General features: G+C 34.6%; 128 protein-coding genes and 6 tRNA genes. 83 read left to right on the plus strand and 51 right to left on the minus strand.

From position 1 onward, the window contains the following. The first annotated feature begins 811 nt into the window (after window positions 1–811). The 8 genes from HNS38_RS00005 (at window position 812) to HNS38_RS00040 (ending at window position 7,070) form a co-directional block, all read left to right on the plus strand. Window positions 812–1,813: a T9SS type A sorting domain-containing protein gene (locus tag HNS38_RS00005; protein ID WP_172278188.1), complete on the plus strand. Its 1,002-nt coding sequence runs from the start codon at window positions 812–814 to the stop codon at window positions 1,811–1,813. 33 nt (window positions 1,814–1,846) lie between these two features. Continuing rightward, window positions 1,847–3,730, plus strand: coding sequence for an RHS repeat-associated core domain-containing protein (locus HNS38_RS21015; RefSeq protein ID WP_172345789.1), 1,884 nt, complete (start codon window positions 1,847–1,849; stop codon window positions 3,728–3,730). A 12-nt stretch (window positions 3,731–3,742) separates the two neighbouring features. Beyond that, window positions 3,743–4,189, plus strand: coding sequence for a hypothetical protein (locus HNS38_RS00015; protein ID WP_172278180.1), 447 nt, complete (start codon window positions 3,743–3,745; stop codon window positions 4,187–4,189). Between the two features lie 236 nt (window positions 4,190–4,425). Next, window positions 4,426–4,731, plus strand: a complete 306-nt coding sequence (locus HNS38_RS00020) for a hypothetical protein (RefSeq protein ID WP_172345790.1) — start codon at window positions 4,426–4,428, stop codon at window positions 4,729–4,731. An 82-nt stretch (window positions 4,732–4,813) separates the two neighbouring features. Continuing rightward, window positions 4,814–5,479: an RHS repeat domain-containing protein gene (locus HNS38_RS00025; RefSeq protein WP_172278176.1), complete on the plus strand. Its 666-nt coding sequence runs from the start codon at window positions 4,814–4,816 to the stop codon at window positions 5,477–5,479. Further along, window positions 5,461–6,051 carry a hypothetical protein gene (locus HNS38_RS00030; protein WP_172278174.1) on the plus strand — a complete coding sequence of 197 codons (591 nt, stop codon included), beginning with the start codon at window positions 5,461–5,463 and terminating at the stop codon, window positions 6,049–6,051. The genes HNS38_RS00025 and HNS38_RS00030 overlap by 19 nt, the downstream gene beginning before the upstream one ends. 1 nt (window position 6,052) lies before the next feature. Then, on the plus strand, window positions 6,053–6,460 hold the full coding sequence (locus tag HNS38_RS00035; RefSeq protein WP_172278172.1) for a hypothetical protein: 408 nt from the start codon (window positions 6,053–6,055) through the stop codon (window positions 6,458–6,460). Between the two features lie 172 nt (window positions 6,461–6,632). Next, window positions 6,633–7,070: a hypothetical protein gene (locus tag HNS38_RS00040; protein WP_172278170.1), complete on the plus strand. Its 438-nt coding sequence runs from the start codon at window positions 6,633–6,635 to the stop codon at window positions 7,068–7,070. A gap of 80 nt (window positions 7,071–7,150) precedes the next feature. Here HNS38_RS00040 and HNS38_RS00045 read toward each other — a convergent pair whose 3' ends face one another. Next, window positions 7,151–7,822: a hypothetical protein gene (locus tag HNS38_RS00045; RefSeq protein ID WP_172278168.1), complete on the minus strand. Its 672-nt coding sequence runs from the start codon at window positions 7,820–7,822 to the stop codon at window positions 7,151–7,153. 307 nt (window positions 7,823–8,129) lie between these two features. Between HNS38_RS00045 and HNS38_RS00050 the strand changes: the two genes are divergently transcribed. From HNS38_RS00050 to HNS38_RS00090, 9 genes are all read left to right on the plus strand, one after another. Continuing rightward, on the plus strand, window positions 8,130–8,648 hold the full coding sequence (locus tag HNS38_RS00050; RefSeq protein WP_172345791.1) for a transposase: 519 nt from the start codon (window positions 8,130–8,132) through the stop codon (window positions 8,646–8,648). 125 nt (window positions 8,649–8,773) lie between these two features. Next, window positions 8,774–9,166: a hypothetical protein gene (locus HNS38_RS00055; protein ID WP_172345792.1), complete on the plus strand. Its 393-nt coding sequence runs from the start codon at window positions 8,774–8,776 to the stop codon at window positions 9,164–9,166. Window positions 9,167–9,310: 144 nt separating this feature from the next. Further along, entirely contained in the window at window positions 9,311–10,489 is a 1,179-nt protein-coding gene (locus HNS38_RS00060) for a hypothetical protein (protein WP_172345793.1), read from the plus strand. Between the two features lie 383 nt (window positions 10,490–10,872). Beyond that, window positions 10,873–11,202 carry a transposase gene (locus HNS38_RS00065; protein WP_172345794.1) on the plus strand — a complete coding sequence of 110 codons (330 nt, stop codon included), beginning with the start codon at window positions 10,873–10,875 and terminating at the stop codon, window positions 11,200–11,202. Window positions 11,203–11,461: 259 nt separating this feature from the next. Further along, on the plus strand, window positions 11,462–11,767 hold the full coding sequence (locus HNS38_RS00070; RefSeq protein ID WP_172345795.1) for a hypothetical protein: 306 nt from the start codon (window positions 11,462–11,464) through the stop codon (window positions 11,765–11,767). Next, window positions 11,760–13,052 (plus strand): RHS repeat-associated core domain-containing protein, encoded by a 1,293-nt coding sequence (locus HNS38_RS00075; RefSeq protein WP_172345796.1) that lies wholly within the window; start codon window positions 11,760–11,762, stop codon window positions 13,050–13,052. The genes HNS38_RS00070 and HNS38_RS00075 overlap by 8 nt, the downstream gene beginning before the upstream one ends. 15 nt (window positions 13,053–13,067) lie before the next feature. After that, window positions 13,068–13,493 carry a hypothetical protein gene (locus HNS38_RS00080; protein WP_172345797.1) on the plus strand — a complete coding sequence of 142 codons (426 nt, stop codon included), beginning with the start codon at window positions 13,068–13,070 and terminating at the stop codon, window positions 13,491–13,493. A 97-nt stretch (window positions 13,494–13,590) separates the two neighbouring features. Further along, window positions 13,591–14,454 (plus strand): SUMF1/EgtB/PvdO family nonheme iron enzyme, encoded by an 864-nt coding sequence (locus HNS38_RS00085; RefSeq protein ID WP_172345798.1) that lies wholly within the window; start codon window positions 13,591–13,593, stop codon window positions 14,452–14,454. 395 nt (window positions 14,455–14,849) lie between these two features. Continuing rightward, window positions 14,850–15,536, plus strand: coding sequence for a hypothetical protein (locus HNS38_RS00090; RefSeq protein ID WP_172345799.1), 687 nt, complete (start codon window positions 14,850–14,852; stop codon window positions 15,534–15,536). Window positions 15,537–15,703: 167 nt separating this feature from the next. Here HNS38_RS00090 and HNS38_RS00095 read toward each other — a convergent pair whose 3' ends face one another. From HNS38_RS00095 to HNS38_RS00125, 7 genes are all read right to left on the minus strand, one after another. After that, on the minus strand, window positions 15,704–17,017 hold the full coding sequence (locus tag HNS38_RS00095) for a dihydrolipoamide acetyltransferase family protein (protein ID WP_172345800.1): 1,314 nt from the start codon (window positions 17,015–17,017) through the stop codon (window positions 15,704–15,706). A gap of 193 nt (window positions 17,018–17,210) precedes the next feature. Then, window positions 17,211–17,801 (minus strand): hypothetical protein, encoded by a 591-nt coding sequence (locus HNS38_RS00100; protein ID WP_172278162.1) that lies wholly within the window; start codon window positions 17,799–17,801, stop codon window positions 17,211–17,213. Window position 17,802: 1 nt separating this feature from the next. Continuing rightward, window positions 17,803–18,609: a metallophosphoesterase gene (locus tag HNS38_RS00105; protein WP_172278160.1), complete on the minus strand. Its 807-nt coding sequence runs from the start codon at window positions 18,607–18,609 to the stop codon at window positions 17,803–17,805. A 32-nt stretch (window positions 18,610–18,641) separates the two neighbouring features. Further along, window positions 18,642–20,177, minus strand: coding sequence for an apolipoprotein N-acyltransferase (gene lnt, locus HNS38_RS00110; protein WP_172345801.1), 1,536 nt, complete (start codon window positions 20,175–20,177; stop codon window positions 18,642–18,644). Beyond that, a complete protein-coding gene (locus HNS38_RS00115; protein ID WP_172278156.1) occupies window positions 20,170–21,111 on the minus strand; it encodes a tRNA-dihydrouridine synthase family protein in 942 nt (313 codons plus the stop codon). Before HNS38_RS00115 ends, lnt begins: the two co-directional genes overlap by 8 nt. A gap of 61 nt (window positions 21,112–21,172) precedes the next feature. Next, window positions 21,173–22,303 carry a glycosyltransferase gene (locus HNS38_RS00120; protein WP_172278155.1) on the minus strand — a complete coding sequence of 377 codons (1,131 nt, stop codon included), beginning with the start codon at window positions 22,301–22,303 and terminating at the stop codon, window positions 21,173–21,175. Further along, window positions 22,300–23,337 (minus strand): lysylphosphatidylglycerol synthase transmembrane domain-containing protein, encoded by a 1,038-nt coding sequence (locus HNS38_RS00125; protein WP_172278153.1) that lies wholly within the window; start codon window positions 23,335–23,337, stop codon window positions 22,300–22,302. The genes HNS38_RS00120 and HNS38_RS00125 overlap by 4 nt, the downstream gene beginning before the upstream one ends. A 13-nt stretch (window positions 23,338–23,350) precedes the next feature. Here HNS38_RS00125 and ruvC point away from each other — a divergent pair, with 13 nt between their 5' ends. Beyond that, window positions 23,351–23,902 (plus strand): crossover junction endodeoxyribonuclease RuvC, encoded by a 552-nt coding sequence (gene ruvC, locus HNS38_RS00130; RefSeq protein ID WP_172278151.1) that lies wholly within the window; start codon window positions 23,351–23,353, stop codon window positions 23,900–23,902. 4 nt (window positions 23,903–23,906) lie between these two features. On the opposite strand, the gene HNS38_RS00135 is transcribed toward ruvC, so the two are convergent. From HNS38_RS00135 to purH, 8 genes are all read right to left on the minus strand, one after another. Next, entirely contained in the window at window positions 23,907–24,680 is a 774-nt protein-coding gene (locus HNS38_RS00135) for an outer membrane beta-barrel protein (protein WP_172278149.1), read from the minus strand. Between the two features lie 125 nt (window positions 24,681–24,805). Continuing rightward, window positions 24,806–25,666: a twin-arginine translocase subunit TatC gene (gene tatC / locus HNS38_RS00140; protein ID WP_172278147.1), complete on the minus strand. Its 861-nt coding sequence runs from the start codon at window positions 25,664–25,666 to the stop codon at window positions 24,806–24,808. A gap of 58 nt (window positions 25,667–25,724) precedes the next feature. Next, the gene (locus tag HNS38_RS00145) at window positions 25,725–26,222 is read right to left on the minus strand and encodes a prolyl-tRNA synthetase associated domain-containing protein (RefSeq protein ID WP_172345802.1); all 498 of its coding nucleotides are present in this window, start codon (window positions 26,220–26,222) and stop codon (window positions 25,725–25,727) included. 75 nt (window positions 26,223–26,297) lie between these two features. Further along, complete coding sequence (locus HNS38_RS00150; protein WP_172345803.1) at window positions 26,298–27,422, minus strand: TlpA disulfide reductase family protein; 1,125 nt, start codon at window positions 27,420–27,422, stop codon at window positions 26,298–26,300. A 10-nt stretch (window positions 27,423–27,432) separates the two neighbouring features. Beyond that, window positions 27,433–27,930, minus strand: coding sequence for a rod shape-determining protein MreD (gene mreD / locus HNS38_RS00155; RefSeq protein ID WP_172278142.1), 498 nt, complete (start codon window positions 27,928–27,930; stop codon window positions 27,433–27,435). Further along, window positions 27,930–28,814, minus strand: a complete 885-nt coding sequence (gene mreC / locus HNS38_RS00160) for a rod shape-determining protein MreC (RefSeq protein WP_172278140.1) — start codon at window positions 28,812–28,814, stop codon at window positions 27,930–27,932. Before mreC ends, mreD begins: the two co-directional genes overlap by 1 nt. A 14-nt stretch (window positions 28,815–28,828) precedes the next feature. Beyond that, window positions 28,829–29,851 carry a rod shape-determining protein gene (locus HNS38_RS00165; RefSeq protein ID WP_172278138.1) on the minus strand — a complete coding sequence of 341 codons (1,023 nt, stop codon included), beginning with the start codon at window positions 29,849–29,851 and terminating at the stop codon, window positions 28,829–28,831. 15 nt (window positions 29,852–29,866) lie between these two features. Further along, window positions 29,867–31,399 (minus strand): bifunctional phosphoribosylaminoimidazolecarboxamide formyltransferase/IMP cyclohydrolase, encoded by a 1,533-nt coding sequence (purH, locus tag HNS38_RS00170; RefSeq protein WP_172278199.1) that lies wholly within the window; start codon window positions 31,397–31,399, stop codon window positions 29,867–29,869. Between the two features lie 407 nt (window positions 31,400–31,806). Between purH and htpG the strand changes: the two genes are divergently transcribed. From htpG to HNS38_RS00200, 6 genes are all read left to right on the plus strand, one after another. After that, window positions 31,807–33,714: a molecular chaperone HtpG gene (gene htpG, locus HNS38_RS00175; RefSeq protein WP_172278136.1), complete on the plus strand. Its 1,908-nt coding sequence runs from the start codon at window positions 31,807–31,809 to the stop codon at window positions 33,712–33,714. 82 nt (window positions 33,715–33,796) lie between these two features. Next, a complete protein-coding gene (locus HNS38_RS00180; RefSeq protein WP_172278134.1) occupies window positions 33,797–34,387 on the plus strand; it encodes a LemA family protein in 591 nt (196 codons plus the stop codon). Between the two features lie 12 nt (window positions 34,388–34,399). Further along, window positions 34,400–34,837, plus strand: a complete 438-nt coding sequence (locus tag HNS38_RS00185; RefSeq protein WP_172278132.1) for a TPM domain-containing protein — start codon at window positions 34,400–34,402, stop codon at window positions 34,835–34,837. Window positions 34,838–34,850: 13 nt separating this feature from the next. Next, window positions 34,851–35,645 (plus strand): YgcG family protein, encoded by a 795-nt coding sequence (locus tag HNS38_RS00190; protein ID WP_216663597.1) that lies wholly within the window; start codon window positions 34,851–34,853, stop codon window positions 35,643–35,645. A gap of 167 nt (window positions 35,646–35,812) precedes the next feature. Then, window positions 35,813–37,576, plus strand: a complete 1,764-nt coding sequence (locus HNS38_RS00195; protein WP_172345804.1) for an ATP-binding protein — start codon at window positions 35,813–35,815, stop codon at window positions 37,574–37,576. Between the two features lie 63 nt (window positions 37,577–37,639). Next, window positions 37,640–38,530 carry an SPOR domain-containing protein gene (locus HNS38_RS00200; RefSeq protein ID WP_172278128.1) on the plus strand — a complete coding sequence of 297 codons (891 nt, stop codon included), beginning with the start codon at window positions 37,640–37,642 and terminating at the stop codon, window positions 38,528–38,530. Here the strand turns inward: HNS38_RS00200 and HNS38_RS00205 are convergent. After that, a complete protein-coding gene (locus tag HNS38_RS00205) occupies window positions 38,519–44,689 on the minus strand; it encodes a PKD domain-containing protein (protein WP_172345805.1) in 6,171 nt (2,056 codons plus the stop codon). The genes HNS38_RS00200 and HNS38_RS00205 overlap by 12 nt on opposite strands. Before the next feature lie 270 nt (window positions 44,690–44,959). On the opposite strand from HNS38_RS00205, the gene rpsU reads away from it, so the two are divergent. The 18 genes from rpsU to HNS38_RS00295 all read left to right on the plus strand — a co-directional run bounded on the left by rpsU (window position 44,960) and on the right by HNS38_RS00295 (window position 60,101). Next, entirely contained in the window at window positions 44,960–45,151 is a 192-nt protein-coding gene (rpsU, locus tag HNS38_RS00210; protein ID WP_172278123.1) for a 30S ribosomal protein S21, read from the plus strand. Between the two features lie 136 nt (window positions 45,152–45,287). Beyond that, complete coding sequence (gene xerC / locus HNS38_RS00215) at window positions 45,288–46,181, plus strand: tyrosine recombinase XerC (RefSeq protein ID WP_172345806.1); 894 nt, start codon at window positions 45,288–45,290, stop codon at window positions 46,179–46,181. Between the two features lie 13 nt (window positions 46,182–46,194). Continuing rightward, window positions 46,195–46,491 (plus strand): HPF/RaiA family ribosome-associated protein, encoded by a 297-nt coding sequence (locus HNS38_RS00220; protein ID WP_172278119.1) that lies wholly within the window; start codon window positions 46,195–46,197, stop codon window positions 46,489–46,491. A gap of 141 nt (window positions 46,492–46,632) precedes the next feature. Next, window positions 46,633–46,705, plus strand: a tRNA-Thr gene (locus tag HNS38_RS00225). A gap of 31 nt (window positions 46,706–46,736) precedes the next feature. After that, window positions 46,737–46,818 (plus strand) — tRNA-Tyr (locus HNS38_RS00230). 90 nt (window positions 46,819–46,908) lie between these two features. Further along, window positions 46,909–46,981: transfer RNA gene (locus tag HNS38_RS00235), tRNA-Gly, on the plus strand. A gap of 23 nt (window positions 46,982–47,004) precedes the next feature. Continuing rightward, window positions 47,005–47,076, plus strand: a tRNA-Thr gene (locus HNS38_RS00240). Between the two features lie 54 nt (window positions 47,077–47,130). Beyond that, window positions 47,131–48,315: an elongation factor Tu gene (gene tuf, locus HNS38_RS00245; RefSeq protein WP_172278117.1), complete on the plus strand. Its 1,185-nt coding sequence runs from the start codon at window positions 47,131–47,133 to the stop codon at window positions 48,313–48,315. Window positions 48,316–48,412: 97 nt separating this feature from the next. Beyond that, window positions 48,413–48,485: transfer RNA gene (locus HNS38_RS00250), tRNA-Trp, on the plus strand. 26 nt (window positions 48,486–48,511) lie between these two features. Beyond that, window positions 48,512–48,703 carry a preprotein translocase subunit SecE gene (gene secE, locus HNS38_RS00255; protein WP_172278115.1) on the plus strand — a complete coding sequence of 64 codons (192 nt, stop codon included), beginning with the start codon at window positions 48,512–48,514 and terminating at the stop codon, window positions 48,701–48,703. 62 nt (window positions 48,704–48,765) lie between these two features. After that, window positions 48,766–49,314, plus strand: a complete 549-nt coding sequence (nusG, locus tag HNS38_RS00260; RefSeq protein WP_172278113.1) for a transcription termination/antitermination protein NusG — start codon at window positions 48,766–48,768, stop codon at window positions 49,312–49,314. Window positions 49,315–49,347: 33 nt separating this feature from the next. After that, the gene (gene rplK / locus HNS38_RS00265; protein WP_172278111.1) at window positions 49,348–49,785 is read left to right on the plus strand and encodes a 50S ribosomal protein L11; all 438 of its coding nucleotides are present in this window, start codon (window positions 49,348–49,350) and stop codon (window positions 49,783–49,785) included. A gap of 34 nt (window positions 49,786–49,819) precedes the next feature. Next, window positions 49,820–50,515: a 50S ribosomal protein L1 gene (rplA, locus tag HNS38_RS00270; protein ID WP_172278109.1), complete on the plus strand. Its 696-nt coding sequence runs from the start codon at window positions 49,820–49,822 to the stop codon at window positions 50,513–50,515. Between the two features lie 43 nt (window positions 50,516–50,558). Then, entirely contained in the window at window positions 50,559–51,080 is a 522-nt protein-coding gene (rplJ, locus tag HNS38_RS00275) for a 50S ribosomal protein L10 (RefSeq protein WP_172278107.1), read from the plus strand. A 35-nt stretch (window positions 51,081–51,115) separates the two neighbouring features. Beyond that, window positions 51,116–51,490: a 50S ribosomal protein L7/L12 gene (gene rplL, locus HNS38_RS00280; protein WP_172278105.1), complete on the plus strand. Its 375-nt coding sequence runs from the start codon at window positions 51,116–51,118 to the stop codon at window positions 51,488–51,490. 120 nt (window positions 51,491–51,610) lie between these two features. After that, on the plus strand, window positions 51,611–55,420 hold the full coding sequence (gene rpoB, locus HNS38_RS00285; protein WP_172345807.1) for a DNA-directed RNA polymerase subunit beta: 3,810 nt from the start codon (window positions 51,611–51,613) through the stop codon (window positions 55,418–55,420). Between the two features lie 38 nt (window positions 55,421–55,458). After that, window positions 55,459–59,769, plus strand: coding sequence for a DNA-directed RNA polymerase subunit beta' (gene rpoC, locus HNS38_RS00290; protein WP_172345808.1), 4,311 nt, complete (start codon window positions 55,459–55,461; stop codon window positions 59,767–59,769). An 11-nt stretch (window positions 59,770–59,780) separates the two neighbouring features. Next, a complete protein-coding gene (locus HNS38_RS00295) occupies window positions 59,781–60,101 on the plus strand; it encodes a DUF3467 domain-containing protein (protein ID WP_172278099.1) in 321 nt (106 codons plus the stop codon). 46 nt (window positions 60,102–60,147) lie between these two features. Here the strand turns inward: HNS38_RS00295 and HNS38_RS00300 are convergent, their stop codons facing one another. The 4 genes from HNS38_RS00300 to HNS38_RS00315 all read right to left on the minus strand — a co-directional run bounded on the left by HNS38_RS00300 (window position 60,148) and on the right by HNS38_RS00315 (window position 67,055). After that, window positions 60,148–60,759, minus strand: coding sequence for a hypothetical protein (locus tag HNS38_RS00300; protein ID WP_172278097.1), 612 nt, complete (start codon window positions 60,757–60,759; stop codon window positions 60,148–60,150). A gap of 11 nt (window positions 60,760–60,770) precedes the next feature. Continuing rightward, window positions 60,771–61,853: a butyrate kinase gene (gene buk, locus HNS38_RS00305; RefSeq protein ID WP_172345809.1), complete on the minus strand. Its 1,083-nt coding sequence runs from the start codon at window positions 61,851–61,853 to the stop codon at window positions 60,771–60,773. 86 nt (window positions 61,854–61,939) lie between these two features. Continuing rightward, window positions 61,940–65,311 carry a methylmalonyl-CoA mutase family protein gene (locus tag HNS38_RS00310; protein ID WP_172345810.1) on the minus strand — a complete coding sequence of 1,124 codons (3,372 nt, stop codon included), beginning with the start codon at window positions 65,309–65,311 and terminating at the stop codon, window positions 61,940–61,942. Window positions 65,312–65,918: 607 nt separating this feature from the next. Continuing rightward, entirely contained in the window at window positions 65,919–67,055 is a 1,137-nt protein-coding gene (locus tag HNS38_RS00315) for a serine hydrolase (protein WP_172345811.1), read from the minus strand. Between the two features lie 147 nt (window positions 67,056–67,202). On the opposite strand from HNS38_RS00315, the gene purE reads away from it, so the two are divergent. Beyond that, window positions 67,203–67,706 (plus strand): 5-(carboxyamino)imidazole ribonucleotide mutase, encoded by a 504-nt coding sequence (gene purE / locus HNS38_RS00320; protein ID WP_172278088.1) that lies wholly within the window; start codon window positions 67,203–67,205, stop codon window positions 67,704–67,706. 60 nt (window positions 67,707–67,766) lie between these two features. On the opposite strand, the gene HNS38_RS00325 is transcribed toward purE, so the two are convergent. Further along, window positions 67,767–68,411: a hypothetical protein gene (locus HNS38_RS00325; protein ID WP_172345812.1), complete on the minus strand. Its 645-nt coding sequence runs from the start codon at window positions 68,409–68,411 to the stop codon at window positions 67,767–67,769. 59 nt (window positions 68,412–68,470) lie between these two features. Further along, entirely contained in the window at window positions 68,471–70,933 is a 2,463-nt protein-coding gene (locus tag HNS38_RS00330) for a glycoside hydrolase family 2 protein (RefSeq protein WP_172345813.1), read from the minus strand. Window positions 70,934–71,106: 173 nt separating this feature from the next. On the opposite strand from HNS38_RS00330, the gene HNS38_RS00335 reads away from it, so the two are divergent. From HNS38_RS00335 to HNS38_RS00355, 5 genes are all read left to right on the plus strand, one after another. Continuing rightward, window positions 71,107–71,958, plus strand: coding sequence for a hypothetical protein (locus tag HNS38_RS00335; protein WP_172278082.1), 852 nt, complete (start codon window positions 71,107–71,109; stop codon window positions 71,956–71,958). A 26-nt stretch (window positions 71,959–71,984) separates the two neighbouring features. Continuing rightward, window positions 71,985–73,943, plus strand: coding sequence for a glycoside hydrolase family 97 protein (locus HNS38_RS00340; RefSeq protein ID WP_172345814.1), 1,959 nt, complete (start codon window positions 71,985–71,987; stop codon window positions 73,941–73,943). Window positions 73,944–74,050: 107 nt separating this feature from the next. Further along, complete coding sequence (locus HNS38_RS00345) at window positions 74,051–76,567, plus strand: hypothetical protein (RefSeq protein ID WP_172345815.1); 2,517 nt, start codon at window positions 74,051–74,053, stop codon at window positions 76,565–76,567. A 96-nt stretch (window positions 76,568–76,663) separates the two neighbouring features. Next, window positions 76,664–78,853, plus strand: a complete 2,190-nt coding sequence (locus tag HNS38_RS00350) for an ATP-binding protein (RefSeq protein WP_172278077.1) — start codon at window positions 76,664–76,666, stop codon at window positions 78,851–78,853. A gap of 88 nt (window positions 78,854–78,941) precedes the next feature. Further along, a complete protein-coding gene (locus HNS38_RS00355; RefSeq protein ID WP_172278075.1) occupies window positions 78,942–81,074 on the plus strand; it encodes a tetratricopeptide repeat-containing sensor histidine kinase in 2,133 nt (710 codons plus the stop codon). Between the two features lie 104 nt (window positions 81,075–81,178). On the opposite strand, the gene HNS38_RS00360 is transcribed toward HNS38_RS00355, so the two are convergent. The 4 genes from HNS38_RS00360 to rpmB all read right to left on the minus strand — a co-directional run bounded on the left by HNS38_RS00360 (window position 81,179) and on the right by rpmB (window position 85,703). Beyond that, a complete protein-coding gene (locus HNS38_RS00360; RefSeq protein WP_172278073.1) occupies window positions 81,179–82,075 on the minus strand; it encodes a DNA adenine methylase in 897 nt (298 codons plus the stop codon). 61 nt (window positions 82,076–82,136) lie between these two features. Beyond that, on the minus strand, window positions 82,137–84,632 hold the full coding sequence (locus tag HNS38_RS00365) for a TonB-dependent receptor (RefSeq protein WP_172278071.1): 2,496 nt from the start codon (window positions 84,630–84,632) through the stop codon (window positions 82,137–82,139). Window positions 84,633–84,636: 4 nt separating this feature from the next. Beyond that, entirely contained in the window at window positions 84,637–85,275 is a 639-nt protein-coding gene (locus HNS38_RS00370; RefSeq protein WP_172278069.1) for a carboxypeptidase-like regulatory domain-containing protein, read from the minus strand. Between the two features lie 188 nt (window positions 85,276–85,463). Beyond that, window positions 85,464–85,703 carry a 50S ribosomal protein L28 gene (gene rpmB, locus HNS38_RS00375; RefSeq protein ID WP_172278068.1) on the minus strand — a complete coding sequence of 80 codons (240 nt, stop codon included), beginning with the start codon at window positions 85,701–85,703 and terminating at the stop codon, window positions 85,464–85,466. Window positions 85,704–86,038: 335 nt separating this feature from the next. Between rpmB and HNS38_RS00380 the strand changes: the two genes are divergently transcribed. From HNS38_RS00380 to HNS38_RS00390, 3 genes are all read left to right on the plus strand, one after another. Continuing rightward, window positions 86,039–86,488 (plus strand): hypothetical protein, encoded by a 450-nt coding sequence (locus HNS38_RS00380; protein ID WP_172278066.1) that lies wholly within the window; start codon window positions 86,039–86,041, stop codon window positions 86,486–86,488. A 4-nt stretch (window positions 86,489–86,492) separates the two neighbouring features. Beyond that, complete coding sequence (locus tag HNS38_RS00385) at window positions 86,493–87,689, plus strand: acyloxyacyl hydrolase (RefSeq protein ID WP_172278064.1); 1,197 nt, start codon at window positions 86,493–86,495, stop codon at window positions 87,687–87,689. Between the two features lie 148 nt (window positions 87,690–87,837). Then, entirely contained in the window at window positions 87,838–88,677 is an 840-nt protein-coding gene (locus tag HNS38_RS00390) for a Bro-N domain-containing protein (RefSeq protein ID WP_172278062.1), read from the plus strand. A 68-nt stretch (window positions 88,678–88,745) separates the two neighbouring features. Here the strand turns inward: HNS38_RS00390 and HNS38_RS00395 are convergent, their stop codons facing one another. From HNS38_RS00395 to HNS38_RS00430, 8 genes are all read right to left on the minus strand, one after another. Further along, the gene (locus tag HNS38_RS00395) at window positions 88,746–90,482 is read right to left on the minus strand and encodes a chloride channel protein (RefSeq protein ID WP_172278061.1); all 1,737 of its coding nucleotides are present in this window, start codon (window positions 90,480–90,482) and stop codon (window positions 88,746–88,748) included. A 40-nt stretch (window positions 90,483–90,522) separates the two neighbouring features. Then, the gene (locus tag HNS38_RS00400; protein WP_172278059.1) at window positions 90,523–91,710 is read right to left on the minus strand and encodes a MalY/PatB family protein; all 1,188 of its coding nucleotides are present in this window, start codon (window positions 91,708–91,710) and stop codon (window positions 90,523–90,525) included. Window positions 91,711–91,744: 34 nt separating this feature from the next. Next, entirely contained in the window at window positions 91,745–92,695 is a 951-nt protein-coding gene (locus HNS38_RS00405; RefSeq protein WP_172278057.1) for a glycosyltransferase family 2 protein, read from the minus strand. A gap of 9 nt (window positions 92,696–92,704) precedes the next feature. Further along, a complete protein-coding gene (locus tag HNS38_RS00410) occupies window positions 92,705–93,247 on the minus strand; it encodes a DUF4199 domain-containing protein (RefSeq protein WP_172278055.1) in 543 nt (180 codons plus the stop codon). A 133-nt stretch (window positions 93,248–93,380) separates the two neighbouring features. Then, the gene (locus HNS38_RS00415; protein ID WP_172278053.1) at window positions 93,381–93,830 is read right to left on the minus strand and encodes a 6-carboxytetrahydropterin synthase; all 450 of its coding nucleotides are present in this window, start codon (window positions 93,828–93,830) and stop codon (window positions 93,381–93,383) included. Continuing rightward, window positions 93,830–94,915, minus strand: a complete 1,086-nt coding sequence (locus HNS38_RS00420; RefSeq protein ID WP_172345816.1) for an endonuclease — start codon at window positions 94,913–94,915, stop codon at window positions 93,830–93,832. The genes HNS38_RS00415 and HNS38_RS00420 overlap by 1 nt, the downstream gene beginning before the upstream one ends. Next, window positions 94,912–95,466, minus strand: a complete 555-nt coding sequence (locus tag HNS38_RS00425; protein WP_172278049.1) for a manganese efflux pump — start codon at window positions 95,464–95,466, stop codon at window positions 94,912–94,914. Before HNS38_RS00425 ends, HNS38_RS00420 begins: the two co-directional genes overlap by 4 nt. Before the next feature lie 93 nt (window positions 95,467–95,559). Then, window positions 95,560–97,239: a nucleoside kinase gene (locus tag HNS38_RS00430; RefSeq protein WP_172278047.1), complete on the minus strand. Its 1,680-nt coding sequence runs from the start codon at window positions 97,237–97,239 to the stop codon at window positions 95,560–95,562. Between the two features lie 123 nt (window positions 97,240–97,362). Between HNS38_RS00430 and HNS38_RS20185 the strand changes: the two genes are divergently transcribed. After that, complete coding sequence (locus tag HNS38_RS20185; protein WP_216663598.1) at window positions 97,363–97,758, plus strand: hypothetical protein; 396 nt, start codon at window positions 97,363–97,365, stop codon at window positions 97,756–97,758. Between the two features lie 22 nt (window positions 97,759–97,780). Here HNS38_RS20185 and HNS38_RS00440 read toward each other — a convergent pair whose 3' ends face one another. The 3 genes from HNS38_RS00440 to HNS38_RS00450 all read right to left on the minus strand — a co-directional run bounded on the left by HNS38_RS00440 (window position 97,781) and on the right by HNS38_RS00450 (window position 105,213). Beyond that, on the minus strand, window positions 97,781–102,937 hold the full coding sequence (locus HNS38_RS00440; protein WP_172345817.1) for a PAS domain S-box protein: 5,157 nt from the start codon (window positions 102,935–102,937) through the stop codon (window positions 97,781–97,783). A gap of 172 nt (window positions 102,938–103,109) precedes the next feature. Continuing rightward, a complete protein-coding gene (locus HNS38_RS00445; RefSeq protein ID WP_172280832.1) occupies window positions 103,110–103,988 on the minus strand; it encodes a DMT family transporter in 879 nt (292 codons plus the stop codon). 97 nt (window positions 103,989–104,085) lie between these two features. Then, window positions 104,086–105,213 (minus strand): DegT/DnrJ/EryC1/StrS aminotransferase family protein, encoded by a 1,128-nt coding sequence (locus HNS38_RS00450; protein WP_216663599.1) that lies wholly within the window; start codon window positions 105,211–105,213, stop codon window positions 104,086–104,088. A gap of 235 nt (window positions 105,214–105,448) precedes the next feature. Between HNS38_RS00450 and HNS38_RS00455 the strand changes: the two genes are divergently transcribed. The 3 genes from HNS38_RS00455 (at window position 105,449) to HNS38_RS00465 (ending at window position 108,816) form a co-directional block, all read left to right on the plus strand. Beyond that, window positions 105,449–106,219, plus strand: a complete 771-nt coding sequence (locus HNS38_RS00455) for a hypothetical protein (RefSeq protein ID WP_172280834.1) — start codon at window positions 105,449–105,451, stop codon at window positions 106,217–106,219. A 66-nt stretch (window positions 106,220–106,285) separates the two neighbouring features. Beyond that, window positions 106,286–107,518 (plus strand): 3-deoxy-D-manno-octulosonic acid transferase, encoded by a 1,233-nt coding sequence (locus HNS38_RS00460; RefSeq protein WP_172280836.1) that lies wholly within the window; start codon window positions 106,286–106,288, stop codon window positions 107,516–107,518. 119 nt (window positions 107,519–107,637) lie between these two features. Beyond that, window positions 107,638–108,816, plus strand: coding sequence for an NAD(P)/FAD-dependent oxidoreductase (locus HNS38_RS00465; protein ID WP_172280838.1), 1,179 nt, complete (start codon window positions 107,638–107,640; stop codon window positions 108,814–108,816). A 1-nt stretch (window position 108,817) separates the two neighbouring features. Here HNS38_RS00465 and HNS38_RS00470 read toward each other — a convergent pair whose 3' ends face one another. The 8 genes from HNS38_RS00470 to HNS38_RS00505 form a co-directional block, all read right to left on the minus strand. Beyond that, complete coding sequence (locus HNS38_RS00470; protein ID WP_172280840.1) at window positions 108,818–110,368, minus strand: NAD(P)/FAD-dependent oxidoreductase; 1,551 nt, start codon at window positions 110,366–110,368, stop codon at window positions 108,818–108,820. Between the two features lie 6 nt (window positions 110,369–110,374). After that, on the minus strand, window positions 110,375–111,151 hold the full coding sequence (locus tag HNS38_RS00475) for a porin family protein (RefSeq protein WP_172280842.1): 777 nt from the start codon (window positions 111,149–111,151) through the stop codon (window positions 110,375–110,377). Between the two features lie 139 nt (window positions 111,152–111,290). Then, window positions 111,291–112,001 (minus strand): bifunctional demethylmenaquinone methyltransferase/2-methoxy-6-polyprenyl-1,4-benzoquinol methylase UbiE, encoded by a 711-nt coding sequence (gene ubiE / locus HNS38_RS00480; protein ID WP_172280844.1) that lies wholly within the window; start codon window positions 111,999–112,001, stop codon window positions 111,291–111,293. Then, window positions 112,001–113,005 (minus strand): bifunctional heptose 7-phosphate kinase/heptose 1-phosphate adenyltransferase, encoded by a 1,005-nt coding sequence (locus HNS38_RS00485; protein ID WP_172280846.1) that lies wholly within the window; start codon window positions 113,003–113,005, stop codon window positions 112,001–112,003. Before HNS38_RS00485 ends, ubiE begins: the two co-directional genes overlap by 1 nt. Before the next feature lie 120 nt (window positions 113,006–113,125). After that, the gene (locus HNS38_RS00490) at window positions 113,126–114,709 is read right to left on the minus strand and encodes a HAMP domain-containing protein (RefSeq protein WP_371823808.1); all 1,584 of its coding nucleotides are present in this window, start codon (window positions 114,707–114,709) and stop codon (window positions 113,126–113,128) included. Continuing rightward, window positions 114,649–115,011: a hypothetical protein gene (locus tag HNS38_RS00495; protein ID WP_172345818.1), complete on the minus strand. Its 363-nt coding sequence runs from the start codon at window positions 115,009–115,011 to the stop codon at window positions 114,649–114,651. The genes HNS38_RS00490 and HNS38_RS00495 overlap by 61 nt, the downstream gene beginning before the upstream one ends. A 111-nt stretch (window positions 115,012–115,122) precedes the next feature. Beyond that, complete coding sequence (gene dnaJ, locus HNS38_RS00500; protein ID WP_172280852.1) at window positions 115,123–116,274, minus strand: molecular chaperone DnaJ; 1,152 nt, start codon at window positions 116,272–116,274, stop codon at window positions 115,123–115,125. A 22-nt stretch (window positions 116,275–116,296) separates the two neighbouring features. Further along, on the minus strand, window positions 116,297–116,848 hold the full coding sequence (locus HNS38_RS00505) for a nucleotide exchange factor GrpE (RefSeq protein ID WP_216663600.1): 552 nt from the start codon (window positions 116,846–116,848) through the stop codon (window positions 116,297–116,299). A 440-nt stretch (window positions 116,849–117,288) separates the two neighbouring features. Here HNS38_RS00505 and HNS38_RS00510 point away from each other — a divergent pair, with 440 nt between their 5' ends. From HNS38_RS00510 to HNS38_RS00535, 6 genes are all read left to right on the plus strand, one after another. Then, window positions 117,289–117,603: a cation transporter gene (locus HNS38_RS00510; RefSeq protein ID WP_172280856.1), complete on the plus strand. Its 315-nt coding sequence runs from the start codon at window positions 117,289–117,291 to the stop codon at window positions 117,601–117,603. 13 nt (window positions 117,604–117,616) lie between these two features. Beyond that, complete coding sequence (ccoG, locus tag HNS38_RS00515) at window positions 117,617–119,005, plus strand: cytochrome c oxidase accessory protein CcoG (protein WP_172280858.1); 1,389 nt, start codon at window positions 117,617–117,619, stop codon at window positions 119,003–119,005. Between the two features lie 86 nt (window positions 119,006–119,091). After that, window positions 119,092–119,538 carry a FixH family protein gene (locus HNS38_RS00520; RefSeq protein ID WP_172280861.1) on the plus strand — a complete coding sequence of 149 codons (447 nt, stop codon included), beginning with the start codon at window positions 119,092–119,094 and terminating at the stop codon, window positions 119,536–119,538. 5 nt (window positions 119,539–119,543) lie between these two features. Further along, window positions 119,544–120,329: a sulfite exporter TauE/SafE family protein gene (locus HNS38_RS00525; protein WP_172280863.1), complete on the plus strand. Its 786-nt coding sequence runs from the start codon at window positions 119,544–119,546 to the stop codon at window positions 120,327–120,329. 15 nt (window positions 120,330–120,344) lie between these two features. After that, window positions 120,345–121,154 carry an SDR family oxidoreductase gene (locus tag HNS38_RS00530; RefSeq protein WP_172280865.1) on the plus strand — a complete coding sequence of 270 codons (810 nt, stop codon included), beginning with the start codon at window positions 120,345–120,347 and terminating at the stop codon, window positions 121,152–121,154. Between the two features lie 135 nt (window positions 121,155–121,289). Beyond that, window positions 121,290–121,742, plus strand: coding sequence for a hypothetical protein (locus HNS38_RS00535; protein ID WP_172280867.1), 453 nt, complete (start codon window positions 121,290–121,292; stop codon window positions 121,740–121,742). A 5-nt stretch (window positions 121,743–121,747) separates the two neighbouring features. Here the strand turns inward: HNS38_RS00535 and HNS38_RS00540 are convergent, their stop codons facing one another. Together HNS38_RS00540 and HNS38_RS00545 are read right to left on the minus strand one after the other, a co-directional pair. Next, complete coding sequence (locus tag HNS38_RS00540) at window positions 121,748–122,791, minus strand: cell wall metabolism sensor histidine kinase WalK (RefSeq protein ID WP_172280869.1); 1,044 nt, start codon at window positions 122,789–122,791, stop codon at window positions 121,748–121,750. 10 nt (window positions 122,792–122,801) lie between these two features. Next, the gene (locus HNS38_RS00545; RefSeq protein WP_172280871.1) at window positions 122,802–123,512 is read right to left on the minus strand and encodes a response regulator transcription factor; all 711 of its coding nucleotides are present in this window, start codon (window positions 123,510–123,512) and stop codon (window positions 122,802–122,804) included. 179 nt (window positions 123,513–123,691) lie between these two features. Between HNS38_RS00545 and HNS38_RS00550 the strand changes: the two genes are divergently transcribed. The 4 genes from HNS38_RS00550 (at window position 123,692) to HNS38_RS00565 (ending at window position 129,891) form a co-directional block, all read left to right on the plus strand. Next, a complete protein-coding gene (locus tag HNS38_RS00550) occupies window positions 123,692–125,653 on the plus strand; it encodes a PAS domain S-box protein (RefSeq protein ID WP_172345819.1) in 1,962 nt (653 codons plus the stop codon). Between the two features lie 18 nt (window positions 125,654–125,671). After that, entirely contained in the window at window positions 125,672–126,073 is a 402-nt protein-coding gene (locus HNS38_RS00555) for a response regulator (protein ID WP_172280874.1), read from the plus strand. Window positions 126,074–126,156: 83 nt separating this feature from the next. Beyond that, a complete protein-coding gene (locus HNS38_RS00560; RefSeq protein ID WP_172280875.1) occupies window positions 126,157–126,789 on the plus strand; it encodes an outer membrane beta-barrel protein in 633 nt (210 codons plus the stop codon). Between the two features lie 6 nt (window positions 126,790–126,795). Next, window positions 126,796–129,891 (plus strand): lamin tail domain-containing protein, encoded by a 3,096-nt coding sequence (locus HNS38_RS00565; protein ID WP_172280877.1) that lies wholly within the window; start codon window positions 126,796–126,798, stop codon window positions 129,889–129,891. 75 nt (window positions 129,892–129,966) lie between these two features. Here the strand turns inward: HNS38_RS00565 and HNS38_RS00570 are convergent, their stop codons facing one another. Further along, on the minus strand, window positions 129,967–131,514 hold the full coding sequence (locus tag HNS38_RS00570; protein WP_172345820.1) for a DUF4301 family protein: 1,548 nt from the start codon (window positions 131,512–131,514) through the stop codon (window positions 129,967–129,969). A 100-nt stretch (window positions 131,515–131,614) separates the two neighbouring features. Between HNS38_RS00570 and HNS38_RS00575 the strand changes: the two genes are divergently transcribed. From HNS38_RS00575 to HNS38_RS00660, 18 genes are all read left to right on the plus strand, one after another. After that, window positions 131,615–131,698, plus strand: a tRNA-Leu gene (locus HNS38_RS00575). A gap of 245 nt (window positions 131,699–131,943) precedes the next feature. After that, window positions 131,944–132,984: a DUF3089 domain-containing protein gene (locus tag HNS38_RS00580; RefSeq protein WP_172345821.1), complete on the plus strand. Its 1,041-nt coding sequence runs from the start codon at window positions 131,944–131,946 to the stop codon at window positions 132,982–132,984. 387 nt (window positions 132,985–133,371) lie between these two features. After that, a complete protein-coding gene (locus HNS38_RS00585) occupies window positions 133,372–133,842 on the plus strand; it encodes an arginine repressor (RefSeq protein WP_172280883.1) in 471 nt (156 codons plus the stop codon). A gap of 39 nt (window positions 133,843–133,881) precedes the next feature. Further along, window positions 133,882–134,970 carry a glutamine-hydrolyzing carbamoyl-phosphate synthase small subunit gene (gene carA, locus HNS38_RS00590; RefSeq protein WP_172280885.1) on the plus strand — a complete coding sequence of 363 codons (1,089 nt, stop codon included), beginning with the start codon at window positions 133,882–133,884 and terminating at the stop codon, window positions 134,968–134,970. Next, entirely contained in the window at window positions 134,960–138,190 is a 3,231-nt protein-coding gene (carB, locus tag HNS38_RS00595; protein WP_172280887.1) for a carbamoyl-phosphate synthase (glutamine-hydrolyzing) large subunit, read from the plus strand. The genes carA and carB overlap by 11 nt, the downstream gene beginning before the upstream one ends. A gap of 339 nt (window positions 138,191–138,529) precedes the next feature. Beyond that, on the plus strand, window positions 138,530–140,260 hold the full coding sequence (locus HNS38_RS00600) for an ATP-binding protein (protein ID WP_172280889.1): 1,731 nt from the start codon (window positions 138,530–138,532) through the stop codon (window positions 140,258–140,260). A gap of 257 nt (window positions 140,261–140,517) precedes the next feature. Next, a complete protein-coding gene (locus HNS38_RS00605; protein WP_172280891.1) occupies window positions 140,518–143,463 on the plus strand; it encodes a DNA polymerase III subunit alpha in 2,946 nt (981 codons plus the stop codon). Window positions 143,464–143,558: 95 nt separating this feature from the next. Then, the gene (locus tag HNS38_RS00610; RefSeq protein ID WP_172280893.1) at window positions 143,559–144,014 is read left to right on the plus strand and encodes an aspartyl protease family protein; all 456 of its coding nucleotides are present in this window, start codon (window positions 143,559–143,561) and stop codon (window positions 144,012–144,014) included. A 371-nt stretch (window positions 144,015–144,385) separates the two neighbouring features. After that, complete coding sequence (locus tag HNS38_RS00615) at window positions 144,386–145,258, plus strand: endonuclease/exonuclease/phosphatase family protein (RefSeq protein WP_172280895.1); 873 nt, start codon at window positions 144,386–144,388, stop codon at window positions 145,256–145,258. Continuing rightward, window positions 145,258–147,279 carry an excinuclease ABC subunit UvrB gene (gene uvrB / locus HNS38_RS00620; RefSeq protein ID WP_172280897.1) on the plus strand — a complete coding sequence of 674 codons (2,022 nt, stop codon included), beginning with the start codon at window positions 145,258–145,260 and terminating at the stop codon, window positions 147,277–147,279. The genes HNS38_RS00615 and uvrB overlap by 1 nt, the downstream gene beginning before the upstream one ends. A gap of 159 nt (window positions 147,280–147,438) precedes the next feature. Further along, a complete protein-coding gene (locus tag HNS38_RS00625; protein WP_172280900.1) occupies window positions 147,439–147,837 on the plus strand; it encodes a response regulator transcription factor in 399 nt (132 codons plus the stop codon). A 14-nt stretch (window positions 147,838–147,851) separates the two neighbouring features. Further along, a complete protein-coding gene (locus HNS38_RS20365; protein WP_172280902.1) occupies window positions 147,852–149,045 on the plus strand; it encodes a sugar transferase in 1,194 nt (397 codons plus the stop codon). 96 nt (window positions 149,046–149,141) lie between these two features. After that, window positions 149,142–149,942 (plus strand): TolC family protein, encoded by an 801-nt coding sequence (locus tag HNS38_RS00635; protein WP_172345822.1) that lies wholly within the window; start codon window positions 149,142–149,144, stop codon window positions 149,940–149,942. After that, window positions 149,942–152,518, plus strand: a complete 2,577-nt coding sequence (locus tag HNS38_RS00640; protein WP_172280906.1) for a LysM peptidoglycan-binding domain-containing protein — start codon at window positions 149,942–149,944, stop codon at window positions 152,516–152,518. Before HNS38_RS00635 ends, HNS38_RS00640 begins: the two co-directional genes overlap by 1 nt. Before the next feature lie 50 nt (window positions 152,519–152,568). After that, on the plus strand, window positions 152,569–153,915 hold the full coding sequence (locus HNS38_RS00645) for an oligosaccharide flippase family protein (protein WP_172280909.1): 1,347 nt from the start codon (window positions 152,569–152,571) through the stop codon (window positions 153,913–153,915). A gap of 1 nt (window position 153,916) precedes the next feature. Then, on the plus strand, window positions 153,917–155,584 hold the full coding sequence (locus HNS38_RS00650; RefSeq protein ID WP_172280912.1) for a T9SS type A sorting domain-containing protein: 1,668 nt from the start codon (window positions 153,917–153,919) through the stop codon (window positions 155,582–155,584). A 1-nt stretch (window position 155,585) separates the two neighbouring features. Continuing rightward, entirely contained in the window at window positions 155,586–155,741 is a 156-nt protein-coding gene (locus HNS38_RS00655; RefSeq protein WP_172280914.1) for a hypothetical protein, read from the plus strand. Window positions 155,742–155,766: 25 nt separating this feature from the next. Then, a complete protein-coding gene (locus HNS38_RS00660) occupies window positions 155,767–157,278 on the plus strand; it encodes an O-antigen ligase (RefSeq protein ID WP_172280916.1) in 1,512 nt (503 codons plus the stop codon). 19 nt (window positions 157,279–157,297) lie between these two features. Here the strand turns inward: HNS38_RS00660 and HNS38_RS00665 are convergent, their stop codons facing one another. Both HNS38_RS00665 and HNS38_RS00670 read right to left on the minus strand, forming a co-directional pair. Next, window positions 157,298–161,095, minus strand: coding sequence for a T9SS type A sorting domain-containing protein (locus tag HNS38_RS00665; RefSeq protein ID WP_172345823.1), 3,798 nt, complete (start codon window positions 161,093–161,095; stop codon window positions 157,298–157,300). A gap of 206 nt (window positions 161,096–161,301) precedes the next feature. Next, window positions 161,302–162,603 (minus strand): TAXI family TRAP transporter solute-binding subunit, encoded by a 1,302-nt coding sequence (locus HNS38_RS00670; protein WP_172345824.1) that lies wholly within the window; start codon window positions 162,601–162,603, stop codon window positions 161,302–161,304. Window positions 162,604–162,821 lie beyond the last annotated feature (218 nt).

The raw sequence follows: 162,821 nt of genomic DNA on the forward strand, positions 1-162,821 counted from the left end.
CAAAGCCTGATGTTCCAAAGCCTGATGTTCCAAAGCCTGATGTTCCAAAGCCTGATGTTCCAAAGCCTGACAAACCACAATTAAATAGGTTATAACAAAGATAAATATTTATTATATTTGCTATTTTAATCCATATTAAAAATGCAAATTTGATTTATCGCCTTTGTTTAATAAAATATAGAAAAAAATGAATTTATATGCGATAATAATCTTTATAATATTTTTCGGTCCATTTTTTTTCAAGGATCTGAAGTCAGAAAATTTAGTCAAATTCCCTTTGATTCTGAATTTTGTTTTTACATTATATCTATTTCAATTGTATTCTACTGATATATATAAAGATTTAATTTGGCTATTTGAAGAATATTCTACTATTTTTCAAGAAATACAAATTAGTAAAGAATATTTATTTCAAAACCTAATTAAACTATTTGATACTGTTGAATTTATGTTTAACAACTATATTATATACGTAATTGTCTTGTTGGTAACTAGAAAGCCTAAAGGGAGGATTGCTCTTATTAAAATCTTACCAATTTTATGGGTTATGGTGTCAATTAGTTCAATTTTGGCATATAGAGACATAGAAGAATGCCCTAATTTCAAAATCTTTATTCCTTTTGTATTGTTTGTTATAGGATTTTTCTTATTTGGTGTAAATTATTGTTATAAACAGAATTTCATGAAAAGAATTTTTGTGAATGATTAAATGTTTTTAAACTTATAAAATTGTAGGGTCTTACTTAAAATTCCTATTTAAATCCTGTTTAGTGATGCTTCCTTCAAATAAAACTTTAAAAAAAATAAAAACATGAGAAAAAGCGCTTTGTTAATATTTATCCTCATTCACGTATCCGTTTATTCACAATCATGCTTACCAGATGGGATTCATTTTCAAAATCAGTATCAGATTGACCAATTTTCCCAAGACTATCCATATTGTACGAGAATTGAGGGACCTGTTATCATAGGGGATTATAGCATAACAGATTCAATAAGCAGTTTGGAAGGATTAAGTCAATTAACATCATTTGGCGCTCAATTAGCAATTGTAGGAAATGACAATCTTATGAGTTTAGACGGACTGGAATCTGTTCATACCATTGATGGGGCTTTATATTTGTGGTGGAATCCTCGTTTAACGGATATAGATGCCCTTCAATCCTTAACTACTATTGGAGATTATTTAGCCTTAAACAGAATCGATAATCTTATCAGTTTAGAGGGGCTTTCTTCATTAACAAGTATTGGAGCACTCTTAGGAATATATGTAAATAATAGCTTAACAAGTTTGAATGGTCTGGAGCAATTAACATCTGGTCCCACAGATATTCGCATCGGTTATAATGATAATTTAGCAGATATTTCCGGCATCAATAATATTGACCCAAACTCAATAAGTGGTTCAGTAAAAATTTTTAATAATCCAGCTCTTTCAATGTGTTCTAATCAATTTATTTGCGAGTTTATGTCCTTATCTAGTGATTCATTAGATGTACATGATAACAGCGAGGGTTGTAATAATCTGACAGAAATAGAATCTAATTGTGATACTTTATCAGTCAATAATCAAGAGTTCGAAGATGAATTGGTTATATTTCCAAATCCTACAAAAAGATTCTTGACCTTTAAAACACCTCAAGAATCTAAGGTTGATGAAATTATTATTTATGATATGGCAGGTCAAGTAGTAATGGCGTTTGCATCAAATGCTAATACTATCGATATTTCTGGTCTTAGGCATGGAGTTTTTATACTAGAATTAATTTTTGAGCAAACTTCACCTGTTCGTAGAGTTATTGTGAAAGATTAGGGAATCATCAGTACGGGTGACCTATTCAAAACAGTGGAGCAACACACTGCCAATGGAGAGGAAATAGAAATTAAACAAAGCTTCACTTACGACCATGGCAAGCGTTTAATAGAAGCGAGTCGTCAAATTAATGAAGAAGATGAGGTGGTGGTTTCAATTCAAAAGTATAATGAGCTAGGTCAATTAAGCCATAAGAGACTCCATGACGGCCTACAACAAATAGATTACGATTATAATATCAGAGGATGGTTAACCCAAATCAATAATCCCAATAGTTTGGATAATGATTTATTTGCCATGCAATTGGATTATGAAACTGGAACAAATCCACAGTTTAATGGAAACATCAGTTCTGTATCGTGGAGTAGTGAGTATTATGAAGATTTAAAGCAATACGAGTTTGAGTATGATGCTCTAAACCGACTAACAGCGGCAGACTATGCCATTAATGCAGCCTATTCCACTTCTTATGCTTACGATAAAAATGGAAACATCAGCCACCTCTCACGCAATGGGATAGTAAATGAAACAGTAGGTGAAATTGATGATTTGTTCTATGCCTATAATGGAAACCAATTAAAAAGAGTAACAGATTTTGCCACAGGAGATTATAATTCATTTGGGTTTAATGAAGGTGTTGCCAATTACACTATCGATTATGATTATGACGCCAATGGCAATATGATTTTGGATGAAAACAAAGGAATATCAAGTATTTCTTATAACCACCTTAACTTGCCAACTAAAATTAATATTGAAAGAGACGAAAGCAAGCAAATTAAATATATCTACACAGCCACAGGCAATAAGCTACGAAAACAAACCATAGGTAATGCCGCAGAAAACATCACTACTGACTATGTAGGGACTTTCGTTTATGAAACCACCAATGACTTAGAGCTACAATTTATCCAAACCAGCGAAGGCCGTTTAGTACCCAATGCAGGAGGAGGCTATAACTACGAATATGCCCTAAAGGATCATCTTGGCAATACCCGAGTGATGTTCTCCCAAACGGGAGATATATTACAAGACCAAAGCTATTATCCCTTTGGTATGAGCTTAGGGAATGAATTAACTTATCAAAACACCACTGATTCTCCCAAAAATAAATATCTTTACAACGGAAAAGAGTTGCAGACCGATTTTGAATTGGGTTGGTACGATTATGGGGCGAGGTTCTATGATCCGCAGATCGCCCGTTGGCACGTTATTGACCCAATGTATGATCGTCATTATGATTGGACACCATATGCATATGTTTTAAACAATCCGATTATTAATATTGACTTATATGGATTTACTGATTGGAAAGCAATAATGAAAGGTTCGGCGATGGTTGTTGGCGGATTAACTTCGGTGATAGGCGGAGTTGCTATGGCTTCAACTCCAACAGGAGTTGGGCAGTATGCAGGAGGTGCAGCAATAGTTACTGGGGTTCCTACTATGGGAGTTGGAATAGGTATGATAGCAGCAGGAATTAAAGATGATGGAACGGCACAAAATATTCCAACGGGTCCAGGAGAAACGGCTGGTATGGCAGGAGATAAATTAATGGGGAACGAAAATAATGAATTACGAAATGCTGGCTCTGCTCTTGACCTAGGCATTAATATTGCTACAGCAAACCCACAAACAGCAATAGAGGAAGTTGCATTGGGAGTTGACATTGCAATATCAGTTGATAACATTGTTAACAATGACAATAGCAGTACTGGTACTAATACTAGTTCCAAGCAAACAACACAATCAAATAGCAAGTCTGAAAATGGAAATGGAATTGATTTAGTGTTAGGTCAGCATTTGAAGAGTTCTGATCCAGACTATTGGAACACATTAACAAATGAACAGCAAACAGGATATAATCAAGATAGAGTTGATAGATATCAGCAGCACCTTATAAATGATGACAAATAACAAACTAAAAATATGCTTGAAAATCAGGATAATAAAACTGTTAATAGTATGGATGTAAAATTTAAACCAGCTTTTTTAAACAAAGGCTTCCTTTATTTAATTGTTATAGGGCTTATAATAAGTCTAATTATCTTTATTACCTTGAGCATAGACATTACATTTCGGTACATGTTTAGTGCCTTGATTGTCTTTGCTGGTCTGCTTGTTGTGTTTTTTATCAATAGAAATGAGCCAGAGAAAATAGAGATTAAGGATAACAAAATCTATATCACTTTTTTTAATAAGTCATTTTTTAAAAGAAAGCCTATTGATTTTTCTATTCAAGAACTTGAATCTAAAATAAGTGAAAATGGAATTATTCATTTGACTAATAAAGGAAAGTTAATTGCAATAATCAGAAAAGATGCTTTGATGGAAAGTGACTGGAAAGAATTAAAAAAATTGCTGGTTTCAGGCTAATTAAAGACTGGCATATATCTACAATAAAACCCGGCATCGTCCGGGTTTTTTATTTAGCGTAAGCGTGTTTATTTTTAAAATCACGTATAAGGGCACCCGCTAGCGCGGATTTGTAATCCGTGCGTATAACATAGCCAAAACCAACAATAAAAATTTCTATCTTTGATTCATGTCCGATAAATACAAAACGCACGAGCCAGATAAAGCCTATTTTATAACAATGACAACGGTTGGTTGTGAGACAGATAGAGGATGAGCCAGAAAGCAGACGAGAATGGCTATTGCCATTATTGCAAAAATACTGTGAGCATTTAAAGCGAGAACAAGAATATAAATTATGGCAAAGTGGTAATCATTCTAAAGTTATATATACCACAAAGTTCTTTTATGAGAAATTGAATTATATTCACCAAAATCCAGTGCAAGATATGATAGTAGAAAAACCAGAGGATTATTTGTTTAGCTCAGCTAGAAATTATGCTGAGTTGTCGAGCGTTTTAGATATTATATTGGAAACTCCTGAATTGAAGACTTATGTTTAATGATATGGTAAACAGTGTTATATGACGCACGGATTGCAAATCCGCGCTAGCGGGAATTGGCGGTTTGGAAATAAAATATGGTATGGACGATCAAAGGTTATACCAAAAAGCTACTTTAACCAATGGTATTATTAAAGAAAAATACTTTATTGGAGGATTGTACGAAAAAGAAATAACAAACGGGATAGAGAGAGAATTATGCTATATTAGCACTCCAGCTGGTACAATAGCGGTTAAAGAATCCAAAAACAATACAGATAAATGGTATTTCTTAACCCACGACCACCTGGGAAGCGTTCATTGCATATTGAATGAAGAAGGAAATATTGAACAGGAATTAAGTTTTGACCCATTTGGAAACAGAATAGATCCTTTAACATGGCAAGCATTTGAAGATGGAACTGAACCCGATTATATATTTGATAGAGGATATACTATGCACGAACATTTAGATAATTTTGATCTAATCAATATGAATGGAAGAGTTTATGATCCTGTTGTTGCACGATTCCTTAGCCCTGATCCTTATGTGCAAGCTCCCGGTTATTCACAAAGCTTTAATAGGTACTCTTATGTGATGAATAATCCACTGAAATATACTGATCCAACTGGAAACAAATGGTGGCATTGTGCTTTGGGTGATGTGTTGTCTGGAGGTGCACTAAGCTCTGCTGCAGTTTTATTTGGGATCCTGTTATTGCAACACTTAATATACAAACTGCAACAGCCATGTCGACAACTTCATTAACAACACTAGCTTATGATCTTGTAAAAAATGGCAAAACCACTCAACTTACAAAAAATGCATTTGCTATTGATCTTGGAATGATGAACAATATCCCTGCTTTTGAGTCACCACAGGCTATTGCTGGCAATTATTTAGCCCATTATAGAAATTTGAATGGAGAAGTATCAAATGTTGAGAATGGCATAGGATATACGTTAGTAAATGGTCCTGGTCAAAGACAAGGTGTAACTTTAGGAGGATATATAAATGGATGGGGTATAAGACAGGATTTCAAACAAGATCCTTTATTTGTTCATGAATTTGGTCACACAATTCAAAGTAAACTAATAGGTCCAATGTATTTGCACTCCGTAGGAATTCCTAGTGGTTTAAGTGGAATTTTTGACTATGAAACTAACACAATAACACATGACCATAATAAAACTTGGTTTGAAATAAATGCTAACCAGTTTGGACAAGCTTTTTTTACCCCAACTTATCAGGTTGGAGATTCTCCATCACAATATCCAAGAGATTATAATGAAATAGATTGGAATTGGTTTTTATTATTTAATCCATTAATACTACTGTAAAATGAAAACTATAATAAAAATTGTATTAATCGTAATAGCGTTGAATTTTATCAGCTGCGAAAAGCTAATACCTGATAGATTGTATTCAATTTGGACTGTAAATAATAGTAATTATATCGTTTATAGAGAGAATAGTGTTTTACACCCTGACACATCGTTAATCGGAAATTATAATGATGTAAATTTAATAAATCCGGGGGAGCGATTATCTATTGATAGTTTTGATCCATGGGAGGATAGGTTTAGTGAGGTTTTCAAAAATGACACCTTAATAGTTTTTTTTATTAATGTTGATACAATTGCCAAATATGGATGGGAATCAACTAAACGTGATTACAGAATTATTGAAAGAAGGGAATATAGTAAACAAGATTTAGCTAAGCAAAACTGGATGATTTATTTTCCGTAACTCATCACTAATATGGCAAAGGGTATGTCAGATATTAAAGTGCCATAAAGTAAATATTTTTTTTACCTGAAGAAAAAATTAAATATAAAAAAACAAGATACTTTATTACAAAAAGATCAGAAATTCTAACTCAATATGGTAATAAATATTATTAACGATAATAAGTAACAATATGAAAACAATTCTTAAAAACAGTTTAATATCAATACTATTAATTCTAACAATTGGTGCCTGCAAAAAATACGATGAAGGCCCGGCAATTAGTTTACGCTCCAAAGAAAAAAGGCTTTGCCAAACATGGAAGAGTAAAGAAATGTATAGAAATGGTGAAGTTGAGGAGGTCAGCAATAAAAGTTTGTATATGAAATTAGAAAAAGATGGTTCTTACTTGATAACCGCAACTTATAATAATAGTGACGGATCTGTAGTTACAAACGATTATACCAGTGAGTGGAGATGGGCAAATAACAAAGAAGATATAGAAATTAGAAGTTTTTTAGATATAAATTCATGGGATACCTACCATATCAAGCAACTTAAATATAAAGAGATAATTCTTGAAAGAGATTATAAAGGCGATCTAATGCGCTATGTATATATAACAGAATAATTTCACTTTTGAAAATTTAGCTATAAAAGCAGGTGTAGAAATTAGGGCTATACCTGTTTTTATTGTTTTAATTAGAAATGTTAAAAGTATACATAAAAAGTTACATCAATTTCCTGATCTTTGTATAAATAATAAGAATTGTTAATATCGGGATAATACCAAGTTGTGTTATCGTAATAAGCCATAATGCTATATACATTACTGCCATACTCCATTGCAGGAATATTTTCAAATGTTAAAAAGCCATTTTCGTTAGCAGTCCCAGTAAAATAAGCTTCAGCCAGTAAATCATCAAAATTATATTCTATGTTTGTGAAATTAGGGTGAGGAATTAACGCTATTGATATATTGGGATAAGTCTCAAAATTAACTATTGAAATATTAACAGTTCCAGCATTAGAATATGGGTTCACCTCAATTGTTTTGTTTTCACCCGAAATAACTTGGAAATACTCTTCAATAGAATATTTCAACTTTCCTAATTGTGAACTCGCTCTACATCCGTATTCACCTTCTAACAATTTTCCTGCATCAATAATGCCACTACTACCAGTTGTACTACTTACAAGAGTATGAGAGGAAGAGGAAAAAATTTCCACATCGGCATTTTCCACAGCATGTTGATTATTATCTATAATTTTTACGGAGATAGCTGCACTGTTTGTTACTACAGTTTCATTGTCGGTGCATTCGTCTTTGGTGCAAGATGTCATTATTACAAATAAGACAAATAATAGGTTTAGTTTTTTCATAATGTGTTTTGTTATTGAATCGATATCTTCAGGGAACAAATATAATAAAAGAACTTATTAAGTTTGGATGTATGGTAAAATTATTTCTTGATATATTACTTTAGCGGAACGGTATTAAATTTGCCCATCCAGAAATCATTATGAATTGCCTAGTTTATTCGATGTTACACCCGCTAGCGCGGAAAGCTCTACTGAGTGTATCATCAGTATGTTTTCCGTGCGTATAACAAAATAAAAAAATCCCTATCTTTGTTATATGTCCGACAAATATTAAGCGCACGAAGCAGATAAAGCCTGTTTCATAACTATGACAACGGTAGGCTGGGTTGATATTTTCACTCGAAAGAATCACAAACTAGCTATTGTTGATTCGCTAAAATATTGTCAAGAAAACAAAGGATTGGAAATATACGGTTGGGTATTAATGCATAGTCATTTACATCTCCTTTGCAGAGCGGCAGAAGGCTTGAGATTATCGGATATATTACGAGATTTTAAGAAATACACATCGAAAAAGATTGTGAAACAAATTGAAGATGAGCCAGAAAGTAGACGAGAATGGATGTTACCTTTGTTGCACAATTTTTGTGAGCATTTAAAGCGAGAGCAAGAATACAAACTTTGGCAAAGCGGTAATCATGCTAAAGTTATATACACAACAGAGTTCTTTTATGAGAAATTGAATTATATTCACCAAAACCCAGTTCAAGATATGATTGTTGAAAAACCAGAGAATTATTTGTTTAGCTCTGCACGGAATTATGCTGAGTTGTCGAGCGTTTTAGATATTATATTGGAAACACCTGAATTGAAGACTTATGTTTAATGGTTTGGTAAGCAGTGTTATATGGCGCACGGATTGCAAATCCGCGCTAGCGGGATTTGGCGACTCACCATTTCTTCTAGATGTTGGATATAATCAAGGAAATATAAATTTTAAGAAATAAAAAAATGAAGAATATCTTATTGGCAGTTCTTATAATACTGATTTTTGTTTCAATTCTTATTTTTACTACTAAGAAGGATAAAAGGAAGATGAGTGAAATTAATACTGAATATACTTTACTTGAGAATGCAGATGGATTAGATGGGGACATTATTGATAAATTTGATTATCATGCTCATCAGTTAAGGGATCCAATATCTGTTTCGAGAGTTTCGCTTAATGGGATGAAAATTAAAATTATTGCTGATGAAGTAGAAGGAAGGACTGGCTTAGGTATAAATGAAATCATTGAAGTAAGGGATCATCTTTTAAAGAAAGAGTATAGCGATACATTAGTTATACAGAAACAAACTGGAGTGAAATATGTTTTGTTGATAAGGAGTGTGCTTTATGATTGATTTGGGATTATTTTTTTATAGTATACGAGGTGTCTTGCCTCATAATGATTTAAACTCTGGAGATGTATTTGTTAAACTTGTATTGATATTTAAATGCAAGTTTAAGGAGATTTGTTAAGGTTAAATATTTCTGAAAATAAAAAAATGATAAGAAAATTATATTTTATACTAATTATTGTAATAATAATTAGTTGCAAAAAAGACGAAGAAGTTGAAACCCCAATATTGGTTGATAAAGAATATGTTGGAGATATAGTCAATCCTCCTATAAGTGAGTTAGAATCATTTCTAAATGAGAATTATACTATTATTAGAGGGAGTATTACACTTAGTAAATATGATTCATTACCTAATCTGGGTTACTTTACTAATGTAAAGGAAGTAGATGGTAGTATTATATTAAGTCAATTGCCCATTATTTCTTTATCTGGATTTGATAATATTGAAAAAGTATCTGGTAATTTTCAATTGTATTCACTCCTAATAAAAAATTTAGATGAATTATCTAATTTGCAAATTCTCAGTGGGGTCCTAGAGCTAAGTGATTTACCGCTTACTGATTTATCTGGATTAAACGGTGTTCAGGCACTAAAGTCAATTATGCTTAGAAATATTGAAGTTGAATCTTTAAATGAGCTTCATCCTGATTTAACCATAAGTAGCAGTATAAGTATTATAAAAAACACCAAATTAAAAAGTATCGATATTTTTAAGAATGTTAGTAAACTAAATGGGGATTTGATAATTAGGGGCAACGATAGTTTAAGTATTCTCGATGATTTTGCATCATTAAATGAAATCAAGGGTTCGTTTTGGTTATCTGAAAATCCTGGTATCGTTTCCTTATCAAGTTTTAATAATCTGTCAAAAATTGGCAAGAATCTGCAAATTAGTTTGTTTAATGGAGCAACTTTTCAAGGGTTTAATAGCTTATCAGAAATTGGAGGCTTATTAGTTATTCGTGATAATGAATTAATTACTACCCTAGATGGTTTTGAGGCCATTAAAACAATTGGGGGGGATTTAACTATAATGAATAATCCATTGATTACAACTTTATCAGGATTTAATGGATTAGAAAGTATTGGTCAGATGTTTAATATAGTTCAAAATGCAGGTTTATTTAGTCTTGAAGGGTTTAATCAGCAAGTTAATTTTATTCGCGGTATTAATATAGAAAGCAATTTGAGTTTAGAGAACTACTGTTCTATTTCAGATTATATTTTACAACAAGGAAATGGTGGATACCCTTATCAGGTTCATTCTAATTTGTACAATCCACAATACGTTGATTATTTAGATGGGAATTGTGCAATGCAATAACTTATAAAGATTAGTACTTTTTATAAATATGGGTATGTTGAATAATACTTCCTTAGCTCGTTGGAATGCTCTATTGAGTTCAATCTAAGTAAGATATATTAGCACTACTTTTACTTTCGTAATTCAGTTTTAGCAAAGTATTACCAAATTTACCAATATGAAATCAATAACAAAATGGGCAAGTTTTATAATCATTATAATGATTGCAGGAGTATCTTGCAAAAAAGACAAAACAGCACCAAGTATTAAAATCCTTTCTAATGTGTATAATGAAACACAATCCCGCTAGCGCGGATTTGCAACCGACTGCAAGGAGCTCAGCGAAGCTAATCCGTGCGTATAACATAGCCAAAACCAACAATAAAAATTTCTATCTTTGATTCATGTCAGATAAATACAAAACACACGAATCAGATAAGGCCTATTTTATAACAATGACAACAGTAGGCTGGGTTGATATTTTCACTCGAAAGAATCACAAACTTGCCATTGTAGATTCTTTAAAATATTGTCAAGAAAACAAGGGATTGGAGATATACGGTTGGGTATTGATGCATAGTCATCTACATCTCCTGTGCAGAGCTGCAGGAGGCTTTAGGTTATCAGATATTCTGAGAGATTTTAAGAAATACACATCGAAAAAGATTGTGAAACAAATTGAAGAGGAGCCAGAAAGTAGAAGAGAATGGCTATTGCCATTATTACAAAAATAGGGTGAGCATTTAAAAAGAGAGCAAAATTATAAACTGTGGCAAGATGGTAATCATGCTAAAGTAATATATACCACAAAGTTCTTTTATGAGAAATTGAATTATATTCACCAAAAACCCGCTAGCGCGGAAATGTTTTCCGTGCGTATAACAACAAGATACCAATCAATTTATTAAATTTCCTATATTTGTTTTATGTCAGACAAATACAAAACGCACGAGCCAGATAAAGCCTATTTCATAACTATGACCACGGTAGGTTGTGAGACAGATGGAGGATGAGCCAGAAAGCAGAAAAGAATGGCTATTGCCATTATTACAAAAATATTGTGAGCATTTAAAGCGAGAGCAAAAGCACAAGGTCTGGCAAGATGGAAATCATGCAAAGGTAATTTATAGCACAGAGTTCTTTTATGAGAAATTAAATTATATTCACCAAAACCCAGTGCAAGATATGATAGTAGAAAAACCAGAGGATTATTTGTTTAGCTCAGCTAGGAATTATGCTGAATTGCCTAGTGTATTGGATGTTGTTTTAGAAACTCCTGAATTGAAGAATTATGTTTAATGGTTTGGTAATCAGTGTTATATGGCGCACGGATTGCAAATCCGCGCTAGCGGGATTTACAGGCCATGAACATATTGATTTATTCGAGCTTGTAAATATGAATGGAAGGATTTATGATCCCGTTATAGCTAGATTTTTGAGTCCAGACCCATTTGTACAAGCACCTGAAAATTCTCAAGGTTTAAACAGGTATTCCTATGCCTGGAACAATCCTTTAGTTATTATAGATCCATCTGGATACATAAATAGAACGCAGTTTGGAGCTATGGTTGCTGGTATGATTGTTTCTGCAGCAATTATTATTGCGACAGCAGGTTCAGCTAGTCCCGCTGTAGCTGCAGCTTGGGTAACCTTGGCTGGCGCAGCTGGTGCTTTAACAAGTGGTATTATTATGATGATAAATAGTAAGGTGTCGTTTAGTCAAGCCCTCCCCTATCTGTTTATGTCAACAATAATTGGTGGCTTATCTGGTGCAATTACTGCAGGTATAGGAGATATTAGTTTGTTTAAAAGCGAATTTTTGAACTTGATAGCCCGGATTCCTATGCATGGAACTTATCAAGGACTAATGAACATAACTCAAGGAGGAAAGTTTTTACATGGAATGATTGCAGCTGCAGCTGCTCAGTTAGGAGGAGCGGTAGGCTATATCAATGATATATCTGAATCAGCAACTGTTGGGTTGAATATGATAGTTTCGGCAGTTTTGGGTGGAGTAGCAACAAAAATGACAGGTGGTAATTTCGCCAACGGGGCAATAACTGCATCTTTTATAGTGTTATTTAATCATTATGTACATTCTCTTTTTAGAAGAAAATTGGCTGATAAAATTAGAAACTCACAATATTGGGGTGTTGACCATGAAGGAGTAGCTTTGCCAAACCATTACTATAAAGCGGTGGCAATGTATATTGATATTGGGGGTACTTTAACTGGTGCAGAGGCAGATACGGGAGTGTTTTTTATATTGGCAGGAAAAGATAAAGGTAGCTTTGTTGCATTTAAAGAAGTAGCTGGTGGTGCTAGCCCTAGTGGTGGTATTGGAATTGAGTTTGGCAGAGTTGATTTTTCAGGTCCTGCAGACAAATTTAGCAGTACTGACTTATTTGGAATGAGAGTGAAAAGTTGGGTTTCTGTTTCAGTTGCTGATATTGGTAGAACTACAGGTTACACAATAGCTGGTTATGAAATTACAACTACTTCAGTTACCTTGGGCATTTCACTTTCCCCTTTTGGACCCTTTAGTGGAGGGTATAACAAGGGTGAGGTTAAACCATATCATTAATTTAGAATAATTAAAATGAAAAATAGTATAATACCTGGAATTGTTATTATGTTAGGGTTTATTATTTTCGGAATAATAGATTACTATTTAAATAAAAATAAGATAGAAAAACTTATGGAAGAATATAGTGTTACCTATCCAAGTTTAAGTTATCAGGATGAAATTAATTCAACTGTCAAGAGTATTTTTTTTGGAGACCCCGTTCTTAGGAAATCAACATTCACAATTTATGTTGATTTTCAAAATGAACAAAAGAAGACCATTTCAGCAGTAACTGAACCTATTGGCCAACATCTGCTTTATAACTTGAAAATAGGCTCATTAGTATTAAAAGCTAAAAACTCATCCACTTTTCTTTTAGTTGATATCACTAAGCAGGATACAATTAAATACCACTTGATTGATAAGACAGGTCGAGAAATTAGTAAAAAAACAAATTAATAGTAGTGAATATAATTAGTTTAAAAAAGATTAAGGGAAGTGCAATAAAGAAAAGAGATAATACTACCAGTATTTAACAATGTATAAAAATTTGATTATGATTCAATACTTCAAGAATCTTAGGGGAATGGTAATCATTGCCTTAGTTATTTTGTCATCTTGCCATAAAGACAAAACAGCGCCAACCATTAAAATCCTTTCTAATGTGTATAATGAAACACAAGCCATGAAAGGTGATACCATTGTATTCCAAATATCAGCAGAAGATAAGGCTGGGGTAAAGGAATTAAAACTATTGGAGGATGGTGTATTATTACATAGCTCTCAAAGTTCCAGTTTATCCTATGATTGGTTTACCGCCGAAGTGGATAGTGGCCGTCATCATTTTACTATTATTGCTACAGATGAGGAAGATAATCAGTCGGAAGACAAGCTTTGGGTATATGTAAACGAGATAAGCTTTGCTAGAGTTGAGGGAGGCACATTTATCATGGGCTCAAACAATGGTGAAGATGATGAAGGACCAGAGCATAGTGTTACACTAGATGGTTTCGAAATCATGAAAACCGAAGTTACTGTAGGCCAATTTGCATGTTTTTTAAATGCAATCAACTGCCCTCTCGATGGCATGGTAGATGGAAAAAGGTATTTTTATGATAATATATTGAAAGCTTATTTTGTTGCCAAGACCTTTCCTTACAAATTACATCCAGGCCTGGAGAATCGACCTATTTCCACAATTACATGGTATGGAGCCCAAGCTTTTGGACAATGGTTAGGTGGAAGGTTGCCTTCAGAAGCAGAATGGGAATTTGCTTGTAGGGGTGGTAATCAGAGTCAAAATTACTTATATAGTGGTAGTAATGATGCAAACGAGGTAGCCATATTGAATAGTAGCAATGATTATTTCGTAGCTTCCAAGCTCCCAAACGAATTAGGGATTTATGATATGAGTGGGTGATTGATGGAATGGTGTTATGATTATTATGGAGAGGACTATTATTCTCATAGTGAAGAAAACAACCCTATGGGTCCAATTGAACCAAGTGACCCTGAATATGATTTTAAAGTTCGAAGAGGCAGTAACCAAGGTCCTAGTGCTAAAGGATGTACCTATTACAACAGAGAGCGAGATGTAATTATTTTTTCTATAATATCAGAAGTTCACTCTACTGGTTTTAGAGTTATTCGGCCTATATATAAATTTTCATTCTGCTAGTTATCCTAGGGGGGCAAATACGCTAAATCTTAATAAGTTTCCTAAGTGTAAATAATACAAAAAGCTTTTTTGTAAGCCCTATTTTTCAACAGCTCCCTATTATTCTTTATTTTAGCGGCACAATAAAATCCATTCATATGAAAAAGTGCCTCTTTGTATTATTACTCTTTGCTTATCATTTCACGAGTTCGGCTCAAGAAACCAAATCCTTCTTCTCTGTAAAGGGAAGCTACTCTATACCCGTGGGTGATTATGCCGCTTATGATTTGGATAAAGGAGGCTTTACAACTGAAGGAATAAGCCTTGGGGCAGAAGGAGCATGGTATGTTTATAAGAATATAGGCTTTGGCGCAGATATTACTTATAGCCTGCATTCGGTAGATGCTATTGGTATTGCTAATAAAAAGATGGAGGATGCCATATTATTAAATCAATTATATGTTCGGTCTGATCCTTATAAAATGATGACCACTTTGGTGGGCTTTTATTATTCCATTAATGTGATAAATAGATTAACCATCGAACCCAAGCTATTGGGCGGCATGATGTTTGGCAAAAGCCCATGGCAGCTTTTTGAGCAAGAGTTATACCTACTCGGAGAGTCTTATTATAAAATCACCTCCTCAAAAGCTCGATCCTTTGCTTTTAAAGCTGGTGTCAGTTTTAAATATGAATTAAGCTCTTGTTTGGCTCTATCTTTATTTGCTGATTATAGTCAATCTGATTTGAGCTATGGCTTCTATTCTTCTTCTGGTGATTTGAGCTATAAAGATAGAAAGACTGCTTATTTTGATTTTGGGGTGGGTTTGGTATTGTTGTTTTAGTTGATGAAGAATGTAAAAGAAGAGGAACGCTAATTTTTAATTTAGGATTTTGGCGAACTTGCACGAGTTTTGTGATGATTCTAAGCAGTTCTCAAATGCTATGAATATCAGTAAGGGCATAAAAAAACCGGAAGTCTTAACTTCCGGTTGTATAATAAATATAAATATTAGAGTTTCAAATTCATATCGAAGTTTTCAAGATAATCTCTTAAACTTCTCAAGTACATTCCACCTAAAGCACCATCTACAATACGGTGATCGTAGGCCAAAGAAAGAATCATGATGCTTCTAATGGCAATTACATCTCCCTGAGGAGTTTCTATAACTACTGGTCGTTTAACAATAGCACCGATTCCTAAAATAGCAGCTTGTGGCTGATTGATAATAGGGGTTCCGGTAAGGCTATCGAAGCTACCAAAGTTGGTAATAGTGAATGTTCCGCCACTGATATCATCAGGGTTTAACTTGTTGGTACGAGCTCTTCCGGCTAAATCATTAACCGATTTTGCTAATCCTACTAAATTCTTCTGGTCTGCATTTTTAATGACAGGAACAATTAGGTTTCCATCAGGAAGTGCAGCAGCCATTCCTATATTTATGTTTTTTCTGTAAATTATATTTCTACCATCAACGGAAGTATTGATTCCTGGATAGTCACGCAATGCTTTTGCAGCTGCCTCAATAAAGATGGGAGTGAAGGTTATTTTTTCGCCTTCTTTCTTCATGAATGCATCTTTATTCTTATTTCTCCAATTGACGATATTAGTCACATCGGCTTCAATAAATGAAGTCACATGGGGAGAAACTTGCTTGCTCATCACCATATGGTCAGCAATTAATCCACGCATTCTGTCCATTTGCTCAATTCTATCACCAGAACCAACACTAACAGCCGGTGCAGAAATAGTTTTAACAGCAGCTGGAGCTGGACTAGCAGGTGTAGCTACAGTTTTAGCTTCAGCTTTTGGGGCATTATTCCTGGTTTCTAGATAATTGAGGAGGTCTTGTTTGGTCACTCTGCCTTCTTTGCCGCTTCCTGCAATATTGTCTAATTCAGTTAAGCTTACTTCTTCAGTTTTTGCAATGCTTCTCACCAATGGAGAATAAAACTTATCAGAAGAAGAAAAGTCACCCGTCTCTACATGTGCAACGGCTTCAATCTCCGCTTCAATGCTAGCTGCTGCAGCGGCAGGAGTTGCTGTATTAGCTTCTGGACTTTCGTCATCATCTTCTTCATCGCCATCCATAGCTATAATAGCTATTACTTCGCCAACAGCAATAACATCTCCTTCCTCGTAAAGGGTTTTAATGATTTTACCTTCTACTGGAGAAGGAATTTCAGAATCAACTTTGTCGGTAGCAATCTCAAGAATGGCATCGTCTTCGTCTACAGAATCTCCTTCAACTTTGAGCCATTTTGTAATTGTTGCTTCTATGATACTTTCGCCCAGTTTGGGCATGATTATTTCAAATTTTGCCATTTTATTTCTTTATTATTTTGTGTGGATCGATTACCAGATGGTAATAATCCAAATGCGTTGCAAATATACAAAAAAAGAATTTATGTAGAATTATTCTAAATTGAAATTATGGGCTTGTTATGATATTATAGAAAAACTTAACAGTTTTTAAGAAGACAACGGAGTAATCTATGATTGATTAAAGTCCAGTGTCTTAAAAATACCATTTAAAACCTAGGTCGAAGTTGAAAATATGGTGGAGTTTTACCGTTTTATTATCGAAATAAGTATAAAGTCCAAAATCATCACAGCTCAGATCCCAATATATTTCAACAACTCTTCTTTTGCCACTTGTGATGGTGAAAAAGTAATTTTGGCCGATGCTGGGGCCAATCCTATTATTCGCAGGCCACCAATAATATCCCTCAGGGTAAATTCCCTTTTTGTTTTTATTATACTGTTCTCCTATGGCATGTGAGCTGATAAAACCGATATTTATTGGAACGATACTCAAGTTCTCATTTACTCTGAAATGCCAGGGTTTATAATTAGATTTTAAATTAAGGGTAAAAACTCGAACCCCACCAATTCCAGTGGGAAGGTAACCAGCTAAGAAATCTATGGCTATTTTATCGTTAACAAAATCAAAACCCATTCCTCCAGCTATCCATCCAATTCCACCGGCATATTGAAGAGAGGCATGGTCAATATGATACCATTTTGTGGAAGTATCAGAATAAATAATTTGAGCTTTTGTAACAAGGAAAAGACCTAATAAGGCTATGAAGAAAATATATTTTTTCATACTAGAACTCCACCTTTTCCATGGAGTAATCAGCTCTATTATTCGCTGTTTTCCATATTTTAATTTTCAAATACAATCTTTTCTGTGGGCTACTGGTATTGATATATTGAATATCACCATAATAGGGAAAAGAATTTGCGAAATCATGATTATGACCATTTAATTGCATCATGGTTTTTCCTGGGTAATGGATGGCATCTACAAAGGCATCAGAAAGGCCTTCATTAAAATCTACATTGTCTGGAGGTACATGATTTATAATGATAGCTCCATTATAATTGGCGGTATCTTTAAGTTGTTCCTCAAGCCAGGTGATATTTGGTACATTTGAGGCCCAGATAAATTCACGACCGTTGGTGTTTATAAATACAAAATTAAAGCCCTGAAGCATAAATGAATAGTCAAAGGAACCGAACATGTCTAAGTATATTTGACCTCCATTATAATTGAAATCGTGATTACCAACAGAGCACAGATAGGGGAAAGGAAGACGGTCGAATATTGTTTTCATGGCTTCGTATTCTTGCAATACTCCAAAATCGGTCATGTCGCCAGTGAATACCATGAAGTCGATTTCCTGGTCTTGCTTGGCGTGTTCAACCATATCTAGAGTCTCGTCGTAAAATCTTTGTACATCTCCTGTTAGCAAAAAACATATGGTGTCTTTGGGTGGAAGATCTAAAACTTGAATGAGGTTCTTATGATTGCTGTATTTCTCCTCATACGGAACTTTAGTCTCATATGGACTATATTTCACACAAGACCCCAAAGCTAAGGTAATAAGGACATAAAAAAAGATATTTCGCATTCATTCGTATTTAGATTGGCAAAAATATAGAATTATAATGATGACTTATCATTTTGGAAAGATTTATGATATTTTTTCATGCTCATAAGGAAAATAAGGAAAGCTATACTAATGATGAAGTATCGGATTTTAGATTCATTTTGACTAAAGAAAGTAATATTAGATATTAATTGGCATTTCTGACTTAGGATATCTGTAGTTTTATATTTGGTAGATTGTAAAATATTACCTTTCTCGTCAATAAACCCGCTAATTCCAGTATTGGCTGAGCGGGCAATAAACCTTCGGTTTTCAATGGCTCTCAATCGGGAATAGGCAAAATGTTGTCTATGCCCTGGTGTGTCTTGCCACCAATCGTCGTTGGTGATGACTAGAAGAATCTGAGCTCCCTTTCTGGCCATTTCACTAGTGATGTCGGGAAATGCAGATTCAAAACAAATCAAAGTTCCGATTTTCCCTGCAGAGGCTAAATCGAAAACTCGTGCTTCTTGATCTCTACCAAAACTCGCAGAATTGCCACCATCTTTTTCTATTTGCTTCTGAAATACTTGATAAAACCAATCGAAGGGCATACTTTCTCCAAAGGGTAGAAGCTTTTGTTTGTGGCGGGTACTTATGATTTCACCCTCCTCTAAATATAAGGCAGAGTTATAGTTGAGGCTATCTTTTGAATAAAATCCACCAATGAGCTGTTTGTGATGGGTTTTTGTCCATTTCAATAATTTTGATATGCTTTTAGGGTAGTTTTTTTTGCTGACGTCAAAATTTTCTGGAATGGCGGTTTCGGGAAGAACGATAAGAGGTGCCGTCTTTTTGCTATTAAGCTGATGAATGATTCTTTCACTTTGTGCTAGAGGAGTCATGCCATTAAACTTCTCAATATAGGTGTCAATATTGGGTTGTATGACACTAATTTCAATTGATTGGGTAGGTGGAGTTTCTTGGTTTAACAAGTGGTAGGAGAGAAGTAATGGAAGAGAAATCACAAGTGATGTTGAAACGAAAAATATGGAAGTCTTTATATATTTCTGATTCAATAATGATTTAATAAATCTAAATATCAATCCATTAATGATGAGAATCCAAAAGGCGCCTCCATAAATTCCTGTATACTCATACCACTGAATCCAATTCGGGTTATTGGCAAAAACATTTCCAAGGTCCATCCATGGCCATGATAAAGACCAGAATAAATGCATAATTTCAAAACTCAGCCAATAAAAGCTCAAAATAATCTCGATGGGAACTTTTTTCAGTTTTTGCTTGGTGAAATGCCCAAAGGAAATGACAGAAGCCATTAAGAAAGCATTGATGATCCAAGCGCTGATACTTCCAATTACGGTAGAATGAATCATCCAATAAACAGATAGGAGGTGCCATACAATAAAACTTAAAAAACTCAGTAAAAACAGATTCTTCCAATTTCCATTTTGGGTTTTATCAATTAGATAATAAAGCGGGACAAAAGCAAAAACAACCAGCCAAGAATGTTCGGTAATTTCTGGCCACGATATTCCAAGTAATAGACCAGAAATTAAAGCCAATGCTATTTGAACAGTTTTATTCATCCAATTCAAATTGATGGAAAATAAGATCTGTTGCTTTGGTATAGGAAGCCCATGATTTGGATTTCTTAATCAACTTATATACTTTATGGCTATCTACAAAGCTATGAGCTAGGTATTCCCAAACACCCTTCATTTTAGGTACCAACTGATGTCCTTGGTATTTGTTTAAATAATGATTGATGAGTTTTTGATGGAAAGAAGATAAGCTTTCTTTAAGGTTTGTAACTTCACTTCCTTTTGCCAAAAGAGCCAACTGAGGTTTCATAATCAAGCCTCTGCCCAGCATGAACTTTTCTATCTTTCCTTCAAATAATTCTTGAACACTCAAGATTTCTTTTTTAGAATTAAGATCACCATTATAAACCAATGGATGCTTGGATTGTTCTATTAATGGAAGAACTAGCTTAGGCTTTGCATAGCCTTTATACATTTGTTTGGCTGTTCGAGCATGAATGATGATTTCTTTCAAATCAAAGGTATTAAACAGATCAATTAAAGGGAATATTTCCTCATTCGATTCCAAACCCATACGACATTTGATAGAAATTTCAATGGGCATTTGGGGCATAATATTTTCTAAAATCACCTTCACCAAAGCGGGTTGGTTTAATAATCCAGCACCCATATTCCTTTTGCTCACCATTGGGTAGGGGCAACCTAAATTCCAATTGACGGTTTTATGTCCAAGCTCTTTTAACCTTTCGGATTCTTTTAGAATTAGTTCCGAATGACTACTTAAAATCTGAGGCACATAGTTCAAATACTTATTTAAAGGAGATAAGGCATCTTTTAATTGTGAATTTTTGGCATCCTTATGACTTTCGAGTCGAATATAGGGACCAAAATACTCATCTATTCCACCAAAAACTTCATGGTGAACTGAGCGAAAAACATCATCTGTGATACCTTGTAATGGACTGCTGCTTATTATCATTAAAATGGTTTTTATTGATTGCGAAATTAGATTAAAAAATGCTTACCATCACTTCATAATATTACTTTTTATAGATTCTTCCTTTCCATGTGAATCCTTTAAATTGACCAAATATGGCCGAATAACTAATAAAGAATGGATAGAATAGATTTAGAGGGATAAAGACCCACAATAAGTGTTTTTGAGAGGAGTCTGATGTTGCTTTTTTGAGGAATATGAAATCCACAAATCCCTTCAGAATAAATAGATAGACAAAAGTGCTGGGGAGTTGTATTTTAAATATGGAGCCTATGGCGAGTATGACAAGGCTGAGGTTGGCAAGAAAAACGAGTGTTGAGGTAAATATTAGAAATGAGTCTTTATAACCTGCCGATTTGGAAACCCATCTCATTCTTTGATTTAGCCATCCTGAAACATTTTCTTCGGCAGTGGTTGTTATCCAATAGTTTTGGTCTTTAATAAAAGTGATAGCACTAGGTCCAAATCTTCTTTTCACCTCTTGAAGAAGGAATATATCGTCACCACTCTCATATTTATGATTCATAAGGTCCTCTTTCTCTTGAAGCAAAATTTCTTTCCGGAATGCCATATTGGCACCATTGCACATGATAGGTCTTTGTAGACCAATAGCAGCGCCGCCACTGGCGATCAAACTCAATAATTCCAAAGCCTGCATCTTCTGAAAAATGGATGGACTGTGATTTATTCTAATTCCGCCACTGATTAGTTTTATTGCTGGGTTTTCAAAAGCTTTAGTGCATTCTTGAAGCCATAATCTTGAAAATTCACAATCTCCATCAGTACATTGAATAATATCATATTTTGCTAGTGAAAAAGCTTTTCTGAGAGCCATCTTTTTCCCTGTTTCATGACTAGAAAGGGTGTTTAAGGTAATATCTATTTCAGTATTGGATTTTTTAAATCTTTCCATCAAATTTAGGCTGGAATCATCGCTGTGATCATTAATAAGAATGACTTCAAAATGATTTCTTGGATAATCGAGGTCCAAGATGGATTGAAAAAGGGGGGCTAAATTTTCTTCTTCGTTTCTAGTGGCAATAACAATGCTGATTTTCTTTAAACTAGAGGATTTAGGATTATTATCCTGAATTTTAGTCCATGCCCAATAAAACCTTAAAATCACAAAGATATAAAGTAGAACAATAAGCCAACTTAAGATTACGATTATCATTCTTCAGGATTTTTATCTGTTTCCTCTATTAGGTCTTTCTTTCTAATAAACTTTAAGTTAAAGATAAAAGCACCTCCAATTACTGCTGCGAATGCAATATTGATTAACCAAAGTATAGATGTAGCAGCAATTAAACCGAGTTCAAATTCTGCCTGCGAATATTGACCTATCAATTGGAATACAAAAAGGGTGATTAAGGCCCTTACACCCAATTCTGCAACTGCAATACTCGGAATGATAGTGATTCCAAAGAAAACTAAAAACACCACCATCATTCCATCGATTATGGATAAATCGAAGTGAAAAGCCAGTAATAATAAATAGAATTGAACAGAATAGATTAAATACCTAAGGAGACTATAGGACAAAACTTTTACTAATTCATCCATTCTGTATTCAGCTAAAATATTAAGATGTTTGATAATAGGGTATCTGTAAATTCCAAAAGTTCTATTTAGTCTATTCTCAATGCTAGGGAATTTGAAGAATATAATGAGGAGGATAATATCTATACTAAGAATTAGAATTATAGAAATGGCTATCCATATGTTATTCCATTGTAAAAAATCGGTGACTATAGTTTCAGAAAAGTAGATAAGAGCCACACTTCCCATGAGTATGGTTATCAGCAGCTGACTTAAATTCCCAGTAATGGTAGCAACTGTTCCATCAAGTCTATCCCCCTTCTTTAAAATAAAAATTCGACCTAAGTAATCGCCAATTCGGTTGGGGGTGAAAATACTGATGGCTGTTCCTGCAAATACTGCTTGGATGGAATTACTTAGCTTTACATTTTCTATCTTTCGCATGAGAAATCTCCACTTGATGCTTTCAATGAGCCAGTTAAGTGGCATCAAACCAAAAGCTAATAGCAGTAAAAGAGAATCTTTCTTAGATGCATTGAGTACTCCATTGATACTAAATTGTTCTTGATGTTTACTTAGCTCAAAGAACAAGAAAATATAAACTAAACTAACAAGCAATATCTTAAAAAAGAGATTAAAGCTTTTTCGTATTTTTGTAGAAATCTTCACTTAAACATAAATTTTGAAGCAGGATCGAATTATTTTGGGCATTGACCCGGGTACAAATATAATGGGTTATGGTGTAATACACCAGCAAGATAATAAAATAAAGCTGGTTACCATGGGGGTATTGAAATTAGCTGGTTATGATAACCACCCAATGAAGCTTAAGAAAATATTTGAGCGCACATTGGCTCTAATTGATCAGTATAAGCCAGATGAGATAGCTATAGAGGCACCCTTTATGGGGAAAAACCCCCAGAGTATGCTAAAGTTAGGAAGGGCACAGGGAGTAGCTATGGCTTCTGGGCTTTATAGAAACCTTCCCATTTTTGAGTATGCACCTCGAAAAATAAAACAGTCCATAACAGGGAAAGGAACAGCTTCTAAAGAACAAGTTGCCGGAATGTTAAAACATCTATTAAAAATGACAGAAGAGCCAGAGTATTTAGATGCTACAGATGGATTAGCAGCTGCGGTTTGTCATTATTTCCAAAAATCTTATGGGTTTGAAAAAGAATCGTATACTGGTTGGGGTAGTTTTGTAAAGAAAAACCCAGAAAGGATAAAATAATCTTTTACCTAGACCATCTATTTGAACGTCTAGATTTAGATCTATTGAAGCTACCCTGAGTTTCTTTTGCATTGAAAGTATACCTTAAGCCTACAGAGAAGTTCACATAGAAATCATTATCATCGTTACCATTTTTACCGAATCTAGCATCTAGTTTGTCTGAATTAACAAGAAAAAGAGTTCCATCAATAACAATGGTGAGGTTCTCATCAAGGTTGAATGCTCCGCCAAGGCAAAGAGGTAAAACCCATTCACTCACTCTTTTACCATGAGTAGTTTCTTTACCTTGCATTTTTATAGTGTCTAAAGTAGAGCTATTGCGAAGCACAGAATTAAAATCTATTTGCCCATATCCTATTTTCCCATAAATGTAAAAGGGAGTTTGTTCGTTGGCAGGGTATAACAGTTGAGTAAAATTAAAGATTCCTTGAATTATATACTGGTTATAATTATTTTCGAATTGTAGTCCGGGTGTAGAACCTATAAGTTTCCCACTAGAAAATGTGAATTCGGCTCCCCCCCAATCTGTAATCCATTTCCCGGCTGTTAAAGAATAAGCAAATGAACTTTCTTCTCCGATTTTCTTAAATAGATCTTGATCGTGAGAACTTACATCTCCATAAAAAAGGTTGAGCCCAATATTGGCTTGGACATACCAGTGTTTCCAAATCATACCACCTTTGTGAGTATCAAAGCTTCTTTGAGCCATGCTACTTCCACTTATCATAAGTAGAAATGTGATGATTAATAAAGCTTTTTGTGAGATTTTTGATTTCACTGTTAGGTTTTTTTTAGATGCGTATTAAAGAAAAAAATAATCCTATAGAACAAATATATGATCTTTTTTCAATACCACAATGTGCTTAAAGGGAAATATTAAATTTTTAACCCTCGCTTAGTTTGCTATCGACTTCTTTTTTTTTGTGCTCTTTTAGCCATAAATATGCTAAACTCATAAAGCACCATCAGTGGTAAAGTTACTAGTACTTGGCTAAAAACATCAGGAGGGGTGATTAAAGCAGAAAGAATAAGAACGATTACTAACATGTATTTTCTGTTCTTCTTTAGAAACTCAATGCTAACTAAACCTGCTTTTGTTAGGAAGAAAATAACAACAGGTAGTTCAAAAACGACTCCGACAGAGATGGTAACAGTAACTACAGTGCTGATATAGCTAGTTAAGGAAATGGTATTTGAAACTTCTTCGCTAACATGATAGGAACCAAAGAAATTCAAAGCCAGCGGGACGATTAAAAAGTAGGAGAATACTACTCCCGTAATAAATAGGAGGCTACAAACTAATACGGTTCCACCTGAATTTTTTCTTTCGTGCTCATGTAATGCAGGTTCCACAAATTTCCAGAATTCATAAATGATATAAGGAGCGGCCATCACTACACCAGCCATAAAAGAAATATACATATGGGTCATAAACTGTCCAGCCATATTTATGTTGATGATTTTAAGGCTGAAATCGGAAACACAGAAATAGTCGATATTGATAAGCATCCCCAATTTGCATAATAGTTGATTGGTAATGAAATCAGCTTCCTTAGGTGCTAGAATAATAGTATTAAAAACAAAACTCTTATAGATGAAAGCAACAATAGCTAGTAATATGATAGCTACTAGAGAACGCACCAAATGCCCCCTTAATTCTGTGAGATGATCCCAAAAAGTCATTTCTTTCTCATTGGGCTCTTCAGTCTTCGGTGAAGCTGCTTTTCTACCTTTATTCTTCTTTGTGGAGATTGTTTCGGCCATTCATTAAAATTTGAGCAAATATATTCAAATTAAGATTATAAATCAGTTCAATTTATGATTAGTATAAGTCGAGAAATTCATGTTCATTTCCTGACCAAATGAGGAATTTTTGAAAATCGGATTGGGAAATCTTTAATGAAGCAGTATTGTTATTAGGATGAAAACTTAAAAATTCACTATTCAATAAGTTTTTATCAAAGAATACATAAACATGATTATCATTATCATTAATCAACCCAAAAAGACTAACCGAACCAGGTTTAACACCTAGGTATTTACTCATTCTTTTTTCTGAGGCAAAGGAGAGTTTCCCTTGTTTTAATTTTTGTTCCAAATCACGAATCATGAGTTGCTGTTGGTGCTCAAAGATGACTAAATAATGCTTATTGCCTTTGTGATTTCTGAAAAATAAATTTTTACAATGGGTAGATTTCATTTGGCCCCAATACTTAACGGCCTCTTCAATGGTTGGAGTGGGAGGGTGCTCGTGTAACTCACATTCTATATTTAACTCCTTTAAAACCTCAAAAACTTTATTTCTATCGTTCAATTCCATCCTCTAAAAAATATAAAAAGCCGTCTTTTTATGAATAGTGTTTCATAAAAAAGACAGCTTTTTTGTAGTACAATATTATTTACCGAATATCTCGGCTAATTTTTCTCCAAGAGCTTTGTCTCTTAGGTTTTTCTCTAAAATAATTCCTTCAGGGCTTAATAGTATATTTTGTGGGATAGATCGAATGCCATATAATTTACCAGCGGAATTTTTCCAGCCTTTTAAATCCGAAACCTGTGTCCAAGTTAAACCATCGTCTTCAATAGCTTTTAGCCATTTATCTTTATCATCATCAAAGGAAACACCTAAGACATCAAAGCCATCAGCGTTATATTTATTGTAATTTTCAACAACATTAGGGTTTTCTTTACGGCAAGGGCCACACCAAGCAGCCCAAAAATCAACCAATACATATTTCCCTTTAGTGATTTCAGAAAGTTTTAATGGGTTTCCTTTTGTATCATTCATGGTGAAATCAATCAATGGTTGGCCTATTGCAGTCTTTTTAACGATTTCTATTCTTTCTGTTAAAAATATGCCAGGATTTGATGATTTTACTAAAGGTGTAAGTCCTTCGTATAAAGTTAGCATATCATCTGTTCCTAAGGCATCTTCACTATCCATTAATATCTGTGCTGCTGCAATATTATCAGCATTCTTAGTGATGAAAGACTTGATGTATTCTTTTTTTAAAAGTTGAGCACCATCATATAAGTCGTTGAGATGATCTTCGTTTTTAGCTTTTTCTTCATCAGTCATAGCACGATATTCGTTATAATAGTAATCTTGCCATAGCTCGTCATACTTGTCCATATTGGTTTTGGCTTCAGCAAATGCAGCTTGAATTTCACTACCTTTAATTTCAACCTTATCAATACTGTCTTTATGAAGGTTGATGCTATATGCTGTGTTTTCGAGAAACAGGGGGATTCCACCTCTATAAGCATCGGATACTAGATATACAAATTTGACATCTTCAGTACTTCCACTCATGTTGAATTTCTCTTCAACAATAATAGCTGAATCAATGGTTTCCCAACCATTTTCTCCTCTAACTTTGATAAAGGCATTTCCTTCTGTGACTCCTCTGAATTCGCCAGCTATTTCATAAGATTCTTGTTTCTGCTTAGCTTCGTTCTCACAAGCCGAGAAAATTCCTAAAGCAATAGCAAAAAGCATTAAATATTTAATGTTTTTCATAAGATTGAAATTATTGTTGTTTTTTATAAATAACTAGTTGTGATAAAAATATGGCAATAAAAGTAGCAAAACTACTGAGAATAATGCGATAAAAAGTATCTAAAAAATGGCTAAATCGAAAAACTTCTAAAATAAAGTAGAAAACATGGTGAATGAGAATAAGAACGATTGAGTAGCTGATGAACCAGCGAAAGCCTATATGACTTAAGCTATTACGTTTTCCTTCATCTACATCAGTAGTTTTGAAAGCGTATAATATATAGGGCTGTAAAAAGGCTATTAATACTGTTGAAGCAGCATTTAGCCCTGGGCTTTGTGAAAAAATATCAATACTGAATCCCAATAGGAAACCAGAAATTAATCGGAGCCATGCTGGAGTATTCGCCGGTAGTAGAATGATAAAAAGGACGTAGAAAGCAGGGTTGATATAACCAGAAAATTGAATATGATTAAAAACCAATACCTGAGATATTACCAGGGCAAAAAATATGAATATGCTTTTAAACATTATCTTTCATCCTCCAATGTTTTTTCTAATAAAATTTGCTCTTCATAGAACCTGTTTCGGATAATAGTAACATGTTTTAGGCTGCTAAACTTAGTAGATAGTTTCACGCTTATATAATAGGTATTATCGGATGTGTTTCGATGATAATCTTGAATAACTCCAAGCATGATCCCTTCGGGAAATATATGTGAATAACCACTTGTAATAATACTATCTCCAACTTTTATTGGAATATAGGTTTCAATACTATTGAATTGTGCAAGGTTTGGATTTTGACCATCCCATTGTAAAATTCCTAATTCATTATTGGTTTTTAGCTTAGAACTAATTCTAGTTTTGATATTTAATAAAGAAACTACGGTGCTGAAATCTTCTGATGCACTATAAACAATTCCAACTACACCATTAGGGCCTATGACTCCCATGTTTTCTCTCACCCCTTGTGCAAGCCCTTTATTAAGCATTAAATAATTTTTTTGCTTATGAATAGAATTGCTAATAGTTTTAGCGCCAATATATTCGAAAGCTAAAATATTGGTATCCTGAGGAAGGAATTTATTTTGAGTACTGTCCCACTTTATCAAACTGTCATTTACCGAAATAGTATCAAAAGCAATGAAGTCCCTATCTAGGAAAGATTGGTCCAATTGACTCCTAAGTCTTTTATTTTCTTCAACCAATTGCTCATTAGCTTCACCAAGATCGAAATAGTGAACTATACTTTGCCAACTACTAAAAGCTTCCCCACCCATTTGGTTGCTGGTATAGGAAAATACAGCAGATTGATGTCCATTAGAAACAACCATACTTAAGGCAATAAACTCAAGTATTAAGAACAAAAAGAAAGCGTAGTTTTTCCAGAGGAAATTAAGAAGATTCTGCATTAGGCCATCCTCTCTTATTTAATCAAGAATGTGAACTTATTAAAGTTTTTCAAAGCAATTCCAGTTCCACGAGCCACAGCCCTTAATGGATCTTCAGCTACATGAATAGGAAGCTTTGTTTTTTGGTGAATTCTAACATCTAATCCTCTTAACATAGATCCTCCACCAGCTAAGAATATACCTGTACTGAAAATATCTGCAGATAATTCAGGAGGTGTCATCTCTAAAGCATGAAGAATAGCAGATTCAATTTTAGAAATGGACTTATCTAAAGCATGAGCTATTTCAGAATAATTCACATAAATCTCCTTAGGAATTCCCGTTAGCATATCTCTACCATGAACGGCATAATCTTCAGGTGGGTTTTCAATCTCTGTAGAAGCAGCTCCTACATGGATTTTAATTTGCTCTGCAGTACGTTCTCCAATAGTGATATTATGTTGCTTACGCATATAGTCGATGATGTCCATATTGAAATCATCACCAGCTACTCGAATAGACTTGTTGTTTACAATTCCACCAAGTGCAATAACGGCAATTTCACTCGTTCCCCCCCCGATATCAATAATCATGTTTCCGGTAGGTTCCATCACATCAATTCCTATTCCAATAGCAGCAGCCATAGGCTCATGAATCAATTTCACTTCTTTGGCTCCTGCTTGTTCAGCGCTGTCTTTTACAGCGCGTTCTTCTACTGGTGTAATTCCAGAAGGAATGCAAATCACCATTTTTAAAGAAGGCTTGAACCATCTAGATGGAGCTTTTGTCATTTTGATCATTTCTTCGATCATATATTCTGCTGATTCAAAATCAGCAATTACACCATCTCGGAGCGGACGTATCGTTTTTATATTTTCATGAGTCTTACCATGCATCATTTGGGCTTTTTTACCCACTGCAATAATTCGACCTGTATTTCTTTCAATGGCAACTATGGAGGGCTCGTCAACTACTACCTTGTCATTATATATGATAATGGTATTGGCAGTTCCTAAGTCGATAGCCAACTCTTGTGTTAAGAATGAGAATATACCCATTATATCTTGAGTTTATTAATGTTTAAAATGTCTATTTCCTGTAAATAGCATACTCATATTGTTTTGATTACAATAATCAATGCTATCCTGATCTCGCACTGATCCACCAGGTTGAATCACCGCTTTAACACCTGATTGATTTGCTATCTCTACTGAGTCAGCAAACGGGAAAAAAGCATCTGAAGCCAATACAGATCCTTCTAAATCTAAATTGAAGGCTTCAGCTTTTATAATCGCTTGTTTTAAGGCATCAACTCTACTTGTTTGACCTGTTCCACTACCAATCAACTGTTTGTTCTTCACCAATACAATAGCATTTGATTTGGTATGTTTCACTATTAAGTTAGCAAATACCAAATCCTCAAGTTCTCTGATGCTTGGAGCCTGTTCTGTGATTACTTTCGTATCCTCTTTTGTCTCACTAACATCATCGGAACCTTGTACTAAAGTACCATTTAAAATTGATTTATAGATTTTTGTTGGAAAATCATAAGAATCAGCTTGTAAAATTATTCTATTTTTTTTGCTTTTCAGCACTTCTAATGCATTTTTTTCATAAGAAGGGGCAATTATTATTTCGAAAAATAGTTTATTGACAGCTTTAGCCGTTTCTTCATCCACTTCTTTATTACAAGCCAGCACACCACCAAAGGCCGAAATAGGGTCGCCAGCTAATGCTTTATTCCAGGCTTCAGATAAGCTTTTGTCGGAAGCCAATCCACAGGCATTGGTATGTTTTAGAATGGCAAAAGTTGGTTCGTCAAATTCTGATATTAATTTAATTGCTGCATCTAAGTCTACTAAGTTGTTGTAAGAGATGGCTTTACCATGGAGTTGAGAAAATACTTTTTCTAAATCACCATAAAACATGCCTTCTTGATGAGGATTCTCACCATAACGTAAAACAGCACCGTTTTTTTGTGATATTTTAAAAGAAGGAATTTCTTCAGTACCATTAAAATAATTAAAAATGGCGGTATCGTAATGAGAAGAAACATTAAAGGCTTGAGCTGCGAAATACTTACGATTCTCTATGCTAGAAGCTCCATTTTGTTTCTGAAGCATTTTAAGAAGCTCACCATATTGATCCTGAGAAGGAATAATAATAACATCTTTGAAATTCTTAGCAGCAGCACGAATTAAACTAATTCCGCCAATATCGATTTTCTCAATAATTTGACTTTCTTCGTCAGCTGTAGCCACTGTTTTTTCAAAAGGATAAAGATCGACTATTACTAAATCGATGGCTGGAATATTATACTTCTCCAATTCTGCTAAATCTTCGGCTAAATGACGACGATGTAAAATACCACCAAAAATATCGGGATGTAAAGTCTTCACTCTACCGCCAAAAATACCTGGGTAGTCGGTAATTGATTCAACAGTTTTTGCTTTAAAGCCTTGTTTTATAATGTGATCGTAAGTCCCGCCAGTAGAAATAATCTCTACATTTAATCGGTCTAGTTCTTCTAAGATTTCCTGTAATCCGTCTTTGTGAAATACAGATATGAGTGCGGTTTTTATAGTTTTCAATTCCTTAAATTTAATGTTCTACGGTGCCTCTGGCTGTCGTCGGCAAAGGTCTTAAAAAACATCCACTTGGCAATGAAAAAAGGTCAGCTTTTTAACTTGTGTTACTAACAATTTGTTAAGAGGGATTTTTAGTCTTTATAATTAAGAATTTAAGGGGTGGGGAGGCGTTTTATATGGCGTGTTTTCAATTGCAAAAAAACAAGAACTATTGAGAATGTTAAGAATTAACAAAAGGTCTGAAACCTAAGTCCAATTTTCTTTTCCCATTAAGTCCTGTCTCCCTTCATTTATTCAATCGACAAACCAGCCATCCCCTCATTGTCCAATTTAATTAATTTCTTGCCAAAATGACAGAGAAAAAACAATGGTATCTTTTTTGTAAAATAGCCCTACAAAAGAAATAAACTAAAACATATAATATCATGCAAGAGGGAAAAATTAATGTACAAACGGAAAACATCTTTCCAATCATTAAGAAGTTCTTATACTCAGATCACGAAATATTCCTAAGAGAATTGGTTTCCAACGCTGTGGATGCTACTCAGAAATTGAAAACACTAGCTTCAATGGGCAAAGTGAAAGATGAGCTTGGAGATCTAACTATTCAGGTTATAGCTGATAAAGAAGCCAAAACCCTTACTATTAGAGATAGAGGTATTGGTATGACAGCTGAGGAAATTGATAAATACATCAATCAAATTGCTTTTTCAGGTGCTGAAGAGTTTGTGAACAAGTTTAAAAATAAGAGTGAAGCAGAACAAAATGCTATTATCGGTCATTTTGGCTTAGGTTTCTATTCTTCTTTTATGGTTTCTGATAAAGTAGAAATCTTTTCTAAGACCTATAAAAAAGGAGGCTCAACAAAAGCTGTTCGTTGGGAATGCGACGGAAGTCCTAATTATACGATAGAGGAAACTGATAAAACAGAAAGAGGAACTGATATTGTTCTACATATTTCTGATGAAGAAAAAGAGTTTCTTGAAGAAAGCAAGATTTTAGAATTGCTTAATAAATACAGCAAATTTTTACCTGTGCCCATTCAGTTTGGTAAAGAAAAAAAACAAGAGAAGGTAGAAGGTGAAAAAGATAAAGATGGTAACGATGTCTATAAAGAAGTAGAAACTGATCGTATCATCAATAATAGTGACCCAATTTGGAAGAAAGCTCCTGCAGAATTAAAAGATGAAGAATACAAAAACTTCTATCATGAGCTTTATCCAATGAATTTTGAAGAACCTCTTTTCCATATTCATTTAAATGTGGACTATCCATTTAATCTAACAGGAGTTTTATACTTCCCTAAATTAAAAAAGAATCTAGAGGTTCAGAAAGACAAGATTCAATTATACAGTAATCAGGTTTTCGTTACTGATTCTGTTGAAGGAATAGTGCCTGAGTTCTTAACTTTATTACATGGTGTAATTGATTCTCCAGATATTCCATTGAATGTATCTCGTTCTTATTTGCAAAGTGATAGAAATGTGAAGAAAATTTCTAATCACATCACTAAGAAAGTAGCTGATAAGTTAGAGGAGATTTTTAAGAATAATCGAGAAGAGCTAGAGGCTAAATGGGACGATATCAAAGTATTCATTGAGTATGGTATGATTTCTGACGAGAAATTTAGCGAGAAAGCCATGAAGTTTGCTTTATTGAAAAATACTGATGGTAAACATTATACTTTCGAAGAATATAATACTCAAGTTAAAGAGACTCAAAAGGATAAGGATAATAAAGTAGTTTATCTGTATTCTACTGACAAAGATGAGCAGTATAGTTATATTCAGGCCGCTAAAGATCGTGGTTATGATGTTTTGGAAATGGATGGTGTTTTAGACAATCACTTCATTAATACATTAGAGCAAAAATTAACTGATGTTCAATTTAAAAGAGTAGATGCTGATACCATTGAAAAATTAATTGATAAAGACGAAAAGTTGCCATCTAAATTAGACGAGAAACAGCAGGAAGTATTAAAGCCTGTTATCGAGAAGAATATCGATAAAGCTAAATTTACTGTTGTTTTCGAATCTTTAAGCGAAACAGAATCTCCAATCATTATTACTCAGTCTGAGTTTATGCGTCGTATGAAGGATATGGAAAAACTTGGTGGCGGAGGAATGATGGGGTTGGGTGGATTCCCTGAAACATATAACCTTGTGGTGAACTCAAACCATCCTTTAGTAACGGAAGTATTAGAGGAAAAAGAAGAGGAGGTTCAGCAAGCCAAGGTGAAGCAAATGTACGATTTAGCTTTGCTTTCTCAAAGTCTACTGAAAGGTAAAGAGCTCGCTGATTTTATCAAACGAAGTTTTAGCCTGATTAAATAACATTAACAAAAAGGCTTGTCACTTCGACAAGCCTTTTTTGTATCTTTGAAATTGAAATATTGTAAATTAAAGAGATGATAAAATGAAGAAATCTTGGATAGTTATTATCGTTATTGTGCTGTTTGTTTTAATTGGTTTCAATTACGGAAAAGGAAAATATAATAGCATGGTTGTGGCTAACGAAACTGTTGACGCACAATGGGCACAAGTGGAAAATGTATATCAAAGAAGAGCCGATTTAATTCCGAATTTGGTAGCTACTGTAAAAGGTTATGCTGGTCATGAAAAAGAGACCTTAGAAGGTGTAGTACAAGCAAGAGCTAAAGCTACCTCTACTACAATTAATGCCAATAATATGAATCCAGCTGCTTTACAAAAATTCCAAGCAGCACAAGATGGATTGAGTTCTGCATTAAGTCGTTTAATGGTGGTTGTCGAAAAGTATCCCGACTTAAAAGCTAATCAGAACTTCTTGCAATTACAAGCTCAGTTAGAAGGAACGGAAAACAGAATTACAGTTGAGCGAAAACGATTCAATGAAACAGCTCGTGACTATAACTTGTCAGTTAAAATGTTCCCGAATAATTTGTTCGCTAATATGTTTGGATTTGAAAACAAAGCATACTTTGAGGCAAAACAAGGATCAGATGAGGCACCAAAAGTTGAATTTTAGAGTTAAATAAATATGCCAAAAGCAAAAGGATTTTTTAGTACAGCAGATGAGATGATGATTCTCAATGCTATTCGTCATGCGGAGAGTAATACTTCTGGTGAAATTAGAGTTCATGTGGAGGATCGTTGCAAAACTGATGTTCTAGATCGAGCTAGTCAGGTTTTCGATCTTTTAAAAATGCAGAAAACCAAACTTCGAAATGGAGTACTGTTTTATTTAGCCGTGAAGGATAAAAAGTTTGCCATTATTGGAGATGCAGGAATTAATGCTAAAGTTGCAGATGATTTTTGGGACGAAATTAAGGTTATGCTTTTGCAAAATTTTAAAAAAGGTGAATTTGCTAAGGGTATATCAGATGGGATTGTGAAGGCAGGAGATCAATTAAAGGTCCACTTTGAATATATGGATGATGATGTGAATGAATTGCCAGATGATATTTCCTATGCTTAAAAAAACAAAAATCATGAAGAAACACATAACTCTAATTATCAATCTGTTTTTTGGATTTCTATTTGCTCTGTCAGCTCAAATACCTGAAAGACCGTCTCCTCCAAGATTGGTAAACGATTTTGCCCATATTTTGACATCCGCAGAGATTAATAATTTGGAGAGAAAATTGGTAAATTATAATGATACCACTTCAACTCAAATTGCAGTGGTTACGGTATCAGATATAGCAGGAATGGATGTGGCTCAATTTGGAACAGAAACTGCACATAAATGGGAAATTGGACAAAAAGGAAAAGATAATGGTGTCCTGTTATTAATAAAAGCGAAAACTGTAAAGTCTCGTGGCCAAGCAAATATTGCAGTTGGTTATGGTTTAGAAGAGTTTATTCCTGATGCTACGGCTAAGAATATCATTGAATACGAAATGCTTCCTTTCTTCAAGGAAGGAAGGATGTACGATGGAATTGATGCGGCAACAAGCAGTATGATGTCTTTATTATCAGGTGAGTTTTCTGCTGATCAATATAATCAAAGAGGTGCGGATGCTGGTGATGCGGTTGGAATTATCGTATTCTTATTCATTATCGGAATATTTATGTTTGCTGGAAGGGCAAGAGGATCACAGCATGGTCTTTCTTCTCGTGCCTCAGGATTTCCTTGGTGGATATTCTTATTCTCAGGTGGAGGTAGAAGCAGTGGGAGTGGTTGGAGTGATTTTAGTGGCGGTAGTGGAAGTTTTGGTGGTGGTGGCTTTGGTGGCTTCGGTGGTGGTGGCTTTGGTGGTGGTGGTGCCAGTGGTAGTTGGTAAAGCTCATTAAAGAATTTATATGCACAAATGATCAATTGATTGCTTGGGTGTTTTTTTAAGCGGAATAGGATTTTGTGAAAGGCTCTATCTTTAAAAATAGTATTCAGAATTCATCATTTGTTATCTAAAGCAAATTATACTATCTTTAGTTCTCCAAAAATGCACTAATGAGAACTTACCAAAGAGGATTCGAACAAAACTCTATAATCACTATAGTCACCTTTATACTTCTGTATATAATGGTGTTTTTTGCTTTAGATTCTCCTCTGAATCATTTGCTATTTGCTTGGCCATCTATAATCATCTATTTGGTGATTATGGGAGGGCGCTTTTGGATGTTATTCAATGGGCAGAAAACCACAGAAGATTATAAAATTACTCAAGTTCTGATATATGCTGGTGCCATATTTTGGTCCATGAATTATGGTTTGGGTTTGATAATGCAACCAAGTATTCAAGAAAACCTATTAATCATCATCTTTCTCATGGGAATTGGAGCCGCTGGAGCTATTGGATTATCAAAAGATAGTAAACTGACAGTAGGCTTTCTTTTGAGTTTGTTTGTGCCTTCTGCTATTTTTTCCTTCATATATTTGGACAAGTTGAATCTGTTTATTGGACTCGCATTTGCGATGTATTGTGTTTACTTAATGTTTTATTCCAATAAATATTATAGAATTTCTCAGGAAAATATAGCAGGTAAATTAGAACTTGAACATCAAAAAGAAGCTCTGGAGGATCATCAAAAACTATTAACTATACAAAATCAACAATTAGAAGAAACCTTAAGTAAGGCAAAAATGGCAGATAAGGCCAAAAGCCTTTTTCTAGCCAATATGAGCCATGAAATACGAACACCTTTGAATGGGATTATTGGGATGAGTCATTTGTTGAAACAGACTGAAATGAATGGAGATCAATATAAAAAAGTATCTATCATTGAATTCTCAGCCGAAACACTAGTTTCTTTAGTGAATGATATCTTAGATTTTTCTAAGATTGAAGCAGGAAAGTTAGAGCTAGATTTAGATCATTTTAATCTCCATGAAGTCATCAATAATACTTGCGAATTATTTGTTGAGAAAAGTAAAGAAAAGAAATTGGAATTCCGCTGTGAAATATCACCCGATGTTCCTGTTTTTGTTTACAGTGATGAGATCCGGATTAAGCAAATTCTAATAAATCTAATTAATAATGCCATAAAATTTACCAGTGCAGGAGGAATAGATATTCACATTAACGTTGAAAATAAAACAGAGAAGGGTTTGTTTTTAAAATTTGAAGTTATTGATTCTGGTATTGGGATTAGCAAAGAAAATCAGGAGAAGTTGTTTTCTGCATTTACACAAAGTGATGCATCATTCACGAGAAAATTTGGTGGGACAGGTTTGGGTTTGGCTATTTCAAAAAAACTGTCATCATTACTTGGAGGGAATATTGGTTTAGAAAGTGAATTGGGAAAGGGTTCTAATTTTTGGTTTACGGTTTCTGTTGAGGAAGGAAAGGAGAAAATACTGCAACAGGATGTCGCTGAAGTAGGAATAAGAAAAAGCTTGCAAATTTTATTATCAGAAGATAATAAGATTAATGTTCTTGTGGCAAAGCAGATGATTGAAAATGCAGGTCATAGAGTGGTAGTGGCTAATAATGGAATGGAAGCGGTGGAATGTTTTCAACAACAGGAATTCGATCTAATAATAATGGATATCATGATGCCAGAAATGGATGGCTTAGAGGCCACTTGGATTATACGACAAATGGAAAGAGAAAAGAACACCCCCAATATTCCTATCATTGCTTTAACCGCAAATGTGGTTCGAGAAGACCAAGAAAAATATATATCCGCAGGAATGAATGATTTTATAAGTAAGCCCATCCATCCTCAAATTCTGCTTGAAAAAATAGAAAAGTTATTTCAAGATTCAGAATAATTCTATGAATTCATATGTAAATTCTATAGGTTTTGTAGTTTTACACTTATTTATACGATGTACATGAAAAAAATATTTTCTCTATTTATTGTTTTATTACTTTTTGCCATTGGTGTTTTGGGTCAGAATAAATCCATCCCTGAAGATTTTTGTATTACCCAAAAAGAGTATCAATTATACGAACTCATCAATCAATATCGTGCTAAACTGATGCTTGAACCCATTACCTTAAGTAATTCTTTATGTTTTGTGGCTAAAACCCACGCCAAAGATTTGTCTCAAAACTATCCGATTGGAGAGGATTGTAATATGCATTCTTGGTCAGCAAATAGTGATTGGAAATCATTCTGTTTTCCTGCCGATCAGAATAGGAAAAACGATATTAAGGATAAAGCTAAAGAATTAACTTCTTATCCTGGTAAGGCTTGGGAGATTACTTATTGGGATAACCAAGAATTAAATTTGGATAATGTGGTAGAGTTTTGGACCAGTATAGAATATACCGCAGCCATGCTCAGTAATACCGAAAAATGGAAAGATAAGGTTTGGAGGAGTATTGGTCTCGGTATCTATGATGGTTATGTTTTGCTTTGGTTGGGAGAAAAGGAGGATGTTGAATTAAATACCATCGTCTGCGAAACTGGAGAAAGAATAATGAATAAATCCATCCCAAATGAATTGATTGTGCCGGTAGCTAGTCAAATGAGTTCATCAAGTAACACTGTAAAGGCAAAGCACTATTATATTATTATAGGTAGTTATAAAAAAAAGGCAGATGCACAAGCGGCCATTGATAGTTATCATCAGATGGGTTATCCCAATGCACAGTTAATTGAAGAGCAAGGAAGAGTTAGGGTTGCTATCGATAAACTAGAATCCGAAGTAGATGCAAATGAATCTTTAGCAAAGTATCGTAATAAATTCCAAGGGGCTTGGGTTTTTTTAAAGCAGTAAAGTTACGGAACCTTTCATTACTTTGTGGTTGCCATTTAAATCCTTAACCCTAATTATCCAAGCATAACTGCCAATATCGGCAGGTGTGCCATCTTGCATTTTTCCATCCCAATGGTGGAAATAATCTTGACTATGGAAGAAAAGCTTTCCCCATCTATTATAAATTTTTAAGTCGTATGATTCCATTTCGAAATATTTTCCAATAGGTCCAAAGGTCTCGTTTATTCCATTTCCGTTTGGTGAAAATCCAGAAGGTACATACAAGTTATAAACTGGGAATACATAAAAGAATTTCTCCATGGTATCTTGGCAACCATAATCATTCATGGTAATAAGCTTTAGGCTATAATACCCCGTGTCGTATATGCTATCGCCAATATGAGGTTCGTATGTGTTTTCCCATACAATTGTATCTGATAATAGCCATCTAATATATGGGTCTTCGTTAACTAAATTGGTGACCTCAATCTCTGATGAATTACTAACACTTATTTCTTCAGGATCTAATAGGAAATCAGCATCTATAATAGGATTGATGAGGAGGTAGTCCTCTAGCTCTAAAATGCTTTTACAAAAATGGTCTGAAATATTTTCTAATTTCACATTATATATACCCTCCTCATAAATATGATAAACAGTATCTCTATTGGTTGTATTTATCGCACCATCTCCGAATATCCATAGACGTTCTGCAATTGTGCCGGTATTAATATAACTGGTGTCGATAAATTGAATCTTTGCTTCTCCACAATGGATAGTACTATCTGCAAAAAAACCTATTTTAGGTTTTGGATGAATAGTGGTGTTGAGCAGTAAACTATCGCTACAATTGTTATTAGCAGTCATTTTTAACTGAACATTGTAGGGACCATCTTCATTATACAAATAAGAAAAAGTATTTGCTCCTGGAGAATATTGGTAAATTGAATCTACACCATTTCCTAAGTTCCAGCTTACCCATTCAAATTCTGCATTATTGATACTTGATTCATTTTGAAATTCTGAAATTTGACCATAACATACTTCATTTACGCTAAAGCTGACTTGGGGGCTTGCTAAAATTTCAACTTCTTTTTCAGAACTGTCTTTAATAATCAAATCTTCAATCTGATATTTGATTAATAATTTTGTTTGATAGTTTCCAGGATATTGGTATTGATAATAGATAGTATCTTGTTCTACAGGGATATTTTGCATACTACCATCCCCAAAATATATTGCTTTACTTGTGATAGAATAATCTGAATTGGTATAGGTGCTATCAATAAAAACAGCTGGAGTATTTTGACAAATCCAGTTGGTGTCATTATAATAATGTACCAAGACACAAGGGTAATGATTGATTTCTTGCATACTTATGTCTGAGCAGCCATTTATGTCTTGAATATATAAGCTGCTGTGATAAGCTCCATATAGAGGAGGGTAATGGTGGAAATGGTCTGGGGAATTAGGGCTATGTATTTCTAGATGTTCTCCATCTCCATAGTTCCATTTCCAGTAAGTTAGGGGGGTGTCTGCAGCAATACTTTCATCAGTAAAGATGCTGCTGTCATTACAATAGCTTTCTGTGAATTGGTATGATGAAATAGGGTTTTCCCATATTTTAACTTGTTTTCTGACTTCGTCAATACAACCATTTATATTCGTGGCTTGTAGAGTCACTTCAAATTCTCCAGGATTTATAAATTTATGAAGCGTTTTATTATTTGTGCTAATCAGTTGAGGGCTTCCATCTTGAAATTCCCAAGTATAATAAGAAATACTATCTTCATCAGGTTTAATAATAAAGGTGGATAGTTCTGTAGTATCACCAAAACAAACGGTATCAGCCTGAAATCCTATTTGTAATTCAGGCTTAATAAAAATATTTTTTGTAATAGAATCTCTACATCCTCTTTCGTCTTTTATCAATAAGCTCACATCATAATAGTATCCAATATCCAAAAACACAAAATATGTTTCTGGATCGAAAGAAATATGACCATCAGGGAAATTCCACTTTAAATAATTTATATTGTTCTCGTTGGAGTAAGAGCTGTCACAGAAATATACTAATCCTTCAGTACATGCGGTATCACTGCTAATGAAATTGGCAACTGGTGGCTCCCAAACCCAGGCTGTTTTAGTAATAGTATCACTACAACCGGCATCGTTACCAGCAATTAATTGAATCTCATAATAACCAGGATTATTATATAAATGATTTGGATTTTGTTCAGTACTAGTTTCTGTGTCTCCAAAATTCCAAATCCAGAAATCAATAGCTGATTGAGGTTGAGAAAGATCTGTAAAACTAGTTGGGGTATTAAAACAGACGGTGTCAGATCTAAAATTAGTGATAGGAGCGTTGTAAACTGGAACCATATGGCTTTTATTGTTCGTACAGTTATTGGTATCGATAATACTTAGGTTTACTATAAATTCTCCGTCAGTTGTGTATTCATGAGTAGGGTTTGAGTAATTACTCGACAGGCCATCTCCAAAATCATAATCCCAAATACTTATTGCCCCCATATTTATGAAATCGGAGTCGTTGAACTCTGTGGGGGTGCCGAGACATGCCTCAGTATAGGAAAAGTCTACTTCTGGATTTTCATAAATTTGAATGGGTATTTGAATGGTGTTTGAACATCCAATAGAGTTCATGACGCTGAGTGTGACATTATGATTTCCTGCAATTGAGTAAATATGAAAAGGGTTTGGTTCTTCAGAGTAATTGCCATCACCAAAACTCCAATTCCAAGAAGCAATATTTCCTTCTATAGCTTCACTGTTATCTGAAAAATGAATAGTAGTGTTTTCACAAGCTCCTCCATCGGTGTAGGAGAAAGAGAAATCGCTAATCGGGTTGTTTTTTACCCAAACACTATGCGTGACTTGATCAATACAAGAGTTTTCATTTTCCACCAGCAGTGTTACAGTGTAGAGGCCAGCTTGTGTGTATAAATGTGTAGGGCTGGAGACGGAACTAATATTACCATCTCCAAAATCCCATTCCCAAGTAGTTATTCCTACATCTGAGGAGGATAAATCATTAAAATTGGTGTAGGCACCGAAGCAAATGGTATCAAAACTAAACTCAGATATTGGATTTTCGTAGACAGGCACGATGTGGTCGATGGCGTTCTGGCAACCATTAATATCGGTAATAGAAAAAATCACATTAAAATCTCCACTAGTAGAATAGGAGTGCGACGGGTCGGATTGGTTAGAGAAGTTTCCATCCCCAAAATCATATGCCCAAACACTAGTATTTTCTACATCGATAAAGTCGCTATCTGTGAATAGGGTCGACGACCCTAAGCAGGCTGGGGTAAAACTAAAATCAATTTCAGGTGCTAAATTGATAATGATTTGTTTTTGGATAACATGGATGCATGAGGCAGAATTGGTTACTGTTAAAGTTACGTTATAAGTGCCAGGGCTATCGTATTCGTGAATTGGGTTTGTTACCGTTGAAAAATTTGAATCACCAAAATTCCAATACCAATTTGTAATATCATAACTCAGACTAGTGCTTAGGTCGGTAAAACTAATATCACCCCCAGGACAAAAGGTGCCATTTAAGGCTTCGTAGTTGAAATTGGCGTGTGGACTGGGAAGTACTTCTACTGGTTTCGAAATACTATTGGTACAACCTTCGGATGTTCCAACTTCTAAACTTACGTTATAGTTAATCACACTAGTTGGAGGATAAATATAACTAGGGTTCTGGTTTGATGAAGAACCACCATCGCCAAAACTCCAAGACCATTGATTGATAGGTGTGGACTGGCTGATAATGGTTGATAAATCAGTAAAATGTGTTGGGTTAGATTGGCAAGATAAATCATAGCTAAAGTCAGCAACAGGAACTTCAAATACATTTAGTGAGTGAGAGACTGAGTTACTGCACCCGTATATGTCAAAGACTTCTAGATGAACGAAATACTCTCCAGTTGAGGTGTAGGTGTGAGAAGGATCTGAGCTGTTTCCGGTGTTGCCATCCCCAAATTCATATGACCACGAATTTATTTCTGATGAATTACTATAATCACTATCAATAAAGTCTGTTGTAGACCCTAGACATACTTCGGTAAAGGAGAAGTCAACTTCAGGACTGCCAATTATTTCAATAGTTTGAATACTGTTTGAATAGCATCCTCCAGAATTCCCCACCCTTAACTCCACTGAATAGGTACCGGAATTTGTATAGGTATAGTTAGGATTCTGTTGGTTTGAGTTGTCTCCATTACCAAAAAACCAATTCCAAGTCTCGATATTTCCTTGGGAGCTTGTACTTTCATCAATAAATTGTATTTCGGAAAATTGACAAGGGGCACCATTGTTAAATTGATAACTAAATTCCGTCTGAGGTGATTCTAAAATCTCAACTGTTTTTGATAAAGAGCTACTGCATCCCGCTGTTGTTTCAACTGTCAGAGTAACATTAAAATAGTTATTGTTCTGAATTGAGTAAGTATGACTTGGATTTTCTTCGATTGAGGTATTTCCATCCCCAAAATCCCAATACCAAGAATTTACTGGCGTATAAGAACTAGGACAATAAGATAAATTGTTAAATAAAGTTGTTTTTCCCTCGCAGACGGTATTGTTAGAAAAGTTAGCTATTGGATTATGAAATACTTTAACACTTCTAGTAATACTATTAGAACAGCCATTTTCATCTGTTATGCTAAATGTGACATTATAGTCGCCAGGGGCATCGTAAACATGACTAGGATTAGATTGTGATGAGGTATTATTGTCGCCAAACTCATAGAACCAAGAGGTGGTAGTTTCCATATTAATATGATCACTATCATTGAAAAAGGTAGCTTGGTTCTCACAATCTTCAGTAAAAGAAAAGTATATATTAGGAGGCTCATATATTGAAATGCTTTGACTTATAGAATGGGAGCATGCATTTTCATTCTCTATCGTCAAGGTTACCGTATAAATTCCTCCAGTGAAATAAGTATATGTTGGGTTTTGGATATTTGAAATATTTCCATCTCCAAAATCCCAATTCCAAGTCACGGTGTTTTCAAATAAAGACTCATCGGTAAATTGGATTTCAGATTCTCCACACTCTACTCCGTTATCAAAAGAGTATGAAAAGTTTGCAGTGGGGATTTCGGTAACGGTAACCGATTTAGTGATATTGTCAATACAGCCTCCATTATCAATGGTAAGGGTTACTTCAAACACTCCGCTATAGGAATAGATATGTTCGGGGTTTTGTTCTGTTGATGAATGTCCATCTCCAAAATCCCAACTCCAGCTAATTTCTGAATTAGAAGTGGATAAATCAGTAAATTGAGTAGCTTGTTGAGCGCAAGCGCTTGTAAAACTATAATCGGCTACTGCGCTTTCGCTCACATCAACAAATATAGAAGTAGGGTTACTGCTTCCTTCAGAGGTGGAGACATGAAGTGTGTAGGTGCCAATATGGTCTTCAGTAGCATTTGTGATTATAGGGTTTTGCTCGGTGGAAATGTAATCATTAGGGCCTAACCAAGTATAAGAGCCTCCATCGGGAGAAGCATACAATTCGATGGTATTCCCTTCACAAACTGGGCTATTACTGGAGGGGTTAATAATCATATCAGAACATGCTGTTTCACCAGCCCCATCAGATTTTTCAATAGTAACTGTGCATGGGTCTTGAGAGTAATTCATGACTACTAGAATATAATAATCTCCAACATTCATATTTTCCGAAGGAATATTGCAGTATTCGTTCCAAGTGTAACTATAGGAACAGTCCACTTCATTAATAGATGCTAATTGATCAGTACAAGCTCCATAGGGGCTGTCAAAAGGTCCCCAGCAGATAAAATCAACATCTTCTTCATCAGGGTTGTATATATTGAGTTCAATATCGCCGACCTGTTCAATTTGCATGTGAAACCAAGCAGGATTTCTCTGTTGATTTAAACAAGCATAGTCTGGACCAATTTCTGCATCGTCAAAATCAAGTCCCCCAGGATAGGTAACTGTCTGGTATGTACATATTAACCAAGATTCGATACAATTAAAGTTTTGCCCAAATGAATTTACATTCAAAAACATAATCATATAAAAAACACAAGCCAGTCTAGAAAGACTGACGCCAGTAGTAAATTGTAAAATGCTTTTGTTTTTGTAAATAGGAGCAAGGCTACCATTTTGAAACATAATTCTTCCTTAAAAATAATATAAATATTTCTTGGAATGTTGGTATTTGTGTGGGTCAAAGATATTAATTATTTAGTATTAATAGTACCTTGAGCCTATTAAAATCTTAAAACCTTGAGTTTGAAAATGATACTTATTTTTTAAAATAATATTGCTAAATAAATAAAATAAACTATTTTTGTGCCCCGAAACTAGCCGCATTTTTATTAAAATGCTGATGTGCAGTTCGTTATTTAATAATTAATTTAAAAGAAAGAGAGCGTATTTAGTATGATTATTGTTCCGGTAAAGGAAGGCGAAAATATTGATAGAGCCTTAAAGAAGTTAAAGAGAAAGTTCGAGAGAACTGGAGTTGTTAAAGAATTAAGAGCTCGTAAAACCTATATCAAGCCTACCGTAAGAAAACGTGAGCAAAAACTCAAGGCTATTTATGTACAGCATTTACAAGCTCAAGAAGAGTAGTAAATTGTCTGTAATTTAAACAAAAGACTGTTTCATTTAAATGAAACAGTCTTTTTTTATGTTTTCATTAAGATATTTTAAGAGATAGAGGAGTCTAAATTGTGTAATTTAGCTTTACGTATTAAGAAAAGGTGTTATGAACGATCCCTTATGTGGTTTTATGAGTTATTTAGAGTATGAGAAGCGTTATAGTTTGCATACATGCTCAGCCTACAAAGTTGATCTTGAGCAGTTCCTTGATTTTGTGAATAATGATTTTGGAGTTGAAGAGATGAATGCTATTTCTGATCAAATGATAAGAAGCTGGTTAGCTAGTTTAATGGATGAAGGTTTAACCGCCAGATCAATCAACAGAAAAACAAGCTCAGTGAAATCATTTTTTAAGTATTTATCTAGACAAGAAATAATAAAGAAAAACCCTAGTCTGAAAATCCAAGGTCCTAAACAAAAAAAACGACTTCCTGTTTTTATAGAGGAGTCTAAAATGGAATTGATTACTGATATGGAGGTGGATGAATCATCTTTTATTGAGTTTAGAGACAAGCTGATTATAGATTTGTTTTACTCCACAGGAATCAGACGAGCGGAATTAATTGGTTTAACATTGAATCAAATAGATTTGAGTTTGGGGCAAATAAAGGTCTTGGGAAAAAGAAATAAAGAGAGGATTTTGCCTCTATTGCCCCATTTATTGACAAGTTTAAAAAAGTACATAGCCTTAAGAGAAAAGCATTTTATTGTAGAATCAAAAACAGAGTGGTTATTTCTTACAGAAAAAGGCAAAAAGATGTATCCAAAGCTTGTTTATAGAATAGTTAATACCTATCTTAGCACAGTAAGTACACAGGATAAAAAAAGTCCTCATGTATTAAGGCATACATTTGCAACGCACATGTTGAATAATGGCGCGGATCTAAATGCAGTTAAAGAATTATTAGGTCATGCTAGTTTGGCAGCAACACAAGTGTATACTCATAATACTATAGAAAAATTAAAAAAGGTTTATCAACAAGCTCACCCAAAAGCTTAAAAAAGGAGGTTAAATGAAAGTAGACATTCAATCCATTCATTTTGATGCAGATCAAAAATTAGAAGCACGTATCAATACTAAAGTTTCAAAGTTGAACACCTTTTACGATCCAATACTTGGTGCAAATGTCAATTTGCGTCTCGATAAGTCAGAGACTCGTGAAAATAAGGTGGCCGAACTCAAAGTTTTGGTTACAGGTAGCGAAATGTTTTCAAAACGACAAGCAATTAGTTTTGAAGAGGCATTCGATCAAGCATACGAAGCGGTTAGAAACCAGCTTGTTAAGCATAAAGAAAAAACAAGAACCTAAATTGGTGAAAAAAAGTAAAAAAAGTTTTGTTTATAACAACAGAGTTTATATTTTTGCAGTCCTTTTTAAACAAGGGCTGCTTTTTTATTGCAGCAAGTTCATTGAAAGTATGATGAATACTATATTTACAAGAGAAACGATGCCGATGTAGCTCAGTTGGTAGAGCAGCTGATTTGTAATCAGCCGGTCGGCGGTTCGAGTCCGTTCATCGGCTCGTTCTTTTAAAAGATTGAGAATAAATTGTTGGGGGGATTCCAGAGCGGTCAAATGGGGCAGACTGTAAATCTGTTGGCTAAGCCTTCGGAGGTTCGAATCCTCCTCCCCCCACAAAAAAAGTTCTTAAATAGAATGTATTGAGTAATGATGTTTTTAGTATTAAGTATAGAAACTAGACATCTTAACTTAGGAATAGCTCAAGCGGGAGTAGCTCATTTGGTAGAGCGAAAGCCTTCCAAGCTTTAGGTGGCCGGTTCGAGCCCGGTCTCCCGCTCTAAGTTCTATTTCTAGAATGCTGCCGATGTAGCTCAGGGGTAGAGCGTTTCCTTGGTAAGGAAGAGGTCATGAGTTCAATTCTCATCATCGGCTCAAGAACAAAAAAAGTAATAAATTTAATTTCATTATAATAATAATAATTTCGATATGGCTAAAGAAAAATTTGATAGGTCGAAAGAGCACGTGAACATAGGTACTATTGGTCACGTTGATCATGGTAAAACAACTTTAACTGCTGCTATTACAACTGTATTAGCCGAAAAAGGATTGTCTGAAATCGCAAGTTTTGATTCTATTGATAATGCACCTGAAGAAAAAGAAAGGGGTATTACAATTAATACTGCTCACGTTGAGTATCAAACTGCAACTCGTCACTATGCCCACGTTGACTGTCCTGGTCACGCGGATTACGTAAAGAACATGGTAACTGGTGCTGCCCAAATGGACGGTGCGATTATCGTTGTAGCTGCTACTGATGGTCCAATGCCACAAACACGTGAGCACATCCTTTTAGCTCGTCAGGTAGGTGTACCTCGTCTAGTTGTTTTTATGAACAAAGTAGATATGGTAGATGATGAAGAGCTTTTGGAATTAGTAGAGATGGAAATCAGAGAATTATTAGATTTCTACAAATTCGATGGTGATAATACTCCAGTAATCCAAGGATCTGCTTTAGGTGGATTGAACTTGGAAGGCAAGTGGGTAGAAAAGATTATGGAATTAATGGATGCTTGTGATACTTGGATTCCACTTCCAGAACGTGATAAAGATAAGCCATTCCTAATGCCTGTTGAGGATGTATTCTCAATTACTGGTCGTGGTACTGTTGCTACAGGTAGAATTGAAACTGGTATCATCAATACTGGTGACCCTGTTGATATTATCGGTATGGGTGCTGAGAAATTGAAATCAGTTGTTACAGGAGTAGAAATGTTCCGTAAGATTCTTGATACTGGTATGGCTGGTGATAACGCTGGTTTATTATTAAGAGGTATTGATAAGAATGAGATCAAAAGAGGTATGGTAATCGCTGCAAAAGATACTGTAACTCCTCATGCACATTTCAAAGCTGAAGTTTATATCTTGAAGAAAGAAGAAGGTGGACGTCACACTCCATTCCATAATAAATATCGTCCTCAGTTCTATTTCAGAACAACAGATGTTACTGGTGAGATCTTCCTTCCAGAAGGTGTTGAAATGGTAATGCCTGGTGATAACTTGACTATCGAAGTGAAATTAATCGCTGAGATCGCAATGACTAAAGGTTTACGCTTCGCGATTCGTGAAGGTGGTAGAACAGTTGGTGCTGGTCAGGTTACTGAAATCATATAGGTTACGATTTCTTGAAAAAATAAATAGTGAAATTAAATTTGGTATCGAGCTAGAGGTACTGCAAAGTGCCTCTAGCATATATCAAGTTGTTTCAAACACGGGTGTAGCTCAGTTGGTAGAGCTCTGGTCTCCAAAACCAGGAGTCGTGGGTTCGAGTCCTACCACCCGTGCAAATTTTAATTAAACTTTATATAACATGGGTTTGATAAATTACGCTAAGGATTCATATAATGAATTAGTTCATAAGGTTTCCTGGCCTACTTGGAATGAACTCCAAAACAGTGCTATTGTAGTATCCATTGCTTCCCTTATTATTGCCTTTATGGTATTTTTGATGGATATTTCGTTTAGAGAACTTTTAGATGGCTTTTATGGCCTCTTTAGTTAATAATAGTATAGTTTCATTATAGTTATTTGATTTAATCTCTTGAAAACCTCTATTGATTTAGTATGAGCGAGCAAAAGAAAAAATGGTATGTAGTCAGAGCCGTTAGTGGGAAGGAAAAGAAAGTTAAGGAATATCTCGAAAGTGAGATAAGGCGACTTAAATATCAAGACAATATCTCGCAAATACTGATTCCTACCGAGAAGGTGTATCAGATTCGAAACGGTAAAAAGATCATTAAAGAAAGGAATTATTTTCCTGGATATGTGTTAATAGAAGTTTCCAATTTGGAAGGTGAAATAATGCATACCGTAAAAAATGTTCCTAATGTTATTGGTTTTCTTGGAACCAAAGGCGAGCCAGAACCTATTCGTGCTTCAGAAGTGAAGCGAATACTTGGAAAAGTTGATGAATTAGGTGAGAAAGGCGAAGAATTAAGTGTTCCATTTATTGTTGGAGAATCGGTTACAGTCATCGATGGACCTTTTAATAGTTTCACTGGAATTATTGAAGAAATCAACGAGGAAAAACGTAAACTTAAAGTGATGGTGAAGATTTTCGGAAGAAAGACTCCATTGGAACTAGGGTTTATGCAAGTAAGTAAAGAGTCATAAATCATTTCTTATTAATCCTTTTAAATATTAAAAATGGCTAAAGAAGTTAGTGGATTAATTAAGTTGCAAATCAAAGGAGGAGCTGCAAATCCATCACCACCAGTAGGACCTGCATTAGGTGCTAAGGGAGTGAATATTATGGAATTTTGTAAGCAATTTAATGCGCGTACACAGGAACAAGCAGGAAAAACAATTCCTGTTATTATTACAGTGTATAAGGATAAGTCTTTTGACTTTATCTTGAAAACGCCTCCTGTTGCTGTACAGATCATGGAAGCTGCAAAACTTAAAAAAGGTTCACCAGAACCTAATAGAGTTAAAGTGGCTACAATTACTTGGGAACAAGTTAGAGGAATTGCTGAAGGAAAAATGGTTGACATGAATGCCTTCACAGTTGAATCATGTATGAGTATGGTAGCTGGTACGGCCCGTAGTATGGGTGTTAAAATTAAAGGTGAAAGACCTTTCTAGAGTATTTGTATACTTAATGTAAAAATTAAATTAAATGGGTAAAATCACAAAAAACAGAAAAGAAGCTTTAGCAAAGTATGATGCTACTAAAGTCTATTCTTTGAGTGAAGCTGCAGAAGTTGTAAAGAAAATTACAATGACTAAATTTGATGCTTCAGTTGATCTTGACATTCGTTTGGGAGTAGACCCACGTAAAGCCAATCAAATGGTACGTGGATCTGTAACACTTCCTCATGGAACAGGTAAAGAGCTCAAAGTGTTAGTACTTTGTACACCAGATAAAGAAGAAGAAGCTAAAGCAGCCGGAGCTGATTATGTTGGTCTTGACGAGTATGTCGCTAAGATTAAAAGCGGTTGGACGGATATTGATGTCGTGATCACCATGCCTAGTGTAATGCCAAAAGTTGGTGCACTTGGTAGAATTCTTGGACCTAGAGGCTTAATGCCTAATCCAAAAACAGGTACAGTTACCATGGAAATTGGTAAAGCTGTAACTGCTGCTAAAGCAGGTAAAATTGATTTTAAAGTTGACAAGTTTGGTATCATCCATTCTGGTGTTGCTAGGGTATCGTTCACTCCTGAACAGATTCTGGAAAATGCTAGAGAATTGATTACTCTTGTTCTTAAAATGAAACCTGCTGCAGCTAAAGGTACTTATGTAAAAAGTATCTTTATAAGCAGTACTATGAGTCCTGGAATTCAGGTTGATCTGAAGTCAGTTACCCAATAGCAATATATAACGTAATTTTCGGCAATCTATAAACGATTATAGTATGAGGAAAGAAAATAAAAATCAATTAATCGCATCTTTAAAGGCAACAATAGATGAGTACGCTCATTTGTATGTTACTGATATCGCAGGTTTAAATGCCGAAGATACTAGTAAACTACGTAGAGAGTCTTTTAAGAAAGAGGTTAAGTTGGTTGTAGCTAAGAACACCTTGCTTAAACTAGCTATGGATGAGTCTGACAAGAACTTCGATGATATATACGAAGTACTTAAAGGCAATTCATCAATTATGTTTTCAAATGTTGGTAATGCACCTGCTAAACTTATTAAAGGTTTTAGAAAAAAAGGTAGTATTCCAATGTTAAAAGGTGCTTATGTTGAAGAGTCAGTGTATATCGGTGATGATCAACTCGATGTATTAGCAAACATCAAATCAAAAGAGGAACTTATTGGTGATATCGTTATGTTACTTCAGTCCCCTGCAAAAAATGTTATTTCAGCACTTCAAAGTGGTGGAAATACTATTGCAGGCTTAGTAAAGACATTATCAGAGCGTCCTGAATAATTTTTTATATTAGAAACAATTTAAATTTAAATAAAATGGCAGATATTAAAGCATTTGCAGAACAGTTAGTAAACTTAACTGTTAAAGAAGTAAACGAATTAGCAGAAGTTCTTAAAGAAGAATATGGTATTGAGCCTGCAGCTGCTGCAGTAGCAATGGCAGGTCCTGCAGCTGGTGGAGACGAAGCAGCTGAAGAACAAACTTCTTTTGACGTAATTTTAAAAGCAGCTGGTGCATCTAAATTAGCTGTTGTTAAACTAGTTAAAGAATTAACTAGCTTAGGACTTAAAGAAGCTAAAGGATTAGTTGATAGCGCACCTGCTCCATTAAAAGAAGGTGTTACTAAAGACGAAGCTGAAGCATTGAAAACTTCTTTAGAAGAAGCTGGAGCTGAGGTAGAAATTAAGTAATTATTACATATTACTAATACTATGAAAATAGGCAAAGCAGAGTAATTCTGCTTGTCTATTTTTCGTCGTATATTCAAGAGTCTTTTTCGTCAATATCATAATCATTAAAAATTTTAAGCGTTGGCAACTTATCAAACAGACCGAATAAAATTTGCATCATCAAAAATTCAGCTGGATTACCCTGACTTTCTTGATATTCAACTTAAATCTTTTCAGGAGTATTTCCAACTGGAAACAAATCCTGAAAATAGAATTAATGAAGGATTGTTCAAAGTATTTAGCGAGAATTTTCCTATAACAGATGCAAGAAATAACTTTGTATTAGAATTTATCGACTATTTTGTTGATCCTCCAAGATACTCTATGGATGAGTGTGTATATCGAGGCTTAACTTATAGCGTACCTCTAAAAGCAAAGTTGAAATTATATTGTACAGATCCTGAACATGAGGATTTTGAAACTATCATACAAGATGTTTATTTAGGGATGATTCCTTATATGACTCCCAAAGGTACTTTTATTGTTAATGGCGCTGAACGAGTAATTGTATCACAGTTGCATCGTTCTCCTGGTGTTTTCTTTGGACAAAGTCGTCATGCCAACGGAACCCAATTATATTCTGCTCGAATCATTCCTTTTAAGGGATCTTGGATGGAATTCTCTACTGATATCAATGGTGTTCTTTATGCCTATATCGATAGAAAGAAAAAATTACCTGTAACGACATTGCTTAGAGCAATTGGTTATGAAAGTGATAAAGATATTTTAGAAATATTTGATTTAGCTCAAGAAATAAAAGTTTCTAAAACTGGACTGAAAAGAGTTGTCGGAAATAGACTTGCCGCTCATGTTGTTCGTAAATGGATAGAAGATTTCGTTGATGAAGATACTGGAGAAGTTGTTTCTATTGAAAGAACGGACGTTATTATTGAGCGTGAAACCATCATTGAAAAAGAGCATATTGAAGCGATTTTAGATTCTGGAATTAAAACTATTTTTATTCATAAGGATTCTGAAGCTAGTAAGGATTATGCTATTATTTTTAATACTTTACAAAAAGATTCTGCCAACAGTGAGAAAGAAGCTGTTGAATATATATATCGTCAGTTAAGGAATGCTGAGCCACCAGATGAGGAAACTGCTCGTGGCATTATTGATAAATTATTCTTCTCTGACAGTCGTTATGATTTAGGTGAAGTGGGTCGTTATAGAATTAACACCAAACTTCAATTAACTACTAGTTTAGATACTAGAGTATTAACAAAAGAAGATATCATTCATATCATCAAATATCTAATTAAGTTAGTGAATTCTAAAACTGATGTAGATGATATTGATCACTTAAGTAATCGTAGAGTTAGAACTGTAGGAGAACAATTATACCAGCAATTTGGTGTAGGTTTAGCACGTATGGCACGTACTATTCGTGAAAGAATGAATGTGCGTGATAACGAGGTGTTTACTCCAACAGAATTGATTAACGCCAAAACATTATCATCTGTTATTAACTCTTTCTTTGGAACCAATCAGTTATCTCAGTTTATGGATCAAACGAATCCGCTTTCTGAGTTAACACACAAGAGAAGAATTTCTGCTCTAGGTCCAGGTGGACTGTCTAGAGAAAGAGCTGGTTTTGAGGTGCGTGATGTCCACTATACTCACTATGGTCGTTTATGTACTATTGAAACTCCTGAGGGTCCAAACATTGGTTTGATATCTTCACTATGTGTTTATGCGAAAATTGATAAACTAGGTTTTATAGAAACACCTTATTATAAAGTAGAAAAAGGTGTTGTTAAGAAATTTGAAGATCCTATATATCTAAGTGCAGAGCAAGAAGAGAATAAGATTATTGCTCAAGCTACTACTTTAATGAGTGATGATGGAGTTATCGAAAGAGATAAAGTTAAAGCTCGTTCACTTGCGGATTATCCTATTATTCCGAAAGAAGAAGTAGACCTTATCGATACTGCTCCTAACCAAATAGCATCTATAGCTGCTTCTTTGATTCCATTCTTGGAGCATGATGATGCTAACCGTGCTTTAATGGGTTCAAACATGATGCGTCAAGCAGTGCCTTTATTGAATTCTGAGGCTCCAATTGTTGGAACAGGAATTGAAGGTAATGTAGCTCGTGATTCTCGTGTGCTTATAAATGCAGAAGGCGAGGGTGTTGTAGAATATGTGGATGCTAAAGAAATTGTTATTCGTTATTCTCGTGACGAAAGAGCTCGTTTGGTAAGTTTTGATGATGATATCAAAAAATATAGCCTGCCAAAGTTTATGCGTACCAATCAGAATACTAGTGTTAACCTTCGACCTATCGTTAAACGTGGTGACAAAGTCGTGAAAGGTCAAGTATTATGTGAAGGCTATGCTACTCAAAATGGTGAATTAGCTCTTGGTAGAAACTTGAAAGTGGCTTTCATGCCTTGGAAAGGTTATAACTTTGAGGATGCTATTGTTATCTCTGAAAAAGTTGTTAAAGAAGACATTTTTACTTCTGTTCACGTTGAAGAATTTACTCTAGAAGTAAGAGATACAAAACGTGGAGTGGAAGAGTTAACTAATGATATTCCTAATATTAGTGCTGAAGCGACTAAGGATTTGGATGAAAATGGTATCATTAGAATTGGTGCTGATATTACTGCGGGTGATATTTTGATTGGAAAGATTACACCAAAAGGTGAAAGTGATCCAACACCAGAAGAGAAATTATTACGTGCTATCTTTGGTGATAAAGCTGGTGATGTAAAGGATGCTTCATTAAAAGCACCTCCATCGATGATTGGTGTTGTTATTAATAAAATGTTGTTCTCAAGAAAGATAAGAGATCGTAGATCAAAATCTAAAGAAAAAGATCTAATTGATACATTAGAGGAAACTTTCCAAAAGGAAGTAGCTGAATTAAAGAATAAACTAGTCGACAAGTTGATCGTTTTAGTTAGTGGTAAGACAAGTCAAGGTGTTTATGATAATTATAATGAGCCTATCATTCCTAAGAAATCTAAATTCTCTCAGAAATTATTAATGAGTATCGATTATCTAAATGTAAATCCTATTGGATGGACTACAGATTCCGAGAAGAATGACATGATTAAAGAAGTCATTAATAATTTCACCTTGAAATATAAGCAAGCTTTAGCTGAAGTGAACAGAAATAAAATGATGACTACTATTGGTGATGAATTACCAAGTGGTATTGTTCAAATGGCAAAAGTTTATGTGGCTAAGAAAAGAAAATTAAAAGTTGGTGATAAAATGGCGGGCCGTCACGGTAACAAAGGTATTGTTGCTAAGATTGTTCGTGAAGAAGATATGCCATTCTTAAAAGATGGTTCTCCTGTAGATATCGTATTGAATCCACTAGGAGTACCTTCAAGAATGAACTTGGGACAGATTTACGAAACTGTTCTTGGGTGGGCTGGTAAAGAGCTTGGCTTACGATTCTCAACCCCAATTTTTGATGGTGCTTCTCTTGATCAAATAAATGATTATATGCGTCAAGCTAATCTTCCTATGAATGGTGCGGTGCATCTTTATGATGGTGGAACAGGGGAACGCTTCGATCAAATGGCAACTGTTGGATATATCTATATGTTGAAACTTCACCACATGGTGGATGACAAGATGCACGCTCGTTCTATTGGACCTTACTCATTAATTACGCAGCAACCTCTTGGAGGTAAAGCCCAGTTTGGTGGTCAGCGTTTTGGTGAGATGGAAGTTTGGGCTGTTGAAGCATTTGGTGCTGCCAACGTTCTTCAAGAAATTCTTACCATTAAGTCTGATGATGTTATTGGCCGTGCTAAAGCTTATGAAGCTATAGTTAAGGGTGATAATATGCCAAAGCCTGGTATTCCTGAATCGTTTAATGTTTTAGTACATGAACTTAAAGGTTTAGGATTGAGTGTTAATTTTGATAAGTAAGGAGTTATAATAACTCAGATTTATAATACATTGTAAATATGGCTTTTAGAAAAGAAAATTATCTTACACAGGGAAGTTTTAATTCCATAACCATTAGTCTAGCTTCTCCAGAACAAATTCTGGAGCAGTCTAGTGGAGAGGTTTTGAAACCTGAAACTATCAATTACAGAACATATAAACCAGAACGTGATGGTTTGTTTTGTGAGCGTATTTTTGGGCCTGTAAAAGATTATGAGTGTCATTGTGGGAAATATAAAAGAATTAGATACAAAGGAATCGTTTGTGATCGTTGTGGCGTTGAAGTAACTGAAAAGAAAGTTCGACGTGAAAGAATGGGTCATATTCAGTTAGTTGTTCCTGTTTCACATATCTGGTTTTTCCGTTCCTTGCCAAATAAAATTGGAGCCCTTTTAGGTCTTCAATCAAAAAAATTAGATACTATTATATATTATGAGCGCTATGTGGTGATTAACCCTGGTATAGCTCGTAATGTAGATGGTACTGATTTAAATAAAATGGATTTCTTAACGGAAGAAGAATATTTCGATATTCTAGAAACTATTCCTGTAGAAAACCAATCTCTAGATGATAGTAATCCTGACAAGTTCGTTGCAAAGATGGGAGCTGATGCCATTTATGACATCCTTTCAAATCTTGATCTCGATAAGGTATCATTTGAATTAAGACATAAAGCAAATACTGAAACTTCACAGCAACGTAAACAAGATGCATTAAAACGTCTACAAGTTTTTGAAGCTTTTCGTGAAGCACAATCAAGAATTGAAAATCGTCCTGAGTGGATGATTGTTAAGGTAGTTCCGGTAATTCCACCAGAATTGCGACCTTTGGTACCTCTTGATGGTGGTCGTTTTGCTACTTCTGATTTGAATGATTTATATCGTCGTGTAATCATTAGAAATAATCGATTAAAAAGATTAATAGAAATCAAAGCTCCAGATGTAATTATGCGTAATGAAAAACGTATGTTACAAGAAGCTGTTGATTCTTTATATGATAATTCTAGAAAAGCGAATTCAGTTAAAACAGACAGTAATCGTGCATTAAAATCTCTAAGTGATAGTTTGAAAGGTAAGCAAGGACGTTTCCGTCAGAACTTACTTGGTAAACGTGTGGATTATTCTGGACGTTCTGTTATTGTTGTTGGTCCTGAATTGAAATTGAATGAGTGTGGTTTGCCTAAGGGTATGGCCTCTGAGCTCTTCAAACCTTTTATTATTCGTAAATTACTGGAGAGAGGTATTGTAAAGACTGTAAAATCAGCTAAGAAAATTGTAGATAGAAAAGATCCTGTTGTTTGGGATATCCTTGAAAACATTTTGAAGGGACATCCAGTTATGCTAAACCGTGCTCCTACACTGCACAGATTAGGTATTCAGGCTTTCCAACCTAAACTGATTGAAGGAAAAGCGATACAGCTTCACCCATTAGTTTGTACTGCTTTTAACGCGGATTTTGATGGTGACCAGATGGCTGTTCATGTTCCCCTAGGAAATGCTGCTATTTTGGAAGCCCAAACTCTAATGTTAGCTTCTCATAATATTTTAAACCCTGCTAATGGTGCCCCAATTACGGTACCATCTCAGGATATGGTTTTGGGTCTGTATTATATGACCAAGCCAAGAAAATCTACTGAGGAATTAGTTGTTAAAGGAGAAGGATATACCTTCTATTCTCCTGAAGAAGTAATTATTGCTTATAATGAGAAAAGTGTAGATCTACATGCCATAATCAAGGTTAAGGTTTATGACATGGTAGATGGTGAAGAAGTAAATCACCTTATTGAAACAACAGTGGGAAGAGTTCTTTTCAACCAAGTTGTTCCAAGAGGTTTTGCTTATATCAACCAATTGTTAACTAAGAAATCTTTAAGAGATATTATTGGTGATATGATTAAAGTATTTGGTACTGCTAAAACAACCAAATTCCTTGATGATATTAAATCGATTGGTTATAATATGGCTTTCAAAGGCGGATTGTCTTTTAACCTTGGTGATGTAATCATTCCTGAGATTAAAGAGCAGTTAGTTATTGATGCCAATCAAGAAGTAAATGAAGTAATGAATAACTATAATATGGGTTTCATTACTAATACAGAAAGATATAATCAGATTATTGATATTTGGACCCATGCCAACTCTCATTTAACTCATACATTAATGACTGAGTTAATTAAGGATAAGCAAGGATTTAATTCAGTTTATATGATGCTTGACTCTGGAGCGAGGGGTTCTAAAGAACAAATTCGTCAGTTAAGTGGTATGAGGGGATTGATGGCTAAGCCACAAAAGTCTGGTGCTTCTGGAGGAGAGATTATTGAGAATCCTATTCTTTCTAACTTTAAAGAAGGTTTATCAGTATTAGAGTACTTTATTTCTACTCACGGTGCTCGTAAAGGTTTGGCCGATACTGCGCTTAAAACTGCTGATGCTGGTTATCTTACACGTCGTTTAGTCGATGTTGCACAAGATGTTATTATTTCTGAACCTGATTGTGGGACATTAAGAGGTCTTTCAGTTACAGCTTTAAAGAAAGGTGAAGAAACTGTAGAAACCATTTATGAAAGAATTCTTGGTAGAACAACTGTCTATGAAGTTTACCATCCTGTAACAAAAGAGTTAATCGTTGCTGGTGGAGATCATATAACTGAGGAGATAGCTAAAGAAATCGAAACTGCTGGAATCGAATCAGTAGAGATTCGTTCGGTATTAACTTGTGAATCTAAAAAAGGTGTTTGTGCTAAATGTTATGGACGTAACCTTGCAAGTGGAAGAATGGTTCAAAAAGGAGAGGCTGTTGGTGTTATTGCAGCTCAGTCTATTGGTGAACCAGGAACCCAGTTGACATTGAGAACTTTCCACGTTGGGGGTACTGCTTCTAATATTGCTACTGCTTCAAAGATCATGTCTAAGTTCGATGGAGAATTAGTTATCGATGAACTAAGAACTATTGAATATGTAGATTCTGAAGGAGAAAAGTATAATGTGGTTATTGGACGTTCTGCAGAAATGAAAATTGTAGATAAGAAAACCAATGTTGCACTAGCTTCTTCCAATATTCCTTATGGTTCGAAACTTTATAAAAAGCCTGGAGATACTTTAAAGAAAGAAGATGTCATCTGTGAGTGGGATCCTTATAATGCGGTTATCATATCTGAAGTTAAAGGTAAGGTCGCATTTGAGAATATTATTCAAGGTATCACATTTAGAGTAGAATCTGATGAGCAAACTGGATTCCAAGATAAAGTAGTTATTGAGACTAAGAAAAAAGGTATCAACCCTAATATCAGAATATTAAATTCTGCTGGGGAAGTTGTTAAAATATATGATATTCCAGTTGGTTCTCATATTATTGTAAACGAGAAGGACAGTATCAAAGCAGGAGAAATTTTAGTGAAGATTCCTCGTGCAGTTGGTAAGTCTGGTGATATTACTGGTGGTCTGCCAAGAGTAACTGAGTTATTCGAAGCACGTAACCCATCTGATCCTGCTAAGGTTGCTGAAATTGACGGTGTTGTTAGCTTTGGTAAGAAATTGAAGCGTGGTAATAGAGAGGTAATTATTACAAGTAAAACTAATGAGCAAAAGAAATATTTGATTGCAACATCAAAACAAATTTTGGCTCAAGAAAATGACTTCGTAAAATCAGGTACTCCATTATCAGAAGGTGCTATGACTCCTGCCGATATTTTAGCAATTAAAGGACCTATGAAGGTTCAAGAATATATTGTGAATGAGATTCAGGAAGTATATCGACTTCAGGGGGTAAAGATCAATGATAAGCATTTTGAGGTGATTGTTCGCCAGATGATGCGTAAAGTTGAGATTATGGACCAAGGAGATACTAAGTTTTTAGAAGGAGAATTGGCGAATCGTATTGACTTCTTGGAAGAAAATGATTTCATTTTCGGACAGAAAGTAGTTGAAGATCCAGGTGATAGTACTGAAGTAGTTGCAGGACAGATTATAACTGCCAGAAAGCTGAGAGAAGATAATTCGATGTTGCGTCGTAAAGATTTAGCATTAATTACTTCTAGAGATGCTAAGCCAGCTACAGGGCGTCAGGTATTGCAAGGGATTACTCGTGCTTCTCTTCAAACTAAGAGTTTCATTTCTGCCGCTTCTTTCCAGGAAACAACCAAAGTATTGACCAATGCTGCTATTAATGCTAAGCGTGATCACTTACTAGGATTGAAAGAAAACGTTATCGTTGGACATCTAATTCCTGCAGGTACTGGATTAAGAGAATATGAAAACTTAATTGTTGGTTCTAGTGAAGAGTACCAAGCTTTATTAATGAGTCGCGAAGAAAGTTTAGGTCATAACGATTAAAAAATAGAATTATGTCAGATAATAATTTAAAGCAAAATAAACTCAATATTGAGTTAAGCGATGAAGTAGCAGAAGGCCAATATTCAAATATGGCAGTTATCACTCACTCTCATGCTGAATTTATTATTGACTTTGTAAAGATGATGCCAGGTGTTCCTAAGGGAAAGGTTAAGTCTAGGATTATTTTAACACCAGAACATGCCAAACGTTTGTATAAAGCATTGGCAGATAATTTAAGAAAGTTCGAAGCTATGCACGGACCTATTAAAGAATCGAAAGGTGGGGATCCGGGGATGCAATTCTCTATGGGAGGGCCTACAGCAGAAGCTTAAAAAGAAAAAGCCGTTTCAATTTTTGAAACGGCTTTTTTTATTTTGACTAGTCCTCGAAGAATTGACCTCCTTTTTCTTTAAAGGCTAGCCAATCTATATGATCTAGAATTAATTCCTCTGTATAATCTTTGATATGAATTAGTTTTATTTTTTCCTTCACTTCATGAGATTCTTTTCTTTTGATGTTCTTAATGATTGGTATTTTATTCCAAAAATTATGGATTTGATCATTTAACCTTATTCTTTTTGATCTGACTTCCTTGTATTCTAATAAGAGATGACCTCTTTCTTTAGCAATACTGATAAAAAAGGATCTCGTATTCTTATAATGCTGAGATTTTAGAGGCGCCATGATACCAGCAAATTCTTTATTGATAATTCGTCTACTACTGTGAAATTTATAGAGTAAATTATCAAGTTTACTCGTTTTAGGTTTCCCAAATATCTGGCCAAAGGGCATCCTACTGTTTTTGGGTAAGCTATTAACTCTATCGATGATAGATTCAATATGACCAATAATCTTCAAATAGTCATCCTCTAGCTCAATTCGATTCTGTTTAACGTTATCTTTCTTGACTACGATTTTATCTTTCCTTTGAAGCTTTTTATCTTCTTTCTTACTGATTACTTGTTCAGCCTCCTCTAACCAATGAGCCATAATGCGATTTCTTATTTATATTCGTTAATGTCAATTTCTCCTTTTAAGGCTAAATAGGAATTCATAGCAAGTGCGTCTAAGTCGTTTACGCTAGGAAATAATGCTATAGGAGCAACTGACTTTATTTTTTCACTTAAATATTCTGTGAAAAGAGGATAGTTGAAAATGCTGCCACTTAATAAGATAGCGTCTACATTGAAATCGAGAGCTGCAGCCATACTGCCAATGTGCTTGGCTACATTATATGCCATGGCTTCCATATAGAATTTAGCTTTTTCGTCACCATTGGCAATTCTTTCAAATATTTCATGAATATTACTTGTGCCTAGATGAGCATGAATGCCGCCCTCTTTTGTAATCATTTTCATGATTTCTTCTTTAGTGTATTTTCCGCTAAAGCAAGTGTCTACTAGTTTACCAGTTGGTAAAGTACCTGTTCTATGAAGAGAAAATGGGCCAGCGCCATCAAATGCTTGATTCACATCAACAACTTTCCCACCTTTGTGCGCTCCAATTGAAGTTCCACCACCACCTATATGTGCAATAATCATTCGCATGTCATAATAACATTTATTATTGCTCTTGGCAAATTTTCTTGCTATGTATTTATGATTCAAAGCATGGAAAATAGATTTTCGTTCAAATTCTGGATGGCCGGTTACTCTGGCAATATCATCAAGTTCATCGACGACTACTGGATCTGCTAAAAATGCACGAGCATTTGGTAGTTCTTTAGAAATATTATCTGCAATAATTCCACCCATATTGGTTTCGTGCATTCCTTGATAACCAGTTAATAAATGTTCCTTCATTAAATCGTTTATCTCATATACTCCAGCAACTTTTAAAGGTTTTATTAATCCTCCTCTGGCCACAACAACTTCTATGGCCTCATAGTTGACATCATTTGACTTTAGTTCAGAAAGTATAGCTTGCGTTCTAAAATCAACCTGATCCATTACTTGGTTAAACTTATCAAGATCCTCCGCTTTATGCTTTATTGTTTTTAGGAAGATTACATTTATATTTCGGTAAACGGCAATTTTTGTTTGGTGTACTTGTGGGTAAATCACCAATATTTCTTTTGATATCATGTGTGTCGTTTTTTAAGGTGTTCAATAAGCGAAGATAAAAATATTTTCAGTGAAAAATATCTATATTTTTATCTATGAAATTATAACTACATATTTCTTCTGTATTGTCCACCAATATTGAATAATGCTCCGGTAATTTGACCTAAAGAACAATGTTTGGTGGTTTCCATTAATTGATTGAAAATATTTCCTCCTTTTGAAGCTACTTCTTTTAATTCTGCTATTTCTTTTTCGGATTCTTCTTGATAAGTGTGATGTAACTGACCTAGCATTTCAATTTGATATTCCTTTTCTTCAGGTCTAGCTCTAATCACATTTTGAGGAATAATGGTAGGAGATCCATTCGAGCTCAAAAATGTATTAACACCCATGATTGGAAGTCCTCCAGAGTGTTTAAGCCCTTCATAATATAAGGATTCCTCTTGTATTTTTGAACGTTGATACATGGTTTCCATGGCTCCTAATACACCTCCTCTTTCTGTAATTCTGTCAAACTCTGAAAGTACTGCTTCTTCAACCAAAGCAGTTAATTCTTCAATAATAAATGCACCTTGAAGAGGATTCTGGTTTTTTGCCATTCCCAATTCATGATTGATGATCAGTTGAATCGCCATTGCTCGTCTAACAGACTCCTCAGTAGGTGTAGTGATGGCTTCATCATATGCATTGGTATGGAGTGAGTTACAGTTGTCGTATATGGCATAAAGTGCTTGTAGGGTAGTTCTTATGTCATTAAAATCGATCTCCTGGGCATGAAGTGAACGACCTGAAGTCTGAATATGATATTTTAGTTTTTGTGAACGACTATTGGCACCGTATTTATTCTTCATAGCTTTTGCCCAAATAATTCTAGCTACTCTTCCTATTACTGCATATTCTGGTTCTAATCCATTGCTGAAAAAGAAAGATAGGTTAGGTGCAAATTTATTGATGTCCATTCCTCGGCTTAGGTAATATTCAACATAAGTGAAGCCATTAGAAAGTGTAAAAGCCAGTTGAGAAATTGGATTAGCACCAGCTTCTGCAATATGATATCCTGATATTGATACCGAATAGAAATTATTGATATTATTATCGATAAAGTATTCTTGGACATCTCCCATCAGTTTTAAGCTAAAATCAGTAGAATAAATACAGGTATTTTGGGCTTGATCTTCTTTGAGGATGTCAGCTTGAACCGTTCCTCTTACTCTGCAAATTGTGTCCTCCTTGATTCTTTGATAAACCTTATTAGGTAAAACCATATCTCCGGTTACACCCAGAAGCATTAACCCTAAGCCATTATTTGTTTCTGGAAGTTCTCCTTGATAGGATGGACGTTGAGTTCCTTTTTTGGCAAATAATTCTTCTATCTTTTTATGGACAGAATCCTCTAAGCCATTCTCTTTGATATAGATTTCGCATTGTTGATCTATAGCTGCATTCATAAAATAACCTACTAAAATAGGAGCTGGACCATTAATAGTCATGGAAACAGAAGTTTTCGGATCTGATAAATTGAAACCAGAATATAATTTCTTAGCATCATCTAAGCAAGCAATACTTACTCCAGCATTACCTATTTTCCCATAAATATCAGGTCTACGATCTGGATCTTCCCCATAAAGCGTTACAGAATCGAATGCAGTGGAAAGCCTTTTTGCCGGCAATCCTTTAGATACATAATGGAATCGTTTATTGGTTCTTTCAGGGCCTCCTTCTCCTGCAAACATTCTCGTAGGATCTTCACCTTCTCTTTTAAATGGGAATACTCCAGCGGCATAAGGAAACTCTCCAGGTAGGTTTTCAAGTAATGACCATTTTAAAATATCTCCTTTACTCTTGTATTTGGGGAGGGCCAGTTTATTAATCTTGAGTCCAGAAAGTGTTGTGGTGTTTGTGGTGACTTTAATTTCTTTATCTCTAACTTTATAGGAAAATTCATCACCAGAAAATTGAGCTACTTTGGTGTCCCAGTTTTTTAGTATTTCTTTGTTTCTTGGATCTAAATCTAGATTCTGTTGATGTATTTCTTTATCTAGTTCTTGGATGAGTTGAATTGATACATGGCTAGATTCCAGATGAGATTTGGCCATTTCGAGCCCATGAAGTTGATGCGCCAATTCAGCTTGTTTTTCCACCCATTGGTTATAATTTCTGATGGTTTCTGAAATTTCACTAAGATATCTTGTCCTATTTGGTGGAATGATAAATGTCTTTTTCTGATTTTTCTCTCTTAATTGCTGGCTTGGGAATTTACCTGCGCTAATCTCATTTACCTTTTTAATCAATTCAATATATAATTCTACAACTCCCGTGTCGTGAAATTGAGAAGCTACTGTTCCAAAGACAGGTAAATCATCCAGTTCCGCATCAAAAAGACCATGATTTCTCATGTATTGCTTTTTCACATCACGTAAAGCATCTAGCGCTCCTCTTTTATCGAATTTATTAATGGCGATAAAGTCAGCAAAATCTAGCATGTCAATCTTTTCTAGTTGTGTGGCTGCTCCGTATTCAGGAGTCATTACATAGAGACTTGTATCACTAAACTCTGTAATTTCAGTATCCGATTGTCCAATACCGCTAGTCTCTAAAATGAGGAGATCAAAATTAGCAGCTTTGAGTATGTTTAAAGCATCAGCTACATAGCGCGACAGGGCTAAATTGGCTTGACGAGTGGCGAGAGAACGCATGTAGACTCTCGAGTTATTGATACTGTTCATTCTGATTCTATCTCCTAAAAGAGCTCCTCCAGATTTTCTTTTTGAAGGATCTACCGAGATAATTGCAATGGTTTTGTCCGTAAAATCTGCTAAATATCTTCTAACTAACTCGTCAACTAATGAGGACTTCCCACTACCACCTGTACCCGTAATTCCTATCACAGGGATTTCTTTTGAAATCATGGCCTCTATTTTATTTCTAGCCTCCTCCGTTTCATCAGGATAATTCTCCATGGCAGAAATCAACTGGCCAATATGCTTTGCATCTTTTTGTATGATGAGCTCTTTTTGAAATGTAATATTTTTACCGGTTGGAAAATCAGATTGCTCCAATAAATCATTAATCATTCCTTGTAAGCCTAATTCACGACCATCATCTGGTGAGTATATTCTAGTGATGCCATATTTGTGTAATTCTTCAATTTCTGTGGGTAATATGACTCCTCCACCTCCTCCAAAAATCTTGATATGTTCGCATTCTTTTTCTTTTAAAAGATCGTACATATAGGTAAAGAACTCATTGTGACCGCCCTGATAACTGGTGATGGCAATGGCTTGTGCATCTTCTTGTATGGCACAATCTACTATTTCTTGTACGGAACGATTATGGCCTAAATGAATAACTTCCGCACCACTGGATTGTATGATTCGTCGCATCACATTAATAGCAGCATCGTGGCCATCAAATAAAGATGCAGCAGTTATTATTCTTACATTATTCTTAGGCTTATAAATAGGAGTTTTGCTTTTCATTTCGAATATTTAGCTTTTAATTTCTAGAAATTATCATACGAAAATATATTATGCAAACATAATAAATTTTGAAATGAAAGCCAATTATAAACCTTTCTAACTACTTGATTTGAATATGAAAAACACAGGTCTTATGTTAAAAAATCTCTAAAATTCTTTGGGTTAATAATTTGTGCTTCAGCTTTTGGATATGCTTTTGTGAATAGTTAAAATAGTATCAAGTAAATAATATAAATAATTAGAATAGAATTAATTAACAATACTGCTCAAAACAAGCCATTTCTGCCTTTACTATATCAAAATATCAGTTCATTTCGAGGGACTGTAAGGAAGGAGAAATCTGTTTGTTATAAAGAGTGAGATTTCTCAGTCGAAGCACACTTCTCCTTCGAAATGACCATCAGAAAAACGGAGAGAAAGGGCGCACAAATACCAATGTCAATGTAATTGGGTTTGTGCGCCCTTGGTTACACACAATTACTTCGTTCATTTCGAAGCGTAGCGAGAAATCTTTATTAGTTATTAGGACGCTATTTAATTAATATAAATAATAGGAATAGAATCTTGTAATTAATAAATAATTTATAAGACACATTATAATAGTATGTTATGGCTTAAGTATTTTTTCTGCTATATCTAAATAATGATAAACATCAGAAGGGTGATGATTGATATATTCTGTGCTTCTTTTATGGCCTAATCTAACAATAACAGCATTTTTATCTTTTATTGGAATAATATATTGTCCTAAAATACCACGCATATAAGGTAATTGCTGACCATTATAATTGATGATCCAGTACTGGTAGCCATAATAACTCAAAGGTTTGTTGTCTTCCCCTAATAGCCATTTTGCAGGACTTGTAGCTTCTTTTATATATTTTTCAGAAACGATTTGTTTTGAATTCCAGCTACCATCATTTAGTATTAATTGACCAAAACGAGCAAAATCTCTAGCGTTAGTGTTAAAACAGCAATAAGCTTTCTCCATTCCATCCTTACTGTCTAAATTCCAGAGGGCGTCATGTTCTGAACCTATTTTAGTCCATATTTTCTCTGATGCATAATCGCTGATAGATTTACCTGTAGCTGCTTGTACAACCATGGCTAATACCTCGGTATTACCGCTTAGATAATTGAATTTCTTTCCCGGTTCTTCTACCACAACTAAAGATGTAATTAACCTGGGGAGGTCGCTGCCATAATAGGCTTCTGTTGTTAATGAAAATGGGCTAGAATAGGATTCATCCCAATTGAGGCCAGAGCTCATGGTGAGTACATCTCGTATACTCAAAACACTATTTTTAGGAGTATTGTATTCAGGAATAAAATCCATTACTTTTTGGTCGAGGCTTTTAATATGCCCCTCATCTAAAGCAATTCCAATCAGCAGAGAAACTACAGATTTAGCAGCAGAGAAGGAGTTGGACAGGCTTGTTTCACTATAACCATCCCAGTATTCTTCATAGAGGATTTTACCATTTTGTATCACCAAATAAGCAATAGGTTCTAAAGCTTCCATCTGCGCTCTATCTTCATTACTTATATTATAGGAATTATAATCTTTGTGTATTCCCCATGGTTCTGCTACGTCTGCTTTTATGGTTCTGTTATTGAAAATCTTATAATCATCAATACTTGGAGTCAAATGGATTAATGCTTTTTGCACATATTGAGGTAAGAAAAAATAGGTGACAGCTATTAATACAAAGAAGATGAAAGTGATGCGAGTAAATTTTTTCATGCTTTAGTTTTTGGTATTAGCAATATTACGAATTATTTTTTGATAAAATATTAACTAAAGTTTAGGAGTGTTTCTTTAAGTAGTTTCTGAGGATCATATGAATATTCAATTATTTTTGCACTTCGAAACAAATAAAACAATAGATATATGAAACCATTAGTAAGTATTATTATGGGCAGTACTTCTGACCTTCCAGTGATGGAAAAAGCTGCAAAATATTTTGAGGAAATGGAAATTCCTTTTGAAATAAATGCATTATCAGCACATCGTACACCCGCAGAGGTAGAAGTGTTTGCAAAAAATGCAAAAGAAAATGGAATTAAGGTGATTATCGCAGGTGCAGGAATGGCTGCCCATTTACCTGGTGTGATAGCAAGTATGACTCCAATACCTGTTATTGGTGTTCCTATTAAAGCCAGTCTTGACGGAATGGATGCATTGTTGGCTATTGTTCAAATGCCTCCCGGTATTCCAGTGGCTACAGTAGGAATTAATGGCGCATTAAACGCTGCTATTTTGGCCTCCCAAATGATGGCTACTGGCGATGAGGAATTGATGAAGAAGAACATAGCTTATAAAGAAAACCTCAAGCAAAAGATAGTAAAAGCTAATGAAGAACTGAGTAAACTTGATTATAAATTTAAAGTTTAGTTTTTGAGCTCCAAATTAAAACCCATCAGAATTATTTTTTGATGGGTTTTGTTATTATATTTAGTGTGATTTAGGATTATAATATCCTTTTCTAATTAATTCATCATTTTTGTTATAAAGTCTAATAACTGTAGGAGATATTCCATTTTTAAAATCACAAACTATGTATTTCCCATTTTTATGATAAAAATGCCAAACCCCAATTCTTTTGCCATCAGAGTTTCTATAACCAATATATTTAAGTTTTCTAGGTTGGAATTTAATATGTAATGTTTTGTTTGGAATATCACAATGTTTTATTTTCGATGCATATTTCTCCACTTGGGGAAAAACATCCTTAAAGGTATCGTATTCATATAGACTATATCGATATATTGTACCATCATGATTGTAATAGGTGCTTAGTCCTATGTACTCAATGGTATCAACTCGAGTAGAATATCCATTCATTTGAATTTTCCCATTTTTATAATAGTCATTTACTTCAAATAGTTTTTGACCTTTATAATTGTATTCCGATATAGATAATAACCTATAGTATTTGTGTTTACCTTTTGGTATTTCATTCCATTCTTTATCAAAATAGATAGTCTTTTTAGAAAGACTTTGAATTATGGTAGAATCAATATTAGTTGAAGCATAATCTTCTTGTGAAAATAAAGAAAATGAAATCAAAAGTAAAAGGATAATTGTTGCTTTTTTCATTTGGTAAACTTATGGGTCAAATATACCAAATAATCCAGATGTATAAGTATGTTATTAGACTATTTAAAACCGTTCAAGGAAATAATGGCAATGTCTCTAGCCATAATAGTTTTGTTCTCTTCGTTTGGAACAAAATCAATAATCATTTTCATGCCAGGTAATAAATGAAAAAAGTTAGGTTCGAAATTTCCAAATTCGCTGGTGCTCAATGCAACAGAATAATGGAAAGTAGAAGGAGAGGAGCTCACTTCGAATCGGTTTTCGCTAATTTCTTTTAGGTCTAATTCTGCTTTGGGTAATTTGATGTTTTTTGGATTTCCAAAGAAATCGATATGTTCAGCCAATACTTTGTCATCACTTATTAGTTTGCTGTATATAAATGATTTGTGCCGTTCAATTTGGCGAATGTGAAACATAGCTAAATCAAAATCAAGGACTTGATTAGCTGGAATATTAAGCTCTTCAGAAAATCTTTTTAAAGTATCTCCTTTAAGGGACATCACTAGGATTTCCAGTTTAGCTTGAACATCTTGTAAACTATCTGAAACAATAGTACTGATGAGTCTATTATCTACGATTTTTGATTGAACTAAGAAAGTAGCAAAGTCTTGCTGAGCCACATAATGTGTTGCCTTTTTTTGTTTGTAATAATCTATGGACGACCAACTCAGGCCAGGCCAACAATCGTTGAGTTGCCAATATAAAGTTCCCATACATAATGGTTTTGCAAAGCGCTGGGCTCTAAAAGCTAAATCCATTCCATAGGCTTGTAATAATTGGCTGACATATATCATCTCTTTAAAATTAGAGGGCTCTGGATAATATTGCGGCAGATAATCGAGGATGGTTTGATTACCAATGGAGCTTTTTTGATGGGCTTTCATGTCCTCCGAAAATAAATCCAATTGAGAGGAGTCGGTAAAACTGAAGATGGTGTTTAAGTGAGGTAGGGATTGAAATCCAAATTCAGAAGAAAAGCGAGGTACTTTTTCCTCATACATTTCAAAAGGTTGTTTGCCCCACCAAATACCCCAATAATGGGAGTCGCCGTGAGTCATGCTTTCTTCTCTTCCCCAACCAAAAACTGGGGAGGATTCTAGATAATCGGTATTGGAGTCGTATTGTTCAACGAGTTTGGGGAGTAGGTCGTCAAATACTTTGAGATAATCATGCCAAGTATCTATAGAATCTTGAGCCGAATAGTTAAAAGCAGTTTGATATCCCCAATTATGCCATAACTCGTTCATCTCGTTATTACCACACCAAAGTGCTAAACAGGCATGATTTTTTAATCTGAGAATTTGTTGCTGAGCTTCCTCCTCCACATTTTTAAGGAAATTTTCATCGCCTGGATAGAGGGAACAAGAAAACATAAAATCTTGCCAAACCAGAATTCCATTTTCGTCGCAAAGCTCATAAAACTCGTCCATCTCATAATATCCGCCTCCCCATACTCTCAACATATTCATATTGGCTTCTTTGCTGAGTTGAATGGTTTTTTTATAATCCTTCTCCGAAACTCTACTTGGAAAAGCATCTTGTGGAATATAATTGGCGCCTTTCATATAAATGGATTCTCCATTGACTACAAACTGAAAGCTCTCACCAATACTGTCTTTTTTTCTTTCCAGCTCTATAGTTCTGAGTCCAATCTTCAATTCTTCATTCCAAATAGATCCTCCATCAATTACTTTAAAATTGAAATCATATAAATAGGCTTCTCCATAACCATTGGGCCACCATAGTTTTGGGTTTTCTATAGTGATTTCTTTATTGAATTGGTTTAATCCTTTTTTCAATTCAATTTCTTCACTTAATATGAGTTCTTGATTTTTAAAGACTTGTATTTCAACTTCTTTCTTTTCAATTGAATGAATAGGCAATTCGATTTCTAGCTTAGCAATATTTTTTTGCAATTCCTTTTGAGTAATACTTGGTTTTTCAACAGAAATATCGTCCCAGAATTCTAAATAAACCGGTTTCCATATGCTGGCACCAACAAGGCGAGGGCCCCAGTCCCAACCAAACTGGTAAGGGGCTTTACGTGTGAAAACACTGGTTCTTTTTTCATTTCTGTCGTTGCCTGCAGGTAAACGAATCTCGTGAGCATCATAAAGAGGTTCTGCTATTTTTATAGTAGAATTAAAATGAACTACTAAGTCATTTCTTTCTTGAAGATGCTCAGTCACGTTTTTGGAATACTCTAGGAACATATTATCCGAAGAAAAAATCAATTCCCCATTGAGGTATACATCAGCATAGGTATCTAATCCTTCGAAAATGAGATTTGTCTTCTGCTTTTTTAATTCTTCGCTACTCAATTCAAAAGTCGTAGAATAGGTCCAGTCTTTATTTTCAATCCACTTGAGCTTTTCCTCATTATTGGATAAAAATGGGTCTGGAATCTTTTTGTTTTCTAGCAAATCGAGGTGAATACTTCCTGGTACTCTGGCTATGAATGATTCTTCTATCCCTGGTTCAGAAAAGGTCCAGTTATCAAGTAGTGCCTTCTCAATCCTCATGTTTTGAGGTTGTGGAGCGCAAGAGCTAAGTATGATTATAAAAATAAATAGACTAAAATATCTCATTATGATAGAATTTTAGCAAATGTATATATTTCTGTTGTCTATTGCTTTTGTGCTGAAGAAAAATGAGTATATTCACTAAGAATTTACTCAAAATCAAATCGGCAAGTATGAAGTTAAAGTTCAAACTCTCAGAATTTACCTTAAAAGAGAATACTGACTTTTGGATCATGGTATTTAATTCCTTGGTTTATTATATGTTGGCCATTTTCACTGTGATACTATCCTCTAATTTATTCGCTCTATTATTAGGGTCTTATAATCAGTTTTATGGTAAACTTTTTTATTATGGCTTTTTGATATTCCCTAGTGATGGCCATTGGAGTCATGATGATGTTGCTTTAATTTTCATGTTCGGAACCATGTATACTTTATTCTTTGCCATAATATTTGAAAGGCTTTACAAATGGCGTAGAAAATACAGAGGAAACATCAAACTCTACTTTCTTTGGTGTTACATTCTGGCAATAACATGGTTTTTGGGGAATGTTATTGTGGGTGCTTTTTCAAATTTTAGTGTTGGTGCGGTAATGGATGTATTGAAGATACCTATGGCTATACGTATTATGATGGCTATAGCATTTGGTTTTCTGCTTTTCTTTTTAGGTAGAATCTCTAGAAAACATGTTTTAATCACAGGAAATATGTACTTCAAGCATTTACATTCAGATAGGAATGTGTTTCTCGTTAAAGCACAATTATTGTTTCCTGCTGCATTAGGAATTATAGCCTATTTCCTATTTCGGACTCCACATCAGGCCGATTTTCAGTTCAGAGATACTTTGGTGCACATGACTGTTTTTATTTTTATTCTTGGTGTACTTTGGGGTGTTCAACAACCTACTTCCATAGGATTCAAAAAGAAACGTGATTGGGTTGATTTTGATTATTGGGCCTTAGGAAGCTTAATAATTGCAGCCGTTTTTATTCGTATCTATTTAAATAGTGGTTACAGCATCTAATTATATTTCATTTTAAACACAAACCAATGAAAAAGCATAATTGGCTAATTTTTATTTTATTGATGGCCACCTTATTATCGAATAGTCAAAGTATTATTCAAGAGTCTCCAGACAAATCCTATTCCATAGAAATATTTATTGAAAATCAGGTGAAAATAAGTGTGTATCATGTGGATAGTGAGCTCATACATGATATGATCATTGCTTGTTCGGTGGATGAATACGATATTGATTATTCTAAATATAAGATTAGAAAAGAAGAGCAAATTACATTAATCGTTGAGGATCCAGTTCCTGTTAAATTTGCTGAACAAGAAGTCATCTATTCACAATTGCTTATCGAATTCTCCAATAAAGTGCAATTGGAGCTTTTATTAGGTGATGAAGGTTTTGCCTATAGATGGTTATTCAATTTTAAGAATGATATTTTTATTAATGATGAAATTCTGGAATTTCAATTGAATGATAAGGATTTGGTGTATTTCCCAAAGGAAACTACCATGACTTCTCATTACGAGCGATTGTATGTTAAGAAAGAGCTTAGTGAGATTGACTCAAAAGAATTCTGTTCATTGCCAGTATTATTTCAAAAGCAATCTGGCAATAATGTGTTTTTCTCTGAGGCTGATCTTTATGATTATCCATGTCTGTTTCTAGAAAAGCAAAATGAATCCAATTCCTTTAAAGCGATTTTTCCGAAAGTGGTTTTAGAAATTGAAGCCAATGAAAATGGAGCGGATAGAAACCAAACCATAACTAAGGAGGCTAATTATATTTCTGCTACAAAAGGAAAACGAAGTTTGCCGTGGCGTGTGTTTGGCTTAGCCAAAGATGATAAACAATTGGCTATGAATAATATGGTTTATCAGCTGTCTTCACCACTGAAATTGGAAGATACTAAATGGATAAAACCAGGAAAAGTAGCTTGGGATTGGTGGAATGCCAATAATATTATTGGAGTTGATTTTGAATCAGGAATAAATAACGAAACTTATAAATACTATATCGATTTTGCTTCAGAGTATGGATTGGAATATATTATTTTGGATGAAGGCTGGTCCAAAACGACTACCAACATTTTAGAATGTCAAAAAGATATAAATGTTGAGGAGCTTGTTAAATATGGTCAAGAGAAAAATGTAGGAATCATCCTCTGGACTTTATGGGGGCCTTTAGATGAAAAGATGGACGAGGCCATGAGTTTGTATGAGTCCTGGGGAGTAAAAGGAGTGAAGGTAGATTTTATGCAACGTGCCGATCAATATATGGTCAATTATTATGAAAGAGTGGCACAGACTGCGGCCAAACATCATTTATTGGTCGATTATCATGGCGCTTTTAAACCAGCAGGTTTGAGGAGAGCTTATCCAAATGTGCTTAATTATGAGGGGTTAAAAGGATTAGAAAATGTAAAATGGAGTAAGATAATGACTCCAGAACATAATCTAACTCTTCCATTTATCAGAATGGCAGCAGGTCCAATGGATTATACGCCAGGGGCTATGGATAATGCACATGAGGAGTATTTTAATATTCGATGGAATCGTCCAATGAGTATGGGAACTCGATGTCATCAAGTGGCCATGTATGTGATTTATGAATCTCCTTTGCAAATGCTTTGTGATAATCCTTCTAATTATTATCGTGAAAAAGAAAGTACTCAGTTTATATCTCAGATTCCAACTACTTGGGACGAAACCATAGTTTTAGAAGCAAAAGTAGGCTCCTATATATTAATGGCTCGTAGAAATGGCAATAACTGGTATCTTGGTGGAATGACCGTAGAAGAACAAGAATTTGAAATTGAACTCGATTTTTTAGAAAATGCTTCTTACCAAGTAGAAATCATGCAAGACGGAATTAATTCTGATAAGAATGCTCAAGATTATAAGCATATATCTACTTCAATAGAATCCTCAGAGAAAATACAAGTGAAGATGCATAAAGGAGGAGGATATATCGCCATTTTAAAGAAAGAAAAATAGGGTGTAAATCATTAGAATGATAATTATTCTTTAATTCTTTTAATGCTCCTAAATTCCTATTATTTTTGTAGGAAATGTAATGACACAATACACAAACACACATACTTATGACTAATATTAAAAGATTTGCAACAATACTTGCTTTTATTGTAATGGTTTTTGGTGTTTCTTTTCTGTTTTTAGATAAAAAGGAATTAGACCAGCCTAAGCTATTACCTGGAGAGTGGATGGGACAGCAAAGAATGTATCCTTATTCAGAAATCAAAACCGATGTTTATTTGGCTGAGATGAAGAAAGCTCATCAGATGAATCAGCAAAGTAGAAGTTTGGATTACGAATGGGAATTTGTTGGGCCGACAAATATTGGAGGTAGAATTACCGATATTGAAATGCCTTTGGGACAATCTGATATTATTTATATCGGAGCAGCAACCGGAGGGATTTTTAAAACAGAGAATGCTGGTGAAACTTGGGATCAACTTTTTGAGGGAATTCCGACCATTTCTATTGGTGATTTAGCCATAGACCCTAATAATTCTGATATTATTTATGCAGGAACTGGAGAGGCTAATTCTAGCAGTTTTAGCTTCCTAGGTAGTGGAGTATATAAATCGGAAGATGCTGGGGAGACTTGGGATTTCTCAGGTTTAGAAAACTCAGCTTATATAGCCAGAATGTTAGTCGACCCTTATAATTCTCAAAGGGTTTTTGCCGCAGCTAGTGGGAATCTGTTTTCTCCAAGCGAAGATAGAGGAATCTACAGAAGTGAAGATGGTGGTGCCAACTGGGAACAAGTTCTTTTTGTTAGCGATACTACTGCGGCTATCGATTTGGTGCAAAATCCAGAAAATCCTGAGATTCTTTATGCAGCTTTTTGGGAAAGAACTAGGGGCTTTACCACTCGTCGTTCTTTTGGAGTGACTACAGGTATTTATAGAACTACAGATGGTGGTGATACTTGGGATGAACTAAGTGAAGGACTTCCTCACGAATTATTAGATAAAGGTAGAGTTGGTATCACTATTTCAGAGTCTAATCCTGAGGTTTTATATGCCACCTACGATATGCCCGACCAAGAAGTTTGGGCTTTTAAAACGGAGGATGGTGGAGACAATTGGAGCCGCCTAAACGATAGTAGCCTAGAAGGAATGGGAAGTAGCTTTGGCTGGTATTTCGGTCAGGTACGAGTTCATCCAGAAGACGAGCAAGTGGTTTTTGCATTAGGTCAAACCATGTATAGAACTACAAACTCAGGAAACTCCTGGACCAATGTGGATAATTCCGGAGTTCATGTTGATCATCATGCCATGTTTTTTGATCAAGAGTCAGATAGAGTGTATTTAGGTAACGATGGTGGTTTGTACTATTCCACAAATTTAGGTTCTAGTTGGGTTAAAATCAATAATTTACCTATTACACAATTCTATGCTTATGATGTGAGTGAAACCAATCAAAATTTTCAAGTAGGAGGGACTCAAGATAATAACTCCATTAGAACGATTAATGGAGATGAGCCTGATACCTGGGAAGCTATTTTGGGTGGAGATGGAATGTATAACAGAATCAATCAACAAAATAATGATATAGCATGGGCAGAATATCAATATGGAGAGCTGTACAGAAGTTATAACGCCCAAGACAATAATCCATATTACGAATATGTAGCCTATGATATGTCAAACGATAGGAAGAACTGGTCGGCTCCTTTAGAGTTAACTCCAGGGCAAAATGAAACAGCTTATTTTGGCACACATAGAGTTTGGAAAACATCTAATAATGGTGATAGTTGGACCGCTGTGAGTCCTGATTTAACCCAAGGAGGTGATAATTATTTTCACTCCTTGACTTGTTTGGCAGTATCCTCTGTGAATCCTTCCTTAGTTATGGCAGGTTCAGCAGATGGACGAGTAAATATCTCTACAAATGGAGGATTGTTCTGGAACGATATTTCAGAAGGATTGCCGGAAAGATGGATTACAGATGTGTATTTCGATCACCAAGTTGTGAATACCATTTATGCCACCGTTTCTGGATTTAGATGGGACGAAGCTTTACCTCATATTTATAAATCTACTGATTTAGGTCAAACTTGGGAAAGTATTTCCGGGAATTTACCAGAGCTTCCAGTTAATCAGATGGTTATGGACCCAGATGATTCCAATGAAATTATTGTAGGTACTGATGCAGGTATTTATATGACCGTAGATGGTGGTGAGAATTGGGAAAGCATTACTGGAAATTTGCCTATGGTTCCAGTGGTTGCTTTTAAATTAATACCTGAAACTAAAGATTTATATGCTGCCACTTATGGTATTTCTACCTATAAAATTAATTTGAATGATGTGAATGTGGGTGTTTCTTCTTTAGGGAATTCAAATGATGAGTTTTCTATTTCTTGGATACATTCAAATGGAGATTTTATTCAAGTTGAAAATAATAAATCTTCCAAATTTGAGATGAAGATCTATAATATGTCTGGACAAGTGGTATATCATAATCAAATTGGACTTTTAAGTATTGGAAACCATCAGCTTGAAGTTCCTTCAAACTTAAAACAGAATACTATATATGTTATTGAGTTTTTAAATGATTCTAACAAAGAGTCTATTAAGATAAAGCTATAAACCCATATTAGCTTAAGACTTGTTCTTCAAGGAATTCCTTGTTTAAAAAATGTGATGATATGTTTTTTGAACAAGGAATTTTTGTATATTTATACTATGCGAAAATACATATGTTTAATAGTCCTACTTTTTGGTTTTGGCTGGATTGGTATGTTAGTAAGTTGTAGTCCAGGAAAAAAAGAACTTGAAAGTAAGCTGAGTACTGATGTTGATGATCAAAAAGATGCATTTTTGAATCTTACGTTTAGTATGTTGAGGACTATGCCTGATTCTGCACTATTAATGCTCGATTCTGCGAAAAGGTGGATAAATGAAGGAACTGAATTAGAGCTAAAGCTCATTAATGTAATTGGTACTTATTTTTGGTATCAGGGGCAGTATGATAGTGCTATATATTATTATAGGATAAGTTATTCTAAATCTCTTGAATATGGTAATAAAGAAAGACAATTAGTTAGTATTTCAAATATTGGTGCTCTTTATAATAACTTAAGTTATAACGATAGTGTAATTCTTTATTTGAATAAAGGACTGGTATTAGCAGAAGAGCTAAATGATACAGATCAGAAAGCTAAGATTTATTTTGATTTAGCAATGTTATATACTAGGTTAGATTTTAATCAAAATGCTCTTGAATATATACAAAAAGTAGAAGACCATTATATCAATATGGGTGATTCTATGAAGTTAGCATATTATTATTCTGTCCGAGCTACTGTTTATCAAAATCTCGACAATTTTGAAATGTCAAGAAAGTATTCTTTTAAAGCAATTGAATTGTGCAAAAATCCAAAAAGAAGCTTTTTTCTCTGTAATTTATACAATAATTTGGGTGTCGCTTATTGGCAAGTGAAAGAAGATTATGATAGTTCTAGGGTTTATTTACAGAAAGCTTATTCTCTGCATTCTGATAAAACGAAATCAACTAATTCATATTTAACTACTATTATTAATCTTGGAGGAATGGAATTAAAGGCACAAAACTATACTCTTGGCCTTCGGTATTTACAAAAAGCATTAAGAATAAATCTTACATATGAAGATGAATACAGGGCAGGAGCAATTAATGTTAATATGGGTATGGCTTATTTGGGTTTACAGAAATTAGATTCAGCCAAATATTACTTAAACCGTGGATTAGAGTTATCATTAAAATCAGGGGCTCAAGAGTTTTCGCAAAATGCTTATTCAGGATTATACAAGCTTGAAACATTGCAAGAAAATTATCAATCCGCCAGTAAATATCAGGATAAATTTTATGAAATTAGTGACAGCATAAGCAGTGAAAATGTAAAAAACAGAATTGCAGAACTTGAAATTATTCATGAAACTGCAAAAAAGGATAGAGAAAATCAATTCCTACAGAATGAAAATCAGCTAAATGAAGCACTTATTCATAAACAAAAAATAGTTTATAGTATTATTATAATTAGTTTAATTCTACTGCTTGTTTTTATGGGCTTATTATTGAGTAATAAAATGAAATTGCGTGTTTTAAATGAAGAATTAATAAAGAAAAACACAGAGGTTTCTGAAAAGAATAGTATTATTGAAGAAAAGAATGTAAACCTTGAAAAACAAACCGACCAATTAATTAGTTTAAATCAAACCAAGGATAAATTTTTTAGTATCATTTCCCACGATTTACGAGGCCCCTTCAATAGCCTCCTGGGTTTGTTGGAGATTTTAGAGGAGGATTTTAATGACTTAAATGATGCTGAAAAATTAAAAATCATTAAAAGATTACACTCCAATAGCCGAAATACTTATAACCTGCTTGTCAACCTCTTAGAATGGTCAAGGACTCAACGTGGACATATCACTCCAGACTTCCTAAGTATTCCTTTATATAATTCAGCACAATCCTCAATAACGTTTTTAAGACAGCGGATTAACGATAAAAAGCACGTAATTATTAATAAAATTGATGAAGATATACGTGTAATTGCTGATGTCAATCTATTATTAAGTGTTTTTACAAACCTTATCAATAATGCTGTTAAATTTACACCTGATGGTGGAAATATTATTGTTTCAGCTAAACGAATAGGAGTGAATGTTGAAATGGAAATTAACGATAATGGGATTGGTATTCCAGAAGATCAATTGGATAAACTATTTAGTATAGACACTTCTTTTAGTCGAAAAGGAACCAATGATGAATTAGGGACAGGTTTAGGCTTGTTGACCTGTAAGGAGTTTGTATACTTAATGAATGGAACCTGCAGGGTAGAAAGTAAAGAAGGTAAAGGAACTAGTTTCTTTATACAGTTGAAATCTGCCTAAAGCATTGAAAAATCACCTAGATATTATCCATTTTAAAACTCCACTAAATAGTAAAAGGTATAACCTTTGTTTGATAAAACAGACCTCTATGAATCTTAAATCTTTATACATAATTGCATTAGTATTTCTCAATGTTAATTTGAGTTTTGGTAACTTAAATAAAGTAGATACTGCTGTTATAAATGATTGGATATCCATAAGTAAAAAACTGCTTTTTAAGAAACCTGATTCAGCCAGTTTATTTTTAGATTCAATTTATAATGCTTCAAAAAAGATTGATTATCAATATGGATTGTACAAAACATATAGCTCTAAAGCTGTAATTATTTATATGAGAGGTGATTATGAGCAATCTATTTATGAGTATGAAAAAGCTTTTCCTTATGTAGATGAGAATGTGCCTTTTCAAGAAATCCGGTTATATAATAATATTGCATATTCTTTAAGGAGTTTAGGCTTTCAAGATAGTGCCCTGCTTTATACGCGAAGGGGAAGTGAAATAGCGCTGGAAAAAGGATTGTTTGATTTTTATCAACAATCTGTTTTAGATATAGCTTCTACCTATTTGGATATGGATAAGTATATTGAAGCTGCAGAATACTACCATATTGTTGAGAAGAATACTGAATCATCACAAGATAAAGAATACTTGATCAAAGCGTATAGCTCTTTGGCTATGTTTTATTATCGCATAGAAGACTTTGATAAATCATACGATTTTTATTTTCAGGCGATAAAAATTGATGAGAACTATGATGAACTGGATCTACTGAATGTAAATTATGCGAATCTAGGCCTTTTGTATAAAGATGTTGCTTACGATTATGATTCTGCAATATATTTCTTTAGAAAATCAATTCAGTTGGTACGATCATATGAGTTACCAAGAAAGCAATTAATGGCAAATATCAATATAGGAAATACTTTCATTGACAGAAATATTCTTGATTCAGCAAATTATTATTACGAATTAGTATATAATGATACTTTGCTAGAAGATTTTCCAACATACCAAGCTGCTGTTTATACCAATATGGGAATGTATCATTTGAGGAATAAAGATTATCAGAAAGCCAGAGCATTTTTAAATGATGGATTGGAACTATCAATGAAATATGAGCTTTTAAGATTTCAAAAAAACGCACATAGAGAATTGTCTTCCTTAGATTCCATTCAAGGAAATCACGAGGATGCTTTGATGCATTATAAGTTATTTCATCAAATTTCCGAATCATTGAAGCTCATGGAGGTGAATAATCAAATGGCTATATTGGAATATGAGAAATTTATGGCCAAAGAAAAATACAATTATGAGCTTTTAACTAAAGAAAATGAAAACCAGAATCAAGAAATCATTATCCAGAGAGCAGTGATTGGAACTGTCTTTTTAATGGTTATGGTTTTGGTGGTCATTATAGTAATAGTAAGTAGAAATCGAAAAAAGATTAATTCATTAAATACTGATTTGCAAAGCTCTAATCACAGTTTAGGGGAGCTTAATAAAGATTTAATGCTGCAGAGGAAGGAGATGAAAGACTTATTGATGAGTAAAGATAGGTTTGTTTCGATTCTTGGTCATGATTTAAAAAATCCTTTTACTGGTTTACTCGGTTTGCTTGAGCTTATGGAGTTGGATTGGGATGAAATGCCAGACCAAGAAAAGAAAGAAGGAATTCAACAATTAAATCAATCCTCCATACAAACCTACCGATTATTAGAAGATTTATTAGACTGGGGAAAGACTCAGCAAGGACTCATTAAAGCTGAAAAAGAGGAGTTTAAAGTATTCAATCTATTTCATGAAGTTAAAACAATCTTCTCTTTACAGCTTAAGAAAAAAGAGATCCATTTAGAAATGAGAGCGGAGGAGGGTTATATAGTAAATTCCGATCATAAATTATGTTCTCAAATTCTCCAAAACCTACTGGGCAATGCCATTAAGTATAGTCAAGTGGGAGGCCTTATAAGTATGACCTTGGAAGAACAAGACGGACAAGTTCTCATTTGTGTTATTGATGAAGGAATTGGGATTCCTAAGGATAAAATCCAAGGCTTATTTAAGCTCGATTGTAATTTTAATAGGCCAGGAACACAAAATGAGAAAAGTAGCGGAATGGGCTTGTTGTTAGTGAAAGAATATGCCAATATTATTGGAGCTGAAATACGTGTGGAGAGTGATGTGAATAAAGGAACTGCTTTCTGTTTGGTGATGAAGAAGTAGGCGTTTTAGTGTCTTTCAGAATTAGTGTTTTTTTGTTTACCCCAAAACCCTAAAGTCTGCCTGGCCAAAGCAGATAGACAAGGGAGCAAAAATACCTTTAATTGTTAGTAGTTAGAAATCAACAACTCTGTAAGCAGACCTCTTTTTTTTGAGTTGGAGTTGATTCTTCGTTTTGCCAAAACTCTCTCTATTTTATAATCTTGATATAAAGTATCGAAAAACTCATCCTTTGGCTCGGCATTTCTAAGGTCGGAATTGCTCAATAACCATAGCTTTCCTTGCTCACCAACAATATCACAAAACTCTTTTAACTCTATTTGCTCTTTATCTCCAAATACATTTTGCGAATAGGAATTAAAGTTGCTGCTCCGAGAAATAGGTTTATAAGGAGGATCGAAATAAAAAAGGCTCCTCTCATCGGCAGTATTCAAAGTCTCTTTATAATCGCCATTTAAAATGATAACCTTCCGGAGAAGCTCTGAAAGTGCTAGTAAATTTTTAGCATTACAAATTTTAGGCTTTTTGTAATTCCCTTGTGGAACATTATACTCATTGCTTTTATTTACTCTGTAGAGGCCGTTATAACAGGTTTTATTCAAGAATATAAATAATGCGCTCTGTTCAACTGCTGAGGATTTTCGGGTGTTGAATAAATCACGCTTTTGATAATATATTTGGCTTCTTTTTTCGGGTTCATGTATCAGTGAATTATACTCTTTTTCAAAATCAAATAGTATGGAGGTTAACTCTTTAAGGTGATTCTTAACGCTATCATAGGCTTGGGTTAAATCAGAATTCACATCGTTTATTACAGCTTTCTCAATCTTAGGAAAGCTTCTCATCATCCAGATAAATACAGCTCCACTACCAACAAAGGGTTCAATATATGTAAAACGATCGTCTTTTTTAAATGGAATTCTTTTTTCTATTTCACTTAAAAGTTGAGTCTTACCACCAGCCCATTTCAAAAATGGTTTTGCAGATGTATTATTGATAGTCATAAAGCAAAAATAGGAATTATCATATGTAAGTGGAAGTCTTGAAAAGATTTATTCTCATTTCTTAAAACCTAACCGCCAGTTTAAGATTCAACTGACGTGGAGTTAGATAATTGGGAACCAAATAAACATAGTTTTGATTGTCCTTCACCCAAAGGTAACTCACCACATTTTTAATGTCTAGGAGGTTAAGAATCTCAAAAGTTAAGTCCATATTGGTAAAGTGTTTGAAAACACCTTTGGTTGGTTTTTTGGTTTTTGGTCCTATTATTTCATAGGCAAAACCTATGTCAACACGTCTATACATTGGGGTTCTGGTGATAACTGTATTATAATCCGAATTTGGATAAAAAACAGGAAGTCCAGTGCCAAAGCCCAAATTCATATTCATCTTGAAATTAGGTAACATGGGTAGGTAGTCTTGGAAAAATATATTTACAGTTACTCTTTGGTCGGTAGGTCTAGGTACCCAAACATTTTGTACTTCAGCATTAGGGTCAGCACTGAATATGTCATTATAAAAGTTATCACGGAAAATTTCATTGGTTTTCATGACCGATAAACTCATCCAACTTTCTACTCCTTGCACAAATTCACCATTAATCTTCATGTCGATACCAGTAGCGTATCCTCTAGAGCTATTCTCTCCACTATAAACAATCCTTACATTCTCCACATAGAAAGGAATCAGATTGTCCATATACTTATAGTAAGCCTCTGAGGTGAGCTTAAAAGGTCTTTCCCACATGATAAAATTATAATCGGAACCCACCACAAAATGATAGGAAGCTTGAGCTTTTATTTCAGGATTTAGTGAGCCATCGGGTCTTCGTAATTCCTTATAAAAAGGAGGTTGATAATACACTCCGGCGGCAGCGCGGAATAAAACATCTTTTTCCCATTCTGGTTTATAACTAAATGCCAATCGAGGGCTAACCAAGAATTGCTCATTATAAGTCCAATAGTTAAAACGTGCGCCAACAGTTAAAGACATTTGGTTTTTAGGATGATAGAAATCCCAGTTGTTCTGAAGGTATCCAGTAATACGATTCGAAGCTATTTTGTTATTAGATATGACGGTGTCAAACAAAGTAAATGGATAAACAATTTGTGCTCCTGGGTTCATGTAACCTAATGAGTCAGGAGGATTTGGACTAGAATACCCTGCAGAATCTACCATTTCCCATTCTCGCATTCTATCTTCGAAGGCTTCATGTTGGAATTTTAAACCCCATTGTAGAATACTTAGATCGTTTTCTTTAATACCTTGATGCTCTATGCTATAAACTGTTGCATTGAGTCTGTTTCTAGCATGGTTTAAATAGGTTCCAACGCCTTTGCTTTCTGTAACTTCTCCAAAATCTTCTTGTCCCAAATCTGTTGATAGTTTACCAATCCAATATTGTCCTTGAATGTCATAGTTTTCTCTTTCGAAGCTTTGATAGCCACTTCCTATAAGTTTTAACTGAACATTTTCTTTAGGAGTGTATGTTGTGGTAACTGCTCCAAACCAAGTGTCGAAACGGTCTACTTCCTGTCCATCAAAATAGATTTTCAGTTTATAGGCTTCTTTAATATGGCCAAAAGCAGTTTCTCTATTTTCAGGAGTCAGTTTATAAGAGTTTCTGGCATAATTTCCTAAGACTTCAACTCTCCATTTTGGATGAATCTGATATCCAATTAATGCTTGTAAATCGGTAAAGCTAGGCTTGTATTCTCCTTTGGTATCTAATGAATTGAGGAGGTATTGGTTTGATTTCTGACGGAAGCCAGCAATGTAAGTTAGTTTTTTATTCTTATTGATACCTTCAAAATGGAAAGAACCACCTAATAGGCTGATATCTGCAGAGCCAGCGAATTTTGTAGGTTTACGATATTTAATATCCAAAACCGAAGACATTTTATCGCCATACTTGGCATCGAAACCACCAGCAGAAAATAAGATAGATGAAACCATATTGCTATTGATTACACTCAATCCTTCTTGTTGACCACTTCTCGTTAAAATGGGTCTGTATACTTCAATTCCATTAATGTAGACAAGGTTTTCATCAAAATTCCCTCCTCTCACCGAATATTGTGAACTCAATTCGTTATTAGAAGTAACTCCAGGCATAGTTTTGATTAAAGCTTCTACTCCTCCAGAGACAGTTGGAATGGCTAAGGCAGCTTGAGGATCTATTCTAGTTAATGTGGACTTCCTTACTTCTTTATCTTCAACAATGACATCGCTAAGTTGCTTCGCGGTAGTAAAAAGAGTCATGTTTACCACTTTCTCCAAAGCCTCCTTCATGTTAATCTCAACTTTCTCAGTTTTATAACCGATAAAAGAAAAAACGAGGGTGATTTTTGAATTGGCGGGTATCGAAAGGCTATAGTTTCCATAATCATCAGTTGATGTTCCTCCAGGTTTTCCATCTATGCTTACATTGGCTAAAGAAATAGGGTGTCGATTTTCATCAATCACCTTACCAGAAATTTTTGCCTTTCTATCCTGAGCTTGCAGTCCTATGCTAAAAAGAGCAAAAAGGATGATGATTGGGAAAGTATATATTTTCATATGATTATTTCTTCTTTTTAAAATCGCCTCTTCTCCAGGCTTTTACAAATTTATACCAAGCAATGGGATCTAAAACAGTGAGCGGAGGGCTTTGCCCATTATAATACATTTCATAAGAAACGCGCTTCATGTCCTCATCAAAATTATAAGCGGCACTAGTCTCATGAAAAATCACTTCTTTAGGCTGTTGAATAGCACTAATCTGAAGATTTTTCTTGGCTTGAACCACTTCGTCGTCTTCTATTTCATCATGAATAAAAGACTCCTTAAAATCCCTTTCATTAGCAGGCCAAGGATAAATTATGGTTTCAGCAAGTTCTAGAGTGTCCCTTCCCAATACCTGAATGATGGAATACCTTTCGGTTTCTACCATTTCTGGAATGATATAAAAGGAAGGTTCAAATCCTAAAGCGCTAAAACGAATTGTATCTTGTTCCTGAGCATAGAACGCAAAATATCCTTCTATAGTACTCATTGTTCCTAAATTTTTATTGACAATAATAATATTGGCATAGGAAACTGGTTTTAAACTGTCGTTTTCAACAATAACCCCAGAAAACAAGACTTTGTCTCGGTCTTGAGCTTGGGAGAGGGTAGTCACTAAGCTCAATAAAAATATGATAATATAATACCTCTGATTCATGGCTGGCAAATATAGAAAATATTGATCAGAGCTTTACTAGATAATCCATCAAGATATTGGATTTAAGAATGATTAAGATTGTGAATTCAATTGGCCTGCAGATTAGACCAATATAAGAACCGACAATCAACAAAAAAAGTGCTGCTTGAATGAACAAACAGCACGTTTTGAAATATCTTTACAGGAGTTTATGCGTTATAAAATCCTTTATCTTTTGCATCTTTTAAAGCAACGCTTATACCTTTTTTGTCGATAATGCGCATTCCTTTAGCAGATACCTTCAATGTAATGAATTTATCTTCCTCTGGAACATAGAACTTTTTAGTATGAAGATTTACTTGAAATTTTCTTCTAGTTTTATGATGAGAGTGAGAGACATGATTCCCTGTAATAACTTTCTTACCTGTAATTTCACAAATTTTAGACATCGCTTTAAATTTAATTCTTGTTTCCTAAAAACGGACTGCAAAATAAGTGATTATTTCTCAAATAAGCAAAGCATTTTATAAAAAAACATTCTGAAAACAATAGTCTTGGGTTTGTGGCTTTAAATATGTGTAAATCAGTGGTTAGTGGGTTTTTTTAACTGAGGTAGGGATATGTAGGTAAATTTATTTATTTTTGATTATATATTAATTATCTACCAATCATTCTTCAAAAGATAAACTCTGATAAAGAAAATTGCAGATACAGATAGGTTTTAAGCAGAAAGAAAGTATGAATATGTCATATAATATTGTCTGATTTACAGAAAAAAACGCATATGCAAAACAAATACATTTACAAACTAATGGCTTTATTGTTGGTCATTGGAATGGTTACTACAATGAGTTCCTGTGCCACTATTTTAGGTGGCAGGAAGAATACCATTAAGGTCAATGCAGGCTCTCCCTTAGCTGCAAAAGTATATCTTGATGGAGATTGTATTGGTGAAACTCCTTTTAAAACTCGTATAGAGAAACGGAAAATTCAAGAGGGGAGTTTGATAGAAATCAAGAAAGATGGCTATGAAACCCTGCGATATGAGGTGATTCGTTTTCCTCATGTTGGATATGTAATGCTCGATATTGTAACAGGTGTTATACCTTTAATTGTGGATGTTCTGGATGGAAATATCTATCGTCCAAACACACGAAATATTGAGTATGAATTAGTCCCTATTGCTCGAGATCATTCAAATTTGGAGACTGATAGCAAAACCAAAAACAATTAAGTCTATGAAAAAAGGTATACTTATACTCGTATCACTCTTTATACTTCATGGGCTAAATGCTCAGGATTATCAGAAGAGATTGGAAGATAAAAGAAATAAAGAAGATTATGGTTTTTATAATGTTATTGACGTGAAGCTGCATCATGGACGGTTTCTGAAGAATTCTGGAACCTTAGACGATATTATGGATAATCCCTATAATGCCTATGATATTAGAGTGGGTTTTCAATCTGATGGAAAGCGACAGAAATGGGACCAGTTATATGGATTTCCGGTTTATGGAGTCGGTTTTTGGTCTGGATTTTTTAAAGGTGGTGAGTTAGGGAATCCAAACGCACTTTATATGTTTATGCGTGCTCCCGTGTTAAAGGGTGGTAAGCTAAAGTGGAATTGGGAACTTGGAGTGGGCTTGTCCTATGGATTCACCAAATATGATCCCTATACAAATCCAGATCAACAGGTGATTGGTTCGGATCATAATGTTTATTTTAATGCTGCCACTGGTTTGACTTATGAGTTTGGAAAAAGATGGGATATCACTTTTGATTTTGATGTTTCTCATATGTCGAATGGCTCCACCAGAACCCCAAACTTGGGAATTAACCTTATGGGATTTGCCTTGGGAGGTCGTTATAATTTTAATCCAGTGAAAAATTATACTAAAGATATAGATGGTGAATATCAACCTGCAACTAGACCTGTATTTGAGAGAAAAGTGATTTCTAAATTCCAAAGACATTCTGAGATTATATTATTCGGAAGTATGGGAGGAAAGACTACTACTACTCAAATTTATGATGGGCCTACCTATTTTGTTGCTTCAGCTTCTGTGGATTATGCTTGGTGTTATCATCATGTTGGTAAAATCGGTATTGGTTTCGATGGATTTTATGAATCTGCCCTCAGAGATTATCCAGAAAAAATTGAAAATGCCAGTTTTGGTGATTTATCATACTATGGAATTCATATTGCTCATTATTTGAGAATGTACAGATTAACTCTTGTGACACAACTGGGGTATAATTTATCTTCTCATGTTAGTCATAAAGGAAATACTTATATCCAAGTTGGCGGAAGTTATGACTTAACAGAAAAATTGTTTTTCAGAGCGGCTTTAAAAACTAGAAATGGTGCTGTTGCTGACTTTATTGAGTGGGGAATGGGATATCGAATTCCTTTTGCTTATGGTAAGATGAGATAGGGGGGATTGTTTGGTGGTTTATTATAAATTCGACTTAGGTTCAGGCTGAAAAAAGAAAGTGCAGGATTGAGGAATCATAAATAAGAAGCCAGATGTAAAAGCCACTCATAAATAGCATTGACTTATATTTAAAAAAATAGAGGGTAAGATGAGCAATCAAGAAAACAAACTCGTAGTATTTCAAGACAAAAATATTCGCAGAGTATGGTACGAAGAAGAGTGGTTTTATTCTGTTGTAGATATTGTTGAAGTACTTACTGAAAGCCCTACTCCAAGGCAATATTGGGGAAAGGTAAAAGCCCGTGAATTTGTAAAATTTCAGTTGTCCCCAATTTGGGTACAACTGAAATTAGAGGCAAAAGACGGCAAAAAATACAAGACAGATTGTGTTAATACCAAAGGAGCATTCAGGATAATTCAATCCATTCCCTCGAAAAAAGCAGAACCTTTTAAACAATGGTTGGCACAAGTTGGGAAAGAGCGGTTAGACGAAATTGAAAATCCCGAACTGGCACAAGAACGAATGAAAGCCATTTACGAGCAAAAAGGTTATCCGCAAGATTGGATAGATAAGCGCCTCAGAGGAATTGCCATTCGCCAAAACCTAACCGATGAATGGAAAGCAAGAGGTATTACCGAGAAAAGGGATTATGCAATATTGACGGCAGAAATTTCAAAAGCCACTTTTGGAATGACTCCAAGTGAATACAAGGATTTCAAAAAACTGCCAATTAAATCAAAAGTTAATCTACCTGATAATATGGATGATTTAGAGCTGATATTTACGATGTTGGGCGAAAGGGTTACGACAGAAATCTCACAGAATGAAAAACCTGAATCATTTCATGAAAACAAAAACGTAGCAAAGAGAGGCGGAAAAGTTGCTGGCGATGCTCGTGAAAGCACAGAGAAAGAATTGGGACGAAGTGTCATCTCGGAGAAAAACCATTTAGAAATAGGTCAAGGAAGTTTAGAGATAGATGAGTAGAGCTTATCTAATAGCTATGGCTTCACCAGATAGTGTAAGAGGCTCCTCATTTCCGTGGTGTAAATGACCTAATGATCTGACAATTCATTAAGCATTTTTCTATAGGCTGTAAAAATATTAGCTCTACTTACGAATCCTATATATTTCCCATTATCTACAACCGGAAGGTTATAATAGCCTGTATTTTTAAATTTTTGCATTACTGTTTCCATGGCATCTTTGGTGGAAACATGTTCCTTCGACTGCATCTTGAAATCGTCGATAGGACAACCGTATTTTTCCGATTGAAACATGACTTCTCTGACATCATCCATATCAATAAGACCAGAATAGTTGAGATGCTCATCTACAATGGGGAATATGTTTCTTTTCGATTTCGAAATTAATTTGGTCAAATCGCCTAAAGTACTTCCTGGTTTTATGGTTAATAAATCTTTATCAATGACATGATTGACTTGGAGGAGGGTTAGTACGGCATTATCTTTATGATGAGTGATTAAATCGCCTTGTTCGGCCAATTGTTTGGTAAAAATAGAATGGCTATTAAAAGTCCTATTGGTCACATAAGCTATAGAGGTGGTGAGCATTAGGGGAACAATTAAACCATATCCATTGGTCATTTCCACTACAAGGAAAATTGCCGTAAGAGGAGCGTGCAGAACAGCAGCCAATATTGTGGACATTCCAACCAGGGTGAAGTTATCTTCATGTAAATGGGTAGTAGGAGAAAAGGTATTGATAACTCTGCTATAGAGAAACCCCAAGAGTCCTCCAGTTACTGCAGCAGGAGCAAATATACCACCTATTCCACCTGCTTCAATAGTAATACTAGTTGCAATAATCTTTAGAAGAATTAATAGGATGATATAAATTAAGAAAACATAGGGAATATTTCTGAAATCGAATACATAGCTGTGTGTAAGGATGAGTTCAGCTTCTCCATTCATAATATGTCTGATCATTTCATAACCTTCACTATATAAGGCTGGAAAAAGAAAAATGAGGATGCCTAGAGATAGAGCACCTACAAATATTTTTAACCTGAAGCTTTTAAATTTGCTAAATATGTTTGCAACAATAAAGTGCATGTGAGAAAAATAAAGTGATACAAGTCCTCCAAGGATGCCAAAAACAAGGTAGAATGGCAAATCTGAAATATCAAATGGAGAATTGCTGGAGAAATTAAATAATAAGGCTTCGTTGGTTAATAATCTTGCAGTAATGGCACCGGTAGCCGAGGCCACCAAAAGAGGAATGATGGAAGCAATAGTAAGGTCAAGCATTAAAACCTCTAAGGCAAATACTATAGCCGCCACAGGGGTGGTAAAGATAGAGGCCATTGCGCCCGCAGCACCACATCCAATCAGCAAGGTTTTGGTTTTGAAGTTTAGCTTTAAAATTTGACCAATTCCCGAACCAAAAGATGAACCACTACTTATGATGGGAGACTCCAGTCCGATACTTCCTCCAAAACCTGCTGTTAAAGCTCCTCCTATCATAGAAGAAAATGCTTTATGGTATTTCATTTTTCCATCGAGGCGACTGATTACAAATAAGATTCTAGGAATTCCATGTTTGGTTTCGTCTTTGATGACATATTTAAATAAAACCCAAGTCAATAAGATTCCAATTCCTGGCGCAATAAGATATAGAAAGTCAATTTCGTTTTCTATGCTGAAATTGGTAACAAACTGGTCAATTTTATAAACGAAGGTTTTGAGTAAAGAAGCTGAAATACCTGCTAAGATACCTATGAGGATGGCTAAAATTAAAATGAAAACATCAGGGCGCAATTTTTTTTGCAACCAAACAAAAAACTGTTCTAATATTCTGAGGAAAAACACTTTATCTTTTATCCTTTCTTAGTTGTTCTATAGCTTGTAATAGTTGGCCCAATGCTATTTTTATGGTAGAAAGAGGACAAGCAACATTCATGCGCATATATCCATTACCACCAGGTCCAAATATAGTTCCATTATTTAAACCAAGCCCAGCTTTCTTAATAAAAAATGCGGGTAATTCTTTTTCATTTAAACCCAGCTCTTTACAATTAAGCCATAATAAATAGGTAGCTTCTGGTTTTAAGAAAGTGATTTCAGGGATGTTTTTTTCTAAGAAATTAAAAACAAAGTTGGTGTTGCTACTCAAGTACTCGTTTAGCTCTTCCAACCAATCTTCACCAAAATTATAAGCTGCTTCAAGAGCTTCATTGCCAAATACATTTCCCATGCCCAAATGATAAGCTTGCAGAATCTCCTCGTATTTTTTCTTTAGCTTTTCGTTTTGAATCACCAAAAAGGAAGTAGAAAGCCCAGCCATATTGAAAGTCTTACTGGGTGCCATAAATGTCACACATAATTCCTTTGCAGTATTTGAAATAGAGGCTGTTGGAATGTGTTGGCTTCCTTTGAAAACTAAGTCGGAATGTATTTCATCGGTAAGAATCAAAACGTCGTGCTTATGACATAAAGTGACCATTTTTTCTAATTCTTCACTATGCCATACTCGTCCTACAGGGTTGTGTGGACTCGAAATTAAAAGGACTTTAGCTTTAGGATCGCTTAATTTAGTATCTAGGTCTTCAAAATCAATAGTATAATAATTGTCTTTCTCTATCAGTTGGTTATAAACCAATTCTCTACCATTATCTTCTACACTTTGAAAGAATGGGAAGTATACAGGTGGTTGAGTCACTACTTTATCGCCAGGCTGAGTATAGGCCATAATAGCCAAAGTAAATCCTGGAACTACTCCAGGGCTAAATAGAATATCTTTCTTTTCTATGTCCCAAGTGAAACGTTTCTTTAACCAATTGATAATAGATTGAAAATATGATTCAGGCTTAATGCTGTAGCCATAAATAGGATGTTCAGCTCTCTTTTTTATGGCATCTCTGATAAACTCTGGCGTTTCAAAGTCCATATCTGCCACCCACATGGGAATCACATCTTTATCTTGAAAAAAGAATTCTCTGAGGTCGTATTTTACAGAATTTGTTTCGGATCGCTCTATAACTTTATCGAAATCGTACATGTAAAAAGAGTTTTATAAAAAGGGGTAGATGAATCTATTTTTCGTCTTTTAAGCCCACCGTTTTTGCAATTAAATAATTGTTTTTGTCGTTTGATGATCTGGAAATCAATTCTCCTAAAAAACCAGCTAGAAAGAGCTGAACTCCAACGGCCATGGCTAATAAACCGAAGTAAAATAGAGGCCTATCAGTCATTCGATAACCTTCCATAAAGAATTTAGCATAAGCCAAATACATAGCGATTACAAACCCAACGAAAAAAACTAAAGTACCCATAAAACCAAAGAAATGCATAGGCCGCTTCCCAAAACGACCGACAAAGCTAATGCTTAGCAGGTCGAGAAATCCATTTACATATCTTTCAATTCCAAATTTGGTGATTCCAAATTGGCGTGGGTAATGAGTTACTACTTTCTCTCCAATTTTATTAAATCCAGCCCATTTAGCAATGACAGGAATATAACGGTGCATTTCGCCATATACTTCTATGGATTTAATCACATCGGAGTGATAAGCCTTAAGACCACAATTGAAATCGTGGAGTTTTATACCAGTCATCATACCAGTAGCCCCATTGAAAAACTTAGAGGGGATGGTTTTGTTAAGAGGATCGTTTCTTTTCTTTTTCCATCCTGAAACCAGATCAAATTTATCCTTCATGATCATATCATATAATCCTGGGATTTCATCGGGACTATCTTGTAAATCAGCATCCATGGTAATGACCACTTCGCCTTGGCATTCGGTAAACCCTTGGTTTAATGCTGCCGACTTTCCATAGTTTCTTTGGAATCGTATTCCTTTAAGTCGGAAGTTTCCATTAGAAAGCTCCTCAATAACTTTCCAAGAGCCATCGCGGCTTCCATCGTCTACAAAAAGGACCTCATAAGAGAACTTATTTTCATCCATGACTTTCTCTATCCACTCAGCTAACTTGGGAAGAGAATCTACTTCGTTGTAGACGGGTACAATAACTGATATATCCATTCGGCAAATTTAGAAAATATCGGATTGAGTATCTTCTTTTTTCAATGCTGCTGCAATAATTAATGAAGCAATGAGTGTGATAACAATAAAAAAAGCAGTGTTTTTGAAGAAACTCATTATCTGACCCTCTGTTGTAATACCTTTTTTAAATTCATCTATTGCCATGTCAATTGCATCATCTGGTATGTTCATACCTTCCATGAATGCAACAAAATTATCAATTTGTGATGGAAGGTATTCTGGGACTATTAGCAGATTAAAAACAAGCGAAAATACACCTGCAAGAATCAATGTAATAGTTCCTATTAGCATACCTTGACCAAAAGCTTTTCCAAAACTAATAATATCGTCATTAGCTTTTCTTAAATTTTTTATTCCTACGATAATCGAAGAAATAATAATTATACCCATTAAGGCAAAACTTAATAACATAAAACTCCATTGAAATACATTAATATCCAACAAGTAATAGACTAATGTTTGGATTATTAAAAGGACAGCAGCGATGAGACCATACTTGATTGCATTGCTTCCAAAACTAACTTTTTCCATTTTAAAATATTTTAGGGATGAATTGCAAACTTAAGCTTTTTTGTTTTAAAGCCATAGAGGAATTGATTGGTAGGGGCAAATACTTAGTTAACAGTTAATAGTTAACAGTTATTTTCCTGAAAATAAAATACTTCTATTGATCAGAAGCGAACCATTCAGCATAGCTGGTTACGGTTTCGCGGAGCATCATATGGTGCAGTTTGATGTGTTCTGGAAGTCTGGGTTTTATTCTTTCTGCAAAATCAATGAGCATCATCTCGCTGGTAGGTTGATAAGGAACGGTAACTACTCGTTGGAACATCTCGTCGCTCTGTTTTAGGGCTTCGGCTTTAGCTCCTTTTTCGTTGAGGATTAAGCAATGGTCCATCTTGTCAACTACCTCTTCTTTCACAATTTTTTTGAGGTCGCCAAAATCCATAACCATACCTAGTTTGGGATTGTTTTCATCCTCAATGGGTTTCCCTATTACGGTTACCAATAATTCGTATGAATGCCCGTGAATATGTTTACACAAACCATCATAGCCCATCAGAGCATGTGCGGTTTCAAATTTAAACTCTTTGGTTAATCTAATATTTGCCACTATTTGATAAATTTAAAGTGATATAATTGTTGGTTATCGGTGTTCATAATCTGAAGAATATAGCATCCTTTTTGGGTGTTCGCAATATCCATTTCATAAGTTGAATGGTTCATATTTTCTTGTCTTAATTCTTGACCAGAAATATTGAATAGTTTCAATTGGAATGTTTCGTGAGTTGCTTCTAACGTATTTAACTTTAGCGTGTTTCCGTTACCTCCAATATAGATATTCATGATTTCATCAATTGAAAGATCAGAAACTGCATTTTCTGGATCCCAAATCTGATCTACATAATAAGGTCTATCGACAAAAGGATTTCTATTGTCTTGAATACCATAGATGTCATTATTTCTATCCACTTCTTTTTGGCTCACCGGGTCGTTTCTATGCCATTCTAAAAGCATATTTAAATACCATTCTTCGTAGCAAGGGTAGGAGGTTCCATTTAGTGCATCATCAGAACTTGCAGAATTATTCTCCCAACTTGCAATGAGGTTTTCGTATCGAGTGGCCATGTAGAAATAAATTCGGGCAAAGTCTCCTTTGTAAGCATCAATGGGTTCAAATATGGTTCCGTTAAATCCTGATACGCTGCAGCTTCCTACTTTGGAGCCATTCATACTTGTCCAGCTTGGGCTATTGGTTTCTCCGTAAGGTAAATTTCCTCTTTTACCATTCACATAACCATCGGTAGGCACAATGTGAATAATGTCGGTAACCATTGGACTTGAATCATCAAACCAACTTTTAGGAAATGAATGCTCTCTATTATAGCAATCGTTTTCACTATTATAGTTTCCACATTGGTTAGTACCAAAAGTATATTCATAAGGAGGAGTGCCATCAGGAACGTCGGAATACATATCCCAAACCTTTCCATTGGGTTTGTCGTCTGTAGTATAATAATGGTCCCATAAAGAGCCATAAGACTGAATATTATGGTCTTTGATGATATTGTAAAGCTCCGTTTTTAGGTTTTCCCCTGTAAGACCTTGGGCATCATCGTAATAACCTGAAGGTATTTGAGCGATAGCAAATATTGAAAACAAGTAACTAATCGTTACTAAAAAGTATGTTTTTTTCATATGATGAAATTTAGAATCGTAATCACTAATATTAAGAATCCTCCGGCTAGTTTACTGCTTCTTCCAAGCCTTACTGGCTTATAATGACTACCAAAAAACAATCCCATTTGACTGAGGAGGAGTGAGGCAGTGAATAAAATAATAATTGGAGCATTACTATCTAGTCCTAGAAAACCTAATCCTAGAAATACAAGAAATATACTAAATGAGGAGGCCAAAGCCAATGACCAAACTATCTTGTTGTCTTCCACTAGAAAAGTTCGTTCTTCATTTTTTATCTTTTTGGCATCGGTCATCATTCGAACTGCCACAAAAGCTATAAATAATTGACCCGCAATATTTGAAAAGTCAGAGATTAATGGGCTGATTAAAAAAGAAAATCCAAATGCAATAACAGCAGCTAGACCATTTACAATTGAAAAAATCAAACTGATTTTAATAGTTTCCGTCCATTTGTATGGATGAAGTGTTACACCTCCGGCTATGGATAAAAAGAAAATATCCATGAGTACTAATACGGGGACTATATATGTTATTATTTCTTGCATCATAAAAAGGGATGCAAAAGTAATAAAAAATATGGGTCATTAAGTCTCGAACTCAAATGGTTTTAAAACTTAAAAAAAGACTCATAAATTAACAAATTAAGAATAACTAAAGCTACTCCCATCCAGAAACTCTCTAAGTATTGAAGTAGGAGGGATCTCTTTAGTGAAAATAGGTTTAATATAGGATAGGAACTTTAAAAGCCTTCTGGCTTCGGAGTATTCTGGAACTACTGGGGGTACGGCTCTTAAAATAGGTTCTGCCCATATTTTTAGCACCCCCAATTCGTATAATAAAGCGGTATTAAACATTACATCGGCTTCTTCCTGGAATGGAAAAATATGGGTTTCTTCACCATTTCTAACGCTTGCCCATCGTTGAAGGGTGTCTAATGCTGAGTAATTTCGGTAATTATGGTCTCTTACAATTCTTCTGATTAGTCTGTTATCTGTGGTAGGTATTCTGTTGGTAGAATCGATACTTAAAGGTGTTAAAGCCGATACGTATATTTTAAATTTTCGATTGTTAGGAATCATTTCGGATAGCATGGGATTTAAGCCATGGATACCTTCAACCAATAGAATGCTATTTTCTTTTAATTTAAGTTTGGAACCATCGTAGAATTTTTTGCCTGTTGCAAAAGAAAATTTAGGAAGGTCTATTTCTTTTCCGTCAAACAAATCCAAAAGATTATTGTTGAAGAGTTTGATATCTAAAGCATGAGGGTTTTCAAAATCGAGTTCACCATTTTCATCTTTTGGAGTCAACTCTCTTTCCACAAAATAATTGTCCATAGAAAGAACAATAGGATCGATGCCTATGACATTGAGTTGAATAGAGAGTCGTTTAGCAAATGTAGTTTTCCCAGAAGAAGACGGGCCTGAGATAAGTATGAGTTTTAGGTCTTGTCTTCTCTTTCCTACCCTTTCAGCTATACTGGCTATTTTTTTTTCTTGCAGTGCTTCAGATATTTTAATGACTTGTCCAACCTTTTTTTCTTGTGTAGCTGTGTTTAACTGCCCTACGTTTGGAATTCCAATAATGTTTACCCAATCCTTAAATTCGCTGAAAGCTTCGAAGAGTTTGGGTTGATTGATAACCTCCTCCAGTTCGTTCGGATTTTCTGTTTTTGGCGGTAATAAAAGCATTCCATCGTGATAAGCCAGTAAATCGAATACTTGAATATAGGAGGTGGAGGGAACTAAATATCCATAAAAATAATTAACGACCCCATCCATTTGATAAACGGAACTGTAGAATTGTTGACGAGTTTTAATGAGTTCGCATTTGTCATACAATTTATACTCTTCAAATATCTTGATGGCATCTTCAGTAGGGATTTCCTCCCGGTTAAAACTAAAATCAGCAGCAACTGTTTTCTGCATTTCTAATTTTAGTTGGGCAGTAATGTCTTTATAGTTAGATTCTTCATCGATACCTTCGAGTTTGCAATAGAAGCCATTGGATACAGAGTGCTTAATTTTTAATTTGGCTTCGGGAAACATGTCCCGCACCGCTTTAAATAAAATAAAAGACAGGGAACGCATATACATTCTCTTGCCATCGGGATGTGTATAGTCGATAAATCGAACTCTTTTGGGTTTGTATATGGCATAGTCCAATTCTTTCAAACTATTATTGAGCATAGCGCCAAGAATGGGGTATTTTGTCTTTGGTTTTTCTTTTTCAAGGATTTCTAATAAAGTAGTTCCAATGGGATAGTTTTTCTCTACTTCTTTATTTTCACAATATATTTTTATTTGCTTTAGCTCTTTCATAGTGTATAATTCTGAATTCGTAATATTTATCTAAGATACGGATTTATCATTTTGAGGAGGCTAATTTCTGAAAAGACTTTGTTAATCTTTAATAATTGCAGAAGATTTTTCTATTTTTGTGACATGAAGCGATTAAAATACTTGATTTCCTTTACATTATCTTTATTAATTTTCATGGCTATTGGTTTTACTCCAGCCGATTGTGTACCTGAAGATGGTAAAGAAAGCTGTGATGTTCCTGAGCTTAATAGTGGAGATGAGAAGATAGATTTCGAAAACTGCACCTATAAAGGTTTTCCATTGCATGGGAAGATTAAATTCGTGGATAATTTCCCTGATATTAAGATAAAGATCGTAGACAATTTCCCAGATCTTAAAGTTAAGATGGTAGAGAACTTCCCTGATGATTGTGGGGAATGGAGAGTGGTGGAAAATTTTCCAGATGTTAAGGTTCAAATAGTAGATAACTTCCCAGATATTAAAGTGAAGTTTGTGGACCATTTCCCTGGGAAACCCTAAATTAATTGGTCATCTTTATAAGCTATGCATTCCTTTTTTCAATTGGTAAAGTGAATGTAAAAGTAGAGCCTTTATCAACTTTCGATTCTAACCAAATATTTCCTCCCAGTAGTTCTACATAAGCTTTGGTAATAGCTAAACCTAGTCCTGCACCTTCATATTCTGTAGCGTTTGTTAAATTTGCCTGTACAAATCGGTCGAATATGTTATCTAACTTAGAATGTTGAATGCCTATACCTGTGTCTTTTACATAGAACTCTAAGTGGTTCTCAATTTTTATATACCCGAATTCTATTTTTCCTTGCTTGGTATATTTTATTGCATTTTTAATCAGATTGGTGAGGATGGCATAAATTTTCTCTCGATCTGAATGTATGGTGGCTTCCATATCAGGTAATGCGGTATAGCAAGTTAATTCAATTTTTTTCTTTTCGGCTTCCGGTTTGAAGAAAGTGTACAAGTATTCAATTTGTTTGTTTATTTCAGTATCCTCATTAAATACTTCCATTTGTTCAGCTTCTATTTTAGAAATATCAATTAAGTCGTTGATGATACTGAGTAATCTATGACCACTTTTTTGGATAATCCCTAAAAATTTTTCTCGTTCATTTTCTTCTATCCCTGGCTCTTTGAGGAGGTCAGCAAAACCTAATATCCCATTCATTGGAGTTCTGATTTCATGACTCATATTGGCCAAAAATGAAGATTTTAATTGGTCGCTTTCTTCAGCCTTTTCTTTAGCTTGGATCAGCTCAGTCTCGGTTTGTTTTCTATATATAGCTAAGCCATATAAATACCCAATTTCCTTGATTACTTTTATATCTTCATTGCTGTATCCTTCTTCTTTATTTGCTAAGGCGATTTGGCCAACCAGTTTGTTTTTAATCATTACAGGAACCGATAGAAAGTTTTCTAATGGTATATGGCCTTTTGGAATGCCTTGTGATTTTGGATGAATGTTAGGTTTGTTACTGTAAAATGCTTTTTGTGTATTTAGCGCATGACCCCAAAGTGAAGGATAGCCCTCAGCTCTTTTTGGGAAAATGATAGAACTATTTTCAACATTACACATGTGTTTCATCATTTCACTTAAAGTGTGGGCAATATTGTCTCCTGTTTCAGGATCGATAGAAGAAACAAACCCATATTTGCTCTTGGTTAAAGATAATGCGTAGTCATAGGTTAATTTTGCAATAACTTCTATTGAAAGATCACTATTGATAATTTCTTTTGCGAGTTTAGCAATGATTTTAGAATAATGGTCGCTTCTTTCAGCATTTTCTTTTGCTTTTATTAAGGCTTCTTTAGCTTTTACTTCCTCAGTTATTTCTTTAAACGTGCAATAGGTTTGTTTGAATTGGCCATCGGGTGTATATCCAGCGCAGCCTTCATAAGAAACGTCTATTTCGGTCCCATCCTTTTTAACCATCTTGAAAAGCACATTGTTTACATTCCCCAAAGCTTTGAATTTGGGGAATCTTTCTTTAAAAAGTTCAACTTGACTTGGATGTAGAAAAGATCCAAAATGCTTACCGATAACTTCTTCTTTTTTATAGCCTAGTATTTTTGTCCAAGTGGGGTTTACATCCAATAAATCTCCATTTTTGTCAAGGGATTGATAGCCTAACGGGGCATTATCATACATGGCGCGGTATTTTTCTTCGCTCTGTTGTAATGCCAATTGTGTTTTTTTAATCTTATCAATATCTGTATGAGTTCCAAGCATTCTGAGTGGTTTTCCATCTTCTGTATATTCTACTATACTACCCATGGAAAGTATCCACTTCCATTTTCCTTGTTTTGTTTTAATTCGAAATTCAATACGATAAGCTGGAATTTTACCTTCTATATAATCGGAATAGTTTTTCAAAACATGATTAACATCATTCGGATGCAATCTGTTGGTCCATTTTTCATTAGTTTCAATAAATGTTTTCGGGTTATGACCTATCATGATGATGTAGCTGTCACTTACTTTAATTTCACCAGTTTGTATGTTGAAGTCATAAATGCCTTGTTTGCTGGAGTCTAAAGCCAATCGCAATGTTTCTTCACTTTCACTTAAAGCTTTTTGGGTGCTTACTCGTTCTGTGATGTCAGCACCAGAGGAAACGAATCGTATTGCTTTCCCATTTTCATCCCTAAGGGTAGCATTATACCAAGCAATGATTCTTTTTTCTCCATCTTTTCTAATTATGGGGTTTTCAAAATATTCAATGAGATTTGTTTCATCTTCTAAAGCTTCATTAAATACACTTTTTACTTGATCGATATTATGTTGAGGTATGAAATGGTCGAACCAGTTTTTACCAATAATTTCTTCTTCTTTATATCCTAAAATATCACATCCTTTTTGATTGACTAGAACAACATTTTGATTTATATCTAATGCAATAAACATGACCCCAGCAATTTCCAAGTATTGTTTTGATATTTGTTTTTGAAACTGTAATAGCTGCTCCGCTTTTTTAATATCAGTAAGGTCAATATGCGTTCCAATAATTCTGATTGGTTTATTTTCTTTATTTACAGTAACCTTTGCACGTGCTAAAATATCCACCCAATGACCCTTTTTATGCTTCATGCGAAATTCAACTTCAAATCGAGGTATTTCACCTTTGATATGTTTGTCAAGCATTTTCCATGAGCGCTTAATATCATCAGGATGAGTTAAATCTTCCCATGTTTTGAAGGTGTTTTCCAATTCAGAATCCTCATAACCTAGCATGCGTTTCCAACCAGGGGAGTAATATATTTCATTAGTTATCAAGTTCCAATCAAATAATCCATCGTGAGTAGCTTCCATGGCCAGGTTAAAACGTTCCTCACTTTTAAATAGTGCTTTTTCAGTGGAAACTCTAGAGCTTATATCCTTTATTGCGGTGAATTTTAGCTTTCTATCATTTTTATAAAGAATTCTTTCTTGTACTTCGCAGTGGAATTTACTTTTGTCTTTTCTTTGTGCTGTGGTTTGATATGGTTGAAGGTTTTCTGTTTTTAGCTTGTTGATAATGAGCTCTCTGTATTCAGGTGCTATCCATTCGATGGCGTTTTTGCCAATAGCTTCTTTATCAGAATAACCAAACGTTTTTCTTGCAGTTTCATTTTGGTCAATACACATGCCATTTTCAGATATGAGAATAGATTCAAATGTAGCTGCAGACAAGGTTTTGTATCTTTCTTCTTGCTCTTTTATTGATTTAGCGGCTAATTCTAGTTCGGTGATATCCTTATCAATCCCAACTACTAAAATAGCTTCCCCTTTCACATCTCTTTTTACTTTATAATTAGCAGAAATAATTTTTGTGATTCCGTTTTCAGTAATGAGCCTGAATTTTTGCTGGAAAGATTCCTCAGTAGACTTTAAATTCCGATTGAATGTTTCGAAATATTCCTCACTGTCGTCAGGGTGAATGTGTTTTTTAAAGATATCTAAGTCAGTATTCTTTTCATAATGAACATCTCGTATATCATAGGCCCCTTTCGACCAATGATTTTTTCCTGTTTTGGGCTCATAGGTCCAGCTACCAGACTTGCTGATTCTTTCTGTATCTTGGAGTAAGTTGTAGGCGGAGATAATCTCTTTTTCAGCGTTTTTAATTTCTGTGATATCGGTAATAATGATACCCAATTGTTTCCCTTTGGAAGTATCAAAAGTAAATATCGTTTCAATAATATCTTTCTTTTTCTTCGTTTTTGCCTGAATAATAGTAGTGAAGTTTTTATCTAAAATAACATGTTCTTTTTTAGTGAGTATGCCGAGTATGCTTTTTTTTAAGCTTTCCTTTGTGTTTGGGATTTCCTTCTTAAGGTTTGACATTTTTAACATTAAATCCCATGCGTGTAGTCCTTTAGTTTCGCTGCTGGTTACTCCAAAAATATTTTCAAACTCTTTGTTAATGAAAGTTATCTTTCCGTTATTGTCAACAATAGCTACTCCTTCTGAAGAGTAATCCACAAAGTTTCTGAATTTTTCTTCGTTTTCTTTTAAAATAGTATTATTTAAATTTAATTGTGTGATATCTAGAGAGGTGCTTAGGTAAATATTATCACCATTTACATCAATTTCTTTTATTATACTCATTAATACATCGAATGTGCTTCCATCTTTTCTTTTGGCTAAAAACTCTATTTCTAGACTTCCATTTTTGTTTACTTCATCAATAATTTGCTTTGGAAGTTCTGGGTTGAAACAATGATCCTTAGGGTTAGATAGCAATAATTCATCTAAGGAATGATATCCCCACCTCTTTAAATACTCTTTATTTGCATAGACAAACTCCCCTTTTTCATTTACAATATGATAACCATTTAGGGAGTTTTCTATCGAATTGTTTATGGTCCTATATTGGTTTTCTAGTGTTTTGCTTTTAGTGATGTCATCAGATATAATTTGAACACCCATTAATTCATTTTTGCTATTATATATGCAAGTGTAAATACTTTTAAACCAGAAAGAGGCATTAGGGAGCTTTATATGATCTACATATTCTTTTGAATCATTATATTGAAGAGCATGTTTGAATCTTTTGGTGTATTCCTCAGCATGTTCTTTCGGGAAGATTTCAAGAAATGATTTTCCTTCAAAATCCTCACTTTTTCCTCCCATATTTTTAGCAGCTATATCATTATAGGAAATAACTATTCCATCTTTAGAATAGTAGCCTACCCCAAAAGCCGAGCTTTGGTGTAATAGTCTATATTTTTCTTCACTTTCTTCTAATCTACTTTTTGTTGCTTTTAACTCACCTGGTTCTGAATGACTTGTTTTTGCATCATTATCAATTTCTGTAAATTGGTAAATCGTATTTTCCTTGTTTAATTGATTCAGTTTTTGGATGCCATAATTTGTTTTTATAATGTCTTTTGAGGAGTTCTTAAAAGCAAATTCAAAGGTTTTAGGAATAGAGCTTTGTAGGTTACCTAAAATATCTTGATTTTGTTTCTGAAAATCTAAAACTAAATCTGTTTCGGTTCCAGCTTCGGTGGAAGAATCCAATATGGAAATAAACGAGGAATTGTATTGATAAATATGACCAGAGTTATTAGTAATAAACTGAGCCCGGTTATTGTGAAAAGCAGAGTGCTTTTCAGCTTTCAAAGACTTTGATTTTTCAGCTTTTAGTTGTAATTCTAACTCTTTAATTCTAGCTTTTAATTTTCCTATCTGATTTTCCATAATAGCCCATGTCAATAACCCTATAAATATAGATGTTATTGGCCTAATTACCAAATTTCAGCTCATAGTATTCATAATAGTGTCATAGTACCCAAGTACTTTTTAAAAGAGAAATATTTAAAAATAAAATATTTTAGTGGTTTATGATAAAGATAATATAGCGATATCGTAACTACTGTTTGCTCTTTATTTGCGACAGGAAAAGGCCTGCCACCACAATTAAAATTCCTATATAATTTATGGTAAAAAGTCGCTCTCCCAATAGAATAAAGGAAAAAATACTAGTGAGTACGGGTATCCCATTGGTAAACACTCCACTTCTGGTTACACCAAGTATTTTAATACTATGCGTAAATAATACAAAAGCAATAATAGAACCAAATATTCCCAAGAGAAAAATGGGTTGAAGGCCTTCCCAAACCCATCCGGTTTCTGAAAATGTTGGCAACTCAATAAAGAAGAACAAAGGGGCAAAACCTAGAAGCCCAAAGAAACTTTGATAACCAACAATGGTGAAAGAGTTGTATTTGTGGGATAGTTTATTAAGTACTGCTGTATACCCAATTGCGGAAAATACGGCCAACATCAGCAACATCACTCCCCAAAAATCAGCATTGAGTTCCATATTGGTATTTACAATAACTAGGATAACACCAATAAAGCTTAAAAGAGTTCCGTAGATCTTATATTTAGTAATTTGTTCTTTAAAGAAATACCAAGCCACATAAGGCAAGAATAAGGGGATGGTAGCAATAATCACGGCTGCAATTGTAGGAGAAACGCGTTGAAGGCCATAGGTTTCTCCAATAAAATACAAGAAGGGTTCAAAAAAACTTAAAAGGATAATGTATTTCCAATCGCTCTTTTCAATTTTGTTCAATTTCCCAATCAGTTTAGAAAAACCCATCAATAATCCAGAAGCCAAAATAAGTCTAAAACTTAAAATGGTTAATGGGTTATAGATTTCCAAGGCGCTCTTGGACCAAATAAAACTTAAGGCCCAAAAGAACATGGAACCAATAACGGCTAAATAAGCTAAAAAGTTTTTCATTGAATTGGTAATTGAGTTTGTGTAGTCAATTTGAAAACATGAAAAAAGTGCATATCAATTATTCATCAATATGCACTTTAATGAATTTATATCTCTATTATTTTTGGATGAATTCTAAAACAGCATCACAAACATATTTTAGTTGTTCTTCTGTGAATTCAGTATGCATAGGAAGTGATAGGACTTGCTGCTGAAGTTTTTCAGTCACTGGGAAGTCACCTTCTTTATATCTGTCATCTTGATATGCTTTTTGCATGTGTAGAGCTACAGGATAATATACTGCATTTGCTATTCCTTTATCCATTAAGTGTTTTTGTAAACCATCGCGATCCACATCAACTAATTTCATAGTATACTGGTGGAATACATGATCGGTAAAATCGGCAGTAACTGGAGTAATAATGTTTTCGCAACTGGCGAAAGCTTCATTATAATAATTAGCCGCATAGTTTCTAGCTTTTGCAAAATCGTCAAGGTGGGCTAGTTTTACTTTTAAAACTGCCGCTTGCATACTGTCTAATCTAGAGTTTACTCCAACATAGTCGTGGTAATACCTTACGGTCATTCCATGATTTACTATCACTTTCAATTGTTCAGCCAGCTCATCATTATTGGTGAAGATGGCTCCACCATCACCATAAGCACCTAAGTTTTTTGATGGGAAGAAGCTTGTACAACCCACATCACCTATAGATCCAGCTTTTTTAGTTGTTCCATCGGCAAAAGTATAGTTGGCACCAATAGCTTGAGCATTATCCTCAATAACAAATAGATTGTTCTCTTTAGCGATAGTTAAAATCTCATCCATATTGGCACATTGGCCGAACAAATGAACAGGAACAATAGCTTTGGTATTATCAGTGATGGCATTTTTAATAGCTACAGGATCGATATTCATAGTATCCTCTAAAACATCAACCAATACAGGAGTCAATCCTAATAAAGCAATAACTTCTGCTGTTGCAATAAAAGTAAATGAGGTGGTAATAACTTCATCACCTGGCTTTAGTCCAAGTCCCATCATAGCTACTTGCAATGCATCTGTTCCATTAGCACAAGGAATGACATGTTTAACACCAAGATATTTCTCTAAATCACGAGCAAATTCATGAACCACTGGACCATTAATATATGAAGATGTGTCTAATACTTTATGAATTTCGGTATCAATTTCGGTTTTTAACCTTTGATATTGACCTTGTAGGTCGACCATTGGAATTTTCATATGTTTATATTTTTATATTAAATCATATTATTAATTGCATATTATTATCATATATCTGATTGTCAGTGATTTTTAAGATACAATAATCATGATATTCATTTTTTGATATTGAACGCAAAGATATGGAATTCCATCATATTGGTGTTTTATTTTTCACAATTAATACTCTTTAAGATTTTCACCTATTTCAATTCGCTCAAATGTCTATCTTTGCTGCCTTAAACAGCAAATAATCATGTTACAAAGAGTATTTTTTAAGTTAGTTTTAATTTTTGTATTGAGTGGTATAGTTTCTCAATATGCTCATGCCCAAGGAAGCGTTTCCGATTCTACCATCTCTACTTTTATATTACAGGTGAATTATGCCTATCAAATACCAGGTGGGGATATGGCTGAAGATTATGGTCACAATTCTGTTATTGGTCCGGAATTTACTTATAAAACCAATAAAAATTGGTTATGGGGATTGGAAGCCAGTTTTGTTTTTGGAAATGATGTGAAGAAGGCTGGTGAAATAATTGAGCAGATTACTGGAGACCAGAGTTTCGTCATAGGGTTAGATGGTACATTTACTAATGTTAGGCCTATGGAAAGAGGTTTTTCTACTTTAGCAAAAGTGGGTAAGATTATTCCTGCTTTTAATATCAATCCAAATTCAGGAATCGTTTTTAATTTTGGATTGGGGTATATGCAGCATAAAATACGCTGGGATGTGGAAGGTAATAATGCTCCTCAGCTTGGTGGTGATTATAAAAAAGGATATGATCGCTTTTCTGAGGGAATTATATTGAGTCAATCTTTGGGTTTATTATATTTGGCTGATGCTCGTCTGTGGAATTTTAAAGCTGCAGTTGAAGTTCAGGAAGCCTTCACCACCATGAAAAGATATAATTTTGATACCATGGGAGGTGATTCTAAAAAACGTGTAGATCTATTATTTGGCATAAAATTAAGTTGGATGATTCCTCTATATGGTCGGGCACCAAAAGCCATGTATTATTTTTAGTGCTTTTCTGCTCTCTAATCATTATTCTTTAATTTTGAAGCCGTTTTGCTTTTTTAATATTCATATATGAGAGTTATTTATTCTTTCGGAGTTTTCTTTTACGGTTTGTTAATTCGTCTTGCTTCATTGTGGAATGCTAAAGCAAAGTTGTGGCTTATTGGAAGGAAAGATGTTTTATCAAGAATAGAAAATGATTTAAAGAATAATGATTCCAATATTGTTTGGATTCATAGTGCCTCATTAGGGGAGTTTGAGCAAGGTCGTCCTTTAATTGAATCTTTAAAACAAAAATATCCTGAGCTTAAAATATTTCTTACTTTTTTCTCTCCGTCGGGCTACGAAATCAGGAAAGATTATCCGCTTGCAGATTATATCTATTATTTACCAGAAGATACGGTCTCAAATGCTCGTCAATTCGTTAAACTCGTCACCCCTCAAATAGCAGTTTTTATTAAGTATGAGTATTGGTATAATTATATGAACGAGTTGAATAATGCAGAGATTCCTCAGATTTTTATTAGTGGAATATTTCGGCCAAAACAGCCTTTCTTTAAGTTTTATGGAGGATGGTTTTTAAATCATTTAAAGAATGTGGAACATTTCTTCGTTCAAAATGAAGATTCAGTTCAGTTATTGAAAAAAAGTGGAATAGATAGCGTGAGTAAAAGTGGTGATACACGTTTTGATAGAGTTGCTGAAATCACAGCTAAAGTTGAAGCTAATGCTATTGTAGAAGAGTTTAAAAATGATCGGAAATTATTTCTTGGTGGAAGTACTTGGTCGCCAGATGAGCAGATTATTAAAGGGTTACATGTTCAACAACCTGGCTTGAAAATAATTATTGCCCCCCACTTAATTGATGAAAACCACATTCAACAGATAGAAGAATTATTCCCTAATTCTATTAGATATTCAAAAGCTAAAGATGCTTCACTCAAAGAAATCCCTGTTCTAATCATCGATAACATGGGAATGCTATCTTCCTTATATCAATATGCAAATTTCGCCATGATTGGTGGTGGGTTTGGTGTAGGTATTCATAATACATTGGAGGCCGCAACATTCGGGATGCCCATTTTTATTGGTCCAAATTATCAGAAATTCCAAGAAGCGAAAGATTTGTTAAGGCTGGGTGTTGTAAATGTAGTTCATGATGCTGCTGAGCTTAATCAAGCAGTTTCAGTATTGCTAGATGATGTGGAGAAATGGAATACTATCGCATTGCAATCCAAGCAGTATGTAGAGTCAAATATTGGAGCCACTCAAATGATTTTGGAATTTATTGAAAATCAGCTTTAATTTGATCAGTATCTACTAATAATTGCTCTTGTCTTCCCAAATATATCTTAACTTTACGCTATAAACACAAAGAACTGTAAATATTCAATATATTTGCGCCTATCAAATAAATTCGTCTTATGAAAGAGAATACTCATGTTTTGGTGCTAGGTGGAGGTTTTGCTGGAGTGGAATCTGCAATACAACTAAGAAAACTTGGTCATCAAGTCACTTTGGTAAGTAATCGTGATTATTTATTCGTTTATCCCATTTCTATTTGGATTCCAGTAAAGAAAAAAAGCTTTAATCATGTGAAGTTAAGCTTGAAGACTTTGTCAAAAAAACATGGCTTTTCATTAGTGATAGATGATGTAGAACATATAATATCCTCTGAAAATAGAGTAAAACTATCATCTTCTGAAATTTGCTATGAGTATTTAGTAGTGGCCATAGGTATGAGTAAGATGAAGATGAAAGGCTTAGAGCATACACATAGTATTTGTGGACAACCAAAGGAGGCTGGAATTATTAAAGAGGAACTAGAAAAATTGGTTCAACAAGGTAGAGGGAGTATCGCAATAGGGTTTGGGGGGAATCCAAAAGATCCAACAGCAACGGCGGTAAGAGGAGGTCCAGCTTTTGAAATGCTATTTAACTTTAGTCATTATCTAAAAAAACTAAAATTACGCGAACAGTTTGATCTTCATTTTTTTGCTCCAATGGCAGAGCCTGGTCGAAAGATGGGAGAAAAGGCATATCAAAAGATGGATTCCTTTTTTGATTATTATAAGATACAAGTTCACAAAGGCAAAAAGATTGCTCGTTTTGGTCAATCTGAAATTCACTTTGAAGATGATTCTGTTTTAAAGAGCGATTTAATCATTTTTATTCCTGGTGGTAGCGGGCACCAAGTTTTGGAAAGTTCTGACCTGCCATTAAGTGAAGTGGGATTTATCAGAACCAATCAGCAATGTCAAGTAGAGGGAAAGGCAAATGTATTTGCAGTTGGAGATGTGGCTACTTTAATTGGACCAAAATGGGCAGCTAAACAAGGTCACCTTGCCGAAGTGATGGGTAAGGTCGCAGCAAAAAATATTGATTATACCTTTAGAGGAAAAAAGGAAAGAGAAAGTTATACCAAGCACCTTAATATTATTTGCGTGATGGATTCGGGAGATGGTGCCGCTTTTGTAATGCGTAAAGAGAATAGTGAGCTTATGCTTCCTCTTCCAATCATAGGTCATTGGATGAAACAGTTTTGGGGCTTTTATTACCGGCAATCTAAGTTGAAGAATTTCCCACGTCTTCCAGGAATGTAGGCTATAATTTTTGTGCTATTTTCTCGGCAGCATTTTCGCCATCCATAGCGCTACTCACTATTCCCCCAGCATAACCTGCACCTTCTCCACAGGGGTAAAGGTTAGAGATTTGAACATGCTCCATGCTCTCCTTGTCTCGTGGAATTCGAATAGGAGAGGAGGTTCTTGATTCCACGCCTAAAATAATAGCCTCTTCAGTATAATATCCTTTCATCTTTTTACCAAAATCACCAAATGCTTTTCTTAGTGGTTCGTTAATTTCTGAAGGTAGTAATTCGTGCATGGGTGCATTGGATATTCCGGGAATATAACTCGTTGAGGGTAAATCAGAACTCATTTTTTTAGCCACATAATCTACCATTCTTTGTGCAGGTGCTTTTTGGCTTCTTCCACCAGCCACATGTGCCATTCTTTCTAAATCTCTTTGGAATTCCAATCCAGCAAACACTCCATGTTTATGGTATTTTGTTAATTCATCTTGATTGATGGTCACCACAATTCCAGAGTTAGCATAAGGTGAGTTTCTCATGGCATTACTCATTCCATTTACAACTACCTCATCGCTAGCAGTAGCAGAAGGTACAATAATTCCTCCAGGGCACATACAGAAGCTAAAAATACCTTTTTTTTCTACTTGGGTAACTAAGCTATATGATGCAGTGGGTAATAGAGGATCTATTTCTGAAGTATGATACTGAATACTATTGATAATCTTTTGAGGATGTTCAATTCTAACACCTGCAGCAAAATCTTTGCGTTCAATTAAAATTCCTTTATCGTTTAGTAAATAATAGATATCTCTAGCGCTATGCCCACTAGCGAGAATAGTGGCTATACCTCTGTATTCTTTTCCATTAGCATCCACCACGCCAATGATTTTCTGATCATGAAGCATGAAATCATTAACTTTTGTTTCGAAGTGGACTTCTCCACCAGCTTCAAGAATAGTATTTCTTAGACTAGTGACTAGGCCTAATAGTTTATTGGTTCCTAAATGGGGGTGAGCATCCACTAGAATATCAGGATCAGCTCCGTGGTCAACAAAAATCTCTAATATTTTTTTAACATTTCCCCTCTTTGAACTTCTTGTATATAATTTACCATCAGAATAAGTTCCAGCTCCACCTTCTCCAAAACAATAATTTGATTCTGTATTGACCTGATGTGTTTTATAGAGTTGAGCAATGTCTTTTTTTCGATCTCCAATTTTCTTTCCGCGCTCCAGAATGATGGGTTTTAATCCTCGTTCAATTAAACCCAATGCCGCAAATAATCCTGCAGGACCAGCTCCTACAACTATTACTTCTTTACTAGAACTCACATCTTTCCATAGGTATTTCTTCTGGGTTTCTGCAGGTTTCTCATTCACAAAAACTTCCACCTTAAGTCTTACTTTAACTATTCTGGATCGTGCATCAATAGATCGTCTTAAATGATTGATATATTGAATGCTAGAGGGTTTTAAGTGAAGCTTTTTAGCAACCACTAGTTTGATTTCTTCGTTGTTTGCTGCCTGTTGGGGCAGTAAAACAAGTTCTAATTCTTTTCGCATAGGAGATTATTCAAAGGTGAAAATCAATTGGAATATCTTGGAGTGAATAGATTCTATGGGGTCTGTATAGATATTATCTTCATTCTTAAGAATGTTATTCATTCCATAACTCATTCTAAGTTCAGTTCCCATTTTAAACCAGTTAAAGTAGAAATCAAAACCGACACCAGCCTCAAAAGCTATATCTGATCTGTATAGCTTTACAACTACTTCTTGCTCAGTAACATCTTCTTCTTTTCCTGCTTGAGCTGCTAAATCCATTACAAATTTAACTCCAATAAAAACATAAGGGCGAGCATTGTGTAGCCGCACTCCTTTGTATTTTAAATAGAATGGAAAGTTTAAATGAGTAGAAGGAACTTTCTTTTCAATTTCGACTAATTGAGGAACGCTTCTGTAATATTTGAGCATGGTATAGCTCAAGTTACGTTCACTAAAAAGTAATTCAGGAGTGAAACGAAGGTTAAAATATTTTCCTAAACGTAAATCTGAAACAATTCCAATAGTAAAACCTAATTGAGTACTTGGTTCCACATTTCTCATATATGCCGAATCGGCATTTATTTCAGGAACTTGTTCTTGGTAATAGGTGAAATTAGTAAATCCAGGTTTCATTTTTATATTATACAACATTTGATTGGCACCTAGATAAAACCCAAAATGATATTTCTTTTTATCAAAACGAGGTTGATTGGGAATTGTTCTAGATTGTGACCAAACACTAGATGATAGTATGATAAAGCCTAGGACTAATATAAGTGATATGTGTAGTTTGTTTTTCAATTTTATTTAAACGCTTATAGAGATGTATTATTGTAAGAAATTCGAGATTTTATAACTGAATTTTCGCCAAAAGTCTGCATTTTATTTGAGTATTATACGTGCCAGTAAATATTTTTTTCGATAAATTTGAATCCCTTCTTTAGTCGTTTTTTTTTCCCATGTACAAACTGCAAATTCCAAAGGTGAGTTTTACTTGCTTAACATCTTGATATCCCGCATTTGATAAATGTTTTAGGAAATGAGTACCGTCAGGAAATTTCTGCACTGATTCGGGTAAATAAGAATAAGCAGCATCGTCTTTGGATACGCTTTTTCCCAAAAGAGGAAGGATGGAAGAAAAGTAAAAATTATAAATTTGTTTTATTGGAAAAGCAGTTGGTTTGCTAAATTCAAGAATATAAACGCTACCATTAGTTTTGGTAACTCTGTTCATCTCTTTTAATCCCTTGTTTAAGTCTTCATAGTTTCTTACACCAAAAGCCACGGTTACAGCATCGAAAAAACCATCATTATACTTGAGCTTTTCCGAATCTCCTAATTCCATTTTTATTCTATCGCTTAGCTTTTTCTTTAAAACCTTTTGTTTTCCAACTTCCAGCATGTTTTCGGAAATGTCAGCACCAATAATGGAAGCTTGAGGAAGTGCTTTTGATATAGTTATGGCTAAGTCACCAGTACCTGTGGCAATATCTAATACTTGGCTAGGATGATTTTTTTTTAATTTTTTCACCAATTGATTTCTCCAGTAAATGTCTATCCCCATAGATAAAAAATGATTCAAGAAATCATACTTTCCTGCTATGCTATTGAACATATTTCTAACTTGCTCTTTCTTTCCTTCTTGTTTCATTATTTTAAGCTGTTCTTGAGTTCTTTATATAGTTTTTCCTTGTTTATTGGCACCACTCCAACTTGTTCGCAAACCAAACCACCAGCCAGGTTTGATATGGCTGCAATGTCCTCTGCCTTTAGGTTTTGTGCCAAACACAAAGCGGTTAAGCTTATCACTGTATCTCCAGCTCCTGATACATCAGAGATGTTTCTAATATGGGCAGGAATACTATGGTGAATATAGTTGCCATTATCTTCTTTTTTCGAAATCATGACTCCATATTCCGAAAGTGTGGTGAAGAAATAATCGCAATTTAACTCTTCTTGCATTTTTTCTACAGCGTTTTTTAATTTATCAGATTCATGCGCTTCGAAAGATTCATTAATGCCTTCTCTTAATTCTTTCAAATTAGGCTTAAATAAACTTGTGTTTTTGAAATGGTGGAAATTTCTTTTCTTGGGATCTACCACTGTTGGTATGTCTTCAGCAAGGACTAAGACTTGTTCAATGAGTTCTTTACAGATGACACCTTTGTCATAATCTTGGAAGATGATGACATCGATTTTATGGTTTTTAAGAATGGCTTCTATTCTTTTCAGAATATCGGATAATTCTTGCTGAGACACTTCTTCGTCTGTTTCCTCGTCAACTCTAAGCATCTGAGTTGAGTTTCCAATCACACGAAATTTAGTCGTAGTGATACGAGAAGAACTTTTTATAATACCCTCCTCCGATAATTCTCTTTTTTTAAGTAATTGAAGAAAGGTTTCTGCTTTTGGATCCTGCCCAATAACCGAACATAAAATAGGCTCTGCCCCAACGGCTTTTATATTGAGTGCCACATTAGCTGCGCCACCTAATCTATCTAGTCTTTTTTTAACTGCAACTACTGGTACTGGTGCTTCAGGTGAGATTCTATCCACACTACCAAAAATGTAACTGTCAATCATTACATCGCCTATTATCAGTACTTTTTGTTTCTTGAAATTATCAAAAATTTCTTGAATATTTTTATCTGTCATTTCTCTAAATAATAAGTGCAAAAGTAGTAATTATTTAGCAGTGAATCTTATTATTTTAGGGGTTAGAACATGTAATCCATTAATTGAATTATTTCCAGGTGTCGATCATTAAAATTTTATCTAACTTATGAGTACAAAACTAAAAATTGTACCAGTTTCATCACTTTGAATATCAAACTCAGCATCGTGAATTTCTAAATAAGTTTTTACATAATATAAGCCTAATCCAATGTTTTGATCTATATGTTTTTGAGCAAGACCAAAGGGTTGTAAAACCAAACTTAATTTTTCTTTTGGAATAATATCTCCAATATTTTTAATGCAGAATGAAGCAAAGCCATTTTCGTTTTTCTTGAGTTTGATTTTTACTTCACTGTTAAATTTAGAATGATCAATGGCATTCTCTATGAGCTCTTCTATCATACCGGTGAAGTATTCTGGAATTCCAAAGTGAATAATACCTTCTTCCATTGAAGACATAACATTAATTCCTTTTAAAGAGATATCTTGCTCTTTTGCATCGAGGATGCTGTTAATGGTTTTTGCTACATTGATGTTTGATTTATCTAATGTATTGTATTTTGTTTGAAGTTGAGTGATGTCGAGGGCTTTTCTCGAGAACTCATCTAGTCGGTTAACGGATTGTTTCAAAAGACTTCCAAATTCCATGATTTCAGGGTCATCAATACTATCGTTTATGATATCGGTGAAACCAATAATTCCATTTAATGGGGTTCTTATCTCGTGGCTTATCAATAATAAGAACTTCGTTTTTGCATCGTCTAAGACTTTTAATTCTTCATTGGCTAAAATTAGATCTTCCTCTCTTTGTTTGAGTTTTGAACTCATTTTGTTAAAACTATTAGCTAAAAGACCCAATTCACTTTTAGTTTTTATCCGAAAATTAGAATTATATTTCCCTTCGGCTATTAGATGGCTAGCCAAGCTGAGTTCTTCAATTGGCTTGGTGATACTTCTTGCGATGAAATATATCAATATCATAATAACAATTGAAGCTATAATTAATATGAAAATGGTTTTCCACATCTTTTCAAATATGGATTCTTTAATAAAGCTATATGGAATTACAGCAATGGCATGCCAATTTGTAGAAGATATTGGAGTATAGAAGGCAAATCGTTCTTCACCCAAGGTTTGGGAATAAAACTTCTGTTTGCCAATTTTTCCTGAAATGGCATCAATGATAATCTTTCTTTCATTGATTTCTTTTTCAGGAATATACGATTTAAATTCTTTGAGTACATTCCTTCCTATTAAAATTGAATTATCTGCATAAACTAAGGTGCTATCATTTGAAAATAAATAAATATCTGTTGGAATGTTTTCTTCAAAATGTTCCTCATTTAAAAGGAGGATATTTTTTAATAAGTCAATAGAAACATCAACAGTTATAATTCCTTGAAATATTCCATTCTTAAAAAAAGGTTGGTAATAGGTAACCATATCTGTTTGTCCAGCATCATGATCAAAGTAGGGGCTTGTCCATCCGCTGTGGTGTTCGGAGGATGGTTTTTTCCACCATTCAATATCACTATTTCTATAGTCAAAATATCCAATATCTTCTTCTGATTCAAATGCTATTTGTTTGATTTTACTACCTCCTTTGAAGGAGTAATAAAAGCCTAATTCGTTGTTGGTGAAGGTGTTGGGGGGGCTAATGCTATGGCGGATCCATATATTAATTTATCGGAATTGGTAATTTCATAGGTAATATCTAAGAAATTCTCAATTGATATTTTGCCTGTTTCTATTTGTTTGGCTACTAATTTTGTTTTGCTGGCCAACTCACTCAGCTTGTTTGTGATATAGTCAGCATACTTCAGATTAATTTCGTGTAATTGATTGATGTATTTTTCTTTTGTAAGTTCTTCTGTGTTATTGTATAGAAGGTAGAACATGAGGCTAAAAATGATAAACACAGGTAGGAATATACTTACTCCAACTCGGAATAGAATAGAGTTTTTAAATTTGATTTTGTAAGGCATGATGCGGATTTTGGTTTACAGCTCACAAGTTACAAATATTTTTGAATGTAAAAAAAGCACAATTCTTAATTTATAGAATTGTGCTTTTTTTTATGAGATTCGTAAAGTTGATTATCTAAAATAATCTCTCATTCTATTAAAGAATCCCTTTTCTTTATTGTCAGGATTTGGGATGAAATTTTTGCTTTGGTTCAATTTATGAAGCTCTGCTCTTTCAACTTCGAGTAGTTCTTTTGGAACCCAAACATTTATAGTTACCAATAAATCACCTTTGCCATAACTATTTACATCTGGTAAGCCTTTTCCTTTAAGTCTTAAAACTTTTCCAGGTTGAGTTCCTGGCGCGATCTTTACTCTCGCTTTGCCTTCTAAAGTTGGGATTTCTATGGAAGTTCCTAAAGCAGCATCAGGAAAGCTGATAAAATGATCGTGTAAAAGATTCATCCCGTCTCTTTCCAAGTCTTCATGACCAATTTCTTCGATAAGAATAATTAAGTCACCAGGAACGCCACCACGTGCTGCTGCATTTCCTTTACCTGACATACTTAACTGCATTCCATCAGAAACACCTGCCGGAATATTTAAGGTGATTACTTCTTCGCCTTTTATAATTCCATTGCCATGACAAGTTTTGCACTTGTGAGTGATAATTTCTCCCTCGCCACCACATTGTGGGCAAGTTGTTGCTGTTTGCATTTGTCCAAGGAAAGAGTTCACTACTTTGGTGACTTGTCCTGTTCCATGGCAAGTATTACAAGTGGAGCGGCCATTTCCTTCGGCCCCACTGCCATGACAAGTGTCACAAGAAATATACTTATTAACTCGTACTTTCTTTTCTGCACCTTTTAAAATCTCCTCTAAGGTTAGTTTTACCTTAATTCTAAGGTTGGAACCTCTATTGACTCTTCTGCGTCCTCCTCCAGAGCCACCAAAGCCACCGAAGCCACCAAAACCGCCACCGCCAAAGATATCGCCAAAATGAGAGAAGATGTCATCCATACTCATTCCTCCACCACCGAAACCTCCTCCAGCTGCACCACCCACGCCAGCATGACCATATTGGTCGTATCTAGCTTTTTTATCGCCATTGCTTAAAACATCATAAGCCTCTGCTGCTTCCTTAAACTGTTCTTCAGCTTTTGGATTATCAGGATTTTTGTCTGGATGGTATTTAATAGCAACCTTTCTGTAGGCTTTTTTAATTTCAGTCTCAGAGGCGTTTTTATCTACACCCAGTACTTCGTAATAATCTCTTTTACTCATATTGATGACCCTTTTATTGGAATTATTTTCCTACAACTACTTTTGCGTATCTAATTACTTTATCATTTAATGTGTATCCTTTTTCAACTACATCCACAACTTTGGATTTTAATTCCTCAGTAGGGGCTGGTATTTCAGTTATGGCTTCATGAAAATCAGTATCAAACTCTTTTTCTTTTGAATCCATGCATTGTAAACCTCTTTTTTCTAATGTTTTATAAAGCTTGTTGTAGACTAGCTCAACACCCGATTTAATAGCTTCTGCATCAGATGATTCTGCCATAGATTGTTGGGCTCTTTCAAAATCATCAAGAACTGGAATTAAGTCTAATATCAAATCAGCATTTGCAGTTTTAAAAAGTTCGATTCTCTCCTTGGTCGTTCTTTTTCTGAAATTATCGAACTCGGAAAATAGACGAAGATGTTTATCTTTTAATTCTGCAATTTGTGCTTCAAGATTTTTAATTTCCTCTTCACAAGATACTGGTTCTTCAGTATTTTGATCAACTGATTCTTCAGTGGATTCAGTATTTGTATCTTCTATTTTTTGCTCGTTTAAGTCTTCGCTTTTCACTTGCTTTTCTTTACTTTCTTGTTTTTTGGTATTTCTTTTATTTGCCATAATCGCATTAAAATTGTCAGTATTGCAGTACAATATCTAATTCTATTAGCTAGGTGTTTAAGCTATTCGAATGTAATTGCCTGGAAACTATACGTTTGTTACAAAATATTTTTCTTGTTCAAAATCTGATCATCTATGTCAATATTTGCGCCAAATAATTATTTATGGTCATTTTGTCAGTATTGAATATTTGGTGGTAAGGGTAGTTATGTGTGATTATTTTTCTTTTGTGTAAATTGGAACTTTGATCATATTCAAAGATATAATTTGGCATAGACCTAAAGAAAAGGAAAAATCCATCAAAAATGTTTGATACTGGCAAGTAATTATTGAATATTGCATGAGAAATTTTAAATATTGTTTTACATTTGTAGGTCTTAAAATAAACAAACATGAAAAAAATCCTTCCATTATTATTGTTCTTATCTATTTTTACTTTTCTTTCGTGCCATTTTTCAGGGCAAAGTGAAACTAACAAAAAAGAAGTTTTAGGCGATTTAGTAGAAATTAGTATTTCTGTAGATGGTATGACTTGCAGTGGTTGTGAGAATACAGTTAATACGCAGTTACTAAAGTTTGATGGGGTAGTTGAGTCTACCGCTTCACATATTGAGAAAAATGTAATAGTAAAAGTAGACACGTTGCTAACATCTGTGAATGAGATGAAAGCCGAGATTGGAAGAGTTGGATATACAATTATAGAATAATAAGTTTAGAGTAATGAGCGAAAAGAATAAGGCAGAAACCAGTTTTAGGGATTCAATATCCACCATCGATAATCAGGGTAAAAGAATTTTTGTTCATCCAAAGAAACCTAAGGGAAGGTATTTTAATAGAAGGCGTATTGTAGGATGGGCCTTGCTTCTTAATTTATTTTTGGTGCCATTTATTAAGGTGAATGGTCATCCATTATTTCTTTTTGATGTCATACAGAGAAAGTTTATTCTATTTGGAGTGCATTTTTGGCCACAAGATTCTTACCTTTTTGCAATAGGGATGATTTCTTTATTGGTTGGAATAGTTTTGTTTACTGCTGTTTATGGTAGATTGTGGTGTGGGTGGACTTGCCCACAAACTGTCTTTATGGAGATTTTATTTAGACCTGTTGAATATTTGATTGATGGGGATGCTAATGAGCAACGAAAACTTAAAGATGGTCCTTGGAGCTTTGAGAAAGTCTGGAAGAGGATAGTGAAGAATGGAATTTTTGTTTTCTTGTCAATTCTTATTGCTAATGCTTTATTGTCATGGGTAGTAGGAGTAGACGAGTTATTTAGAATAGCCTCTGAACCCATTTCTGAGCATATTGTTGGTTTTGGGGCAATGCTGATATTCTCTGGTGTATTGTTTTTTATTTATAGTTGGTTCAGAGAACAGGTTTGCTCTATATTGTGTCCCTATGGAAGAATACAAGGAGTGCTTTTAGATGTGAATTCTATCATTGTGAGTTATGACTATAAAAGAGGAGAACCTCGTGGAAATAGAAATGATGAAATTGATAAAGGAGATTGTATAGATTGTGGTCAATGTGTTCAGGTATGTCCTACGGGAATTGATATTAGAAATGGTTCTCAGTTAGAATGTATCAATTGTACAGCGTGTATCGATGCATGCGATGGTGTTATGGATAAAGTGAAAAAACCTCGAGGTTTGATTCGTTTCGCTTCGGAGAAAGAAATTGTGGAAGGAGCTAAATTCAAGGTTACTCCTCGTATGATTGGTTATTCTTCTTTATTGGTCGGCTTAATGATATTCTTCTCTGTACTCATATTTGGTAGAGCAGATCTTGAAACTTCAATTTTTAGAACTCCAGGAATGTTATATCAAGAACAAGAAGGAGGTAGAATTAGTAATCTATATAATTTCAAGATTATTAATAAAACTATTGATACGGTTGCTGTGGAGTTGAAAGTATTGTCTTACGATGGAGAAATAAATGTGATTAGAGGGGATGTAAAAATAAAACCATCTAGTATTTATGAGGATATTTTCTTTGTATATATTGATCCGAAAATTTTGCCTGAGAAGAATAATGATATAGAAATTGGTGTTTTTGTTGAGGGAGAAATGGTAGAGGAGCAAACGATATCTTTTATTGGAGATAAATAGTAACAAATAGCAATACCAATAAAATCTATGTGGAGATAAAGGAGTTGGTATGATTATTAAAGTATTTTTGCAGAAAACTATTTTACATGAAAATTAAATGGAATTGGGGTACTGGAATTTTCCTTGCGATTTTAGCTATGATGGCTTTTGTATTTTTATTGGTGTTTAAATCATTTGATTATAAGATTAATAAGGTTTCAGAAGATTATTATGAACGTGGATTGAATCATACTGAGCAAATGCAAAGAGTTGAAAATACAAGATTATACGCTCAAGGTTTCAGTGTGATATATTCAAATGATTGTTTGGTGAAGTTCCCAGAGTATTTTATTGGAAAAAAGCTAGAAGGTCAGATTCTATTCTTTCGTCCTTCCGATTTTGATTACGACAGAAGTTTTGAAATTAATTTAGATGAAAATGGAACCCAAACATTCCAACTCGATTATTTTCTTAAAGGAAGGTATATTGTTAAAGTCACTTTCGAACATGAATCTGTTCCATATTATCTGGAGGAAGAAATCATTTTTAATTAGGCATTATGTTTATTACCACTGCATTAATTCTTGGACTTTTAGGATCTTTTCACTGTGTGGGAATGTGTGGTCCAATTGCTGTCGCATTGCCCATCAATAATCAAACGTGGTGGAGTAGGTTGGCGGGAACGTTCTTGTATAATATTGGCAGAGCTATCACCTATGCGGCAATGGGAGCTGTATTTGGTGTGCTTGGCGAAGGCATCCGGCTTGGTGGATTTCAGAGCTGGATTTCAATTGTAATGGGAGTTATTATGATAATTAGTGTCTTATTTCCTGTGTTATTTCGAAATACTAGAATATTAGACAAATATATTTATGGATATGTAAATAAGCTTAAGGCTTATCTTGGACCGTTATTACGTAATAGTTCTTTGGGTTCTTTATTTGTGATTGGTCTACTCAATGGATTGTTACCTTGTGGTTTAGTTTATGTGGCATTGGCTGGTGCTATTGCCACTGGAGGAGTCGCATCTGGGGCTTTGTTTATGTTTGTTTTTGGCTTAGGAACTTTGCCTTTATTGGCTATTGTTACTTTAGCAGGAAATATCATTTCAGGACCTTTCAAGTCTAAGATTAACAAGATTATTCCTTTGGTCATAATTATTATAGGAGTTTTGTTTATTTTGAGAGGGTTGAGTTTAGGTATTCCATATATTAGTCCGCCAGCTAAAAATTTACATATTCAACAAGAAATTGATACTTCTGGAAATAGGGGGTGTTGTGGAAATGGAAAACAAATGAAATCTTCCGCTTTTCAGCTACTCTCTGGTGGAAAATTGATTTTCTAATTATACTTCACAGTTATGAAAGATAAGGTTGTCATTATTACAGGAGCTTCTTCAGGGATAGGAAAGGCATTGGTATATGAGTATGCCAAGCGAGGGGCTAAAATTGTTATGGCTGCACGGAACATTTCTAAACTTGAAGAAATTCGTGGAGGTTTATTAAAACAGGGTACAGATTGTTTAGCTGTAAATACAGATGTTTCATTAGAAAAAGATTGTGAGAACCTCATTAATTTAACAGTAGAGAAATTTGGTAGAATTGATATTCTGATTAATAATGCAGGGATAAGTATGAGGGCGCTGTTCAAGGATCTGGAACTGGATGTTTTAAAACAATTGATGGATGTGAATTTTTGGGGAACTGTTTATTGCAGCAAATATGCTTTACCTTATTTGATAGAGCGAAAGGGGTCTTTAGTTGGAGTGATTAGTATTGCTGGATATGTCGGCTTGCCTGGGAGAACAGGTTATAGTGCATCTAAATTTGCAGTAAGAGGGTTTTTAGATACTTTGAGAGTAGAAAACCTAAAAACAGGACTACATGTATTAGTGGCCGCGCCAGGTTTTACTCAGAGCAATATTCGAAATGTAGCATTGACTAAAGATGGAAGTGTTCAAGGTGATAGCCCTAGAAATGAAGGTAAAATGATGACATCTGAACAAGTGGCATGTAAGATTGTTAAAGCTATTGATAAAAAAAAGGCGGCAATCGTCCTTACTTTTTTAGAGGGGAAATTCACTGTTTTTCTTAATAAAACCTTTCCTCGTATTCTTGAGAAGCTTACCTATAAACATATGGCTAAAGAGGCTGATTCTCCTATCAAATAGTGCTTGGTTTTATCTTATTTTTAATTCTCCAAAGTTTTTATTTTGTACGGTATCATAATTATTTTATATTTGTTTCATTAAGAAATCGAAAAAATAATAAAAGGACATTATTCCTTTTACAATAATAAAAACATAATGAGCAATTTAACATTGGAGATTAAGCCAAAACAAGGGTTAGGGGAATTAAAATTTGGTGAAATTCCAGAGAATGTAGCCAAGCTGGTTGGAAAACCTGTAGATGCAGAGGAGATTACTTCTGATGATGATTTAAAGACCACCATTTTAACTTATGAAAATGGAATTACAGTTTTTTTAGAGGGATTAGTAGAGCCAGTAGTTTCTAATTTTGATTTGGACAATAAAAATGCCACTCTTTTTGGGGTAAGAATTTTTGAGCAAAAAGAAGAGGATATTATTAAATTGATGAAGGAGCATGGTTATGAGGAAATTGAAAAAGAAGAAGAGGAGTGGGGTGAAACAAGAATTACTTTTGATGACGCTTTATTAGATTGCTATTTTGAAAATGGTGATTTGGTAGCTGTTAGTTGGGGAGTTATTATAAATGATGATGGGAGTTTAGCTGAATAAGTAGGCTAGGCTTTCTCCAAGGTAAACCCAAAAGTCGTTCCGATGCCAATAGTGCTTCTGGTATAGATACTTTGTTTGTGTGCTTCTACTATATGTTTTACTATGGCTAAACCTAGGCCGGTACCTCCTAATTCACGACTTCTAGCTTTGTCTGTTCTATAGAATCGCTCATATATGCGAGGTAAATCTTCCTTGTTTATTCCTGGTCCGTTATCTGTAATTTCTACCAACAAGTTCTCGTCCATATCAAAGAAACTGATTTTAACTTTCCCAGTGTTTGCATAGCCATATTTAATAGCGTTTCCTAAAAGATTACTTATTAACCTCGCTACTTTTTCTTTATCAGCATTCACATAAATAGGCCGGTCGTAATTTTTTCCATAATACATTAGGATGTTTTTCTTATCTACTTTCATTTCGAAAGATTCTAAAAGTTCGTCACATAATGCTTTAATGTTGAAACGACTGATATTGAGCTTTAACTCACCAGACTCTAATTGACTAATGGTCTCCAACTCTTTTACAATTCCAATTAATCGGTTAATGTTTTTTTCAGACCTTTCTAGGTATTTAGTATTTATATTATCATCCTCTAATCCACCATCAATTAGTGTAGAAATATATCCTAAAATAGTGAATAAAGGAGTTTTTAATTCGTGAGAAATATTGCCGATATATTCTTTTCTATATTGCTCTAATTGTTTGAGTTGAGAGATTTCTTTTTCATAATCATCGCTCCATTCCAATACCTCTTGATGAACCGATTTTATATTGGCGATTTTTGTTTGATTGGGTTTGCCTTTGTGATTGCTTTTTACTTTATGATCGTGAATGAGTTTGTAAATCACCTTAATATGGTCATAAATATATCGCTCAATATAGTTTTGTATAATCCAAAAAGTTACCAAGACAAAAATGAATAAAATACCCAGTAATAGAAATAGGTTGGTGCTGGTAATAAGGTAGATATAAATTAAAATCGCACTAACAATAAAGCCAAGAATTAGACTGATTTGTAACGCAATACTGGAAGACTCTTTTAATTTCATTAATTCGGATTTATTTTGAAGTGTCAATAAACTTATATCCAACACCTTTCATAGTTTGAATATATTCAGGGCCTATTTTCTCTCTAATTTTTCTAATATGAACGTCAATAGTTCTGTCTCCGACGATAACATCATTACCCCAAACTTTTGAGAATATTTCTTCACGAGTAAAAACTTTATCAATCTTAGAGGCAAATAGCATCAAAAGTTCAAATTCTTTTTTCGGTAATAAGATATCAATACCATCTTTAATAACTAAATATCTTTCTTTATCAATTGAGAAAGAATCATGGATTTGCATGATATGACCAGAGGGATCTGAATTGGTTTCATTATTTTGACTAGAACGACGAAGTAATGATTTTACTTTACTTACTAATACCTTAGGTTTAATGGGTTTAGAAATATAATCGTCAGCTCCAACATCATAGCCAGCTATTTGAGAATAATCTTCAGAGCGTGCAGTGAGGAATATGATGATTGGGTTTCCAAGTTCTGGGAGTTGCCTTAATTGATCACATGCTTCAATGCCATCCATTTTAGGCATCATGACATCTAAGATAATGAGGTCTGGTTTTACTTTTAATGCCTTTTTTATACCTTCCTCACCATTGCTTGCTGTATGCACATTGTATCCGCTTTTCTTTAAATTATAGCTTAAAAATTCAAGGATATCATCCTCATCGTCAACTAATAATATGGTTTGCATTGTTAGGTTCATCTATGTTTGTTTTTTTAGGCAAATTTAAGCTAATGTTATTATTGATCAATTTTCACATATTAACTAATTGTTAATTGATTCGTTGATAATTTTGTAAATTTACAAAAAAATGAATGTATCTTTAGTTGTAAATTTGAATTTTAAGTTTACGTATATTAACCTATTAATAAATTGCCGTTATGGGTGAGTTTGAAGTGTTGATTGTTGAGGATGAGGTGATTAATGCTAAAGTTCTTCAAGAGTTTTTAGAGAGCAAAGGTTATAAAATACTTGATGTCGTAACTTCAGGCGAAGCTGCCATAGATTATGTTGGTATAAAAAAACCAGATTTAATTCTGATGGATATTGAACTTGATGGGAAAATATCTGGTATAGAGGCAGTAGAACATATTAATAAGAACGACAAAATACCTATTCTTTATATCACAAGCCAAACTGATAAGCAAGTTGTGAAACGGGCAAAAGAAACGGAGCCTGTTGGATATATTATCAAACCATTTTCACCTTTACAATTAGAGATTACATTGGAAATGGCACGCAAGAAAGTTTTAGTAGATCAGGAACTTCTAAACTATCAATTGTATTTAGAGCATTTGGTTGTAGATCGCACCAAAGAGTTGATTAATGAAGTTGAGCTAACCAAATCGGCTCGGCAGCAAGCCATAGAGAATGAGATTAAACTTAAAGCTATAACGACTGCTGCCAATGATGCCATTGTGTTATTTGATGAATATGGTCAAGTTAAATTCTGGAATAAGGCAGCTGAAAAAATGTTTCTTTACGATGAAGAGGATATTTTAGATAATAATATTCGCGTTCTGTTTTCCTCTGATAATGAGAATGATGACTTTGCTCGAGGTTTAGAAACCATACAGCATGCCATTGATAATCATCTACTTGGGGAAAATATTGAGTTTGTAGCTACTAAAGCGGATGGTAGCGAAATCCCTGTAGAAATGTCTTTGGCAGCCGTTGATATTGACGATGAGCATTTGGTTTTAAGTATAATGAGAGATATCAGTCAACGCAAACATGACTTAGAAGAAATAAAAAGATTTAAATTAATTTCGGATTTGGCAAATTATGGTTTGGCCATTACCAATGACATAGGTGAGTTTGTATATGTAAACAAATACTTTGCTGAATTAATAGAATATGAGCAAGAAGAAATGTTAGGAAGAAGCTTTTTTACAGTAACACCTAGGGTTTCTAAATCTGAAATCGCAGATTTTGTGGAGAAATCTTCAAATATCCATGGTGGTGAGGGTCTCGAACTTATAGTGGTGAGTAAAAGTGAGAAAGAGATTCCTGTCATGTTTAATAGTGTTATTATTCGTGATAAATATGGAGCTCCAAAGTTTTACGCCGTTTCAGCAACCGATATTCGTGAGCGAAAAGAATATGAAGAGAATATACTAAAAGCTAAGAGATTGGCCGAGGAGTCTGATAGGATGAAAACAGCGTTTCTTTCAACCATATCTCATGAACTAAGAACTCCCTTAAATGCCATTATAGGGTTTGCGGAGTTAATTAGAGTGACAGAAGTAGATATGGATGACGTTAAGGATTTTAACGATGAAATATATAAAGGAGGCAATCATCTACTTTCTATTGTAGAAGATATTCTAGATATTAGTATGCTGGAAAGCAAGGATCTTAAGATATATCCAGTAGAATTTTCTCTCAATAATCTGATGAAAATAGTCCATCAAAAATTTTACTCCAATCAGAGATATGATAATCATAATATTAATTTGGTTTGGAAAGGGAATAGAAAAGATGGAGAAGAAGTCTTCTTCACAGATAACAGTAAGCTGGAGCAGATTTTGACCAAGCTTATTGACAATGCATTTAAGTTCTCCACCAAAGGAACCATAGAGTTTGGCTATAAATACAACGAAAAAGAGAATTTATATGACTTTTATGTTAAAGATGAAGGAAAAGGTATACAAGGAACCAAATTAACTGATATATTTGAAAGTTTTAAGCAAGCTGAGGAAGGAAATAACCGTGCGCACGATGGTTTGGGTCTTGGTTTGTCAATAGTTAACCAATTATTAGAATTAATGAAGGGGGAGATTTATGTTGACTCTGAGCTTGGAAAAGGCTCAATCTTTACTTTCAACATCAATCAAGCTTAAACACTTAATTATTGCAAAATGAATGAATCTTATAATGTGAATGAATACCAGTGGGAAGGTAAAACTGTTTTAATTGCTGAAGATATAACCAGTAACTATAACTTTTTGCGACTATTATTAAAGCGTTCAAAAATTGAAATCATTTGGGTTGAAAATGGACAGGATGCTTTAACTGAAGTCCAAAATAATGATAACATAGATTTGTTGTTATTAGATATTAACTTGCCTATTATGAATGGTTATGAAGCAGCCGAAGCCATCAAGAAAATTAGACCAGAGCTTCCAATTATTGCCCAAACAGCTTATGCTTTAGAGGGTGATAGGGAAAAAGCGCTATTAGCTGGTTGCGATGACTATATACCCAAACCTATTGTTATCTCCACTCTGCTAAGAAAGATGAATGGCTATTTGAATCAATAAGATGGCTGTATTAGTTTTTTAAAGTTTCAATTTAGCCTTATTCGTTTGGCACTTAATTGTAATGACCTGAATAATATGATCCTATGATAAAAAAAATACTTTTTTCATTACTTGTTTTATCAACTTTTGTTTTCTTTTCACAGCAAGTCAAAGCTCAGGAATTTGGAGGCGGATTATTGGGCGGCCTTGTGGGAAGTCAAGTAGCAGGAGATCCAAGCTCTGGTTATCACAAACTTGGAATTTATGGCGGATTATTTGTAAATAGACAGTTTACCCTAAAGTCTGGAGCTCAACTAGAAATGTATTATATTCAAAAGGGAGCTCGAGAAAATCCTACTGATGAAAATGGTAATTTTCAATACCTAATGCGAGTGAGTTATTTGGAAATCCCTGTTTTATATAATTTTACTTTGAATAAAACATTGATTTTAACTGGAGGAATTGCTTATAGCTATTTGATAGGAACACCATATGAGGAGGCTAATTTTAGTACTAGCGTGCCTGATACTGAGTTTTATCAGCATAGTGCAACTTTTATATTGGGAATTGAATATAAAATTAATAATCAGTTATCAGCTTCCTTCAGAACCAATAATAGTATTACACCAATACGTCCTCATGCTTCTGGTGCTACTCGTTTTGCAAATCAAGGACAATATTCTGATGCACTTACAATTGGTTTGACTTATAATTTTTTCAATCAGAAATTAAACTAACTCCTTATGATTTCAAATTTACGAATTTTAATTTCGCTTCTATTAAGTCTGTCATTTTTAGGTGTAAAGGCTCAGGATTTGGTTATAAATGAGGTCTTAGCCTCTAATATAAATGGGATCACTGATAGCTATGGAGAGCAGAGTGATTGGATAGAAATCTATAATAATAGTTCTACCACCATTAATTTGAATTCTTATTCATTGTCGGATAAGAATGATAATCCACAAAAATGGAAATTCCCCAATGTTAACATATCTTCTCATGGCTACTTATTGGTTTTTGCCTCGGAAAATGCTACAATTGGTAATGAATTGCATTGTAATTTTAAAATATCCCAAGAAGGTGAATATATTAGTTTGTATAAGCCATCAGGTGTTTTAGTGGATAGGATAGATTCTGTTGAACTAAGAGCTGATGTCTCATATGGTCATAAGCTAGACGCATCGGGAAATATGAAGTTTTTTGGACTTCCAACTCCTCAAACATCAAATACATCAACTGCCTATAATGGTTTTGTAAGTGACCCAATTGTGAGTCATGAATCAGGATTTTATACTGATGATATTAATGTTTCAATCGTACACGGCGGCTCTCAGGTATTTCTTCGATACACTCTCGATGGTTCTGTTCCAACGCCAAGTAGTCCTGTATATAATTCAGAAATTCAATTTTCAGATGCCACAAGCAAGCCAAATGGGATTTCATTGATAAAAACGAATCCAAGTTTCGACTATCCTAAACCTGGCTTTACTGAAAGCAGAGCGAATAATAGGGGATATTTAAATCCTTATTCCAATATCAATAAAACAAATGTATTAAAAGTTAAAGCTTTTAAAGATGGATACCTTCCAAGTGAAACATTAAGTTCTACGTTTTTTATATATTCTGAAGCTGAGGAAAAGTATAGTTTGCCTGTTATTTCCTTAACCACTGATGCCCCCAATTTTTTCGATGATGAAATGGGAATATATGTATATGGAACAACAGGGGAATTGGGGAATTATTACGAAAGTGGACGCGAATGGGAGCGTCCTACCTTGGTACAATATTTTGAGAATGATGGTACTTTAGGATTTGAACAATATTTAGGAGCTAGAATCCATGGGGGAGGTGGAAGGCACTCCACAGTGAAGAACCTTAGAATGTATGCCCGAAGCGAATATGGCAAAGATGAAATGAAATATAAGTTCTTTGATAATAGCAACATTAATAAGTTCAAACGTTTTATGATAAGAGGACCAGGCCACAGACCTGATTGTACGCCTCGCGATGATTTTGCAGACCTTTTACTGCAGAATTATAATATGGATGTTCAGCATGTTCAGCATGTTATTCTTTTCGTTAATGGGGAGTATTGGGGCATACACTCTATTAAAGAACGTTTCGACCAAAAGTACTTATCCTTAAAGTATGGAAAGAAAGATGACGACTATGTCATTTTGAGGGATAGTGGTAAGTTGGATTCTGGTGAAGAAGGTGATGAAGCACATTATGATAACCTGCTCGACTTTGTTGAAAGTAACAATATGGAGGAGGACGAGAATTACGAGTATGTTCAAACCCAAATTGATATTGATAATTATTTAAGTTACTTCTCATCAGAGGTGTATATGGGTAATGTGGATTGGGTGATCACAAATATAAAATTTTGGAGATATAAGGGTTTCGATAAAAGCACTAAATCAATAAATGGTTTAGATGGGCGTTGGAGATGGTTTATGTTTGATTTTGATTTGGTGTTTGGTGGGTCCTGTGACGATATATCTTCAAATGTAAACGTATTGGATGATGCTTTTGATCAAGAACATGGTAAAGCAACCATTTTAGCTCGCGGACTTAAAGAGAATGATCAGTTTGTGATTGATCTTGTAAATAGAACTTGTGATCACATGAATTCTAATTTTAATCAATCTAATTTTAGAGAAAAGTTAGAGGAGATTGATCAATCAATGACTCCTGAAATGCTAGAACATGTGAGCCGATGGAGATACCCTTCTATAGCTACCACATTAAATGTTAGACAAAATGAAATTCCTACGCTTACTCAATGGACAAATGTTTTAGATGATTTATATAATTTCCCAAAAGATAGAAAGCGTAAAATAATTGACCATTATACGGAAGAGTTTAACCTTGAGGATACCATTCATATTGCATTAAATGTAAATGATAAAAATATGGGAAATATTAAAATAAATTCTCTATTTGTTTCTGAGGCTTTAGATGGGGTATCAGAGAGTGTTTACCCATGGCATGGTACTTATTTCGAAGATATTCCTTTCCAATTGGTCGCAATGCCTAAATTGGGATATCGCTTTGTGGAGTGGCAGGAAACAGGAGATACGGATGCTTCTTTGATGGTGGATTTAGATGAAGGTGCAGTGTTTACAGCTCTTTTTGAAGAAGACCCTGATTTTGTTTTTGAGGATGCTATATTTATTAATGAGTTTATGGCAGTAAATAAATCCACTATTACTGATGAATATAATGCCAATGCCGATTGGATTGAAATCTATAACCCAAATGATAAACAAGTGGATTTAGCCAATTTTTATATTTCTGATGATGCTGATGATGCCTTTAAATATCAATTCCCCTTTGGAACAGTATCTACCATAATTGAAGCATATGGCTACAAGCTGATTTGGTGTGATGATAGAACTGAACGAGGTCCTTTACACACCAATTTCAAACTAAGTTCATCAGGGGATGATATTTTATTAATGGCACCAGATTCTTCATTAATTGATAATATAACATTTGGTGCACAAGGGGAAGATATCGCTTATGGTAGAGAAATGGATGGAGATGAAACATGGATATATTTCCAAAAACCTTTTGGTCCAACACCAAACGCCACCAATAATGCCGCAGCTATTGATGAATTGAACCAAGTGCTGCTGAAATTATATCCTAATCCTGTAAAAAGTGGGAATAGAGTATATTTCCAACATCAAGTAAATATACAGTTGCACAATAATCTCGGACAACTATTATTGCTGAAAGATAATGTTACTTACCTTGATACTGATGGACTTGAATCTGGAGTGTATATTATTTCTTCGGAAAATTTTGGTCGTACAAAATTGCTTGTTAATTAAGTATTTAGACAATACTGCCTCATATTAATGCCTTGAAGATTAACAATCTCCAAGGCATTTTTTATTTTCAAGATTCTATTGATGTTGATCCCTCAATAAATCGTTTACCGTTTTTACGGGATTAAAGGTAAGGATAGGAACTTCCATAAAAATGGTAATCCAATTGGCCATAGCACCATTCCATAAACCAGGTAGTTCTTGAGCTTTTAGGTCTTTACCATTTTTCGATTTTAATGAGATAAATCCCGTTTTTTCATCAATAAACTCAGTTAAGTCAAATTTATCACCTCTAAAATCTTTAATACCACAAACCAAGTCAACAGGGTTAAAGTGGGTCGCCCTTTTCGCAATGTCTGCTTGGTCTTTTTGAGTAAAATCAATTTGCGAGGATTCTACTATTTGAAGACTTTTCTTTCCTTCTTCATCTAGTGTCACAAAAGGACCACCGCCAGGTTCACCTTCATTTTTCACCATGCCACAAACTCTAATTGGGCGATTGAATTGCTCGAACAACCAATCCATTTGCTCCATGATATCCATGGCTTTCATATAGTTGGGGACTTCAATAAAGAGCTCTGTGGCCATAAACTCGTACATCTCATTCAACTCTTCTTGGCTAAGGTTTCCATCTTCTAAATCACACAAATAGTCGAAAACTTTCTCCTGCAGACTCCTCAAATAACTACCTATGAGTTTTTTATACTTAAAAGTAGTCGACTTTAATCTATCTGGAACAATATTGTCTATATTCTTCACATAAACGATGTCGGCATCAATTTCATTTAGGTTCTCTATTAATGCTCCATGTCCACCTGGACGAAATAAGATACTATCGTCCTCTTCTCTGAATGGCTCGTTTTCTGGTGTAACAGAAATGGTATCCGTAGATGGTTTTTGTTGCGAGAATTTAATATCAAATTGAACATCATAATCTTGTTCGTATTTATCTTTAACCTGGGCTATGGTTTTTTCGAATTTTGTTTGATGTTCAGGCGAAACTGTAAAATGCAAAGCGGCAATTCCATCTTTGTTCTTTCCATAAACAGCAGCTTCTACCAAGTGTTCTTCAATGGCAAAACGATTGGCATCGTCATAATGATGAAACTTCAAAAGGCCTTTGGGTAATGCTGCATATCCTAATCCTTTATCTTGGAGGAGGTATTCTAAAATAACTCCGTAGTTTTCTTTTTCAATTTCTTCTTCAAGATTTAATCTATTTTGAGTTAGAACAGTTTTTAAGTCCTCATAAAAAGCAAATTCTTGTATATGTTCAAAGAAATAAAACACAGAATTGAATCCTTTATCTTTTTCAAATAAAGCTTTTCCTTCTTCATTAATCTGGTATTTCTCCGCAAATTCGAATAAATGCTTAAACATTCGGCTTGCGGCACCCGAAGCAGGAACGAACTTGATCACTTGGTTTCCATCAAAGTTGGACTCAAATTCATCTAAATATTTCTTTTCTTCTTCTTCGTTTAGAGCTTTAAGGCCATATTCTTTAGTTGCTGCAGCGGAAAGTTGCATAAAAGGGAAGCCAGACTTGAACTTATTGATTTGTTCGATAACTTTTTCTTGGCTGATTCCCTTGTTTTTAAACTGGTTTAGGTCTTTTTCGGTGAACATAGGTTGTATATTGAAAATTGTTTATTCAAATTTAAGAATATTTTGATGATTATGACGCTAGATCATAAAAATTTAATATTTTTGCAGCCCTCATTAGATTGCCCAGGTGGTGAAATTGGTAGACACGCCAGCTTGAGGGGCTGGTGCTCGCAAGGGCGTGTAAGTTCGAATCTTATTCTGGGCACATCATTTTAAAAAAGCTTCAACATTAGTTGAGGCTTTTTTTGTGTGATAAAGACCCAGCTTAATTCAATTCAAGTACTCTGAGCATGATAGGCATTGGTATGCTCCATTTAAAATGCCTAAGTATTCATCATGATGCAAGATTTATGTCTCAAATAAAGAGAATCAAATCTAAATTTATGCTGGATTTTACAAAAAGTTTTTTTTATCTTCGAATAGACAATTATTAACCTTAATAAATTAAATATGAAACCAGTAAAAAGTATTAGCATTTTGAAAATTTCCTTACCTTTTATCGTCTTGATATTTTTATTTTCATGCAAAAAAGAGGATACCACTCCAGTCGAAACTGTGGTAGCTACAGATTATTCAAAATCTGCTCACTGGTTATCTATACCATCAACACTTAAACCGGTCGACATTTTTTACTATTACCCTACCTCATGGAAGAAGAATAATGAAAGCGACCCTATTATTTGTGAAATCGACAATCCCAGCATGCTTATAGGCGCTCCATCTGCGTTTGGCAGACAGGCTACTGCATTTGAAACAGCAGGTAATGTTTACGCTCCATTTTATAGGCAGGATGATGCTGCAACAACTGTACTTTTGCCCTCTGAAGAACAGGCTAAAATAGTAGGAGGTATCCCCACCATGGATGCCATTGCAGCTTTCGACTATTACATCAAACACTTTAACAATGGGCGACCTTATATTTTGGTCGGGCATTCGCAAGGAGCCATCGTGCTTAGTAATCTTTTATCAAGTTATATGAAAGAAAATCCAATAGCATACGAGAATATGATTGCCGCCTATGTGATTGGCTGGCCCATTACTGCGGACTATATTGCCCAAAACCCACATTTGAAATATGCTGAAGGACCCGATGATACGGGAGTGATCATTTCGTATAACACACAGTCACCTAATATGAGCAGTGTCAATCCCTTATTGGATGGGAAGATAGGTATTGTGATAAACCCTATCACGTGGACAAGAGACGAAACTCTTGCTACTGTTGAAGAAGGGCTCGGTTCGTATATGCCTGATGCGAATCTGGTTCTTGGATATGTTCCTCAATTCGCTGATGCGCGTGTAAATATTGCAAAAGGTGTTTTGGAGTGCTCTACTGCTGATGATAATGATTTGGTTACTTATTTAGTTTCCATGAATGGATTTCCCGAAGGGGTTTATCATTCATTTGACATCCCATTCTATTACTATAACCTCAGACAAAATGCGGAAAATCGGGCAAGTATATTCTTAAGTAACAAGGTTTTGTTGTAATAATCTCAGGGATCTTTTTACATTTGTTCAAAATCAAATTCATCGCAGCTTTTTGGAAGGCATATATAGCTATGTATTGTAATAAGGCAATTAAATGAATGAGTTATAATTCATGAAAATTTTCTCCTTCCTTTGCTTTGGGTCAAATTAATTGTTCAAGCACGGCTAATTCCTAAATTGATGTACAACAGCTTGTGTAATATAAGTGCAGGAAATCTATATTATTTGTTTAGCTCATTTTCGTATTTTCAGAACAAAAAAAACCAACAAATTCACACCTTCTATTACACTATTAACAGAAAATCATCATATTGTTAATAAATTTATCTTTGATTTTATAAATAACTGAATATTTTTGCAAAATTAAAATGTATAAATATTCAATTTATGTCGACCAAATCAGAAAGACTTCTAACCATTAGGAAGATTATCAATACCAATAAGATACATCGCCAAGAGGAATTGTTATCCTTGTTGGTTAATAGAGGACATGATACCACTCAAGCCACTCTTTCTCGCGATTTAAGAGAATTAAAGGTAGGGAAGATTCATGATGCACATTATGGCAGTATTTATTTTATTCCAGAAGAAGTGAAACTTAGTGATGATGAATCAAGACCTTCATTACATGGAATTATTTCTTTTGAAATTTCAGGACAAATGGCTGTTTTAAAGACACAGCCAGGTTTTGCCAATAGTGTTGCTGTTAAAATTGATGAGAAAGCTTACGCCATATTTCTAGGGACTATTGCCGGAAATGATACAATACTAATGATGATAAAAGAAGGGGTGGAAAAACAGAAAGTCTTGGATGATCTGGGTCCAGATTTCCCTGAATTATTAGAAATTTTAATTTAATTGCGCTCCCCGTCATTTTTGTCGGGGATTTTTTTTGCTATGATGAGAAAACAAAATATAAAATTAGTTCTTGAGGATGGTCAAGAATTTAAAGGTTACCAGTTTGGATATTCCAAATCTACTGCTGGAGAGTTGGTGTTTAATACTGCCATGACAGGTTATCCTGAAAGTTTAAGCGATCCCTCGTATAGAGGGCAAATACTAGTGGCTACTTTTCCTTTAATAGGAAATTATGGAGTGCCAATATCGGATAGGAAAAACGAGATGCTAGCGTTTTATGAGTCCAACGAGATTCATATCCAAGCCTTGGTGATTTCCCAGTATTCCGAGGATTTTAGCCACTGGAATGCCAACAAAAGTTTACACGATTGGATGGTAGAAAATGAAATTCCTGGGATTTATGGAGTAGATACTCGAAAAATTACTCAAATCATTAGAGATAATGGAAGTATGAAAGCAAAAATACTGATTGATGAAGAGGATGTAGATTTTGTGGAAACCGAAAAGATTCATTGGGTGGATCAGGTTAGTATTAAAGAAAAGAAAGTTTATGGCGATGGGGATTTGAAGATACTACTGTTAGACTGTGGGGTGAAAAATAATATAATCAGGCGATTGATAGAAAATGGTGCTACAGTGATTCGGGTTCCTTGGGATTATCCTTTTCTTAATGAAGACTTTGATGGTTTATTTATTTCAAACGGCCCTGGAGACCCCACTCAATGTGCCATTACCATCGAGCACCTTAGAGCTGCTATGGAATTGGAAAAACCCATATTCGGGATTTGTTTAGGACATCAGCTTTTGGCGTTGGCTGGAGGCGCAACAACTTATAAGCTAAAGTTTGGGCACCGTAGTCATAATCAACCCGTTTTATATCAACCTACTCAAAAGGCTTATATCACTTCGCAAAATCATGGTTATGCTGTTGATGAAACCAGTTTAGGCAAAGAATGGGAACCTACATTTAAGAATCTTAATGATGATACTAATGAAGGGTTGCGTCATGTATTCAAGCCCATTTTTAGTACTCAGTTTCATCCTGAAGCTAGTGGTGGTCCTACCGATACCGACTTTTTATTCGATGATTTTATAGAAATGGTTAAAATGAAGAAATATGCAAAATAAACCAAAGAAAGTATTATTGCTCGGTTCAGGAGCATTAAAAATAGGGGAAGCTGGAGAGTTTGACTATAGTGGTTCTCAGGCATTGAAGGCATTAAAAGAGGAATCTGTTTATACCATTTTAATAAACCCCAATATTGCTACCGTTCAAACTACTGAAAATTTAGCCAATAAGGTTTATCTTCTGCCAGTAACTACTCATTTTGTAGAGCGAATCATAAAAAAAGAAAGACCTGATGCTATCTTGCTTTCTTTTGGTGGTCAGACTGCATTAAATTGTGGAATAGAACTGCAAGAACAAGGCATACTCGAAAAATATAGGGTTCAGGTTTTGGGCACTCCAGTTTCTGCCATCCAAATAACTGAAGATAGACAACTCTTTGCCGATTTGCTTCGTTCCATTGATGTGGATACTCCAAAAAGCATTTCTGCAACAACTATGGAGGAGGCTTTTGAGGCAGCTAAAACAGTAGGGTTTCCAATCATTGTGAGGGCTGCTTTTACTTTGGGTGGACAAGGAAGTGGATTTTGTAAAAATGAGAAAGAATTAAAAGAATTGGCACAAACGGCTTTCTCCTTTTCCGATCAGATTTTAATTGAGGAATCTTTAAAAGGTTGGAAAGAAGTAGAATACGAAGTGGTTAGAGATAGATTCGATAATTGTATTACGGTTTGTAATATGGAAAACTTCGATCCTTTAGGGATTCATACAGGAGAAAGTATTGTGGTAGCTCCATCACAGACGCTCAGTAATTCTGAATATCATTTACTTCGTGAGGTTTCTATTAAAATTATTCGAAAAGTAGGGGTAGTTGGGGAGTGTAATGTTCAGTTTGCTTTGGACCCTCATTCTGAAGAATACCGAGTGATTGAAGTGAATGCTCGTTTGTCTCGTTCTTCTGCTTTGGCAAGTAAAGCTACAGGATATCCATTGGCTTTTGTAGCTGCTAAATTAGGATTGGGTTATGGTTTGCATCAGATTAAAAACTCAATTACTAAAACGACTACTGCTTTTTTTGAACCAGCATTAGACTATGTGATTTGTAAACTCCCTCGCTGGGACTTGGCTAAGTTTACAGGGGTCAGTCGGGATTTAGGCTCCTCTATGAAAAGTGTGGGCGAGGTGATGGCCATTGGTAGAAGTTTTGAGGAGGCTATCCAAAAAGGCTTGAGGATGATAGGAATGGGCATGCATGGTTTCACAGGAAATCATACCCGTCTTGATGGTGATTTGAAGGACAAGTTGAACAAGCCCACCGATTTGAGAATTTTTTATGTGGCTGAGGCATTATTGCAGGGAATGAGTGTGCAGGAAATTCATCAATTAACGGGCATCGATAAATGGTTTTTAGCTCATCTAAATAATATCATTCAGAAAGAAAAACAATTGGCTACTTTGTGTTCTCTGAATGAAATGACTTATGAAGAAATGAAACAGGCCAAGCAATTGGGTTTCTCTGATTTTCAATTGGCAAGAATAGTTATGAAGTCAAGTAATGAAACCATTGACGATGATTTGTTAAAAGTAAGAGCTTATAGAAAGAGTTTAGGTGTTACGCCTTTTGTAAAGCAAATAGATACACTAGCGGCTGAATTTCCAGCCCAAACCAATTATTTATATCTCACTTATCATGGCGATTTTCATGATATAGAATTTGAAAACGATGATAAATCGGTTGTTGTTTTAGGTTCTGGAGCCTATAGGATTGGAAGCAGTGTAGAATTTGATTGGGCGGGTGTAAATACCGTGGAGAGTTTAAAAAAGAATGGATATAGAGGCGTCATTATCAACTTTAATCCAGAAACGGTAAGTACGGATTATGATATTTCTGATCGCTTATTCTTTGAGGAGCTCAGTTTAGAAAGAGTTTTGGATATTGTAGATTTAGAGAATCCCCATGGAGTTATTGTGTCCGTTGGTGGGCAGATTCCCAATACTTTGGCTCCTCGTCTGGCACAACAGGAGGTTCCTATCCTTGGAACGTCACCTGAAAGTATCGATAGGGCAGAAGACCGTTTTAAATTCTCTGGTATGCTCGATAAGCTAGAGATAGACCAGCCGCGATGGAAAGAATTAGCAGGTATGGATGAAATCTCTGAATTCGCTAATGAAGTTGGTTTTCCTGTTCTTATTCGTCCTTCTTATGTTTTGTCGGGTGCAGCAATGAATGTGGTTTCTAATCATGAAGAACTCCATCATTATTTAAAAGTAGCTGCAAATGTGTCGAAGAAACACCCAGTGGTGGTCTCTGAATTTATGACCAATAGTAAAGAAATAGAATTTGATGCTGTGGCCCAAAATGGAGATGTGAAATTATATGCCATCTCTGAGCATGTTGAGTTTGCTGGAGTGCATTCAGGTGATGCTACTTTGGTTTTTCCTCCTCAAAAAGTATATTTTGAAACCATCAGAAGAATTAAAAAAGTATCTCGCCAGATTGCCAAAGAGCTCAATATCTCTGGCCCATTCAATATTCAATTCTTGGCACGAGATAATTTTATTAAAGTAATAGAATGTAATTTACGTGCCTCGAGGAGCTTTCCATTTGTAAGTAAAGTGTTAAATGAGAATTTCATTGATTTAGCCACAAGAGTAATGATTGGTCAAGAAGTAGAGAAGCCTGAAAAGTCAATTTTTGATATCGACCACATCGGGATAAAAGCTTCTCAGTTTTCGTTTTCTCGTTTAACTCATGCCGACCCTATTTTGGGAGTAGATATGTCCTCAACTGGTGAAGTGGGTTGTATTGGGGATAATTATTATGAGGCAGTTCTAAAAGCTATGTTATCTGTGGGATATCATGTTCCTAAGAAAGGAGTTTTGATATCCTCTGGTGATGCTCGAAGTAAAGTGGAGCTTCTACAGTCTAGCAAAATGATGGAGAAAAGAGGCTTGAAGTTATATGCTACTCCCGGAACCCATGATTACTTAAAATCCAATGGAGTTGCTTCGGAAAAGGTGTTTTGGCCAGATGATAGTCGTAGTCCAAATGCTCTTAATCTATTACAAGAAAAGCTAGTTGATTTGGTTGTAAATATCCCCAAGGATTTAAGCTCTGAAGAACTTAATAATGACTATACCATTAGGAGGAATGCGGTGGATAGAAATATTCCAATAGTAACCAATGCCCGTTTGGCTTCTGCTTTTATTGTTTCTTTTTGTTCCATAGAAATTGAAGATTTGGCCATGAAGAGCATGGGGGAATATGAAATAGTGAGGTAGTCCTTTTAGAATGTTTGGTTCCATTGAAAACCATCTTTACCCTAATCCAATGGGGAGTTGGTTTTCGGTGGTGATAAGCTAGGAAACATTTTTTTTTCGCTCTTTTTTAGGGTTTTGGGCAAATTAAAAGTATTCAAGCTATCGTGCTTTTGAGTTTTTGATAGTTTTCTTTCATTAAAATACTCCATCATTAATTGTTATTACCCTTTTTTTTATAACAAGATTATGCATAAATAGCCCTTATTCTATTACAATATTTGTTATAAACAGCCTTTGTATTATAACAAAGTATATCGTATATTTGTGTTTTATTGTTGAATATGAGTGTGATATAAAGTGATGGAGTATATTAGGGAAATATCGAAGTATTTAGATGAATGGAGAGGGAGTAAATATAGAAAGCCTTTAGTGTTGCGAGGTGCGCGACAAGTTGGGAAAACAACACTCGTTCGGCAATTCTCTAAAAAGTTTAAATATAGTATCTTACTAAATTTAGAAACCACTATTGATTTGTCTTATTTTCAGGATTATAAGGGTGCAAAAGAGATTTTAGAAGTGTTATTGGCAAAGCATCAGATTCCTTCTGATGGAGTAAAAGATACCTTGCTGTTCATTGATGAAATACAGGAATCTCCTTTTGCAATACAATTACTTCGTTATTTCTATGAGTTTTTTCCTGATTTATGTGTTATTGCAGCTGGTTCTTTATTGGAATTTGCTGTTCGCAAGGTAAGGAGCATGCCTGTTGGAAGAGTTGAATACTTGTATATTTATCCTTTGAATTTCTCAGAATATCTACTAGCTAAAGGTGAGAAAGCAGCGTGGGAGGCTTTTAACGAGGTTCCTATTCGACCTGTGTTTCATCCTTATTTATTGGAATTATTTAAGCGATATGCCGTAATTGGAGGCTTACCAGAAACTGTGAAGTTGGATATTGAAAAGAATAATCTTTCCGATTTATCAAAAGTATATGAAAGCATCTGGCAATCTTATATTGAAGATGTAGAGAAGTATTCCACTAACCAAACTGATAGAGAAGTTATTTCATATATTATCCAAAATGCGCCTGTGTTTATTGATCAACGAGTGAAATTTCAAAACTTTGGTGGCTCTGAATATCGGTCTAGAGAAGTAAGGGCGGCATTTTCTAAGCTTGAAAAGGCTAAGGTGATTAGGCTCATTAGGCCGGTAACAGAGGTGGAGTTTCCAGCTCTACCGAATCTAAAAAAAACGCCTAGGCTTCAGTTTGTGGATTCTGGTTTGGTAAATGATGCTTTGGGAATTCAGACAGAACTTATGGGTTTTGACGATTTGAGTAATTCCTATAGAGGAGCTTTGATTCCCCATATAATCACTCAAGAATTGTTATCATTAAATGTGAGCAAAAATCGACAACCTAACTTCTGGGTTCGGGAGAAAAATCAATCTTCTGCAGAAGTTGATCTTATACATGCTTATAGAATGAAATTGATCCCGATTGAGATTAAATCTGGTCCAAAAGGAACACTGAAGTCCCTACATCAGTTTATTGACATGGCTTCACATATATATGCTGTACGGGTTTATGGAGGTAAATTTACCATTGAGGTTAATAAAACGGCAACTGGGAAAAAGTATTTGTTAATGAACTTACCTTATTATTTAGGTTCTAAAATTCCAGCGTATATTGCTTATTTTGTTGATAATTATAGGCTTAGTGATGATGAGAGCTCTGCTATATATGAGGAGTATGTTATTCCTCCTGCTTTGGTAAAAGAGGGTTATGTTAGCCCTTATAAATCAAAAAAGAGCATTTTTGAAGAAGACGAAACTTCGTTTGCAGAGATAAAGAATGAGGGAGTAATCGTTTGGCCTCCTGAGATTGATTCTAAAACTGACAAAGTAAAAACGATACTTTCTTTAGTGCTTCAGATTATTAGATCAGAAAATGGGATTCGAGCCAATATTCTTGCCCTCCGAATTGGGAAATCTATTGCGACTACTGAACGCTATATTAAGCTACTGAGAACTAATGGTCTAATTGAGTTTGTTGGCGCTCCCAAAATAGGTGGATATTACCTTATGGATTAAATCGGTCTTATCTTTTTATTCCACAAAAGACTCGAAAAAGTCCCAAAAGACACGAAGAAAAAGGTGTTCCATTCTTCACCACTTTGTGTTTTTTGTGATTCCTTGGTGGAACTTCGTGTAACAGTTTCTACATTGACTTGTTAGACAAACTTATACGAAATATAGAAGATAATTTTATTGATTTTGGAATAAAAAATAGCAAACACATCTCTGATTGATTATATTGTAATCTGAAAAATGATTAAAATATAGCCAAAATGTATTTAAATGTTCATAGCTATTATAGTATGCGATATGGTACCATTCCTGTGGAGGCTTTGGTGCGTAAGGCTAAAGCTATGGGGCTACCGAAATTGGTTCTGACGGATATTAATAATACAACAGGAATTCTCGATTTTGTAAAGTTAACAAAGGAGGAGGGTATTCAGCCAGTGGGTGGTGTGGATGTGAGAAATGGGGATTCGAGTTTATATATTTTGATAGCAAAAAATAATAGCGGTTTTTTTGAGATCAATCACTTTTTAAGTGAACATCATCTTGCTAAATCCGAATATCCCGTTGAGGCGCCTTCTTTTAAAGAAGTATTTGTGATTTATCCTCTAGAGGCTTGCCCCAAACGAGAACTGATGGAGTATGAACGAGTGGGGATTCGGCCTAGGCAGTTGTTGTCTTTATTTACTCACGAGCTGTCTCGTTATGCTGCTCATCTCGTCATCCTTCAATCGGTCAGCTTTCAGAATGCTAAATATTACGAGCTTCATCAGCATTTACGGGCTATTCAGCATAATGTCCTCTTCTCTCGCCTTCAAGACAGCTTTTTAGGTCACGCTGAGGATTTGTTTGTGAGTCGCGAATACCTTCAGAAGAAATATGAGCAACATCAGCAGATTATAGTAAACACGGAGCGTTTGTTGGCTTTATGTCATCTTGATTTCGACTTCTCCACCATTAAAAATAAAGCCACTTTTACCGGAGACAAAGAGGACGATCGTATCTTTCTAGAGAAGCTCAGCCTCGATGGTTTTAAGTATCGCTATCCAAATGCAGGCATGAAAGTTCAAAAACGATTGAAGCATGAATTAAAAATTATTCATGAGCTGGGTTTTTCGGCTTATTTCCTCATTACCTGGGATGTGATTCGCTATTCCATGGCCAGAGGATTCTATCATGTGGGACGTGGGAGTGGAGCCAATAGTTTGGTAGCTTATTGTTTGAAAATCACAGATGTGGATCCCATTGAACTGGATTTGTATTTCGAACGTTTTTTAAATCCCAAGAGAACTTCTCCTCCCGATTTTGATATCGATTATTCCTGGAAAGAGCGCGACGAGGTGATTGATTATATTTTTAAAAGATATGGGCGAGAGCATACAGCTTTGCTAGGAACCATCACTACCTTTAAAGGGAAATCCATTTATAGAGAACTGGGAAAAGTTTATGGTTTGCCTAAGGAAGAAATAGACAGGTTGGTGAAATATCCTGAACAGGAATTGAATAAAAATGAAATCACTTCGAAGATTGCTTCTATCGCTAAATTAATGATGGGATATCCCAATATGAGAAGCATTCATGCGGGAGGAATATTGATTAGTGAAGAGCCTATCAATAATTTTGGAGCTTTGGACTTGCCACCTAAAAACTTTCCAACCATCCAGTGGGATATGTATGTGGCCGAAAGCATGGGCTTTGAAAAGTTGGACATTTTAAGTCAGCGCGGGATTGGGCATATTAAAGAAGCTGTCGATATTATTCTGGAAAATCAGAAGAGGGTGGTGGATGTACATGCCATTCAGGAATTCAAACAGGATCCTGCCATTATGGAGACCCTAAGAAAGGGGGAGACCATTGGCTGTTTTTATGTGGAAAGCCCGGCCATGCGGCAGTTATTGAAAAAACTCAAATGCAGCGACTATTTAACTTTGGTAGCTGCCAGTTCTATCATTAGACCGGGTGTGGCGCGTTCGGGAATGATGAAGGAATATATTCAACGCTTTCACAAGCCCGATGGTTTTGAATATCTACATCCGGTGATGAAGGAGCAATTAGAGGAAACCTATGGAGTGATGGTGTATCAGGAGGATGTATTGAAGGTTTGTCATCATTTTGCAGGTTTAGATATGGCCGATGCCGATGTTTTGAGGAGGGCCATGAGTGGAAAATATCGTAGTAAGAAAGAATTCCAGAAGATTATAGATAAGTTCTTTAGCAATTGTGCCAAACGAGGATATTCGGAGAGTTTGACCAAAGAGGTTTGGCGACAGATTGAGTCTTTTGCAGGTTATTCATTTTCAAAGGCACATTCGGCATCGTATGCCGTAGAGAGTTATCAGAGTTTATTTCTCAAAAGTCATTATCCATTGGAGTTTATCACTGCGGTAATTAATAATTTTGGTGGCTTTTATTCTTCTTGGCTCTATTTTAATGAAGCTCGTGTTTTAGGTGCTGAGTTGGAGTTGCCATGTGCAAATAATAGTCGCTATAAAACACGTTTGCAAGGGAAGACCATTTATGTGGGTTTTATTCATGTACAGGGTTTGGAGCGCAAGTTGGCTTTTGAGTTGGAGCGCAATAGAGAAGAATTTGGTCCTTACCAAGATTTAGCGGATTTTGTGGGACGGGTTCATGTGGGAATTGAGATGATTGTGCTGCTGATAAGGGTTGGAGCTTTCCGATTTACCAAAAAAATTAAAGCAGAACTGCTGTGGGAGGTACATATGCTATTGGGCAAAAAGCAGCCCAGAAACCAAATAGAAAGTCTGTTTAAACCTGCTGTAAATCATTATCGCTTGCCACAATTCACCCACGAAAATGTAGAGGATGCCTACGATGAAATTGAGCTCATCGGTTTTCCTTTGACCATGTCTTTCTTCGATTTGCTGCAGACCAATTACCGAGGAGTTGTGAAATCCCCGGACTTGTCCAGCTATCTTGGTCAAAAAATACGAATGCTTGGACAGCTAGTCACCATAAAATATGTGAAGACCATTAAACAAGAATATATGAATTTTGGAACTTTCCTCGATTTTGAGGGACGATTTTTCGATACCGTACATTTTCCTAATTCCTTGAAATTCTATCCATTTAGAGGCGATGGTATGTATCTGATTCTAGGAAAGGTGGTTCAGGAATTTGGTTTTGCCAGCATAGAAGTGGAAAAGATGGCCAAGATGCCTTTAACATCAGATCCTCGGGCGGTAGATTAATTCAGCTTTTTTAAGAATAAATTGGGCAGGAGAGAAAGAAACAAGTATGTATATTTGTGCATCATGAAAATGATTAAATAAAATACGATAAACCAATGACAACAAAGATTCCCTTAGAATTAATAGACTTAAATGGTGATGGCTTTCATTTAGCTATGACTGTAGAAGTGAATGGAGTGAAATTGAGGATGATATTAGATACTGGCGCATCCCGAACCGTATTTGATGTGAATAGGATAGATAGTTTTGTTCAGAACCCAGAAATGGAGCTTAACGAGCAATTAAGTACGGGATTGGGAACTAACGATATGCAGAGCAATATCCTTCAAATAGATTCCTTTGTGATTGGTGAGCTGAGGATTCAAGAGTATTCAACTGTAGCCATCGATATGGTTCATATCAATCAAACTTATGAGATTTTGGAAATGCCATTGATTGATGGAGTATTAGGAAGTGATATTTTGCATGAATTTCAAGCCAAGATAGATTATAAGACCAAAGAATTGACTTTGAAATTCCATAAGAGAAAGTATCCACCTCTTCAGCATTAATGAAGGCTCGATTATTAGGGTAGTCATCAAATGTTGACCAAGCCTAAGAAAGAAGTTAAGTTTTATAGCCGAGTGGTAAATAGGAGCATATAGGTTTAGCAATTTACACTAAGGTTTTTTATATTTGTGCAATGGCAAAAAAGGTTCAAAAGTCACAATTTAGGTTTCGGCCCATTTTGTGGGTTAATTATGTTTTCATAGTCTTGTTGCTGCTGACCAACTTAAGTACAGTGGTGGCACCTGATCTGTTTTGGCCCATTTCTATTCTGGGACTCAGTTTTCCCGTATTACTTATTTTTAACTTCTTGTTTTTCATCCTCTGGCTTTTGCTTTGGAAGCGCTATATGTTCTATTCGCTTTTAGTCATGCTTATGAGCTATGCCCTTGTTTTAGATCATTTTCAGTTTTTCAATGAAAGTACAATTGCCGATTCAAAAGCCTCCTCTTTTGCGATCCTCTCCTTTAATGCTCGAAACTTGAGTAATAATAACTTAAGCGTTGGTGATAAGTCGATTAGAAATGAAATAGCTGGATATGTAGAAAGTCAGAATGCAGATTTGATTTGCTTTCAAGAATTTCAATCTTACCCAACCAAAGGCGTAAATTCTGTTGAAGATTATAAGAAAAAGCTTCAAAGACCTCATGTTTTTAGTGCTCCATATCTGAAGAAAAACAATCATCAGTTTTTAGACCTTTTGGTGATGTACTCTAAGTATACCATCAAGAACTCGAAGACTTTTTATATGGATGGAAAGATTTATGGATTTTATGTGGATCTTGAAATTGAGAATGAGATGATTCGACTGTTTAACCTTCATTTGGAATCTAATCATTTCAACAAAAATGATTATGATATCTTTAGCGATAAGGAAGTGAATTTAAATCAGAAAAAAAGAAACCAAGTGGTATTATTAGTTCAGAAGTTGAAGAAATACAGTGTAAAAAGATCCTATCAAGCTCGAACCATAAGAACAGAAATAGAAGATAGCCCTTATCCTGTAATTGTTGCTGGTGATTTTAATGATACACCAGCATCCTATATCTATCATCATATTCGACAAGATTTGTTAGATGCTTTTAAGCTAAAAGGGAGCGGTTACTCCAATACGTATAATGGTAATCTTCCACCCATGCGAATTGACTTTATGCTTTTCGATCCACAAATGAAAATACATGATTATCAGGTTTTGAAACCTGATTTATCCGATCACTATCCAATACTCACTCATTTTACTATTCAATAATGGAATTTAAACTAACCGCTGCATTTAAACCCACAGGAGATCAACCTGAAGCCATTAAACAATTGACCAAGGGAGTGATAGACGAAGAGCCCTATCAGGTTTTATTGGGAGTTACAGGATCTGGAAAAACTTATACTGTTGCCAATGTCATTCAAAATTTGAATAGACCAACCTTAATTTTATCACATAATAAAACTTTGGCGGCTCAGTTATATTCAGAGTTTAAGCAATTCTTTCCTGAAAATGCAGTGGAATATTTTGTGAGTTATTACGATTATTATCAGCCAGAGGCTTTTTTGCCCACTACCAATACGTATATAGAAAAAGATTTGAGTATTAACGATGAAATTGAAAAGCTAAGATTGAGTACCACCAGTTCTTTATTGAGTGGCAGACGAGATGTTATCGTAGTAAGTTCTGTATCTTGTATTTATGGTTTGGGGAATCCCGAAGATTTTACAAGTAATGTGATTGAATTAAGAGTTGGAGATATCATAAATAGAGATGCTTTTTTGAGGAGGTTAGTGGATAGTCTTTACTCTAGAAGTGAGGTGGCTTTCGAGAGAAGTAATTTTCGAGTAAAAGGGGATACGGTTGATGTTTTTCCGGCATATGCCGATAGAGCCTACCGTATTAGCTTTTGGGGCGATGAGATTGAAGGTTTGGAAATTATTGATCCTATAAGTGGTTATTCAGAACAAAAGCTTGATGAATTGACTATTTATCCAGCGACCATTTTTGTCACCACAAAAGATAAACTCAACGATTCTATAAAAAACATACAGCTAGATTTGGGTAAGCAGATGAGCTTCTTTCAAGAAAACGGTAGTGGACTTGAGGCCAAAAGACTAGAGGATAGAGTAAGTTATGATGTGGAGATGCTAAAGGAATTAGGCTATTGTTCAGGAATAGAGAACTATTCTCGTTATTTTGATGGCAGGAAACCTGGTTCAAGACCATTTTGTTTACTCGATTATTTTCCAGATGATTATTTAATGGTGATTGATGAATCTCATGTGACTATTCCCCAGCTGAGAGCCATGTATGGAGGAGACAGATCGAGAAAGCAAACCCTTGTGGAATATGGTTTTCGTTTACCAAGCGCTATGGACAATAGACCATTGAAGTTCGACGAGTTTGAGAGTTTGGTGAATCAGATGATTTATGTGAGTGCTACGCCAGCAGATTATGAACTGCAACAATCAGAGGGTGTTATTGTGGAGCAATTGATTCGTCCTACGGGTTTATTAGACCCTCCTATAGAGATTCGCCCAAGTATGAATCAGATTGATGATTTGCTAGACGAGATTGATAGCATTGTAAAAAAGAATGAGCGAGTTTTGGTCACAACTTTAACCAAGCGAATGGCTGAGGAGCTCACCAAATACTTGTTAAACCTAAATATCCCAACCTCCTATATTCACTCCGATGTGGATACTTTAGAACGAGTGGAGATTATGCAAATGCTAAGAAGAGGAGATATTGATGTATTGGTAGGAGTGAACCTTTTGAGAGAAGGGTTGGACTTGCCGGAAGTGTCTCTCGTAGCCATCCTAGATGCTGATAAAGAAGGGTTTTTAAGATCGGAACGTTCCTTAACTCAAACAGCAGGTAGAGCAGCTAGAAATGTGAATTCAAAGGTAATCATGTATGCTGATAAAATAACCGAGAGCATGCGGAAAACCATAGAGGAGACTGAGCGCAGGAGAGAGGTTCAGGTAGCCTATAATACCAAGCACGGAATTATTCCAACTCAAATTATTAAGCCATTGGAAAATGCTTTAGGTAATGTGATGGGTAAGAACTCAGGACCCAATCCGTATTTCGAATCAAATCTAAAAAGTGGAATAGCAGCCGATCCTGTAATAGAATATATGTCAAAAGATCAATTGAAAAAAGCAATAGCCAAAATCCAAAAAGAAATGAAGAAAGTGGTGAAGGATTTGGATTTCGTGGAAGCTGCTCGTTTGAGAGATGAAATGATGGTATTAGAAGAAAAGTTAAAAAAAACTGGAGGTTAAGTATAAAAAATTAATGTGTTTACCAAGGATATTTGGCGTAAATTGGCCATCAAATAATCCTTGGAAAACTGGAAAAAAAAAGATATATTTGTAATAGACATCAGCAATAATCTAGGAGAATAGAGCTTTTGCTAACAATTATTATAAAAACAATTGGGGATGAAAAACAGAATAATTGCAATAGACGATGAGCAAAGCATCCGCTTTATTATCGAGAATACTTTCAAAAAAGACTTTGATATTTCTACTTTTAAGAACGGAGAAGAAGCGCTAGTTTCCATGCAGACAGGTGAGATTCCAGATTTAATCATTTGTGATATTGAGATGCCAGTTATGAATGGTTTCGAATTTATCAAACAAGTAAGAGCCAGTGGCTTTTTTGATGATATACCTTTGCTCATGCTTAGTGGAAAAGAAAACAGTGCCGATAGAATTAATTGTTTTGATTCGGGCGCTGATGATTATATCATTAAGCCATTTAATCCGAAAGAATTACTGGCACGAGTTAAAAGAAGGATGAAGACTATAGATGTACATACCTCAAGAAAAGGTCATTAATAACAACCAAAAACATGACTGAAACTGATAAAAACAAAGGTAGGTTGCTCTATATAGGTAGAAATTCCGAAACCATAGAATATTTACAATTACAACCAGAGGTCACTTTAATTATTAAAGAGAATGGCCTTGCTGCAATTAATTGGATTAATAATAATATTGATGAGTTTGATAGCCTTGATGCTATTTTCTGTTCACTCAATATTAAAGGAATGAATGCTTATGGTTTGCATAATCACATGCTATTTCATAATCTACTTAATAAAATTCCTTTTATTGTTATTGCGAGTAAATTTGAATTTCAGAGTCGAGAAGAGGCTTATGAATCAGGTGTAGATGATTATTATGCCATGCCGTTAGATATTGAAAGCCTGAAAATGCGTATCCGCTTTCTAAAAAAGTTTAAAGCATCTCACGATAAGATTAAGCAAGAGATTGCTTTGAAAGATTTTGAGACCCACCCTTATAAGACTCCTTTCATAAAGAGAAGCTTTGATGTGATTATGAGTGGAGGAGCCATTTTAGCGCTATCTCCTTTGTTAATTGGAGCCATGATAGCTATCAGATTGGAATCAAAAGGGAAAGTGTTTTATGCAAGTAAACGAGTCGGTGCAAATTTCCATGAGTTTGATTTTTATAAATTCCGATCTATGTATCCTGATGCAGACCAGAGATTAAAAGATGTTGCACATCTTAATCAATATAAAGAGGAGGATGTTGGAGATGAGTGTCCGAGGTGTAAATCCTTGCCTGCAGGGGTATTTTGTTCTCCAGTATTGAAGATGGATGACGGGTCGAATCTTTGTGAATATTTCTATTTGAAGCAAAAGAATGCCAAGGCAGCATTCTTGAAAATTGAAAACGATCCAAGAATTACAAAAGTAGGTAAGTTCATCAGGAACACAAGTATAGATGAGTTACCTCAACTGATTAACATCCTCAAAGGCGATATGTCGGTTGTTGGAAACAGACCATTACCAGTTGGTGAAGCAAATGCTATCACCAAGTCGAAATGGGCAAGGAGATTTAAGGCCGCAGCAGGTTTAACTGGGTTGTGGCAAGTAGAGTTAAGAGGTAACGATGGAGTTATGTCAGAAGAGGAGCGTTTTGAGTTAGATAATACCTATGCTGAGAACAATTCATTCTGGGGCGATATCAACCTTATTTTTAGAACCTTTAAAATCTTCATACAGCGCGGTAGTGTTTAATTAACATTGGCTTTTTAATAAGTAGAAGCTAATGAATTGATAGGTATAAATACAATGTGTAGATTTGTTAGGAAGGAATTTAAAACATAGTTATCCATGGAATATTCTAATATATCATCATACATCAAAGGCATTCTGAAAATCGGAATGCTTTATGTTTGTTTACTCCCCTTAGTTTTATTAGGTCAAGGAACTGGTGAAGCTGTAAACTTAGGTGAAGATGGTATTAATCCATTGACAGATGATATCACAAAAAAAATACCAACTTTAGAGGTGTTGATTGATTCGGCAATCTATAATTCTCATAAGTTAAAGTACTGGGATAAAGAAATTTCAATATCGGAATATGAACTGAAATCCACAAAAAGAGAATGGTCTAATTTTGTTTATTTGAATGGTGAGGTTAAAGAGGGGAGTTGGACAAGTTTGGTTTTTATTGAAGATCAGTTGGGGAATGAAGTAGGAACTTTAGGAACTACAAATCAAACTAGATATTCTGTTGGGGTATCCATGAGACTTCCAGTTTATAATGTTTTAGATTATGGAAACAGAGCGAAATTGGCTAAGATGAAGATTGAAAGTAATATGGAGAAAAAGCTTGACGATCAAAAAACAATTCGTGCAGAAGTGATTAATTTATACAATGAGCTTATTATTCAGCAGAATATGCTGAAATTAGATATTGATAATATTGACTTTTCAACCTTAACATCAGAAATGGCTCAAAGGGAATTTCAAGATGGAAAGATAAGTTTGGCTGATATGTCACGAGTTCAAGATAATCTGGCAAGAGCTAGATATCGCTACGTAAGAACAAAAATTGGATTTATAAATGCATATGTCATGTTGCAAGAGATAACAGGCATAAAGTTTGCAGAACTAAATAACTGGGAATAATGACTATTATTCAATTTCTTAAATTACTAAAGAAGAATATATTAATTCTTTTGATGGTGCCAACAATTTTGGCTTCATTGGTGTTTTATGCAACAAGAAATGAGGTCAAAAACTATTCTTCCAATGCAACTGTATATACTGGAGTTGGTAGTGGTTTATCAATTGATAATCCGAATTCATCTCGATTGGATTATTTTGGTTCAAAGATGGAATTTGATAATATACTTAATTTATTTAAAGCCAGAGAAACACAAAAGGACGTACTGATTCGCTTATTTGCACAAGGGTTAATCCTAGATTCTTGGGATCCTCAATTTATCTCACGAGTAAATTACAAGAAACTTCATGATAAAACCCCTCAGTATATTAAAGATTTGGTTAGGAAAAATCATGATACGGCAAGTATAAAAATAAACAATGCACCTCTAGTGATGATCGATACAAGCTTGTATGAAAATAAGAGTGTTGCGTATAAGAACTTATATTATAGTGTTGAACAAGGGGATGACTTACTCTCTGTTTCTGAAAGTCATTCTGTTCTGGTTAGTGAATTAATGGATTGGAATAGACTCACTAAAGTTAAACTTGATGTGGGACAAAGAATTATTGTTGAGAAAACCCCCATGCTAATTTTTGAAGATAGAACAGGGGTAATGGATACAACTAAATTATTTATTCCTGATACTTCCTTTTTTATTAGAGCAAATATTGATGAAGTTGAATTTGAAGCAAGTGTTCAACGTTTAAAAGATTATGGGGAGCAAAATGACACCAATTATATTTACAAGCTATTGAATTATACACATCCATTTTATAGTTATAAGGCTATGAAAGGGGTTACCGTTAAGCGAATACAAGGTAGTGGATTGGTAGAAGTGGGTTTTAAAACAAGTGATCCTGGTTTATGTCAGCAGACCATTATGTTGTTAATCAATGCTTTTGAAAATAATTATAGTTTATTATTTGAGAATCAAAGTGACCATATCATCTCTTATTTTGAGAAAAGGGTTGCTGAATCTTCTGCTAATCTTCAAGCAGCTGAAAATAGGCTATTATTGTTCAATCAGGATAATAATATTATCAATTATTACGAGCAAACACGTCATATCTCTGAACAAAAAGAGCAATTAGATTCTAGGTATTATGATGTAAAGATGAAATTTACTGCTGCTGATTCAGTACTTCGGCAATTAGAAAAACAACTTGAATCTCAGCGGGGTGTTTCAATGTATAATGCTAAATTATTAGAGTACAGAAATCGATTATCAGAAATAACTTATCAAATTGCCATAAATGAGTTAAATGATTCCAAAGATCCAAAAGCTGTTTCTGCCATTAAAGATTTGCAAGCAGAATCATCTGATCTAAAGCATAAGATTAAAGAGGATATTAATTCTGTTTTTGGATTACAGTTTTCTCCAGAAGGAGTTAAAAGTGATGATATTCTAACTAATTGGTTATTGAAAACCATAGAGTATGAGGAAAGTAAAGCTAAATTGGCAGCATTATATGAAAGGAAAAAAGAGTTCCAGAAAACCTATGAAACCTTTGCACCACTGGGTGCCCAGCTTTCAAGAATAGAAAGAGAGATAGATGTTTATGAGCAGCAATACCTTTCATTATTACATAGTCTAAATCAAGCTAAACTAAAGCAACAGAACTTAGCATTTAAGAGTAATATTAAAATAGTAGATCCTCCATATTTTCCTTTAAACCCTGAAGGATCTAAAAGAAAACTATTTATTGTCGCGGCTGGTTTGGTTGGTTTTATCATGGTATTGTTTTCTATTTTAGTTTTGGAGTATTTCGATGATACTGTGAAAACCCCAAAAAGAGCTTCCAAGCTCACTGGTTTGCCATTATTCAGTGCATATCCCAAAATAGTTAAGAAAAAGAAGGGGATTAATTATGAGTATATCCAAAACCGACTTTTAGAATTAGGAGCTCAGAATCTGATTAAAATAAAGGATGAACATAGCCTAAATGATAAAGTAGGACCAATAAAGATAGTTCTGTTTAGTACATTGATGACAGATGGAAAATCATTAATTGCGGATAGGTTTTCTGAGGTTTTACGAGAGTTTGATTATACAGTACTTAATTTAAACTATCATTTACCTACTTATCAAGCTGAATTTATTCATAAGACAAGTGAGAATGAGTTAAACAAGACTTATAAAGTTGGAAAAGGGTTCTTTGGCGTAAAATCATTTTCTGAATTAATAGAGCATGTAGAATTTGAAAACAGTAATCTTGATCATTCAAAATTAGATTATATTATTTTAGAACTTCCATCAATTATTAATCATGCCTACTCGCCTGAACTGGTTAGAGATGCTGATATTGGGTTGATGCTTGTAAGAGCAAATAGAACTTGGCAAGGAGCCGATGTAAATGCTTTGGAATCGATACGAGAATTCTTGAAAATTAAACCCTATGTATTTTTAAATGGTGCAAATCCAGAATTCCTACAAGATTTAATAGGGGAGATTCCTCGTAAGCGTTCAAGAATTAGACGAATGCTAAAAAAAGCAATTAGATTGCAGTTTTTCGAAAGAAATCAAATAAAAAAGTAGATCCAATATACTGTAGATGGATTATTGATTATCATAAGTAAATATAAACCATGAAGAACAAAATAATTAAAATACTCAAGGAGAAAAATGTTCAATCATTAGCAGGGAATATGCTAACAGCTGGTTTTGGGTTTTTAAATTTTGTGATTTTGGCAAGAACTTTTGATAAAGATATTTTTGGAGAATGGGTATTGTATCTTACAGGAGCTGCTTTTGTTGAGATGTTTCGTTTTGGGATTACCAGAACAGCATTAATACGTTTTTTAGCAGGAGCAAAAGAAGAAGATCAAAAACAGTTAATTGGTTCTAACTGGTTGATTGGTTTAGTAGTAAGTGTGTTTATTGCCATCGTTTTATATGCTTTACTTTTAATATTTCCAGAGAGAATAGAAAGTTCAGGTTTTGTTCTCTTTTTTCAATGGTATCCTATATTGGCCTTTTTGAATCTACCCTTTAATAATGCACTAACCATACTTCAAGCTCGTCAGCAATTTGATAAAATATTCGTGGTCAGGTTTTTAAATTCAGGATTGTTTTTCTTTGGCTTATTAGTGAATTTCCTTTGGTTACATAAAGGTTTGCTAGAAGTTATCTGGTTCCATTTAATTATTTCATTTGTAGTTTCATTAGTCACGGTCTTATTGAATTGGGATGGGATTCTTAATATATTTCATGCAACTAAAGAAAAAAATAAAACCATTCTCAATTTTGGAAAATATACAACTATAACCCTAATAGGGACTAATTTGCTAAAGAGCGCCGATACCTTCATTATCGCTTTAAGTCCACTAGGTGTTACTGCAGTTGCGCTGTATTCTATCCCATTAAAGCTTACAGAATTACTACAGATTCCTCTAAGGAGCTTTGTGGCTACGGCTTTTCCTAAAATGTCGAAAGCAAGTATTGAAGGAGATTTAAAGATGGTGAGGTATTATTTTTATAGTTATAGTGGATCTATTACGATTTTATTTATACCGGTAACAATAATTACTTTTTTCTTTTCTGATTTCTTCGTGTTGTTGCTAGGTGGTGAGAAGTATTTGGGAATAGACCCCGTAACTGGGGCTAGTGCTAGCTTGATATTTAAAGTTTTTGCTATTTATGGGATGTTGTTACCCATTGATAGACTAACTGGTGTTGGTTTGGATAGTATCAATAAACCAAAAAAGAATTTTTATAAAATCATTTTTATGGTAGTGGCCAATATCATAGGGGATTTAATTGCGGTATTTGTATTTGAATCTTTGTTAGCGGTTGCGGTCGTTACGATTATATTTACATTAATAGGCTTGATAATTGGATATTACTATCTCCATAAAGAAATTGATTTAAAGTTTAGGTTGATCTTTATCGAAGGGTGGAAAGTCTATTCCAATAAAATAAAGGAGTTATTATAATATGAGATTATTAAAGCAATATATATTTCTAATTCTAATCATTTTTTCTAGCGTATTAACTGCTCAGAAGACCATTAATTGCGATTATATAATTGAGGTAGATGATGTTTCAATAACAAATCATACTGCTAATCCTGGTGATACTATGTGTTTGATGGCGGGAGTAAGGCCTCAATTGTATATGAAAAATATTGAAGGTACAGCGGATGAACCAATTGTTATCATTAATTATGGTGGTGTGGTAAACATTGAAACAGAACTATCTTATGGACTAAAGTTTGCATTTTGCAGATATATTAAGCTGACAGGAACAGGTGACTCTAATGAGGAATATGGAATTCAAATTGATACAGTAGCTTTAGGAAATGGTATAGATATAGGCTTTCAATCTTCTGATTTTGAAGTTGAAAATGTGGAGGTTCAGAAGACAAAGTATGTTGGAATCATGGCAAAAACCGATCCTGATTGTACTTTTTCTGCTGTTCGAGATAGCTTTACCATGTATAATGTAAATATTCATGATAATTATCTACATCATATAGGTACTGAAGGTATGTATATTGGTAATTCATTCTTTTTAGGACATAGTCTTTCTGCCTGTGATACTGTTGTTTTACCGCATATTATTGAAGGGGTAAAAGTTTATAATAATATTGTGCATAATACTGGTTGGGATGGAATACAAGTAGGATGTGCATTATACAATTGCGATATCTATAATAATGATGTTTATCTGGATTCACAAGAGGAGCAAACTTATCAGATGAGTGGAATAATCGTAAATACGGGTAGTTCTTGTGATGTACATGATAATATCATTATTGATGGAAAAGGGACTGGAATATTTAATCAAGGTACTGGGGGACAATATTTCTTTAATAATCTAATTGTAAATGCTGGAAGGGATTATTTTCCAGAAGATCAGATTTTGAAACAGCAATTTGGGATTTTCTCTAAATACCAATATATCCTTCCACCAGATTCTAACTTTTACTTTTTTAATAATACAATTATAAATCCCAAGAGTGATGGAATTAGATTCTATAATGCTAATAGCGATCATAATGTGTTTTCAAATAATATTATATTAAATCCAGGAGCTTTTGATTACTATACTGAAAATGGTTCTGTAAATAATACAGGTGCCGATTCTTATATTCATAATTATCTTGATTGCACAATTATTGATACCAGTAATAATATTTTTGAAAGATCATCTAAAGATCAATATTTTGTAGATACAACAGAGTACAATTATCGATTAACCAATAACTCTCCAGCTGTTAATATTGGAGATGATGTTGCCTCATATGATGTGTTTTGGGATTTAGATGGTAATGTAAGGCCATATAATAATGCTGCTGATATTGGAGCTTACGAATATCAGTCCTCAAGCACAAGTGCTTTGAATGAGGAAAGTCATTTGCTTTTTAATATCATCCCAAATCCTTCTGACCATTTTATTCAAATAGAAATACCTATAGGTTTTTCATCAGAATGTCATATTGAAATATTGAATATTAAGGGAGAGAGAATGTATTTGGATTCAATGGTGAGTGATGATAAACGAATTATAGACATTGATATCAGTAAGCTCTCAGAAGATATGTATTTCATTCGTTTAATAGATGGGAAGAAAGTTGTTGTTGAGAAATTTATAAAGAATTAGTATGATTACTTGGCCTATTTTCCTTGCTTTGATTTTATCTGTTGCTGCTGTTTATTTCCAGATTAAAAGGGAGGATGAGCAAGCCGTAAAAGAACAAGCTGAGGAGGATGAGCGATTATCAAAAAATGAAAATGAGAATGAAGATGAGGAATTGTAATTTTCGTTCAAAGAATTAATAATACATGGGTAATCCATTTCTTAAAAATACAGGAGCTTCAAAGCTCGAGCATCCAATAGCAATTCTGCTAGTGATACTTATTTCTGTTCTAATTGGGAATGTTCTTGCTAAAAAGGGAATTACAATGATGGGAATGCTCATTGTCTTGCCTTTCATCGCTGTCTACCTTGAGAGAGTTTTTCATACTCCTAAAATTGCATTATTTACCATTCAAATTGCAGGTTACTTTATTGTTGGAATATATCGCTACACTGGGCCGGGAATTCCTTTTGGGCTTAGCGCGGATGGCTTATTTGTTCTGGCATTAGTGGCTATTATTTTTAAAAACTTCTATGAAAGAGTTGATTGGACTCCTTTATTGAAAGATATTTCGCTTTTAGGAGCAGTGTGGATGGGGTGGATATTTTTCGAAATTGTAAATCCTGAGGCTGTTAGTTTTCAAGCTTGGTTCTATACAATGCGAGGAATTGCTTTCTACTTTTTTATAGGTATTCCAATGGTTCTCCTTTTATTAAGAGAGCCAAGAGATTTAGAAATCTATTTCTATATATGGGGAGCTTTTACCATTTTAGTTACATTGAAAGGAGCTATGCAGCTCATTATAGGATTAGATCCTTTTGAGCAGAAGTGGATGGATGCTGGTGCTTATGAGACTCACTTACTGTTTGGTAAACTTCGTGTTTTTTCATTTTTAAGTGATGCAGGGCAGTTTGGAGCCTCTCAGGCTCAAGCTCTAGTGATGGGTGGAATTATTGCTTATGAAACTAAAAACTTTAAAAAGAGGATTTTTTTTGGTACAGTAGCTTTGTTCGGGCTTTATGGGATGTTGGTGTCTGGTACAAGAGGAGCCATTGCGATTCCTGCACTTGGTTTTTTTACTTATTTAATATTAACTAAGAACACCAAACTAATTGCATTAGGTCTCTTTGCAGGCATTATGCTCTATGTTTTCTTTGCGCATACCTCTATTGCTCAATCTAATTATCAGGTAGCAAGAATGAGAACAGCTTTTCACCCTGATGAGGATCCTTCATTTATTGTTCGTTTAGAAAATCAGAAGATATTAAAGAATTATCTGTCGACTAGGCCAATTGGCGGAGGAGTTGGGCATGCAGGAACTAGAGCATTAAAATACGTTCCTAATGGATTTTTAGCAAATGTAGCTACCGACAGTTGGTATGTACTAATATGGGCAGAGAATGGAGCTGTTGGTTTATTATTGCACTTCTTTATTCTCTTCTATATTGTTTTTAAAGGAGGCTTTTATATAATGTTCCGCACGAAAGACCATGAGTTAAAAGCACGGATGATGGCAATTCATGGTTGTATAATGGGTGTTCTTTTGGCTAATTATGGTAATGCAGTAATGGGGCAGTTTCCTACTTCTATAAATATCTATTACGGTATGGCCTTTCTATTTATGATTCCTCACTTTGATAAAGTGATATTGGAAGGTAGAAAAAATGGAATGGACCTTTTAAAAGTGTTTCCATCATCAATTGAAAAAACTACATAGTCCATTCCGCTCTTTATTATTACTGAACCTCAATCTTATCCATCATCAATATTCTATTTCCGCTAATGAGTTCTAAAATATAAACTCCTGAACCTATATTTGAGGTGCGTAAGTCTATATTTAACTCGTCCAGCTCATGCATCTTTCCTAAATTCTCCAATAAAACTATTTGCCCATACATATTAGTGAGTTTTAATTGAACAGCATCCTCTGTTTTTGTTTGTGACAATATATTGAATTGATGATTTGAAATGGGGTTTGGGTAAATACTGAAATCAGAATGGGTCAGGTCCATTTCTAAGTCTTCAATATTTGTGAATTCCATTTCTTTCATCACATTAAGTTCTAAATTAAGGTTGATTAAACCAGTTGCTAGATTAGTATTGAATTCGCTGTTAAACTCAGGTGTAATATTTAATATCTCCACATCTGAGTCTATATTAATAGAAAGGTTATACTGTGGGAGATTAGCTGGTATTTCTGAGAAATCTAAATAGATATAGGCAATATTGCCATCTAGAATGAAATTTAGTTCAGTTCCTTCTCGCACCATTAAATAGTCTAAAACATCCTCCATGTCAGCGAACCAAATATTGTCCAAGCCATTTTTTCCATATTTATTGGCTATATCATTCATATAAAACTCAAAAGTTGGCCAAATTAAACTTCCTCCAGTTACTTGGTTTCTTATTCTATGTGTAAATTCTGAATACCAGATATGATTATTCTCATTGGTACTATTTGCAATTTGGTCTATTCTTTCCGAGATATTTGAGATGTCATAATTGTCATCGTTTAAAAATCGACGATAGATTTGCAATTGATGAGTATTGAAAGTTTCATCAATATCAATCCCTGAAGGATAGCCACTAAATTCTACTTTATTACTATAAACAGCTAACATGCCATTATTGAATGCCACATCTGAATAAGCTAAATCACCGCTAGGAATCACAAAATGACGCATTTCAATCCCTGTTTTGCTGAATACGTAGTTATTATTTTCTTCAACTTGAAACTGATGATCTGTTTCGCCCCAAGCCGCATGGGAGTAACTGTGATTATAGATATTCCATCCTGCATTATTAACTTCAGTAATTTCTGCCCATGTCATATAATCTGGTGTGTTGATATGTAAATCTGTAAAAGATGAGTTTACTGAGTTTAGGTCAATTCCCGCTGTGAAATTGATGTCATTTCCGCAGCCATCAGTATAATAAAGGCCTTCACTTTGGGTATCAACTTCCTCTATATAGCCTCCATTAAAAAGCTTGAAGCCATAATCATATCCATCATATTTCCCATCGTCTAGAGTTAGACTATAAGCAAAGTTTTTATTATATTTTAAAGCAGCTTTGTTAATGTCTAATGATGTTGGTATTCCTGCGAATTCAACAATAATTCTAGAATATCCACTCCAGTCATTATCATAGACTTTAAAACTTATGGTATCAGAAAGAGCTATTAAACTATCGGTGTCCATAGTTTCTATAGAGATGTTATATAGACCTTCATTATTAAAAGTGAGAAGGAAATCATTAGCAGGACCACTAACAGTTTGTTCCAATTGTCCATCCACGTATATAGAAGTTTGACTAATTGAAACAGCATTCGGATCTGGCTCAAATAGCTCTGCAAATACTTTTCCACCGTCACCTGTACCATCATGGGCATTATCATTTTTTTGCTCGTTAAACCAAATGAACTCATCAGCTCCACCCACAAATTTAATACTCTTGATGCCAATATTGAAAGCGCCAGCATCGGCACTATAGGGAAGTTCTATAAAAGAAAGATCCTCAAAATTAATAGCAGCATCAAAATCAGCAAGAGGGATTTTAATAGTCGTCCAATCTTCTGGATATTCGTTTAAATACCGGTCTAGTGTAAGTAAACCTATAGCTGCGGGTCTTATTCTTATTCTGTTCCATAATATGTTGGACGAGAAGGCTTTTAAGGTGATTTCTAAAGTGTCGTTTCCACCAGCAATTACATTGGCATGGCCAGAATAGATATATTGATCGTCATAACCCAGTTTCAATTTTCTATAGCCAGTTTCAGTATTCCAGATTTTTAAATAAGTGATTGATTCTAAGTCGATTCCTGTGTACTGAGGAATGATATGTATCACTTCATTGATGAGGCCTGAATCCAAACTATTAGGTGAGACAATTTCGATTTGGACAGGAGAAATAGGGTTTGCAGGTGCTTCAATGTGAATTTGATGTACTGCCGTTTCTGCTCCCTGGCCATTGAATAAATAGGCTTTGGCATGTATTGAATGATAGCCAGTGTCCTCAATGGAATATTCCATTTTGAAAGGGCTAAATAAATCTTCAGCAATCAAAATTTCATTATGATAGAATTCTACTTTTTCAAGTGTTTCCTCTGTAATGTTTGATTCAACAAGGTTAGCAAGCAGTTGTCCACCGCCACCAAGGCCATCGTGTTTATTGTCAGTTTTTGATTCTCCAAACCATAAAAATGATTCTGTTCCTCCTGTAAATTCCATTTTTTGAATATCAATATCAAAAAAGCCTGCATCGGCACTATATGGAAACTCGAAAATCTGTAATCTACTAAAATCAATAGAAGATGTGAAATCCTCCAAAGGAATACTAATGGTTACCCATTCGTCATTTATTCCTCCTACCGATGTTGCATAATCTGATAAGTTTAGCACACCCTGTGCTGATGGTCTAATTCTAATTTTTGACCAATTATTAAATCCATTTTGTGCTCTTAATGTGATCTCCAAATGGGTATTTCCAGAAGCAATAACGTTTTGTGCAGGACCATATACATTGGTATTATCATAACCCATTTTAAGTTTTCTATAGCCAGTATTTGTATTACTAACTCTTAAATAGGTAGGTTCGTTTAAAGTGGCTCCATCTGTTTGAACTAATAGTTGGAAACTCTCTTGTGCTTCAAATTCAGAATAATCAATAGGTTGAAGCAAATAACAACTTAAATCTGGAGGGGCTAAATATTGTAAATAAATGGTTTCAATATCAGAAAAGGAAAAACTGCCGTCATTAAAACAAGCTTTGGCTTGAATATTTTGCCATCCTGTATCTTGTATGTCGAGTGTGAACTGGAAAGGAATACTCTCGTCGTTATCTATTAATTGATTATTTACATAAACTTCTACTTTTTCCACATTATTATCAACTGGAACAGCAGGAATAACGTTAGCATCCATTTGATATGCTGCACCTGAACCATCATGAAAATTATTGGTTTTATCATCGCCAAACCATAAATATGGATTTGTTCCTCCAGTAAATTCTACTTTGCTGATATAAAGCTCAAAGGCTCCAGCATCAGCACTGTAAGGAAATTCCATATAGGAGATGGAGCTGAAATCAATAGCATCATCAAAATCAGCTAAAGGTATTGTAATGGTTTTCCACTCATCTCCAATTCCATCAACTTCATTTACATAGGAAGCCAAAACTAGAGAACCTGAAGCTTCTGGCCTCAGTTTCATTTTTGACCAATTGATATTCCCATTTGGATCTTTTAATGTGATTTTTAGTTCATAGTTTCCTCCATAAATTACATTGATCTTTGGGTTGTAAATGGAAGTGGCATTATTAGAGAATTTTAACTTTCTATAGCCTGTTTCGTTATTGATAACTCTAAGGTAAGCAGGCTCTCCTTCCACTACACCTTCCACATTTACTTGTAGGTTTAATAGGGCAGGAGCAAAAAGCTCATTGGTAGACTCCTCAAATTGAAGTTCTAGGTTTTGAGAATACGACAAGAATGGACATAGAAGCAGTAGATAAAATGCGAATAATAAGTTTCTCATTGATTTTAGGTTTTTGGGAATTACAAAAGTAAAATAATTGTTAAAAGAAAACTATCCAATAGCCCATGCATTATTTAAGTGTTGACTTTCAATTCGTAAGCGTATAGTTGGAATAATAGGAAACTGAAAAAATCTTAAAATGAAGCTATATTCTATAATGAAATGAATAGAATATTTTGAGTTTGTGGTGTTATTTTCAAAATGAATTATTCTAATTCTTCTTGTTTGCGATAAATTCTTTTCAGGCTATCCTCTTGAATTCTGAGAAAGATATTAAAACTTTCATCGGCAATAAGCTTTTCATCTATTAAATTTTTAAAGGCCTCATCTCTGATTTTGAAAATCTTAATTACCAACTCCTGAAGTTTATCCTTTGAATTTGAATTTTTTATTTCAATATCTAAGTCTATAATCTTTTGATAATAAACATCAATTCTGTTTTTCTTCTTGAGTTTTGACCAATTATTTAATGAACGAAGGGAGCCACTAAAAATAACCAATAAAGTAATGATTAGGGCTATTACTTCAGCGTACTTTACCAAAAAACTTGGTTTTGATCGATCTAAATACATGTTCACGCCATCATGCAAAGGAAAGCGTAAATTGCTGTGGTTAAACTCTTCATGAATGATGTTGAATATTGGGTTTTCAGTGATGATTAAAGCTTTGTTTTGAACTATAGATTCCATCATATTATAGACCAAATCCTCGTCTAAACCGACTCGGCATATCAGAACTCCAAATGTGCTAATGGTTAGAATGGGTTCTGTTGGAGTATTGACATAGGTGTCTTTTGGGATGATAAAAGGGAAAAGGGTATTGTTTCTTAGGTTGATACCATTTACAGAGCTTCCTCCTATCGCGATATTTGAAGGATTTCCTAAGGAGAAAATATCCAATTCTGGATTTCTCATCATTGAAACTATTCGAGGGTTATTATAAGAGGTTACAGAGCAACTAATATCAATAGTTTCCCCAACCATGTTCTCATTGTATTTTGTGTATACTGGTGTGTAATCCCCTTCTTGAAGACCATAATAGCTCAAAAGCTCTTCAACAAACCAAGCCGTTCCTCCATCTTTTGGTCCCAATCCGACTTTTTTTCCTCTAAATAATTCAACTATATTTTGATGAGCATCCGCTTTTTGGTAGATGATAAAAAGATTATGAGTGTAAAGTGGTAGTACGGTTCTGATATTGCGGTTTAGCTCATCTTTAGAATATCCTAAATCTTCGTAATCAAGGGTATTTTGGATGATAGCAAAATCAGCTTTGTTTTCCATGAGCAGTTTTACATTCCCAAGACTTCCAACTGCTGTACTATCAAATCTGAAATTAATTCCAATGTCGTTTTTTAGTTCTTTAACGATTAATTCACCTGCTTGAAAGTTAGAAGTACCTTTGTTTAAGGCAGCTATCACTAGGCTTTTTTTGTCATTATTGCATGAGCTGAAAAATACCGTTAAAAATGTAATGGCAGTAAATAATATTAGTTTGTTATATTTCATCTTAATTGAAAAGGAATAATACTTAATTTATAGGTGTAGTCTTTTTTGAATGTAAATATAGTAATAATGTAAGAGGGAAAGGAGGATATTTGGTTAAGGTTTTTTTGGGATAATTTGCCCATGAAAACGACCTTCCCATCAAACCTCAATTTTTTTCAGACTTTGGTCTAGCCCCCTATTAATCGGACTATTTTAATTTAGGTTCAAATATATGTGTT

It is taken from the genome of Lentimicrobium sp. L6, from assembly GCF_013166655.1.
GTDB lineage: Bacteria > Bacteroidota > Bacteroidia > Bacteroidales > UBA12170 > UBA12170.

Coding starts and splice junctions, on each gene's coding strand:
- HNS38_RS00180 (WP_172278134.1), top strand. CDS start 33,797: ATGAAGAAATCTTGGATAGTTATTATCGTTATTGTGCTGTTTGTTTTA.
- HNS38_RS00655 (WP_172280914.1), top strand. CDS start 155,586: ATGATTACTTGGCCTATTTTCCTTGCTTTGATTTTATCTGTTGCTGCT.
- HNS38_RS00645 (WP_172280909.1), top strand. CDS start 152,569: ATGAAGAACAAAATAATTAAAATACTCAAGGAGAAAAATGTTCAATCA.
- HNS38_RS00520 (WP_172280861.1), top strand. CDS start 119,092: ATGAAAATTAAATGGAATTGGGGTACTGGAATTTTCCTTGCGATTTTA.
- HNS38_RS00585 (WP_172280883.1), top strand. CDS start 133,372: ATGTCGACCAAATCAGAAAGACTTCTAACCATTAGGAAGATTATCAAT.
- HNS38_RS00430 (WP_172278047.1), bottom strand. CDS start 97,239: ATGAAAGAGCTAAAGCAAATAAAAATATATTGTGAAAATAAAGAAGTA.
- HNS38_RS00640 (WP_172280906.1), top strand. CDS start 149,942: ATGACTATTATTCAATTTCTTAAATTACTAAAGAAGAATATATTAATT.
- HNS38_RS00340 (WP_172345814.1), top strand. CDS start 71,985: ATGAAAAAGCATAATTGGCTAATTTTTATTTTATTGATGGCCACCTTA.
- HNS38_RS00075 (WP_172345796.1), top strand. CDS start 11,760: ATGTTTAATGGTTTGGTAATCAGTGTTATATGGCGCACGGATTGCAAA.
- HNS38_RS00470 (WP_172280840.1), bottom strand. CDS start 110,368: ATGCGAAAAGAATTAGAACTTGTTTTACTGCCCCAACAGGCAGCAAAC.
- HNS38_RS00370 (WP_172278069.1), bottom strand. CDS start 85,275: ATGAATCAGAGGTATTATATTATCATATTTTTATTGAGCTTAGTGACT.
- HNS38_RS00385 (WP_172278064.1), top strand. CDS start 86,493: ATGAAAAAAGGTATACTTATACTCGTATCACTCTTTATACTTCATGGG.
- buk (WP_172345809.1), bottom strand. CDS start 61,853: ATGATATCAAAAGAAATATTGGTGATTTACCCACAAGTACACCAAACA.
- HNS38_RS00150 (WP_172345803.1), bottom strand. CDS start 27,422: ATGAAAAACATTAAATATTTAATGCTTTTTGCTATTGCTTTAGGAATT.
- tuf (WP_172278117.1), top strand. CDS start 47,131: ATGGCTAAAGAAAAATTTGATAGGTCGAAAGAGCACGTGAACATAGGT.
- rplK (WP_172278111.1), top strand. CDS start 49,348: ATGGCTAAAGAAGTTAGTGGATTAATTAAGTTGCAAATCAAAGGAGGA.
- lnt (WP_172345801.1), bottom strand. CDS start 20,177: ATGAATAAAACTGTTCAAATAGCATTGGCTTTAATTTCTGGTCTATTA.
- HNS38_RS00205 (WP_172345805.1), bottom strand. CDS start 44,689: ATGTTTCAAAATGGTAGCCTTGCTCCTATTTACAAAAACAAAAGCATT.
- HNS38_RS00065 (WP_172345794.1), top strand. CDS start 10,873: ATGTCAGATAAATACAAAACACACGAATCAGATAAGGCCTATTTTATA.
- HNS38_RS00560 (WP_172280875.1), top strand. CDS start 126,157: ATGATAAAAAAAATACTTTTTTCATTACTTGTTTTATCAACTTTTGTT.
- HNS38_RS00045 (WP_172278168.1), bottom strand. CDS start 7,822: ATGAAAAAACTAAACCTATTATTTGTCTTATTTGTAATAATGACATCT.
- HNS38_RS00495 (WP_172345818.1), bottom strand. CDS start 115,011: ATGCCTTACAAAATCAAATTTAAAAACTCTATTCTATTCCGAGTTGGA.
- HNS38_RS00090 (WP_172345799.1), top strand. CDS start 14,850: ATGAAAAAGTGCCTCTTTGTATTATTACTCTTTGCTTATCATTTCACG.
- HNS38_RS00605 (WP_172280891.1), top strand. CDS start 140,518: ATGTATTTAAATGTTCATAGCTATTATAGTATGCGATATGGTACCATT.
- HNS38_RS00580 (WP_172345821.1), top strand. CDS start 131,944: ATGAAACCAGTAAAAAGTATTAGCATTTTGAAAATTTCCTTACCTTTT.
- secE (WP_172278115.1), top strand. CDS start 48,512: ATGGGTTTGATAAATTACGCTAAGGATTCATATAATGAATTAGTTCAT.
- HNS38_RS00335 (WP_172278082.1), top strand. CDS start 71,107: ATGAAGTTAAAGTTCAAACTCTCAGAATTTACCTTAAAAGAGAATACT.
- HNS38_RS00410 (WP_172278055.1), bottom strand. CDS start 93,247: ATGGAAAAAGTTAGTTTTGGAAGCAATGCAATCAAGTATGGTCTCATC.
- htpG (WP_172278136.1), top strand. CDS start 31,807: ATGCAAGAGGGAAAAATTAATGTACAAACGGAAAACATCTTTCCAATC.
- HNS38_RS00115 (WP_172278156.1), bottom strand. CDS start 21,111: ATGATAATAAGCAGCAGTCCATTACAAGGTATCACAGATGATGTTTTT.
- HNS38_RS00190 (WP_216663597.1), top strand. CDS start 34,851: ATGAAGAAACACATAACTCTAATTATCAATCTGTTTTTTGGATTTCTA.
- purE (WP_172278088.1), top strand. CDS start 67,203: ATGAAACCATTAGTAAGTATTATTATGGGCAGTACTTCTGACCTTCCA.
- HNS38_RS00315 (WP_172345811.1), bottom strand. CDS start 67,055: ATGAAAAAATTTACTCGCATCACTTTCATCTTCTTTGTATTAATAGCT.
- HNS38_RS00405 (WP_172278057.1), bottom strand. CDS start 92,695: ATGGATATATCAGTTATTGTACCCGTCTACAACGAAGTAGATTCTCTT.
- carB (WP_172280887.1), top strand. CDS start 134,960: ATGCAAAATAAACCAAAGAAAGTATTATTGCTCGGTTCAGGAGCATTA.
- HNS38_RS20185 (WP_216663598.1), top strand. CDS start 97,363: ATGAAGCGATTAAAATACTTGATTTCCTTTACATTATCTTTATTAATT.
- HNS38_RS00400 (WP_172278059.1), bottom strand. CDS start 91,710: ATGTACGATTTCGATAAAGTTATAGAGCGATCCGAAACAAATTCTGTA.
- HNS38_RS00625 (WP_172280900.1), top strand. CDS start 147,439: ATGAAAAACAGAATAATTGCAATAGACGATGAGCAAAGCATCCGCTTT.
- HNS38_RS00055 (WP_172345792.1), top strand. CDS start 8,774: ATGAAGAATATCTTATTGGCAGTTCTTATAATACTGATTTTTGTTTCA.
- uvrB (WP_172280897.1), top strand. CDS start 145,258: ATGGAATTTAAACTAACCGCTGCATTTAAACCCACAGGAGATCAACCT.
- HNS38_RS00120 (WP_172278155.1), bottom strand. CDS start 22,303: ATGATAATCGTAATCTTAAGTTGGCTTATTGTTCTACTTTATATCTTT.
- mreD (WP_172278142.1), bottom strand. CDS start 27,930: ATGTTTAAAAGCATATTCATATTTTTTGCCCTGGTAATATCTCAGGTA.
- HNS38_RS00220 (WP_172278119.1), top strand. CDS start 46,195: ATGAAAGTAGACATTCAATCCATTCATTTTGATGCAGATCAAAAATTA.
- HNS38_RS00565 (WP_172280877.1), top strand. CDS start 126,796: ATGATTTCAAATTTACGAATTTTAATTTCGCTTCTATTAAGTCTGTCA.
- ccoG (WP_172280858.1), top strand. CDS start 117,617: ATGAGCGAAAAGAATAAGGCAGAAACCAGTTTTAGGGATTCAATATCC.
- rplL (WP_172278105.1), top strand. CDS start 51,116: ATGGCAGATATTAAAGCATTTGCAGAACAGTTAGTAAACTTAACTGTT.
- HNS38_RS00085 (WP_172345798.1), top strand. CDS start 13,591: ATGATTCAATACTTCAAGAATCTTAGGGGAATGGTAATCATTGCCTTA.
- HNS38_RS00425 (WP_172278049.1), bottom strand. CDS start 95,466: ATGATGCAAGAAATAATAACATATATAGTCCCCGTATTAGTACTCATG.
- HNS38_RS00465 (WP_172280838.1), top strand. CDS start 107,638: ATGAAAGAGAATACTCATGTTTTGGTGCTAGGTGGAGGTTTTGCTGGA.
- HNS38_RS00080 (WP_172345797.1), top strand. CDS start 13,068: ATGAAAAATAGTATAATACCTGGAATTGTTATTATGTTAGGGTTTATT.
- mreC (WP_172278140.1), bottom strand. CDS start 28,814: ATGCAGAATCTTCTTAATTTCCTCTGGAAAAACTACGCTTTCTTTTTG.
- HNS38_RS00530 (WP_172280865.1), top strand. CDS start 120,345: ATGAAAGATAAGGTTGTCATTATTACAGGAGCTTCTTCAGGGATAGGA.
- nusG (WP_172278113.1), top strand. CDS start 48,766: ATGAGCGAGCAAAAGAAAAAATGGTATGTAGTCAGAGCCGTTAGTGGG.
- HNS38_RS00485 (WP_172280846.1), bottom strand. CDS start 113,005: ATGACAGATAAAAATATTCAAGAAATTTTTGATAATTTCAAGAAACAA.
- HNS38_RS00510 (WP_172280856.1), top strand. CDS start 117,289: ATGAAAAAAATCCTTCCATTATTATTGTTCTTATCTATTTTTACTTTT.
- HNS38_RS00050 (WP_172345791.1), top strand. CDS start 8,130: ATGACAACGGTAGGCTGGGTTGATATTTTCACTCGAAAGAATCACAAA.
- HNS38_RS00025 (WP_172278176.1), top strand. CDS start 4,814: ATGGACGATCAAAGGTTATACCAAAAAGCTACTTTAACCAATGGTATT.
- HNS38_RS00185 (WP_172278132.1), top strand. CDS start 34,400: ATGCCAAAAGCAAAAGGATTTTTTAGTACAGCAGATGAGATGATGATT.
- HNS38_RS00460 (WP_172280836.1), top strand. CDS start 106,286: ATGAGAGTTATTTATTCTTTCGGAGTTTTCTTTTACGGTTTGTTAATT.
- HNS38_RS00030 (WP_172278174.1), top strand. CDS start 5,461: ATGTCGACAACTTCATTAACAACACTAGCTTATGATCTTGTAAAAAAT.
- HNS38_RS00345 (WP_172345815.1), top strand. CDS start 74,051: ATGACTAATATTAAAAGATTTGCAACAATACTTGCTTTTATTGTAATG.
- HNS38_RS00380 (WP_172278066.1), top strand. CDS start 86,039: ATGCAAAACAAATACATTTACAAACTAATGGCTTTATTGTTGGTCATT.
- HNS38_RS00325 (WP_172345812.1), bottom strand. CDS start 68,411: ATGAAAAAAGCAACAATTATCCTTTTACTTTTGATTTCATTTTCTTTA.
- HNS38_RS00545 (WP_172280871.1), bottom strand. CDS start 123,512: ATGAACCTAACAATGCAAACCATATTATTAGTTGACGATGAGGATGAT.
- HNS38_RS00100 (WP_172278162.1), bottom strand. CDS start 17,801: ATGAAAAAATATATTTTCTTCATAGCCTTATTAGGTCTTTTCCTTGTT.
- HNS38_RS00610 (WP_172280893.1), top strand. CDS start 143,559: ATGACAACAAAGATTCCCTTAGAATTAATAGACTTAAATGGTGATGGC.
- HNS38_RS00095 (WP_172345800.1), bottom strand. CDS start 17,017: ATGGCAAAATTTGAAATAATCATGCCCAAACTGGGCGAAAGTATCATA.
- HNS38_RS00005 (WP_172278188.1), top strand. CDS start 812: ATGAGAAAAAGCGCTTTGTTAATATTTATCCTCATTCACGTATCCGTT.
- rplA (WP_172278109.1), top strand. CDS start 49,820: ATGGGTAAAATCACAAAAAACAGAAAAGAAGCTTTAGCAAAGTATGAT.
- HNS38_RS00635 (WP_172345822.1), top strand. CDS start 149,142: ATGGAATATTCTAATATATCATCATACATCAAAGGCATTCTGAAAATC.
- HNS38_RS00200 (WP_172278128.1), top strand. CDS start 37,640: ATGAAAAAAATATTTTCTCTATTTATTGTTTTATTACTTTTTGCCATT.
- HNS38_RS00615 (WP_172280895.1), top strand. CDS start 144,386: ATGAGCTATGCCCTTGTTTTAGATCATTTTCAGTTTTTCAATGAAAGT.
- HNS38_RS00455 (WP_172280834.1), top strand. CDS start 105,449: ATGTTACAAAGAGTATTTTTTAAGTTAGTTTTAATTTTTGTATTGAGT.
- HNS38_RS00365 (WP_172278071.1), bottom strand. CDS start 84,632: ATGAAAATATATACTTTCCCAATCATCATCCTTTTTGCTCTTTTTAGC.
- dnaJ (WP_172280852.1), bottom strand. CDS start 116,274: ATGAGTAAAAGAGATTATTACGAAGTACTGGGTGTAGATAAAAACGCC.
- HNS38_RS00665 (WP_172345823.1), bottom strand. CDS start 161,095: ATGAGAAACTTATTATTCGCATTTTATCTACTGCTTCTATGTCCATTC.
- ubiE (WP_172280844.1), bottom strand. CDS start 112,001: ATGAAACAAGAAGGAAAGAAAGAGCAAGTTAGAAATATGTTCAATAGC.
- HNS38_RS00350 (WP_172278077.1), top strand. CDS start 76,664: ATGCGAAAATACATATGTTTAATAGTCCTACTTTTTGGTTTTGGCTGG.
- HNS38_RS00660 (WP_172280916.1), top strand. CDS start 155,767: ATGGGTAATCCATTTCTTAAAAATACAGGAGCTTCAAAGCTCGAGCAT.
- HNS38_RS00420 (WP_172345816.1), bottom strand. CDS start 94,915: ATGAAAAAAACATACTTTTTAGTAACGATTAGTTACTTGTTTTCAATA.
- HNS38_RS00105 (WP_172278160.1), bottom strand. CDS start 18,609: ATGCGAAATATCTTTTTTTATGTCCTTATTACCTTAGCTTTGGGGTCT.
- HNS38_RS00445 (WP_172280832.1), bottom strand. CDS start 103,988: ATGAAAAACTTTTTAGCTTATTTAGCCGTTATTGGTTCCATGTTCTTT.
- HNS38_RS00295 (WP_172278099.1), top strand. CDS start 59,781: ATGTCAGATAATAATTTAAAGCAAAATAAACTCAATATTGAGTTAAGC.
- HNS38_RS20365 (WP_172280902.1), top strand. CDS start 147,852: ATGACTGAAACTGATAAAAACAAAGGTAGGTTGCTCTATATAGGTAGA.
- rplJ (WP_172278107.1), top strand. CDS start 50,559: ATGAGGAAAGAAAATAAAAATCAATTAATCGCATCTTTAAAGGCAACA.
- HNS38_RS00650 (WP_172280912.1), top strand. CDS start 153,917: ATGAGATTATTAAAGCAATATATATTTCTAATTCTAATCATTTTTTCT.
- HNS38_RS00310 (WP_172345810.1), bottom strand. CDS start 65,311: ATGAAAAGCAAAACTCCTATTTATAAGCCTAAGAATAATGTAAGAATA.
- HNS38_RS00555 (WP_172280874.1), top strand. CDS start 125,672: ATGAATGAATCTTATAATGTGAATGAATACCAGTGGGAAGGTAAAACT.
- HNS38_RS00040 (WP_172278170.1), top strand. CDS start 6,633: ATGAAAACAATTCTTAAAAACAGTTTAATATCAATACTATTAATTCTA.
- HNS38_RS00060 (WP_172345793.1), top strand. CDS start 9,311: ATGATAAGAAAATTATATTTTATACTAATTATTGTAATAATAATTAGT.
- HNS38_RS00440 (WP_172345817.1), bottom strand. CDS start 102,937: ATGGAAAATCAGATAGGAAAATTAAAAGCTAGAATTAAAGAGTTAGAA.
- HNS38_RS00145 (WP_172345802.1), bottom strand. CDS start 26,222: ATGGAATTGAACGATAGAAATAAAGTTTTTGAGGTTTTAAAGGAGTTA.
- HNS38_RS00355 (WP_172278075.1), top strand. CDS start 78,942: ATGAATCTTAAATCTTTATACATAATTGCATTAGTATTTCTCAATGTT.
- HNS38_RS00670 (WP_172345824.1), bottom strand. CDS start 162,603: ATGAAATATAACAAACTAATATTATTTACTGCCATTACATTTTTAACG.
- rpoC (WP_172345808.1), top strand. CDS start 55,459: ATGGCTTTTAGAAAAGAAAATTATCTTACACAGGGAAGTTTTAATTCC.
- rpmB (WP_172278068.1), bottom strand. CDS start 85,703: ATGTCTAAAATTTGTGAAATTACAGGTAAGAAAGTTATTACAGGGAAT.
- HNS38_RS00015 (WP_172278180.1), top strand. CDS start 3,743: ATGCTTGAAAATCAGGATAATAAAACTGTTAATAGTATGGATGTAAAA.
- HNS38_RS00300 (WP_172278097.1), bottom strand. CDS start 60,759: ATGGCTCATTGGTTAGAGGAGGCTGAACAAGTAATCAGTAAGAAAGAA.
- HNS38_RS00195 (WP_172345804.1), top strand. CDS start 35,813: ATGAGAACTTACCAAAGAGGATTCGAACAAAACTCTATAATCACTATA.
- xerC (WP_172345806.1), top strand. CDS start 45,288: ATGAACGATCCCTTATGTGGTTTTATGAGTTATTTAGAGTATGAGAAG.
- HNS38_RS00525 (WP_172280863.1), top strand. CDS start 119,544: ATGTTTATTACCACTGCATTAATTCTTGGACTTTTAGGATCTTTTCAC.
- HNS38_RS00165 (WP_172278138.1), bottom strand. CDS start 29,851: ATGGGTATATTCTCATTCTTAACACAAGAGTTGGCTATCGACTTAGGA.
- tatC (WP_172278147.1), bottom strand. CDS start 25,666: ATGGCCGAAACAATCTCCACAAAGAAGAATAAAGGTAGAAAAGCAGCT.
- HNS38_RS00035 (WP_172278172.1), top strand. CDS start 6,053: ATGAAAACTATAATAAAAATTGTATTAATCGTAATAGCGTTGAATTTT.
- rpsU (WP_172278123.1), top strand. CDS start 44,960: ATGATTATTGTTCCGGTAAAGGAAGGCGAAAATATTGATAGAGCCTTA.
- HNS38_RS00330 (WP_172345813.1), bottom strand. CDS start 70,933: ATGAGGATTGAGAAGGCACTACTTGATAACTGGACCTTTTCTGAACCA.
- HNS38_RS00390 (WP_172278062.1), top strand. CDS start 87,838: ATGAGCAATCAAGAAAACAAACTCGTAGTATTTCAAGACAAAAATATT.
- carA (WP_172280885.1), top strand. CDS start 133,882: ATGATGAGAAAACAAAATATAAAATTAGTTCTTGAGGATGGTCAAGAA.
- HNS38_RS00550 (WP_172345819.1), top strand. CDS start 123,692: ATGGGTGAGTTTGAAGTGTTGATTGTTGAGGATGAGGTGATTAATGCT.
- HNS38_RS00600 (WP_172280889.1), top strand. CDS start 138,530: ATGGAGTATATTAGGGAAATATCGAAGTATTTAGATGAATGGAGAGGG.
- HNS38_RS00540 (WP_172280869.1), bottom strand. CDS start 122,791: ATGAAATTAAAAGAGTCTTCCAGTATTGCGTTACAAATCAGTCTAATT.
- HNS38_RS00570 (WP_172345820.1), bottom strand. CDS start 131,514: ATGTTCACCGAAAAAGACCTAAACCAGTTTAAAAACAAGGGAATCAGC.
- HNS38_RS00535 (WP_172280867.1), top strand. CDS start 121,290: ATGAGCAATTTAACATTGGAGATTAAGCCAAAACAAGGGTTAGGGGAA.
- HNS38_RS00360 (WP_172278073.1), bottom strand. CDS start 82,075: ATGACTATCAATAATACATCTGCAAAACCATTTTTGAAATGGGCTGGT.
- HNS38_RS00450 (WP_216663599.1), bottom strand. CDS start 105,213: ATGAAAATTCCAATGGTCGACCTACAAGGTCAATATCAAAGGTTAAAA.